This is a genomic window from Phyllobacterium pellucidum, from assembly GCF_013327855.1.
GTDB lineage: Bacteria > Pseudomonadota > Alphaproteobacteria > Rhizobiales > Rhizobiaceae > Phyllobacterium > Phyllobacterium pellucidum.
In genome coordinates this window covers 1-228,981 of record NZ_JABUMX010000004.1, presented here as the reverse complement: position 1 = coordinate 228,981, position 228,981 = coordinate 1, and the positions used below count along the sequence as shown (strand labels likewise).

Below are 228,981 nucleotides of genomic sequence, written 5' to 3'. Positions count from 1 at the left end.
CAGCCACCTCGGTTTGCGGGAGCCGCAGCATCCGGCGCATGCCGCTGTCGCAGCCGAATAACATTTACTCGCGAAAGAGAGCGACCAAGATGACCAGCACAGCGCATCTGAAGATCAGCAATGTCAGCCGGCAATTCCGTGTCAACGGCGGCGAACTTACGGCGCTCGACCGCGTCAGTCTTGACGTCAAGGCCGGTGAATTCGTCACCATCGTCGGCGCGAGTGGCTGCGGCAAGTCGACATTGCTGCGCCTCGGCGCGGGTCTCGATACCGGGCATGACGGGCTTGTCGAACATGCGGGCAAGCCAGTGACCGGTCCGAGCCTCGATCGCGGTATCGTATTCCAGGAGCCGCGACTGTTTCCCTGGCTGACCGTCGAGCGCAATGTGGCGCTGGGGCTGGAAAACGCGGCTTTTTCCAAGGCCGAGAAGCAGGACCTCGTTGCCAAACAGATCGCGCTTGTCGGCCTTACCGGTTTCGAAAAGGCCTATCCGCACCAGCTTTCGGGCGGCATGGCCCAGCGCGCCGGGATTGCGCGCGGGCTCGTCAACCGTCCTGACGTCCTTTTCCTCGACGAGCCCTTCGGCGCGCTGGATGCGATCACCAAGGCGCATCTGCAAGGCGAGTTGCAGGATATATGGGCGAGGGAGCAAATCACAATGGTGCTGGTTACCCACGATGTCGACGAGGCCGTCTACCTAGGCGATCGCGTCGTTGTCATGTCGCCGCGCCCCGGCCGGATCAGAGAGATCGTACCTGTCGACCTGCCGCATCCGCGCGAACGGACCTCGGCGCAACTCGCCAGTATCCGCAACCATGTTCTCGACATTCTCAACAGCACGACGCGGAACGGCGAGCCGAAGACAATCGCAAAGCAACCCGCACAGGTGAAGCGCCCGCCAATCAAGACCACCAGTGCTGCACGGAACGCGCCGCGTTCGCAGCCATCGGGGCGTCCCATTCTTTCAACGACGGAGATCTGAAATGAGCCTATCGCAACTCACCCGCCGCACGGTTCTGGCCGCATTTGCCGCTTCGCTGCTGGCAGTTCCGGCCATTGCCGAGCCGGTCACCATCAATATCGGTTACGCCGCGATCGGCGTCGACAGCAGGCCTTACGCGGAGGGGACTTCGGCCGCGACGGCGCGTGCCGGCGAGTTTCTCGAAAAGGAGTTTGCCAATGACCCTGACGTCAAGATCGAATGGTTCTTCTTCAAGGGTGCGGGACCTGCGGTCAACGAGGCCTTTGCCAATAACCAGCTTGATTTTGCCTATCAGGGCGATCTCCCGTCATTGATCGGCCGGGCCAACGGCTTGAAGACAAAATATCTCCTGGCAAGTGGGGCGCGCAAACCGCTTTACCTTGCCGTTGCCCAGGATTCTGACATCAAGTCAGTTGCGGATCTGAAGGGTAAGAAGGTCGCATATCAGCGCGGTACCAACGGCCATCTCGCAGCGATCAAGATCCTTGAGGCGAATGGTCTGACGGAAAAGGATATTCAGGTCATCAATCTCGACAGCGCCGGCACGGTCGCAGCGTTGACGAGCCAGGATATCGATGCCGCCTTTGGCGATACGCCACTGATCAACCTCGCTGCGAAGGGCAATGCGAAAGTGATCTACACAACCAAAGGCGATGATCCGCGATTCAGCCGCAATGCCGGCATCGTCGGCCGCGAGGACTTCATCGACAAGCATCCCGAAATCACCCAGCGCGTCGTCGATGCCTTCGTCAAGGCGGCGCAGTGGTCGTCGGACGAGCCGAACCGGGCTGCGCTTTTCGAGCTCTGGCACAAGTCTGGAACGCCCGTGCCGATCCTCGAGGACTACTTCAGCAACGACACGCTTGCCTACCGCAACTCCCCGCTGATCGACGACCTGCTTGTTTCCCAGTATGAAGAGCAAGCCGTCAAAGCCAAGGAATTCGGCTTGATCCGGCGTGATGTGAGCACCGATGGCTGGTTCGAGCCGAAATATCTGAATGCAGCGCTGGCGAAGCTCAATCTTCAGAATTTTTGGCAGTCCTACGGCGCCAATGGCAAGCCTCTCGGCTCCTGATCTGGCCTCAACCAAAGAGACGACATGACGCTCCTGTCCGATAATACCGCCCTTGTGCCGAGATCGTTGCAAGGGCGGGCCAGAACATGGCGATTGCGGCGCGGCGGTTTGAGGCTTCGCCGCGTCGCGGTTGCGCTGATCCTGCCGTTGGCGCTGGTCGCAGCATGGTGGCTGGCTTCAAGCCAGGGATGGCTCCCCGAGCAGATCCTGCCGTCGCCCGCCTATGTCTATGCCACCGCGGTCGAGATGATCGCGTCAGGTGAAATCCTCTACCACACCGGGGTGAGCCTGCGACGGGTGGTGATCGGGTTTCTGTTTGGTGCGGTAGCGGGCCTTACACTTGGCGTCGCAATGGGATTGTCGCGGCGCGTGGACGACTACGTGCGACCGCTCTTCCTCGCCTTCGCCCAAATTCCAACCCTTGGATGGATCCCCTTGCTGATGCTGATCTTCGGCATCGGCGAAACCTTGAAGATCATCGTGATTGCCAAGGGCGCTCTTGTCCCGATGACCCTGAACACCGCGGCTGGCATTCGCTCCGTGCCAGCCAATTTTGTCGAAGTGGGCCACGCACTCCGCTTCAACCGCTGGCAGACGCTGCGGCTGATCGTTCTTCCGGGCGCAGCACCTTCGATCTTCACCGGCATTCGCTACGGTCTGACCCATTCCTGGACGGCGCTTGTCGGCGTCGAGCTGCTCGCCTCCTCCGAGGGGCTCGGGTACCTCCTCGTCTGGGGCCGGCAGATGTTCTGGCTCGATGTCGTCATCGTCGCCATGATCGCAATCGGGATCGTCGGGTTCCTCATGGATAAGGGATTCGACGCTACGGAAAACCGCGTGCAGCGCTGGAAGCAGAAGGAAGAAAGCTGATGGCGGCTAGCTATGTGAGTTCCGAACGGGTGTTGAAAATTCGCCGTGGTTTGACCCTCCCGATCCTTCTCCTTATCTTGTGGGAAGGTTCGAGCCGTAGCGGCCTCGTCGATCCGCGCTTTCTTCCAGCGCTCGAAGATGTCTTCCTGACGGCAAAGCGCGAACTCATCGACAACAATCTGATCGGCGAACTGGGGTTCAGCCTGTTTCGGAATATTGCGGGCTTTCTCCTCGGTTCTGCTCTCGGCGTACTCTTTGCAACGCTGCTTGCCCTGTCGCGCGTGGCCGATGCCCTGATTACCCCCACATTCAACGGCCTGAAGCAGATTTCACTGCTGGCGTGGATCCCGCTGATTTCTATCTGGTTCGGCTTCGGCGAACAGGCCAAGATTGTCTTCGTCGCGCTCGCCGCCTTCATTCCCGTCGTGCTCAACACCTATGAAGGCATGCGCAATGTGCCGGCGGATCTGATCGAGGTGGGCGATGCCCTGCGGTTTACGCCGACGCAACGCATCACGCGCATCTTCCTTCCGTCGGCTTTGCCATCGATCGCAACAGGCGTGCACCTCGGGTTGATCTATTCATGGCTGGCAACGGTCGGCGCCGAGTATTTTCTTGCTGTTGGCCCGGGCATCGGCGGCTTGATCATTGCCGGCCGCGAACGCTTCGACATGGCCCTTGTTATGGTCGGCGTGATCATTCTCGGCATTGTCGGGTTTATTCTCAACCGGCTCGCCGCTAAGGTCGAAAACTATCTCTTGCGCTGGCGCGTAAGCACCCATTGAAAGCAATATTGATGCCCATCACTGTAGTCGAAGCCCAGAACGATACGCCGCGCGACCGCCTGGAAAGGCTGTTGGAACAACGATACGGCGAAAATCATCCTTTGGTAGGCCATAAAATTTCGACAGAGACGATTGATGTTCTGCTCGATCATCGCAGCGTGCGGTCCTACCTTCCAAAGCCTGTTCCGAACGAAGCCGTGGAACTTGCGATTGCCGCAGCGCAATCGGCTCCCACATCATCGAACTTGCAGGCATGGAGTGTCGTTGCGGTCGAAGACCGAGAGCGCAAGGCGCGGATCAACGCCGTTGCTGGCAACCAGAGGCAGATCGACCAGGCACCCCTGCTTCTCATTTGGCTTGCGGACCTTTCCCGGCTGCGCCGTATCGCCGATGCGGAAGGATCGACATCTGACGGCCTGGACTATGTCGAGGGCTTTCTCCTTGCCGTCATCGATGCTGCACTTGCGGCACAGAATGCCCTGGTCGCCTTTGAGTCCCTCGGCCTTGGCACCTGCTATATCGGCGCGCTGCGCAACGATCCGGCTACGGTTGCCCGGGAACTCGATCTGCCCGCATTGGTTTTTCCAGTGTTCGGCCTGACGGTCGGATATCCCGATCCTGCGATCAAGACAGATGCCAAACCGCGCCTGCCGCAACCCACTGTGCTCCACCGCGAGCGATACAGCGAGAACCCCAGCAAGGACGACCTCGGTCTCTACAATGAGACTTTGCGCGCCTTCCAAAAAATCCAGTCGATGACACCGATCGATTGGTCGGAACAGGTCTCCCGCCGTATCGCCACGAAGGAGGCGCTGAAGAACCGCGACAAGCTTCGCGACGTACTGGAAGGGTTTGGGTTCCAGCTGAAATAGGCAAGGATCAAAGAGCGACTATGCCCGTGCAACAATCTCGATTGGTTCGATAATTCCGTTTTCGAGGGCTTCAAAAGCGTTTGCCAGTCGTTGCTTGGCCGTTGGTCCCATGATGATCTGTCCACTGAGCACGGGCGGACCCTCCGCCGCGGCCTTGGCCTGCATCTCTCGGACGATTTTTATGGCGAGATCGCGCCGGCTATTCTTTGCCTGTATCTCGAAACCTGCGGCGCTCAATGTCTTGTTATAGAAGCCCGGCGTCTCGACGAAGCTCGTTTCCTTGTTCATGGCCCATGGCATGGGATAATTCAGCGGCGCATCGCCCACACGCATGATGTCATAGTCGACAAAGCGCCCGCCCGGCTTCAAGACGCGCCAGACCTCAGCAAAAAGCGTGTGCTTGTCTTCAATGTTCATGCCGACGTGGATCATGTAGGCAGCGTCGAAACTGCCTTCATCGAAAGGAAGGGCGAGCGCACTGGCCTGATGAAAATCGATGCGGTCATCAAGTCCACAGCGGTCCGTCAGTGCCCGGGCGACTTCGACGAATTCGTCAGTAAGATCAACACCGGTGATGCGGCACTCATAGGTTTCGGCGAGATAGCGGGCCGGCCCGCCTATGCCGCAACCAACGTCAAGGAGGTGCATTTGCGGCTCGATACGCAAGCTTCTGCCGAGTTCTATGGTCGCGGGAAGCCACCCGAAATGAAACTCGTCAATGGGCGCAAGATCAGATGCCGTCAATGTATCGATGTCTTTACCGGCAGCTATGAGCGCCGACAATATCGCCTTTTCCAGCGAGCCGTGTGTGTAGTGCCGGGCGACTTGTTCTTCAATGCTCATCGGCGTTCCTATTGAGGGGAGCGGAACAAGGTGTATGCCGGATTATACCTCGTTGCAGCCGGAAGGGATATGACGTCGCCTGGCGTCGGCCGTGGAATCGGCGCATCGCGGTAAATTATTTACCTGTTTGTGCGTCCATGGGACGTCGAGGACTTCCAGTCGCACGACCGGCCCGGTAACCGCAGAGTCTACAGCCATGCGAGCCGGGCCACTTTCTGTTCAAGCTGCCATCGATAATATGACTTGAGCTATCATATTATTATCACGTATTGAGCGATAGATGCTTTCCTGCCGTGTCAGCGCAGGATTGCCTTTGCCGAGGTCAATATGCCAGACACAATTTTGCGCGCATCTGCGCGGATCGCCCTCACCAATCCTGCACTGCATCTCAACAAGCTGCTTGATCACTTTTCAGAGCATGGGGATGTCACACGGCGTCGTGAAGGCGGCACCATCGGTCTAACGTATGGCAAGGCTGACCTTTCTGCCGACGGGGAAAGCCTGTCCTTGACAGCCGAAGGCGAGGACGAGACCGGACTTGCCTATATGAAATATGCGCTTGCCAACCACGTGCTGGAATTTGCGCGGACGGAAAGGCCACGTATTGTCTGGGAGGGTGACGGGGCCGTGGGAAGCGTGCCGCCATTCTTCCGCGAAATGCGCGTGGTCGAAAGCCGCAATGTCTCGCCGAGGATGCGCAGGGTGACGCTGCGGGGCAACAACCTTGCGCGGTTCCAATATGGCGGGCTGCATGTGCACCTGCTGTTTCCGCCGAACGGCATCGCGCAACCACGATGGCCGGTGATGGGCGAAGACGGTCGACCGGAATGGCCGGAAGGAGGCGACAAACTCGTCTCGCGCGTCTACACCATTCGCAAGATTGATGCCGCCAGGGGCGAGGTCGATATCGATATCGTCATCCATGATGGAACTCCCGGTTCGCAATGGGCTCTCAATGCCATGCCCGGTGACCTTGTCGGCATGACAGGGCCGGGCGGCGGCGATGTCGGGGAAGCGGACTGGTATCTTCTTGCCGGCGATGAGACGGCCCTCCCTGCGATCGGTCGCATACTCGAACGACTGCCTGCAGCTGCAAAGGTCGTGGTGCGGATTGAAGTAGAGGACGAGGCAGATGAGCAGAACCTTACCGCGGCCTGCGGTCTCGATCTTGTGTGGCTGCATCGTTCCGGTGCGGCCGCCGGAACAACAGATCTGCTTCCCGAAGCAGTGGCTAAGGTGGCGTTTCCAACGGATGTGCGGGTCTTTGTCTGGGCCGGCTGCGAATTTTCGGCGTTCAAATCCATTCGCAACCACGTGCGCAAGGAACGCAAGTTGGCGCGGGAGGAACATCTCGTCGTCTCTTACTGGCGCCGTGGACACGAAGGGTAGCGCGAAACGATGACGTTCCATCCAAGGATGACGAGCAAAGTCGAAGGCGTCACGGTTCTTGGCGAGCTGAAGTGGCGGGCCTGGACCGGTGTCGTTGCCGATGTCTGGTCAGTCAAATGCGAGCCTGGCGCCGAGGGCGAGTATATATCCGAGGATCCGCGTTTGTTCGTAACCCTCGACAAGGCAGGCTCCGGGACCTTCAGTGTCGGTCTTGGCCCGGCCTCGCATGGCGCGCCTGGCGACGTCGCCTTCTATCCAATGAGCTACATACCTGCGGGCCTTCCGGTTTGGGGTCGCGGCGAAGGCGTGGAATATCTGCGCCACCTCGATCTGCATTTCGATCTCGCCGTCCTGTCGCATCGGTTTCCGGAGGCGAGAAAATGCGGAACGCTCGGCGCTCCCCGCCTCATGTTCTTCGATGACCGCATCGCGAGCCTCGCCAGACTGATTGCCGAGGAATGCCTGAACGAACAGCCGTTGCACGACCTTTATGGTGATGGGCTGACAACAGCCCTCGTCGTCCAGCTTTTTGGCATCGCGCAGGAGCAGAAACGTCAACGCAGCCAGCTCTCGCCGCGCCAGTTGCGGTCCGTGACCGGCTATATCGAAGATAATTGCCTTCGCAACATTCGCCTCGAGGAACTTGCTGGCCTTGCTGGCCTGTCACAATCCTATTTCAGCCATGCCTTCAAGGCCTCCACCGGTGTCGCGCCGCATCAGTGGCAGATGAAGGCACGGATGCGCCGGGTACAAGCGCTGTTAAGACAGCCCGGTCCATCATTGCCGGCCATCGCCTCCGCCACCGGCTTCTCCGATCAGGCGCACCTCACTCGCATGTTCAAGAAGATCGTTGGAATCACTCCCGCCGCCTGGCTGCGTGATCTCTGCAAATAGCTTCCCATCGGCAAGTTCGGACCAAAACCGTTCAAAAGGCGACAGAAACTTTCAATCCAATTCTTAAAAGTTGATATATATACTCAACTTAATATTATTGCGGTCGGCTCGGCCGTCTATGTCGAAGAGGGTAGAATGCGTGGGGTTTATCGGTCGGCAACCTTTGCCTTGAGCGGCGGGGTTGCGTTGCTCGTTTGTTTCGGATCGCTTGGAGCGAGGGCGCAGAGCACGACCTCCAACATCGAGCTTAATCCGATTGTCATCGACCAGAGCGACGGATCGGCCACCGGACCGGTACAGGGATTCGTTCCCAAGCGCACGACAACCGGCTCCAAGACGAATACGCCGATCGAAGCAATTCCCCAGGCAGTCTCGGTCGTCGGCCGCGAGCAGATGGATGATCAGGGCGCGACGAAGATTGACGAGGCGCTACGCTTTACGAGCGGCGTCTTCACCCAGCCTTTCGGTTCCGACAGCGATACCAACTGGTTCTATATCCGTGGCTTCGACGCTACCCAGAAGGGTACCTTTCTCGATGGCCTTCAGAACTTCGGCTACGGCTTTGGTGGCTTCTTCATCGATTCATGGGGCATCGAGCGCGTCGAAGTCCTCAAGGGACCAGCCTCGGTCCTTTATGGCGGCAGCAATCCGGGCGGTATTGTCAACTTTATCAGCAAGCGGCCGACCGGCGAACGCCTCCGCTATGTCGAAACCGGGATTGACAGCTTCGGCACGGGTTATCTTGGCTTCGATATTGGCGACAAGGCTTCCGACGTCGTCGATTACCGCATCAATGGCAAGATTCAGGGCGGCGACGGCTATACCGATCTCTCACAGGAGTTTCTTGGCGTGATATCGCCTAGTCTCACGTGGAAACCGGACGAGTCGACCAAATTTACCGTGCTCGCCAACTACACCCACCTCGATGAGACCCATGGGGGCGGTAGCTTCCTGCCATACTACGGAACGGTCGTCGATGCGCCGTTCGGCAAGATCAAGCGCGACGCCAATTTCACCGAGCCGGGGGTCGACGACTACAATCGCGAACAGGCCGCTATCGGCTACGAATTGGAACACACGTTCGACAATGATTGGACGGTGCGCCAGAACCTTCGCTATGGTTACGGCGACGTCCGCGAGCACTCGCTCTATCCGTTCGGATATGTGCCGTTCTCGGAACAGCCGGTGGGCGACAACTACGATTTGTCGCGGATCAACTTCCTTCACGACACGACTGTCAACACCTTCATCGTCGACAATCAACTCGAGGGGACGGTGAGCACCGGTCCAATCGAACATACGTTGCTCTTCGGCGCAGAATATAAATACTTCAACATCGACCAGATGCAGGCGACGGGTGGTGCGACGCCGATCAGCGCCGTCGATCCGGTTTACGGCGCACCGCAGGGTCCGATGTTCACGCCCTATATCGACCAGGTTTTGAAGCGCAACCAGATCGGCATTTACGCACAGGATCAACTGCGTTTTGGCGATGGATGGCTCGTTACCCTCAATGGCCGCTACGACTACGTGAAGACCGAAGCGACCGGCACGCCATCTTATGACGGCAATGACGGCAGCACGAGCGGGCGCGCCGGCATTGCCTATGAGTTCGAAAACGGTCTTACACCCTATGCCAGCGTCTCGACCTTCTTCAGCCCAGAGATCGGCGTCGATGCCAATCTCGATTTCCTGAAGCCCGAGACCGGCCATCAATATGAGGTCGGCGTCAAATACCGCCCGACCATGTTCGATGGTCTGATCACGGCGGCGCTCTTTGATCTGACCAAGGAGAATGTCCTGACCGGTCCTTTCCTGGCGCAATACCAGGTCGGCGAGGTCAATTCGCGCGGCTTTGAAATCGAGGCGCAGGCAAATATCACCGAGGCCTGGAGGCTGACCGCGGCATTTACAGCGCTCGACATGGAAGTGAAGGACGATGCGGATGCAGCCTTGATCGGCAAGCGCCCCTACCTCATCCCCGAAATACAGGGCTCGCTCTTTGCGCAATACACATTCCAGACCGGGGTGCTCGAAGGTGTCGCGGTCGGCGGTGGCGTGCGCTATGTCGGCTCGAGCTATGCGGACGCCATGAATACATTGAAGGTTCCGGACGCGACCCTCGTCGACCTCAAAGTTGGTTACAAGAAGGACAATTGGGGCGTCGATCTCAACGTTACCAACCTCTTCGACAAGGATTATGTGTCGGGTTGCCAAGGACTGCTTGTCTGTTCCTATGGCGAAGGCCGCAAGGCCCTGCTCAAGGCGCATCTGACCTGGTAGCGGATACGGCCGGCGATGAGCAGTGCTGCAAGCTGCTGTAATGCCCATCATTTATTCGGCCGCACGTGCCGATTTCTTCCATGCATTGGCTCGGGCTAGCTGGTATAAGAAGACCTCAACCTGAAGTAGTGCAAAGGGGCATCGCAATGCGTCTTGGTGAGAAGTACCAGCACCTCGTCAACGGCGCCGGTTGCGCCTGCCTGTCGCCGGAATTGCAGCAGGTATGCCGCCGCCTGGAAGATCTGACACGCCGCGGATTCTTGACTGGTGTCGCCGCGACAATTGCCGCCGCCGCGACGCCGCGCGGGGCATTCGCCCAGGCCGCCGCACAGCCCGCTAAAGTCCTCTTCCGGCAGTTGAAGCTGTTCGACGGTAAGTCCGACGCCGCGCGAACCGGTGTTCAGGTCCTGGTTGAGGGCAACAGGATATCCGCAATCGACACTGGCAATAGCCCGCCGCCCTCAGATGCGACTGTCATCGACTGCGGCGACCGGTTGTTGATGCCGGGCCTGATCGATGCCCACTGGCACACGCTCTTTGCGGCCGTGCCCGTCGGCATCGCAACGACCGGCGACCCAGGTGCAATTTTCACGGCATCGACAGCCGAAGCGGAGCGCACCCTGATGCGCGGCTTCACCACAGTGCGCGATGTCGGCGGGCCTGTCTTTACCTTCAAGCAGGCGATCGACAACGGCGTCATACCCGGGCCCCGCATCTTCCCGTCGGGAGCGATGATTACGACCTCCGGCGGTCATGGCGATCTGCGCATGCTTTCGGAAATTCCACGCAATCCGGCCCAGCTTAGCCTGATCGAACAAACCGGCGGCGCCATGATCGCCGATAGTGCCGACGAAGTGCGCATGCGCGTCCGCGAGCAGATGCTGCAGGGTGCGTCCCAGATCAAGCTTGTCGGGGGCGGGGGTGTTTCGTCGCCGCGCAGTCCGCTGGACATGTCGACATTCAGTGAGGATGATCTGCGCGCCGGCGTTTCGGTGGCGCGCGACTGGAACACCTATGTAACGGTCCATGCCTACGCGCCGAATACGGTACAGCGGGCCATCAATGCCGGGGCGGCCTGCATCGAGCACGCCCATCTCATGGATGAGGAGACGGCACGCCTGATGGCGGACAAGGGCGTCTGGCTAAGCATCCAGCCGTTTCTCTCGGTGGAGGATTCAGTGCCGCTGACTGGGCCGAGTTTCGACCGGCTGCAGCAGGTCTTCGCCGGTACGCTTACTGCTTACGAACTTGCGAAAAAGCATAACATCAAGACTGCGTGGGGATCCGACATGTTGTTCTCGCCGCAGATGACGGCAAGGCAGGGCACCATGCTCACGCATCTCAGCCGCTGGTACACAAACGCCGAGATCTTGCGCATGGCGACATCGACCAATGCCGAGCTTCTGGCGCTTTCCAACCTGCGCAATCCCTATCCTGGCAAGCTTGGCGTGGTGGAGGAGGGCGCGTTCGCCGATATGCTGGTGGTCGATGGGAATCCGCTGGACAACATCAATCTTATGAATGAGCCGGAGAAGCATCTCGCCGTCATCATGAAGGATGGCAGGATTCATAAAAACACCCTGAGCGGATAGCTGCGTCAGGTCGAAGCTTTGTCCGCATCGTCGTCAGAAGGCTTTGCCGACAACAATACCGCAATCCATCTCGCCCCGGGTGACTGTTCACAATAGATGATGAACGCGATCAGGATCGGTACGCCAATGAAAGCACCCGGCACGCCCCACATGAAGCTCCAGAAGAACACCGAGAAAATCACCGCAAAGGGCGAGATCGCCAGGGACGTGCCGATCAATAACGGCTCGAGATAGCTGCCTATCAGGAACTGGATCAGGTTCAACCCGACGAATACCGCCACAGCCATCTGCCACGAATCGAACTGACCTATGGCAAAGAGGGTCGGCAGGAAGGTTGCCACGAACGGCCCGAGGAATGGGATATAGTTCAGCGTAAAGGCGATAGCGCCCCAGGCTGCAGCAAGTTCGAGACCTGCGACCAACGCGAAGGCCCAGACGATCAAGCCAGTCAGGACACTGGCAAAGGTGCGCACAAGCATGAAACGGCGCAGCTTTTTCGAGATCTCTCGGTTGGCGTGAAGCATCTTCATGCCCTGCGGCTGAACGGCAGGAGAGCGCAGCCGCTTGCCGAAAGCCTCGATCTCCAAAAGGCCGAGCATCACGAACACAAAGACAAGCAAGGCAAATCCGGCAAAACTGTTCAGCCGGCCGGCAAGCCCCTGCGTAAAGCCGACGAGCCACGTCACATCGAAACGATCAGCAAGAGGCCCCGCGATTGCAATGCCGTGTCCCTCCAGCCAGTCGGTCCAGTGCACGTAGACATCCTGGAACCTGCGGGCATTGACGAACAGCCATTGGCCGAGCTTGCTGAAACCCCAGGTGACGGACGAGCCGACGGCGATGATGATGAAGATCGTTGCCGATACCGTCACAAGCAGCGCAAGCAGTTGCGGAATCCAGCGCTGCAACTTGATCTGCAGCGGGCCGACGAGCGCAATGACGAACAGGGAAAAGACCAGCGGGACAAATATGGATTGACCAAAGCGCAGGAGCGCGAGTACCAGGATTCCGGTAGCAAGGTAGCCGATCATCGGTTTGGCGTTCTGGACTGTCATGCCTTCGTCAACCCAACCCTTGCCCGGCCTACCTGTTGATTGCTGCTGTTAAAAGTCAGATTAGTACCTTCAGCGGCCCCTGCGCGCCACCGACTGCGGTCGGAGAAAGCGAGGGGAACACTGATGGTCGTCTCCCGCTTCAAACGGTCACGACGATGCCTTCTGCAAAGCGTCGCGCAGGACCTGTTCCTTGCTTTCGTCGAGGGAGGTCTTGAGAACGACGCCGCCAAAGTGCGAAATGTCCTTGAGGACCTTGTCAGCCGTCATCAACTGGACCAGTACGAACAAGGCGGCATTACCGGGCTGGATGCTTGCCGCGAGATCCTTCATGAAGTTGTCGTTGATGCCGACATCCGTCAACGCTCCGCCGAGCGCACCTGATGCCGCGCCCACGGCTGCGCCGATCAGCGGATTGAGGAAGAGGACGCCAATGAGCAGACCCCAGAAGCTGCCTGACACAGCACCGGCCGCGGTCGTGCTGACCATCTGGTTCAGCTTGACCTTGCCGGCGTCGGTCTTGGTGGCGATTACCGCATCGCCGAGCGTAATGAGATATTCCTTCTGGAGTTCGAGAAGGCGATTGCGCACTTCCTCGGCTTTTTCTTCGGTGGGATAGACGATCACAATCAGATCAGACATGTTGCCTCCAAATTTCACAAAGTTATGAACGCCGTAGCGCACTGGAAAAACTATATCTTGCTCGGCGCGCGCAAGAGATTAGCAATAAATCCCAAGGCCATGCATCGCGTTTCTTTTTCCATCGACACGTCACCGCATTTGCCCGATTGATCAATCACTTGCTGGCGGATTATCAGCGCTGCGCGACCGTTTGATGAAAAATGTCTTTAGCCGAGCAAGATCTTCAGGCGTCACACCCTGCGGATCGGTCACGGCCATCCAGCCGTCGATATAGTGTTCAGGGGCATAGACGTGGCCATATCCCATGGGAGAGGTCGTCGCGATAGCCATGTCGAACAGCAGTTGCAGCATGGTCACGCCCGGAATCCAGCGCAGGCTCGGTGAGACATCAGGGCCGCGCGGGTTTTGCATCCAGGCGGGTTCGCGGTAGAGCGCGTGGAAATCGAAGAAGGTCACCGGGTCGCTGGCATATTGCAGATAGACGATGCGAAGCGGGCCCCAGACGGCGTCAGGAATGTTCAGTGCATTGTCCTGGTTGGTAAACCGGATGACGGATCCGTCGCGGAACCGCGGCAGCCATGCTGGCGAGCCGGGAATCCGATCCCCCGTGACTGAGTTCCAGATGCGGCTCTGAAAGGGCGGTCCACTCCACAGGGCGCCCTGAAAGGGGTCGCCAATAATATCGTAGAGGTGGGCCGAAAGTTCGGAGTTCATGGCGCCGAGGCTGAGGCCATAAAGATAGAGTTTCGGCCTGTGGTCACGCGGCAGCGTTGTCCAGTAGCGATAGACTTCGCGAAACAGCGCCTGCCCAGCCTCGGCTCCGTAGCCCGGTTCAACGAGTAGCGACAACCAACTGCTGAGGTAGGAGTACTGCATGGCGACGCTGGCTATATCGCCGTGGTGAAGGAATTCGACTGTATCGATGCCCTCGGGATCCACCCACCCCGTTCCTGTCGGAACGATGACGAGCAAGGCCGATCGTTCGAAGCCGCCGTCCCGCTTGAGTTCCTCGAGGGCGAGACGCGCCCGCTCATCGACGGTTTCCGCAGCGTTCAGCCCGACATAGACCCGTACGGGGTCAAGTGCTTTTGCGTTGAAAAAACTGCCGATCTCGGCACCCGTGGGTCCCGTCGCAATGAAGGCGCGCCCTTGCCGTCCGAGATTCTGCCAGTCGAGAAGCGAGCCAGGGCCCCCGGGTTTGTTCGGATCCGCCGGAGGCGCCGAACCGTCATCGATGCGGGCGTCGAGCTCACGAAAGGACGTATCCACCATGCGCAGGACGCCCTTGAACAAAATGCCCTGTGCCACGGACCAGAAGAGGATAACCGCGAGCACGCAGCCAACCAGATTTGAAATGCGTCGCGGTACCAGCCGGTTCAGCCAGCGGGAAAACAGGCGGAATGTTTGCCGGAAGAGGCGCGCCAGCATGATCACAACGAGGAATATAACGAGTGCGATGATGGCAAGTTCGATCGGCTCGACGCTCTCGACCGGCCCAAGCCCCATGAGCCCGCGCACCGTGTTTTGCCATCCCGCGGCCTTCCACAGGAAAACGCCTGCGGTGCCGATGCAGACAATGATCGCTATCCAGTTGGCGGCGCGCTGAACGCGGGCACGGGGCACTGGGATTTCCAGATAACGCCAGAGCCAGACGCAGGCGACGCCGACACCGTATCCGAGCGCAGCGCAAAACCCCGTGAGCGCTCCCTGGACGAGATAAGAGCGCGGCATGAGGCTGGGTGTGAGCGACGCCGCAAAGAACAGGATGCCAACCAGAAGACCGATCGCGGAAAACGACTTCGCCAATACTGCCAGGTAAGCTCTCAAACCGGTTTTCCCCCGACCGACTTCGCCGACTCGTTATCTCGTTGAATAGTGGTAGCAATTCCGGTTGCTGTCACGCTGATATTAACCACCCGATCGCTCATCGCGCCAATTCCAAAGCAATTGTTTTGCTTTTCGACGCTTCTGGTCCCAAAGTTGTCCGGCCGGCATCAATGCCGCTGATTGCCTCGAATACCGCCTATCCGGGAGCTCATCATGCGCCAATCTTTCGTCTCGCTTGCCGTGGCCTGCGGCATACTGCTTTCGCCCGTTGCGCTGCCAAGCGAGGCGAGTGCCACCACCGTATCCGTCACCATTGGTACGAGCGTGAGCAATGGTCGTGGAATTTCCTGCAGCGAAGGAGAACGGCGGCTCCGCAGCCGCGGCTTTCGCGATGTCCGGCGCATCGATTGCCGTGGCCGCTTTTTTGTCTATCGCGCCTGGCGCGGCAGCAACCGCTTCGAGGTTGCGCTGAGGCAACGTGATGGCCGCATCGTAGACATGCGCCGCATCAGCAGCAGGCGTTGATCGGTTCATCGCACCGCCCAGTCAATTGACGAAGAGGCCGATCGCGAAGGCATTCGCTATATCGATGAAAAATGCCGACACGAGCGGCAGGATGATGAAGGCCATGGGCGCAGCGCCGTGGAGCTTGGTGATGGCGGTCATGTTGGCGATGGCAGTCGGCGTCGCCCCAAGGCTTATGCCGCTGAAGCCGCCGGCAATCACCGCGGCATCATAATTGCCGCCCATCAGGGGGAAGACTGCACAGAGTATATAGGCGATCGCCGCGATCGTCTGGAGTGCCAGCACCAAAAGCAGCGAAGGACCGAGCCCGCCCAGCGTCCAGAGTTGCATGCTCATGAGCGACATTGCGAGGAAGATGCTGAGTGAGAGGTCGGAGACGAGCGCCAGCGCGCGCGTTCGCGTCGGCCAGAACAGGTTCGGCATGATCCGCGGCACGATATTGGTCAAGACGATTGCTGACAGAAGGCAGGCGACGAAGAGTGGGAGACGAAACCCAAGATCCTCCAGGAGTTCGTCAACTGCGTAACCAATAAGGACGGCGACGTTAAGGACGAGGATCGTACGCAGTAGCGTGATGTGATTGAGATCATCTTCCGGGGCCGCGTTCGGCAACCCGATCGACGGGGCAGCGTCCGGTCCCTTCAGCCCATACCGCGCAATCAGAAGACCGGCGACAGGACCACCTATCAAGCTCGCAATGACAAGACCGAGTGTCGCTGCCGCCACACCGATCTCCATAGCATTGGTGAGCCCGAAACGCTCAACGAGAATGGGCGCCCAAGCGATGGTCGTGCCGTGTCCGCCAATCAGGGAAGCTGAACCGATGAGAACGGTAATGCCTTCAGGCAAACCCAGCGCAGCTGCGCTTCCAGCGGCTATGAGATTTTGAATGACGAGATAGACAAGCGTCAAACCGAGCAGGATAAGGAGCGGCTTGCCGCCTGCAATCAAGTCGGCAAGGCGCGCGTTGAGACCGATACCGGTAAAAAAGTAGAGGAGCAGAAGGTCTCTTGCCGCCAGATCAAACGAAATCGCAATACCCAGAACGCGGTAGGCAAGAAGCGTCACCAGTGCCGCGAGCAGACCACCGGTCACGGCTTCAGGGATGTTCCATCGCCGCAATGCCGCGATGCGGCCATTGAGACCAGCGCCGATAAAGAAAACGACAATTGCTATTGTCAGACTGACAAAACCTGGGAACTCGATATTTTGCATGGGGGATCGGACCTCATCGGGAGTTGGGCCTGTGGCGCACCTGCACGGTACCATGTTGCCAGTCTCCGAAATCCTCGGCAAATGCATGTTGCACCGATAAGTTGCAGAAACGGGGCAGTTGCTTCTATCATAGGTAATTCGCGAACATCGTGGTCGTGCCAGAATATGAAATCGTCTTCTCGATCGTTTTGGACACGGCCCCTTCGAGTCCATCTCGGAGTGATCATTGTACTGCTGCTTATCGGCGTGTCAGCGCCGCTGCTGTGGCTCGGGTTCGACCGGGCACGGCAGGCTGCTCTTGCTGCGATCGACGAGCAGATGGCCTCGCTTTCCGAACGTATCGTTGACCATTATCGGGTGCTGTTCTCCGATAAACTGGCGTTTGTGGGCCTTGTTGGAGTCCTCGACTCATTTCGTGCGCCGCCCCCCGACCAGCTTGCAGAAAAGATCGAATTCTTAGCTGAAGCTGCGCTCCTTGCACCGGATCTCGACAGTTTGCAGGTTGGCTATCCCGATGGATCGTTCATTCGAGCCTTCAACTTCCACAAGGACGAGCAGTCGCGGGCGAACTTGAAGCCCCCGGAAAACGCAACAGTTGCCATTCAGATCATCGCTCCCGGCAATGGCGGCCACCCCACGTCGACCTGGCGTTTCCTCGACGAGAAGCGCCGCCTTCTTGAGATCCGCGACCCGGTGATCGCGGACTACGATCCGCGCCAGCGCCCTTGGTACAAGGCGGCAATCGCCGCTGACGGCAATGTGGTGAGCCCAATATATGCGATGCCACTAACCGGCAATCAGGTGAAGACCTTTGCCGTTAGCCACGCATCGGATCCGAGCGTCGTCGTCGCCGCCAATATACGGCTTGGCAGCATCGCCGATTTCCTGGCTGACGAACGCATCTCGCCCCGCTCGACCGCTTATGTTTTCGATACGGACGGCAAGCTCATTGTTCATTCCGACACCCGGATAATGAATCGCCTTCTGGCGAGCGCCGAGGGCGGCGCCGTTCCGGATGTTTCTGCGCTTGCAACGCTCGACCCGCTGCTCCCAACGTTGATGCAGACGATTGGAAGCGGGAAAAGAAAGGGTGCGACCACATTCAGCACGGGTAACGAGACCTATGTGATGCTCTTCGTTCCAGTCGATTTCACCTCTGTCTTGAAAGGCAGCACGATCGTGGTGGCGGCGCCACAGTCCGATTTTACCACTGAAACCAACGTGCTCCTGCGGCGGGGGTTGTTGACGGCATTGGCCGTTCTGGCCATCGGCCTTGCCATGGCCATCCTCGTCTCGCGGATGATCAGTGCATCGCTGACCAAACTTACTGGCCAGGCCCTGCGGTTGAAGGATTTGGATTTTGCTCCCGTCAAACCGATCCGCTCTCGAATCTCCGAAATCGGGTCACTCGCATCGGCTCTCGCCTCGGCACGCGCGGCCATTGCCACTTTCGGCCTCTACGTGCCGAAGGAACTTGTCCGCCGCGTCGTTGAGTCGGACCTGCTTGGCGATCGGAGCGCCACGCGCCAGGTGGTGACGGTGCTGTTCACTGACATACGCGACTTCACGACCCTCTCCGAAAGTAACGAACCGGAAATGGTGGTGGCGCTCCTTTCCGATTATTTCGACCTCATAAGCCGGGGTGTGCGCGAGAACCACGGGACCATTATCCAATTTCTCGGCGATTCGGTCTACGCCATGTGGAACGCGCCCGTCGCCGATGAGGATCACGCGGCTAACGCCTGCCGCTGCGCCTTGCGGTTGAAAGCCGACCTCGATGTGTTCAATTCTCGCCAACGCGAAGCCGGCTCCCCGGAGTTCGTCACGCGTTTCGGTATTCACACTGGCGCTGCGGTTGTCGGTAACGTCGGTGCGGAGGACCGGCTGCAATACACGGGCATGGGCGATACAGTAAACGTCGCATCGCGGCTCGAGGGCCTCAACAAGGAGTTCGGTACGCTTATCCTGGTGAGCAGCCATACTGTAGAAGCCTGCGCCGACCGATTTGTCTTCCGGTCACTCGGCGCACGCGCGGTGAAAGGGCGCAAGGGTGCGCTCGACGTGTTTGAACTCGTTGGGTTGCGCACGGAAAATTGTCCGGCAGGATTGGATAAGGGGTCCGAGACACGGTCCGCGCCAAAGTAGCTTCACTGCAGAAATGGTTAATTTGCGTTAACTATAAAGTTCTTGACGCGACTCGGTTCTTTCCCCAGTTTGGTTACGGTTTTTAGGGGTATCCAGTTAGTTTAACGTTAGAAGAATGTGGCGGTGTTAGTGCCGCAAAGCAGCGTTAAATTGTTGTCCGGCGTTACCCCTTTGGTTTTTCTATCGAATCGGCGCATGGTTTTCCTGCATCGAGGCGATTTGGCTTAGACGATGCAGGATAAATACGTGAACATGATGAACGCGGTACAGACAGGACCACAGGACAGCGCGCAACCGGCGAGCGTTGCATCTTTGTCTGCTACCCTCTCCGCCGACCGGGCGATTGCCGCCGATGCCGAAATGCTGTCGGCGCAGCTGCAGGCGATGCGCAATCGTTTGTTTCCGCCGACGGCGCAAAAGACCTTACGCAAATTCACCAGTGGCGAGGCTGCAAGGCTCATCGGCGTGTCGGACGGCTATCTGCGCCAGCTCTCGCTTGCCGGAGAGGGCCCACAGCCCGAAACCGGCAGCGGCGGGCGCAGGCTTTATTCCCTCGCCGAGATCAACGCATTACGGCGTCACCTCGCCGAGGCCGGAGGCGCCAAGGCGAAAACCTACCTGCCGCATCGCGATCCGAAGGCGGGCGAGCATATGCAGGTGATTGCCGTCACCAACTTCAAGGGTGGGTCCGGCAAGACAACGACCAGCGCTCACCTCGCCCAGTACCTGGCAATGTCCGGTTTGCGCGTGCTTGCGGTCGATCTCGATCCGCAAGCGTCGATGTCCGCATTGTTTGGCTATCAGCCCGAACTTGACCTGACTGGAAATGACACGCTCTACGGCGCGATCCGCTATGATGGCGACCGCCGCCATTTGCGGGACATTATCTGCAAGACCTATTTTGACGGCCTCGATCTCGTACCGGGCAATCTTGAACTCCAGGAATTCGAGCACACGACCCCGCAAATGCTGGCCGACCGCCAGCACGGAACGCACCAGAGTGTCGAGCAGCAACTGTTTTTCGCCCGGGTTCAGGCGGCATTGGACACGGTCTCCGATGACTACGATGTCGTCGTTATCGACTGTCCGCCCCAGTTGGGGTTCCTGACGCTCTCCGCGCTTTGTGCCGCGACCTCGGTTCTGGTTACGGTGCATCCGCAAATGCTGGATGTTGCGTCGATGAGCCAGTTCCTCTTCATGACGGCAGATCTTCTCGCAGTTGTCCGCGAAGCGGGCGGTGAATTGAACTTCGATTTCATGCGTTATCTGATCACCCGCTTTGAGCCGAACGATGCACCACAACAGCAGATTGCAGGCTTCCTGCGCTCGCTTTTTGGCGACCGGGTGCTGACGTCGTCCGTGGTGAAGTCGACCGCGTTCTCCGATGCGGGCCTGACCAAGCAAACGCTGTACGAGGTGTCCCGCGACAGCTTTACCCGCGCCACCTACGACCGTGCGATTGAGTCGCTCACATCCGTCAATGCCGAGATTGAGGGCCTGATCGCTAAGGCCTGGAACAGGCCAGGGTGAGGGGGGCGGTGATGGACAAGAACCGCAGGGACCAGTTGAAAGCCTTGTTCGGGACGGTTGAAACGGTGCCGCAACCCGAAGCAAAGCCGGCAGAAGCTCCGGCGTCGCAGCCGCCCGGCAATGTCGAACCGCTGAAGCCGCGCACGGCTTCAGGCGCCGTGAAAGCCATGGGACTTTCGCTCGGAGGGATTTCGCGCGAGCTGGAGGATGCCCGCCGCATCAGGGATAGTTTTGAAGGCAGCGAACGCATCGTCGAACTCGATCCAGCCCTGGTTGAAAGTTCCTTCATCGAGGATCGCCTCAGCAGCGATTCGCCACTCGATGAAAGCTTCGAAGAACTCGTCGAAAGCATCCGCTCGAACGGCCAGCAGGTACCAATTCTTGTGCGGCCGCATCCGAACAAGCAAGGAGTGTACCAGACCGCCTATGGACATCGGCGTCTTCGCGCTGCAGCGCGGATTGCCAAACCAGTGCAGGCGATCATTCGCGATCTTACCGATGTGCAACTCGTCCTCGCGCAGGGCAAGGAAAACACCGAACGGCGCGACCTGTCTTTCATCGAACGCGCATTTTTTGCCAGCAACCTGGTGGAACGAGGCTTCGAGCGCGGTCTTGTGCAAGACGCGCTGTCGATCGACAAGGCTGAAATGACCCGCTTCCTCCAGGTTGCTGCGGCTGTTCCGGCTCCGATCGTTCGTGCAATCGGGCCCGCACCGAAAATCGGCCGCCCGCGTTGGGTAAGGTTTTCCGAACTGCTGCGGCCGGAAGAAGCGCGCAAGGCGGCACTTGCCGAAATTGCCACGCCGGTCTTCAAGGGTGCGGATAGCAACGGACGGTTCAACCGGCTCTTCGAACTGCTGTTGAAGCAGGAAAAGCCTGTCGTGCTTCCCGTTGCGATGGCTCAGGCGATACCACAATCCGGCAGGAACACCGCCGCGGTCGCTCGTCTTCAGACAGACAACGGCAAGAAGACATTGTCCTTTGCCGAGCACGCGCCCGAGGGCTTTGCCGAGTTTGTGGTCAGCGAGCTCGATGCGCTTTTGAACAGGTTCAAACAACAGAAGCGGGGCTGATACCCGCCACAGATCTTTGCGTAAGCGTAAAATCCGAGAGAAAACGAGAGAAGGAACAACGGCAAGAAAAAAGGCCCCCAGAACGTCACCGCCCCGGAAGCCCTCTTCAATGTAGCAATTCGAGAGAATCACTTCCGCCCAGACTTGTCAAGAGTCGGACGCGTTCCGGCAACACCTTTCCCTTGCCTCAATTTGAGGTAAAGACATGACTGACCGTTTCGCGACCACGCCGTTTGGCGGGCGATCGCTGTCGTATGCCATGCTCGCCGCGCAGGAAAAGACTGCGCGAGCCCGCGAAAGAATGGCAGATGCGAAAGCTGATCATCCAGAAAAATGGCCGTTGCTGCGCTCGCTCACGGAAGCGCGCGCAGCCTTTTTCCTGTCCGACCGAGCCATTGCGGTTTTGGAAGCGCTGCTCAGCTTTCATCCCGAGACGTTGCTCGACGGCAGCGCGCCCTTGATCGTATTTCCATCCAATGCCGAGCTGTCGATGCGCACGCGCGGCATGGCGCCGGCGACAATCCGCAGACATCTGGCGTCCCTGGTTGAGGCCGGCCTGATCATTCGCCGCGACAGCCCGAATGGCAAGCGCTATGCGCGGCGGGGAGACACGGGCGAGATAGAACACGCATTCGGCTTTGACATCTCGCCGCTGGCCTTACGTCATGCCGAAATTGAAGCCCACGCGGCTGACGCACGCAACCTTGCGCGGGCCATCCACCGCATACGCGGCGAGATTACAATTCACCTGCGCGACATATCGAAAACGATAGAAGCTGGATTGAGCGAGGGCCGGCCTGGAGACTGGACGCAATATGCTGAGGAGCTTGCTGCCCTGTCAGGACGGGTAGGGCGCAATTTGCCGCTGGAGACCCTCGAGCGGAGGCGTGACGCGCTGACTGCGTTACGTGTGCGTGTGGAGAAAAGCTATCTGGCGTCACTCTCAGATGAAGAAATGAGCGCCAGTGACTCCTTTTTTGAGCGCCATATTCAGAATTCAAATATAGACCACCAATTTGAGAAAAGCCCAGAAAAAGGGCTGAAGCAATCCGCTGCACTGCAAGCGGAGACCGTGAGCAGCGGCAAAACGGCGGCATTAATTAAAATGCGCAAGCAGCTTAATGCCGCGCGGGGCAACCGGAACCACCCGCAGCCGGATGGTCGCAAATCAATGAGTGAGCCCGGCACAGCGCAGGTGCCGCTCACCGCCGTGTTGAGTGCCTGTCCGCAGATAGGCGACTACGCCCGCGCTGGAATTGCCGACTGGCGCGATCTGGTGCAAGCGGCCGGCGTCGTCCGGTCGATGCTTGGTGTTTCGCCTGATGCCTGGGACCGGGCGAAAGCGACTATGGGTGAGGTGAATGCCGCCATTACCGTCGCCGCAATCCTCGAACGCGTTGGCGACATCCGGTCCCCCGGCGGATATTTGCGAGCGCTGACCGAGCGCGCGGAAGACGGCTTGTACTCCGTCGTTCCCATAATCAAGGCGCTGGGGGGAAGTTCGCCGGCGAGGCTGGAATGATGCTGAGGCGTTGGTTGCGGCGAGCGCGTTCCCGGCTGGACAATTCAATCTTGCAATTAGGCGTTGCAAGGAATAGGCATATGCTTCTCGGGCAAACCACCATGCAAGTGAAATCGTCGTGCGGCCCGGGAATGAATACTAAGTTAGCTATTTATCTGCATGATATTTCGATAGCGAGCGGGCGGTCAGCATTTTCTGTAGAGGTTTGGCCCGCAATTTTATTTTATCGATTTTTTCGTGCGTTTTAGGATCGGTTCCATGAATATTGCGGACGCGGATGCGCAAGATCCTCATAATCCACGACAGGCAAGGGGCCCTGGCATCCCACTCATTGCGCTCGTTGGTCTTCCCCTCGTGCTCCTTCTATTCCTGGTCTTTCTCGGAATAGGCTGGGTCGTTCAAACCGAGCGGACCAACCAGAGCCGCATCTATTCAGAGCGCACAGCGGAAATACTGGCTGGAGATATTGCCGGACAGTTAGGCCAGCTCATTTCGCCGACGAGCGACTATGTCGAGGCCCTGCGCGCCGAGATCAAATCCGCATCGTGCCGGACCGCCGATTGTGTCTTCGCGATCGTTCAGAAACATGCGGCGGCTCCAGATACGATCCCACCCGAAGCAGCCTATGTGGCCTTTGGCGCAGAAAGCGGACAATTCTTCGGGATCTTCAAGATCAATGCACATGACGACAAGCTGCTTGGGCGTGCGCAGACTGACGCGAATGATCCGACCCGGCTGGATCTCATCAGTCCAACGAATACCGTGACTGTGAAGCCTTATATTCTTCACGACCGCGGCTGGTACCAGGGCGGCAGCATCAGGCAGGAACCAATCTGGAGCGCGCCGTTTAAATATGTGGCGCCGGGAAATGCAACTGAGATGCTGGGCGCTTGGGCAATGTCGCGGATCGTCAGGGTGGATGACCCCGACGGTAAGCTGCTCGGTGTCATTACGGCGGATGTGGATCTTCGGCCCATCGGTGCATTCCTTCAACAGATGACCGGCAAGGCCTTTGCCAATCTTTCGATTCATACACGATCAGGGGAATTCATCGTTTTCAGGGACGGCCAGCTTCAGGTCATATCCGATGATTCCAGCGCTGCGAAGATCGAGGACGGGCTGATCTCTAAGGAAGTGCCGTTGCCGATGAGCGATCTGAAGGGTTGGAGTCTGACGCTCACGCTGGGGCCGGAACTATCGAAGCCGGCGCTTTGGGGACCGGGTACACCGCTCCTCCTGATGGTCGGACTGCTCGCCAGCCTGGCCGTTGCTGCCTATACAGCTTCATACGTTGCCAATCCTGTGAAGCGGTTGTCGCGTGCGGTCGTCGAGGTCAGTAATCTCAAGCTGGACACGCCGGTGAATGTCGAAACCAATGTAACGGAGATCGCTGCACTCGCGGGAGCGGTAGAGCGTATGCGCGCGGCGCTTCTTCGCAACCAGAATCGTCTTGAATTCCTCGCTTATCACGATCCTGCAACCGGCCTGCTCAACCGCGCCGGATTGAGCAATGAATATTCGGGAATGATTGCGCGCTCCGGTCAAATCGAACTGGTTCTGATCAAGATCCCGAACTATACTCATATTGGCGGCGTTTTTGGCGGCACCGCTCTTGCGAACATCATTGCTCGAACCGTTGCTCGCATAAGGAACGAATACCCTGACAGCATCGTCGGCAACGTAAGCGAACACGAGACCGCTTTCCTTGCTTGCACCCCCTCGGGGCTTGATCATCTCCAGCTCGACAATCTTCTCAAATCATTGCGTGAGCCTTACGAACAGGCGGGCATACGCTGCGCGGTCGAGATCGTTGCTTCAGTCAGCATCAAGCAGAGCGAGCAAACCGACTTCGATCTATTGCTGCGGCGTGCCAACGGCGCACTTCACTACGCGGAGAAAACGCAAAGCGAAGGCGCCATCTGGTATAACCCGGCATTGCTTCATGATCTCGAAGAGGAACTCGAGGCAACCGGGAACGTTGCACTCGCCATCATGGGCGGCGAGTTCTCGGTTGAATTCCAGCCGATCGCCGAACTCAAAACGAGGTTGATCGATTCCGTTCAGGTTTTTGGTGTTTGGAATCATCCGCAACTTGGTGCGATCAGGCAGAAGGAGTTTTTCTCCATTTTCGAAAAGAACGGCTCCATTCGCGATGTAGGGCTTTATATCATCGGCGAGGCATTCAAATTCCTGCGGACATTCAAGACGCTTCATCCGCAAGCGCCGATGGTCGTTTGTATTAATCTCTCGCAGGTTCAGCTTTTTGATCCGCTCTTTGTCGAACGCGTAACGGAGTTGCAGCGAGAGTGGGATGTCGACGGTGCGGACGTCATGTTTGTCATCGTCCGCAATGCTTCGAGCCTTGAGGACGCACAGATCGTGCGCACCCTCGACAAGCTTCAAACACTCCGTTTCCGCCTTGCGGTCGATTATTTTGGCTTGGACAATGCCAGCCTTGCGGCGATGACAGCGGTAAAGTCCGAATGTCTGATAGCCGGTCCATCATTGCATCGAAATATTGACCGGCCCGGACGGGAACGGACGCTTCTACGGGCGATCTGCAGACTTGCCGCCGATCTTGGCATGTATACCGCCGCCGTTGGTGTCAACAATGCAGCTGATATTGAGCCGCTCATTGAATGCGGCTGCACCTACGGCATGGGGCCGCTATTCGGACGCGCGGTTTCTGCTGAGGCATTCCTAGATAATTTCGTGAAGAAAGCCGTGGAACTCCGGCAGCATATGGGGCACGGCAGCCGTTCGTAGCGTTTGACCCCGATTAATGATCAGTCTGAAATATCTTAGTCGACACGACCGCGCGCAGCCACGGGTGTGACTTCGACAACCTCGTTGCCTGAAATCAAAACCACTTCGTCAAAAAGGTTCGATACGACACAAGCGTGGTTGGGAATGATCCGAATCCGGTCACCAATCTGCGGCTTGCGGGCGCAACCACTCACATCGACAATGCCGTGCTCTTCACTCAAGGAGGTGATGACGGCGTCTGGAAATTCCGCGATGCGGCCGAACCCCTCCATGCCGAAAGTGTCGCTGGACAGCGATTTTGAGCCCGCATCGATAATCGCGCGCGTCTTAGTTGGGCAACTGACTACAGTCGCAAGTACCGTCAGGGCGCAGTCGTCCCAGGTTCCCACGCCTTTCGCAACCTGGAAGCGGTCCATGTAGATGTAGGTGCCAGGGCGATGCTCGGTTGCGCTCGTCACTTCATGCGCTCGCCACATATCCGGCGATCCGCCATTGGAAATGATGCGCGGATCAAGCCCGGCCTCGGTTGCTTGACGCTTCGCTGCGGCGAGGAAGGCTTCGTTTTCTTCAACGGCACCGATTTTCGGGTAGGTCATGAAGCCCCTGAAGCGCAAACCGGTGCAACCATCGACGAGCCTGGCGAGTGTCAATGCTTCGTCCGGCGTCTGGACGCCGCATCGGCCCATGCCGGTGTCGCATTCAATGAGGACGTCCAGCGGCTTGCCCGTATCGCCGAATGCTTCGGCGAGGCCCCGGATTGTCGTCTCGCTGTCGGCCGTCACGGCAAGGGTAACGCGCTCGTTCAATGCCACCAGGCGGTTGAGTTTTGCCTCGCCGAGGATGTTGTAGGGAAGAAAAATGTCCGTCAGCCCGGCATCGGCCATGACCTCGGCCTCCCCCAGTTTCTGGCAGGTGATTCCAACAGCGCCGAGCTCAACCTGGCGCTTTGCAAAGCGTGGCAGCTTGTGCGTCTTAATATGCGGGCGAACGGCAAGGCCATGGCTATTGGCAAAGGCCTGGAAGCGTTGCAGATTGGCGTCGGCCCGATCCACATCAATAAGGACTGCGGGTGTATCGATTTCGGCGAGGTTCACAGGACTAATCTCCAAGCGGTAGGTTGGGCGCACCGGTCTTGTGCAGGCCCTGCAGGTTCTTGATCCGTCGCATACGTTCGACGGCGGGTGCGCCGATGCGCTCGGCAATGGTCATCGCCAGCATATCGGTCATTGCGAGCAGGGCATAGCGGGCAGGCGAGGGGCGATATACATTCGTACCCTCATCAATGCTAAGCGGCAGGACCACCTGTGCAGCGGCGGCAAGTGAAGAGCCGGGAGCCGTTATCGCAATAGTCTTTGCCCCGTAGCGCCCGGCGATGGTTACGGCTTCGATCAACGGCCTGACTTCACCTGACAGCGAATAGGCGACGATTGCCGTTTCCTTGTTGCTGGTTGCGGCAGTCATCTGCTGCATTTCGCCGTCGATGGAAGATGATGCCCTGAGCCCCAGCCGGAACAGGCGGTTTTCAAGTTCCGTCGCTGCCATCGACGAAGCACCGCCCGAGCCGTATGCGCGTATCATTCCTGCGTCGGCGACGATGGCTGCTGCGCGTTCCAGGTCGGTGCGGTCAATTTGCTGGATCACATGGCCGATCGCATCAAGGGCACCGCTGGATATGATCGTCGGAATATCGTTGTCCTTATGTGCGGGCGCCGCCACGATAAAGCGTCCGGCAACGGCCAGCGATTGCGCCAGCTTGACCTTGAATTCACGTGTTCCCTCAAAACCCAGCATGCGGCAGAAGCGGGTTATTGTCGGCTCGCTGACGCCCGCCTTTTCGGCGAGAAGCTCGATCGATGCATGCGTTGCAAAATCCGCATCGGCCAGAATTGCCGCCGCAACCCGCTGATCCGAACGCTGCCCGGTATCGGCGATGTCCCGCAGACGGGCGACGATGTCGAAATGTGGGGCGGCCATTTCAATCAGATCCGGTTGCCGGTTCTGCGATCGAACACATGCACTTTGTCCAGGTCGATCGACAACTTCATGAGGCTGCCAGGCTCGGGCGCAATTCTGTCGCGGAAGACGCAGCGAACACCAACGCCGTCGATCGTACCGAAGATGTGCGTTTCCGAGCCTGTCGGCTCCACAACCACAACCTGATAGGTAAACCCCTCACTGTCGGCCGCCGCTAGCCGGAAATGCTCCGGACGAATCCCGATCTCGACCTCTTGCCCGGAAACCGCAGTTGTGCCGCCGACAGGTATGGTCGACCCATCCGCCATGCGCAGGCGCGGCGCGCCGTCGCCGCGTTCGATGGTCCCCGGAATGAAATTCATCGCCGGTGAGCCGAGAAAGCCAGCAACAAACTTGTTCACGGGCTTGTCATAGAGTTCGAGCGGCGAACCTGACTGCTCGATGCGGCCACCATTCATGACGACGATCCGGTCCGCCATGGTCATCGCCTCGATCTGGTCGTGTGTCACGTAGACCATGGTCGTCTTCAACTGCTGGTGCAGGGCCTTCAGTTCGGTGCGCATCTGGACGCGCAATTTTGCATCGAGGTTGGAAAGCGGCTCGTCAAAGAGGAAGAGATCGGGTTCGCGCACAATGGTGCGACCCATGGCAACACGCTGGCGCTGTCCTCCCGAAAGCTGGCGCGGCAGGCGGTCGAGATAATCGTGAAGATTGAGGACCTCGGCCGCCTTGTTGACCTTGGTGTCGATCGCATTGGCAGCTTCCCGCCGGATCTTTGGGCCAAATCCAATATTCTTGCGGGTCGTCATATGCGGAAAAAGCGCATAACTTTGAAACACCATGGAGATATTGCGCTGCTGCGGCGGCAGTTTGTTCGATAGGCTGTCGCCGATCCACAACTCGCCCTCGGAAATGTCGTCGAGCCCGGCGATCATGCGCAGCAGGGTGGATTTACCGCAGCCGGAGGGGCCGATGAGCACGAGAAACTCGCCGTCTTGGACGTCGAGGTCGATGCCATGCAGGACATTCATCGCACCGTAAGACTTCACGAGTTTCTTGATCTGCAGTCCGGCCATGCTGCTACTCCCCTGCAAGAACGTCGTTGATAAAACGCAGATTGCCGGCAGTCAGGCCGGCATCGACCGCCAAGGCAGTGCCGGTAATACCCGAGGCAGCCGGCGAGGCGAGGAACACGGCTGCCCTCGCTACCTCTTCAGGCGTCACCATCCGCCCGAGCGGATAATGCGGCAACACCTTGGCCAAAAGGCCCGGCTCCTTCTGCAAGCGGTGGTCCCAGGCGGGCGTACGGACAGAGCCGGGGCAGATGGCATTCGCGCGGATTCCGTAGCGGCCGCGTTCGACGGCGAGCGCCTTTACATAGGAGATCAAACCGGCCTTAGCTGCGGAATAGGCCGGATTGCCGAAGTGGCTGAGACCATTGACCGAGGAAATAAAGACAATGCTGCCGCTGGCTCGTTTGCTCATCGCATCGACGACCGGAGCCGTCACATGATAGGCGCCGTTCAGATTGATCGCTACCTCGCGATCCCAGATCGCGCCATCGAGTTGATCAAGCGTCTCGCCGCGTGTGAAACCCGCATTGTTGATGAGGATATCGGGCGTACCCTTCGCCTTGATAAATTCCCGAATGGCATTCGTCGTTGTTCCAGTTTCGCTCAGATCGAAGGTCAGGCGATGCGCAAGGTCGAGGTCGGCCATCGTATTTGAATGCTGATCCGCCCCTGACACGACGGCGCCTGCGGCGCGGAACGCTGCCACAAGGGCGCGGCCGATGCCGCCCCCCGCTCCGGTAATGAGGACGGTCCGGTTCCTGAGCCCAAGGAAGTCGTCGACACTTGCTGAAGTCATGCACCGGCCTATGAATCTGGACTGATTTGCGATCTGCTCGCTCCGCCTCAGCTAAGAACCGAGCGTGAAAAAAAGCAACACAAAAATCTTGCTTATGCGCAAAAATCCCACTTGCATGAAATTAAATTACATTTGAAGATGACGCCGCCGAAGAGCAAGCTGACGGAACTGTTGGAGCAAAAGTCCGAACAGCGTTGCAACGAGAAAGCGCTGCCGCGTGTAGCTTTAAAAAGGGGTTACCAATGACGATCAGACAAAAAATCTGCCTTCTTGCTGGAGCGAGCCTGATTGCTTTCAGCACCAGTGCACTTGCCGAGACGACGGTGCGCGTTACCATCGCCGAATACAGCAAGGGCACCGGCCCTTACTTCGAAGAGGCTGCAAAGGCATTCGAAGCAGCCAATCCGGACACGAAAATCCAGATCGAAGTCGTTCCGTGGGACAACCTGCAGCAGAAGTTGACCACGGACATTTCCGCGGGCGCAAATGCGGACCTTTCCATCATCGGCACGCGCTGGCTTCTCGACTACGTCAAGGAAGGCATCGTCGCACCGCTCGACGACCACATTACTCCCGACTTCAAGGCCCGCTTCATTGACACGTTCCTGTCGCCATCGGTCATGAACGGCAAGGTCTATGGCCTGCCGATCGCCGCCTCGGCACGCGCGATGTATTACAACAAGGATATCTTCGCCAAGGCGGGTATTGATACACCGCCGGCGACATGGGCCGATTTCAAGACCGACGCGGAAAAGATCAAGAAGCTCGGCGGCGAGACCTATGGTTTTGGCCTGCAGGGCAAGGAAATTGAGACCGATGTCTATTTCTACTACGGCATGTGGTCTAACGGCGGCGAGATCGTCAAGGACGGCAAGTCGGGCCTCGACTCCCAGGCGGCGATCGATACGGCGAAGCTCTACAAGAGCTTTATCGACGAAGGCCTGACGCAGCCTGGCGTCACCTCTTACTCGCGTGAAGACGTGCAGAACCTCTTCAAGCAAGGCAAGGTAGCAACCGTTATCACTGCACCGTTCCTTTCCAACCAGATCAAGACTGAAGCGCCGAACCTTAAATATGGCGTCGCTCCTATCCCGGCAGGGCCAAGCGGCGACAAGGGCACTTATGGCGTGACTGACTCCATCGTCCTCTTTGAAAATTCCAAAAACAAGGAAGCTGCCTGGAAATTCCTCGACTTCATTTTCACCAAGGAGCAGCGCACCAAGTTCGACAAGGTAGAGGGCTTCCTGCCGGTCAATGCCGAAGAAGCAAAAGACCCTTACTTTGCCGACAATGCGGATCTGAAAGTCTTCACCTCGCTTCTGCCGAACGCCCGGTTCGCGCCGGTTATTCCAGGCTGGGAAGACATTGCGCAGACGACCTCTAATGCGATCCAGAAGATCTATCTCGGCCAGGGCGATCCCGAAGCTACGCTCAAAGAGGCTGCTGCTAAGGTCAACGAGACGCTGAAGTAAGTTTGCTCGGGAGGCGGATCAAGCCGCCTCCCGATTTCCCTTCACGCTCAACGCTCGAGGAATTCAAAGCCGATGCAACGGGCTACAGCACCCTATGTCCTGATCTTGCCGAGCTTCATCCTGGCCGCCGCCATCATCCTTTGGCCGCTCAAGGAAATCATTTCGCTGTCACTGCACGATGTGAACCGCTTCGGCATGATCCGCGATTTCATCGGCCTGCAGCATTTCCGCGTTCTGTTCGCCGATCCCGATTTTATCGCAGCGACCTGGCGCACGCTTTTCTGGACAGCATCCGTGGTGGTCGGAACGCTGGTCATATCGGTGCCCATCGCGCTCATTCTCAACGAGGATTTTTACGGCCGCGGTATCGCGCGCATATTGATCATGTTGCCTTGGGCGATCTCTCTGACGATGACTGCTATCGTCTGGCGCTGGGCGCTCAACGGTGAAAGCGGCATGCTTAATTCGGCTTTGCGGGGCCTTGGCCTCATCGACACCAATATCCAGTGGCTGGCGGAAGCTTCGACGGCATTCCCGATGCAGATATTTATCGGCATCCTCGTTTCTATACCTTTCACGGTAACCATATTCCTTGGCGGCCTGTCCTCGGTGCCCGACGATCTCTATGAGGCTGCGGCAACGGAGGGTGCGGGAAGCTGGGATCAGTTTCGCCTGATCACGCTGCCGCTCTTGCGCCCCTTCATCAACATCGCTTTCGTCCTCAACACGATCTATGTGTTCAATTCGTTTCCGATCATCTGGGCGACAACGCAGGGCGGTCCGGCCAATTCGACCGATATCCTTGTTACCTACCTTTACAAGACCGGCTTTCGTGTGGGTAAACTCGGCGAGGCCGCGGCCGTTTCCCTGATCATGTTCGCGATCCTTCTGGTCTTTACGATCATCTATGTCCGGCTGGCGATGCGGGAGGCGAAATCATGAGCGCGAAACTCAAACGCTCCATTCTCTTCTGGATTTTGCTGTCGCCGATCGTCGTCGTGATCCTCTTTCCCTACGCGGTGATGACGATCAGTTCGCTGAAATCCGCCACCGAAGTACTGACGCCCAACTGGTGGCCGAGCGAACTGCACTGGCAGAATTTTCCTGAAATGTGGCGGACCTCCGGCATAGCGCCGGCCCTCGCCAATTCGCTCTACGTTTCGGCGCTGTCAACGGCTTTGACGATCCTTGTCTCGATCCCGGCAGCCTATGCCCTGAGCCGCTACCAGTTTGCCGGGCGCGACGCCTTCCGCCAGTTCCTGCTGGTCTCGCAAATGCTTTCGCCCATCGTGCTGGTCATCGGCCTGTTTCGCCTCGTGGCCGGCGCCGGCATGATCGACAGCCTCAATGTGCTCGTCGTCATCTATACCGCGTTCAACATCGCGTTCTGCGTGTGGATGTTGCAGAGCTATTTTTCGACCATACCGCGCGATCTTGAGGAGGCCGCGTGGATGGAGGGTGCCAGCCGCTGGCGCACGCTTATCAGCGTGTTCCTGCCGCTCGCGGTGCCGGCGATGGTGGTCACGGCGATCTTCACCTTCATCAATGCGTGGAACGAGTTCGTCATCGCACTGACCATGCTGCGGACCGAGGGCAGCTACACTTTGCCGATCCGCGTTTTCTCGCTCGTAGCCGGCCGCTATACTGTCGACTGGCATTATGTCATGGCAGCCGCTTTCGTCGCTTCCGTTCCGGTTGCGGTCCTCTTTGCCTGGCTGCAACGCTATCTGGTGCGGGGCCTCTCGATCGGCGCCGTCAAATAACAGAAAGGATTTTCATGATGACGAAGCATCACTTCGGCACGTCCCACGTTCCGCTTTCACCTGCAGTGCGGGCAGGCGACTTTATTTACATTTCGGGCCAGGTACCGGTCGGAAGCGATGGCACTGTCATCATCGGCGGTATTGAAGCACAGACGAAGCAGGTCATGAACAACGTCCAGTCGGCGCTTGCCCTTGCCGGCGCGGAGCTTTCGGATGTGGTCAAGACCTTCGTCATTCTTGAAGACGCCCGCGAGTTCGCCGCGTTCAACAAGACCTATGCCACCTATTTTCCCAAAGACCCGCCGGCGCGGACGACCATTGAATCGCGCTTGATGATCGACATCAAGATCGAAATCGAGGCGATCGCCTACAAACCGCTCTGACACTGAAATACAGGCCTATCATGCGCATCTTTACCGCGTCGTTCGCGACCGAAACCAACACGTTCTCACCGGTCCCGACAGACCGCGCCAGCTTCGAAATGGCGTTTTACGCGGCACCGGGAGAACATCCTGAAACACCGACGCTTTGCTCTGCGCCCATGGTCGTGCTGCGCAAGCGGGCGCACGAGGAAGGCTTCGAGCTCATCGAGGGCACGGCGACCTGGGCCGAGCCGGGCGGACTCTTGCAGCGCAAGGCCTATGAGGAGTTGCGCGACGAAATCCTCGGCCAGCTCCGCGCGGCGCTGCCTGTTGCTGGTGTTATCCTCGGATTGCACGGAGCCATGGTAGCCCAGGGCTATGACGACTGCGAAGGCGACCTCCTCGAACATGTTCGCGCCATCGTCGGTCCAGACGTGCTGATCGCCTCGGAGTTGGATCCCCACAGCCATCTTACGGCCAAGCGCGTCCATAACGCCGATATTCTCGCGGCCTTTCTTGAGTTTCCGCACACCGATTTCTACGAACGCGGCGAGCACGTGGTCGATCTTGCCTTGCGCGCGCTGAAGGGCGAGATCAAGCCGGTAATTTCGACATTCGATTGCCGGATGATCGGCGTTTACCCGACGAGCCGGGAGCCCATGCGCTCCTATGTCGACCGCATGAAAGCATTGCAGGGCCGTAACGGCATTCTTTCAGTGTCGCTTATCCATGGCTTCATGGCCGGCGATGTGCCGGAGCTTGGCACGCAGGTGATGGTTGTCACCGACAATGATCCCGCTAAAGGTGCGGCACTGGCCGAAAAGCTTGGCATGGAACTTTTTGCCCTGCGCGGAAGGACAGCAATGCCGATGCTCGACACCGAAGCCGGTCTTGACGCAGCGATCGCAGTCGCTGCCAGGAAATCAGGCAAGCCCGTTGTTGTCGCCGACGTCTGGGATAATCCGGGCGGCGGTGTCGCCGGTGACGGCACGCTGATCCTGCGCCGGATCATCGAGCGCGGCATAGACAATGTCGCGGTCGCAACCATCTGGGATCCCATCGCGGTCACCTTCTGCCTTGCGGCGGGGGAGGGCGCGCAGATTCAGCTACGCTTCGGGGGCAAGGCCGGGCCCGATGGCGGTGCGCCGATCGATGCCCGGGTGATGGTCGTGAAGGCAGTCGAGGAGGGATGGCAAAGCTTTGGCAAGAGCCGCGTTACGCTAGGACCCGCCGCCGTTGTCCGCCTCGAAGGCACCGACATCGAGGTTATCCTCAACACCAACCGGACGCAGACGTTTGAGCCCGATATTTTTTCCAATCTCGGCATCGACCCGATGCGCAAGGATATGTTGCTGGTCAAATCGACCAATCACTTTCATGCGGGTTTCGAGCCGGTGGCGGCTGAGATTATCTATATCGACGCCGGCGCGCCTTATCCTTCGAATCCGCGGAAAACCAATTACCGCAAGCTGGCGCGCGAGATTTGGCCGAGGGTGGAAAATCCGTTCTAGGTAAAACGATCAAGTTTGGCGGTTTCTGGGCGCGTGGCGATCGGATAGGTCATCCGCGTCGCCCGGAAATCCTGCAAGAAGCTGACCAAGGCTTGGTATCCTCGAAAGGCGCTCGTATTCCTGGAATGATATTACAACGGCCACTTTGCGCCCTTGACGCAGCAACACGGTTGGCTCTCCCGCGATGGCTTTATCGACGATGGTCGACAGCGTTTCCTTGGCTCATCCAGATCTGACTCGCGCATACCCTCCACCTTTCCGCAACCCACTCACGGGCAATTTCCGGAGCCGCAATCAACACTATTATCGCCATTTCGCAAAAGCGCGAAACAGGGTTTGACTCCCATTGGCTTTCATGTTGAATTGGCACAATGGTCCAACCAATTTAGGCGTTTTCAGCGTGATCAGTCCGATCCTTGCTCCAGTGCACACATCATCGCGCGACGACGCGGTTTTGCACGCGCTGGTCGATTTCGTGACGGGTGAGAGGTTGAAGCCTGGCGATCGCTTGCCGACTGAACGCGTCCTTGCCGAACATTTGAAGGTCAGCCGGACGACCGTGCGGGAGGCGCTGACGCGCTGGCAGGAACTCGGCCTCGTGGAGCGCCGACAGGGGAGCGGCACCTACCTCAAGGCCGCCGTTACCCGCAACATGCTTCACCTGCCGCTGACCCTGCCTTCGGGCAACGACTTCAATAGCCTCATGCACACGCTTGAAATTCGACGCGGCCTAGAGGCGGAGGCCGCCACGCTGTGCGCCGAGCGCGCGAGCGACGCGGATATTGCGCTGATCGAGCAGAAGCTTATCCGCATGGAGAGAGTTTTCCACGAACGCAACGGCATGTCGGCGGAAGAGGACTGGGAGTTTCACCTTGCCGTGTTCCGTACGTCCGGCAATCCCCTGTTCGAGCAGATAATCGCTGCGATGTACGAGATGTTCCACCGCTTCTGGGAGCATCCGCTCGGCGTGCGCGATTTCGGCCATGCGAGCTTCCCCTATCACCGCACGCTTTTCAACGCGATAGCGGCGCGTAATCCCATCGCTGCCCGCGGCGAGGCGCTGAAACTCATTGCGACCGTCGAGGACGACCTCAAGCGCGGCAACGCGAACCTTAAAAAGCAGACCAAGAAGAGCAGAGAATGAGCGACAATCCATATTTTCACGATCAGGAGATAATGGCGCAGGCGGCAACGCTCCTTGCCCATGACGAGCCATTCCCGGGTGGCTCGGTAGTGCCGCCGATCTACCAGACGTCGCTGTTCACCTTCGACAATTATGCGGCAATGGCCGACGCCTTTGCCGGACGCAAGCGCCAGCCCATGTACTCGCGCGGCGACAATCCGACGGTGATGGAATTCGAAAGCAAGATCGCCGCGCTGGAAGGCGCGGAGGCAGCGCGCGCCTTTTCGAGCGGCATGGGCGCCATCAGCGCCATGGTGCTTGCCTTTGTCGGGGCAGGGGATCGGATCGTTGCCGTGCGCAACTGCTATGGCGACGCCTATCGCCTGTTCGAGCGCCTGTTGCCGCATCTCGGAATCAAGGTGGATTATGTCGACGGCTCGGATCCCGATGCGGTCGCTGCCGCGTTGCCCGGGGCCAAATTGCTCTATCTCGAAAGCCCGAGCTCGATGATGTTCGAGTTGCAGGACATCGCCCACTATGCGCGGCTCGCCAAGCAACACGGCGTCGTTACGACCATCGACAATTCCTGGGCGACACCGCTCTTCCAGAAGCCCATCACCCATGGCATCGATCTTGTGATGCATTCGGCATCGAAATATCTCGGCGGCCATAGCGATACGGTTGCCGGCGTCGTTGCCGGATCGCGCGAGATGATCGACCGCATCAACGGCCGTACCTATTCCTATCTCGGCGCGAAACTCTCACCCTTCGAGGCCTGGCTCCTGCTGCGCGGCCTGCGCACCCTGACCCTGCGCCTGCCGCACCACATGAAGAGCGGTCTTACCATCGCTGAGCGGTTAAGGGCGCATGAAAGCGTCGACCGCATCATGCATCCGGCCTATTCCAACCATCCGGGCAAGGCGACCCTCTCCGGCTACTCGGGACTGTTTTCCTTCGAGGTGACTGAAGACATCGATGTTCCGACCTTCGTCGATGCGCTGAAACTCTTCCGCATCGGCGTCAGCTGGGGCGGTCACGAAAGTCTCGTCGTACCGGCGCTGGCCTCGCTGCAGCAGACGCCGGACGCCAATTCGATCGGGCGCTTCGGCGTAAGCCCGCGAACCATCCGCCTGCATGTGGGGCTCGAAAGTGTCGAGGAACTATGGACGGATCTTACCAACGCATTGGCAAAAGCCAAACGCTGAACTTCTGAACTGTCTAAAAAATGGGAGCTAGACAATAATGCAAAAACGAATGGGAACATTTCTGGCGGGCGCCATCGCGGCGCTGTCTATGACGGTATCGGCGGCCTTCGCCGATACAACGATCAAGATGGTGGAAGTGATTTCCAGCCCGCCGCGCACCGAACTTCTGAAGAAGCAGATCGCCGGATTCGAGCAGGCCAATCCGGGCGTGAAAGTGGAGCTCGTATCGCTGCCCTGGGGCCAGGCGTTCGAGAAGTTCCTGACCATGGTCCAGGCTGGCGATACCCCCGATATTGTCGAGATGCCGGAGCGCTGGATGGGCCTTTACGCCAATAATGGCCAGCTTGAGGATCTCGGGCCCTACATGGCCAACTGGAAGGACGCGGCAACGCTGGGCGACCGCGCCAAGCAGTTCGGCTCCGTCGTCGACAACAAACAGTACATGATTCCATACGGCTATTACGTCCGCGCCATGTTCTGGAACAAGAAGCTGTTCGAACAGGCTGGCCTCAAGGAAGCGCCGAAGACCCTTGACGAATTCATGGAAGCCAACAAGAAGATCTCAGCGATCCAGGGCAAGTATGGCTACTGCCTGCGTGGCGGACCCGGCGGTTTCAATGGCGTGCAGATGTTCATGAACATCGCCAATGGCAAGGGTGGCTATTTCAACGCCGACGGTACCGCGACACTCAACGAGCCGGGCGCCGTCAAGGGCCTCGAAATGCTGGCCGATATCTACAAGAGCGGCTACGCGCCGAAGGATAGCGTCAGCTGGGGCTTCAACGAGGTTGTGACAGGTTTCTATTCCGGAACCTGCGCCATGCTCGACCAGGACCCGGACGCTCTGATCGGTATCGCCGAAAAGATGAAGCCTGAAGATTTCGGCGTTGCGCCGCTGCCTACCGGGCCGAATGGCAAGTCCTATCCGACCCTTGGCTATGCCGGCTGGGCGATGTTTGCAAATTCGAAGGTCAAGGACGAGGCCTGGAAGCTCATGGGCACCTTGCTGTCGCCCGAGGACAATATCGAGTTCGCCAAGAATGTCGGGGTCCTGCCGATCCACAATGGCGCGGACAAGGACCCCTATTTCGGTTCAGAAGCCTTCAAAGGCTGGTTTCAGGAATTGAGCGATCCGAAGACCTTCGAATTCGTCACGCCGCCGACGCATCTCGAAAACCTCGGCAATTTCTATGACTCGGTTTCGGTCAAGAATTTCCAGGAAGTTCTGCTCGGCCAGAAGACGGCGAAAGAGGTCGCCGACGAGTGGGCTGCGTTCCTGACCGAACAGCAGCAGGCCTGGATGGCCAAGAACAAGAAATAACGTCACCTGCAACGATGCTCCGGCGCGGACCGTGCCGGAGCATTTCTTTTGGTTCGCCAAGCCGGAAACAAGGCGGCGAATTTGAAACGACATCGAGATGAGGGGTTCGATAGGTATGGTCATGCAATCGACAGCGGCAGGCTTGCCGCAGAAGGGCGGGAGGGCCGGCGAGAAGCGAAGCTTTGCCGACGCCTTCGAACCATGGGCCTATATGAGTCCGGCCCTCGTATTTCTGCTCCTCGTTCTCGTGGTGCCGCTGATCTTCGGCATCAGCTATTCCTTCCGCAAGTTTTCCGCCTTCAAGTCTGAGTTTGTCGGACTCGCGCAATACCAGGCGATGCTGCACGACAAGGTGCTGGGCGAGGCGCTGATCAACACCCTATGGTGGACGGTCGCGAGCCTTTTCTTCCAGTTCTTCCTTGGGCTTGGCCTCGCGCTGCTCCTCGATCGCAATTTCGCCGGCAAGAAGCTGGTCCAGGCCATCGTCTTCCTGCCATGGGCGGTGCCCTCATTTCTTTCGGGTCTAACCTGGGCCTGGCTTTTCAATCCGATCGTCGGGCCTCTGCCACACTGGCTCTATGCGCTCGGTCTCAAGTCAGAGCCGACCAATATCCTCTCCGATCCCGCGACAGCCATGTGGGGGCCGATCATCGCCAATGTCTGGTTCGGCATCCCGTTCTTTGCGATTACCCTGCTGGCGGCGCTGAAGTCTATCCCGTCGGAACTGCATGAAGCCGCCGCGATCGACGGCGCCAATCCATGGCAACGTTTCACCAAAGTGACCTTGCCGTTCCTTGCGCCTACCATCGCCATCACGGTAATGCTGCGGACAATCTGGATCGCCACATTCGCCGACCTCATCTACGTGATGACCGAGGGTGGACCTGCGGGTTCCACCAATACTGTCGCGACCTACATCTATGTCAGCGCATTCAAGACGCTCGACAAGGGCTACGCATCGGCGGTTGCCGTACTCCTCCTCGCGCTCCTCATCCTCTACGCGGTCGTCCTGATCCGTATCCGCAAAGCACTCGTGAGGTATTCCTGATGATCGCCGGACGCTCGCGCAATGCCCGGATCTTCGGGGCCATAGGTCTCTATGGCGCAGTCGGGGCCTATGTCATTTTCGCCTTGTTCCCGCTGTTCTGGACGCTGAAGATTTCGGTGACGCCGCAATCGCTGCTATATTCGGAAGGCATCACGATGTGGCCGTCGACCTCGACGTGGGAAAACTACGTCACCGTGCTGCGTGCCACCGATTTCCCGCGCTACTTCCTCAACAGCGTCATCGTGTCGGTAATAACCGCTGCGCTGGTGACGATCATAGCCTCGGCGGCTGGCTATGCCATGTCGCGCTTCTCATTCCATGGCAAGACAACCGTCGCCGTGACCCTGCTCCTGACCCAGACATTTCCGCTGGTGATGGTCATTCCGCCGATCTACCGCATCATGGGTCAGCTTGGGCTTACCAATAGTCTCACCGGGCTCATCATCATCTACACCGCCTTCAACATCGCCTTTGCTACATTCCTGATGCAGTCGTTCTTCGACGGTATTCCCAAGGACCTAGAGGAAGCCGCGATGATCGACGGCTGCAGCCGCTCACAAGCGCTGCGCAAGGTCATCATTCCGCTTACACTGCCCGGTATGGGCGCAACCCTCGGCTTCGTCTTCACCGCCGCATGGAGCGAACTTCTGTTCGCGCTGATGCTGATCAGCAGCGACAGCCAGAAGACCTTTGCCGTCGGGCTCCTCACCTTCATCGGCAAATTCGCCGTGGACTGGGGGCAGATGATGGCGGCTTCGGTGCTCGCGCTCATTCCGGCCTGCCTGTTCTTCGCCTTCCTGCAACGCTACCTCGTGACCGGTCTGACCGCCGGCGCAGTGAAGGGCTAACCAAGGATAATCCCATGGCTTCTGTCACCATATCGAATGTTCAGAAAAACTACGGCGCCATGAACGTGCTGTCCTCCGTTGATCTCTCGATCGCCGACGGCGAGTTTGTCGTCCTTGTCGGCCCATCGGGCTGCGGCAAGTCCACGCTGTTGCGCATGATTGCGGGGCTGGAAGAAATTTCAGCCGGCGAGATCAAGATCGGCGATCGTGTCGTCAACGATGTCGCGCCCAAGGATCGCGACATCGCCATGGTGTTCCAGTCCTATGCGCTCTATCCGCATATGGACGTAGCTGCGAACATGGGCTTCAGCCTCTTGCTGCGCAAGACGGCCAAGGACCTCGTCATGAGCCGCGTCGGCAGCGCCGCCAAGCGTCTCGGCCTCGACGTGTTCCTCGAGCGGCTTCCGCGTCAGCTTTCCGGCGGTCAGCGCCAGCGCGTCGCCATGGGGCGGGCGATCGTGCGTGATCCCAAGGTCTTCCTCTTCGACGAACCCTTGTCCAACCTCGACGCAAAGTTGCGCGTACATATGCGCACCGAGATCAAGGCGCTGCACCAGCAGTTGAAGACGACGTCCGTCTATGTCACCCACGATCAGGTTGAAGCCATGACCATGGCCGACCGTATTGTTGTGATGCACGATGGCGTGATCCAGCAGGTCGGAACGCCTCTCGAACTCTACGACCATCCGGCGAACCTCTTTGTTGCCGGCTTCATCGGTTCGCCCGGGATGAACTTCCTGCCGGCCGTTGTCACAAACCAGAACGGAACGAGTGCCGCGGAGCTTGCCGATGGTCAGTTCGTGCCGCTCCGGCAGGAACTCAACCTTACCGACGGCGACAGGATTGTCGTTGGCGTACGGCCGGAAAACATCGAGATCGGCGGGGCGGATAATTTGAAGGCCAGGATCGAGGTCATCGAGCCATTGGGCCTCTCGACGCAATTCTATACGAAGATGGCGGATCAGCAGGTTTGCATCTTCGCCATGGGGCGCACCGATCGCGCTCCGGGCGATATCATCGGCCTCGGCGTCAAGCCGGGAAATGTTCACGTCTTCCACGCCAAGTCGGGCATGAGATTGGCCTAAGGCGATCGTCGCCTTTAGTGAAAAAGGGTCTGGAATAATATTTCGCTGTTTCGGCTATTTCTGGTATTGCTTTCGCCGTTTAACAGATTTTGCTGGCTGGGAATGCCTATGCAGCAGCCAAGCAAAGTGACATTTTCCGATCATTCGCCGAAAGGCTAAAACAATGGATGGAAACAAATGAACTGGCTGAAATCGCTCCTCGTCATTGGCGCTCTCGCAATCGTGCCCGCACAGGCCCATGCAGAATCGAATCTGGAAAAGATCAAGGCGGCGGGTGTCCTGAAGATCGGCACCGAAGGTACCTACGCGCCGTTCACCTATCATGACGCGGCCGGCAAGCTCGTCGGCTTCGACGTGGAGATCGGCGAGGCGATCGCCAAGAACCTCGGTGTCAAGCCACAGTTCCTCGAAGGCAAGTGGGATGGCCTCATCGCCGGTCTTGATGCGAACCGCTACGATACTGTCATCAACCAGGTCGGCATCACCGAGGCTCGCAAGCAGAAGTATGATTTCTCCGAGCCCTATATCGCCTCCAAGGCTGTTCTCATCGTCAAGGGCGACAATGCCGATATCAAGACCTTCGCTGATCTGAAGGGCAAGAAATCGGCGCAGTCCCTGTCGAGCAATTTCGGCAAGATCGCGCAGGAAGCGGGCGCCGAGCTCGTTGGTACCGATGGTTTCGACCAGTCGATCCAGCTCGTCCTCAACGGCCGCGCCGATGCAACGATCAATGACAGCCTCTCGTTCCTCGACTTCAAGAAGCACAAGCCGGACGCCAATGTGAAGATCGCCGCCCAGCAGGAAAATGCCGACTTTTCCGGCATCATCATTCGCAAGAACGAGCCGGATCTCCTGGCTGCGATCAACAAGGCGCTCGAGACGATCAAGGCGGATGGTACCTACAAGAAGATTGCCGACAAGTATTTCGGCGAGGACGTCTCCAAGTAACACCCGTTTACGACCGGCGCGATTTGCGCTCTAAGAGGGCAGGGCATTTGTCCCTGCCTTTTTCCTATTAAAATACGGGCTCACCAGGGAGAACCGGATTTGACCCATTGGCTGACACTGATGCTTGAATCGCTGCCCTCGCTGCTCTGGGCAGGATTGGTTTTCACCATTCCCCTGACGCTGCTCTCCTTCGTCCTGGGGCTGGCTGTCGGCCTGATCGCAGCGCTCGTCCGCTTGTTTGCCCCGGCACCCTTTGCAGCGGTCATCAAGTTCTACGTGTGGATCATTCGCGGCACCCCGCTTCTCGTCCAGTTGTTTCTGATCTTCTACGGTCTGCCAAGCGTCGGTATCGTCCTTGATGCGTTCACCGCCGCGTTGATCGGCTTCACGCTCAATATCGGTGCCTACACGTCGGAGATCTTGCGTGCGGTCATTTCCTCCGTGCCCAAGGGGCAATGGGAAGCTGCCTATTCGATCGGCATGAGCTGGGGGCAGGCGATGCGCCGCACGATCCTTCCGCAGGCCGCGCGGGTCGCCGTTCCGCCCCTGTCCAATACCTTCATCTCGCTGGTCAAGGATACCTCGCTTGCCGCCGCAATCACGGTGCCGGAATTGTTCCAGGCAGCGCAGCGCATCGTTGCAACCACCTATGAACCACTGATCCTCTATGTCGAGGCGGCGTTGATCTACCTCGTGATGAGCTCGGTCCTGTCATCGCTGCAGGCGCGGCTGGAGACGCGCCTCAATCGCTATGGCGGCTTCCTGGAGGCGCGCTCATGAGCATGGTCGATCTCAAAAATATCGTGAAGCGTTTCGGCGATCTGACAGTGCTGAATGAGGTCTCGCTCAGCGTTGCCGAAGGCGCGGTCATGGCACTCGTCGGCCCTTCGGGAGGGGGCAAGAGCACGCTGTTGCGCTGCATCAACCTCCTGGAAATTCCGACCTCCGGATCCGTCGATATAGCCGGCGACAGGTTGGAGTTTCGACCGGACCTTCGCGTCAACAGCAAGGACGTTCACAGGCTTCGCCGTCACACCGGCATGGTGTTCCAGAACTTCCAGCTCTTCCCGCACCGGACCGTCATCGAGAACGTCACCGAGGGGCTGACCACCGTGCTGAAATGGCCGAAGGAGCGCGCGCGCGAACGGGCCATGATGCTTCTCGAAAAGGTTGGCCTCGCCCACAAGGCCGAGGTATGGCCCTCGACGCTTTCGGGCGGCCAGCAGCAGCGTGTGGCCATCGCGCGGGCGCTCGCGCCTTCGCCAAAGGTCCTCCTGTGCGACGAGCCGACATCGGCGCTCGACCCCGAACTATCGGGCGAGGTAGTCGACGTGCTGGCGCAACTTGCCCGTGAAGGAACGACGATGGTGATGGCGACGCACGATCTGCGGCTCGCATCGAAAATCGCCAATGAGGTCATTGTTCTCGACGGTGGAGTCATTGTCGAACAAGGGTCTTCGCGCGATATCTTCACGCGTCCGCAACGCGAGCGGACAAAGCGATTCATCGCGACATTGACGCATGAGGAGAGAAACACCCAGGGCGAGGGGATCTGATTTTCCCTACCCGACGCGGCTTCAGATCAATCCAGTGAATCCGCGTCGGCGGGAAGGTTGTGACCTTCCCACTTATCCTGAGGGATGGACGCGGACCGCGTCGCGCAATAGCTGTTCCCCGTAGCTCTAGACAAACGGTTTCGCGAGTTTGAGCCGCCGTGGCAGCAACCGGTCGAAATAGGCCTTGCCGCCGGCAGCAAGACGCGTTCCCTCCGCAGACAGGAAGCCGGGGGGCAAGTGACGCGTCTTTCCCGCGACATTGGCGAGGGGCACCAGGCGGATACGTGTTACGCCGCCTTCTTCCTGCAACGCAACCGAGCCTCCGCCCTGTGCTGCAGCTTCGACCGCAAATGCGCCCGCATCAAAAGCTTCTTGCGCATCGGTCGCGTTGATCATCCCGGCATTGCCGCGCGGCAAATAGCCGAATGTGTCAACCCGGGCGCGTACGCCGGGCAATCCGTCGCGCAAGGCCTGTTCCACCGCCATGCCGAGATCGCCACCGGAGAGGCGAACATTGCCATGTGCGTCAAATTCAAGGCGCTCGCGCGGCACGAGATTTTCTACCACCGAACGGCCGTCCTCGGCGGTAACGCCTTCGGACATGGCAACGATGCAGCGGCCATGACGATCGATGACGGAGCGTACCTCCTCGACGAAACGCTTTGGCGAGAAGGCGAGTTCGGGAACATAGAGGAGATGCGGTCCGCTCTCGTCGTCAAATTGCCATGCGGCTGCTGCTGCGGTCAGAAAGCCGGCGTGCCGGCCCATGACGATGCCGACATAGATGCCCGGCAAGGCGCGGAAATCGAGATCGACGCTGGCGAAAGCCGTGGCGACGAACTCGGCGGCCGAGATGAACCCCGGAGTGTGGTCGTTCTCTTCAAGGTCATTGTCGATCGTCTTCGGCGCGTGAACGAAGGCGATATCGCCGCCTGCCGCGTCATTCAGGATCTGTTGCGTCCCAGCGGTATCGTTGCCACCAATGTAGATGAAAGCCGTGGCGCCTGTCTGTCTCAGACCTTTCAGGACCTTTTCGCAATAGGCTGCGTCCGGCTTGTCGCGCGTGCTCCCTAATGCGGCGCTGGGCGTTGCGCCGAGCAAACGGAGCTGCTCCTCGGGAAGGTCGGAGAGGTCGACGAAATTGCCGTCGCGAATGCCGCGCACGCCATGGAGCGCACCGAGAATGCGGGCGCCCCTATGGCGTTTGCGCGCCTCGATCACCGCTCCAGCCAACGTCTGGTTGATGACGGCGGTAGGGCCGCCGCCTTGCGCAATTACGAATGTCTCGCTCATGTCCGCCCTCCGCTCTTGTCATCTTTGCCTTGACGAAGCAATTGGACTTTGAGGGGAGGGGGAAGTCAACTCTGTTTGACGTATTTCCGCCAATCATGCTCTTCGCGAAACCCGAGGACTTCGCGTGTCTTGCGGTTAGACAACGGTGCTTCGAACTCGCCAAGTTCGCGGGTGATTGTCACGTTGGGGCAGTATTTGGCGAGGAATTCCTGCGTCGGCAGCGTCGCCGTGATCGTGTCGTTGACCGCATTGAACACCTGGAAGCCGAGACCGTCCTTCTGGATCGCCAGATCGACGATCTGCCCGAGATCGCGGGCGTCGATGTAGCTCCACGCATTGCGTTTGCGCGACATCGGATTGGCGATGAAATCCGGGAAGCGATCATATTCATGCGGCTCGATCACATTGCCGATGCGCAGCGCGTAGATGTCCGCGCCGGTGCGCATGGCAAAGGCCCGTGCAGTCTTCTCGTTGACGAGCTTCGATAGTCCGTAGCTGTCCATCGGATCGATGTCGTAATCTTCTTCGAGCGGGAACGCATGAAAATCCTTGTCGCCCTCGGCAAAGCAAACGCCATAGGTCGTTTCGCTCGAGGCGATGATGACCTTGCGGATACCGAGTTTGACCGCCGCCTCGATGACATTGTAAGTGCCGATCGTATTGACCCGGAACGTCTCGTTGTCGGGCTTGATCAAAACGCGCGGCACCGCCGCGAAATGCACGACGGCATCGATCGGAGCCGGACCTTTGCCGGTCTCGAACCCATTGAAGCCGAAGTGACTCGAAAGGGCGTTGAACATTTCGCCGCTGTCGGTGATATCGGCAAACAGGGTGTTGACGCCTGGATAGTCCAGGGCAACGAGGTCGATATTGAGAACCTCATAGCCGTGCTCGACGAGGTAGGGAATGACGTGACGCCCCGCCTTGCCAGCGCCGCCGGTGAACACGATACGCTTCTTCATTCTGGTTTTCTCCATGTGCCGGGGCACTGCCGTCCGGGAGTCGGCAATGCCCTCAATTGTCGCTTTGGCGCAGGTTGCGCAGCCTGTCGAAGAGGACGGCGAAGAGGATTGCGCCGCCGATGAAACAGCCTTGCCAGAAGGCATTGATACCAAGAAGACCAAGGCTGTTGCGGATCACCTCGATCAGCGCTGCGCCGACTAGCGCACCGAGCGCGGTGCCGACGCCGCCGGCGAGGGCCGCGCCACCGATGACGGCCGCGGCGATGACCTGAAGTTCAAGACCCGTGCCGATATTGGTGGTAATCGCGCCGAGCCAGCCGGTCTGGATGATGCCGGCGATGCCGGCCGATAGTGAGGAGATCATATAGACGGCAACCTTGATGAGCCGGACCGGCACGCCGGTGAGGGTCGCCGCATGTTCATTGCCGCCTATCGCATATACATGGCGCCCGAACCTTGTCCAGCGCAGCACAAAGCCGGTCAGGAGCGCCAGTACGATCATGTAAAGGACAGGATTGGCGATGCCGAGGAACCACGCGCCACCGCCGAGCGCGAGCAATTTGTCATGGTCGGGCCCGAACTGGAACACCACCGTGTTGCCGGAGGCGACCATGGCGAGACTGCGCGCGATCGACAAGGTGCCGAGCGTGACGACAAAGGGGGGCATGCCAATATAGGCAATCAGGATGCCATGACATGCGCCGATGGCGAGAGCGGTGGCGATGGACGCGGCAATGCCGATTTCGATGTTGTAGCCGGCATGCATGACCACGCCGAGGATCATGCTGCATAAACAGAGGACCGATCCGACCGAGAGATCAATTCCTCCCGTGATGATGACCAGTGTCATGCCGAGCGCGATGATCGCGACAAAGGTGACGTTGCGGGTGATATTGTAAAGGTTCTTTGTCGTCGCGAAGGAATCCGTGGCGAACGAGAGGAAGATACAGGCGAGGATAACGGCTATCAGTACCCAGAACGTCTGGCTTCCCAGGACGGACGAAAGCCAGTTGTGCTGCCTTTGGTTGATTGTCTGATCAAGTGTGATGGCCATGGTCGACCTCGGTTCCTCCAAATGGTTCGATGCCCGACGGATCAGGCAAGCTGTTCGATCGCGCCGGTGATCAATCCCGTGACTTCTTCAGGCGACGTCGCTCCGATCGACTTGTCAGCAACCTTCCTGCCGCGCCGCATCACTATGACCCGGTCGGCCACGTCGAAGACGTCGGGCATGCGGTGGCTGATGAGAATCACTGCAATACCCTGATCGCGCAGGTTGCGGATCAGGTTAAGGACCTCGGCAACCTGGCGGACCGAAATTGCCGCCGTCGGCTCATCCATCAGCACGATCTTGGCTTCTGATAAACGCGTTCGTGCAATAGCCACGGCCTGGCGCTGCCCCCCGGACATCTGTTTGACCAAGTCGCGCGGCCGCGTCTCGGATTTCAGTTCAGCGAAGATCTGGCCGGCGCGCTTGTACATGTTGGCGTAGTCGAGGATGCGGATGGGACCGAAACCCCGCCGCAGTTCGCGCCCAAGAAAGACGTTTGCCGCCGCCGAGAGATTGTCGCAGAGCGCAAGATCCTGATAGACGATCTCGATTCCATGCTGACGGGCATCGATCGGCTTGTGCATGATGAGTTCGGCACCATCCATGCGCATGGTGCCTTCGCTCTGGCGGAAATTCCCGGCGATCATCTTCACGAGCGTTGATTTACCGGCGCCATTGTCCCCCATGAGGCCGACGACCTGGCCGGGTTCAATCGCGAATGAAACATCATTGACCGCTTGTATCGCGCCGAAATGCTTTGAAATATTGATGAGTTCGAGAACCGCCACCAGCTAACCTGCCTCCCTTTTTCTGTGCGCTCGCTATCCCGCTCGTTCGTGCGGACATTGTCGCGACCTTCCATCCCCTCCCAAGGAAAGCGGTAGGTCGAATTTACGCAAACGCTTAATCAAGCGTCAATCAACTTTCGGGTGATTGCAAGCCCATACAACCAAAAATAGTTTTATATTACAAATACCCGTTGACGGGGAAACGTTGGCGTTATTAGCTAGCGTCAGGGAGGAATATCTGATCACGAAAGCGACGGGGCAAGTCGGGCGGAACCCGTTCGCGGTCAATGCGGTAACGCGTACTCGCCGCTCGTTCCCGGTTCGAACCGGAACCTGGAAGACATCGGGATCAGGCAAAGGTCGCCTGCATCGGACTGAAATAACTATCGACTGGTTTCCGCGATACGTGTGATTGCAGAACAACCTCGTATTGTGTGGCATCCAGATTGATCTGTGTGGCGGGCACGCTCGTGTCCGTTGGGTTCAAGGGAGGAACAAATGAGGAAATCAATTCTACTGTTAGCCGCCGCTGCGCTCGCGCTCGGTGCCGGACCAGCTCTGGCGAAGAAGCAGCTTGTCATCGTCGTCAAGGGTCTCGACAATCCATTCTTCGAAGCCATCAACCAGGGCTGCCAGAAGTGGAACAAGGAGAACGCGAGCTCCGAGTATGAGTGCTTCTACACCGGTCCAGCTTCGACATCCGATGAGGCAGGCGAGGCGCAGATTGTCCAGGACGTCCTTGGCAAGGCCGACACCGCCGCAATTGCCATTTCACCATCTAACGCCAAGCTGATCGCGCAGACGATCAAGACCGCCAATCCGACGGTTCCGGTCATGACGCTCGATGCCGACCTTGCTGCAGAAGACTCTGCCCTGCGCAAGACCTATCTTGGCACGGACAACTACCTGATGGGCGCCAAGATCGGCGAGTACATCAAGAAGGGCAAGCCGAGTGGCGGCAAGATATGCACGATCGAAGGCAACCCTGGTGCGGACAATATCCTGCGCCGTGCGCAGGGCATGCGCGACACGCTCAGCGGCCAGAAGGGCTTGACCGCCCTGAAAGGCGAGGGCGGCTGGACAGAAGTTGCCGGTTGCCCGGTGTTTACCAATGATGACGGCGCCAAGGGCGTCCAGGCGATGACGGATATCCTCGCCGCCAATCCGGACCTTGACGCATTCGGCATCATGGGTGGCTGGCCGCTCTTCGGTGCGCCTCAGCCGTATCGTGACCTGTTCAAGCCACTGGCTGACAAGATCGCCAAGAATGAATTCGTCATCGGCGCGGCTGATACGATCGGCGACGAAGTCGCCATTGCCAAGGAAGGCCTGGTAACGGCTCTCGTTGGTCAGCGGCCTTTCGAAATGGGCTACAAGGCGCCATCGGTCATGATCAACCTGATTGAAGGCAAGACCGTCGAGGATCCGGTTTTCACCGGTCTTGACGAATGCACCAAGGATACTGTCGATACCTGCATTCAGAAGTAACCTTCAGGCGAGGAGGGCGCGTCATTGCGTCCTCCTTGTTTTGCGTTCAACGGGAAAAATCTGTTCCGGCAGCTCAATCCTAATTCCAGGATGTGCAGAGGGCTTCGCGCAAAGCTGGTGCGCTAGGCAATCAGGATAAGGCCGGTCGCCGTCAGCGCCGCGATCCATATGAGATCGAAGTTGATCCACCCGCGCCGCAGGAACTCGAGCCCGAACCAGTCATAGACCGTGAGCGCGATCACAAGAATGACCGCCAGCATTGCGGCCATGTGGGTGCCGACCGCTGCGAGCGCGATCAAGAGCGACCCCGCAGCCGTCAGGTCCTGCCCAGGCATTGACGCGAGGCAAAGCGGGATCACGACCGGCACAAGCATGAGCCCCGCGCCATGCGCGCTCGCCATCAGGAACGACCAGAAGCCGAGGCCGACCATCCCCGTGGTCATGCCAACACGCACGCGGTGCCGGTGACCATAGGCAGCCTGATATGCCGCCCAGGCAAGCAGCAGGATACCCGCCGCGATTTCGAGTGGACGCTGATCGAAAATGAAGCCGAGCAATACAGCAACGACGGCAATCACCGCGATCGAGGCTGCGTGGCCAAGCGCAATCGGCACGAGCGACCGCAAGACAACCATGCGGCTGCCGCGGTGGAGCCCGAGCGCTACCGCGAACAGCCAGCCCATCGCCGGGTTGAGACCATGAAAAACGCCAAGGCCGGCAAGCACCAGCCATGGAGAAATGGATGTCATTCTGCGTGTCTGCTCGTCGTTTGACCTGATGCCGTCATGGATAGCAGTAGGAATCCGACGAACAATCGCCACCTTCGAGCCGCACCTGGTGCGGCCGGTGGCTCTTCGGCCAATCGATGAAGAAGTTCTCATCGAATGTGATGCCGCCGTTTTCGCCGACATCGAGCTTCACCATCCAGCCCTCGAGCCCTTCCGGATAGAACTGCGGATCGATGGGTCCGTAGAGCGAGTTGGTGAAGTAGACCCGCTTGCCATCCCGGCTGATTTCCACCATCTGCGGCCCGCCGTTCAGGGCGCCGTTCTTCGCTTTCGGATGCGTCGCCCGCGAGACGATGCCGCCGATGCGGACCCGGCCGGTTTCCTTCGGATTGAAAGGGTCGGAGACGTCATATTGGATCATGTCGCCGGTGCCCCAGCAGGAGACATAGAGGAAGCGGTCATCCATGGAAAGGTCGATGTCGGTGACAAGCGGCGCGACCGCGCCGAACCCCTTCAGCACGGGCGGCAACAGGTCGGGGTCGGCCGGCTCGGCAGGGATTTCGATGATTTTCTTCACGGCCCACTTGTCGCCGTCGCGATACCAGGTCCAGATCGACGCGGAAAGATCCTTGAGGCTGATGACGCAGCCGACAAAGCCATAGGCCTTGGTCGGGTTGTGCGCCGGACGCAGTTCGAACACCAGCTGGTATTCTTCACCGAAATCGATTTCCTGCAGATGCTTGCGCTTGTGGAGGTCCCAGAAGTGCAATCTGCGTCCGTACTTGCTCCCGAGCAGTATCTCTGGAACGAGCCCGTTCTCAAATGTGTCGGGCGTTCCCCATTCGCTGGTTACCATCGTGTCATGCCCGAGATGCCACCAGAAATCATAAGCGAGTTTCTGCGGGCCGCGGTCCATCTCCCACTGTCCAAGTACGTCGAAACTCGTGGGATCAAGGAGGAAGATGCCTCCCGGCGCCTTGCCTTCGGCATTGCCGAGCGCGTTCACATAAATACCCTCGGGCCCGCAGTGAATGGTGTGAAGGCGGGAGTAGCCTGCCTTTTCGGCGACTTCCTCCGGCTCGATGACGCGGACGATTTTCGGGTTCTTCGGATCGGGCTTGGTATCGATGATATGGAGCCGCGAGGAACGCAATCCAGGTACGACCAGATAACGGCGCTCCATATGCGGGTGAGGGGCATTCGGGCAAAGGCACGACGAACAGGCATTCCAGCCGAAGTGATGCAACTCATCACCGGCATTCGGCATATCGACCTGGCCGACAATCTGCGAATAGGTGGGCGATTGCGGATCGACATCCACGACGGTAATGGCGTCGGGGATTTTTCGTTCGGGATCGAAGGCGGCGACATAGGCCAGTTTTTCGGCCGGCGCTTTCGCCGCCATGCGCGGCGAGGGATAGAAGGAAGGATCAGGTTGCCAGGTTGCCATGATGATGCTCTCCTCGTGATCGATGACAGAGTGTGCTGAGCGGTCCCCAATGCGACTTTCGTATCAATCTTGGCATCTGGCCGCTGTGCTGTCCAATCAAGTCATTTGATGAGAGCGGGGCCACCCGACCGGGGCCGGATGGCTCTGTATTGATCAATAGATATCGAAGGGGAAATACTTCGAGACGATTGTCTTGTAGGTTCCATTGGCTACGATGGCATCGATCGCCTTGTTGAACTTCTCGCGCAGCGCGTCGTCGCCCTTACGAATGCCGATGCCGGCTTCAGTTGCCGTTCCCGGAACGTCTGCAAGCATCTTGCAGCAATCCTTGCCGGCATTGTTGAGCCAGTCGACCACGACGAATTTGTCTGAGATCAGCGCGTCGATGCGTCCGTTCTGGAGGTCGGCGGCCGCTTCTTCCTGCGTCGGGTAGAGCTTCACGTCCACGCCGGCCTTGCCATAGATGTCGGTCGCATAGTTGCCCTGGGTCGTTGACGCCTGCGCGCCGACGCTCTTGCCCTTCATGTCTTCGACGCCGACGCCGGCGAGCGTGCTATCCTTCGGGACGATGACCGCCAAAGGCGTGGTATAGTATTTGTTGGTGAAATCGATCTTCTGCTTGCGCTCTTCGGTGATGCTCATGGACGCAATAATGGCGTCATACTTGTTGGCCATTAAACCCGGGATGATACCGTCCCAGTCTTGCGCAACAATGGTGCATTTTGCCTTCATCTCATCGCAGAGCGCATTGGCGATATCGACATCGAGGCCAGCCAGCGTTCCATCGGCCTTCAGGGTATTGAAGGGCGGATAAGCGCCTTCAGTGGCGATGCGGATTTCTTTCCAATCCTGGGCTGCTGCGTTAGATGCAAAAGCGACGATGGCCGCAGCGATCGTCAGAAACGTTTTATTCATGTTCCATCCTCTTGGGTACCTGGCCTTTTGGCCCGCCAACACATTAGCCGAAGCGGAATGGATGCAAAGGATATTTTCACGCAAGAGTTGAATCAGCTCACCGGACTGGCGGCTCTTCGAGACAGCGGCAAAAGCGGCGATTGAGCAATGCCGCAACCACTGCTAGCATGGACTGCCGTCGTGTGTACGGCCAGGCGAACTTCGTTCAAGCCTGCAACGTCGGAGGTTTGACATGGCCTTAAACGATGACAGACCGATTTCACTCTTCAAGAAGCTGGGCGGATTGATCGCCATTATCTTGGGTTTCCTGATCACTGCGTCAGGCTACCGCTACGGTTCGACGGAGTTCCTTACCATTGGCATCGCGTTCATCGCGCTTGGCATCATTTTGCTCGTGCTCATGATCGTCCGACGCAACCAGAGCGGGCATGTGTGACGCCGAGCAGGCCGACAGCTAGAGGGGAACCCTCGACCGCTCGGACGCTTGGTGTAGTACTAAGTTATTGATGTTTCGTTATAATTTGCAGTTTATGGCATAAGAGTAGTTATGGAACTCACACCTTCGCATGCCAGACGCAAGAACGCGGGCTGGCAATTGATCCGGGCCGTACGCCCGGTCATGGACGGTGTTTCGACTTGCCGTCAGCGATAACGGCTGCAGCGGCCTCGAATGCTGCTGCAACTGCTTCCGCACCGGGGTCGACTATGCCATCGAGATCGCGCGCACCGACATAAGACGAGCGACCCGCTTTTGCCTTGGTCATCGATGCCGTTGCCTCGGCTCCGGACCTTGCAGCAACGGCAGCTTCTTTTGTTCCGCTGGCGGCAAGTGCATTCAGTGCAGGATCGAGCGCGTCGATCATCGTGCGATCGCCGGGTTTGGCGCCGCCGTAGAATGTCATGCGATCGAGACCCGAAAGCAATGCTTCCGGTACGTTTGCGCCTGTCGCCATCGACTTCGATGCCGCCGTACAGAATATGGACAGAAGCACGCCGCTCGAACCGCCCATGCTGGTTGCGAGAATCGAACCGATGGCCGCAAATGTCGCCGCCTTGTCGGCGAGAGGCAGTGTATCGATCCGCGCCAGGATGCCGCGCGCGCCTGCTGCAACCGTGGAACCGGTGTCACCGTCACCAGCACGAGCATCAAGCCGGTTAAGGTCCGGTTCTAGCGCTATAAGCCTGTCGCAGATGGTCGCGAGCATTTCTTCGACTTGTGGGTCGCGACTGGCGGCCATATGTTCGATTTCGCTTCGCACTGCGGGCGCGGGCACGATGGCTAGCTCATGGCGTTCGACAGGAGTTAGCCATGCGTGCGGTGCAACCTCCGCGAGAAGAGCGGCTTCGCGCGCCAGATCAAGCTTGATCAGCGACAGCGAAAAGCCGTTCATGTTGAGCGCTGTCATGATCGGCCCCGGGCCGATGACGAGCTTCACTCTGCCGCCAAGCGGTGTTGCGAGAACATTGCGCGCGATCACGTTCATCTCGACTGGCGGCACGGCACCAAGGTTGTTGATGAGCAAAGCATATTCGCCGCCAGCGGGAATGGCGGCACTGAGGCGTTCCGTCATGATGCCGACAATGCTCGCCGCAGCCTGGACCGGGATGCGCTCGACGCCCGGTTCCCCGTGAATGCCCAGCCCGAGTTCGCCTTCATTCTTGCCGAGCCGCGACTCCTGCGGCTGGCCCGGAATTGAACAGGTGGAATAGGCAACGCCGAGCGAAACAATCTCAACTGCTGCGGCGGTGGCGGCTGCAGCGATGTCCTGCAACGCGTCACCACGCTCGGCGAGAAAGCCTGCGATCTTGTGCACGAACAGCGTGCCGGCGATACCGCGTGGCTGTGCGAGGTCTGGAAGCGCTATGTCATCGGCAACGATAACCATCTCGACGTTGAACCCTTCGGCGCGTGCCCGCTCAGCGGCAAGACCGAAGTTCAGCCGGTCGCCCGTGTAATTCTTGACGACAAGGAGGCAACCTGCAGGGCCAGTAACGGCACGTATGGCCGTCAGTACCGCATCAACGCTTGGCGATGCGAAGATTTCCCCCGAGACTGCGGCCGTAAGCATGCCCCGCCCCACGAAGCCGGCATGGGCAGGCTCGTGGCCTGCGCCGCCGCCCGAAATGACGGCGACTTTCGACCTGTCCCAATCGGACCGCACGATAACCTTGATGTCCGGATAGGAGTCGAGGCGGGCCAATAAACCCGGGCGGCTGGTCAGCAGGAGGCCGTCGAGCGCCTCGGTGACGATGTTTTCCCTGCGATTGAAGAAGTGGCTCATCGGCATACCCAGTCTGTTGAATCATCAGGTCATAACCCGACCTGATGACACCAGTACTACGGTTTCCATCCTTGGCAAAATTGCGCACGATTGCGCGTGGCCATTTGGAAGCCACAGCCACGTTGGCAAGCGGGAGAGCCGCCCGTGCAGTTGCGCCTCGATCGCCTGCCGCTCAAGTCAGGTACGCAACGCAAAGAACTATTTGTTCGTCCGGTCGTCGATGAAGACCCCGGCGCGTTGCGCTGCCTGGACAAAGGCCTGCCTAGCTTTTGCTGGCGTCATCCACCCTTCGAGGGCATCGCGATTGATGCGAACGGCACGCTTGTATTCAAGCCCATCCTGCTGCGGCCACTGATTTCGGAGACACTCAAGAGCCTCCCACGCCGTCGCAACCAAACGGAGCCCCATGGCGCCAAGACTTATTCTGACTGGCGATGAAAACGACTTGTCGTCCATTACACCCTCCCCCTACCACTTTGCCCGATGCCCCGAACGAAGCATCGATGGGAGTGCGGCGCGTTATGCGACAGGATCTGCGGGCCGGTATCCACTGGACATTGCTGGACTGCTGTCCGGCATGTCGCGGAATCCGGGATGTAAACGATGTCAGCATGACTGGAATGTGAAAGCATAGTTGAACTCCAAAACAGAATTGCGAACTATGTTTCCTCCTTTACCCCATTCTTTTTTGTTTGCTCTTCAGGGCTGTCATTACGATCTCAGATTTGAATCGCATCCGCAATACCAAATTCGGCGAATGCCGGTATATCTCAAGGTACAATCGCCGTCAGATCAGCTGGCGGAACTTCAGCTCATCCTTCAAATAGGCGTAGTAGATCGGCGCAGCGATCAGGCCGGCAATCCCATACCAGGCCTCCAGGACAATCATCGCCAAAAGCAGCTCCCACGCACGCGCCTTGATGCGTGAACCGATGATCTTCGCATTGAGGAAGTACTCGAGTTTGTGGATGACAATGAGAAAAGCCAAGGATCCGAGTGCTGCAAACAGCGATACGCTGAGGGCTACAATGACGATCACGGTGTTCGAGATCAAATTACCGATGACGGGCAACAGGCCGGCGATGAAGGTGACCGCGATCATGGTTTTGACGAGTGGAAGCTCTACGCCGAAGGAAGGTAGAATGAGGACGAGGAAGATCCCGGTAAAGAACGTGTTCAATGCCGAGATACGCAGCTGCGAGAAGACGATGTTGCGGAACGCGTCGCTGAAGTGATCGATACGATCGGTAAGCGCGATCGCCAGCGGGCCGAGCTGCCGTGACGGCGCAACCGAACTCAGTGCGACCATGCCACCTATGATCATGCCGATGATGATTCTTATGAGAAGGACACCGAACTCCCTCCCGACAAGCTGCAACTGTCCGGCATGTTCACGCAGCCAGACGGCGGCAACCGATTCCAGCTCTTCAAGGTTAGACGGGAAATAATCCCGCGCCCAGCTCGGCAGATGTACCTGCGCCGTATCGATGATTTCCGCCATCTTCTTGAAAAGTGACGCGATGCCTTCCGAGCCGTCGCTCAGAAATGCGACGCCGCCAAGCACGGCCGCCACGATCAAAAGGATGAAGACGAGGGCAAGCAGCGCCAGAGCGACGGTCTTGGCAATTCGGCCATCGACCCCTGCCCTGCCGAGCAGCGGTGCCGAGAGGTGCACGACGTTATAGACAAGGAGGCCGGCAAGAAGCGCCGAAAGCAATCCCAGTTCGAGCACGGCGATAAGCGCTATGAACGATAAGACATAAGATGCAATTGTAAGCCGGTTGGCGGTAAGCAAGCGGTGCCCCTAGGAAGGCGTTATTCATTGCCCACGTTCCTACCCTTGAAGTCCGATGCGATGCAAGCACAACCGTTGGACAGCTCGGCGTTTCAACAAAATAGATTGAAAAATATAGTACTTTAAGATGAGATAGGATCTCACCTAAAACGTTACTGCAAATGACATGAAAATATCGGCACCGGATCATGATCTTGTTTAGACGGTATAAGTAGGTATTGGCGATGCGGGGTTAAATTACTGCTTCATCGTCCAACCCCGAAGGGAGCGACAATTGCCATGGCGAAGACGCTGCGAGGTTTCATAGAGCGGATCGACACGGCTGCCGGTAAAACGGCCTTTGTCTTGCAGGGTGAAAGACCCGCCCAGCGCGTGAACGAGACGTTGGATCGGATTCGGGCAGAGCGCGGTCTGGATCGGAAAGCATTGCGCGGGTCGTCGGGCGCAAGTCCAGTTCTTCTCACCGGCGGTGACAGTGCAGCCAGGCTCGGTGCGTCCGCCATCATTGCCGCAGGGCTAGGCCTCGAACTCTTCCGCGTCGATCTTTCGGCCGTCGTCAGCAAGTACATCGGTGAAACCGAGCGCAACCTTAAGCAGTTGTTCGATGAGGCGGAGCGAAGTGGCGGTGTGCTGCTCTTCGATGAGGCGGACGCACTCTTCGGCAAGCGCTCGGAAGTGAAGGACGCGCATGATCGCCACGCACATGTCGAGCTGGATTACCTGCGGCAGATGATTGAGAACTACGATGGGGTGGTGATCTTGGCGACCGGCTCGCAGCATTGTTTTCCAAAGCTCAAGGCCATTGCCGGGTATACGGTAGAGCTTGCACCCGATAGTGGCGCTTGCTGAACGCAGTCTAGGTGGGGAAAACCCTTGCAGCGGTCCACATGGCGGCAATGGAACATTTCAAGACGAATTCGAGTTAAATGTAGAGTCTATTTACAAAATTAAGTTATATTTCAGGAGAGAAAGGTGGGCGGAACCTTGTCAAATGCGCCAGGCGTTCGACTAAAATCGTTGAAACCAGCCCCTCATTGCCACGCCACCCTCGGCAGTGCAGTCCCCTCGTTTGGAACTCGATATCGGCGTACGGCATCCCATGCGTGAGGAAGCCGAGAATCATCATGATTTCAAAGGTTTGACGACCGACTACTTTGATCGCCGGAGCGAGACTTACGACCAGGACGCGATTTTTCCGAAACTCGCTTTTGTGATCATTCGACATGCCGATATCGAACCGGGCCATTGCGTGCTCGACATCGGCACGGGCACAGGCCGGTTGGCGCTGCAGGCCGCGAAAATGGTTGGGGATGAAGGTGGCGTTGTCGCCATCGATCTATCGGCGGAAATGCTCACGCAGGCGCATTTCAAGGCCGGGATGGATAATCTCAGCAACATTCAGTTCATTCAGGGAGATGTCGAGGAGGCGACGTTTGATAATAACGCGTTCGACAGGATCCTGTGTTCCTCGGCGTTCGTACTTCTGTCCGATCCACACGCGGCGCTCAGGCAATGGAACCGCTGGCTGAAGTCAGGCGGGATGGTGACTTTCGATGCACCGGGCGAACCCTTTGGCATTAACAGTATCATTGCCGAAGTCGCAGAAGCGCATGGAATTGACCTGCCCTATGCCACCATCGCCAATACAGTCGAAAAATGCAAAGAGTTGCTCGAGAGTTCCGGATTTGAGGTGGCCGAGATCAGCCCGGAATTGATGCAGGAGCATAGAATGTTGACTGAGGAAGCACTGTTCGTCTGGGAGAAATCCCTCGCGCATCCCGCCTGGCACCAACTCAACCTGCTACCGGCTAAAGAGCTTGAGCAGCTGCGAAAAGACTTCGAAACGAAGGTCCATGCCAAGGCCAACGATGGAACCATCGTCAGCAAAATCATCATGCACGTCGTGACGGGCCGAAAGAAAACTGACGGCGTATGAATGCTAGGCGGTCGGGCCTTCCAGGTCGCCGCGCCTGATCAATTCTTCGCGGATCAGTTTCTTGGCTATCTTGCCATAGGCCGACTTCGGCATTTCCGGCCAGAAGACAAAGCGTTTTGGAAGCTTGTAGCGCGCCATCTTGCCGTCAATCCAGGCGATCATTGCGTCAGTGTCGGGACTGGCCCCGTCACGCGGTACGCAGACGGCAAGACCAACCTCGCCCCACATCGGATCTGGGATACCGAGCACCGCAACCTCGCTGATGTCGGGATGGCTGAGGATCTTTTCCTCGATCTCGCGCGGATAGATGTTTGAACCGCCCGAAATATACATATCGGACGCCCGCCCGGTGATGAAGAGATACCCTGCCGTGTCCATATGGCCGAGATCTCCGGTGCGGAACCAGCCGTTGCGGAAGGCCTTCGCATTGGCTTCCGGATTTTCGTAATAACCGGCAAAGACAGCCGGGCCGATCACGCAGATCTCGCCGGTCATCCCCGGCTCCAGTTCGGTGCCGGCATCATCCTGAATCGAGATCTGCATTCCCGTGCGCGCATAGCCACAAGTGCCAGGACGCGTATCGTCAGTGTCTTCTAAATGATGTTCGCTTGCAGGCAGAACGGTTATATTGCCCGTAACTTCCCCAAGCCCGAAATACTGAACGATGACCGGTCCCAAGGCTTTCAACGCGTGCACCTGATCGGTGCGATACATCGGTGCGCCGGCATAGATCACGTAGCGCAATGAAGAATGGTTGCGCTCGTTGACCGAGGGGTGCTCGGCAAGAAGTTTGAGGATTGTCGGCACCGTGAACATGTTGCTGACCTGCCAGGTTTCGACGAGGCGCCAGGCCTCGGCAACATCGAGCTTTTCACCGGGCAGGAGCACCGTCTTCGAACCGCGGGCGACCTGAGTCAAAAGGTGGATACCCGCACCGTGCGATAACGGGGCGACAACGAGCGACGCGTCGAGGCGCGTCGTCGCCGGCATCAAGTCGCAAAGGTGGTTGGTGATAACGAAAGCCATCTGACCATGCGTAAGCACGGCTGCCTTCGGCCGCCCGGTTGTTCCTGAGGTAAAAAAGAACCAGCACGGGTCGTTATGATCGACCGGTGCCGTCTCTACCGTCGCGCCCTCGAAGCGTTCGATGATCGCGTCATAATCCTCGCCGAACGGGGCGTCGCCGATGGCGATGGCGAAGGCAAGGTCGGAGCTGGCAGCCCGGCAGGCGGAAGCATGCTCCGGAAACCCATTACCGCAGATCATGCCCTTCGCGCCGCTCGCCGCGGCGAGATAGGCCACTTCATCGGGCGTCTGGCGGAAGTTGGTTGGAACCCAGACAGCACCGAGCTGAAAGCAGGCGAACATCGATTCGAGCATCTGGTTGCAGTTCTGCGACTGGACGAGGATGCGATCGCCCTTCCCTACCCCGTACTCCCTCTGCAGCGCCGCCGCCATGGCATTGACCCGGCGGTGTATCCCGCTCCACGTCCAGTTTTGGTCGCGCCACGCGAGTGCCACCTCATCGGGGAATCGCGCCACCGTTTGAGCAAGAAACCCCGAAAGATTCATCACCCGATTCGACATGCGTTCCATGATTCTTCCCCCGATAATCTAGGTCCTCGGCTGTATCGACCGTCCTTTGGGTGCCAAGCCCCGTGGCCTGTCATTAGCCGGCTGCAGATGGGCAAGCCGCGCTTCGATCTTTCGTGCCTCACTGCGCATCAGCGAGGCAAGTTCGACCTGCCTGTCGGGCTGCATCCGGCTGTCGATGGCGGCGATGCTGAGCGCTCCCGCCGGCCGCCCGTCCGGATAACGTATGGCGAGGCCGACGCCCCAGGAGTTTGGCAGTATGCGGCCCGGGTTCAAGGAAAAGCCGCGTTCCCGCGCAGTTGTGATATCCGCGCGGATTTGCGGTGGAGCAAGTTCGGGGAACTCCTTGAGGAGCTCTGGCTCGTTGGCGGAAAGGGCAGCCTCGATCTCGTCGTCGTCAAGTGCGGCAAGAATGGCGAGTGAACCCGCGCCGACACCAAGCGGGTGGCGATAGCCGGCCTGGAGCGCATGGGTTCTGATTGGATAGGTTCCCTCTTCGCGATGAAGGCAGACCACGTGATGATCGCGCTGAATCGACAGGAAGCTCGTATCCTGCGTCTTGCCCGAAAGGACGCCGAGACTATCGCGGGCGATCTGCAGGAGGCCGTATCGGCGTGTGGCCAGGGTGCCGAGTACATAGGCCTCCTGCCCGAGAAAGTAGCGCCGCGATCGCGCATCCTGTTCCAGCAATCCGGAGCGGATGAGGGCCAGGAGCAGTCGCCGTACGGTCGGCTTGTTAAGTCCGCTTTGCTCGACGATTTCGCTGAGGGCGCCACCTGCGTCACCAAAATAGCTGACGAGGCTGAGCAGGCCGAGGGCCCGATCGACGCTCTGCGAGCCGTTGTGAGCTGGTACTACCGTCTGTTCCATCATTGTGACCCGCGATCCATATTGTGGATCAGCCTATCAGTGGAATTTGCGAAAGGCAAAATTGAATCCCAGATGGCCCCAAATCGCGAGGGAAATATTCACTTGAGCGGGCGCGTTCGCTCTATAATGTGGACCGATGATCTGTGTCCGGTTCGCCCTCCTGAAATTGTCTCCTCCTCGGGAGCGCCTGATCGCGCTTGCACGCCATGTTTGAGCGACGTTTGCGTCAGCCGGGCCCGGCGGCCAAAGCCCCCTTCGAAAGTGTAATCGGCTCCGGGGAATACCTGCAATTTACCCTGAAGACGGGCCTCAGTATTAATGAGGCGATTGCCCTCCCCCTCGCGGAGGCTGGCCTGACGGCAGCTTCAATCGTCCTTGAGGGTGGAAGTTTCGCGCCCCTCCACTATCTGATGCCGGCGCTGTCGACAGATGGCCACCATGCAGCCTGGTATAGCGAAACGAATTCACCCGAAGGCGAGGCGCAGCTCGAACGCGGCAATGTGACATTTGGGGAAAGAGACGGTCATCCCTTCATTCACTGCCATGCGACATGGATTGAGGCCGAGGGCAGGAAGCGATGTGGTCATGTCCTGCCGCACGAGACGATCGTGGCAAAGCCAATCCGCGCCACGGCCTGGGGCACGAACGACGTGCGTATGGTATCACAACCCGATGCGGAGACGGCGTTCACCCTGTTTCATCCTATAAAGACTGCACAGGTTCCAAGGGCTAAAGGGCCTCGCATCGTAGTGGCACGCGTCCGGCCTAACGTCGACATCATCGAGACGCTCGAAGAGATCTGCCGGGCGAGCGGTTTTTCCAATGCCCGATTGCGCGGCGGTGTCGGCAGCCTGATTGGCGCGCGCTATGCGGACGGAACGTCCGTTGATGACATTGCAACCGAGGTATTCGTCATCGATGGCTTTGTCTCGACACGGCAGAATCTCACAAGGCTCGAGATCGTCATGGTCGATACACTGGGAAGGATAACGCAAGGGCAACTCCTTCGCGGAGAAAACCCCGTTTGCATCACGTTCGAGCTCTACCTTGAAGAAGCTTGAAGTCCGAACCGGCGGATCAGTCATGACCTTCGCCCGGATAGCTTAGCGTCTGCAATTCGCTGGCATCGATGCCGGCAATACGCCGAAGCACGGCGCTTGCCAGTTCCCGGCCTGCCTGGCGTACGTCCTCATTGAAGACGATGATCTGGGGGCGGAACCACTTCAGTACGTCGGTCGACTGCTTGGAGGCGAGATCAACGTCTTTGCCGATCTCCAAACCTGCCGCCTCGATACCGGCCACAATGGCGATCGCCGCGCTGCCGCTGCAGCATACGATCCCATCGGGACGGTCCGGTCCGGACATAATTTCAACCATACGGTCGCGAATGCCGGCGAGCGATGTATCGACATCGAAGCCCGAAAAAGACAATGAACTGACGCCGCCTTCGCTGATGGCCCGGGCAAACCCTCGCTCGAGGTGCCGGTAATACGTGACCGACGGCGAAGGTCCGGCAAGCATGGCGATCCTGCGGCGCCCCCGCTCTACCAGACTTTTGACCGCAATATAGGCGAACGTCTCATTGTCGAAGTCATGAAACGGATGCTCGATGCCCATTTCCGTGCGTCCATGGGTGGCGAAGGGAATGCCGTGTTCAGTCAGGTAGCGAACACGCGCATCGTTGGGCTCGGTGCGAGACATGATGATCCCGTCCGCCGAACCGGTCTCGACAATATAGCGGATCGGCTGCATCGGGTCGTTCTCGACCGAGTAGGGGGTGACCGTCAAATGATACGGCGTCTCCGACAGTATTTCGGTAATGCCGTAGACGAGGTTTGACGTGAGCCCCATGATCTCCGATTGCGCATTGAGAACGAGACTGATGACATTGGTCTTGCCGGTTCGCAGCCGGACCCCGGCGCGATTGGGGCGGTAGCCGATCTGCTTGGCAATGAGCTGAACGCGGTTCTTCGTTGCCTGCCCGATTTCGGGAGCATCCTTGAGTGCCCGCGACACTGTGGTGACGCCGAGGCCGGCCATGAAGGCAATGGTCTTCAGCGTCGGACGCTCGCTGTCTGCGGGCGGTCCGGCGTCCGGTGCAGTGGATCGGGCGCTTTTCTTTGGCTTCATTGCCGCTTGGCCACAACCTTGAAGTTGACATTGGCTGTATCGTTTCAAAATTTGAACAAAATGTACAGAGCCATGCGACGACTTTTTCCATGCGGAAATCAGTCTCTATTCCGCTGGACCCTGGCAGCGCAACCCATCAGACAAGATTTTCCGGACAGGAAAAATAAGACAAATCAATGCTATAATGAAGATACAGGCCAAAATAAACGGGAACCCAATAAAAAATCATCGCTCGGGAATTGCATCGTGCCGGAGTTTGAACTAGCCTACCTGTAACGTTTCAGATTTGGGAGGATAGGATGCGTTACCGTTCGATGCTTGCCGCTCTCGCGGCTTCGACTTTGCTTTTTGCAGGCTCGGCGCGAGCCGTTGATCTCGAAGTCACCCATTGGTGGACATCCGGCGGCGAAGCGGCGGCGGCAAAAGTCCTTGCGCAATCCTATGACAAGCTTGGCGGTGACAAATGGGTCGATGGCGCCATCGCTGGCAGCGGCACCACAGCTCGCCCAATCATCGTCAGCCGCATTCTCGGCGGCAATCCCATGGGGGCGACGCAGCTGAATACCGGCCGTGATGCCGAAGATCTCGTCAAGGCAGGGCTGATGACCGACCTTTCCGAGCTTGCAGCCAAGGAGGGCTGGGCCGACTTCATCCGCCCTTCGAAGCTCCTCGACTCCTGCAAGTATGAAGGCAAGATCTACTGCGTGCCGGTCAACATTCACTCGTGGCAGTGGATGTGGATCAACCCGGGCGCGTTCAAGGAAGCGGGTGCGCCGGTTCCCACCAACTGGAGCGAGTTCGTGGCCGCGGCGCCGAAGCTCAAAGAGAAGGGCATCATCCCACTTGCGACCGGCGATGCGTGGCAGGTCGACGGTATCTTCCGCGTGATGCTCGCGACGCTCGGCGGCAGGGACCTCTATCTCAAGATCATGGACGACAAGGACAAGGATGCGGCTGCAAGTCCTGAAATGAAGGCGGTCTGGCAGGCTTTCGCCAACGCGCGCGATCTTGCCGATCCCGGCTATGTCGGCCGGCAGTGGAACGAGGCAACCTCACTCGTGCTGACTGGAAAGGCCGGCGGGCAGATCATGGGCGACTGGGCACAAGGTGAATTCGGCGTTGCCGGCAAAGTCGCCGGAACGGACTATGACTGTCTGCCGGGCCTCGGCGTCCACCCGATACTCGATACGGGCGGCGATGCGTTCTATTTCCCGAAGAATGCCAATCCCGAAGTCACGCGCGCCCAGCTGAAACTGGCGAGCATGCTCGTTTCGAAGGAGACCCAGGTGGCCTTCAACCTTGCCAAGGGTTCTTTGCCGATACGCGGCGATATCGACATGGAGGCAGCCAACGCCTGCATGCAGAAAGGCATCAAGATCCTGGCTGACGCCAATAATGTGCTTCCCTCGATCGAGCAGGCGCTTTCTTCCGACGCGCAGGGCCAGCTCGAAGATTTGAATACGGAATTCTTCGCCAACAAGGATATGTCGGTCGACGACGCGCAGGCGCGTTTCGTCGAAATCATCAGCCAAGCAAAGTGAACCGCTGGACATGACGCCCTGATAGCGACCGGCTCGCAAGGCCGGCGCCTATCGCAAGGTTGGAGACACTTCATGGCCGCGACCCGCCCCTTTGCACCTTTGCGCAATTTGAACGCGAAGATTGCCGCCGTTCCGATGATCGCGACGGTGCTCGTCGTGTTCATCGGCTGCACACTCTGGACGGTGGTGTATTCGTTCACCTCATCGCGGTCGTTGCCGACACTGGATTTCGTCGGAATCGATCAGTACAGGCGATTGTTCACGACCTCGCGGTGGATCGTATCGCTGCGAAACCTCGCCATATTCGGCATCCTGGCACTCAGCTTTTCGCTGGTTTTAGGCTTCATCCTCGCTGCGCTGATGGACCAGAAGATCCGCTTCGAGAACACCTTCCGCACGGTCTTCCTTTATCCCCATGCCCTGTCGTTCATCGTCACTGGCCTCGTCTGGCAATGGATCTTGACGCCCGCCTACGGCGTGCAGAAAGTCGTGCGCGACCTCGGCTTCGAGACGTTCAATTTCCCGATCCTGACCGATGGGCGCTTTACGATCTACGCGATTGTCATCGCCAGCCTATGGCAGGGCACCGGTCTTGTCATGGCGCTGATGCTGGCCGGGCTTCGCAACATTGATGACGAGATCTGGAAGGCGGCACGTGTCGACGGCATTCCCACCTGGAGGACCTATCTCTTCATCATCATTCCGATGATGCGTCCGGTCTTTGCGACGACCCTCGTGATCATCGCCGCCACAATCGTGAAAGTCTACGACCTCGTCGTCGCCATGACCAATGGCGGTCCGGGCATCGCCTCGGAAGTTCCGGCGAAATACGTTTACGATTTCATGTTTTCGCGCGGCAACCTCGGACAGGGCCTCGCCGCTTCGACGATCATGCTGACGACGGTACTGATCATCCTCGTTCCGTGGGCGCTCTATGAGTATCGGCCGAGAAACCGCACGCTGGGAGTGGGCAAATGAGCCTCGTCAATCCTGCAGGGCCACGCGGTCGGCGGCCTCGTCGCATCGGGTCGCCGACCTCGATCATGATCTACGGGATCCTCATCGTCGCAGCGGTCTATTACCTCATTCCGCTCTACGTCATGGTCATGACTTCGCTGAAGGGCATGCCGGAAATCCGCCTCGGCAACATCTTCTCACCGCCGGTCGAAGTGACATTCCAGCCATGGGCGACAGCGTGGAACAGTGCCTGCACCGGGCTCTACTGCGAGGGCATCAAGGTTGGCTTCTTCAATTCGATGAAGATACTGGTACCGAGCGTGATCTTCTCGATCATTATCGCCTCGGTGAACGGTTATGCATTGTCGAACTGGCGCTTCAAGGGCTCCGAGCTGTTCTTCACCGCGTTGATCTTCGGCGCGTTCATCCCCTATCAGGTGATGCTCTATCCGCTGGTCATCATCACCCGCGAACTTGGGATATTCGGCACGCTCACCGGCGTCATCGTCATCCATACGATCTTCGGCATGCCGATCCTGACGCTGCTCTTTCGCAACTATTTTGTTTCCCTGCCTCCTGAACTCTTCAAGGCCGCGCGTGTCGACGGTGCCGGCTTCTGGCGGATATTTCTGCAGATCATGCTGCCCATGTCGCTGCCGATCTTCGTTGTTGCCGTGATCCTGCAGGTAACCGGCATCTGGAACGATTTCCTTTTCGGCGTGATCTTCGCCGGGACCAAGAATTTTCCGATGACGGTGCAGCTCAATAACATCGTCAACTCGACGCAGGGCGTGAAGGAATACAACGTCAACATGGCGGCCACCATTCTGACCGGCGCCGTCCCTCTCCTCGTCTATTTCTTCTCAGGCAAGTATTTCGTCAGGGGCATTGCCGCTGGCGCCGTCAAAGGATGACCCAGTTGCACAGCGTCTCGATCAAAGATCTCTCGCTCAATTTCGGTTCGGTCGGTGTCCTGAAGGACCTCAATATCGATGTTGCCGACGGCGAGTTCCTGGTCCTGCTTGGACCATCCGGGTGCGGCAAGTCCACGCTGCTGAATTGCATTGCGGGTCTTCTCGATATTTCCGAGGGGCAGATCTTCATCAAGGGCAAGAACGTGACCTGGGAAGAGCCAAAGGATCGTGGCATAGGGATGGTCTTCCAGTCCTATGCGCTCTATCCGCAGATGACGGTTGAGAAGAATCTCTCGTTCGGGCTGAGGGTCGCCGGACTTCCGAAGGCGGAAATAGCAAAGCGTATTGCCGCCGCTGCGGAGATCCTGCAGATCGGGCCATTGCTGCATCGCAAGCCAGCCGAGCTCTCCGGCGGGCAGCGCCAGCGGGTCGCCATCGGCAGAGCCCTGGTGCGCGACGTCGATGTGTTCCTCTTCGACGAGCCCTTGTCCAATCTCGACGCCAAGCTGCGCTCGGAACTGCGCGTTGAGATCAAGCGACTGCACCAGAAGCTCGCCAATACGATGATCTATGTCACGCACGACCAGATCGAGGCGCTGACGCTAGCAGACCGGATCGCAGTGATGAAGGGCGGGCTGATCCAGCAACTCGATGACCCGCTGACGATCTATAACCGCCCGCGCAACCTGTTCGTCGCGAGCTTCATCGGTTCGCCAGCCATGAATTTCCTGAAAGGCGAGATTGGCGGCAACAGTGCTGGTCCCGTTTTCAAGGCCAATGGTCTCGATATCTCCCTCGCCTCCTACGCTGCGCAACAGCCCCTGCCCTTTGGCCGCGCAGCCATCTTCGGCTTCCGGCCTGAGCATATCGCCATAGGCGACGCACCCGGTCCGACCGGGCGGTCATCTCCCGCGACCGTTGATCTCGACGAGCCGATGGGCGCCGATAGTCTCGTCTGGCTCAAGGTCGCGGGTAAGCCGATTTCGGTCCGCGTTGATTCGGGCCGCCGCTATCAACCCGGAGAGAAGGTGTTCCTGACCTTCAATCCCAACCTCGCTTCCGTCTTCGACGCCGAAAGCGAAATCCGCATCTAGTCCCCGCATGAATCCTGGAGAACCGTAGTGACCGATTTTTCATATCAGCTCTATAGCTCGCGCAGCTTCCCGCCGCTTGAAAAGACCTTTTCCATGCTCAAACGCCATGGTTATGCGCAGGTCGAAGGCTTCGGCGCCGTCTATGCCGATCCGAAAGCAACGCGAGCGGCCCTCGACGCCAACGGCCTTGCCATGCCAACGGGTCACTTCAGTATCGACCTTCTGGAGAACGAGCCGCAGAAGGTGCTCGACATTGCCGGTACGCTGGGCATGAAGGCGATTTTTTGCCCCCACCTTGCGCCGGACCTGCGGCCCGCGGACCGGGAAGGCTGGCTTGCTTTCGGCGAGCGGCTCGAACGCGCCCACGCAACCTACAGCAGGGCGGGCTACGTTTTCGGCTGGCACAACCACGATTTTGAATTCAAGGCGCTCGCCGACGGCAGCTTGCCGCAAGATGCCATCTTCGCGGCGGCGCCGAGTATCGCATGGGAAGCCGATATTGCCTGGATTATCCGTGCCGGCGCCGATCCCGTGCAGTGGATCGAGAATCACAGCGACCGAATTGTCGCGGTTCACGTCAAGGATATTGCACGGCCGGGCGAAAATGCGAACGAGGACGGCTGGGCCGATGTCGGCCACGGCACTGTCGACTGGAAAGGATTGATGGGAACCCTGCGCGAGACGCCCGCGCAATACTTCATCATGGAGCACGACAATCCGTCGGATGACGAGAGGTTTGCCCGCCGTTCCATTGCCACCGTCAAGTCGTACTGAGGAAAGCAGCATCATGGCCAGGTCACTTGGTATCGGGATTATCGGCGCCGGCAATATTTCATCGACCTATCTCAATCTCGCACCGCTCTTCAAAGGCATCAAAGTGCAGGCTATCGCCGATATCAATGCGGCAGCCGCGCAGCATCGCGCCGGCGAACATGGCATTGAGGCCCGTTCGATGGACGCGCTGCTTGCCAGCGACGACGTCGACATCGTTGTCAATCTCACGGTTCCCGATGCGCATTTTGACGTATCCAAACAAATCCTGAGCGCGGGCAAACACCTTTATTCGGAAAAGCCCCTGACGTTGTCGCTGAAAGACGGACTTGAGCTTCAAAAGCTTGCGGAGAAGAAAAAGCTCAAGGCGGGTTGCGCACCCGATACTTTCCTCGGCGGAGCGCACCAGTTGGCCCGCAAGCTGGTCGATGATGGCGAGGTCGGTACCATTACCTCAGGCACGGCTCATGTCCTCAGCCATGGCATGGAACATTGGCATCCAAATCCTGATTTCTTCTTCCGACCCGGCGGTGGTCCAATCCTCGATCTCGGTCCCTACTACATCGCCAATCTCGTCAACCTGATTGGACCGGTCAGGCGCGTCGCAGCGCTCACCTCAATGGCTTCGACGACGCGGACGATTTCGAGCCTTCCCCGCAAGGGTGAAGTCATCGACGTGACGACACCGACGACTATTCAGGCTCTGCTGGAATTCGCGAGCGGTGCAACCGTTACTCTGTCTGCAAGTTGGGACGTCTGGGCGCACCATCACCCTAACATGGAGCTCTACGGCACTGATGGGTCGATCTTCCTTCCCGATCCGAATTTCTTTGGCGGCGAGGTCAAGCTGGCGAAGCCGGGCAAGAAGGTCAAACCGGTGAAGGCATGGTCGCATCCGTTCGGTATCGCCAACCAGAAACACGCGGCCGGCATGATGGCCAATTACCGGACTGCTGGTCTCGCTGACATGGCAGCGGCCATCATCGAGGGCCGCGACATCCGGTGCTCGCTCGAACGCGCGCTCCACGGGGTGGATGTAATGGTGTCGATCCTTCGCTCCGGCGAAGAAAAGAAGTTCATCGACATCAGGACAAGCTGCTCGCGGCCGGAGGCACTCGGCATAAAGGACGCCAAATCGCTGTTGAAAAAGCCCTGACGCGAAGCGTCTCGCGCATTGCGATCATGATCGGGCAGTCCTATTGTCGCCGCCCGATCATAAGTAATGGAAATGCCCGTGACCGCAAATAGTGCCCACACCGCCCGTATTGCCCGCCTCATCGCAGCCGAGATCAATGCGAGGCCCGAACAGGCAAATGCGGCGATCGAGTTGCTGGATGGCGGCGCTACGGTTCCCTTCATTGCGCGCTATCGCAAGGAGGTAACGGGCGGGCTCGACGACACGCAATTGCGTATGCTCGACGAGCGGCTGCTCTACCTGCGCGAACTTGATGCCCGCCGCGATACGATCATCGAGTCGATCCGAAGCCAGGGCAAGCTCAACGATGAACTCGAAGGCAAGATCGCGGCAGCCGCGACGAAAGCAGAGCTTGAGGACATCTATCTGCCTTACAAACCAAAACGGCGCACACGGGCCGAGATCGCTCGCGAGCGTGGCCTCGGGCCCTTGGCGGAAGCGATCCTTTCCGATCGAGCCTCGGTTCCGCAGCAACTTGCAACGAACTTTATCAATGACGATGTGCCGGATGTGAAGGCAGCGCTCGAGGGAGCGCGCGACATATTGGTCGAGACTTTTTCAGAAAATGCCGATCTGATCGGCCGCCTGCGCAACTACATGCAGGACCGTGCGGTATTGCGCGCCAAGGTAGTCGACGGCAAAGCCGACACGGGCGCGAAATTCGCGGACTATTTCAATCACTTCGAGCGCTGGTCGGCCGTCCCTAGCCACCGGGCGCTCGCCATGCTGCGTGGCCGCAATGAAGAGGTTCTGTCGCTCGAGATCGAAGTGGACGCCGAGGATACGGCTCCGGTGAAGCCGGTTGAACGGATGATCGCAAATGCCTATGCGATCTCCGACAAGGGTGGCGCTGCCGATATCTGGCTGATGGACGTGGTGCGCTGGGCATGGAGAATCCGCTTCTCGCTCAACCTCTCGATCGACCTCATGACGACAATGCGCGAACGGGCCGAAGAGGAGGCTATCCGCGTATTTGCGCGTAACCTGAAGGATCTGCTGCTGGCGGCCCCTGCCGGATCGCGTTCGACAATGGGGCTCGACCCCGGCATCCGCACCGGCGTGAAAGTGGCGGTTGTTGACGGTACAGGGAAACTTCTCGAGACGACGACTGTCTATCCTTTCCCGCCACGCAACGACGTGCGCGGCACCCAGGCCGAGATTGAGCGATTGATCGTCAGCCACAAGGTGGAACTCGTTGCCATCGGCAACGGAACAGGAAGCCGCGAAACGGAGCGGCTCGTGGCCGACATGCTCGCAGCGATGCCGTCGCCGAAGCCAATGAAGGTCATCGTCAGCGAGGCGGGTGCGTCCGTCTATTCAGCCTCGGCGACCGCCGCGGCCGAATTCCCCGACCTCGATGTTTCGCTGCGCGGCGCGGTGTCGATTGCTCGCCGCCTGCAGGATCCGCTGGCCGAACTCGTCAAGATCGAACCGAAATCGATCGGCGTTGGCCAATATCAGCACGATGTCGACCAGTACCGTCTTGCGCGTTCGCTCGAGGGTGTCGTCGAAGACGCGGTCAATGCAGTCGGCGTCGACCTCAACACGGCATCGGCGTCGTTGCTCGCTCGCATTTCCGGACTCGGCAACTCGCTTGCCGAAGCGATTATTGCCTATCGCAACGAGGTCGGACCGTTCAAAACGCGGCGTGATCTCCTGAAAGTGGCTCGCCTCGGGCCGCGCGCCTTCGAGCAATGCGCCGGGTTCCTGCGTATCCCGGATGGCACCGAGCCGCTCGATGCCTCGGCCGTGCATCCGGAAGCCTATGGAGTCGCCAAGAAAATCGTCAGCGCCTGCGGCCGTGATGTGCGCGCCTTGATGAATGACGGCGCTGCGTTGCGGGCCCTCGATCCGCGCGTTTTCGTCGACGACCGCTTTGGTCTGCCGACCGTGCGCGATATCATTGCCGAACTGGAAAAGCCGGGGCGCGACCCTCGGCCGGAGTTCAAGACGGCATCCTTTGCCGACGGCATCGATGACATCAAGGACCTGAAGCCCGGCATGCTGCTCGAGGGGACCGTAACCAACGTCGCGGCCTTCGGCGCCTTCGTCGATATCGGCGTGCACCAGGACGGCCTTGTCCACCTGTCGCAGCTCGCGGACCGTTTCGTCAAGGACGCGCACGAGGTGGTCAAGGCTGGTGATGTCGTCAAGGTCAGGGTGGTCGATGTTGACGTCAAGCGCAGCCGTATCGGACTGACGATGCGCAAGGATGGCGGTGCGCCGGCGCCGCGCGGGCCAAGACCCAGCGACGCGCCATCGTATAAACCCCGCTCCAACGCGCCTGCGCCAAAGCCGCAGTCCGCGCCGCAGGGCGCATTCGGTGCAGCGCTTGCCGATGCCCTGCGCAAGAAATAGCGTAACGATCATCAATGGTTCGGGAGGACGTCTTGGATATCCGCAAAATTGGCAATACATCGCTCGCCGTCACCGAGTTCGGATTTGGCGGCGCGGCGATCGGCGGTCTCTACCGCGAGTGCACCCGTGAAGCTGCCATGGAAACGTTGCAGGCTGCCTGGGATGCGGGCCTGCGTTATTTCGATACCGCGCCATTCTATGGTTTCGGCCTTTCCGAGCGGCGGACCGGCGATTTCCTGCGCGACAAGCCGCGCGAAGATTACGTGCTCTCGACCAAGGTTGGGCGCCTGCTTCGTCCGGTTCCAGAGGATCAGGTGCCGGATTATTCCTATGTGAATCCCCTGCCCTTCACGGTCGATTACGACTACAGCTATGACGGGATCATGCGCTCGTTCGAGTTCAGCTATGCCCGTCTCGGGTTGAACAGGATAGACATTCTCTACGTTCACGATATTGGCGCGTATACGCATGGCGCCGAGAAGAATGCCGTCTACTTGCGCCAGCTTCTCGATAGCGGCATGCGGGCGCTGGAAGAACTCAAGGCGTCGGGAGCCATTTCCGCTTACGGCCTCGGCGTCAACGAGGTCGATGTCTGTCTTGACGTGATCGCCCGCAGTCCAATCGACTGCATTTTGCTTGCTGGGCGCTATTCGTTACTCGACCGCTCGGCGGAAGGCGGTCTTCTGGATGCCTGCCGCAAGCAGAACATTTCGTTGGTCATCGGCGGTGTGTTCAACTCCGGCATATTGGCGACCGGTCCGGTTCCGGGCGCAAATTTCGATTATGGCCCGGCATCCGACGACGTGCTGACCCGGGTTCGTGCAATGCAGGATATTGCGAAAGCCAACGCGATTCCGCTCGCTGCCGCGGCCATTCAATTTCCATTGCGCGAACCCGTTGTCGCCAACGTCCTCATCGGAACGGCGAAACCCTCAAGCCTCACGCGAAATATCGAGCTCCTGTCGGTCAAGGTGCCTGACGCGGCCTATGCCGCATCCGAGCCCTTCACCATACGTTGAGGCATCAGGCGGCAAGCCGCCGATCGTTAACGAGGGCGGCAAGCTTGTTGGCGAGCGCAAGGCTCTCCGCCTGTTCAGCCTTGAACCTGTCTTCAGTGATTTCGAGGATGAGCATCGTATCCGGCAGGAAGGTCAGTTCTGCAAAGATCTCCTCCCACGGAATGTCGCCCCAGCCGACGGGCAGATGCAGATCACCGATGCCGAGTGCTGTCGCCTCCGCCGGGTGATAAAACTTCGTCATGGTGTAGGGGCGGCCAAAGCTGTCATGCACGTGCAGGTGGCCGGTGACGGGCGCCATGGCCTTGATCTCCGCGCGCCAGTCGAGGTCGAGGCGCGTGCATTCGATATAAGCGTGGCTGAAATCGATAAGTGCACAGACATGCGGGCTGTCAACGGACCTGACCGTTTCTCCAACTTGCGAAGGCGTCTGGCGATATTCGTTGTCGCTTAGAGCGAAGATGTTTTCGAGCGCGATGCGCACGCCATAGTGGCCGGCGACTTCCGCCATCTCGGCGAGCGCGTCGCGCTCGATCGCATCGAGCGCACGGTTGCGGGTGGCCGCTTGCATCTTCGCCTGGCCGGAATGTTGAACCAGCACGCCCGCCTCGATACGGTTGCATAGTTCAAGCATGGCACGGACGACGGCTTTCTGCTCGGCGAGGTGCTCCCTGTCCATGAAGTTGGATACGATCTGGCCGTGGACGCTGTAATGCAGATCGAACTGCTTGGTGATTTGCACCAGGCGCTCCGCGCGGCTTGGGATAATACGGCCGCCGGCGATAATCTCCTCACCGTAAAGCGAGAGCTCGGCAGCGGTGGCGCCGAGGTCGGCGATTGTACGGATCGACCCTTCAAGCGTGCTGAAATCGCCCCCCTCGCTCGTATAAGTGCAGAAGCCGACGGATGAAATTATGGGGAGGCTCATTTTCAGTTCTCGCGGTTGTAGGGTACTTGCGATGATAGGGCCGCTGCTTGACCGTTTCACGACAATGCTGGCCGCAAAAGCTTTTGCTCGCCGATCAGTGAAGTCAATTGCATTCTCGCAAGGCTCAAAGGAATTGCTGCCATAATCGCATGCTTGGCTTGCGACTCGGAACGATAGCGGAGGCAGGAGGTGAGCATGGCGTATGAGCTTTATTATTGGGATGGTCTGCAGGGACGCGGCGAGTTCATTCGTCTCGCTCTCGAGGAAGCCGCCGCTGACTACATCGATGTGGCACGCCAGTCTGATGGCATGGCGGCCATGATGCGATTTCTCAAAAGCCGGACCGAGCCGCATATCCCTTTCGCGCCGCCATTCCTGAAAGACGGTGACTTGATTGTCTCGCACGTTGCCAACATCCTTCTCTATCTCGGGCCAAAGCTCGGTCTTGCGCCGCAAGATGAATCGTTGCGCTTTGTGGCAAACGGGCTGCAACTTACCATCACAGATTTCGTCGCCGAGGTGCATGACACGCACCATCCGCTCTCGACCAACGCGTATTACGAGGACCAGAAGGAGGCGGCCAAGCATCGCTCCGCTGATTTCATCGAGCATCGGATACCCAAGTTCCTCGGCTATTTCGAACGCGTGCTGAAGCAAAATCCAGCCGGAAGCGGGCACGCGGTGGGCGGCAGTCTCACTTATGTCGACCTTTCGCTGTTCCAGGTTTTCGAGGGCCTGCGTTACGCTTTCCCGCGCGCGACGCGAAAGCTTGCCAAAGATTACCCTGCCGTTGCCGCCGTGCACGACATGGTGCAGAAGCGCCCCAACATCAGCCGATATCTTGAATCGGACCGTCGCCTCGATTTCAATGAATCCGGCATATTTCGCCACTATCCCGAACTTGATCAGGACGCATAAGCAGGAAGTACTATACTTTTGCTGGACACGCCGCTCGAGCTGCCTCCATTATCTCTCCTCTTGTCACGATCTTTGGGAGGAATGATCATGGACTATCGCTTAACGATGGCGAGCGCTCTCACGCTCAGCGGGGTACTGGCAGCTGCGGGGACGACAGGCGCCTCGGCGGCTTCGCCCGAGCCCGTGAAGGCCGAGCACGGCATGGTCGTAACCGCACAACATCTGGCCTCCGACGTCGGAGTGGAAGTGCTGAAGAACGGCGGCAATGCCGTCGATGCGGCGGTCGCGGTCGGCTATGCGCTGGCGGTGGTATATCCGACCGCAGGCAATATTGGCGGTGGTGGCTTCATGACCATCCGTATGAAGGACGGCAAGACGGCATTCCTCGATTTTCGCGAACGCGCACCACTCGCCGCGAAGCGCACGATGTATCTCGATGACAAGGGGAATATTGTGAAAGGCGCAAGCACCGATGGCTATCTCGCCATCGGCGTGCCCGGCTCGGTGATGGGCTTCGAAACGGCCCGTGCCAAATACGGCACCAAGCCGCGTGAAGAGCTGATCGGTCCCGCGATCCGCTTTGCCCGTGACGGCTTCGAACTCGATCAGGGCGACGTCGCGTCGCTGCAGGACGGTGCCGAGACCCTTGCCAAAGACAAGACGGCGGCCGCTGTCTTCCTGAAGCCCGACGGAAAGACCTATTCCATCGGCGAAACACTGGTCCAGTCTGATCTCGCCGCTACACTCTCCGCCATTTCCGAAAAGGGCCCTGACGCGTTCTACAAGGGAGCAACCGCGGATGCCATCGTCAAAGCGAGCGAGGCGGGTGGCGGTGTTCTGGCGAAAGCCGATTTCGAGCAGTACAGCGTGCGCGAACTCGAGCCGGTCAAATGCAACTATCGCGGCTATGACATCGTATCCTCGCCTCCGCCAAGCTCGGGCGGGGTAATCATCTGCGAGATACTCAATATTCTCGAAGGATATCCGCTCGGCTACCTCGGCTATGGTTCGGCAGAAACCGTGCATACCATGGTCGAGGCCATGCGCTATGCCTATGTCGACCGCAATACGACACTTGGCGATCCCGACTTTGTCGACAACCCTGTCAGCAAACTGCTGGACAAGAAATATGCCAAGGAAATCCGCGACAAGATCAGCCCGTTCAAGGCCGGTGTCTCGCAGAAGTTGATGCCGAAAGGCTTCGGCGAAAGCAAGGAAACCACGCACTACTCCATCGTCGATGACGAAGGCAATGCCGTTGCCGTCACCTATACGCTCAACGGCTCGTTCGGCGCCGGGGTGATGGCGCCGGGTACGGGTGTTCTGCTCAACAACGAGATGGATGATTTTACCTCGAAGCCGGGTTCGCCCAACCTTTACGGGCTCGTACAAGGCGAAGCCAATGCAATCGAACCGATGAAGACGCCGCTTTCCTCGATGAGCCCGACCATCGTCTCGAAGGACGGCAAGCCATTCATGGTGATCGGCAGTCCAGGGGGCGCCCGCATCATCACGATCACGCTTGAGGCAATTGTCAACGTCATCGACCACGGCATGAATATTCAGGAGGCGATCGACGCCCCGCGCATCCACCACCAATGGCTGCCGGATCGCGTCTATATGGAGCCCTATGCCCTCTCGTCGGATACGCGCAAGCTGCTGGTGGAGATGGGTCACGATGTCAATATCGACAAGGACTGGACCATCTGGGGTGAGGCCGCCGGTATCCTCGTCGGCGGCGCCAGTCTTTCGCAAATCGAAGAAGGCGGCGGAGCGCGGTATAACGGCGCCATGGATAGCCGCGCTGCTTCCGGAGCGGCTAAGGGTTACTAGGCATCAGCGACGGTTTGCAAGTGCGTCAGATGCTGAAGCCGTGCATTCTGCCGTGCAACTGGCCGATCGTCGCCGCATTGGCATTGGCAAAGGCGAAGCGCAGGAACTGATCCTGCCCTTCGCCGAAATACTGTCCTGGAATAGCAAGGATGCCGGCGCGCTTTGCGAGGTGCTCGGCGACTTCGGTTGATGATCTGCCTTGGAATGGATGGCGCACGAAGGCGAAGTAGGCGCCGATCGCCTCAAGCTTCCAGTCGTCGAGCCCGGCCATGACATCGCGCAGGGCCTGCGAGCGCACTTCGATTTCGTGGCGATTGCCGGCCCGCCATTCCGCAAGTGCCGGCAACGCCTGTGCGACCGCACCCTGCGCCGCCCGCGGCGCGCAGATTTGCAGATTGTCCATGATCTTGGCGATTTCCTCGACGACGCGCGGGCTTGCCGTAACGGCGCCAAGGCGGTGGCCAGGGATGCAGAACGATTTTGAAAAACTGTAGAGCTGGATCAGGTGGTCCGGCCAATGCTCTTCGCGAAGGAGCCCATGCGGTGCGCCATAGTGCTCCGGAAGAAAGTCGCGGTAGGTTTCGTCGAGAATAAGCCAGATGCCGTTGCGCTTGCACGCGTCGAAGAGGGCTTTCAGCCGGTCTGGCGGATAGATCGCACCGGTCGGGTTGTTTGGGGTCACCAGCGCGAGTGCGCGGACGCCGGGTACGATTGCGTCGATGAGGGCTTCGACCGTCGGCACGAAGCCTTCGCTCGCATGGCACGCGACAAGTTCCGCTTTAATGCCGAGCATCGCCAGCGTCGTCTCGTGATTGAAGTAATAGGGGTTGCTTACCAAAATGGTGTCACCCGCAGCAGCCACGGCCATGGCAGCGCACATGAAGGCCTGATTGCAGCCGGAGGTGATATGAATATTCTCGGCCCCAATTCTGGCGCCATAAAGCTCTGCCACATGCGCGGCGTAAGCGTCACGGAGCGCAGGCTCGCCTTCGATCGCGCCGTAATTGGTATAAGCAAGGGATGCGGCTGCCTCGCCGAGCCATTGCAGCATGGCAGGGTGCGGCGGATAGCCGGGAACCGCCTGCGAGAGATCGATCAGCGGCCCAAGGGCGCCGTCATAGGACTTGCCCCAGGACTGCACGGCTGGAATTGGCGGGGGCGAGAGACGCGTTATGAGCAGGTTGAGTGGGGCAACTGGCATGGTCGTTCCTATCGTGTATCAAGTTTGGCCCGGCGCTTCTGCGAGCGCTCGGGGCGTCGCGGGCGCGTTGCCGGAATGGGTAATTCGACCAGTCGCTCCGGCGCGCTCACCTTGCCGCTGCGGCGGCGGATAATCCGGCGGGCCGATGTTTGCGGTTCGGTTATGGTATCTTGCTCCAGCGAAGCGAAGAGCCAATCGATAAACACCTTGACGATCGGGGCGTTGCGAACCTCGTTGCGACAGGCGACATAAAAAGCGTTGTTGGCCGGAACTGTGAGGTCGAAAGGCACGATGAGTTCGCCCTTGGCAATGAGCGTGCTTGCGGTGATCGTATCGCCGAGCGCCACCCCCTGCCCGTAGACCGCGGCCTCGGTCGACAGGCGCGCATCGCTCATGAAATGCTGCGCGCCCCGCGCATGCTCGGTGGCGTCGGCAGCAGCAAGCCAGGTATTCCACTCGCGCCCGTCATCGCCATGCAGGAGAACATGATTGCGCAGATCACGCACGGATCGGAGCGGACGCATGTTGAGGAGTGTCGGGCTCGCTACGGGAAAAAGTTTGAGCGTAGTCCACAGGCGGGACCAGCAGTCGGTCCAGCTCCCATGGCCATAGAGCACGCAGACATCCACGTCCGACGAAAACAGATGATCGGAATCGTTCGACGCGATCAGCGTCAGTCTTATGTCTGGATACTGCTCCGTGAACTGGTTCATACGCGGTATCAACCACAGCGAGAGCAATGCGGGAACGCAGGTCACTGTCAGTTCGCCGCTTGTGGTCGGCCGCTTGATCAGCGCCGTCGTCGCGGCAATATCTTCGAAAGCCTTCGAGACCGTCGGCAAAAGCAGTGCGCCTTGCGAGGTCAATTTCAGCCGCTGCGCACCGCGCTCGAACAACTGGACGTCGAGCGTTGTCTCCAATGCTTTGATCTGGTGGCTGATCGCGCCGTGGGTAACGTTCAACTCCCGCGCTGCCGCCGTAACAGACCCATGCCGCGCCGCCGCCTCGAAGGCGCGCAGTGGGTTGAGCGGGGGCAGGCGACCAGGCGTCATAGAACTCCATTAGCGCTCAACCGCGGGAAAGTCATGTGAGATATTTTCACAGGCCATGCTATAACAATGTCAATTGCTTTTCCATCTGGTTTAGATCGATAATGCATTGAAAGAGGCAAAATGCCCGGGGAACACAGACCAGCGGATATCCTGAAATCGACAAAGCGAATCCGCGCCGATCGCCCCGAGCATGAAGACTATGGGACACGATCATGGCATCATGGGACAAGAACAAACTCGACGAACTGCGCGCCAAATATGGTGAAAGCCACGGCGGCGAGCTGTTCGACGCAAAATTCCGCAAAGTCGCGGACAAGATTTTCTCCAAGAGCGGTACGCGTCTTGCACCCTATGCGGGCGTTCCGACCTTTCTGACCGCGCCGCACATGCCGGTCGACGCAGCAAATCCCGATTTCGGCAATTTGCAGGTGGCCATGGTAGGCGTACCGATGGATCTCGGTGTTACCAACCGCACCGGATCGCGCTTTGGTCCCCGCGCTTTGCGAACAATCGAGCGCATCGGTCCTTATAATCATGTTCTCGAATGCTCGCCGGTCTTTGATCTGCGCGTGGCCGACATCGGCGATGTGCCATTTGCCAGCCGCTACCGCCTCGAACAGAGCCATGTCGATATCGAGCGGCGGATCAACCAGATTGTTGATGCCGGCGTGGTTCCGCTTTCCATCGGCGGCGACCATTCGATTACCCATCCGATCCTTAAGGCTGTCGGCAAGGACCGCCCGGTCGGAATGATCCACATCGATGCCCATTGCGATACGGGTGGCGCTTTCGACCAGACCAAGTTCCATCACGGCGGCCCCTTCCGCAACGCGGTTCTCGATGGCGTGCTCGATCCGAGCCGAACCATCCAGATCGGCATTCGCGGTTCGGCCGAATATCTGTGGGAGTTTTCGTACGAATCCGGCATGACTGTCATTCATGCCGAGGAGGTAAGTGGTCTCGGCATCCAGGCGATTATCGAAAAGGCAAAGGCGATCGTGGGCGATGGACCGACCTACCTGTCCTTCGATGTGGACAGCCTCGATCCAAGTTTCGCGCCGGGCACCGGAACACCGGAAGTCGGCGGCCTGACGACCCGCGAAGTACTCGAACTCCTGCGCGGGCTAAAAGGGCTCAACCTTGTCGGCGGCGATGTCGTCGAGGTGGCTCCCCAATACGATGCGACAACCAACACCGCGCACGCCGGCGCACAGGTACTCTTCGAGATCCTGTCGCTCATGGTGTTCAGCCCGTTCGTCCAGGGAAAGCGCTGACGACGACAGCATCAAGTACGAGGCGCCGACTGGCGCCTCGGCATTTTTGGAAGACCAACACACAACAACAACAATGAAGGGGAATACGATGACAATTCATACCAAGCTGCGATCATCATTTGCGGCGCTGCTGCTCATCGGCAGTGCCGGTTTCGGCCTTGCCACACAAGCGGCCAAGGCCGATGCAGTCGACGACATCACCAAGGCGGGCGTCGTCAACATCGGCGTCTTCGCCGACTTCCCGCCCTTTTCGTCGGCGAGCGCGGACATGTCGCTCAAGGGCTATGACATGGACGTCGCGCAGGCGATTGCAGATGCGCTCAAAGTGAAGCTCAATGCGGTCGCAGTGACTGGACAGAACCGCATTCCCTATCTCACCGAACACCGTGTCGATCTGTTGATGAGCGTTGGCTACAGCAAGGAACGCGAACAGGTCATTGATTTCGCCGCCGCCTATGCTCCCTACTACATCGCCGTCATCGGTCCGAAGGCGGTCGAGGTGAAAGACAAGGATGGACTTGCCGGTAAGACCATTGCCGTCAACCGCGGCACGCTCGAAGATACGTCGCTGACCAAAGCGGCTCCTGCGTCGGCCGACATCAAGCGCTTCGACAATTACAATGCCGTCATTCAGGCCTTCATCTCGGGCCAGACCGAACTCATGGTTGTCGGCAACGATGTCGGCGCGCAGGTTCTCGCCCGCCAGGAAGCACTGGCCCCTGAGCAAAAGTTCCAGCTTTTGACCTCTCCCTCGCACATCGCGCTCAACAAGAAAGAAGATCGCCTGAAGCAGACGATCAATGATACGGTCGCCAAGATGCTCTCTGACGGCAGCCTCAACAAGAGCTCGGAAGCCTGGCTGAAAACGCCGCTCAATCCCGAAAACCTCAAGGATTGACGGTGGGCTACGCCCTCGATTTCGGCTGGCTCTATGGCGCCATTGGCATGATTGCCAGTGGCGCCGCCATGACGATCTTTCTGATCGTCGTGACGTCTGTGGCAGGCGTAACCTTGAGCATTTTCGGGGCGGCCGCCAAGCGCAGCCGTCACGCGATACTGCGCAAGGCCATTGCCGCTTATGTCGAAATCGTGCGCAACACGCCATTTCTCGTGCAGTTGTTCTTCATCTTCTTTGGCTTGCCGCGGCTTGGCATCCGGCTTGACCCGGTCGTTTCGGCCATGCTCGCCATGACCTTGAACATGACTGCCTATACGACGGAAATCGTCGGCGCGGGCCTTGACGCGGTTCCGAAAGGGCAGCGGGAAGCGGCGGCGGCGCTCGGCCTCCAGCCATGGCTGGTTTTCGTCAAGATCGTCCTGCCGCAGGCGCTGAAAGTCATCTTCCCGGCACTGACCAGCCAGATCATCATCATGATGCTGGAATCCGCTGTGGTGTCGCAGATCGCCGTGCGTGAATTGACCTACGAGGCCGACATGCTGCAGGCACGCACTTTCCGCGCGTTCGAAACCTATTTCGTGGTGACGCTGGTTTACCTCGCGATGAGCATCGGTCTGCGCAGACTGCTCTTTGCTGCCGGAAGGCGCGCGATTGCGGGGGGTATGGCATGATCGAGTTCACCTTCTGGGACATATTGCGCAACCTGCTTCTCGCTGCCCGCTGGACCATTCTCCTGTCAGTCGTCGCCTTTATCGGCGGCTCGATTGCAGGCCTCGCCATCTTGCTGCTGCGCATTTCCAAGCGGCGCTGGCTGCGGCGCGCCGCGGAATATTACATCGGCCTCTTCCAGGGAACGCCGCTGCTGATGCAGCTTTTCCTGCTGTTTTTCGGGCTGCCGCTGCTTGGCCTGCGCATCGAGGCATGGACAGCCGCGGTTCTGGGACTGACGCTTTGCGCGAGCGCCTTTCTTGCCGAGATCTGGCGCGGCGGTGTCCAGTCGCTACCGACAGGCCAATGGGACGCGGGTAGCAGTCTCGGCCTGCATTATGTGGCCCAGCTGCGACTGATCATTCTGCCGCAAGCATTCGCCATCACGCGTGCGCCGACTGTCGGGTTTCTCGTGCAGTTGATCAAGAGCACGGCACTGACGTCGATCATCGGGTTCGAGGAACTGGTGCGCACCTCCAATGCGATCAACAACGCGACGTTCGAACCCTTCACCGTCTATGGCCTGGTCGCGCTGATCTATTTTGTTCTGTGCTATCCGCTGACGCGCTATACAAAGACATTGGAGCTTCGCGCTGCTCGCCAACACTGAATGGCAAGCTGCGCATCTAGATAAGAAGAGTGGGAAATCGCCAGTACTGGCTGCAAAAATAAGGAGAATGATGATGAGCAATATTCTGCAAAAAGGTGTCAGTCGCCGCGTGGTGCTCGCCACCGGCGCAATGGCGGCGGGTACCTTGGCGATGCCGTCGATCTTGCGGGCGCAAGACAAGTCGCTGAAGGTCGGCGTCTATGGCGGCTACTTCAAGGACTCGTTCGACAAGAACATTTTTCCCGAGTTCACCAAGGCGACCGGTATCGCCGTTGAGTCTGTTGCCGAGCCGACTGGCGAGGCCTGGCTCGTGCAACTTGAACAGGCGGCGAAGGCCGGCGCGGCACCCGCCGACGTTTCGATGATGTCGCAGGTCGCGATGCTCAAGGGGCAGACCACGAAGCTCTGGACCCCACTCGACATGGCGAAGATCCCGAATTCGAAGAATCTGCTCGACCGTTTCATCAACAAATATCCGGATGGCGGCGTTGCCGGCATCGGCGCGGTTTCCTGGTACATCACGCTCGTGACCAACACGGACGTCTATAAGGAAGCGCCGACGACCTGGGCCGCGTTCTGGGACAAGGCGAACGCGGACAAGCTCGGACTTCTCGCCCTCGTCTCCAACTCGTTCCTGCTGGAAATCACAGCAAAGACGTACTTCGGTGGCACAAACGCGCTCGATACTGAGGAAGGGCTTTTGAAAGCCTTCGACAAGCTCGCCGAAGTTAAACCGAATGTGCGCCTGTGGTACCGCGACGAGGCCCAGTTCGAGCAGTCGCTGAAGTCGGGCGAAATTCCGATGGGCCAGTATTATCACGACGTCACCGGACTTGCTGCGTCCGAAGGACACCCGGTTCGCTCGACCTTCCCCAAGGAAGGCGGCGTTCAGGACTCCGGCTGCTGGGCGCTGTCGCGCGCCTCGAAGAAGGTGGATGAAGCCCATGCCTTCATCGACTATATGAGCCAGCCAACGATCCAGGCGACCCTTTCACGAAAGGTCGGCACATCCCCGACTGTCAAGCGGGAATTGCTCGATCTCAATGAGAAGGAGTTTGCCGCTGTTTCGTCCGACATCGAGCCGATCATCCCCCGTTACGATCTGTACACCACCAAGTCGGATTGGCTGAACCAGAAGTGGACCGAACTCATCGTCGGCTGAACAGACAAAGGCACCACCCTTCGCCAGAAGGGTGGTGCTTAACAATCGAGATAATGAGGGGCAGATGTCCGGACTGGTATTGAACGATGTCACCAAGCGGTTTGGGACATTCGCCGCCGTCGAGAACGTGCGTCTTTCGGTTCCGCATGGCACGTTCGTGTGCCTGCTCGGGCCTTCAGGTTGCGGCAAGACGACCTTGCTGCGCATGATTGCCGGCCTTGAGGACCCGACCAATGGCGCCATTCTCCTCGACGGGGCCGACATCACGAACGTTCCAACCCATAAGCGCAATCTCGGGATGGTGTTTCAATCGCTCGCGCTTTTCCCGCATCTGACTGTCGGGGAAAACATTGCCTATCCGCTTCGCATCCGCGGCAAGCCGCGCGAGGAACAGAAGAAGCGCGTCGATGAATTGCTGTCTCTCATCCATCTGCCTGGTTATGGAGACCGTCCCGTCTCGAAGCTCTCGGGTGGCCAGCGCCAGCGCGTCGCGATCGCACGGGCGCTCGCGCTGTCGCCGCGCCTGTTCCTGCTCGACGAGCCGCTGTCGGCGCTCGACGCCAAGCTGCGCGAAGCGATGCAGGTGGAACTGCGCCAGTTGCAGCAGAAACTTGGCATCACCACAATTGTCGTTACCCACGACCAGCGCGAAGCCATGACCATGGCCGATACGGTCGTCGTCATGAACGGCGGACACATCAGGCAGGCCGCCTCCCCCGTCGAGATCTATCGCAAACCTGCCGATACGTTCGTCGCCGATTTCATCGGATCAACCAATCTGATCGAGACCGCCGCCGATAGTTCGGGAGCGGCTACGATCTTCGGACACCGTGTGCAAGGTCTGGCCCTGCCGGCGGGCACGCAGCGTGCAACGATATCGGTGCGTCCTGAAGACGTGCATCTGACGGCTCCCGGCAGCGGAGCGATCGACGGGACGGTGACCTTCGTTCGCGATCTCGGCGGCACGATCGAAACCTTCGTCGAAGCGGGCGGACAACAGATCATCGCTGTCTCCACGCCGCGCGAACGGCCCGACGTCGCCGCCGGCCAGAAGGTGGGCATAACGCTTTCGCCGGATGTATGCGTGGTGCTCAAGCAATGAAGCGGGAACGGCCCCAATCCATTGCCGATTACGGCCCGCTATTCTTTCCGGCAGGCATGCTGCTCATTTTCTTCGTCGTTCCGTTCGGCACCATGATCACGGTCAGCTTCTTCCAGCGTCAGGAGGGCGGCTTCTATACGCCGGCGTTCGTGCTTTCCAATTATGAGCGGTTCCTGACGCCTTTCTTCGGCGGTGTCCTCAGCTTCTCCCTGATGCTCGCCGTTACCGTTGCCATCTGTTGCGTCGTTCTGGCCCTGCCGTTCACTTATTTGCTCTCGCGGCTTTCGCGCCGTCTGCAGGTCTTTTGGCTGGTCGCGCTGCTTTCGATATTGTCTCTTTCAGAGGTCATCATCGGTTTTGCGTGGTCGACGCTCCTGTCGCGGACGGGTGGTCTCAGCAATCTCCTCGTCGCAGTTGGCTTGCTCAACCAGCCCGTCGCCTTGTTCCCGAGTTTTGGCGCCGTGCTCACCGGCATGATCTACCAGGCCTTGCCCTATACGATCCTCGTTCTCTATCCCGCGATCGTGCGCCTTGATCCCACTTTGATGGAAGCAGCACGAACGCTTGGGTCTTCGCCGGTTCGCGCCTTCTTCAATGTGCTTGTGCCTGCGCTGCGCAATACAATCATGGCAACGCTAATCATGGTATTCATCTTTGCGCTTGGCTCCTACCTGCTGCCGCAGATCCTGGGTCGTCCGCAGCACTGGACCCTTTCGGTGCTTATTACCGACCAGGCGATCTACCAGTCGAACATGCCGTTTGCGGCGGCAATGGCCGTATTCCTGGTTCTCGTGACGCTTGGGCTCGTCGCGCTCACCCTGCTCGTTGGCCGCAAGGGAGAAAAGGCATGACCAACGCGTTGCGCCGTCTCTATTTCGTGCTGATAGGCCTCTTTCTGGCTATGCCGCTCATCGTTGTTGCCGGAGTGTCGGTCAATGCCAAGCAGACGCTAGCGTTTCCGCCGCAAGGATTTTCGCTGAGCTGGTACGGCCAGATATTCACCAATCCCGAGTGGCGCAGCGCGCTCGTAGCCTCGGTCATTCTGGCGACCACCTCGGCAGCCCTCGCGGTGCTGATCGCCCTCCCCCTCTCATGGTTTTTGTGGCGGCGCATTGCGCCATGGGCGAATATTTTCCAGGTCCTTGGAATAGCGCCCTTCACGCTGCCTCCTGTCATTACCGCGCTCGGGTTCCTGACGTTCTGGGCAACCACCGGCTTCTACGGTCAGGCGTGGACCGCGGTCATCGGCCATGCGATCTTCTTCGTCACGCTGCCTCTTGTGACCCTCTCGCTCGGCTTTTCCGCTATCGACCGGTCACTCGTCGAGGCCGCCGCTACGATGGGCGCCGACGACCGGACGATATTCCGCACAGTCGTCCTGCCCCTGATCCGCCCCTACCTCGTATCCGGCTATGCATTCGCGTTCGTCCTGTCGCTGAACGAATATATCGTTGCCTATATGACGGTTGGTTTTACCCTCGAAACGTTGCCGATCAAAATATTCAACGCCTTGCGCTATGGCTATACGCCGACCATGGCTTCGGTGACGATCCTGTTCGTCGCGACAGCGGCAGTGATTTTCTCGCTGGTGGCCAAATTCGGCGACTTGCCGAAACTGCTTGGCGCCATGGCTTCGGAGGAGAAATGATGCGGATCGCGGCATTGCAGATGCAGTCGGCTCCCGGTGACGTGGACACCAATCTTGCCCGGATCGAACAAGCCGCGCAGGAGGCCGGGCAAGGCGGTGCCGACCTGCTGGTCACACCTGAATTGTGCGTCACCGGCTATGGCGCGGGGGATATAATCAAGAGCCTCGCGGAACCGGCAACAGGGAGTCAGGTCAAAAGGCTTCAGAAGATTTCCACGGAAAGCGGAGTGGCCATCATCGCTGGATTTGCCGAACGCGATGGTGCTCACGTCTTCAACAGCGCGGCATTCGTCAATGGGGATGGCGAGCCCGCCATCTATCGCAAATCGCATCTTTACGGACCCTATGAGCGCAGCCTGTTTAAATCCGGAAACCCCGACAACTGTATCGTCGAGTTGGGGCGTCTCAAGTTGGGACTGCTCATCTGCTACGATGTCGAGTTTCCGGAAAATGTCCGCCGGTTGGCGCTCGCCGGCGCAGATGCGGTGCTCGTACCGACAGCTCTCCCGAGGGGACCGTCGGGCACGTTCATCACCGATCACATGATCCAGGTGCGCGCTTTCGAGAACCAGATTTTTGTCGCTTATGTCAATCATTTTGGGAATGATGGCCGCTTCACATTTGCCGGCCGCTCGCGTATCGCTGCGCCCGATGGCAGTCTGCTTGCGGAAGGCCCGGAGGACGCGGAAAGCATGATGTTTGCGGATATTGACCCCGGCGCGTTTTCAGCATCCATGGCCGACAATACCTACCTTGAAGATTTGGGGTCAGCATGACCGATACAATCAAAACGGATGTTCTTGTCATTGGCGCGGGGATCGCCGGTATCGGCGTTGCCGCTGCCCTGGCTTCGACGCATCGCGTGACCGTGATCGAGCGTGAGGATCAACCGGGCTATCATTCCACCGGCCGGTCGGCGGCAATCTTTCTACCCAACTATGGCAATGACCTTATCCGGGGCCTTAATAAGGTGAGTGCCCCGCTGTTCGAAAATCGCGACACGAGCCTCTTCCCGCAGCCGCTGCTTACGCCGCGCGGTTGCCTGACCGTGGCCGATGCGGCGAGCATTGCCGATCTTGAAAACTTTGCGCGCACCAGTGTCGGTGTCGAGATCATTTCTGTCGATCGTGCCGTTGAAATGGTGCCGATACTCAACGCAGACCATATTGCTGCAGCATGCTATCAGGCCGATGCCTGGGATATCGACGTCAATGCACTGCATCAGGGCTGGTTGCGCAAGGCCGCATCTCTCGGCGTTGTAATCCATACCAGGTCCGAGGTCGCCGGGGCGGAACGCATCGGCGACGAATGGCACGTTCAAGCCGGCGGCAAGACGTTCGTGGCCCAAACCATTGTCAATGCCTCCGGTGCCTGGGCAGATCTGACGGCTGCGCTTTTTGGTGCAAAGCCGCTTGGCCTGACGCCGTTGCGCCGCAGCATCGCAGTGCTGCCCGCACCCGAAAACCACGACACCCGCGGTTGGCCCCTGGTCGATGACGTGAACGAAGCCTGGTATATGAAGCCGGACGGCGGACGGATGTTCGTTTCGCCCTGCGATGAAACACCAGTTGATCCGCACGACGCTTTTGCCGACGATATGGTGCTCGCGGAAGGGCTCTACCGTTTCGAACAGGCGGTAACTGTTCCAGTCACGCGCGTCGAGCATAGTTGGGCGGGTTTGCGGACTTTCGCGCCCGACCGTACGCCCGTCGCCGGCTTTGACGCTGATGTCGAGGGTTTTTTCTGGCTCGCCGGACAAGGGGGCTATGGAATTCAGACGTCCCCTGCCCTGTCGGCTTTGGCGGCAGCGCTCATTCGCGGTGAAGCGCCGGAAGCCGAGCTTGAACCGCTCCTGCCGAAACTGTCGCCGGCGCGGTTTTCCTGATCAGCCGAGAAGCGGCTCCCCGGCAAAAACGCTTGATTGCATTTCTACCTCGGACTTTATGAAATCGCTCAAGGCGCGGATACGGGGCGTGCTGACGATATCCTCGTGGCAGATCATCCAATAGTCCCGGTTGAGATGCAGGTCTTTTGGCAGGACCGGCACCAGCTCGGGATATTTGCATGCGATGAAGTATGGCAGGATGCAGAGCCCGAAGCCCGAACGGGTGGCGCTGAGTTGCGCGAAAATACTCGAGCTTTGATAGGCTGGATGGAGACCAGGCAGGATCTCGCGCATGTAATCGAGGCCCGGCGTGAAGATCATGTCCTCGATGTAACCGATAAAGCGATGGTTGGAGAGGTCCGATTGCTCGCCGATTGGCGAATGGCGCGCTAGATAATCGCGCGATCCATAAATGAACAGTCGATAAGGCGTCAGCTTTTCCTGGAAATAGGGCCCGGTTCGTGTCGCATGAAGCGTGATCGACAGGTCTGCATCGCGGCGCGACAGCGACACGATCTGCTGGATGGTTACCATTTCAATGGAAAGTCCAGGATAGGACTGCGCCATGCGCGGCATGCGATCGGCCAGGAAGAAGTTGGCAAACCCTTCCAGGATGCTGAGGCGGACAACCCCGGTCAGCGAGACCGTCCCCTCCGAGGCTTCGTTTTGAAAACGGTCGGCTTCCCGTTCCATGATCTCGGCCGACTCGACAAGTTTTTCTCCGAGCGCCGTCAGTACATAGCCACGAGGATTGCGTTCGAATAAACGCGCAGACAGCGATTCCTCGAGCCTGTCGATCCGCCGCGAAACCGTCACATGATTGGTGCGCAGGCGGCGCGCGGCCGTCGTCAATTGACCGGTGCGAGCGACGGCAAGGAAATACTGGAGATCGTCCCAAGTGAACTGGCGCAAAAACGGCCCTTTGGTCTGTACATTTTCGTACTTATTCTGTGCAAAAATAGGTGTTTGTGTACCTATTTGTCAATGTTACAGTTTTTTCAAACGCGTGGTTGCCGGTCGGGAGAAACAGGGCAATCATAAGGTGAATTTTGTCCGCCCCAAGTTGCGGATTGAGGAGGAACCGGAACCAGGGAACGCGGACAATCCGCGCGTATTCCCTAGACATTTTCATTGAACCATTCGGCGCGTAGCAGTCCATCACCCCCGATGATCCTGTGAGCGTACAATCTTTGGGAGGAGTTACGAATGAGACTTTTGGCAATTGCAACAGCAGCTCTGATGGCCGCAACAGTCATCCCCGCGGCCAGCGCCGAGATATCGGACGGCAAGGTCAAGATCGGTATCCTTAACGACCAGTCGGGCGTTTACGCTGATTTTGGTGGCAAGTGGTCGTTCGAGGCCGCAAAGATGGCGGCCGAAGATTTTGGCGGCAAAGTGCTCGACGCACCGATTGAAGTCATTTCCGCAGACCATCAGAACAAGCCTGACATTGCCTCCAATATCGCGCGCCAATGGTATGACACCGAGCAGGTCGATACCATCATGGAGCTGACCACCTCGTCGGTGGCGCTGGCCGTGCAGGGCATCTCCAAGGAAAAGAAGAAAATCGATCTCGTGACCGGGGCAGCGACGGCCGAACTCACAGGCAAGCAATGCTCGCCCTATGGATTCCATTGGGCCTATGATACGCACGCTCTTGCTGTCGGTACTGGTGGCGCCCTCGTGGCGCAGGGCGGCGATACCTGGTTCTTTCTCACCGCCGACTATGCCTTTGGCTATTCATTGGAAGAACAGACGAGCAAGTTCGTAACGTCGAAGGGCGGCAAGATTGTCGGCTCAGTGCGCCACCCCTTGGCGACGACCGATTACTCGTCCTTCCTGTTGCAGGCACAATCCTCGGGCGCAAAGGTCATCGGTCTCGCCAATGCCGGTCTTGATACGGCCAATGCCATCAAGCAGGCGGCCGAATTCGGCATCGTTTCCGGAGGTCAGCGCCTAGCGGCGCTTCTCTTCACCCTTGCCGAAGTACACGGTCTCGGTCTTGAAGCCGCACAGGGGCTGACGCTGACGGAGAGCTTCTATTGGGACCGCGACGATCAATCCCGTGAGTTCGGCCAGAAATTCTTCAAGCGGACCGGCCGTATGCCAAACATGATCCAGGCCGCGACCTATTCGGGCGTAACGCAATATTTGAAGGCTATTCAGAAGGCTGGCACAGACGACACGGAAAAGGTGGCGGCCGCGATGCATGAAATGCCGGTTGATGACGTCTTTGGCCGAGGCGCAAAGGTCGGACCGAACGGGCGCCTCTTCAGCGACGTCTACCTGATGGAAGTCAAGAAGCCGGATGAGAGCAAGGCACCCTGGGACTACTACAAGGTACTTGCAACCGTTCCGGGAGCCGAAGCCTACATCAAGCCGGAAGAGAGCGGCTGCCCGCTGGTCAAATAACGCATGACCGCAACCCAGACCAATCCGGCGGGCGGGAGAGGAACCTCCTCTCCCCTCGCTGACCAACGACAAGGACCGTCGGTTGTCCTGTCGGCGCGTGGCCTGCGTCGCGACTTTGGCGGCTTCATCGCCGTAAACAATGTCGATCTCGACGTTCACCATGCGCGCGTGCACGCGCTGATTGGGCCGAATGGCGCGGGCAAGACGACGGTTTTCAACCTTCTCACCAAATTCTTGCAACCATCGAGCGGGACGATCACGCTGCTTGGCAACGACATCACAAAGACCAACCCTGCCAAGGTCGCGCGCATGGGGCTGGTCCGCTCGTTTCAAATCTCCGCCGTTTTTCCGCATCTGACCGTGCTTGATAATGTCCGCGTCGCGCTGCAACGGCCGAGCGGCCTGTCGACGCAATTTTGGCTGCCGATGACATCGCTCAACCGGCTCAACGAGCGGGCGCTGGAATTGATAGAGGCTGTCGGTCTTACTGACGCACGCAACAGCACGGCGGCGGATCTCTCCTATGGCCGCAAGCGCGTGCTCGAAATTGCCACGACGTTAGCGCTTGACCCCAAGGTCCTTCTGCTCGACGAGCCGATGGCCGGCATGGGGCACGAAGATGTTCATACAGTTTCGGACATTATTCGCGAGGTGGCCAAGGATCGCGCCATCCTGATGGTCGAACACAATCTCAAGGTAGTTGCCGACCTTTGTCATCAGGTCACGGTTCTGCAGCGAGGCGAGATTCTGACGTCCGGTGATTATCGCACCGTCAGTCAGGACGAGCGTGTCCGCGTGGCCTATATGGGGACCGAACATGACTAAGCCGCTTCTGGCCGTGCGCGACCTCAATGCCTGGTATGGCGAGGGCCATGCCCTCCATGGCGTCGATCTCGATATCAACGAAGGCGAAACGGTCACGTTGCTTGGGCGCAACGGCGTCGGCAAGACAACGACGCTCCGCTCCATCATGGGTATCATTCGCAAGCGCACCGGCACCATCATGTTCGATGGCAAGGATATGTTGCGCGTGCCGCTGCATCGCACCGCCCATGCCGGCATTGGCTTCGTACCGGAAGAGCGCGGCATCTTTGCCACGCTTTCCGTCGACGAGAATCTGAACCTTCCGCCTGTGGTTGCCAAGGGCGGGATGTCGATCAACGAGATCTATGAACTCTTCCCCAACCTCAAGGAGCGGCGCAACAGCCCCGGCACCAAGCTTTCCGGCGGCGAACAGCAAATGCTGGCGATTGCCCGCATCCTGCGGACCGGCGTCAAACTGTTGCTCCTGGACGAGCCGACAGAAGGCCTCGCGCCGGTCATCGTACAGCGCATCGGCGAGGTTCTGGTAACGCTCAAGCAGCGCGGCATGACGATCCTTCTTGTGGAGCAGAATTTTCGTTTTGCCAGCAAGGTGGCCGACCGATTCTACGTGGTCGACCATGGCAGGATCATCGACAACTTCCATGTCAGCGAACTTACCGGCCGTATGTCGATGCTCAACGAAGCTTTGGGAGTCTGACGATGACCATGATATTCGGCGTTCCTCTCCAGGCGTTCCTCGGGCAATTGCTGATCGGACTAATCAATGGCTCTTTTTATGCCATGTTGAGCCTCGGCCTTGCGATCATTTTCGGGCTGCTTCGCGTCATCAATTTCGCTCATGGCGCCCAATATATGCTGGGTGCTTTCATCGGCTACCTGCTCCTGGCCAAGCTTGGCATCGGCTACTGGCCGGCGTTGATCCTTGCGCCCCTGGCAGTCGGCCTCGCGGGGGCCTTCATCGAGCGGGTTGCCCTGTCGCGCCTATATAATCTCGACCATCTCTATGGCCTGTTGTTCACGTTCGGCCTCGCGCTCGTGATCGAAGGCACCTTCCGCTATTATTTTGGTGCCGCCGGACAGCCCTATGCGGTGCCGAATGCCCTGGCTGGCGGCGTCAACCTCGGCTTCATGTTCCTGCCGAAATATCGTGCGTGGGTGGTCATCGCATCGCTCGTCGTCTGTCTCGGCACCTGGCTCCTGATCGAGAAGACCCGCCTTGGCGCGTACTTGCGCGCAGCGACGGAGAATCCGACGCTTGTCCGGGCCTTTGGCATCAATGTGCCTTTGCTGCTCACGTTTACTTATGGCCTTGGGGCCGCACTCGCCGGGCTCGCGGGAATCCTCGCGGCGCCGATCTATCAGGTCAGCCCGCTGATGGGATCGAACATCATCATCATCGTTTTCGCGGTGGTGGTGGTCGGGGGCATGGGGTCGATACTCGGGGCGATCGTGACCGGTTATATGCTTGGCATTTTTGAAGGGTTGACGAAGGTCTTCTATCCGGAAGCATCGAGCATCGTCATCTTCGTCATCATGGCAATCGTGCTGCTTGTGCGCCCTGCGGGGCTGTTCGGTAAGGAAGCGTGAGATGAGCGAAGCTGCCCTATCCGCGCCAAAGACGCGCCTCAACCGCGAAACGGTTCTGATCCTGATCGGCGTGGCCCTTTTGATATTTGCGCCGTTTCATGTCTACCCCGTGTTCCTGATGAAGGTCCTCTGTTTCGCGCTCTTCGCCTGTGCGTTCAATTTGCTCCTCGGCTATACCGGCATCCTTTCCTTTGGCCACGCAGCATTTTTTGGCGGCGCGGCCTATTTTACGGCCCACGCGGTCAAGGAATGGGGCTTTTCACCTGAGCTCGGCATTCTCACCGGTGTCGCCGGTGCGACCGCCCTCGGCCTCGTCATTGGGTTTCTTGCGATCCGTCGTCAGGGCATATACTCGACGATGATTACACTTGCGATGGCTCAGATGTTTGCCTTCTTCTGTTTGCAGGCGTCTTTTACCCACGGCGAAGACGGCATTCAGGGAGTGCCACGAGGGTATCTCTTCGGGTTCATCGATCTCGAACAACCGCTCAACATGTATTTCTTCGTGCTTGGCGTGTTTCTGGTTGGGATGTTCATGATCTGGCGCATCATCAATTCGCCCTTCGGCATGATCCTCAAATCCGTCCGCGAAAATGAAAACCGCGCCATATCGCTCGGCTATTCGGTCTCGCGCTATAAGCTCGCCGCCTTTGTTATGTCCGCGGCGTTGACAGGCCTTGCCGGTGGTCTCAAGGCTATTGTCTTCCAGTTCGCCACACTGACGGATGTAAGCTGGCAAATGTCTGGTGAAGTTGTGCTTATGACATTGCTGGGTGGCATTGGTACTTTCGTCGGGCCTATCTTCGGCGCCGCACTCATCGCGACGCTGGAGAACTACCTTGCGACCTCCGAGTTTCCGGTGACGGTCATCACCGGCATCATCTTCATGGTTTGCGTCCTCGTTTTCCGCCGCGGCATCATTGGCGAACTCTATGCCTCGCGCCTCGGCAGGATGCTTGCGAGCAAACCCGAGAACTGATCAGAATGTACGGAACCTATGATTACATCATCGTCGGTGCGGGAACGGCGGGTTGTACGCTCGCCAATCGCTTGTCGGCAGATCGGAACATTTCGGTTCTACTCCTCGAGGCTGGCGGTAAGGACAATTACCCCTGGATACATATTCCGGTTGGCTACCTTTATTGCATTTCTAACCCCCGGACGGATTGGTGCTTTTCCACGGAGGCGGAACCGGGCCTGAGTGGACGAATATTGAACTATCCGCGCGGAAAGGTCCTTGGCGGCTGCTCCTCGATCAACGGCATGATCTACATGCGCGGACAGGCGCGCGATTACGATCTTTGGCGGCAGGACGGGTGCACCGGCTGGGGATGGGACGATGTGCTGCCCTATTTCAGGAAGTCGGAAGACTATTATCGGGGCGCTGACGAATTCCATGGTGCCGGAGGCGAGTGGCGCGTCGAGGAAGCGCGCCTCCATTGGGATATTCTCGATGCGTTTCGCGATGCCGCGGAGGCCGCGGGCATTCCGCGCACCGATGATTTCAATCGAGGCAACAATGAAGGGTCATCCTATTTCAAGGTGAACCAGAAACGCGGTGTCCGGTGGAATACCGCAAAGGCGTTTTTGCGCCCTGCCCTCAAGCGGCCGAACCTCACCGTGGCGACCGGCGCGCATGTGCGCAGACTGGTTCTCGATGGGCTCGAAGTCAAAGGCGTCGAGTTCGATCAAGAGGGCGCGGCCAGGACAGTGAATTGCCGCCGCGAAGTCATTCTCGCCGCAGGCGCAGTCGGCTCTCCGCATATTCTGGAGCTTTCCGGTATCGGGCGGGGCGAAGCCCTCCAGGCGGCTGGTATCGAGACGGTGCTCGATCGGCGTAGCGTGGGCGAAAACCTGCAGGATCATTTGCAGTTGCGTTGCGCCTACAAAGTGACCGGGATTCCGACACTCAACGAGAAAGCCAACCGCTTGCTGGGCAAGGCTTCGATTGCGCTGGAATATCTGCTGAGACAGTCAGGTCCCATGTCGATGGCGCCAAGCCAGCTCGGCGTGTTCACGCGTTCGGATCCGTCTTTTGACACGCCGAACTTGCAATATCACGTGCAACCGCTTTCATTGGAGAAGTTCGGTGAGAACGTGCACGCATTTCCGGCTTTTACCGCAAGTGTATGCAATCTCCGCCCTGAAAGCCGAGGGACCGTGCACGTGAAGTCGCCGGACCACCGGATGCAGCCCGCCATTCGACCCAACTACCTGATGACGCCGGGTGATCGTCATGTGGCTGCCGATTCGATCCGCATCACCCGCAACATTGTGGCGCAGAAACCATTGCAACGGTTTCAGCCGGAGGAATTCAAGCCCGGACCCTCCTATCAGACGGAAGAAGAATTGATTGAAGCTGCCGGTGCGGTCGGCACGACAATCTTTCACCCGGTCGGGACGTGCCGGATGGGCGCGGATGAAGCCTCGGTGGTCGATCCGCAATTGCGGGTCCGTGGCATCAAGGGGCTGCGAGTGGCGGACGCATCGATAATGCCGACAATCACCTCAGGCAATACCAATTCGCCGACAATCATGATTGCGGAAAAGGCTGCGGAAACGATCGTGCGCGGTTAGCGGATCAGAAACGGTACGGTGAAGCTTTGGCGCGATACTGTGACATCGGCGGGAGCGGATGGTACTGGTGATGCCCGCCGTACGGCATCGAGAACGCCCTTGTCGAGCGTCGGATTGCCAGAACTGCCAACGATGCTGGCGGAAACAATATCGCCGGCGCGCGTAACGGTAAAACTCACGCGAACCGTTCCCTCGCCTGATGTGCGGGCGCTGCGGGTGCGGCGGATAAGGTATGCTTGGACCCGTGAGCTCCACTTTTCCGCCTGCCGCGCCGACGTTGCGCTCGAAGCTGCTGGCTGCGGCTGCTGCACTGCCCGACGGAGCGTTTCAGCCTCGGTCCTTGCAACCGTCGTCTTCGGTTCCGGCCTGCGGACGGCCTTCTCCTTCTTCGGCGTGTAAGGCTTTTCCGGCTCTGGGCGGACGACGGGTAAAGGCACGTCGACATTGGGAAGTTCCACGACTTCCTCGGCCTGTTCCTGCACCGGTTCGGGCGTCACCTCCTCTACGGGATCTGCCTTTTCAACCGGCGTTACCTGCTCTTCCGGTTCCGGCTGGACTTCGGGCAGAGCTTCGGGTGATGCAGCCACCTGCTCGACTGCTTCCGGCTCAGTCGGTTCGGGCTCGATTGGTTGCGCGTCCGGTGCAACCGGCTCAGGCACGATCGGCGCAGGCAGTGGCTCCATGTCGATGATGATTGCATTCGCGATATCACCTGCGGGTTCAACACTTTGCCGGCTTTGCAAATACCAGGCTCCGCCCGCGTGGAGCGCGACAACGACCAATCCGGCTGCCGACCAGAGACCAACTTCGCGCCAATCGAGACGCGAGCCCCCTCCCCCGGCGGTGGCAGGACCGTTGGACATCACTGTGCGCTTTCACCTTTGGGAGCCAGAGGTGCGCTTTCAAGTCCCACCAACGCAATCTTGAGGTAACCATGGTCCCGCAGCGCGTTCATCAGGTCCATGAGTGAACCGTAGTCGACCGCCTTATCGGCGCGCAGGAAGATTCGAGTCTCCTTGTTGCCTGTCGTCTTCTGGTCGAGGAACTGGCCGAGGGAGTCACGCGTCATCGTGTCGTTGCCGATGGCTATGGATTTATCGTCCTTCAAAGTCAGATAGACCGGCTGGTCTGGACGAGGCGCCGGCGTCGCCGTCGAGGCCGGCAGGTCGACATTGATGTCTACTGTCGCGAGGGGCGCCGCGACCATGAAGATGATCAGGAGCACCAGCATGACGTCGATGAATGGCGTCACGTTGATTTCGTGGTTTTCCTGAAGTTCGTCGTCGGAGACGTTGTGCCGGATGCCGCCTGCCATGGTCGTGCCGCCTATTCTGCCGCTGCGGCGCGCTTTGATGTTTGTGGAACGAGCGCATAATCGGCGTCGCGGCTGACGAGACGTTCGACTCCTGCCGATGCATCGGCAATCAATTGGCGGTAACCGGTGATCGATCGCGCAAACACATTATAGATCACAACCGCCGGAATGGCGGCGACAAGGCCGATCGCAGTTGCCAGCAGCGCTTCAGCAATGCCCGGAGCCACGATCGCAAGGTTGGTTGTCTGCGATTCCGAGATGCCGATGAAAGAATTCATGATGCCCCAGACCGTCCCGAACAGGCCGACGAAGGGCGCAGTCGAACCGATCGTGGCGAGAACGCCAGTGCCCCGGCTCATGCGCCGGCCGGCCTGCACCTCGATACGGGCAAGGCGCGAGGCAACGCGTTCCTTCAGACCGTCGGCGCCGGCATGTTCTCTCGCATCTGCGGACAGGCGGACTTCCTGGCGAGCGGCATTGACGAGAGCAGCCCCGGGCCCTCCCCTCCCCTCAAGCTCTTTTTCCGCGTCGCTCAATGTAGCTGCGCTGTTAATGATCTGGAGTGCGCGGTGAGCGCGAAGACGCGCGCCTGCAAGTTCGAGTGTCTTAGCGAGCCATATGGTCCAGGTGACGAGTGAAGCAAAGCCAAGCCCGATCATCACACCTTTGACGACCCAGTCGGCCGCCATGAACATGCCCCATGGTGAGAGATTGTGCGGCAAATTCCGCAGCGTGGCCTGCGGGGTTGGAGCCGGCGCATCCATCGGCAGAACCGCGCCTGAAGGCGCAGGTGATATGGTTGGTAGAGGCGTGGTTGGAGCAGGCTTTGTGGTTTCCGGGGCGGGCGCCGATTGCTGCGCTAAGTTGGGCTCGGGAGGGGTTACCGTTTCCTGTCCGTGTGCCGTTCCGCAAACGGTAGCCGCGAATACGAGCGTGGCAAACAATGGACCAACCGGCAACCATTTCAAAAAACATGCCTTCGAGACTTTTTCGGCCTGTGTCTGCTTCATCAGCCGTTCCTTCAACTGTAAGTAGAGAGCGGCTTATTATTTATGAGAAAAATAATCAACTATATTCTGGGGAATATTCGCGCGCTAGATGAGTCCCCATGCGCGGTAGCGCCCGCGGCCGGTCATCTCGCGCACGCCAAGTTCCGCGATGAGATTGAGGGCGCCGCGCTGGGACAGCTTGAGTTCCTTGGCAATCAAAGCCGTCGAAACCATAGGGAGTGAAAGTACAAGATCGATCATCCCCGGGAGGCTGGAGGTGGAGCGCCGGTCTTTCAGTTTGCGCTCCATCTGCATGCGGGCAAGTCCAAGCCGTTCGACATCCTTGAGACCGGTCGTTGAGGAGGTCTGGACTGCCTCCAGAAACGCGAGCAGGCGCGTTGTGCGGTCGCGCGAGCGGCGCCGCTCGCGCGGGACGGAACGCAGACCCGCATTCAAGGCGGCCATGTGCGATTTTGTCTTGCCGCGCTCGCGCAACATGGCGGCAACGAGCATGGGACCAAGCCAGTGCTGGTGCTGTAACGGCTCGATCTGTTCCCACGCATCCCAGGTCACAGCAGCCGCAAGCAGTGGCGGCAGGCCATGCGAACGTTCATACACCTTGAGCCAACGATCCAGTCGCGCATCTTCATCCCAATCGGGGTCATAAACGAGTGGGTCGCCGTCCGGGGTCACCGCCGAGGGAGGCGGTTCTGTCCCCTGCCTGGAGGGAGGATTCGGAAAAGCGGAATTTCCGGGCTCTGCGAGAAGCCGCGTCGTGCGGTCCAGCAATGTATCGAGGCGGGCCAGGCCGTCCTCGAATTCATTCTCGGCTTCGGTTTTCGCAATTTCTGTAACCGGCTCCGGGCGATGAACTGGAACAATGGGGGTGAGCGGGGCTTCGCTAAGTGTGCGTCCACGCAGCGCGGCAATGCCTTTTGCGCTAAGGGCCCAGCCGGTGGCGTTGCCCGCGACCTGACGCCGGCAACGCAGGATCGCGTGTGCCTTGGTCAACTCGTGGGTTGGGGTGCGAATATCCATCCGGGCATCGTGAAGCACGAGGTCCTCGGTGTGGACGAGTTCACCAGCGAGCCATAAGGCATTGCATGCTTCGATAAAGTGAGAGCGGGTTATCCAGCCTTCGTTTTCCCGCAGCAGCCCTTCCCGCGTGCGGCGGCCGCTCGGCTCGCCAAGGTCCCCTTTTCGCCCAAGCCGGTCGTCGAGGCGCGCGAGAGCGTCCTCTGCGGCAACGAGCGGAGCAAGCAAATCCCAGGGTGAAAAATCATCCGAATCGTAAACCATTGAAAACATGGTAAACGAAAGGTTAAGCGGAAGCTATATGCACATTCGCTTCCAGCCGCGCGTTGCCGATTCGGTAATGTTGAAGAGAGTGAATCAACGAGCTGGTCTAATGCCAAGTCTAGACGCTTTGGCGACGTTAGCCAACCACGACCGTCGCTTTTCCAGGGACACGATTATAAAGATCGATGATGTCCTGGTTGATAAGGCGGACACAGCCAGAGGACATCGACTGTCCAATGGACCACCATTCCGGCGAGCCGTGGATGCGGTATCCGGTATCGACGCCATCCTTGTAGATGTAGAGTGCGCGGGCGCCCAGCGGATTCTGCGGACCGGGCTCCATGCCATTTTCGTATTTCGCAAGTTCGGGTTTGCGGCCGATCATTTCGCGTGGCGGCGTCCACCGCGGCCACTCCTTCTTGTATTGAATGTTGGCGCGACCGCTCCACAAGAAGCCGGCCTTGCCAATGCCGACTCCGTAGCGGATGGCGTCACCACCTGGCTGAACCAGATAAAGGTAGCGCTCCTGCAGCCGGACGACGATCGTGCCGGGTTGCTCGCCTGTCGGGTCGACAACAATCTGGCGACGAAACTGCGCCGGAATTTTCTGATAGGGAACAGCCGGAAGTGAGTAAGTTCCTTCCTGCACCGCCGCATACATGACGTCGGGTGCGGTCACGGATTTGTCGACGCTGATTTGCGGGCGGATACCGCTCGTGGGGAGCGGGTCGATATTCATTTCGGGCAGCTCAAAAGTCGTTTGGGTGCAGCCCCCTACACCCGCCAATGCAAGTGAGCCGACGCCAATCAGAATTTGGCGCCTGGAAACAGAGTGCGGTTTAATCTCGGTTGTGAATGCGTCGTTGCTCTGGGACACTGCAGTACTCGCTTACAAGCCGGTGCATATAAGCTCTGACTGTATGGAAATGTGGTTTACAAATAGTGAAGTCGATAGGGTCACTTAACGTGAGCGTCAGTTGACAGCTGTCAACATGATGTCACCGAGGAGCGGCGTTGACAGCTGTCAACCCAGTACGTTCCGGTATAGATCTAAGGTCGAATTTTGAAATTTGCTCGGCTGATTTAAGGTTTGCACAATCACTCGTTTTACTTAATTCCTTTTCAACATCTGGTTGTACCTTCACCGAACTTCGAATTTCAACACTCAATAAGAGTTATCAAGAATGATAGATGACACGGCCCTGCTCTTTGGTTCCGCGCCCTCCCATTCAGGCCAAATGGATGAACCGGCGCCTACGAGCGCAAGCGCGGTCCCGGCCAAAAGTCCTACGCAGCAGTTCGCTGCCGCGGAGGACTTCATTCGCAACAACCTTCTTCAGCCTATCAATCTTTCCGATATCGCCAGCGCGGCCGGGGTGAACACCCGGTCATTGCAACGCCTGTTTCGCAGGCTGAAGGGGGTAACGCCCATAAAGGTGCTGCTGGATTGCCGTATCGAAGCAGCTCGAAAGATCATCGAGAATGGGGACGCAATGTCGGTCAGGGAGCTCGCCGCCCGCTTTCACTTTGCCAACCCAGGCCGGTTCTCGAAGCTTTACCGTGAGACATTTGCCTGCACACCTTCGCAGGATATTCGCCTTTATCGCCCTGTTGATGCGGCTGAGGCGGATTGAACAAGTTAGGGCGCCACACGGCGCTCGAGCAAGATAGTACGGTGCATGGAAAACACGGGGAGCGCCGCTGGCGGGCAAAGAGGCCAGCGGCGCCCTCGGGGTCACAAGGTCGGGAGGTGGACTCTGCCTTGCACAGCCTGATGGTACAGATCCACCTCCAATCAACAATCACCCCGGCGGGGGAAGTGGATAACGGGGAGATCGACAATAAACGCTTGGCGTCAGAGACCACGCTTGCTGAGATGTCCCTAAGTTGGAGCTAGTCAAGTACCCGCTCGTATTCAACGCAGGTTGCGATACCGACTTCGCGTCGCGTGTGGTGACGGCAGTCTTGATGAGCTAAACTATCCGGGAACCGCGCGATGGCTGCAATAAAGTGGCAGCCGCACGGACCAAACCTGGACACGCTCTATCCAATTTCCAACCGACTTCCGGGATGTCGCTCCCAGTCATTGGCATAGATCCGACACGGAAGTGGGGGAGGGCGTGCGGGATTTCCATTGCTCACACTCTATTGAGAGGTGAGGTGATGTGATTGGAAATCAACGACTCGCACTCGACTTAAAGCGCGCAAACTCTAGGTCTCTGCTTATGCCATCCCGCGTAGCATCCATACTACCTGGATTCCGATTCAGATCAGGCGGGACTGGGTAATCGGGTCAAGGTCGAACGGAAGCTAAATACCAATAAGCTTCTATTTCATTTACATACGTCAAAGAATCCGCGCGTAAATCAGCGACATTCCTTATCGCGTTAACCTACCAGCTGTCGCGGTATCATGCCTATGTCGTTCACGTTGAAAGGCGTGGTTTGATAGATCTCATTGATCCAATTGCCGAAAAGGAGATGGGCAGCGCTGCGCCACCGGTTCGCCGGCCTACATGACGAATCGTCATCGGGAAAGTAATTGCGAGGCAGCGGCATTGAAGGTGCGTTTGCGAGATCGCGGAAATACTCGTCGCCAAGTGAGTTCGTGTCATATTCGAGGTGGTTGAACATGTGGAGCGACCGGCATGAAGGATCATCGACCAGACCTAGCCCCGTCTCCTCCCCCTCAAGCAGCACGTTTATGCCGCGCCCCTGTGGGATGTCGTCGCGCCGAACCTCCGTCCATCGCGATACCGGCATAAGCACGTCATCGGAGAAACCGCGCAAATATGGCGAAGCGGGCGCGAGGTTGCCGTGGTTGAAGATGCCGAAAGCCTTTGCCGACAGGTCGTGCTTCGGGATGCCGTGAAAATGCCAAAGCGCAGCTTGGGCTGCCCAGCAGATAGTCAGGCAGTGATGGACATGCGACTGCGTCCAATCGAGAATGTGGCGGAGTTCATCCCAATATTGCACGTCTTCGAAGGCTAGATGCTCGACCGGCGCGCCGGTAATTATAAATCCGTCAAACCGCTCGGCACGGACTTGCTCCCAGGCACGGTAGAATGATGCCATGTGCGTCACCGGCGTGTTGCGCGCCACGTAATTGGTTATCCTAACGAGGGTGAGTTCGATCTGCAGCGGCGTTGCGCCGACCAGCCTTGCGATCTGCGTTTCCGTGCTGATCTTGTTGGGCATCAGATTGAGCAATCCTATCCGCAGCGGCCTTATGTCCTGACGCACCGCGTCCCGTTCGCGCATGATATTGACGCCTTCGGCTTCGAGCTGGCGGCGTGCGGGCAAATCGTCGGGGATCTTTATCGGCATTATCGCGCGTTCCTGTTGGTTCGCTGGACAGACGCCGGTAGCTAAATCCGTATAATTGCCGGTTCGGCCACATCCTCCCTGACGGAAGTACCACCTTGCCCGGAGCGCAGGTTGGCGTTGGGCGTCAACCCAACTCTTGATGTCGAACCCACTTCTACGCAGACCATCGCAACTTCGCAAGTCTCTTTTGCTACGGCATCCGGCGTTTGCGCAGGTTCTGCCGCCGCCTTTTCAACCGACTCAGCCAGGTAGTGGCTATACTGTTGGAAAGTCATGTAAATGAAAAGATTCCGAGCGCCAACGAGTATCAATCTGAGCCGCAGCAACAGAATTCAAACAACGACTCTTCATCTGATATTGAACTCGCTTCAAAAACAGCCAAGGGGCAAAATCTCGACCCAACCAACCAAGGGCAGAGGATGCGACAAGGACCTATCCGTTAGGCCTGGTGATGAAGGCCCGTCCGGAGATCGCCGACTATGCGCCAAGCGGTATTGGTACCTGGCGGGAGCCGATAGCGACGGCCGCACAGGTGCGGGGCTACCTTGGTATTTTGCCCTCGGCTTATGAGGAGTGTGTTTGGCCAGGAAAACACCGCCGTTGTCATTGCCTGCATCCTCGAGCGGGCACAAGCCATCAACTCAGCTGGGGGCTATCTGCGCGTCCTGACCGAAAAGGCGAGGGCAGGGGAGTTTACCGTAGGACCGATGCTGATAGCAGCCCTCAAAGCCAACGGCGTGCGCCCGCAACTGGTGGCGGCGACGTGAAGGATGAGCGCGTGAAGACCACTATACGCGGACGAGCCCGAGCTTTCGCGCCCGGTCAGCAGGTGCTTGACCGAGGAGGCGACCCAGCGCGACGAAACGCGTGACGTGCGCTCGTGCATACCTTCGCTGTGCGGCGATGTCGCGAAGTTTCAGGTCGGGCTTTGCATTGGCAATGCCTGTGATCAGCATCATAAGCCGGTCTTCCGGCAAGCGGCGAGGGGAAGGGAGGATCGTGGATCAGCCAGTCCTTTGCTGACCAACCGCCTTACCGACCGGTGCAGGCGATCGACCGACCAATTCTGGCCGTTTTCACGGTTGAGGCTGCGCGTTACGTCTTCCCATGGACTCCGGCCTCATTCGTTACGCGATGGGCAACCAGGATGTCATGGTAGTGGTGAGATCCGCTAGATAAGTTCGCTGTCGCGCTCTCGACACCTTCGCAATGGCTTCCGGCAGTCGCGCACGCAAGCCAGATTGCCAGGGACCTTGCCGCGGGCCTTTGCCGCTTTAATGCCCACCTTGGTGCGCTCGGAAATCAGGGCACGCTTGAGCTGGGCAACGGCACCCAATTCCTGCAGCGAAAACATGCCCTGCGGCGTGGAGGTATCGATCGGATCGTGCAACGAGCGGAAATGCGCGCCCTTGGCTTCCAGCTGTTCGATAACTTGCAGCAGATGGCTGACGGATCGCGCCAAGCGATCAAGCCGTACCACTACCAGCACCTCTCCGGCTATACAGCCGCCAACCGGATCACCACGCGCAACTTTGCGGACATTCGATCGCCCTTTGTTAGTCTCCAAGGCCGCAAGCTAAATCTGAGCAGACATCGACTATCTGCTCCCGAACCCACATATGCACAGGATCATTGTCGAATGTTTGAGGCCATGCCACCGCACATCAAACGCCCCAAAGTTGAAGGGGGGCGGCGCTATTTGGAATCCATTGGAGAATGGAGACTATGAACAGTTCGCGATTGCATTGTGAGTATCGCGTCACTCTTCTCCAAGTAAACCGGCCCCAGAAACAATTGATTGATCGTCGCGATCATCCGCCGCTTAGCCCAGTGCGCAGGCCTAGGCGAAATCGCGGACTGTACCGTTGACGATGGCGGCGGCCGCGCCCCGGGTTTTCGCTCCGGTGCTCATCAATTCGCCTGGGCAAATGTTCCTGTTTGTGGTCATTGAAATCGCACAAGCTCGGCCGAGCGCGAATCGCGCGGCCATTCTTGAGGGCGGCAAGTTGCAAGAACTCTTCCGCAGAAATCGCGAACCGGTGCGTCACACGCTCAAACCAGGTGAGTGGCTATTTCGGTTGCTATCGTGTGTGCCAAGCGAGCGGCCAACGTGATGGCGCTTAAAGTCGGATTAGCTTGCCCGGAAGTGGGGAACACGGCGCTGCTGGCAAGATACAGATTCCTGACCCCGAATACGCGACAATTACGATCGACGATGCCGGCCTTTGGGCTTAGTGCCATTCGGGCGGTTCCAATCTGATGGACGCCATCACCGGCCTGATCCATGACACTCGGTTGACGTTCTTCCGGTGGGCCATGCCAGATCAGTTCTCCTAGTCCGGTTGATTTCATCCAACGGTCAAGGTGATTATGAGTGTCGACAACGGCTTCGGCGTCTTTCGACTGAAAACGCAGGTCAAGAATCACCTTCCTTAAACCGAGCGCATCGCGTTCATTAACAAGGCGAATGCGCGAATCTACGTTGGGAAGATGCTCGGCGTGATAATGCAAAGGGTAACGCCGAGCACCGTTGAGCAGATGCAGACCAGGGAGCCTTCGGCTGGAAAGCGACCTCCCGTATATGAAGCGTGGGAGAAATTTCGCGATCGCCGGCAAGCCGCGAGCGACATTGAGTGCGTGCGCCGCTTTATGCCCACCGTCGCCCACATTAATGCGGCGCAGCGACTCACTTACCAAAACACGTCCCACCGGTGGTACGGATAGAGTGAGATAGGCTAGCGACAAGACTGCATCTCGATGGCTTGCATCGGCCATGGCGGGAAGCTTCGGCCAGAACGAAATATTGGTCAGGTTTTCCTTTGCCTGAAACTCACCGCTGCCGGTAATCCGCCGGCGCCCGAAAGCACCGTCCGGCCCGCGGAAGAAATCCAATGCTTTGTCGAGTCCAGCATGAGAAAAATGTATATCGGCAACATCGCCGGAAAGATGTCCCATATAGAATCTGCCGAGCGGACCCTCTTCTCCCCCAAAACGTTTTGGTGCTTCCGCTTGTGCAGCCAGTAGGAGACGGGTCGTTTCGACCCCACCGCAAGCAAAGATGTAAGCCTTGGCTTTAAGCAACCCCATCGAGCCATCGCGGCTCCTGACTTTGATCGCTTCTATACCGTCATCATGCGCGAAGCACATATCGGTCACTGTCGCACCGAGGCATGCCGTGATCAAAGGCGATCGCTCGATTTCCTTACGATAGGCCACGCCGAAGCTGACAGGCTGTGCATAGCGCATCAGATTGCCGGTAGAAAAGTTATTATCCACGAGCTTCAGTCCGCGAACAGGCTGCTGGAATGACTCGCCGCAATTGGCATAACGGCAGGCAATCTTCAGATAATCGGCAAACTCACTGTAGGCTATTGGCCATATCGCGTCTGCAGTAATTGGACGGTAGGCAAAGTCGATCGGATCAAGTGGAACGCAGCCCGCTCCCCAAAGATTTGATGTCCCGCCAAAGCTTCTTTGAACTGAAAGCGTCATGTCGCTGTTGCGTCGGATGTCCGCGCGTTCTGCATCCGACAGCGCCTGTGCGGCGGCATCAGGCTTGAACAGGCCGGACTCGATGAGCGTTATCGATTGTCCGAGCCGCGCAAGTTCCAATGCTGTTACGATTCCTACCGGTCCTGAACCGACCACACAAATATTGTGGACCTTCGACAGAAGGTTGGTTATATCACCGACGAACATGAAATCCCCCAGTTCTGTTCTCGGTCTTCAGTGCGCATTTGAGCCTGAAGGCTCGCTGAGTATAGTTGAACGCGACACCATTGGGCAAATCATCCATTTGGGCAGGTGTGCTAGTCGTGGATTGGCAGAATGCGCCAGGGCTGAACGGTGGCGGCGTCGCCTTATCAAGCACGTTCTTGGTGCAATTCATCGCTGCTGGTAACGACACGTTTCCAGGTATCCGCGTTTTCAGATGGAAACACCACTGGCTGATCGCATCACAGCTGATTTGGGAAGCCTCGCCCTAGCAGGATATGGCAGTTACCTTTCGGCGAACCACCGAGGAAGCTCGGTTGACATCAGGATGGGAACCCAAAGCGACGTTGGGTGGCCCGCCGTGGCGGGCCACCCCACATTCAAGCTGGCCAGACCGACTGCAACTTTTCTCCCGCAAGAATACGGTTTCGCGCGGCCGCCTCGTTTTTGCCGAGTGCATCGGCGGCATCAGCAACGTCGCGGAGGCGTTCTTTCGGTAGTGCAACAACACCATCGATATCGCCAAAGATGATATCGCCGGGGCTCACGGTCACCCTTCCGATTTTGACCGGCACCTGAGATTTTTTCGGTTCTTTCTTGCCGGTCACGCCCACGGGGCTCGGCGACGTACCGAACAATGGATAGCCCAGTGCGCGGACCTGGGCGAGATCGCGGACGGTACCGTTGACGATGGTGGCGGCCGCGCCCCGGGTTTTCGCTCCGGTGCTCATCAATTCTCCCGAACAGGATCCATCGGTACAAGAGGCGTCACAGACCAAAATTCCGCCCTTGGGCGTATTGTCAATCGCGTTATGGTAGACGTCCTGGGGCTCTCCCTTGCGATCAGAAGGTTCGAATAGAACGGTTACCGCGGGACCGCACACGACTTCTCCCGAGCCAAGGGCCCCAAGAAGCGAGATCCCGTCGAGGTATCCCCATAGGCCAAGATGCTCCATGCTGTCGTGGACGTCGCCGGAGTACCATTTCTTAAGGCGCTCTATGGAGTCCCAATCCGTGTCCGAATAGTTGAAATCAGGCATTTTCATTTTTCCTTAGCGTTGGCATTTTCGATCGCGACCCGCAGATAAGCTGCACTGTTGTCGATTTGGGCGCGCATTAGCGTTTTCGCACCAGCCTCATCACGGTTGCGGATCATTTCGAAGATCTCCGCGTGCTCGGCATAGGCGGCCGCGAGTGATTTGCTTGGTACACGGCTGGTGACGCGGATGACTTCGGTGATGAGGCCGTAGAGATTGTCGTAGAAGACAGACAGGATCGCATTTCCTGTCGAGTGTACGAGAGCCAGATGAAAGGCTGCGTCCGCCTGCGTAAATCCTGCAAAATCCTCCTTGTCGCGAGCGACGCGCATCGCTTCAAGGGCCGCCTCTACCTCGGCATTCACCGGCTGTGCCTTGGCTGTCAGCAGGCCCACCACCTCGGTTTCGATCATGCGGCGTACGACCATCAACTGTAGGAGATATTCCGAGTCGCTGGCGAAGCGTTGCCGAACCGTAACGGCGAGCGTCCCCAGAAACTCAGCGACATCATCCCGGACGACGATGGTGCGTTCACCGTGTCGACGTCTGACGAGTCCCTTGGTCTCAAGGATTTGCATCGCTTCTCGCACAGACCGCGTGGATACACCAAAGTCACGGGCAATTTCACTTTCCGATGGAAGCCGCTCCCCAATCGGCAAGGCGCCCGAAATGATCTGGTCCTCGAGCGCACTCGCGACCGAGGAATGAAGCCTGCTTCGCGGCCTCGCTTCAGGCGGCGCCTGTTCGGTGGATCTCATTTTCGCCCTCTCTTTCAGTCCCACGACCGCAATTGCAATCACAGGTGGCCGTCGCTCTTCATCACAATCATGTGCTGCAATTTATTCAGCGAACGTGCTTGACTCATACTTATGTCATAAGTCATATGTCAAGAGTTAGTTCAGGGCACGCACGGTAAGTGGCAGTCGCTCTGCAGGTCGCCCGGACGTTAGGGCGGTGGCAAGCAAACGGTACGCCACGATTAGTGCGATCCGTAACGAACGAGGGAGGAGAATAAAATGATCAAACGTTTGCGACATTTGGTCGGCGGCATCATTGCCCTGGCGGCCGTTTTGGCTGCATCTGCAACAGGTGCAAGTGCACAGACGACGGCGGATATCGCCAAGAAGGGCAGCGTCACCATCGGTGTTCTAACCGGCATCCCGCCTTATGATACGGTAGATGCCAACGGCAACACCGACGGGTTCATCGTCGACCTTGCCAAGGAGGCCGCAGCTGCCCTTGGTGTAAAGCTCGAGATTGTACCGGTGAACAACGCTTCACGGGCTGCAGCGCTTGAGTCCGGCCGCGTGGATTTCCTCATCGCGCAAATGACCGCGACACCGGAACGGGCCAAGACGTTCCTTATGACCAATCCCTACGGCGCCTATGAGATGCGCTTTGTTGCGGCCAAGGATATGAAGCTGACTTCGCTCGACGATCTCAAAGGTAAGCGAGTTTCTGTACCTAAAGGCAGTACACAGGACGTTGCAGTCAGCGGTTACGGTGTCGAAGGTCTTGAAGTCGTTCGATTCGACGACGATGCGCTTGCGATGCAGGCGCTGATCTCCGGTCAGGTCGATGCAACAGCTGCTGTTGCCGCGGTCGCCAACGACATCATTACCAAGCGTAATCTCAGCAATCTCGAAGTGAAGAAAGACGTTCCGCTCTTCACCCTCTATTGGTCGATGGCCACGCGCAAAGATGCGACTGAACTCCACCAGTGGCTGAACAACTTCATCTACTACATCGAAGTGACCGGCAAGCTTGATCAACTGCACAGGAAGTGGATCGGCATTCCTGTCCCCGGTGGCAAGCTTCCGACCTTCTAACACAACGTCGACTTGTGCATGCCCTGTCCCGAGCCGGATCGTCAAGATCCCCGGCTCGGGCACAGCAGGAGACCGTCATGGCATACGAGATGAATTTCACGCCCGTTTTGGCGCGAACGCCGGAATTGATCAGCGGCACCATCGACACTCTAATACTGTCGAGTCAGTCCATCGGCATCGGGCTAACGATCGGACTCGCAGCCGCGTTGCTACGCGTGGATGGCCCGAAGTGGGGCGCCGTTGTCAGCGCCACCTACGTTGAAGCCTTTCGCAATACGCCGCTGCTCGTGCAGCTGTTCCTTCTGTTTTTCGGGTTGCCCTATATGGGAATCCGACTGACTGCCAATGAGGCGGCAATCTTCGCAATTTCCCTTAACCTTGGAGCCTATTCGGCCGAAATCTTTCGAGCAGGCCTGCTCGCCATTCCGAAGACGCAAATCGAGGCGGGTCTCGCGCTGGGCCTCTCGCGCCTTCAGGTCATGCGCTATGTCGTTATTATTCCGGCACTGCGTATCATCTATCCCTCTCTGACCGGACAGCTCACGCTGACTCTGCTTGGCACGTCCATCGCGTCCGCCATTTCGGCGACCGAATTGACCCTGGCAGGCGCAAAGATCGAATCGCAGACCTTCCGCAGTCTCGAAACCTTTCTGGTTCTGGCGGCAATCTACATCACCATGACCTTCGTTTTCCGCTTTCTCTATTGGCTGGTCGGGCTGTGGCTGTTCCGTCGCCGCGTCCCCAAGACGGGGTCTGCAGCCGCAACACTCACCCTCCCCCGCGAGGTCGAATCATGATCCAGTCCTTCGGTTGGCAGAGCGTACAATTCCTTTTCCACGGTCTTGTGTGGACCGTGGGCCTCTCCCTGTGCACATTCGTCGGCGGCGGGATCTTCGGCCTGCTCTTTGCTATTGCGCGTTCCCTCGGCCCAAATTGGCTGCGGGCGCTGGTGGCGGGTTATATCCAGCTCGTTCAGGCAACTCCGCTGCTGATTGTCGTCTTCCTCTCCTATTACGGATTGAGCTTTCTTGGCTTCTATTTCCCGCCGTTGGCCGCGGCAGCGATCTCGCTGACGATTTACGCCACTGCATTCCTTGCCGATATCTGGCGCGGCTGTATCGAGGCCATTCCACGCACGCAATGGGAAGCAGCCGACGCACTCGCACTCAGCCCGTTCCAACGCCTGCGCTATGTGATCCTGCCACAGGCATTTCAAATCTCGCTCGGTCCCACAGTCGGGTTCATGGTGCAGATCGTGAAGAATACGTCCGTGACCGCTCTGATTGGCTTCGTCGAACTGACACGGGCCGGCCAGCTCCTCAACAACATGACGTTCCAGCCCTTCCACGTCTTCCTGACGGTCGCCGCGATGTACTTCGTCGTTTGCTATCCCCTGTCGTGGTGGAGCGAGAAACTCAAGGAAAGAAAACATGCCGGCACTGCGCATTGAGAATCTCAAAAAATCCTACGGCAACGTTCCTGTCCTCAAAGGCATAAATCTTGCGGTGGAAAACGGCGATGTCGTCGCGGTAATAGGCCGCTCGGGCTCTGGCAAGAGCACCATGCTCCGCTGCATCAACGGGCTTGAGCCGTTCCAGGAAGGCACGATCGAAGTTGTAGGCCACAAGCTCGACCAATCCCGCGCCAACCTGCGTGAATTGCGCAAGGAGGTCGGCATGGTGTTTCAAAGCTATAACCTCTTCCCGCACCTTTCCGTCGCCGAAAACATCACGCTTGCGCCACGGGTCGTCAAAGGGCTGCCACGTGATGAAGGTTCAGCGCTGGTGCGGGAGGTCCTGAGCCGTGTCGGATTGGCAGAGAAGGCAGATGCTTATCCGGACGAATTATCGGGCGGTCAGCAACAGCGCGTTGCCATAGCGCGATCCTTGGCAATGAAGCCAAAGGTAATGCTATTCGACGAGGTGACGTCGGCGCTCGATCCCGAACTGACAGGCGAGGTTCTCAAGACGATCGCTCAGCTCGCTGAAGCCGGCATGACCATGGTTCTGGTCACGCACGAGATGGGGTTCGCCCGCCGCGTCGCCACCCGCACCGTCTTCATGCACCAGGGCACGGTCTGGGAAGAAGGTAAATCGGAAGAAATCTTCACCCATCCAAAAACGCCGGAACTAAAAAACTTCATCGCGCCCGATCTCAAGTGAGCGGCCAAGCCATTACCACCAAGGAGACTGAGAAATTGCCCGGACCAGAGAACACCAAACTAGCCAGCAAGTTGAAAAACGGCGAACCGACGTTCGGCGCCACTTTTTACACGGGATCGACGGTTGCCATCGAGGCCGCCGGAAACTGGGGGCTCGACTTCGCCTTCATCGACGCCGAACACACGCCGGTCAACGTCGATGCACATATGGAAAAACTGGTGCTTGTCGCGCTGCTCGCGGGAATCGCGCCTCTCGTGCGGGTGCGCGGTACCAATGAATGGGACATTCGCAAGTCGCTCGAATTCGGGGCAACGGGGGTTATCGTGCCGCAAGTCGGCACGGCCGAACAGGCGCGCGCCATCGTGAGGGCCGCTAAATTCCCGCCCTTTGGCCGCCGTGGCGGTGATGCCAGTTGTCGTGCCGCCGGTTTTGCCGGGCCCGGTTTCCAGTGGTCGGCCTACATGGAGCACGAGAACGCAACCCGTCTCGTCATTCCAATGGCCGAGAGCTACGAGTTCTTCGACAATATCGACGAGATCCTCGACGTCGAAGGTATCGACGTCATCAACTTCGGACCGGCGGACTATTCGATTTCGCGGCGCATCTCCATCGACTATTCGATGTCGCATCCTGAAATCGAGGAGAAGCTCGCCGAGCTCATCGAAAAATGCCATGCGCGCGGCATCAAGGTGATGGCACCATGCATTCCGCCTGTTGCCGAGAACGTCTCCGCGCTCAAGAAGAAGGGCGTCGACATGATCATCATGGGAAATGACGTCCTGTTCCTCAATGAGGGACTGCGCCGCGCGCGCGAAGCGGTTGATACATCCGCTAAGTCCGCTTGACTACCGAACATTTAAGGACACCAGGAAAAACACCATGAGTGATGCATTTGATATCAGTGGCCGCGTCGCGGTCGTCACGGGCGGTCTCGGTCAGCTAGGCACGCAATTCTCCAAGTCGCTTGCGGAAGCCGGCGTAAAGGTAGCAATCTTCAGCAGACGTCCTTTCAGCGCCGAGAAGCTTGCCGAAAAGTTCCCGGACCTCACAGACCGCATTCGCGTCTACGAAGCAAGCGTGACCGACAAGGCCGCCCTCGAAAAGGCGACCGAACAACTGATCGACGATTGGGGTGTCCCGCACATCCTCGTCAACAATGCCGGAATCGACTCCAAGCCAGATGGCTCGGCGGAGCAGAATGCGCCCTTCGAGGTCTACCCGCAGAAATATTGGGATGAAATTATCGATACCAACCTTACGGGCGTCATGCTGACCAGCCAGGTCGTCGGCAGCAAGATGGCTGAGGTCGGGCGCGGTTCGATCATCAATGTCGGCTCGATTTACGGCATCGTCTCGCCGAACCAAGCTCTCTACGCTTATCGCGAAGAGCGCGACGGCATTCCATTCGTCAAGGCGATCTCCTACGCCGCGTCGAAGTCGGGCCTGGTCAACCTGACGCGCTATCTCGGCACTTATTGGGGAACGAAGAACGTTCGCGTCAACCTCATCTCCTTCGGCGGCGTAAAGACGGCAAGCTTCGATAAGGAATTCGTCGAAGCCTTCCTCGACCGCGTGCCCATGCGCCGGCAGGCCGAGATCAATGAGTACAACGGAGTGATCCGCTTCCTTGCCTCCGATGCCTCGTCCTACATGACCGGCTCGAATGTGGTCGTGGATGGCGGCTTTACTGCCTGGTAGTCGGTGCGGGAACGACACGGGAAAATCGCATGGAAGCATTTTTGGGAATTGACGTCGGGACGGGCAGTGCCCGCGCCGGCGTCTTCGATGCCCGGGGCACGCTGCTCGGAACAGGTATTGCCGCGATCGAAACGCTTCGCCCGCGCCCGAACTTCGCCCAGCAGAGCTCAGCCGGCGTCTGGCGCGCAGTTTGTATGGCGGTGGTTGCGGCGACAGAAAGAGCCGGAATCGCCCCTGCCAGCATCGTCGGTATCGGCTTCGACGCCACCTGCTCGCTCGTCGTTGCCGGTGAGACGGGACAAGCGGTAAGCGTCTGCCCCAATTCGACACCGGATAGTGACATCATCCTTTGGATGGACCACCGGGCAATTGGCGATGCCGATGAAATCAACGCAATTGGCGGCGAGGTTCTTGACTATGTCGGCGGACGTATATCTCCGGAAATGCAGATGCCAAAACTTCGGTGGCTTAAGCGCGAACTGCCGGAGAGCTGGAAGATTGCCGCTACGTTTTGGGACCTTCCCGACTGGCTCGTCCACAGGGCGACAGGCACCAGCACCCGGTCCGTCTGCTCGGCTGTGTGCAAGTGGACCTATCTCGGGCACAAGGGGTTCAATGGCGAAGGATGGGATCAAGAATTCTTCGCCGCAATTGGCCTTGGCGATCTCGGGGACAGTGATCACCTGGCGATCGGCAACCAATTTGCGCCGGCGGGAACCGCCATTGGACAATTGAGCGAGACTGCAGCGGGGGAACTCGGCCTTCAACCTGGTATTGCCGTTTCGAGCGGCATGATCGACGCCTATGCAGGCGCGCTTGGAACGTTGGGAGTCAGCGCTGCTCGCGGCGCAAGCCTTGCGCTTATTGGCGGCACATCATCATGTCACATTGTAACTTCCGAAGAACCTATCTTCGTCGGCGGCGTATGGGGACCCTATTATTCCGTGCTGCTTCCAGGAGTATGGGCCAGTGAAGGCGGGCAATCCGCCGCCGGCGCGCTGATCGATGCTGTGATCGCTCGCCACGCCGCCAGCGCCACGCTTGGCGACAATAGTAGGCCCGCCGAACAATTGCATCGGCACCTGGCCGCTATGGCGGACGAGACCGCCTTCTTGACGGCGGATAGGCACGTCAACCCCGATTTTCACGGAAACCGTTCGCCCTTGGCGCAAGCGTGGCGAAAAGGCGCGGTGAGCGGGCTCACCCTTGATTCCGATGTTGACGACCTTGCACTCGACTATCTCGCGACCATCCAAGCCCTCGCCTATGGCACGCGCCATATCATTGAAGAGATGCAACGCAAGGGGATCGAGGTGTCGAGCCTCGTAGTCAGTGGCGGGCTCGCAAAGAATCCACTTTATCTCCGGGAGCATGCCGACGCGACGGGGTGCCGTGTGGTGGTGCCGGCGCAATCGGAACCAGTGCTGCTGGGTTCTGCCATTCTCGGCGCCGTAGCGGCCGGCGCATTTAATGACATTGCTTCCGCGATGTCAGCCATGAGCGGAGACGGAACGGTTGTCGAACCACGATCCGGAAAGATTCGGCGGTATCACCAGGCAAAATACAAAGTGTTCCGCAGGATGCAGGAAGACTTTGCCGCTTACGCGCAAATCATGTCGGCCTAGCCGCTGAATTAAGAGGAACGATTATGACCAGGATAATGCTTGTCGCCAGCGGTGACCTGCGGGAGAGTGCGAATGTCAAGTGCTGGCCGGCCCAGGCGGCGATGGAGCGGAAACTCACCGAGGTATTGGCCAGTCTAGGCCACGACCTCGTGCGCGCCCATCCGTTCCGAAATGAAAAGGGCCACGGGTTTATCGCCTCACAGCGCGAAGGCATGGACATTTTTGCCACGATCGACCCCGCGGTGCCGCTTATTGTCGCCGAGGCGGTCTGGCAATATTCGCATCACGTGCTCGCCGGCCTCGTCAACCACAGCGGACCAATCTTGACTGTTGCCAACTGGGCCGGGGAATGGCCCGGGCTCGTCGGACTTCTCAATCTGAACGGTTCCCTCACCAAAGCCGGCGTCGCCTACTCGACACTATGGAGCGAGACATTCGACGACACCTTCTTTCGCTCTGGACTAAAGAAGTGGCTCGAAACTGGTAGAATCGAGCATGACACGTCGCATGCCATCGCATTGGACAAGGCTCGCTTGCCCGCCGAGGCAGCGAGGCTTGGCCGGGAGCTTGCAAAATCCATCCGGCGCGACAAGGTCATCCTTGGCGTTTTTGATGAAGGCTGCATGGGTATGTACAATGCAATCATCCCCGACGAACTCCTGATGCCGCTGGGTTTCTGGAAGGAACGGCTGTCCCAATCGACGCTCTACCACGCAACGATGCAAGTATCAGAGACCGAAGCGCGTCAAGTGTACAATTGGATGGTCGCAAAGGGCTTGACATTCCACCTCGGTGACGATCCGAAAATTGAGCTTACCGAAGCGCAGGTTATCGACCAATGCCGCATGTACACCGCCGTGGTGCGAATAGCCGACGCCTTCGGCTGCGAGGCGGTTGGAATTCAGTATCAGCAGGGGCTGAAGGACCTTCTTCCAGCCTCTGATCTCGTCGAGGGAATGCTCAATAATGATGACCGCCCCGACGTCATCGGCCGCGATGGCAAGCCGATCAAGCCGGGCGAAGCGATCGTCCATTTCAACGAAGTCGATGAGTGCGCAGCGCTCGATGGAGTCATGACCAATCGCGTTCATCGCGCGCTTGGCCAGCCGGTGGAAAATACCTTGCACGATATTCGCTGGGGCGACATAGACCGCTCGGGTGGCCGCGACGATTTCATCTGGGTCTTCGAGATTTCGGGAGCGGCGCCTCCGGCACACCACGAGGGTGGCTGGGCAGGATCGGAAAGCTTCCGCCAACCGGCAATGTTCTTTCCTGCCGGAGGCGGCACTCTGCGCGGTGTCGCTAAAGCCGGTGAACTCGTGTGGAGCCGAATCTTTATGGCAGAGGGCACGCTTCATATGGATACTGGTCGCGGCCAGGCCGTAGCGTTGTCAGAAGCTGAGACGGAGCGACGGTCGCGGGCCACCAATCCCGAATGGCCTATCATGCACGCCGTCCTGACAGGCGTTGATCGCGACGCCCTGATGGCACGGCATAAAGCGAACCATGTTCAAGTTGCCTATGGCACCTCGGCCGAGGCGGCGGACGCAGCCATGTGGACGAAAGCAGCGCTCGCGGCCGAGTTGGGTATCTCCGTCAATATCTGCGGGTTGAATTAAAGCGCATGCAATCTCGGCGGCCTATGAAACCTTCCTTTCGCTGCGCATTTGTTCCGTGTGAGACACCGTAATGGCGCCGGCATTGCCATGTTCAGAGCAAAAGTCGGCCACTCAAGTTTGTCATAAGGACAGCCGACAATGGGTATTCCATCCGTCGGTGATGCCACGGCTTCATCCTACCACTGCCCTCGATACTTTGTTATTTGCAACAGAGGGGAGGCGCATGGCTACTGGTACAGTTAAGTGGTTCAACTCCCAGAAGGGCTTCGGGTTCATTCAGCCAGATAGCGGGGGTACAGACGTGCTCGTACATATTTCGGCGGTCGAGCGAGCTCCCACCGGGAGTGCCAATCAATCCCTGTCTGATAGCGTCGCCCCGGACTGGTAGAGCAAGACCGGGCGGATTTCATAGACGGCGGTCGGATTGGCACGGCGCAAGTCGCGGGCAATGGCGATCGCCCCCTCAATTGCAGGGCACTCAACAACATAGAAGCCAAGCAATTGCTCCTTTGTTTCTGTAAACGGCCCATCAGTGACGATACCGGCTCCCTTGCCGCGCAATGTGACCGCGCGCCGGGTCGGCCCAAGGCGGGCCGCCGGGCCCAGGCTCTTTTCCTTTATAAGGCGGTCGCCGATTTCCAGAAGTTCGGCCATCAAAGATGCGTCCTCCTCTTTCGACCATGATTCGACAATCTCTTCCTCGTGATAGGCCAAGATGGCGTAGAACATGAACTGCGTCCCTCTTTTCAGACGATGATGACAGGAAAAATCGGCGGCGATCGTCCCGATTGCTATTTCTGGCGCACGGCGGATCCGACGAGCCACACGATGAGGGATAGCAGTCCGGCTCCGACCGCTGCTCCTCCGAGAAGCTCGACAAGATATCCTGTTGCGGGAACGCTTCGCGCCCTGCCCGTATAGAGTATCCATATGGCCATCAGCAGGCATCCAAGTATAGCGCCCCACATAGCAGATCTCGTTAAACTGAGTTTCCTCATCTTTTCTCCGGAAGGGCGTTAGAGGAAGCGGACGTTCGCCTTGGCTATGCTGGACGATCAAACAAGGCATGCCAAATGAGTGGTACGCCAAAATAGATTATCGCGGCCGCAATGAAAACCAAAGCAAAGATAAACCAGGCTCTGACACTGCTCTTCATATGGATTCCCCCGACGTGGTGCATGTTGCCAAGCGGCCGCCAAAATAATGCTACACCATCGCGAGACCAAATCTTTATTCGCTGGGTCCCAATTCTTGGCAATCGATCCAAAATGTATAAATGCAAATTTTCCGACGCGGAACTAAATTTCAGGCAATTGGTTCGAAATGAATGACACAAAGGCTGGAAACCTGCGCCTGCTTTTGCGGGCAAGTCACCGCCGAGGCCGAGGGCGAACCGTTCTGGATCTGCTACGATCACGACGATGATTGTCGCCGCGCGATCGGATCACCGCTGACGATCTGGGTGGGTTACAAAACGGCACAATTTCGCTTTACGCATGAGCCACCAAAGACCTTCTCAAGAACGAGTGGGGTAGTGCGCAGCTTCTGCGGTACCTGTGGCACCTCAATCGGGTATGAGGATGAGGGCATAGCCGGCGAGATATATTTGACGATTGGCTTCTTCGATCATCCTGAACATTTCGCTCCCGCTGCGCATGCCTATTGGCAGTTAAGGCTTCCCTGGATTGCCTTCGATGATACCTTGCCAAGAATAGATCAGTACTCGCGACCGCGCGACGCCGCCTATGGCACGCCGCGTGACCGGAAGAAGTGAGAGAACACCTCCGGGAAGTGCGCGGGTAGGCAAGGGGGCTTTTTAGTGGCTGCCAAATTAGCGAATGGCTTATTCCGCGGGACAAAGCTTTTTGGTGGCCTGAGCTTTCCCGTTGAGCTTGGCAGATTGCCTGCGCTTCATCATATCGAATGCAATTATGGCGCCCAATACGACGGGGCCGCCTAGAACGATGAAATACCATAGGTATAGCGTCATCGGTTTCCTTCATTTGTGACAGGAGATTGATTTCAGTCGAAAGAATGTCTTGCCTGCAAGGCCATAGGATTGTGCCCTTTTTAGCGTGAGCAAAAGGGGCTCGAAAAAAATGTGGCTAACGGCGACTCTTTCGCGCGCTGACCGAAGCATTGATCCGCTCGCAATCACCGTTGAATTTGATGATCAACTGTTCGGGATCATCCCTGTTGAGGTTAAACGCTTCCATAAGGTGATCGACAGTGTAGGTTTCTCCGATTTTGCCCGGAGGGCGGTTCTTCCATGTAGAAGTCGTCTTATCGTTGGTCATCTGTTTTCCTCGCATGTGAATGGCTGTCTCTTATGAGCGGAATGCCATCTCCGCCTTGAGCATCGCGCCTGGCGTCGGTCAGCATGGCCTCTCGCTCGCTGCGCGATCGGCGGCGCATCGATGTGATCGATTTATTTGAAATCCGAAACTGTCCGCAGGTCGGGCAGAAGAATTCAACAAAATCGCCGTCTCGGGGTAGCACTTCATGAACAGGTTCATCGGAAATAGGGCAATTATAATAGGTTTTTAGCATATATCCTCCGTTGAGCAGTATACACCCTCCATCAGCATTCACCTAAGAAACCGCGCCCCTTCCAAAATTACGTGTTGATGTTGAATATCCGGCTTTTTGCACCCTTCAAGACGGAAGGAAGTAAACGCTCGCGCCCAGGAACACGATCAGGATCAGGGCAAAAGCGGCAATCCGGAGATACCAGGCTCTATTATTGTTCATGCCGATCGATCATCTCATATGCTGGCGTAAAATGAAAAACAGCCACACTCCGACAATGAGAGCCATCGCAGTCAGGGCATGGAAGAGCGAGCCGCCTGAAAACATATCTGCCGCAATCGTCGTCATTAGACCCGTAAATGATTAATGGTTCAGTGATGGAACGCGGGCCAAACCTGTCTGTTCCATGAGACGCAGGCGATAGAGACAAATGCTGCGGTATCGCCACATTTGCAAGTAATGCATCGTTCGGAAAGAGGTGGCGTATGAAGATGTCACTAGTGAGCGGCAGCGAATACGGGACTATCAACAGCAAATACGATAGTGTTGCACTACGGAATACCCGCGTCGGCCACCAAATGGGAGGCTTCGTACACAGGATAGACCCATAGAATGAGGAATTCGAACGATGCGCAATGCAGTTACAAATTCAAACGACACGTTTTCTAAGAAACTTTCCCGGAGCCGTATCCTGCTGATCGTGGTTCCGCTCATGGTGCTCGCGTCGTGTGCTTCTTCCGAAAAAAAGTGGGTCCACAGCGAGGCTCCGGCGACTCCGGCAGACAATGATATGGTGCAGTGCAAATATCAGGCCGCGAGTGCAACGGCTTCCTTGGCTTCCGATAGTTCTGCCAGACGGAAGGAAGAAGCCAATCTGATCAATAGCTGCATGCAAGCAAAGGGATACAAACAGTAATCAACAATCGGTGTGCAGCTGTTGCCTGGCGCCAAGACCTGCCTTCCGGACTGACATTCATGAAATCAAACATGGCGGGGCGGTCGTGGGTCTATCGGCGTCGGTGGATGAAGGTCCAAAAGGAGTTCCAGTGCTCGGGCGGCAGCAAGTACCTGTCCCTCGGCGCGGGTGCGGCCGACGATTTGTAGTCCGACCGGACGTCCATCTTTGGTGAACCCGCAAGGCAGGCTGAGCGCCGGCGACGCTGTCAGGGAAATTGCGTAGGCTATTGCCAGCCATTCGAAATAATTCGGAAAGGTGTAGCCGGCACATTCCTTCACGTATCTGTCGCTGGCAGGATACGCGGCAACGATCGTGGCCGGACAGAGGAGGAGGTCATAAGTCTCGAAAAAGGCATGCATCCTTCGGTAAATCGCCGCGCGATTGTTTTCCGCTTTTACGATATCTGCCATCGAATAGCTGAGCCCCTTTTCAATATTCCATACGACTTCCGGCTTCATTTTGTCCCGATATGGTTCCAGAAGCGCGCCGTAACTTATGGCAAAGGCCATGCCGCGTAGGACGCTGAACGTGTCATGGGCCTCCGAGAGATCGGGATGCGCCTCTTCAACATGCGTGCCAATTGCCGCCAAGCTTGCAGCTGCTGCGCGACAGATCGAGGCGACCTCCGGGTCAACGGGCGTAATGCCAAGATCGGCGGAAAAGGCCACCCGCGCCGGCCGCCAGCCGGAGCGCGCTGCGGCAAGGAAACTCTCGGTCCGCGGTAACGACAGAGGGTCAGCAGGGCTATCGCCGGTCATCGCATCCAGCAAAAGCGCTGTGTCTTCGACGTTACGAGCCATAGGACCGTTGACGCTCAGCAGGTCATCGATCTTGAATCGTGCACTGCGAGGAACGCGGCCCGGGCTTGGGCGCAGGCCCACTACGCCGCAGAAGCTTGCGGGATTGCGCAAGCTGCCTCCAAGGTCGGAGCCTTGCGCGACCCAGGCCATGCCAGTGGCAAGAGCAACGGCGGCTCCACCCGAGGAGCCTGCAGCGGACAGGTCGGTATTCCAGGGATTCAATGTTGTCCCGAAGACGTCGTTGAATGTATTGCCACCAGCACCAAATTCTGGGGTGTTCGACTTGGCGTAAACAACACCGCCCTCGGCCTCCAGCCTCTCGACAAGAATGTCGGATTGTTCGGGAACATGGTCTGCAAATATTGTCGAGCCATAGGTGCTGCGAACGTCGGAAACGTCTGTCAGGTCCTTGATCGGCACAGGCAATCCCGCCAAACGACCGCGGCGCCCGAGAGGCTGTTGGAGCAGGCGACGGGCTCGATCGCGGGCGCGATCGAGGCAAAGAATAGGAAGTGCGTTGACGACGTTCTCGACGGCGGCAATGCGAACCACAAGTGCATCGAGACAATCGAGCGGCGTTACCTCACCGCCATTTAACAGATCGACCACCTCGCAGGCAGACATGCCCGTTAGACCAATATCGCCTGCCACGACGCTATTCTCCGATGGAACGTGTCCAAGCGAAAACACTATACCAATGTTCGGCGTGATGTGTCTCAAAAATAGGCATGCCGGGATGTCCTGTAGCGGGTCTGGCAGCTTTGCAGCAGGTCGCTTCAATGCGGCGAAGCCCCCGAGTTGAGCATTGTTTCATGGTTGTCGGGGCGTGCCCCGGTGCATTACTGGTTCATCCCACTTGACTCGCTCGAGGAATTTGTTCTCTTTTCGTTCTCATGACAAGGGAAATCAAGAATCTGGGACAGGCGGCCCGCTACGGCATGTTCGTGCGGGTTGGTTGCCGAAAATGTGATAAGGTCGCGACCTTCACGGCGACTGACCTGGCCGCTGTTCTCGGCCATGGCCGCACACTTCCAAGCCTCACCTTCCGGTGTCGGGACTGCAATTCCATAGACTGCGAAGTTATGCCCTACGAAGACGACCGCGATCGCGTCAACAAGAAGCGCGTCATCTGGCGACCGGTGAAGGAATGAAGAATGACACATAAGTTGGGAAGCCATGTAGCCCTACCCATATTGCCCTCAGTTCACGAACTCGACCGGCTATTTCGTCAAACTTGTCTCAGTCGGGTAATTGGCATCCTGCCAGGCTGCAATGCCATCAGCGAAATAAGAAACTCTGGGGTATCCCCAAGCCAGGGCTTTGGCCGATGCGAAGGCCGCGTCGACGCAATATTTGGCCTGGCAAGTGAAGATGATGGCATTGCTTGCACCAACCTTTTCGGAAAGTGTCGCCTTTGAAAGGACGTTGGTCGCCGGCAGATTGATGGAACCCGGGATATGCGCATGACTGAATGGCCTTGGACTGCGCACATCAATCAGTTGCGCCCCTTCATCAATTAGCCGCTTGACTGCGGCGGCACCGAGCTTGGGCGCACCGCTGACGGAGTACTCGCCATTCACCCTGTTGACAGCCTTAGCGTAGGTCTCATAGGCAATGTCGGTTCCAGCGCCTTCCGGCACCCCGGCCTTGCGCAATCCTTCGAGCAACCTGTCACGATAGGCAGGATAATAATCGGACATATCGACATACCACTGCCAGGCAATTGCCTGAACAGTTAGCGGTCCGCGGCCGAAAGGTATGGTGATCCCGTTGTATTTGGCCATGTTGAGCTGAACACCACCCAAATTTCCCAAGTGGCCCAGGCCGGACGTCAAGGTAGCGTAGTCATCGGCCACATCCCATTGCAGGGTTATCAGGTATTTCAAGGCATCGACGGCATCCTCATATTTCTCCTGATGGAACAGCGAGATAGCCAAGGCCCTGAGATACTCCGGCGGATATTTCGGATCGAGCCGCATGGCAAGCCGCGCTTCCACTTCCGCTTCGGGCGCCCGACCTGCAGCATTGAGATATCGTGCTTTGCGGATGTGATGTTCGGGGTCGTTGGCGTCGAGCTGAATCGCGCGGTTGATTGCGATAAGGGCCTGATCATAACCGCCATGCGCAGCCAGCACCTCCGATGAAATGGCATAGGCGAGCGCGTTCTGGTAAAGCATCGCCATCGGCAGGCTTTGATCGACGCTGCTCATGGCCTTCCGAAACGCAGAATTACCCGAGTTCCAGCAGGCGACCGCTATCTCCCAATTCGCAGCGGCGACTGCAGCGTGAGCCCGACTGTAATAAGGATCGAGGTTGAGGGACTCGTTAAAAAGCGTGATCGATTTGAGCAACTCGACGTCGGTGCCGATACGCAAATGGCCCAAGCCTTCGAGCAACCGATCATATGCTTCGGGGGTGGTTTCTGCCTGTGCCGATTCAGCAGAAGGCGGGACGTTCACTTGAAGCGATAAGCCAATCTCGCCGACAAGCTTGTTCTGAAGCGCAGAAACCTGCGATATCCTGCCCTCGTAGTGCTTATCCCACACGCGCTGATTGTTTAGCGCGTCTGTGAGTTGAGCCTCAATCCGTACGAAGTCGCCATCCCGCCTCAAGTTGCCTTCGAGGACGTAGCGCACCCCCATTGCTTCCGCGATATCTTGAAGCTTTGTCGGCCGGCCCTTGTACGTAAAGGAGGAGTGTCGAGCGATGACGAAGAGGCCGGGCAATTCTGACAGCTCGGTAATCAGATCCTCAGTTATTCCATCGGCGAAATAGGCCTGTGAAGGCCCGGGGCTGAGATCGTCGAGCGGCATGACAGCGATAGAAGGCTCTTTCGGAAGCGGATACTTCATGCGGGCCATCATGGCCGACTCAGCAACCGGTTGGCGCGGCCACAGCCAAAGTGTTGAACCGGCCAAGGAAACCGCGACCAAGACGACTGCCGCTACAATTGCCCACCGGTGCAAGCGCCCTGCTATCGTTGCTTTGGCAATGTCCGTCCCCCGAAGCCTGACGCGATAGGTTCGCACCGGGCGGGCGATGTTTTTCATGTGGCGCTCACCCACAAACTCCACAGGCAGCTCAAGCCTGCCCGGCAACTGGTCATACGCTGTTCCGGAAACGAATAGTCCGCCTGGCTCGCAAAGCTGCTCGAGCCGCGCGGCGACGTTGACCCCATCGCCAAGGAGGTCATCGCCTTCGACCACGACATCTCCAAGATTGATGCCCATCCGAAAGACGAGGCGCCTGTCTGCCGCTACGCCGGCTTGGTGAGTGGCAGTTCCTCTTTGTAGCGCGACGGCACAGACGACGGCATCGACAACCGAGCCAAACTCCATGATGGCACCGTCGCCCATAAGCTTGACTATCCTGCCGCGATATTCGGCAAGTAGCGGATCGGTAACTTTGGATCGCAAGTCTCTGATTGCTGCGAGCGTACCGGCTTCGTCCGCTTCAACAAGTCTGGAATAGCCCACAATGTCGACGGCGAGAATTGCAACCAGCCGTCGCTCGGCATGATCCATTCCCATGGCCCCTCTCCAACAAGGTGTAGGCCTGCTATGAGGTTCTTGAGAACCAAACCGCTTCTCGTCTCGTGAATTCTACTCCCGTTTACGTTTATCCGCGAGTAGTACATGCCTCCCGTGCAGACGCGTCCACGGAGCAGTCATTAGCGATGAGTGGAGGCCGCAATTTGCGGCAGCCACGTGACCTAGCCGAAGCCCGACGAATGGTGGTTGCGGCTCGTCAGCAACGGATCGCTCGTGTGGGGAGCACAGCGCTGTGGTGTGGAATTCGTTGAAGCGCGGGCCCTCTGAGGCCAGGCTGTCTGCCGCCGGTGACGGAGTGCTCCCGCCGAACGTGCTGAACTGACCGAACCTCACCCAGAGTTGCCGCTAAGCCGCCATCTCAGCTTTCCTTGACCACCGGGGGCACCTTCCAGCTTCCATTCAGGATTGAGGGAGATGCGTCCTTGGGCCAATACATACGCAGCATCGGAATGAAAGCGCCTTTGGGCGCCGGTAGCCAGTTAGCCTCCTTGTCCGCGCCAGGCGACTTGTTTTGGAAATAAAGTGTCAACGATCCGTCAGCATTGGGCTTTGGATTGTTGCGTGGGCTGACCGTAAACTTGTTCAGCGGATTGGGTACAAACCACCAGCCCTTGTCGATCTCGTACATGGTGATTGACCAGAAACCGTTTACGGGAGGCGTCTGATCCTTAGGAAAGGTCAAGGTGTAGTTGTTCGCACCGGTCAGCTTTTCACCCTTCGAATCGACTTCGGTGTATGGATAGACCGCATCAAGCTGCTGATTGGCGGGCCAGCCAAAGGCGGCCACGGTGGCGCGTTTGATGTAGTCATTTGGCCCATATGTGCCGAGCCCCTTTGACACGACCCAGCCGTCTACGATCTCGCCCATTTTTTCCTTGTTGGCCTGGATCGTCTTCAGGGCAGCTTGCGGAATGTCTTTCAACGCCGCCTGTACCGCCGGATCCAGTTTACTCATCTCGAATGGCTTCCCGGGCTCGATGCCGATTTTAGCCATGCTCGCGATGATCGGCGCATCTTCGGCCGCCGGCGGCGCGTCCCCGCCCATCAGCTTTGCCATCAGATTGAAATAACCTTCCTTCCCCATGTCGAGAATGACTTTTTGCGGAGCGTCTTTCATGCTGAAACCCGGCTTAGGGTTCACCTTCGGGGCTTTTGGCTTGTAATTTTTAGTGCCCCACGCGGAGAGCGGCGTAATCTTGTATTGCGCCTGCAACGCATTGACGGCCTTGTAATCCGCCTTCGTCCCGTCAGCATAGGTGCGGCCGAGGATGACCATATAGCGGGTGGCCATGGGGAAATGCTTTATTCCTGCCGGTACATCGCCTTTCCAGCCCGGGCCGGTAAACAGATAGTTGGCGGCTTTTCCGTCAGCCGTGCGTTTGCTCGGCGATTGCTCGGAGTCCGACATCCATAAGTCGACGACCTCGAACAAGTAGAAGCGGTCGCCCATGTCCGGATGGCTAAAAACCTGGGGCTCACTCAGATCGAGCCATGTTACGGAATATAGCGTATCCGCATTGGGGGCTGATACGCCGCGATAGTTCGCGGGCGGATAGCGGGGAACATTGATAAATTGTCCCATCGGCCCGGTGAATTCCACAACCTTCGGCACATTGCTCATTTGAACGCGGGTGACCTCGGTCGTGATGAGCGAATAGCCATAGATGTATGCATCCTCGGCAATCTGGCGAGCTTCTTCCGCCGATAGCGTCTGCGCAAATGTGGGATGGTTTATCGTGAGGCTGATTGCGGCAACGCCGCCAGCTAATACAAAGGCCCGTCTGTTGATATACATCTCGATTTCCCTGCAGCGTTGCGTTCCCGTTCAGGTTAGACGGCAGGCAAGACAGGGTGGAAGTACATTACTGTAAATTACAGTTAGATAAGCTTGCGCGGAGCGGAGTATAAATCGCTATGGAAAAACGTGAAAAGCGGAAGGGGGCGGATAATGCCCGGACCGGCTAAGCCTCCAAGCGCGAAAAAAGAGCTGCTGCGGCGCGAAGCAGTTAGGTGTTCGAGCTTTCAAAGCATACAGTCGAACTTCGTTTTGCGAAATCAGGAGTCCCGGGTGTCCGTTTTAGAGCGCAACAATGTCAAACTATCCGGCAGCGGGGAACGGTCGATGGTGTTCGCGCACGGTTTTGGCTGCGATCAGAACATGTGGAAGTTGGTGGCGCCAGCCTTCGAAAGCAAGTTTAGAACAATTCTCTTCGACCATGTCGGGGCCGGTGGCTCCGATCTTGGCGCTTATGACTCCGCGAAATATGCTTCCCTCGAAGGATACGCCGACGACCTTATCGAGATTGGCAAGGAACTCAAACTCAAGGGTGCAGTGTTCGTCGGGCATTCCGTCAGCGCCATGATCGGCGTGATTGCTTCGCTGAAGGACCCGGCGATTTTCGACAGCCTGATCCTCGTCGGCCCATCGCCCCGCTACATTGACGACGGTGGATACGTCGGCGGCTTCAGTCGTGCTCAGATCGACGAGTTGCTGGAGTCCCTCGCGGACAATCATCTTGGGTGGTCGGCCGCAATGGCCCCAGCCATTATGGGCAATCCGGACAGACCCGAACTTGGTGAAGAGCTAACCAACAGCTTCTGCAGAACCGACCCTGACATTGCAAAGGAGTTCGCGCGGGTCACTTTCACGTCGGACAATCGCGACGATCTTCAACGTGTGACAGCGCGAACATTGATACTTCAGTGCCGGGAAGACATTATTGCCTCAGAGAACGTAGGCGAATACGTGAAGCAACACATTCCTCACAGCCAACTGGTTATGTTGAACGCTACGGGGCATTGCCCCAATCTGAGTGCGCCCGGCGAAGTCATTGCGGCCATCAAGGCGTTTGTGTGAGTCGTGCCCGAGGATCCCAACAGCACATTCGCCGAAGATCTTGCGGAGCTGTACGAGAACGCACCGTGCGGGTACCTGTCGCTTCGCCCCGACGGCAGAATCTTCAAGTCCAATCTCACCTTCTCGCGTTGGATTGGAGTTTCACAGCTCGACCTTCTCGACAAGAAATTCAGTGAACTTTTGACGCTTTCCGGACGAATGTTTTACGAAACGCATTTTTCGCCGCTGTTGCGCATGCAAGGTTTCCTTGAAGAGGTCGCTTTCGATTTTGTTACCGGCGACGGCAAGAAACTGCCGGTGCTTGCTAACGCAAAAGAGCGGCGGGATGACGATGGCAACCTGCAATTTACCCGTGTCGTCATCTTCCCGGCTGCTCAACGCCGCCGCTACGAACGCGATTTGGTCGACAAGCGAATCGCCGCTGAAGGTGCCAAAAGCGAAGCGATTTCCGAACGGATGCTGGCGGAGGCAGGTCTGAGCGAGGAACTGGCAATAGCGGAGTTGCGCGAACAGTTCATTGCGGTTCTGGGGCATGATCTTCGCAACCCGCTCGCTTCGATGGAGGGCGGTTCGCGGATGCTTCTGCAAGAAGAATTAAGCCCTCGGGCACAGAGGATCGTTACCCTGATGCAAGGCAGCGTGCAGCGCATGTCCGGCCTGATTGATAACGTGCTCGATTTTGCGCGAGGGAGGCTCGGCAGTGGCTTCGCGCTGCGGCTTGATGCGGACGAACTGCTCGACCCCGTCCTCAAGCAGATTGCAGAAGAGCTCCAATTGGGAACGCCCGGCATTTCCATTGAGACGAACTTCAACATCACCGAAAAAGTCTACTGCGACAGGGACCGTATTGGTCAGATGGTTTCAAACCTTCTCGGCAATGCGATTACCTATGGTGACGCGAGCCGGCCAATCCGGTTTTCAGCAGGCACGAAATCGGGAGTTTTGGAGATAAGCGTCGCCAATAGCGGCGTTCCAATAGCGCAAGAGGCGATGGAACGTCTTTTCCAGCCGTTTTTTCGTGGTGGCGTTCGCGCAAGTCAACAAGGCCTGGGGCTTGGACTATATATCGCATCGGAAATTGCCAAGGCGCATGGTGGCTCCCTTGTCGTAACCTCTTCTTCCATCGAAACGAGGTTTACCTTTCAGATGCCGCTACGCCCGACGACAAAATGAAGTGCCGCTCTTTCGAGGGCGCTATCATTGTCAACGGTCATCAGTCCATGCATTCATTGGCTATGCGCCCGACCAGAATCGTCAAGAACTCCGCGAATAGAGATTTGAAACTGCTGCGGCGCCTGCTGCGTGCCAAAGACCACATGGACGCGGCGCCACACGAGGATTGGCCGATATCCCGGTTGGCAAGCGTCAGCGGCGCCTCGGAAGCCTATTTCGCGCGATCGTTTCGGGACGCCTTCGGCATACCGCCGCATCGTTACCTGCTGACGCGCCGGGTCGAGCGCGCCGCAGCGCTCTTGCGGGATACTGACACACCCATCATCGAAATCGCGCTGGAGACAGGCTGGAACAGTCTTGGAACGTTTGGACGGACCTTCCGCGACGTGACCGGTGAAAGCCCAAGCGAACTAAGGCGACGAATGCAACTCGTTCCCGGAGATCTCGAGGAGGTTCCCCATTGTTTCGTGAGCGCCGCGCAAAGGCCGCACCTCAAAATGGCAGTTTCGGAGAAGCGCCGGCGAACGAAAGAGGGTAGGCACGACGGGCGAAAGGGAGATGACTCATGAAAAATGGTGTTCAGGTTGCCGGCGTCTATGTCCATGACCAGGACGAAGCGCTTCAGTTCTATGTCGAAAAGCTGGGATTTCGGGTGCACACGGATGCGCGCAATGGCGATTATCGCTGGCTGACCGTCCAGCATCCCGACCAGCCGGACTTCCAGTTGGGCCTGTTCCGTCCGCAGGCGCCGACCGTCGATGACGCAACGGCTCAGGGCCTGGCTGAAGCCGTGGCCAAGGGTGCGATGCCGCCGCTGGTTCTGGTGGTCGACGATTGCCAGGCTGCATTCGAAGCCATGCGCAAGCGCGGGGTCGAGTTTACCCAAGAACCGATCGATCGATACGGCTCCGTGGATGCAAGCTTCCGCGACCCATCGGGCAATGGCTGGAAGCTGGTCCAGGCTCGTTGAGGTTGCCATGTGCCACATTCCATCCTGGATGCTCTTTCAAGGAGGCTCTCATGATCTTGCACTACTGGATACGCCAGAGCCATCGGTGGCTCGGAATTCTGCTGACCCTCACCATTCTGGCGAATTTTGTCTCGATGACGTTCGGTCCAGCGCCGCTCGCGATCGTGTACGCTCCATTGGTGCCGCTGGCTCTGCTTGTGTTCAGCGGCCTGTATATGTTCTTCCAGCGGTAGGCGAGGTTGATCCTGGTGCAAGCGGCAGGTGTGCAGCACGATGGGGGAAAATAATGGTGCGATCGCGAAACCTTTAGCAATCGCGGCAGTTATGCATGTCGATCGTCGAAAGGAATGACAACATGCCAACTGCACCGGAACTGCGGGAAAAATTCTGGAAATCCCTGAAATCCGATATGACCATGATGTTGGGATTGGTGGGCGTTGAAGAGAGCCACACTCGTCCAATGACCGCTCAACTCGAAGGCGATCACGGTCCCATTTACTTCTTCACCTCGACCGAGAATTCGCTCGTACAAAACCTGCAGAGCGAGAGCAGAGCTGTCGCGACGTTCGCGGCGAAAGGTAACGACCTTTTTGCTGCCGTTCACGGCGGGCTCACAGTCTTCAATGATCGGGAAACCATCGACCGGCTATGGAACCGGTTCGTGGCGGCCTGGTTTGAAGGCGGCAAGGACGATCCCAAGCTGACATTATTGCGGTTTGACGCCGAGCGGGCCGAGATATGGCTCAACGAATCCAGTCTGCTAGCGGGCGTCAAAATGCTGCTCGGCGTCGATCCGAAGGAAGATTACAAGGACGATGTCGCCGAGGTCCGCTTGACCTGACCTGGCGTACATTAAGATTGAAATTGTGGCGCATGCTGCGTTTCTTACGGAGATGCGCCACAGTTTATGGTGCTATTCGAAGAGCTCACGATTGTCGGCTTCGATTTGTGGCAGGTCGTTCAGAATGCCGTTCAGATGCTCCCTCATGGCGTTGGCCGCAGCTTCGGCGTTTCGGCCGTCGATCGCGGCGACGATTTTCTCATGCTGCTCGATGAGGTTGTTCATAGAGGCTGGGTTACGAAGCTGCAGGTTGCAGACGCGATCCATGTGCGCCTTGATGTCTGAAATCGCGTTCCAGGCGAGGCCACAGCCGGCGCCCTCTGCAATAGCGATGTGGAACTGCTCATCCTCCCGGCGAAACGCATTGTGATCGTGACCGCTCATCGCCATTCGCTGGCGCTCGAGGATGCTGTCAATCTTTCGCCGCGTCCAGGTATCGAAACTCTCGCTGGCCCGCCTGGCGACGGCGACCTCGATCGCCTCGCGCACGAAGCGGGCTTCCATCATCTGACGCGCCGAAATGCGGACCACGATGGTTCCCCGATTAGGGCGGATTTCGACCAGCTTTGATTTTCCAAGGGCAATCAGCGCCTCGCGGACCGGCTGGCGAGAGACGCCGAGACGAGACGCGATCTCCTGCTCGGACAGGCGTGACCCCGGCGCGAGATCGAGACGGATGATCGCCTCGCGCAAGTCACGTTCCACCTGCGCGGCGGTCGTTTCCCCAGTCTCGATCCTCATGGGCTCGATTTTCAATGTCTCAAGGTTCATGCTTTTCGCCGCCGCCATCTCGTTGACATTTGCATTTAGCCACCATACAGTACCATACAACTTAACGACTGCACAAGCACGGCGGTCGATACGCCGAGCCTAAATGGAGGAGCCGGGCTTTAAAATCCGGTCGGTTGATGACGGTACAATCCAATTTCATAACGCCCGACTCTAGTGACCCGCGTTTGCAGAGTAAATCCCGCTACCGGATGCTTGTCGATGGCAAGTCTGTTGATGCGGCCTCGGGCAAGACGATACATCGGGTGAGCCCGGGCCACGCCGGCGTTGTGGTCGGCACGTGGCCGGATGCCTCTGCCGACGATGTTCGCGCAGCGATTGCGGCCGCCCGCCGGGCCTTCGACACCGGGCCATGGCCGCGCATGTCCGGCGCCGAACGATCGCGCCTGATGTTCAAGACGGCAGAGCTCATTCTCGCCCATGTGGAAGAGATCGCCCTGATCGAAAGCCTGGAGGTTGGCAAGCCGATTGCCCAGGCCCGGGGCGAGATCACCTTCTGTGCTGATCTCTGGTCCTATGCGGCCGGGCAGGCGCGGGCACTGGAAGGGCAGACCCACAATAATATCGGCGACAACCGCCTTGGCCTGGTCCTGCGGGAACCTGTCGGCGTTGTCGGCATCATCACGCCGTGGAACTTCCCCTTTATCATCGCCTCCGAGCGCGTGCCATGGGCCATCGGCGGCGGTTGCACGGTCGTATTGAAACCATCCGAATTTACGTCCGGTACATCGATCCGCATGGCGGAGCTCGCCCGCGAGGCCGGTATTCCCGACGGCGTCTTCAACGTCGTCACCGGCTACGGCGATCCTGCCGGCCAGGTCTTGGCGGAAGATCCCGGCACAGACATGGTCGCCTTCACCGGTTCGGTTCGTGTTGGAACGAAGCTGGGCGAGATCGCGGCCCGCAGCGTCAAGCGCGTTGGCCTTGAACTGGGCGGCAAGGGGCCGCAGATCGTCTTCGCCGATGCCGACCTTGAGGCGGCGGCCGATGGCATCGCCTACGGTGTCTACCACAATGCCGGCCAGTGCTGCATTTCCGGAAGCCGGCTCCTGGTGCAGGAAGGCATCCGCGATGTGCTTCTTGACCGCCTGCTCGATATTTCCCGTAAGGTTACTTTCGGCGATCCCTTGAACGAGCGAACGAAGATCGGCGCCATGATCTCGGAGGCGCATGCCGCCAAGGTGCATTCCTATGTCGAGGCAGGGCAGGCTGACGGTGCCGAATTGTTGCTCGGCGGCGCACGGGTCGGGGAGGGCGCGGGGCTCTATTACGCGCCGACCGTGTTTTCCGGGGTCACCGCCGATATGTCGATTGCCCGCGAGGAAATCTTCGGACCGGTTCTATCGACGCTGACGTTCAAGACAGCTGACGAGGCCGTCGCTCTGGCAAACGCATCGGAGTTCGGCCTGTCGGCAAGCGTCTGGTCCACCAATCTCGAAAACGCGCTGCAGAGCATCCGGCGCATCCGGGCCGGGCGCTGCTGGATCAACAGCGTCATCGACGGCGCGCCTGAGCTGCCGATCGGTGGCTACAAGAAAAGCGGGCTCGGGCGCGAGCTTGGCCGCTACGGTTTTGACGAGTATTCGCAGTTCAAGGGCATTCACGTGACCTTGGGCCGGCCGGATCCTTGGTTCGGGTGAGATTGCTCATCGGAAACTGAGGCAGAGGAGGAAAATCTCGGCTGGCGCGATCTTTGGTCGGAGCTCGCCAGCCGAGACATGGGTCTTTCGACCCCGATTGCACATCCAAAGGGAGGATACGCAAATGAAATTGACCAAACTGAAAACCGCAATGCTTGCGGCGTGCGCAGCTATGGCCTTCACGTCCGCCGCCGTAGCGGCCGATGTCAAGGCCACGATGATTATCTATCTTGATCCGAGTGTCCAGTTCTTTAACCCGGTCGTCAAAGGCGCACAGGATGCCGCGGCACAGTTCGGTGTCGATCTCGACGTGCAATATGCCAATAACGATCCGGTCCGCCAGAACGACCTTATTGAGAGCGCCACGGCCAGCGGCGTCGACGGCATTGCAGTTGCAATTTCCAGTTCGGATGCCTTCGATGCCAGCATCTGCGCCGCCGTCAAGGCCGGCATCATCGTCATCGGTTTCAACAATGACGATCTCGACGGGGCCAAGGGCAATTGCCGCCAAGCCTATGTCGGCATGAATGAATTCGCCTCGGGTTATGAACTTGGCAATCGCATGATCGAGCAGTTTGGCCTCAAGGATGGCGACGTGGTGGTCTTCAATCCGCGCGAGATTCCTGAAGCGAGTTTCGCCGTCGCGCGTGGCGGCGGCATCGAAAAGGCAATGAAGGAAAAAGGCATCAAGGTGGAGACGGTTCGCTCCGGGCTTGATCCGTCCGAAGCCCAGAACATCATCGCGCAGTTCCTGATCGCCAATCCTAATGTCAAGGCGCTGTTCGGCACCGGGTCCGTGACGTCGACGGTCGGCGCAGGCGCCATCAAGGATGCCGGCGTCAAGATCCCTTTCGGCGGCTTTGATCTCGCCGTTGAAATCGTCAACGCCGTCGAATCGGGCGCCATGTTCGCGACCATGGACCAGCAGCCGTACCTCCAGGGCTATTATCCGATTGCCCAGATTGCTTTGGCGAAAAAATATGGTCTGACCCCGACTGATGTCGATACCGGCCAGGGCGCGTTCCTCGATAAGACGCGCATCAGCTCGGTCAAGCCACTGATCGGCAGCTACCGATAAACGTCACGCCTGAAGACCTTCCGGCGAAAACCGGAAGGTCCCCTCGATCCCTTTGAACAGAGTAAAGACAGTGACCTACGCCATGACCGACGTTGCCGTGCCCAAATCGCGCACGAAAAAACAATCGCTGCTGAAGCACATCATGACCATGCCGGCCGGCGCGATACTCCTGGTTTTCGCGGCCCTGCAGATCGCGTGCATCGCTGGCGCGCTCGCCTTTCCCGACGACTTCCGCTACCTGTCGCCGCAGAACCTGACCATCCTCATGAAGGCTATTCCGGTGCTGGGTTGCCTGGCATTGGGCGCCGGCATCCTGATGATTGCTGGGGAGTTCGACCTGTCGATCGGTTCCGTCTATACCTTGACGGCGGTCTTGATGGCGAGCCTGGTCGATGGTGGCCTGAGCGCTTTCATCGCAGCACCGCTCGGCATACTGTTGGGGGTGATGATCGGACTTCTCAACGGCACGATTACGTTGCGCTTCGGCCTGCCGTCATTCATTGTCACGCTCGGCGGCCTGCTCTTCTGGCGTGGCGCCGTGCTGCTCTATAACGGCGCCATCCAGGTGCGTTTCGATCCGGAACCTGCCTTTTCGAGCCTCTTTGCAGGCACGCTATTCGGCATCAATGCCGCGTTCATCTGGATCATCCTGTTCGTTGTCAGCTTCTATTTACTGCTGCACCGGCACAAGTTCGGCAACCATGTCTTCGCCACCGGTGGCAATCCCGCCGCTGCAACGGCGATCGGCATCAACACCTACCGTGTCAAGTTGATCGCCTTTGCCATTGCCGGAGGCATGGCGGCGGTTGCCGGCATCATCGCCACGGCGCGCGTGGGCAGTGTCCAGCCGGGGCAGGGCGCCGGGCTCGAGCTTCAGGCGATTGCCGCGTGCGTCATCGGCGGGCTGTCGCTGCGCGGCGGTCGCGGCTCGATTATCGGCATCTTCCTCGGGGTCATGCTGATCCACACGATCACCGATGTGCTTCTGCTCCTACGGGCCCCTGGCTTCTACCTCGACATGTTTATCGCAACCCTCATCGTGATCGCTGCCGCATTCAACCATCTCATCGAACGCCGGGGGGCCGTATGATGTTTGCACCCCATCTTCTCGAACTGCACAATATCTCCAAGACGTTTGGCACGCTGACGGCGCTGCGGGACCTGAGCTTCCACATCGGCCCAAGCGAAGTAGTCGGGCTTCTGGGCGACAACGGCGCCGGCAAGTCGACTACCGTCAACTTGATTTCGGGGATCCACAAGCCGACCTCCGGCCACCTGAGCGTCGACGGTCGCGAGACGCTGTTCACCTGCAGGTCCGATTCCGCCGATGCCGGCATCGAGACGATCTACCAGAATACCGCGCTGGTGGATTCACTTTCGATCACCCGCAACATCTTCATGGGGCGCGAACGCACCAATGCCTTTGGCTTCCTGAAGCAGGCAGAGATGCGCGATATCGCCATGGAGGTGCTCGAGAAGGCTGTCCACATCTCGGGTATCGATTCTCCCGATAAGCTGGTGGGTGACCTCTCCGGTGGGCAGAAGCAGGCCGTCGCCATCGCACGCGCCGTTTTTTTTAAACGGCGGGTGCTGCTTCTCGATGAACCGACCTCAGCCCTGTCCGTGCGCGAAACCGAGGCTTTGCTGGCGCAGGTGCTGAAGCTGAAAGCCGAGGGCGTGTCGAGCGTGCTGGTGACGCACAACCTCTACCATGCCTACCAGGTCTGCGATCGCTTTGTAATCATGAGCCATGGTACCAAGGTATTCGATGTGAACAAGGCAGACACCAGCATCAGCCAACTCACCGAATATGTCGTCCTCACGTGACCCTTTCATCAAAAGCCAAGAGGCAAATGCTGTGACAATTTCCGTAAATGTGCGCCAGGTCGTTGGTCCAGAAGATGCTGCCAGGCGCGACACGAAAGGCCTGCGCGAAGGCTTCCTGATTGAAGGGCTTTTTTCGAAAGGTGAGGTCAATCTTACCTACAGCCATCTCGACCGGATGATTGTCGGGGGTGTCGTCCCGCTCGCAGAAGATCTTGTGGTCGACAAGGTAAAGGAAACCGGCACCAGCCAGTTCCTCGAGCGGCGCGAAGTCGCCATCCTCAACATTGGTGGCAAGGGCACGGTCACTGTCGGCGTCGTCGACTATCCGCTTGGCTTTCAGGATGCGCTCTATGTCGGAATGGGACAGGGAATGCTGTCGTTTCGCAGCGACGACCCGGCCAGTCCCGCCGAATTCTATCTCCTGAGCGCACCTGCACATCGTGCTTGCCCGACCGTGCTGATCACGCCGGAAATGGCCAAGAAGGTGCGCACGGGCTCGGCCGAAGAAGCAAACGCGCGCACGATCAACCAGTATGTGCATCCGGATGTCTGCGAAAGCTGCCAACTCCTGGTTGGCCTCACGGCATTCGAGCCGGGTTCCGTCTGGAACACCATGCCCGCGCATGTGCATGACCGGCGCATGGAGGTCTATCTCTATTTCGGTATGGAAGAGTCGACCCGCATCTTCCATTTCATGGGAGAACCGCATGAAACGCGGCATCTGGTGCTGAAAAGCCATGATGCCGTGCTGTCGCCGGGGTGGTCCATCCACTCCGGCGCCGGCACCGGTCGATACTCCTTCATCTGGGCGATGGCTGGCGATAACATGAGCTTCACCGACATGGACAAGATACCGATGGAAAGTCTGAGATGAATCCGTTCGATCTTTCTGGCAGATGCGCCATCGTCACGGGGGCCAACACGGGCATCGGCCAAGCCATTGCCGTCGGTCTCGCTGGTGCCGGCGCCGACATTATCGGCGTTGGCCGCTCGCCGATGCAAGAAACGGCGTCCCTCGTCACAGCCGGTGGCCGGGCGTTTCATCCGCTTCTGGCGGACCTTTCCAAGATGGATGAGGTGCGCGCCGTCATCGGGCGGGCTGCCGCCGTTCGTAAGCGCCCGGACATTCTGGTCAATAATGCCGGGATAATCCGCCGGGCTGATACGATCGATTTTACCGAGGAAGACTGGGATGCCGTCATGGACACCAACCTGAAGTCGGCATTCTTTCTCTGCCAGTCCTTTGCCAGGATGGCGATGGCTGAGAAGTTACCGGCCAAGATCATCAACATTGCCTCGCTCCTGTCGTTCCAGGGTGGCATTCGTGTTGCATCCTACACGGCAGCAAAGAGCGGCCTTGCAGGCCTGACGCGGCTGATGGCCAATGAGTGGGCGGCGCATGGCATCAACGTCAATGCAATTGCTCCCGGCTATGTCGAGACCAACAACACGACTGCGCTGCGGGCAGATGCCGCACGCAATGCCGATATCCTGAAACGCATTCCGGCCGGACGCTGGGCTCGGGCGGATGATATGGCCGGAGCGGCCGTCTTTCTCGCATCCCGCGCGTCCGACTATGTGCATGGCGCGATCCTACCCGTCGATGGCGGATGGCTGGCGCGATAAATGGAGGTATCATTGTCCGATCACTACACATTGCCTGACGGCCTGGTCTGGACGGAAACCTCGCCGGGCAATCGTCGCGCCGTTCTTTCGCATCGTCCCGAAATGATGCTCGTCGCCTTCAGCTTCGACAAAGGCGCGATCGGCGCGCTCCATTCCCATCCGCATACGCAGGTGAGTTATGTGGCCGAGGGTGCCTTCGAGGTGACCGTCGACGGCGTGACCACGGCACTGCCTGCCGGCAGCAGTTTCATCGTTGCCCCCAATCTCGTCCACGGCGTCGTTGCGCTCGAGGATGGATTGCTGATCGATACGTTCACGCCGCGGCGTGACGATTTTCTGTAGCGCGTCCCGCCGTGCCCGACCGCCGGTTCAAACCTGCCTTATATGAACAATTATAACGCGTTTCAGATCTTCAATGTCCTTCGCTTCGAGAGCGTCGATCATCTGGTGATGCTCGCGTGACGACTGTTCGATCCGCGCGCGTGTTTTCCATTGTGACACCGGCGCTGACGACGTCCTTTGGCGGATCTCGGTAACGAGGTTCACCAGTTCATTGTTGCCGCACAGCGCCAGCAGTTCGCGGTGAAAGGTAAGATTGGCCTCGTAGAGCTCGATCATCGTTCCGTTCATGATGAGATCGTCAAAACGGTGTGCGAGGTCGCGAAGTTTTTTCGTCGTCAACTCCGAGGCATTTGCAACGATCTTGTCCGCCACAGCCGTTTCAAGGATGACGCGAATGTCGCTTACTTCATTCGCCTGCTTACCATCCGGTTCGAATACGTGATAACCGCGGTTCGGGACGTGCTCGACAAGCCGCTTCTGCACCAGACGATCGAGTGCACGCCGTACTTCCGGCCTGGTGCTCTGATAGCGCTGCTCGAGGTCGATCTGCTTCAGCCAGACACCCGGCGCCAAAACACCGGCGAGAATGTCGTGCAGGATAGAGTCGGTAACATCGACGGATTTGAGTTGTGATTTTCGCTTGGCTCTTGCTTCACTCATTCGTCTCTCCAAATTCCATCGAATGCGAGCCTCTTAGAGTTAGCGGCCCACCCGCGAGATGTACGCCAGACAAATAATTTTACACAGAGGTTGCGTAAAAAATATTTGCGTCTAAATTGGTGCCAATTTTGGTTACTAACACAAAACGACCAGTCGGGAAATCATGAAGAATTCGGCAGAAGTCTGGGAAATCGTCGAAGCCAAGCGCGCTGTGTTTTTTGAACTCAGCGATCGCGTCTGGGAGATGCCCGAAACCAACTACGAAGAGTTTCGCTCGTCGAACGAGCATGCCGACCTCCTCGAACGCGAAGGTTTTCGCGTTACGCGCGGCGTTGCAGGCCTACCGACTGCTGTCATGGGCGAAGCAGGCGAGGCCGGCCCAGTCATCGCCATCCTCGGTGAATTCGACGCGCTGCCCGGATTGAGCCAGGTCGCTGGCCTCGCGGAAGAGCAAGCTGTCGTGCCGGGCGGCAATGGTCATGGCTGCGGCCACAATCTGCTCGGTTCCGGCTCGATGCTGGCGGCTGCTGCGGTGAAGGACTACCTTGCGCGCAACGGCCTAAAGGGCCGTATCCGCTACTACGGTTGCCCAGCCGAGGAGGGTGGCTCGTCCAAGGGCTTCATGGTGCGCGCCGGCGTCTTCGACGACGTTGACATTGCCATTTCCTGGCATCCTGCTGCGTTTGCCGGTGTTAACAACCCGATCTCGCTTGCCTGCAACGAGATCAATTTTCACTTCAGCGGTCGTGCTTCACATGCGTCCGCAACGCCGCATCTTGGCCGCAGCGCTCTCGATGCCGTGGAATTGATGAATGTTGGTGTTAACTACATGCGCGAACATATGCCGTCGAGCGCCCGCATCCACTACGCCGTTACAGACACGGGCGGTTCCGCCCCGAATGTCGTCCAGGCCCGGGCAACGGTGCGCTATCTGGTGCGGGCCCGCGATCTGCCGGAACTCAACGGCCTTGTGGCGCGGGTCAAGAAGGTTGCCGACGGCGCCGCATTGATGACCGAGACCACGGTTCGCAGCCGCATCATCAGCGGCGACGCCAATCTAGTCGGCAACACCCCGCTCGAATCGCTAATGCATTCGCACCTCGAGCGTCTCGGCCCGCCTGCCTTCGACGAGCACGACCATGCCATCGCACGGAAATTTCAGGAGACGTTCTCGCAAGAAGACATTGCATCCTCATACAAACGGTTTGACGTCACGCCGAAGAAGGGCCAAGCCTTGTGCGACAGCATCTTTCCGCCCGAAAGCGGCGACGGCGCGATTGTCGGCTCAACGGATGTCGGCACGGTAAGCTGGGTCGTTCCGACAGTCCAGATGCGCGGCGCGACCTATGCCATTGGCACGCCGGGGCACTCTTGGCAGCTTGTAGCGCAAGGCAAGCTGCCAGCGGCTCACAAGGGCATGGAACACGCGGCGAAAGTGATGGCGGGCACGGCCATCGACCTCCTCGCCAACCGGGATCTCATTGATGCCGCCAAGGCCGACCATCGCAACCGCCTCGAGGGAAAGCCTTTCGTCAATCCGATTCCCGATGACGTTCAGCCACCCTTGCCGGAGAACACGGATGTTTGAGACGGCCTTGGCACGGGATCGACAGCAGCTGACGGGCCGTATGCGAGTTGTCGCAGCGAAAGTCGAGCAAGCTCGATCTTTCGCCGGCACTTCCCGGAAATTGAACGCTCAAGGAACAGATCAAGGAAATGCTCTTCAACCTTTCCCCTGAAGCCGGATCGTAGGCTATGAACCAGCCAAGCTTCCTTGACGTCATCAGCTTTGGACCTGGAGGATGGGGTGCTGCACTCCTCACCGGCGCCGTGATGACGATCCTCATCGCCTTAAGCGGCTTTATGATCGGCTCGGTCATCGGCACATTCGGCGCATGGGCCAAGATTTCCGGTGGCAGGACAATACGGGTGCTCGCCGATGGTTATACGACGGTGCTGCGCGGTATTCCCGACCTTCTCGTGATCTATCTCTTCTATTTCGGGGGCAGCGCGGCCGTGACGGCGATCGGCCGGTTCCTCGGTTCCGAAGGCTTTATCGGCTTTCCCGGCTTCCTTGCTGGTGCGCTTGCGGTCGGGATCACCTCAGGCGCCCAGCAGACGGAAGTCTATCGTGGCGCTTTCAGAGCCGTGCACCGCGGCGAAATCGAAGCAGCCATCGCCTGCGGCATGTCGAGGCCGCTGCGCTTCAGACGCATCATCGCGCCGCTGACCTTGCGCCACGCACTTCCCGGCATGGGCAATGTCTGGCAGGTGGTGTTGAAGGAATCGGCTCTCGTCTCGATCACCGGTGTCGTCGAACTTCTGCGCCAGGCGCAAATCGGTGCGGGCTCAACGGGCATGCCGTTCAATTTTTACATCGTTGCCGGCGGCATTTATCTCATGATCTCCACACTCTCGGGCGCCGTCTTGCAGCGGTCGGAACGGCATTTCTCACGCGGCGTGAGGAGAGGCTGATGGATTGGTCATTTATGATCGAGACCTTCGTCAGCCTCGTCAAGGCTATACCCCTGACGCTCCAGCTTGCGGCGACGGCGATTTTCCTCGGTGCGTTCGTCGCCCTTGCATTGGCGCTGTTCCGGCTTTCGGGCGTCGCCGTATTGGACTGGTTTGCGAGAACCTATGTATTCGTTTTCCGCGGCACGCCGCTTCTCGTTCAGATTTTCCTCATCTACTACGGCCTTAGCCAGTTTCCAGCGGTTCGGCATACGGTGCTCTGGCCAATCTTGCGTGAGCCCTATTGGTGCGCCGTCATCGCGTTGACGCTGAACACAGCCGCCTATGCCAGCGAGATCATTCGCGGCGGGCTCCTGTCCGTTCCGCAAGGACAGATCGAAGCCGCCCGCGCCTGCGGCATGCCACGCCTCATGATCTTCCGGCGCATCGTCATGCCGCTGGCAATCAGGCAGGCGCTGCCGGGCTATGGCAATGAAATGATTTCCATGGTCAAGGCCACGTCGCTTGCATCGATCATCACGCTGATGGAAGTCACTGGCGTTGCCGCGAAGATCATCTCCGAGAGCTATCGCGCCATCGAGGTATTTATCGTCGCCGGCCTGATCTACCTCGCCATCAACTTCATGCTGACGCGCCTCGTACAATTCGTCGAGCACCTGCTCAGTCCCCACCTTCGCGCTCCCCGGCTGATGACGCCGGTTCCAGGAGAAGCCAAATGAACGCTCAGTCACATCCGGCCACGCCCTTGGCGCTTCGTGTCAATGACCTGCACAAGAGTTTCGGTGACGCCGAGGTCCTGAAAGGAATCTCCCTTACCGCCAATGAAGGCGAGGTGGTCTCGATTCTCGGTTCCTCGGGTTCCGGCAAGTCCACCCTGCTTCGCTGCATCAACCTGCTTGAGGTTCCGGATTCGGGCGAAGTAACCGTTGGCTCGGAGACGATCCGCATGCAGCGCATGCGTGACGGCAAAAGCCGTCCCGCCGATCAGGCCCAGGTCGAGCGCGTGCGCGCACGTCTCGGCATGGTGTTCCAGAGCTTCAATCTCTGGTCGCACAAGACGATCCTCGAAAACGTGATCGAAGCGCCCATCCACGTGCAGAAGCGACCGCGCAAGGAGTGCATCGAAGAAGCCGAGGCATTGCTCGCCAAGGTCGGGATCGCCGACAAGCGCAATCACTATCCCTCGCATCTCTCCGGAGGCCAGCAGCAGCGCGCCGCCATTGCCCGCTCGCTCGCCATGCGCCCGCAGATCATGCTGTTCGATGAACCGACGTCGGCGCTCGATCCCGAACTTGTCGGCGAAGTCCTGCGCGTGATGCGAGGCCTTGCTGAAGAGGGTCGCACCATGCTCGTCGTCACGCATGAAATGGGTTTCGCGCGGGATGTCTCGAACCGCGTCATTTTTCTCCACAAAGGACTGATCGAGGAGGAGGGGACACCGGAACAGGTGTTCGGCAACTCCAAGTCCGATCGTTTCAAACAGTTTATCCAAGGCTGAACCACCAGTCACAAACCAAGGGGAATACCTCGAATGAAAAAACTGACCGTCTTTCTGAAGGCACTGACGCTTTCAGCTCTCGTCCTCGCCTCCGGCGCCCACGCCGAAGAAAAGAAATGGACGCACGTTACGATCGCGACCGAAGGCGCGTTCAAGCCGTACAATTTCACCAATCCCGATGGCACGCTCGACGGCTATGAAATTGAACTCTCGAAATATCTTTGCGACCACATGAAGGTTGAGTGCAAGATCGTCGTTCAGGATTTCGACGGCATGATCCCGGCTCTCAATGCCGGCAAATTCGACGCGATCATCTCGGGCATGTCGGCGACGGCAAAGCGCGAGGAAGTCATCGATTTCAGCCAGTCGTACGGCTCGACCGGGCAGGCATTTGCGACGTTGAAGTCCAGTCCGCTGGCAGGAATGGAGCTCAAGGGCAAGGTATTCTCGCTGGCTTCCAACGAGGCAGGCGCGGTTGAAGCGCTCGAAAAACTGAAGCCGCTTTTGCAGGGCAAGATCATCGGCGTCCAGACCGCATCGACGGGCGCTACCTTCGTCGACAAATATCTCAAGGGCGTCGTCGAGGTGCGTGAATACAAGACCACCGAACAGCATGACCTTGATCTCGCCGCCGGCCGCGTCGATCTGGTGATGGCATCGATGGCGTATCTGACCACCGCTTCCGCCAAACCCGGGAACGAGGAAATGACCGTTGCAGGTCCCCGCTTCCAGGGCGGCTTCCTCGGTAAAGGAAGCTCGGTTGGTCTGCGCAAGAACGAACCTGAACTAAAGGCGCTGTTCAACGAAGCAATCGACGCCGCCAAGGCCGATGGCACAATAAAGTCGCTATCGCAGAAGTGGTTCGGTTTCGACGTCACACCGCTTTAAACACCTGCAAGTCCGCGCCGCGGCGGGTGATGAACCTGGCCGCGGCCGCCATCAACCGAATTCGCGTTGGTTTGCGAGGCAGACCGCTTGCCGTGGCAATTAATCTGCGACCCGCTGGAATGTGACGCCGGTGCTCGGCGCTAATCACCGCAGGGCTAATCGGGTGATCCTCGACTTCGTTCCAGAAGGTCACGCTGACAAAACGCGGATCAGGCAAAAATGCCCTGAGCTCCTCAAATCATGGCGCGACCTTTCGGCTTGCGAACTGCTCGCCGTAGCCCCCAGGCAGTTGACCTCAAGCCCAATCACCGCTGTTGAAGCCAGACGCTGCCACTGATGCTTTCATGCAGCGGTCAGCCGCCAAGCTTGGGGAAGACCGAGCGCCCTTGATGATGACATTTCTCTCATAGGCCCCCGCATGCGTCAGGCCTGACTGCCCAAGAAGGCGGCGTTCACAACCGGCCGAGCCGCGAAAAAAATCGATTGCAAGAAAATGATTAGGATGCTATTAATTTCCTATGCAAGAAATAGATCAACTCCGCCGCGCCTTTACCACCAGTCTTCTCCAAACGGGACGGCAGTGGCGGCGCATTACCGATCAAGCGTTGATGTCGTCGAACATCTCCGAAGCTTGTGCTGCACCTCTATTGTGGATCGGACGGCTTGGCGGAGGTGTGCGCCAGATCACCCTTGCATCCTATATCGGGATCGAGGGCCCTTCGCTTGTCCGGTTGATTGACCAGCTGGAAGCGGCCGACCTCGTCATCCGCAAGGAAGACAAGAGCGACCGGCGCGCGAAGACCCTGTGGCTGACGCGCAAGGGCAAGCAATACGCCTCCAGGCTCGAGGATATCCTCGTCGGCTTGCGCGCCCAGATACTTGCCGACGTGAGCAAGGAAGATCTCAATGCGGCACTGCGGGTTCTGGCGGCATTCGATGCTGCAAGCAACTCTCCTGCCGCTGAACCTTTGAGGCGCGAGGTCGAGTTGACGCCGTGATGTTTCCGTCCTGGCGGGATTGGGTATTTTCAGCCAAGGCCTTTCTCGCATCGATGATGGCGCTCTATATCGCCCTGTGGTTCGACCTGCCGCGTCCGTACTGGGCGATGGCGGCTGTCTATGTCGTTGCAAATCCATTGGCCGGGGCAACAAGCTCAAAAGGTCTCTATCGCGCCCTCGGCACAATCATCGGCGCCAGCGCTGCCGTGTTTTTCGTGCCGCTCTTTGTAAACGCGCCCGAGCTTCTTGCCCTCGTCGTCGCACTCTGGACCGGCTGCCTCCTCTACATATCCATGCTTGATCGTACGCCGCGCAGTTACGTCTTCATGCTTGCAGGCTATTCACTTCCTTTGATCGCCCTGCCAACCGTTGGAACGCCCGAACTGATTTTCGATACGGCGGTCGCACGCACGGAAGAAATCATCATCGGCATTACCTGCGCCACTCTCGTTGGCCTCCTGATCTTTCCAAGCAGCGTCGGGACCGTTCTCGGTGGCCGCATCACTGATTGGCTGGATGATGCGGCCGACTGGGCCAACGAAATTCTGCGCGGCGAGGGGGCAATACCGGCAACGCCGGCAAGGCGCCAGAAGCTCGCTGCAGATATTGCCGGCCTTGATCTCATCATCAGTCAATTGTCCTTTGACGCCGGCACCCGCGACGTCACCCGCCATGCGAGAGAATTGCGCGGAAGGCTCATGATGCTGTTGCCGTTGTTCTCGTCACTGGCGGACAGGCTTCATGCCCTGAAGTCGGGCGACCGGCCCCTGCCGGCCAAGCTCGGTGCGTTGCTCCATGAGGTGGCCGATTGGCTGCAATCACCCGATGCCGCGTCCGCGGACGCTCCGCAACGCTTTGCCAGGACGATCGAGGAGCTTAAATCGGCTGATCGATCAGAGAATTGGGACCACCTGATCTTGTCGAGCGCGCTTGCGCGGCTTTTGGAAATTATCAACCTCTGGCACGATTGCCTTGCATTACGCGAACAGATCGCCCGCGGGCAGTATTCCGGCCGGTGGCGGCCAACATTTCGGCATCGGCAAGTCGTCGGCCGCACCCGCTATTACGATTATGCCATGATGCTGTTTTCATCGGGATCGGTCGTCGTCGCCACGCTCGTCGCAAGCCTAATATGGATCGAAACGGGATGGCAGAGCGGCGCCGGCTTCGTCATGATGACCGCCGTAGCCTGCTCGTTCTTCGCCGCAATGGATCAACCCGCACCATTCATTTTCAAGATGTTCTTGTGGTGCGGCGTCAGCCTCATCGCAGCGTTCGTATACCAGTTTGCGATCCTGCCGGCGATCAGCGGCTACGAAATGCTGGTCCTCGTCTTCGCCCCGTCGTTCCTTCTCATCGGACTTCTTATTCCACGTCCGCAATTCAACATGCTTGCCATGCTGCTCACGGTAAACACCGCCTCGTTCGTTGCCATGCAGAATCGTTTGACCGTCGACTTCGCCTCGTTTGCCAACGAGGCGATCGCGGCCATGGCGGGCATCGCCTTCGCGCTGATCTGGACGCAGGTCGCAAGGCCATTTGGCGCCGAGATAGCTGCGCGCCGCCTGGTGCGGGCCGGCTGGTCGGATCTCGCCGAAACCGCGGCTGGTTTGCGGCGAAGCGATCATGAAAAACTTGCCGGAAGAATGCTCGATCGCATGGGCCAGCTTGTTCCCCGGCTGGCTGCGCTGGAGGATCGGTATCTCTCCGAGATCGATGGCTTTGCCGAAGTACGTCTCGGTTTCAACATCGTCGCGATACAACGTGCGCGCCGGCATCTCGATGGCGAGGGCCAGTCGAGCGTGAATGCAGTCCTTTCCGGTATTGCCGACCTGTTTCGCCAGCGTGTCGTACGCCGCGAAGCGGTCGCGCCCGATGCTCGCCTGCAGGAGCGCATCGATCAGGCACTGAGCCTGCCAGGTCTGCAGCAGACAATGCAGGGCCGCAGCATACTCGATGCACTTGTCGGCCTGCGCCGCGCCCTTTTCCCTTATGCGCCGTCCCCCAAACCTATGGACGGCGACATCGTCAAAACGTCATCGCCGCAAATGCTGATGGCTGCGGAGTAGAACACATGCTTGGTGATTTCGATATTTATGGCGTCTACATGCCCGGGCTTCTCGGCATGATGTTTCTGACGCTTCTCCTCTCGGCGATAGTCCGCCGCGCACTTGCCTGGGTCGGCATTTATGCCTGGGTCTGGCATCGTGGACTGTTCGACGTCGCGCTCTACGTCGTGCTTCTCGGCGCGACAGTCTCACTTACGCAATGGTTAGTATCATGATGAAAAATCTTCAAACAGCTGGCAGGGTAGTTGTCACCCTGGCATTGGTCGTGTGTGCATTGTTCGTGGGTCGCGAACTCTGGAACCACTACATGAACGATCCGTGGACTCGCGACGCGCGGGTGCGCGCGGATGTCGTGGCCGTAGCGCCGGACGTCTCCGGCCTCGTCAGCGAGGTTCTCGTCAAGGACAATGATATCGTCCGGAAGGGCGACATACTGTTCAAGGTCGATGAGCGGCGCTTTGAAATCGCCCTGACACAGGCCGAAGCGGCGGTCGAAGGCGCGAAGGCAACGCTCGAGCAGGCAAGCCGCGACCGCAAGCGTCGCGAACAGCTCGGTGGTGTCATTTCCGAGCAACAGAAGGAGGCGGCGCAGTCCGCTGAGGCGACTGCCCAAGCGAGCTATCTGCAAGCTACCGCCAGTCTGGAACTCGCCCGCCTCAACCGCGAGCGGTCGCAGATAAAGGCGCCGGTCAACGGTACCATCACCAACCTGTCGCTCCGGCCGGGAAATTATGTGACGACAGGCAGTTCCCAGATGGCGCTGGTGGACACCGATTCAATTCGGGTCGAAGGCTATTTCGAAGAAACCAAGCTGGCCCGTATCCGTGTCGGGGACTCCGTGAAGGTCAAGCTGATGGGCCAATCAGAAGCCATCACCGGCCACGTCGACAGCATCGCCGCAGGCATTGAGGATCGTGAGCGAACGGCAGGTTCGGGTCTTCTCGCCAATATCAATCCGACGTTCAGCTGGGTGCGGCTGGCGCAGCGCATACCGGTGCGGATTGCGTTGGACCAGATCCCGCAAAAGACGCAGCTCGTGGCCGGCATGACGGCGACGGTCACTGTCGCGCCCGACGCCGCTGTCTCGGTTGCGCGTCTGCCCGGTGCCGGAGACATCGAGCAGAACTGACGCTCAACGGGTCGGTAGTAGTGGTGCAATCGTTGATGTAGGATGCCGCATCATCGGTGGTCGGAAAACATGAGGCGTGTTCTTCTAGCCTTGGTCGCCTTCAGTGCCCTTTTCTTGGGGGCGGTCATTGTCGTTGTCGGTCAGACCAAGGTTCCCGCCGATGCCATAGCGAATGCCGTCACCCGGTCACCCGACATGCTTGCACAAGCTTGGAAGCTTCCGGCTGCCAGGACATTTGGATTGACGGTCAGCTACCAGTCCAACCCCTCAAAATGCGGTCCCGCCAGTGTCGCCAACGTGTTTCGCTCCCTCGGGGAGGACGAGACCACCGAGACGGCCGTCCTCGAAGGCACCGGCAAATGCTGGACCGGCCTATGCATCATGGGTCTGACGCTCGACGAATTGGCCGGTGTTGCAAAACAGCATACCGATCGGAAAGTCACGGTCATTCGCGACATATCGAGCGAAGAGTTCCGCGAGCACTTGCGACATTCGAATGATCCGGACCGTCGCTACATCATCAACTTTACCAGAGAGAAAATCTTTGGCGCTGGCGCAGGGCACTTCTCACCGATTGGCGGCTATCTCGAGGGGGCCGATATGGTCCTCGTCCTTGACGTGAACGAAAACTACCGGCCGTGGCTCGTTGAACGCGAACGCCTATTCTTGGCAATGGACACATTCGATGGCGACAAGAAACGCGGATTACTTCTGATCCAGTAGCTTGTCCAAAGCCCGATTGTAACAGTATGTATCCGGTACGCTGCTACTTACACGCGCATGCAAATTGCCCTTTGACGGACACACGGGGTATACGTTCGCCATGCATTGCAGTGGTCGCATTTACCCAATCGGAGAAGTAACAATGTCGGAAGAGGTCAACCGTCGCAATTTCCTCAGTATTGCCGCGGTGACGGCAGTCGCTGTGGAATTTCCACTGATAGGCGCAGCGAACGCGCAGGCCGACAAGGTAGCGCCTGCAGTCAAGCCGGGGACGCATACGAGCTTCGCACCCTTTAAGCAGGTTGACGCCGGGCAGCTCAACGTCGGCTATGCGGAAGTCGGCCCCGCGGACGGCCCGGTGGTGATACTGCTGCACGGCTGGCCGTATGATATCTACAGCTTTGTCGACGTCGCGCCACTTCTTGCCGGAGCGGGTTACCGCGTCGTCATGCCTTATCTTCGCGGTTACGGCACGACCCGGTTTCTCGCGAGCGAGACGATCCGCAACGGCCAGCAGGCGGTCATTGCCACGGACATTGTCGCGCTGATGGATGCATTGAAAATTCCGACCGCGATCATCGCAGGTTATGACTGGGGAGCGCGGACGGCGAACATAGTGGCAGCGCTATGGCCCGAGCGCTGCAAGGCCATGGTTTCGGTGAGCGGCTACCTGATAGGCAGCCAGGAAGCCAACAAGAAGCCCTTGCCGCCAAAGGCGGAACTTGCCTGGTGGTACCAGTTCTATTTTGCCACTGATCGCGGCCGCCAGGGCTACGACAGCAACCGGCATGACTTCGCAAAGCTCATCTGGCAGCTTGCATCGCCAAAGTGGAACTTTGACGATGCTACCTTCGATCGATCCGCCGAAGCGTTCAACAATCCGGATCATGTCGACATCGTTATTCACAATTACCGCTGGAGGCTTGGCCTTGCGCAGGGCGAACCGCAGTACGACGCTTTGGAAAAGAAGCTTGCCGCGGGCCCGCTAATCAGCGTGCCGACGATCACAATGGAAGGAGACGCGAATGGCGCGCCGCATCCCGAACCGGCATCCTATCGCCAGAAATTTTCTGGCAAGTACGAGCATCGAACGATCACAGGCGGCATAGGCCATAATCTGCCGCAGGAAGCGCCTCAGGCTTTTGCCCAGGCGGTCATCGATGTCGATGGCTTCTGAGGCTCAAGCAGGCAGGGCAAAACAAACGAGCAGGTGTGATGGACCACATTGACCACGTCTTGATCGTCGATGATGACCGTGAGATCCGCGAACTGGTCGCGGCCTACCTGACCAGGAACGGCTTGCGCGTCAGCGTCGCGGCAGACGGCCGGCACATGCGCGCTTTCCTTGAAACGAATGCTGTCGATCTCATCGTTCTCGATATCATGATGCCTGGCGACGACGGGCTGGTGCTGTGCCGCGAGTTGCGGGCCGGTAAGCACAAGACGACGCCGATCCTCATGCTGACAGCGCGAAACGATGAGACCGATCGCATCATCGGGCTTGAAATGGGTGCCGACGACTATCTGGTGAAGCCATTTGCGGCACGCGAATTGCTGGCACGGATCAAGGCCGTGCTGCGGCGAACCCGTATGCTTCCGCCCAACCTCCAGATCACGGAGGCCGGCCAACGCGTGCGGTTCGGCGATTGGGAACTCGACACGGTAGGTCGGCATCTGGTCGACAAGAACGGAACCACGGTCACACTCAGCGGCGCCGAGTACCGACTGCTTCGCGTGTTTGTCGATCACCCGCAGCGCGTGCTTAATCGCGACCAACTGCTCAATCTGACGCAAGGCCGCGATGCGGAGCTCTTCGATCGTTCGATCGACCTGCTCGTCAGCAGGCTGAGGCAGCGACTTTGCGACGATGCGCGTGAACCTGCCTATATCAAGACCGTACGGAGCGAGGGCTACGTTTTCTCGATGCCAGTTGAAATTGCCGAGCTGCGACAATGAGCATTGCGGGGAGCCCGCATCCTTGGCGATGGCCCCGCACGCTTGGCGCGCGCCTGTTCCTGATCCTTCTCGCGGGCTTGATCCTTGCTCATGCGTTGTCCTTCAGTGCCTTGTTTCTTGAACGCTATATGGCAACGCGGAACGTCATGTTGAACACGCTCGAAAGCGATGTCGCGACCTCCATTGCCATTCTCGATCGGCTGCCCGCCAATGAGCGCGCGAACTGGCTCGACCGCCTTGATCGTGGAACCTATCGCTTCGAACTCGGAAACGGCCTGCCCGGCGTTCCTGACATGAGCAAGCGGGGGGCCGAGATTGCGGCAAAGATAGAAGCTGCCGGTGGTCAGCGCTTTCCCATCCATGTGGAATCCATCCCGGGCGATGCGATGCGCCTGCAGGCCCATCTGACATTGAGCGACGGCGCGCCATTGACGATCGATGTACGGCCGGCGGCGATGCCGCTCGCAGATTGGTTGCCGTACGTACTCGTTGCTCAACTGCTCCTGCTCGTTCTTTGCACCTGGTTTGCGGTGCGCCAGGCAATCCGTCCACTTGTCGATCTCGCCCATGCAGCCGATACGCTCGACCCTAACAAAAAGGCTCCAAGGCTCAGCGAGTCAGGTCCGAGTGAAGTTGCCTATGCCGCAACTGCCTTCAACGCCATGCGCGACCGGATCGCGCACTATCTCGAGGAACGCGTGCAAATCCTGGCTGCGATCTCCCACGACCTGCAGACCCCGATTACCCGGATGAAGCTTCGTGCTGAGGTCGGTGAGGATTCCGCCGAGAAAGACAAGCTGATCCAGGATCTGACCGAGATCGAGCGGCTTGTCCATGAAGGCGTGGCCTATGCCCGCAGCGCCCATGGCGATGCGGAGAAGTCCTCCCGCATCGACATTACCTCATTTATGGAAAGCCTCGTCTACGACTACCAGGACACAGGTAAGGCCGTAACGATTGAAGGAAAAATCCTTGCCCCGGTGGATACTCGGCCCCACGCATTGCGGCGGATCTTCACCAACCTCATCGACAATGCGCTGAAATTTGGCGGCAGCGCCGAGGTATATCTTGAAAGTGACAAGAACGGTCAAGCGACCGTCAAGATCATGGATCGTGGCCCCGGCATTCCGGAAGACCATTTGGAGGCGGTGTTGCAGCCGTTCTTCCGGCTTGAGCAGTCACGCAACCGCGGCACGGGGGGCACGGGGCTGGGACTGGCCATCGCCCACCAACTTGCGCTTGCCATTGGTGCATCGCTGCAATTGCGCAATCGTGCCGGTGGCGGCCTTTCAGCGGAAGTCACCATTCGCTGAAGCGTGATATCCCGCGCATTCGTACAATCCGATACAATTCGAGCCCTATAGGACACATCCAGGATACGTCGCTGCCGCTCTATGCGGTCCGTGACTGATCTTCAGTCGTCGCACACACATCGCTTCGAAGGAGATGATGATGACGCTTCTGTTTGTTGCCTACCTCGCGGGCGCGCTGACGATCCTCAGCCCCTGCATCCTGCCCGTACTTCCCTTTGTCTTCGCGCGCGCGGGGCAACCCTTCATCAAGAGTACCTTGCCGATGCTGGTCGGGATGGCAATGACGTTTGCCCTTGTCGCTTCGCTCGCCGCCGTTGGGGGCAGTTGGGCCGTGGAAGCCAATGAGTATGGGCGCTACGCGGCACTTGTGCTGTTGGCCGCGTTTGGCCTGACCCTTGTTTCTCCGCGGCTCGCCGCCATCGCCACCACTCCCATTGTAACCTTTGCCAACAGATTGCTGAACGCAACCGGCGGACCCGGGTCCGTTCCGACATTCGGAGGAGCGCTCATCCTTGGCGTTGCAACGGGCCTGCTCTGGGCGCCCTGCGCCGGACCGATTCTCGGCCTGGTTCTGACCGGAGCCGCGCTTCAGGGTGCCAGCGTCCAAACGACCCTGCTTCTTCTCGCCTATGCGGCAGGCGCAGGGACATCGCTTGCACTGGCAGTGCTCGTTGGTGGTCAGGTCTTCGCTGTGATGAAGCGCTCGATAGGCGCCGGCGAATGGCTGCGTCGTGGCCTCGGCCTCGCCGTTCTTGCTGGCGTCGCCGCCATCGCGCTCGGCGCAGATACGGGCTATCTGGCTCGGCTCTCGGGGCCGGCCACGGGCAAGGCCGAGCAGGCGCTTCTCGATGCGCTCAAGCCGCGTACTTCACCGCAATCAGCAGCAGACCGTGGCGTTATGCTGGCCGCCAACACCCAACCGGCCTTTCACAGTGATTTGCCGGTCGAAGGCAAGTTTCCCTCACTGGGTGGCGCTGTCAAATGGCTGAATTCAGCGCCGCTGACCCCAGAGCAATTACGCGGCAAGGTCGTGCTGGTCGATTTCTGGACTTACTCGTGCATCAACTGCATTCATACGGTGCCCTATGTCGTGGAATGGTCCGAGAAGTATAAGGATCAGGGTCTTGTCGTCATTGGCGTGCACGCCCCGGAATATGCCTTTGAGAAGAAGATCGACAACGTCAAGAAGGCGATCGCCGACTTTGGAATCAAGTATCCGGTTGCCGTCGATAACAACTATAAAATCTGGCAGGCTTTCGAGAACAGCTATTGGCCGGCGCACTACTTCATCGATGCCAAGGGGCAGATCCGCTACCACCATTTCGGCGAAGGCGAATACGACACGTCGGAAAAGGTAATTCAGGATCTTCTAGCTGAAGCCAAGGGCGAGCAGGCAGCCAATCAGCCCGGCATGCCCGAGGTCAAGGCAGCCCGTGGCTGACGATCCGAAAGATATCGCCCCCGTCTTGAGGGGCGATATCTTCGTCTATGATCGTACGATATCGCTCCACCTGAGAGGAAAAGCCGTAATGAAATTTGTTATAAAGTGCCTGATCGTCGCGGGAGTGCTAGGTTCGCCTTGCATTTACGATGTGACCTCGCGTGAACCTTCACCGGCAGCCGGTGTCATTGCACTTGGCGGCCCGCTTCTGGCGGCTGGACACGCGCATCCCTATATTCAGGGCGATACAGCAGTCCATCCCAAGAAACTGGAGGTAAATTCATGAGCCAAGAACGCACAATTCTCGCTGGCGGATGCTTCTGGGGCATGCAGGATTTGTTTCGCCGCTATGACGGGGTGATTTCGACACGCGTCGGCTATAGCGGCGGCGACGTTCCGAACGCGACCTACCGCAACCATGGAACCCATGCGGAGGCCATCGAAATCGTCTTTGATCCGGCCCGCATCAGTTATCGGCAGATTCTTGAATTCTTTTTCCAGATTCACGATCCGAGCACCCGCAACCGCCAGGGCAATGATGTTGGCATGAGCTATCGTTCGGCGATTTTCTATACCACCGAGGAGCAGAAGCGCGTTGCGCTCGATACGATCGCAGACGTTGACGCTTCGGGACTGTGGCCCGGCAAAGTTGTCACCGAGGTGGCCCCGGCCAGCGATTTCTGGGAAGCCGAGCCCGAGCATCAGGATTATCTCGAGCGCATCCCGAACGGATATACCTGTCACTTCATCCGGCCCGGCTGGAAGCTTCCCGTCCGTGCTGCGTCGGCCTGAATGGTACAGCGGAGCGCAGGCCTTCTGATCTATCGCTACAGCGACGGAACTCTCGAAGTGCTGCTGGTCCATCCCGGCGGGCCCTATTGGGCTCGCAAGGATGATGGCGCGTGGTCGATACCGAAAGGCCTCATCGACGATAACGAGGATGAGCTGGGTGCGGCGCGACGCGAGGCCAGGGAAGAGATTGGCTTCGATATAGACGGCACCTTCGCGCCGCTCGGCGAATTCAAGCAGCCGAGCGGCAAGATAATAGTTGCCTGGTCGGTCGAAGCCGATCCGGCGGTGAATGCCGAAACCATTGTCAGCAATACGTTCGAAATGGAGTGGCCGCCCAAATCCGGCTCGATGCAAGCATTTCCCGAGGTCGATCGCGCGGGGTGGTTCCCGTTGCCCGTGGCCGCGCAGAAAATTCTCAAGGGCCAGCGGGCCATCCTCTCAGAGTTCGCAGCAAGGCTGGCTTGACCTTGCGGACTTGATGCATGCGGCCAAGGCATGCATCAATGGGGCCGGGGGCTTACGCCTCTGCACAAGCACAATGGAAAGGACGAGTTCCCATGGTCGAAACCAGATTGCTCACAGATCACCAGGAAATAAAGGATTGGGCCGCAGGTCGTTCCGGTGTGCCCACCATCCGCGATTCCGCCGATTTGATCGGTAGCGACGTTCCCGTCCTCGCGCTTGCCTTTGGCCAGCACGCCTACGAGGACGACGACGATCAGGGCGCTGACCGCCCAGCAGATTTTGGCCGTCCGCGGCTCGTTGAATGGGACGAATGGTTTGCTATTTTTGACGCCGAGAGCCTTGGCCTGGTCGTCGCCGAGGACCTTCCCGGCCAGCATGACGAGTTCCACGAGATCATCCGGCGCTAGCGCGACAATCGGCGAGATCGATTGCGCCGGAAAATAAGAAGAAAGCGCGGACAAGTAAGGTGAGGCTCGGCTCGAGGAGAAAGGAAGGGTCGACCCGAGCCCCGATGTTGCAGATCGCTAGAAGCGCAACCCCCAAAGCGTGCGCCCGCTGCAGCTTCCCGTCAACTCACGATAATGTAAAAGGTGAGGTCCGGCATTTCGCTCAATGTGACTCACCGAACCTCACATCGAGCGTTGGCCTCTCGACTCACCAACCTTGCTGCACCGCAACAGGCCTGTCAATGGCCCTGTTTGATAGCCATTTGAAGGATTTCATTCCGGCGGCCCCCCGGCGCGGCCTAAATTTACGTCAAGACGCACCTAAAAAGAGGAGGAGGGAAACGTTTACAAGGGGGAACCTTATCGTCTCTTGCTCCTCCTAAAGCTGATCGCCGGTTTCTTGGGGGCAGTGTGGCGATCAGAAGTCGATCATACGATAGCCTGAGTGATGCAAGAGTGACACGTTGCAGGAATGATACTGCCTCGCCCGGATTTCAGCACAGCTAGCAAGCTATTGCGCTCAATGGTTCCTGATCATATTGAGGAAGATGGACGCAATCTTGTCGAGATGCGCGTCGCCGCCTTCTAGGTAGGCTTGGCGCCCAGCCCCTGCAACGGCATGGAACAGCCGATTTTCGCCAATGGAAAGTGCCTCGATCTCGCGCGCAAGTTCGTTCGGGTCGCGTTCGCTTTGGTCCTTGCGCTTCAAATACTCGGCCAGAAGCCGGCGGCGCCGTTCGGCATCGGTCGTCAGTGCTCCGTAGATCCCCCAGGCAAACCAGGATTCGCCTACGCGCAAGTCTGAATCGCCTATCTGCTCAACAAATTTCGGGGAAAGCTTGGCCTTTTGCGTTTCGACGATTCCATTCGCCACTTCAAAAGCGTCCTGATCAGTCAATTGTTTCTCGGCACTCATTCCGGCCTCCAACTCATGCTGCGGTTTCGAGTGCAAGATAGTGTGCCGGGCCGGCGTTTGACAGGACAAAACCGAAAAAACTGAATGCAACGACCTGCCGGTTGCTCCGAGTGTTTCGCTCCATCCGCAATTCTCCGTGTGAGCGTATCCTACAGTAAATTACTCCCAGACTGCCGGCAAGTTCAGTAGTTTTTGGGCCGATGACGCCACATTGGCGCAGTGAGCATGCTTCAATTTCACGCCATCGGCCCTGCACGAAAGCTACTTGGGGAGGGGCCGGCACTACCAGAAACGTCAATCGGGACGAGGGGTAATTTGTGATGAAGAGACTACGCCTCATGAGCGGAGCGGTGGCAATCGTGACGCTTTTCATGGCCGGGATCAGCTCAGCGGATACGATCAGCTACGCCGATGCGGTCAGTGCGCTTGCCAAGGACTGCGGCAAGGATATCAAGAAGCTTTGCAGCGGTCTCAACCTTGGCAACAACCGCATTCAGGACTGCCTGCAGAAAAACGAGGCGAAGGTTTCGCCAACCTGCACCTCCACGCTGACTTCGGTCACTGCCTCGATCAGTCAGCGGCAAGCCGCGCAGACTGGTTTTTTCAAGCTTTGCGAACATGACGCGGCCGAGTTCTGCAAGGGCGTAAAGGGCGAAGGCAATATTCTCGCCTGTCTCTTGAAGACGAAGCGGATCGACAACGGAAAGTGCAACCAGGCGATTACCGATGCGGGATGGCGTTGAACCATGCGCGGCTTAGGGAGACAAAGAATGCTTGCTCATCGACTTCGCGCCGGCCTGGCGCTTGGCCTCTTGCTCGCTGCCGGTCCTGTCGCGGCGCAGCAGCTTACCGACCGCCAGCTCGTTACCAGCTTGAGCCAGGTATCATCCGAGGCACCGGCGATCGATATCGCATTGCTCATGGAAGAAGCGAACGCCAATGTCGGCAAGGGGGTGGCGAACCAGCCGAACTGGAGCCAACTCACTCATCTCGCGCAATTGCTTGTCGAGATCGACTTCGAGAACGATTCCGTCGCGATAGAGCCGCAGTCCTACCGGACGGTAGGACTTATCGCCGATGCGCTGCATCATCCGAACCTCATGTTCTACAAGTTCCTCGTCGTCGGGCACACAAGTTCGACAGGTGATGCCAGGCATAACCTAAAGCTCAGCCAGGAACGGGCAGACGCGATCCGGGAGGCATTGACCACAACTTTTGCCGTTTCGCCCGATCGACTTTATGCTGTGGGCGTGGGCAAGGAAATGCCGGTCGATGCCGCCAATCCGAAGGCAGCGTCAAACCGCCGGGTCCAGCTGATCAACCTTGGCATGGTGAAATAGTGCCAGCGAAGGGGGCTTGTTGCGGCTTGTAGCGCGCATTCTGATCGCAACCATCCTGTCGCTGGTCATTGTGCTGGCGACGGCATGGGCGGCGCTCGCGCTTTGGTACCGCCTGCCGGGGCCCGAATATCTACGCGCGCTTGCGGGGTGCGTCTTCGCCATTCTCGGCATCGTAGCCATCATTGCCATGTTCACGCGCAGGATGTTTCGCGGCCTTGCCACCTTTCTGATCGCATTCGCGGCCCTATTACTTTGGTGGAGCACGATACGACCGCCGGCCCAGGCAGATTGGGCACCTGAAGTGTCGCGGCAGGTAACCGGCACGATGGATGGCAATGTGCTGACGCTAACAAATGTTCGCGAATTCGAATGGCGCGGCAAGACGGATTTCGTCGAACGCTGGTCGACCCGCAGCTACGACCTCAGCAAACTCCAGACCGCTGATCTTTTCATGTCCTATTGGGGCAATCCCAATATTGCGCATGTCATAATGAGTTTTGGTTTCGAGCAGGATCAATATGTTGCATGGTCGATTGAGGTAAAGCGGCGTGTGGGCGGCGCGTTCTCGCCGATAGCTGACCTATTCAAGAGTGATCCTCTCGTCATCATCGCGGCCGACGAGCGCGACGTAATTGGCGTCAGATCGAATTTTCGCGGCGAGGATGTGCAGATTTACCGCCTGAGGGCGGGACCGGCGGCCGCAAGAGCGCTGCTTCTCGAATACGTTGCCGATGCCAACGCCCTGTCGACGTCACCGGAATTCTATAATTCGATCACGACGAACTGTACGACGACGGTCGTCAAGATGATGCGTGCCGTCGGCGACGTCGTCCCTTTCGACTGGCGGCTGATCGTCAATGGCTATTTGCCTGAATATGCTTACGACCACGGGGCGCTCGACAAAAGCTATTCGCTCGCAGATTTGCGTGCCCGCGCTCATATCGACGAGCGGGCAAATGCTGCCGGCTTGTCGCAGGATTTTTCCCGCCTCATTCGGGTCGGGGTGCCATCGCCGGCGGAAAAGAACGCCAACTGAGCGCGAGGCTGTCAGGTTCGGGGCCCACGTCTGTGGAACGGGATGATGGCAGCACGATCGAGCGCCGCGCCGATCTCGCTTGCAAGGTCGTCCACGAGTTGCAGATACTCGGCATAACGCTCATTGCGCTTTGGCTCCGTCGATTGCTCCCAACGGCACAGTTCCACCTCCGCGTCCGCGAAATCGGCACACAGTTCGCGGAACTCATCATCGCGGGCGGCACGTTCCTCTATCGCTTGACCTCGGAAAGGAAATCGCCTTTTCGCAGCCACTACCCCTCTATCCATGTCAAAGAGCTCCCTTTCCGGAGCAAAAGGAGTTTCGAACTTACTATCGTGGACGGGGAGGCATTTGGGGAGTAGGTTACCGTAGCATACAACTAGAAGATGCGGGTGGTTTCTGTTCATCGGGGGATGAAAGAATGCAGGACCAAATGGAGGCCCGGACTGAACAGGCAGCCGGCGCACAACGCGTGCCGCCCGCTCCGGAGGATATCCGCGCCCAATTGGATCGCATGATTGCCAGTCCTGAATTCCCCAATGCAGGACATGCGCATGCCTTTCTTCGCTACGTCGTTGAAGAGACGCTTGCAGGGCGTGCCGAGCGCATCAAGGGCTATTCCATCGCCATTGAGGTTTTCAATCGCGACGAAGGCTTTAACCAGGACGATCCGGTTGTACGGATCGAGGCGGGCCGTCTGCGCCGTACGCTTGAGCGTTATTATCTGATCGCCGGCAAGGATGATCCGGTAAGGATCGATATACCAAAGGGCAAGTACGTCCCGTATTTCTCCTGGAACGAAGCCGGGACGGTGGCAGAGCCTGCCGTTGCTCCCGTCGTGGCTCCTCCGAAATCCCTGTTCGCCCGCCCCGGTAGGCTGGCTGCGTGGATGCTCGCGGCTGCAATTGCAATTGCATTACTCGGTTACTGGACGTTTGCCCGCACGGTGTTCGATCCAGGCGCCTCATTCACGTCGGTTCCGAATGAACCGTCGCTCGTCGTCGCGCCCTTTGCCAATCTCGGCGAGAGCTCACAGGCCAATCTTTATGCGCTGGGGCTGACGGAAGAGCTGTTGACGGCGCTGCCCCGCTTCAAGGAACTCAAAGTGTTTGGGCGGGAAACATCCGAGGCTTTGCCAACCGGCGTGGACGCGTCGCATATACGCGGCAAGCTCGGGGCACGATACCTGCTGACCGGGGGCGTGCGTATATCCGACGATCGCGTGCGAGTGACTTCCCGGCTTATCGATACAGCGACAAATGCTATTCTTTGGTCAGACACTTATGAGGATGATCTTCGCTCGCGTGGCCTTTTTGCCATCCAGACCGATGTCGCAAACAAGGTCGCGAAAGCCATAGCCCAGCCATACGGCATAATCACGCAAGTCAATACGGCGAATCCGCCGCCAGATGATCTCGACGCGTACGGGTGCACCCTTCGCTTCTATGCCTACCGCGCCGAGCTCAGCGTTGAACGCCACGCCAATGTCCGCGCGTGCCTGGAAACAGCTGTTGCGCGTTATTCGACCTACGCAACAGCCTGGGCAATGCTGTCGATCGTCTATCTGGACGAGGATAGGTTCGGCTACAATCCTCGGTCGAATTCACAACCCGCACTCCAACGTGCGTTACAGGCCGCCCGGCGCGCCGTCGAACTCGAGCCTGACAACAGCCGGGCCCTCCAGGCGCTGATGACCGCTCTGTTCTTCAATCAGCAACTGGCGGAATCGATGCGCGTGGGCGAAGAGGCGCTTGCCATCAATCCCAACGATACCGAACTCATGGGTGAATACGGGGTTCGCCTCGCCATGGGCGGCGAATGGAAGCAAGGCGCACAGGTCCTGGACCAGGCACTCGCATTCAATCCAGGCGGCGCCGGCTACTACCACGGCAATCGCGCCCTCGCTGCCTATATGCTCGAAGATTACGATACGGCGCTTATCGAAATCCGTCAGGCGAACCTCGAGAAATTTCCCCTCTTTCATCTGGTCGCTGCCGTCATCTACGCAGAAAAAGGGATGATGGAAGAGGCAAAACGAGAAGGCGACACGTTCGTCGCCATGCGCCCGGGGTTCATTCCAAACCTCGTAACCGAACTCAAGCTCCGCAATATTCAACCGAATGATCAGGCCCGCATGATCGCAGGCATTCGCAAGGCAGGGCTGCTGCTGCCGCCCGGCGCAGAAGCAGCGGCGGGCGCGGTGCCGGCGGCTGCGTCTGCTCCATCTCGGTAGGGGCGTGGCGCGGGGGGTAACATACCCGATACTACGAGCTTAATGGCATCACAGCGCATAGTGTTGTTCCTGCCTGCTTAAGCGGGCGAAACAGGGAGGATGCTTCAATGCAGAAGATGGCTCGAAACGTTAAGCGGTTCGCTGCGACAACCCTGTCGGTAGCGGCGGTGGCGCTTTATGCAGTAGCGGCAACATTATCCGCAGCAAGTGCCGACGAGGCGGACGCCAAGAAATTGCTCAAGGCAATGTCCGACTACGTCACGGCGCAAAAGCAGATCTCGTTCAATTACGACACCAATCTCGAGGTCGTCACCAAGGAACACCAGAAACTCCTGCTGGCAAGTTCCGGAACGATCGAACTCGACCGTCCCGACAAGATCCGTGCGACGCGGCATGGCGGATTCGCCAATGTGGAAATGACCTTCGATGGCAAGACGGTGACCCTGTTTGGCAAGGATGCCAATGTATATACGCAAGTGGATTCGCCCGGCAGCATCGATCATCTCATCGACGAACTGCGGGATAAACTGCATCGTCCTGTGCCCGGCGCCGACCTGCTCCTACCAAACGTCTACGATGAACTGATGCGGGATGTCACGAATGTGAAGGACCTCGGGAGCGGCGTAATCGGCGGGACCGAATGCGATCATCTTGCGTTCCGGGCCAAGGAGGTTGACTGGCAGTTCTGGATTGCCCAGGGCGACCATCCTTATCCCTGCAGATATGTCATCACGGCGAAAAAAGTAGACCAGGGGCCGCAATACAGCATTCAGATCAGCGACTGGAAGTCGGGGACAGACGTCTCGGCAGCTGACTTCGGATTCAAGAACGCCACGGATGCCAAGCAGGTCGATCTCAAGAAATTGGGCGATATCGACGAACTTCCACAACACTTCGCCGTAGGAGGCAGCAAATGAAAACCTCAAGGAAGTTAAGGATAGTGGTATTGACGGCGATCGTCGGGCTGTTCGTGTTGGAAGCCGGTTTCGAATTGTCGGTCCCGGGCATATCCGGTTTCGTTACGCCCGCCGACGCCAGGATCGGACGTCCGCTCACGCCTGTGAGTGTAGCAGGAGTCGCCCGGCGAACAGTTCGCCGCTGTGCCGTCGGCGTGTACTATTGTTAAGGCCATGAGTGGGAGCGGTGCCATCTGATGCAGTTGTGTAAAAAAGTCATGCGTTCTGAACGTCGATATGGGGCGTTCATTCTATTGTTGGCCATTCTCGCTTCAGGTTGTGCGAGCCATCCGAAAAACGTGCTGGCGCCGGTTGCCGAGACCGCGCCAGCAGCAAGCCAGGTTGATATGCTCGTCACGACGACCCGCAAGCGCTCCACCAATCCCGGCGAAATGTTCAGCGGCGAGCGGGGGCTCGCGCCGGCATTTGCTGACATCACCGTTTCGATCCCGCCAAAGACGGTGCGCAAGGAGGGTGAAGTGGCTTGGCCGAAGCGACTTCCTCCCAACCCGGCAACAGATTTTGCGACGCTGAAGACAGATGATTTGACCCTGGATGAAGCCAAGCAATGGCTCCGTACGGGGGTAAGAAAATCCCCTGATCGCAGCGTTCTCGTATTTGTCCATGGGTTTAACAACAGGTTCGAAAGTTCCGTTTTCCGCTTTGCGCAGATCGTAAAGGATTCGGGCGTTCATAGTGCGCCGATACTTGTGACATGGCCCTCGCGCGGAAGCCTTCTCGCCTATGGCTACGATCGGGAAAGCACCAATTACACGCGCAATGCCCTCGAAAACCTGTTCCAGTATCTGGCGCGGGATCCAGAGGTTAAGGAAGTCTCCGTGCTGGCGCATTCGATGGGAAACTGGCTCGCACTCGAGTCTCTCCGCCAGATGGCGATCCGTAATGGCAAGCTGCCTGCGAAATTCACCAATGTGATGCTGGCGGCACCCGATGTCGATGTCGACGTTTTCCGGTCGCAGATTGCGGATATGGGAAGCCAGCATCCCCGCTTCACACTGTTTGTGTCGCGCGATGATCGCGCCTTGGCGCTGTCGCGGCGTATCTGGGGGGACATTCCGCGGCTTGGGTCGATCGATCCAGAGCAGGCGCCTTACAAAGCAGAACTCGAGAACAACAAGATCGCCGTCATCGATCTCACCAAGATCAAGGCCGGCGACGATCTCCACCACTCGAAGTTTGCTGAATCACCGGAGATTGTGCAACTCATCGGCCAGCGCATTTCCGAGGGCCAGACGCTGACCGACAGCAAGACAGGTCTCGGCGATCAGATTCTCGCCGCGACAACCGGAACGGCAGCCGCCGCAGGCGGCGCTGCCGGATTGATATTGGCTGCCCCGGTCGCGGTTGTCGATCAAGCAACGCGAGACAATTACGGGGATCAGCTCAGCGGGACCTTTGGGGTGTCGCAGAACACCACGACGAAGAAAGCGCCTGCCAGGGACTGCAGCGCCGGCCTTGCTTCGACAAGGAGATGCGACTGAGCCCATCTGGAGCAGGCCGGATAGTTCGCTCCCGGCTCCTGAACAGATCCTGTTGGTCAGCGAGACGGCCGGCCGTCGCATTGGCAAATATGGCGCTGGCAAAGGCTAGGGGGCGGTCAGATGCCGCCCCTCAGCGGTCAGGATCAGCTGACGAGCTGATCGGCCCGCGCTGCAATCCTCTGATAGGCCTTTTCGATCGGATCGCTTACCTTGACGAACGGCGAAGCCCAGATGCGGAGCAGTGCCTTGAGGTGTTCGCGGCCACCCTCGTAACCGACGATCGGTGCAAATGGCGTCATGGCCACAGGCGCTTCGTTGGCATATAGGCGCTTGTAATCCGCGAAATTGGTGAAGTGCTCATAATTGCTTTCCCTGACGAGAAGCGTCTCGGCAGCCAACCCTTCCGCCTGGATCACTTCATGGGTATCCAGTACGATATGGTAGTAGTCGAGCACCTCGCCGCGGCTGGGAGTAGCAGGAGCAATAGTAGCCCCGTTTACGAGGTCCTTCACGCGGATAAGGACGCCATCAATATAGAGCGCATGGTTGGGAGAGAGGTAAAGGTCTTTGTGCGGCGTACGATCGTCGAGCGCATGGCGCGAAACCTTGATGGGAACAACGCTTTCATGCCAGGATTTTCCGCCGTTTTTGTAGCGTTGATGCCCGACCCATTTGATGGGCACTGCATGGCCTCGCATTGTGACCACCAGATCACCCACCTTGAGTTCCTCGATCACCGCTTCGCCTGTCGGCGTCATGATCGAAGTGCCGCGCAGAAAGCAATTCTGGCCGCTGGAACCGGAGCCTGAACCCGATCCGGAGCCCTTGTTGCCTCCTTTTCTCCAGGTCTTGTGACCCATCGCGTCCGCCGCCGAAGAAGCAACGACTGTTGCTGTGATTGCACCCGCCACGCCAAGGAAATGTCTTCGCGCTCGGTTGTGCGGTGAGTTTTGTCTTTTACCTGATGACATCATGCCCCTCCATTTTGTTATTGGTGCGGTTTCTACCGATATTGGCCCAAGATCATCCTACATGAACTGCGGGCGCCAGAAACGCTCATGGTTAGTGCTTGCCAGCTGATGAATTAGGCGTAGCAATTGCTTGAAAAATATGCACTTCGAGAGAAATCATACTACTTTGGAAGTAGCGGGGGTTCCCCTGAGGACGACGCGGAAGAAGGGTTGGCGGCGCTAGCCCTCGCCAGCGCTTTCAGAAGAAGCGGCCTCCTTGAACCGCGTCTCGAACTCGCGGCGCAGGCTCCGCCGCGTTTCCGCTGCCCGCAATCGTCTCTTTGCAGTCTCAGATTGTGGATCATACGCTGGAATGGCGGTCGGCTTACCTTCTTCATCCACGGCCACCATGGTGAAGTAGCATGAATTGGTGTGCCGGCGGACGCCGCTGCGGATGTCTTCCGCTTCCACCCGAATGCCCACTTCCATTGAGGTTCGTCCCGCGTAATTGATCGAGGCGCGGAACGTTACGAGTTCACCGACAAGGATGGGTTGGCGAAACACCACCTGGTCTACCGATAGAGTCACCGCATATTGCTTGGAAAAGCGCGAGGCACAGGAGAAAGCGACGCGGTCGAGAAGATTGAGAAGCGCGCCGCCGTGGACCTTGCCGCTGAAATTCGCCATGTCCGGTGTCATGAGGACCACCATCTCCACATGACTCGTATCGGTGTGATCGCCCATATTTCCCCATCTCCTTATGGTGGCGTCCATGGGAGGCCACTTGCGCGCGCAAGCCACTATGTAAGAAATGCTTTCCGGCCGCAACGCAGCTTCGCCCGGCGCAAAATGCGTCAGGCGTCCATTTGAAGTGGCGTATGATTGCGCATCGTCCGAGCGGGTTGGGCTTTCGCGCCGGGTTCGCTAAAGCGGCAGTTCCTTCCCGGCCTGCTCGCGCACGATGTATTCGGCGTACCAATCCGGCCAGTTCTCGTCGTGCTTGCCGCCCTCGCGCTTCTCATGTTCGCCATGCGCGGTTGCTGCCCGGCGCAAGGCGGCAGCAAGCTCGGACGAGGAATTGAACAAGGTGTTGTCCGCGTCGACGCGCCCCGGCAGCCGTGCCGTGATTTCCTGCAATAGCCAGCCATTGCCGTCAGGATCGCTGAATGACGCGAACGAACGGTAGGTACCCCGTTCGGGATCAAGGCCGCTGACCCGGACACTGCCAAACAGGTAGGGTTCGTCGGATCCGGTATAGGTGTCGCCGGCATGGTGAAATGTTTCGCTGACCTTGACTCCGTGGCCGATCAACTCGGTGCGCGCTGCCTCGATGTCGGAAACAATGAGATAGAGCCCCTTAACTGAACCTGGAGCTGCAGCAGTGACGTTCTTACCGAAAATGACGGAGCACCCCGAACCCGGCGGCGTGAACTGAATGACGCGAAAGTCGTCGGCAGGGTAATCGGCGTCGAGCCGCCAGCCGAGGCTTGAATAGAATTCCTTCGCCCTGTCGACGTCCGAAACAGGGATGACGACAATCTCCAACTTCATGTCCACGCCTGCATTTGTCATAATTCCCTCCCCGTGTTGGTAGGTATTGCCGTTGAACTTAAGCCCGTTTCAGAAGACCAGGATTTGCCGGCATCTTGCGCAGACGCGTCCCGGTTGCTGCATAGATTGCATTGGCGATTGCGGGGACGATTGCCGATGTACCGGTCTCGCCCATCCCTCCCGGTGGTTCCGTGCTCGCCATAATGTGAACCTCGATGGCCGGTGCTTCGTTGATGCGCAGCATCTGGTAGGAGTCGAAATTGGTCTGCTCGACACGCCCGTTCTTGAGCGTAATTTCCCCATAGAGTGCTGCCGTCGCTCCGAAGATGATGCCGCTCTGGATTTGAGCCTCGATCGTATTCGGGTTGACGGGGGTGCCGCAATCCATCGCGCAGACGACGCGTCGAAGCTGGACAGTGCCGTCTTTCGCCACTTCGACCTCGGCAACCTGTGCCATGTAGCTGCCGAAGACAAACTGCAGCGAAACCCCGCGTCCGCTTCCCTCGGGGAGCGTGCTCCCCCATCCGGCTTTTTCGGCCGCAAGGTCGAGAACGGCCTTAGCGCGGGGCGACTTGTCGAGAAGCGCCCGCCTGTAAGCAACGGGGTCCTGTTTTGCCGCAGCAGCCAGTTCGTCGACGAAGCTTTCGGTTACGAAAACATTGTGCGAGGGGCCGACACTGCGCCAGAATCCAGTCGGAATGGCCGGAGGCTCCGCCCGCACATATTCGACATGAAAGTTCGGCAAATCGTAGACGAGATCGATGGCTCCTTCGGTCGAGTCCGGATCGAGCCCATCCTTGAAGCCTGGGGGCAGCCACCGCGCAATCACGGACGATCCGGCGAACCGGTTCTTCCAGGCAATTGGCCTACCCTTGTCGTCGAGCCCAGCTGAAAGGCGATCGAACCAGTAGGGGCGGTATAGGTCGTGCTGGATATCTTCCTCGCGCGTCCATACCACTTTTACCGGACTATCGACTTGCTTGGCGATCTCCACGGCGCGGACCGCGCCATCCGCCTCAAGGCGCCTGCCAAAGCCGCCACCGATCAGGTGGTTGTGAACAATGACCTTCTCCTGCGGCAGACCAGCCGCCTGCGCCGCCATCGCCTGAACCCGCGCGATCGCTTGATTCCCGATCCAGATCTCGCATTCATCCTTGCGGAAATGCACGGTACAATTCATCGGCTCCATCGGCGCATGTGCCAGGAACGGCAACTGATAGCTCGCCTCGACCCGCGTGACCGCGCTGCCCATGGCCTTGTCCACGTCGCCGATATTCTGTGCAACGGCACCTGGGCTCATTGTCGCCTTGTCGAGCTCGCGGGCAATATCCTCGGTGGCAAGCGAAGCGTGCTGGCCGTCATCCCATTCGATCTGCAGGGCTTCCATGCCCTTTTTTGCAGCGCCCATATGATCGGCCACGACTGCGACAGCATCGTCAAGCCTTACAACCTGACGCACGCCCTTAACGGCCAGAGCGGCAGCGTCATCGAGGCTCTTCACCCTGCCGCCAAAGACCGGAGACTGCGCAAGCGTTGCGATCTTTACCCCGGGCGGCCGGACATCGATGCCATAAATGGCGGTGCCGTTGACCTTTGTCGGCGTGTCGAGCCGCTTGATTGGCTTGCCTATCAACGTGAAACTATCGGCCGATTTCAGCGCGACATCTTTCTGCACCGGCATGTTCGCTGCCGCGCCGACCAGTGCTCCATATGTCAGTCGCTTGCCGGTCTCATCGTGTATCACCTCACCGCCCTGCGCGCGGCAAGTACCCGGATCGACACTCCACTCCTTGGCGGCCGCTGCAACCAACATCATGCGCGCGGTTGCACCCGCCTCCCGCATTGGTTTCCATGCACCCCGCATGGCGTTCGAATTACCCGTGGCCTGGACCCCGAGCAGCGGATTTGCATAAAACTGTTCATTCGGGGGCGCATGTTCGAGGTGAACCTTGTCCAGGCTCACTTCAAGTTCTTCGGCTATCAGCATGGGGATCGCAGTATAGGTGCCCTGGCCCATTTCGACATAGGGCATCGTCAGGAAAACCTCGCCATTGCCATCAATGCGAATGATGGCGTTTGGCTCGAAGCCTGCGGCTTCGCTCGCCCTCGCTGTATTTCTTGATGATGGCAGGTGCAGGCTCAAGACAAGTCCACCGCCGATGGCCGCACTTGCCTTAAGGAAGCTGCGGCGGGAGAGATTTGCCGGCAACAGAGACTGGCGTGAACCCCTTTCGGTCAAGGCGTGATCGATGGTCATGGTCGTCAACCTCCATTTCCGGCCGATTGTGCTGCAAGCTTTATGGCCGCGCGAATGCGAACATAGGTACCGCACCTGCAGATATTGCCGCTCATGGCATCATCGATATCGGCGTCCGTCGGGTTCGGGTTGGCAGCCAGCAACGCCGATGCCGACATGATCTGGCCGGATTGACAGTAGCCGCATTGGGGAACCTCGTGCTCGAGCCACGCCTTCTGTATTTTGGCGCCCGCTGGAGTCGAGCCGATCGCTTCGATCGTCGTCACCTCGGACTCGCCAAGGCTATCGACTGTCGTAATGCAGGAGCGTGTGGCGACACCGTCGATCTGAACGGTGCAGGCGCCGCAAAGCGCCATCCCGCAACCGAATTTCGTGCCGGTCATACCCAGCACATCCCGTAGGACCCACAGAAGAGGGGTATCGTCGTCGACATCGACGCTGTGGGTATTTCCATTGATTTTGATGGCAACAGCCATGGCGCACTCTCCCGTTTATGAGGATCGGCAGGGCAGTCCGCCGATAATATGCGAACGCTATGATTTTGTTAGTATGGGTTTAGCGAAGGCGATTGAGACGCAGGTACGCGAACTAACCCCATTTTGGGGGGCCAAAGACCCCCTCAGACCGTGTGCTCGTAAACGTTCATCTTAGGCCAGACCAGCGAGGTTGACCAGATCTTCGTATGGTGGGGAGCGCACGTGATTTTTGCTGCATCGGCTTCATTGTAGCCGATGCAGATCATGATGGCCGAAAGTTGGACGCGCAATCACAACGCGGAACAGCGGCTCGAACGCTTATCCCGCAAACTGTTCGCTGACATAGTCCCAGTTGACGAGCTTGCTCAAAACCGCAGCAACATGCTCTGGGCGACGATTTTCATAATCGAGATAGTAGGCGTGTTCCCATACATCGATCCCGACGAGGGCTTTCTTGTCATCAGCGAGTGGCGTTCCTGCGTCCTGGAGCCCAACGATTGTCAGCTTGTCGCCATCCTTGACGAGCCAAACCCAACCGGTTCCAAAGACCTTGTCGCCCTCGGCCACCATTTTCTTTTGCATTTCGTCCGGCCCGCCGAAGCTGGTCTTTGCCGCATCGAGCAGCTCGCCCTTTGGTGCGGCCGATCCCCCCTTGAATTGTTGCCAATAGAGGTTGTGGTTCCAGGCCTGCGCAGCGTTGTTGAAGATGTCGGTGTCACCTTGTTTCTTCGATCGGACGACGACCTCTTCCAGCGAAAGGTCGGCATAAGGGGTCTTTTCCACCAGCGTGTTCAGCTTCTTGAAATAGCCGGCATGGTGCTTGCCATAGTGGAGTCCGACAGTCCTTGCCGAAATGGCCGGGGCCAGAGCGCCTTCGGCATAAGGTAATTCGGGTTGTTTGAACGGCGCGGCCGCACGCGAGCGTCCCGCCGGCGCAAACAGTGTCGTCGCAGCCGAAGCTGCTGTCAGTGCGAGTACGCTACGTCGATTGAATTTCATTCTTGCCTCCTTGGCCCGTCAGCACGCTGGTGCTCCGGCATTTTAATACCAGCGGCGTCGCGTATCCTCCGCTGTCATGCGACCGACCAACACGCCGAGGAAAAATCCAAGAATGCCTATTGCGCCGACTGCCGACACCGCTCGTCCCGGGTTGCGCCGCACCGGACCGGCCACAGACTCTGCCTGACGGCGAACCGTCCGCGCAGCCGTCGTTGCCATGGACGAAGCATAGTCCGCCAAGCCGGAGTCAGCACTTTTGGCGGTTTGTTTGCGTGGAGAAGCCTTGCTCTTGGTTGTGTCCTTCCGAGTGGCGGCGCTTCGGGTCTTCGGCTTTGTCTTGCTCTGATCCGCAGCCATTTCGCCGTCCGTGATCGTATTGTCGTCCATTGGGTTCGCCTCCTCGCGTGAATATTGAGCAACGATCCGCGAGAAGGTTGGTTCCGCAATTGACTTCAGGTCGCAACCCCGTGGGGATCGCGCTTTATCGGCCGGGCGAAGGGCACGACGATAAGGGAGACGAGGGTGATCAGCGCAATCATCGCCCAGGCGTCATTGATGGACTGCACCAGCGCAGCCTTCGCCACCAATGGACTGAACATCAACTCGGCGCCAGCCCCTGCCATGCTGTCCCCGCGCAGTTGGTCAAGCGGAATGCCGACGAACGCCGCGGTCTTCGCATCGCCGATGAGAAGGCCGTTGGCCAACTCCAGTCCGTGTGTGGCGGCACGCGAGTAGATCACCGTATCGATCAGGGCCAGGCTCAGGGCACCGCCGAGATTGCGCATCAGATTGAAAAGGCCGCTCGCATCCGGAATGCGGTGATGCGGCAGGTTGCCGAGTGCGAGACGCGTCGGTGGCAAGATGCAGAACATGATCGCAACGCCGCGTATGATTTGCGGCCAGAACATGCCATCTCCGTCGGTTGCCGGCGTCTGAAAGGCGCTGCATCCGAGACCGATGGCAAAGACAGCATACCCTATGGCGGTCAAGACTCTCGCATCCATACGCTGCTCGAGGAAAACCGCTATCGGCGCGACGAGGATTTGCGCGACGCCCGTCGCCAGCATCATGGTTCCAATCGTAAAGGCGCTGTGGCCACGCACATAGGCCAGGAACAAGGGCATCAGATAAACCGAGCCGAACAGTCCGAAGCCCAGAATGAAGCTCAATGCGCAGCCGATCGTAAAATTCAGTTCCTTGAAGTTTCGCAGGTTTACCAAAGGCACCTTGTTGCGCCAGGTGCGCCGGACAAACCCGGCAAGTGTTGCGGCACTTACAACGGCAAGCCCGAGTACGATGCCATCGGTCCAACCGCGCTTAGGGGCTTCCTTGAGACCAATCTCCATGGCGGCGAGGCCAATCGCCATCATCAACAGGGACATGACGTCCAGCGTCCGAATCTCCTGAAACTTCGTCGCTTCGCGCGGCAGCAAAGTAGCCGCGAGGCCAGCTGCGACGATCCCCGGGATGACGTTGATGAGAAACAGCCAATGCCAGGAATATGCCTCGGTGATCCAGCCGCCCACCATCGGTCCGACTGTAGGAGCCATGACTGCGACGACGCCTGCCGCTGTTGTGGCGATACCCTGCAGGTTTCCCGGAAACAGGATGAACACCGCCGAAAATATGAGCGGTATAAGCGCGCCGCCGGCAAGACCCTGGAGAATCCGCCAGGCAAGCAACTCCGAGAAATCGCCGCTCAAGGCGCATCCGACGGAGGCCAGCGTAAAAAGAATGATGCCGCATACGAAAAGCCAGCGCATCGTCAGCGTTCGCGTGAGAAAGCCGTTCAATGGAATGGCGACCACCTCCGCGATAAGGTAGGCGGTCTGTATCCAGCTCATCTGATCGGGATCGATGTCGAGCGCGTTCTGGATATTTGGCAAGGAGGTGGAGACGATCTGCACGTCGAGGATCGCCATGAACATGCCGATGCACAAAGCGGCAAAGCCGAACCAGGTACTCGCCGTAGCAGCTGCGATAGACCTGGCATGTGTCGACATTAAATGACTCCGAAAGTGCCTTCGCTCCACTGACGGATTGCCGCTATGCAAACTGTTCAGCATCGGGACTACGCCGCCAGTAAGGTGGCAAATCGCACCTATAAGACACTGTTGCAGAGCTTTGTTCCAGCTATCTCTTATCTGGAATGCGTTTGGTGGGCTAACCGCTCTACGTGCCCGCCGCGTTTAAAGGACGGGTGCCTCGAATTTGGCGCCATTGCAGAAACGGCAGGGAACCAATATCACGTCATAATTGCTTTCTACCGCGGAACCCGCCCAGATGAGTCCTGTAGCCTGTCTCCTAGTCCTTATCGGCGGGTTTGTCGGCGGTATTGCGCGCCTCTATCTGTCGACGCTCGTCGGCAGAAGATTCGATGAATATTTCCCCTGGGGAACGTTTGTCGTGAATGTCAGCGGCGCGCTTATAATCGGGATCGTCGCTGGGCTTGGACGCAACTCAAGCGGTTTTTTTGCCGCCCCATTGTTCCGCGATTTTGTGGTTGTCGGCCTCTTGGGCGGCTATACGACCGTGTCGTCATTCTGCCTGCAAAGCCTCTACCTTGCCTTCAGTGGTGAAATGCGTCGTGCGGCCTTCAATGTCGTCGGCTCGTCTCTCCTGTGCCTCTTCGCCGTGGCTCTCGGTTTTCGTCTTGTCGAATGGTCAGGCAGTTTGCTCGGATGACGGAAAAAACGAAGGTCGGTCGGATGTATCTCGCAGTCGGCTGTGGTGCCGCGATTGGCTCGCTGCTGCGCTTTCTGGCGGGCGTCGTCATCGTCGATGGACTGGGTCAAAGCGTGCTTTGGACCACCACCTTCGTCAATGTCGTCGGCTCGTTCATCATCATGCTATTCGCCACGTCGACCGGTCCCGAGGGACGGTGGCCCGTTGGTGCGATGGGGCGCCTTTTCGTCATGGGCGGGGTTTGTGGGGGCTTCACGACGTTTTCGGCGATGAGCCTCGATTCTTACCTGCTCATGCTTGATGCGAGCATCGTTACCGGCGCGCTCTATCTTGGTGCCGTCGTTTTATTGTCGCTGGCCGCAGCCTGGTGCGGTCATATGCTGGCTGTCCGTATCAACAGGTGATTGCCAGCAGATAACGCGCTCAATTCAGGCGTTGTCCGTTTTGACTGTCAAAGAGGTGAGCTTTGGTGCTCTCCCCCTTCACCGAGATCCGGTCTCCGACATTGACCTCGGCTACGCGCGGAAACTCTACAGTAATGAGTTTTCCAGTTCCGGCGTCCAGATAGCCGAACGTCTGGCTGCCAAGGCGTTCAACGACGACCAACTCGCCGGTAAACCATGCATTATCCGGCTCGCACACCGTCAGGTCTTCGGGCCGGACACCGAAGGTAACAGCTTTCGCCTTCCTGGTGGATCGATCTTGAACCGCAATTGCTGCCCGGCCGGCGGGCAGTTGAACAACCAGGTCTTCGCCGGCGGGTTCTGCAACATCGACGGCGAGTGTATTCATTGTCGGGCTGCCGATGAAGCGGGCGACGAAAAGGCTGGCGGGTTTCCGATAGAGATCGAGCGGCTTGCCGATCTGTTCGACATGACCGGCATTCATGACGACGATGCGATCGGCCAGGGTCATTGCCTCGACCTGGTCGTGGGTGACGTACACAGTCGTCGCCTGCATCTGCCGATGCAACTTGGCGATCTCAAGGCGCATCTCGACGCGCAGCGCCGCATCGAGATTGGACAACGGCTCGTCAAACAGGAATGCTTTCGGGCGACGCACGATCGCACGACCCATGGCAACGCGCTGCCTTTGGCCGCCGGAAAGCTGCGCCGGGCGCCGGGCGAGGTAGTCCTGAAGCTTGAGAATATCCGCGGCGCTCGACACGCGCGTATTGATCTCGCTTGCTCCTTCGCTGCGCATCTTCAGGCCGAATGCCATGTTTTCCTCGACGCTCATGTGCGGATAGAGCGCATAATCCTGGAACACCATGGCGATATCCCGGTCTGAGGGCGGCAGTGCATTGACCACCTTGTCACCTATACGCAGTTCGCCGCCGCTGATCTCTTCGAGACCGGCGATCATCCGCAGCAGGGTGGACTTGCCGCAGCCTGAGGGGCCGACGAGCACGAGAAACTCGCCGCTCGCGATCGTTATGTCGACGCCATGAATTACGGGAACGGTGCCATAGACCTTCTTGATCTTATCGAGGCTGATCGCTGTCATTTGAAAATTCCTCCGTCCCATTATCTCTATTGACGTTTATTATCGATATCAATATCAATAATGATATTTCGCGTCGTCTGCAACAACAAGAAAGGGCTTGCAGTGTCCGACTCCCTGTCCCGCCGTCCGGCTCGCACGCCGCAGAGCCCTTTAGCCGCAAAGGCATCGGTTGCGTTTGCCTCGCTGAAACGGGACATCATGCTTGGGGAGCTCAGGGCAGGCGAACCCTTGACGGAACTCGATCTGGCGGCCCGGTTCCAGTGCAGCCAGGGAACCGTACGGGAAGCGCTCCTGCAATTGCAGGAGGAGGGACTTGTACGGCGTCAGGGTCATCGTGGCACGCAGGTCTCCGCCTGCACCGTGGATGAAGCCGTGGAGATGTTTCGCGTCCGCCAGCAAATCGAGTGCAACGGCATGGCCCGGGTGATGCGGCACAAGAGCCGCAGCCTCATACCCGACCTGCAGGACATGGCCGAAGATATGATTGACGCGGCGACGGCCGACGACGAATTGCAGCTCGCTGCAATAGACCGGGACTTCCATCGCCGCATTTTCCGCGACGCCGACCTGCCTGCGCTCGATCCGATCCTGCACCGCTGCCTCGTCCACAATCACCGCTTCAAGATTTCGCGAAGCATAGGAACGCGCGACCTCATGGCGACTGCCCTGCGTCACCGCGTGATCATCGAAGCGATCGGCGAGGGGGACATGGCGGCGGCAACGCAGACACTGCACCATCACATCGCGACCATCGTCGATTTCGGTCCCACACTGTTCCCGGATGCCGAGCAATGAGCACCTCAAACGAATTTCCGAGTGAACTTTCGGCGGAGATGCGCATGATCATGTCACGCGTCGAGGCGGACCTTGGGCCACTCCCTGATCCGAGCTTGCTTGCACCTGCGGAGGGGCGGGCGCAATCCGAGCGCATCAACGAACGTAATAACGTGAACCTTCCGCCGGTCGCCAAAGCAGCGGAAGTCATGGTCGTAGCCAATTCCGACCTTGGCTCGGCAGATTGCAGGATGAAGGTCTTTATACCGGAAGGTGCGAGCCCCGGCGCAGTGCTCTTCGTCCATGGCGGGGGTTTCGCGTTCTGCAGTCCGCAAACCCATGAGCGATGCGCGCGGGTCCTTGCTATTGAAACAGGGTTGCCTGTGCTCGTACCCGACTATCGCCTTGCCCCTGAGCATCCCTATCCGAATGGATTGCATGATGTTGTCGCTTGCCTGCGCGCCGCATTTCCGGCAACGGCAGCAGTCGGCGTCGAAGAAGGGCCGCTGCTCGTTTCGGGAGATTCTGCTGGCGCCAATCTCGCGCTTGCCGCCATGATTCACGAACTTGAAGCAGGTCATGCGGTCCCGGCGGGCGCGCTACTCTTCTACGGAACCTACGCCGCGGATTTCACCACGCCTTCCTATCAGCAATTCGCGGATGGCCCGGGACTGACGCGCGGCAAGATGCAGCGCTATTGGAACTGGTACTGCCATGATGAGGATTTGCGCCGCGGTCCGATGGCATCGCCGCTTCACGCCAGCGACCGCACGCTGAAGGCCCTGCCGCCGCTTTATCTTTTGGCTGCCGGCATCGATCCGCTGCTCTCCGACACCCTGCTTCTCGCCGACAGGCTGAAGTCAGCTGGTCGGGATAGCCCCGTTTCGATCGTGCCGGGCGTCACGCATGGATTTTTGCAGAACACCAACGAATTGGCCGCGGCACGGGAGGCGCTCGTGGCTGCCGGTGAGGCCGCCCGTCGGATGATCCGGAACAGTCGTTAATTTCGAAGAACAACAGTGGAGGACACAATGAGCATTTTCAAGAAACTCAGCGTCAGCTGCGCATTCGTCGCAGGTCTCGCCCTGGGGAGCGCAAACGCCGCCGAGACCGTGCGCTTCTGGTATCACTTCGACAATCCGGAAAATCCGATGTCGGATCTCGTGCAGAAGTTTGAGGCCAAAAACCCCGATATCAAGATCGAGGCCGAAAACGTTCCCTGGAACAGCTATTACGACAATCTCTATACATCGCTCGTCGGGGGTAATGCTCCCGATGCCGGCATGGTCAAGCTCTTCGCCCAGCCGCGGCTTGCTGAAATGGGTGCGCTCGAACCGCTTGGCGAACGCATCAACGCCTGGCCGGGAAAGGCTGACCTTCTCGACAATCTGCTTGAACTCAACAAGGGCCCCGATGGACAGCAGTACTACTTGCCCATCCAGTATGTGGTGCTTTACCTCTACTACCGCGCCGACCTCTTCAAGGAAGCCGGCCTGAACCCGCCGACGACATGCGAGGAATTCCGCACGGCTGCACAGAAGCTCACAAAGTCCCCCGACACCTATGGTTTTGGCCTGCGCGGCGGCAAGGGTGGCTGGGACCAGTGGGGGACGTTCGTGTTCTCGCAGGGTGCTGAACTGAAGCCGGGCGGCTTGACCAAACCGGAAGCTGTGGCGGCCAACCAGTGGCTCATCGATCTCTTCCAGAAGGACAAGGTCATTCCGCCATCCGCGCCGAATGACGGGTTCCAGGAAATTGTCGCGGCTTTCAAGGCCGGCAAGACTGCAATGACCATTCACCACATCGGCTCGTCCAACGATCTCGTCAAGGCGCTGGGTGACAAGGTCTCGGCTGTCCCCGTGCCGAAGTGCGGCGGCAATCAGTGGACGTCCTATGGCGACGAATCCCTGGCCATCTTCTCCGGATCGCAAGTCAAGGATGCCGCGTGGAAGTGGATCTCGTTCCTTGCGGAAGGCGAGAACAACGTGGCCTTCAACAAGGCGACCGGCCAGATGACCGTAACGAAGAGCGGTGCGGAACATTGGACGCTGCATGAACGCCGCTTCGTCGATGCCACTGTGCAGTCGCTCCCGTTCGCGCATGTCCTGCCGCAAAGCACTGCCACTGCTGAATTTGTAAATACCGCCTGGCAAACCTCGATGCAGCAGGCGCTGACGGGGCAGATCACCTCGCAGCAGATGATGGAGCAGCTTGAGACCCTTTTCGCGCAATAGCGCGCAAAGGTTCTCAAGAGGCCGATCGACGAACGCAGGAAAGTAAAGTCATGTCAACGCTTGTATCATCTGCACCAGCAGAGGCCGCACAGCTCCGTCCGCTGCGCAGCAGGCTTATGCCCTATGCCCTGCTGGCGCCAGCCGTGCTGGTGACACTCGTCATCGTGTTCTTTCCAATGGTGCAGGCGCTCGTCACCAGCTTCTATGACCTCGTCTTGTGGAAGCCGAATGCCACCCGTTTCGTCGGATTCGGCAACTATGTGAAGCTGCTGCGTGATCCCGTGTTCTGGACGTCTCTTGGTCACACAGCGATATGGATCGGCCTGACGGTGCCGCTGCAAATGGGCCTTGGCCTCATCGCGGCACTCTTGCTCAACCGTGATTTTCCATGGCGCGGGCTCGCGCGCGCCCTGGTCATCATCCCCTGGGCACTGCCAAGCGTCGTGATCGCCCTGATGTGGCGATGGATTTACGATCCGACGACCGGGGTTCTCAATGACATACTCCTTTACCTGTCGATCATTCACTCGACGGTGCCCTGGCTTGCCGATCCGCAGCTCGCGCTCTACGCCGTGATAGCCACGCTCACCTGGCAAGGCTTCCCGTTCTTCGCGGTCATGATCCTCGCCGGCCTGCAGGGCATTCCGCAAAGCCAGTATGAGGCCGCTTCCATCGATGGGGCGAGCAGCTGGCGTCAGTTCATCCACATCACGCTGCCGGGTATCGCTCCCGTCCTTGCGACCGCCGGGTTGCTGCGCATCATCTGGGTCGCGAATTCCATGGATGTCATATTCGTGATGACTGGGGGAGGGCCGGGCTATGCGACGCATACGCTGCCGCTCTATGCCTTCATCAAGGCGCGTCAGAATCTCGATTTCGGCTATGGCACTGCCATTGCGGTGACCTTCACCATCCTGCTCGGCGCGATCGTCGCCGTCTATATCGTCCGCACGATGCGGGAGGTGGAACGATGAACAAGCCATCCACTCTCAAGCGGATCCTCACAACCGATATTCCGGTCGTCCTGATCATCCTCCTTGCCATCGGGCCCTTTGCATGGATGATCCTGACGTCGCTGACCCCGACCGCGCAGCTATCGGCGTCCGGCGTTTCACTGTCACCCGCCGGCTGGAGTCTCGACAATTATATACGCCTGCTCGAACAGACCTCGTTCCTAGGCAATATGCTGCACAGCCTGATCATCGCAGGCGGAACGGTGATACTTGGCCTCGTCGTATCGGTTACGGCAGCCTATGCCCTGTCGCGCTTCCGGTTCCCGGGGCGCAAGATCATCATGCTGCAGTTCCTGCTCGTCAACATGTTCCCGATCGTCCTCCTGATCCTGCCGCTGTTCGTACTGTTCCGGAAGATCGGCATCCTCGATACCCATATCGGCTTGATCCTGGCCAATTCCACCGTGGCGATCCCCTTTGCCGTGTGGATGCTTACGAGCTACATCGCCGCAATACCGCGCAGCCTCGATGAGGCGGCGATGATAGACGGCTGCTCACGACTTCAGGCCTTGCGGCGGGTCGTGCTGCCGCTCGCCATGCCCGGGATTATCTCGACCGGCATCTATATCTTCATCACCGCCTGGAACGAATATCTTTACGCCTTGACCCTCGGCGGCCGAAATGTCCGCCCGGTCACGGTGGCAATCCAGACGCTCATCGGCGAATACCAGATTGAGTGGGGACTACTTGCGGCCGGCGGGGTCGTCGGCGCATTGCCTGCAACCATTCTTTTCCTTCTCGTCCAACGCCGGCTTATCGGCGGCCTGACCCAAGGCGCAGTGAAGGGATGAACATGCCAATCAAAAAAGGAACAGCGATGAATCCCATCGGATTGATCTCCATGCAGTATGCGAGGCCGTTTACCGCCGAGCACTTCCACCTCTTCACGCGGATGCGCGAACTCGGCTATGATTTCGTCGAACTTCTGGTGCCGGAACCAGGCGAGATCGATCTTGCCGCCGCACGGCGTGCGCTTGAAGATGCCGGTCTTGGCGTCGTCCTTGCCGCACGGGTCAATCTCCAGCGCAACCTTTCGTCGGACGACAAGGACGCCCATCGTGCCGGAATCGATTATCTGCGCTATACGGCCGATTGCGCAAACGCGCTCGGTGCGACGATCGTCGGCGGACCGTTGACCGGCAATCCCCTTGTCTTCGCCGGTAGGCCGCCTGCGCCCGTCTCCGAGGACGAGCGTTTGAAGCGCAAGGAGCGCTGCGTCGTCGGCCTCAAGGAAGCCGGCGATCACGCCGCCAAGGCCGGCGTCGTTCTCGCCGTGGAACCGCTCAACCGCTTTGAGAGCGACGTTTTGTGTACGACACAACAGGCGAACGAGCTTCTCGATGCGGTTGATCATCCGGCGATCAAGCTGATGCTCGATACGTTCCACATGCATATGGAAGAGGCATCGATTGCCGAGGCGATCCGGCTTGGCGGTGACCGTCTCGTTCATTTCCAGGCGAACGAAAACCACCGCGGCTTTCCGGGGACCGGTTCGACCGATTGGGTCGCTGTCGGTCGCGCATTGCATGAGATCGGCTACAAGGGTCCGGTATCGCTCGAACCGTTCCGGCGCAATGACGACCGTTTCGGGGTGCCGTTCGCGCAATGGCGCGCGCCGCACGAGGATGAAAGCGAACGGCTCGCGGCCAGCGCTGCCTTTATCAAATCCCATCTCACCTTGACGGAATATCGGCGATGACCTTGAAAATCGGCTGGATAGGTTGCGGCATTCACGCAACCCAGATGCTTCTACCCCAACTCGTGCGCCACGACGTTGAAATCGTTGCGCTGTGCGATATCGACGGCAAGCGGCTTGCCGATGCCGGACGACAGTTTGGCGTTTCGCGATTGACCAACGATGCCGAGGAACTCATCCGCACGCCGGGCATCGACGCTATCGGCATGGCGGTAGGACCAGATCAGCATTTGCGTTTTGGCAAGCTCGCACTTGAGCGTGGACTTTCCGTCTTCATGGAAAAGCCGCCTTCGGGTACGGCTGAAGGCGCGCGGGAACTGCGCGCGGCGTCGGAGCGATCGGGCAAACCATTGTTCGTCGGCTTCATGAAGCGCTATTCCGTCGGCAACAAGATCGCCCACAACATCATCAAGTCGGGTCGGTTTGGCCCGGTGCTCGGCCTCACCGGCTATTACATGACGGCGCCCGGCTATTTTACCGGTAATGTCGACTATACCGGATTCTTCCTGCATCACTGCGTGCACTACATGGACCTTGTGTCGTTCTTTGTCTCGCCCGTGCGCACGCTATCCGCCCGGAAAGTCGAAAAGACGCCGGGCCGGGTCCTCTTCCACGTCGGCTTCGAATTCGACTGCGGCGCGATCGGCAATATTGCCATGGGTACGATCCAGTCGCGCGGAACGCCGGTGGAGCGCATCGAACTGATGAGCGATCACCAGCGGCTCGAAGTGGACGATGTCATAGAAGTACGGTGGAACCGTAATCCACCCTTCAAGGTGGACGATCCCAACGCCACGCTTGCGGACGATGTCGACACCCTGACCTGGAAGCCGAATTTCACGGCAGCAGCCAATGAGGACCCCAAAGGCTACTACTCTCTGCTTGCTGACGTCGTGCCGGGGCTCGGCGGGGCATCAACGCCGGCGCCGACGATCCATGACGGTGTGATAGCCATGGAACGGCTGGAGGCGCTGCGCCGCGAACTTGAACTCTAGGAGTGGAGCGCAGGATGTTGATCCTGCGCTCTCTCTCGCTGCGGCGGCAAGCTCGATTAACGAAGCGCGTCAACGCTTTCGCCCGAGGACGCAACATGGCGTTTGCGCGCTTGCCCTATAAACTAAACTGCAAACAGTTGCCGGAGCCAGCCCATCATGCCCTTGCCTTGCGAGGGCAGGAACCTGCGCACGTATCGGGCGGTCGTCCCAGCGCTTACATTGGCGCCGAAATGGCAATAGCAGACCATTCTGTGGAGTTGATGGTCGTTGAGTTCGAAGAAGCGCTTGGCTTCGCCATAGCTATCGTCGGAGAGGCCTGATCCCCGCAGATAGGAATCCTCGAACGCCACCGTCAGAGCAGAACCATCAGCGCGCATCGCATCACGGGTCCCGGCCGACTGGAACTCGGTCTGATATAGTGTCGTAAGCCGCCGTGCGGGGTTGCGCTCCAGGAGTTCAGCCCAGCGCTCGATACGCTCATTGCGCGACAGAATCTGGCGCGGGTAGTCGGGATCAGTTTCTTCAAGGACCTGCAATTGTTCAAGAGCGAGATGTTTCATTCTGGCCTCCTATATCAACGATAGTTGGTCCGCCCAAAATCCCGGTCTTAGCCCACAAGCCAGCCTGACTCTGTCACGCTTTGAAGTCCAATCACGATCATTATCGGGACCACATTTTTCACGAAGTTGTGCAGACGCCGCGCGGATCGCCGCTCACGGAATCGTATAAACGCTGATCTCATCGGTGATCCCGCGCAGCGTCACGCTCTGCGACATCGGCTTCAGGCCGTGCCGGACTAGCAGGTCGGAGGCGCGCGGATCGTCAAGGACGGAGCCGGTGGCGAATATCTCCCGCGACGTCGCAAGGTGCTGGACGCGCGAGGCGATGTTCACCGTCTGGCCGAAATAGTCCTGCCGCTCGTTGAGGTTCACGGCGATGCACGGTCCTTCGTGGATGCCGATCTTCAACAGGAGATCCTCGCTGCCGCGCTCGCCGTTCAGCTTCAGCATCGCTTCGCGCATCCGCATGGCCGCAAGGACGGCCCGGTCGGGGGTCGGGAAGGTCGCCATCACCGCGTCCCCGATGGTTTTGACGACAGCGCCCGCCTCGGAACTCACAATGTCATTGAGAATGCCGAAATGCATTCGCACGAGGTCAAACGCTGCAAGGTCGCCGACCCTATCGTAGAGTTCGGTCGAGCCGCGCAGATCAGTGAAGAGGAAGGTGAGGCTGGTAATCTTAAGCCTCTGATCCACGTCGATCGTGTCGGTGCGGTAAATATCGCGGAATGTCTGGTTGGTGAGCAGCCGCTTTGCGGTAAGGAATGGCCGGCGACGGCCGAGCAAATTATGGAGCGCCTCGTTGGCTATGCAAACGGATGGAAGGACGCGAACGTCGGTGTGATTTTCCAGTGCAATGCGCAACGGGCCAGGGCGGAGGGTAAGCGTTTCGTGGTGGCGATGCGTGCGATCGAAGATGAGCGAGAGGCTCTGACGCTCCTTCGTCGGCTCACCCTTGACGTCGAGAAACTGGGCGGCGTGTGTTACCGGCTCGAAGACGATGACGAAGTCCGCCGGCAATTGCAGGGAGATTACTGCCTTTTCGCCCGGCGGCAGTTCAAGCTCTTCGAGCATGAAACCGTCCACTTTGGCTTCGAAATCGTCCTCGGGCAGTTCTATACCGGAGCCCCAATAGATCTGACGGAAGTATTCGAGCGTGGGCAGCCGATGTGGATCGTGTGCCTCGATATGGCGCACGCGCGGGCTGACTGTGAATGTCACCTCAACCATTTCGTCCAGCGTCGGCTCGTAGCCTGCGGCACAGAGTGCGCAGGTATATTCTTCGCTCTGGACCGTCTTCAGCGAGGTATTCGCATCAAGCACCCCGCCGCAGCCCGGACACAAAACGTTCCATGACATCTCGAAGATGCCAAGGTGGGCGGCATGCAGAAAGGCGTTGATTGTTTCCTCTTCATCGAGTCCTTCAGTGGCGGCAAAGGCGAGCGCATTGACGCGACAAAGCTTCCGGTCGGGAGCTTCACGTACAAGCCGCTCGATCTTGTCGACGATGTCCGGTTGGACCGACTGGCGCAGCACACCGAACAGTGGCTGGATATCATCCATGGAGCTATTTTATACCTAAACCCGTCGAGGCCAATAGGAGATTCGACTGAAAATGTCAGGAGTGATTACCGGTCAGCCTATCACCTTGCCGGGGTTCATGATGCCGTGCGGATCAAGCGCCTGCTTGACCATGCGCATCAGGTTCAGCTTGACCGGATCGCCTTCGGATATCAGTTCAGGTCGCTTTTCGAGGCCGATACCATGTTCGGCCGAGAAGGATCCCCCCATCTTGCGGAGATTGGCATAGATGATCGCCTTGGCGCGCTCCTTGTCGGGCCAGGCGGTTTCGCCGGCAACGCCGATATGGAGATTGCCGTCGCCAAGATGACCAAAGGCGAACCCGCGAAACTCGCTGCCGAGAGCGGCTATCCCGCCATTGAACTGTTGCAGCCATGTTTCGAGCGCACCGAGCGGCACGGAAATATCGAACCAATGACAATAGGGGCAGTTACGGTCGATCACGCTGCTGTCTTCGCGAATATTCCAGATTGCGTTCCGCTCTTTCTCGCTTTGAGCAATGATCGCATCGACCACCTGCCCGCGTTCAATCGCAAGGCCGAGTGCCTCCTCCAGCCTCGATCGGGCCGTAGGCTGGTCCGGATCATCCGTTTCGAGAATGAGGTAGGCCGGCGCTTGCGTAAAGGCGGCAAGCGATGCGGGGCCGAGGCTCTGCGACGCCAGATGGAAGTAGTCGTGCGCCATGAATTCTGCGCGAAGCAAATGGATACCGCGATCACGCTGCAGCGCCTGGAACAGAGTAACGGCATCGGTGGCGGACGGACAGGCGACCAGTGCGGTGGCTGTAAAGGCGTCGGCGGCCGTCAGCTTCACCACCGCTCGCGTAACAACGCCGAGCGTCCCCTCGGCGCCGATGAATAGCTGCTTCAGATCGTAGCCCTCGTTGCATTTGCTGACCTCGCTCATGTCACGCATGATCGAGCCATCAGCCAGCACGACTTCAAGTCCCAGAATACGCTGGCGCATTACACCATGGCGGAAGGCCTCCATGCCGCCGGCATTGGTTGCAATCATGCCGCCAATCGTGGCGCTACCGCGCGAGGCGATATCAATACCCGTGGACAGGCCTTCCTTTGCGGCGGCCTCCTGCAGTGTATGCAATGTCACGCCGGCTTCAACGATGGCTGTCGCTGCGGAAGCGGAGAGAGATTCAATGCGGTTCAACCCGGCAAGCGAGAGAATGACCTCGCCCTCACTCGACACTGCACCGCCGGCGAGTCCGGTGCGTCCGCCGTGGGGCACGACGGCTATGCGGTGGTCATTGCAGAAACGGAGAATGTCGGCGACTTGTTGCGTAGTCGCCGGTGTAACCATCAGCCCGGCATCGAGGTTGCGCGCATCGGACCCTGGATGGACAAGGCGCAATGCGTCGGCCTCCTTCACACCATTCGGTCCGACGATCGAACGGAGGTGCCTGGCGATGTCGTCTCTGGTCATTGCTGTTGCGCTGCTCCCCGCCGTTCAATGAAAATGCGGATGCCGAGGATAACGGCCGTCACGATGATAAGGACGACGGAGATCGCAGCAATAGCAGGATCGATATTGTCGCGCAGTCCCATCCACATCAAGCGGGGCAGGGTTATCGCATTGACGCTGGTGATGAACAGGGTGACGCCGATCTCTTCCCAGGAGAGGACGAACGATAGGAGCGCTGCCGTGGCAATGCCAAACTTTATGTTCGGGATGATGATTTTTAGAGCTCGTGTGGCAAGATTTGCCCCCAGACCCCGTGCGGCAAGATCGATGCGCCGGTCGACCTGATAAAGCGCAACGAGGATAAGAACGACGGCGAAAGGCGTGATCATCACGGCATGTGCAAGCGCTACCCCGAGCCAGGTATCGTAGCCGATCCAGTTGTTGACGGAGGAAAGGGCGGTCATCAGGAAGTAGAGCGTCATTGCCGATACGACCGGGGGGACCACCAGCGGAAGCAGAACGAAGCCAATCATAAGAGCCGAAAATCTCGGCTGGAACATCCAGATGCCGAGACCGAACAGCGTGGCCAGGCTGGTCGCGATGGCACTCGACAGAATGCCGATGCGCAAGCTCAGCAATATGCTTTGCCCCCACTGCGGGTTGTCGATCAGCGCCTGATAGTGGCGCAGGGACAGCGTGCCGGAGGGCATCGAAAGGAAGCGCGCCGGCGTAAATGAAACCGGCACCACCGCGATCAGCGGCATGAGCAGGAACAGCGCAATGGCTGTTGCGAGAATGAGGATGACGGGTCCTGGTCTTGATGATTGCATGGCTATCCCACCAGGTGTGCGGGTTTGATGAAACGCCGCATGAGGGTAAGAAGGACCCCGATGAACACGACGAGGACGACGCTGATCGCCGCGCCAAGCCCCCAGTCCGGGCTCTGGAATATGCGCAGGTAAACGAGTTCGGCGACCATCACGCTGCGTCCGCCGCCAAGGATGGCGGGCGTAACGAAGAAACCGAGCGCGAACACGAAAACGATGAGCGCCGCCCCGATCAGCCCACCATAGGTGAGCGGTACGAAGACGGTCCAGAAGATGCGCGTGCGCGATGCGCCCATGCCGCGCGCCGCAAGCAACACGCGCTCGTCGATGCTGCGCATGGCCGATGCAATCGGAAAGACGGCAAAGGGTATCAGGAAATGCGTCATGCCGATGATGACGCCGAGTTCGTTGCGGGCGAGCGCCAACGGTTCGCTGATGATGCCCGCGGACTGCAGCCATGTGTTGATCAAACCGCGATTGGAAAGCATCGCCAGCCAACCGAATGCGCGCGTCAACACCGAGATCCAGAAGGGAACGAGAATGCAGAATTCGGCGAGCATCCGCTGGAGTGAGTTTCCGCGCACCCAGACATAGGCGATCGCATAGGCCGCAATGAGCGAAGCTGCCGTGACGACGAGGCAGATTCTCAAGGTGCGGATGAACACCGACTGGACGAGCGGATCGGTAAACACTGCGCGATACTGTCCGATACCGGGCTCGGGGAGGGTAAAGCTCCAGCGTACGACGCCGAAAAACGGCACGGCATAGGCAAGACCGAGAAACAGCAGCAGCGGGGCCAGCAACAGGATCTTTCTGGAGGTGGCGGACTTCCCGATCATTCAACATCCTTCATGGCATAAAAACGCAAATCCGGCGCGGGGGCGTTGAACCCCCGCACCATCGATGTCATGCGGAAATGACTTTGGTGTATTCGTCGAATGCCTTGCCGTAATTTTCGGCATACCATTCCATGTCGAGCGGCACCTGCTTTGCCATATTGGCGGGATCGACGCAGTTGACGCGCTTTTTGTCGGCCGGGATCAGCGCATCCGTCGCGGGATTTGCCGGGCCCTGGCCGAGCATTTCGAACATGACCAGCTGCCGCTCCGGTGCCTGGGCGCTGGCAATGAACTTCATTGCATTATCCTTGCCGCCGGGATTGTTCTTCATGACGCCGAGAGCACCGGGAGAGATCAGGCCCTGATCCCAGATGAACTTGATGTTGCCGCCGGAGTCCTGCTCGAGAAGCTGGGCGCGCGTCGACCAGATCAGCGCCATCGATGCTTCGCCATTCATCAGCACGGACTGGCTCTCGGCACCGCCGCCCCAATAGGCGACGACGTTCTCCTTGAATGCGGCAATCTTGTCGTGCGCGCGCTTCAGGTCGAGCGGGTAAAGTTTTTCCGGGGCGACGCCATCTGCCATGAGTGCGGCTTCCCACATGGCAGAGCCCCACTTGTAGAGTGAACGCTTGCCCGGGAACTTCTTCACATCGAAGAAATCAGCCATGCCAGTTGGTGCCTGGTCGCCGAATTTCGAGGAATCGTAGGCAATGATATAAGAGAAGAAGTAGGTGGAAGCGGCGTGGTCCCAGCCGAAGCCCGGCCGCATCTTGTTCTTGTCGACGATATTGTAGTCTATGGCTTCCAGCATGCCCTGCTTGCCAAGCGAAATTCCCGAGAATGGATCGATGTCGAGAAGATCCCAGCTCGGCTTGCCGCTCTTGAACTGCGCCGTGATAGCGCCTTCGGTCGGTCCCGACCCGTCCATCTTGACCGCGACGCCGCTTTCCTTGGTGAATGGCTGGCCGTAGGCCTTGTCATAGGCCGTCATCGCGTCGCCGCCCCAGTTGACGAGCACCAATTCCTTGGCCTGCGCATAGGAGCCGGTGGAGCGGAGTAGGGCCGGCGCTCCAGCAAGGAACATTGCGGCCATCTGGGTAAAACGCCTGCGGCTGATCTCGCCGCGTTCGACCTTCGCCGCGAGGATTTCGAGGCAGTCTTTTTCAAACTCAGTGTTCATCTTTTTTCCCTCTGGATTGTTATTGTCGCATTCCCGTCGCCGCGCTAACTTCCGCTTGGCAGCAAGAAACCCTGGTTCATCGGCCACGAGACCCAAACATCCGTTTGCGGCGCGATCGGCGCTATCGCAGCGGTCGGCATCGATACCGCAAGGCTCGTACCCTTGCTTGTCCGCAAATGATATTTGGTCGAAGCGCCGAAATAGGTTGCGCCCTCGACTCGGCAGGTAATCGCGTTGCTGTCGACCGTTGCTGGCTGCGTCGTAATCACCATGTGCTCGGGCCGCACTGCCGCGACGGCGCTGGTCCCATCGAGCCTGGTCGTCTTGTTGAGAATGATCGTGCGATCTTCGAACTGGCCCGCAGCGCGGTCACCATCGAGCTTGACGGCATCGAGCGGCAGTAGATTGACCTCGCCAAGGAACTCCGCGACGAAGCGGTTGTCCGGCCGTTCATACACATCCTGAGGCCGCCCCACCTGCAGCAGTTCACCATGGTTGAAGATCGCGACCCGGGAGGAAAGGGCAAGCGCCTCCGACTGGTCGTGCGTGACGAAGACGAAAGTTGTTCCTGTCTCCTGGTGCAGCCGCTTGACCTCTTCCTGCATCATTTCGCGCAAGTTCTTGTCGAGAGCCGAGAAAGGTTCGTCGAGCAGGAGGACCGCTGGCTCGAATACGAGTGCCCGGGCGAGGGCTACACGTTGCTGCTGTCCGCCCGAGAGCTTCGCCGGGAGCTTGCGCTCGTGACCAACGAGGCCGACGCGCTCGACCATCTCGCCAACGCGCCGCTTGATCTCGGCGGAGAAGCGTCCCCTTACCTTCAACGGGAAAGCGATATTTTGTTCGACGGTCAGATGCGGAAACAGAGCATAGCCCTGAAAAACCATGCCGTACGACCGATCCTCGGCAGGCACGTCGGTAATGTCCTTGCCATCCATCATCAGGCGGCCGGTTGTGGGCGCGGTGAAACCCGCAAGGATCATCAGGAAAGTGGTTTTGCCGGAACCGGAGGGACCAAGAAGGGTGAGGAATTCGCCGCGGCCAATATCAAGCGAAAGGTTTTTCAGCGCATGGAACGCGCCAAACGTCTTGCCGATCGATACGGCTTTGATCTCGGCGGCCTTCGAGTCGCCCAGTTGCATGCTTTGCGGCATTGATCGACTTTCTTTCCCCATATTTTTAAAGCAAGCCTAGGCACAATCCGGCGCGACGACAATTGAATTATATTGCTCTCACACGTGAACAAAATTCACGCCACTCAATTTCGCGTTCATGTTTCCGGTTCAGGTATTGCGGGTTTGCGACAGGCGCGATTTCAGCCATTCCGTGAACACTGTCTGGGCCGGATGCTCGATTTTGGCATAGTCGGTGACGAGGAAATAGGATTTCGGCGACTTGATGCTGAGGTCGAAGGGCCGGATCAATTGGCCGGCCCGCATTGCCTTTCGGCAGGTCAGTTCGTCGCCCATGGCGATTCCCTGCGCGGTGATCGCGGCAGAAAAGACAAGGTTCATATCCGAGAACACGATACCCCTTTCGGAGTCCGGATTATCGACATTCGCGAGCGCGAGCCAGCGCGTCCAATCCTCGAAATCGTCGAGGTGGAGAAGGGGCGCGCGCAATATGTCCTTGGGTTCGGCAAGGCCCCCAAGATTATTGAGCAAAACCGGACTGCAGAGCGGCGTGAATTCGACCTCGCAGAGCAGTTCCACCGAGCGGTTCGGCCAATTGCCGTCGCCGAAAGCGATGAACAAATCGACGCTTGCATCGGTAACGTCATCGAGTTTGCGGGGGGTGAGGATGCGTAGCGCAATGTCCGGATATTTTTCCTGAAATTCAGCGATGTGGGTGCAAAGCCACAAGGACGCAAAGCCGGCCGTGCAACTGACGCACAGCGAACCGCCGGTGCTCGCCGAGCTTTGCCGGCCGCCAGCATCGTCGATCACGATCAGCGCTTTGCGCACGTCATTGGCATATTTGCGCCCGCGAGGCGTCAGCATCACGCCCTTGCCGTCACGCTGCAGCAGTTGAAAGCCGAGATCGCGTTCGAGCAGACGCAATTGATGACTGACCGCGCTGCGAGTCAGGTGCAATTCCTCCGCGGCCCGCCAGACGCTGCCGTGCCGGGCGAAGCTTTCCAATGCACGCAGCGCCTGGGTCGATGGGATGCGCATGAATAGGCCTTGAAGACAAAGAGGTGAATGGAATTTGCACGTTTTGAAAAAACATATCACTTTTTGTCCCGGCTTCCAGATGATTATCTCCCGCCAGCGGGAGAATGTTCATGGTTACGGCATCAGCGACGACGGCACGAGATTTTGTTGACGGGCGCGCCTCCGACCTTTCCACCTGGACCCGTACCATCTTCGATTTCGGCGAAACGGCATGGCGCGAGTATCAGTCAGCCGACTGGTACGTGAACCGGCTGCGTCAGGAAGGATTCGATGTGGAGGCGGGGTCCGGCGGCATGCCCACCGCTTTCTGCGCCCACTGGACCAACAAGGCCGGGACTAACTCCAGGTCGCCCACGATCGGGATGTATGCCGAGTATGACGCCGTACCCGGCAATTGCCAGGACGCCACCACGCAAAAGCGTCCGCGCCCTGGTCTTGGCGAGCACGCAGGCGGGCATACCGATCCCCATTCGGGCCTTGGAATTTCCGGACTTGGCGGACTTCTTGCAACCAAGGCTGCAATGGAGCGCCACGGCATTGCCGGGACGCTGCGATTTACCGGCGAGCCCGCCGAAAAGGTGCGGGGATCGAAGCCCATCCATGCGGCCAAGGGCTATTATGACGGCCTCGACGGCATGATCTCGTTCCATCCGTTCTACATGCTGCCGATGTGCAATACGGTGCGCTGGGATACGCATTGCGGCGCCGCCTATTCGATGATCTACCGCTTTGTCTGCGATCAGCCGGAACGTTGGGGGCTCAGCGATGGCGCGCCTATCCCCCAGTCGCACTCGGCGGTGCGTGCTCCCGGCGCCAATGATGCGCTGATGCTGATGTACTTCTCCTCCAAAGCGCTCCGCGATTCCATGCTGCCGCATCAGGGCGGCTGGTCGATCAGCGAAGCGATCCTGACCGCCGGGCAGGCCACAGCCGACAACCTTCCCGCTGCTCTCGCCGAAATCCAGTACATGATGCGCGTTCCGACGATCGCGATGGCCGAGCAGATCACCGCTGTGCTTGACCGCAATGCCGAGCATGCGGCGGCCATGTCCGGCTGCCGTGTCGAGCGTCACTGGGTTTGCAAGTCGCGGCCGGGGCTTGCCAATCATGCGATGGCGAATATCACGTGGGAGGCGCTCCAGGCGGTCGGCGCCCCCCGCTGGAGCGATGCCGCAAAGGCTATCGCACGCGAGATACAGGCCAATGTCGGCATCGACCCGATCGCCGAGCCGTTTATCGACGAGTGCGAGCGGCTGATCGCACCGCAGGAGGCCGAGGCGATCTTGCGGCGCGACTTGCCGCCCTCGCAGCTCAATTCGACGTCGGATGATTACACGGACATGACGTGGCACGCGCCGACGGTCCGCTTCTACGTGGCGCGCCCCGCACTGAAAGCACCGAAAGGCTTTGCCTATCCGGGTTGGGTGATGAATGCGCTAGGCGGCATCCCGGAAACGATCGATCCGATGGTCAATTGCGCTGCGAAAACCGTGGCGCTGACGGCCTTGCGGCTTCTCGAGGACGAGAGCGCCAGAACGCAGGCGAAGGACGAATTCATTGAGCGAACGGGCGGAGGCATTGGCGGATCGAAGTGGGTTGCCCCGCTTTGCGATTATGAACCGCCGATTCGTTTCCGTTGGCCGGAATATGTAACAACGGCGCGCGGGCGCGAATGGTGGATACCAACCGCCGCCTAACGAGGAGAATTGTCATGACACGGCACGAACAGGACCTTGCAAGCGAAAGCTTCACTTTGAAACGCCGCAACTCCAACGGCGGGACCAAACCGCTTTCAGGCTGGGGATTTCGCAACGAGACCGATCCGCTAACCGACGTTCTCCTCGGCTCGCCGGCGTTCCTGCGGCACATGGCGACAAGCTCGCTGTCGCGCAAGCATTTGCGTGAAGCGCCGTGCAATATCCAGGCGGCGCAGGCGCAGCACAAGGAACTGGTTTCCGCTTATGAACATTTCGGCGTCAAGATCCATTGGCACGAGCCGGAACCCGAACTGCCAATGCAGGTCTATTCGCGCGATTCCAGCGTGATGACTCCTTACGGCGCGATCATCACGGCAATGGCCAACTGGTGGCGTCGCGGCGAAAACTATGCGGCGATCCGCACCTATGAACGGCTTGGCATCCCAATCTACGATATGGTGACGGCAGGGACGTTCGAGGGCGGCGATTTCAATGTGATCGAGGAGGGCTGCGTGCTCATCGGCTGCGGCGGCGCACGAACCCAGGAAGAGGGCGCCCGCCAGGTCGAAGAATGGTTCCGCAAGGAAGGCTGGGAAACCCGCCTTGCTTTCATCGACGAATATTACGTCCACATCGATCTTATGGTCGTGCCGATCGCGCCGAAATTGACGGCCGTCTGCCTTGCCTGCACGGAGCCCGGCATCGTCGACTGGCTGAAGGCAAAGGGCCACGAAATCATCGACGTTCCGTTTCGGGATACAATGAACCTCGGCTGCAACTTCATGTCGCTCGGCAACGACCGGGTTATCGCGCCCTCGTCGAGCAAGACGCTCATCGACAAGCTCAAGGCGACAGGATTCGAAGTCGCCTCGGTCGACATGAGTGAAATCTCCAAGACCGGCGGTGGCATCCATTGCATGGCGCAGGCGCTGGTGCGGCAAGCGGCATGATCAGTAATAGGCGGCGGTCCTGTCGAGAAAATCGTGAAAATGCACGATCACGCCGTTTGCGTCGATGAAGATCACGGCGTAGGCAGGCGGCTCGTGCGTGTTGGCGATGCGGTCTGGCGAAAAATCGAGCGCCGACTGATGGTTGGTGCCGCGCAGGACGCTGACCGGAATGCCGCGCCAGCTTCCTGCGATCGGTCGATGCGCGTGTCCGGCAAAGATGTGCCGGACATTGCCATGCTCGCGCAGCAGCGGATAGAGCGCCTCAGCTTCGATGATGCCCATGCGGTCGAGCAAGGGCATGTGTATCGGAAACGGCGGATGATGCGAGAACAGGAAGACAGGGCGATCTGACGCTTCGTCCAGACGGTCGCGAAGCCAGGCAAGCCGCGCCTCGTCAAGTCTGCCTTCCGGCCGGCCGGGAAGCAGCGTATCGAGCAGGATGAGGCGCCCCTCGCGCGTATCTTCGACACCTTGTACGAATCCCCCATGCGTTGCGGCCTTGTCGAAGACACGAAGGAAGTTGTCGCGGTTATCATGGTTGCCGAGCATCAACCGGTAAGTCGGTACCAGTTCGCGCAAAGCACCCGCCAAAGCCCTGTAGGTGATCTCTTCCCCGGTCTCACTGAGGTCGCCGGTGAATATCACCAGTTCGGCATCGGAATGATTGCGGTTGATATCCGCGACACATGCCTCGAGCCGGGCCAGAGGGTCGAGGCCGCACAGGGTTTCCCCCGGCGTTACCAGGTGGAGGTCGGTTACCTGCAATATCTTCATCGGATTCGCTCGGGTTCGGACCTGGATTTGGCGGTTGCGTTACGGGTGCTGCCGCGTATGACAAGTTCGGTTGTGAGCCGGTCGTGTGCCGGCGGACGGTCCGGTTCCGACTCCCGTTGATCGAGAAGCGCTACCGCATGGGCAGCCATCACGGCGGCATCCTGCCGGAAGGTGGTGAGATTGAAGGCGTCCCATTGCGCTTCGGGAATGTCGTCGAAGCCGATCACCGACACATCGCCGGGAATTGTGAGGTTCGTATGATGGGTGATGTAGTCAATGAGCCCGAAAGCAACGAGATCGTTGACGCAGAAAACAGCATCCGGTCGCTTCACGCCGGAGAACAACTGCTGGGCAGCCTCTTGACCGCCGGAATAGTTGGAGTTGCTGCCATTGCCGATCATTACCTCGGCGCCGCGTAGTTCTCCTTCGTGTCGAAATCCGTGCTCGCGTTCGATGGTGGTCGGCGTGCGCGACATCGCACCGGCGAAGCCCAGCCGTTTTGCACCACCGGCTAGGAAAAACCGGGCGGCTTCGCGTCCCGCGCCCTCATTGTCGATGTTGACGTCGTCGGCCCCCGTTTCTGAACGTCCGAGCACAATGAGCGGTTGACCATTGCGGCGGGCAAGATCAACAAAGGATGAGGGCGGGGAACCGGACAGAATGATCGTCGCCTCGGCACGGTAGCCGAATAGCGTCTTCTGGGCGGCCACGAGTTCTTCTTCGGTATTGCCGGTATTGATGACGATCGGAACGCTGCCGCGCTGAATCAATGCCTTGGTAAGGGCCGCGACAAGGTGGGAGCGATAGCCAAGTTCGGGGTTAGTGACGACAAGGCCGACAAGCCGGCTCTTGCGCGCCAGCAGACCGCGGGCAAGGTCATTGACCTGGTAGCCGAGCGCTTCGGCGGCCTCCATGATTTTTTCGCGTTTCTTGGCGGAAACACTGGCCCCAGGCGTAAAGGCGCGCGACACCGCCGAGCGCGAAACGCCGGCATACTTGGCCACCTGCAGCGCACTGACGAACTGCTTGTCATCCTTCGACGTTTTCTTGTCCTTGGATTTCATTTCTAATGTCCGACCTTGGATAGTACGTCCGCCCGCAAGAATCGCTCCACAACCAGCATGAAGCCTATCGACGGCACGAGCAACAGAAGAGCGGTGATGGATGCAATCTGGTAATTGCCGCCGGCGCCCGCCGTATAGAGCAGCAACGGCAGGGTGTTCACATCCGGCGCGCCGACGAAGTAGCTGCCGGTGAATTCGTCGAGCGATTCCAGAAACACGAAGATGGCGCTGGCGAGGAGGCCGGGAGCCGCGAGCGGCAATGTTACATCGCGAAACGCGCGCATAGGGCCGGCGCCGATCGAGCGCGCTGCCTCCTCAAGATCGACGTCAACTGCTGCGAAGGCCGCCGTTGCAATCCATACCGCATAGACCAGCCCATGTGTCACATGGACGAGCACGACGCCGGTTATCGTACCGTTGAGGCCGATCTCATAGAAGAAGCGGGCAATGTTCACATAAACAGGCAGGTTGGGAAACGCCTGCGGTATCAGGAATGCCAACAGGATCAGCCCGCGGAAGGGCAGCTTAAGGCGTGACAGCGCATAGCCCGCCGGGATGGCAAGGACCAGCGATACGAGGACGGTGAGCGATGCGATAAGGATGCTGGTCGCGAGCGAGGACATGGCGTTGCCGCGCGACGAGAATACCCGTTGCCAGAAGCTGAACCCATATTCGAGCGGGAGCATATGCGGGAAATACCATTTTTCGGCGACTGTCCAGAGGACGAGATTGGTAAGGGGGCCGAAGATGATGAAGGCGATGAGGCCGAGAACAACGGCGCGCGGCAGCCACCAGAGATCGAAGCGAGCCGTCATGACCGCTCCTTCACCGAATGGCGTAGATAAATGAGGGCAACGCCGGCCGTCAGCAACAGTGATATCATTCCGAGCGCGTTGGCGACGCCGTAGTCGCCATGGGCATTGATGCGGAAAGCAATATCCGCCGTCAGCATGGTCGGCGACTGGGCGTTTATCATCAAGGGCACCGAAAGCACCGACATCATCGTCACGAATGACAGGATCAGGCCGACGAGCAGTGTGCCGGCAACCTGCGGCAGCACGATTTCTATGAGAATGCGCATGCGCGATGCACCGAGATTGCGCGCCGCCTCGATGGTGCTGCGGTCGAGCGAGGCCATCGCGCCCGCAAGGAGGAGCGTCACGAAAGGGGTCTGCTTCCAGACGAAAGCGATAACGATGCCGCGCCAGTCCAGAAATCCTGTTGTTTGCAAAGGTGTCAGTATGCCGAGACTGATCAGGACATTGTTCATCAACCCGTTCTTGGCGAGAAAGGTGCGCATGACCTGGCCGACGACGATGAACGGGATGAACATGGGCCAGCGATAAAGCCAGCGCAGCACCGCCACGGCGCGTGGATTTTCGCCGAGGGTGAGGTAGCCGCCAATGGCAATGGCAATGATGCCGATGAGGGCCGTCGAAATCGCGACGATGACGAGCGTAAAGATCATGTCGCTCGAATAAAGATCGAAGGATTTGGCGAAATTATCCAGGCCGAACCGGTCGCCGACCTCGAACGCGCCGATGATGGAGGCCGCGAGCGGGACGATGAAAAACAGAAGGATCATCGCCAGGGCGGGCAGGACGAGCAGGAGGGCTAGAAGACGTTTGGGCATGAACTGGTCCGGATGAGGAGTGGCCGCCGGGGGTGCCGGCGGCCCAGTTGCTATCAGTTGGCGACGTTCTTCTCATAGGCTTCGAGGATGGCCTTGTTATAAGGCGCGATCGGGAAGGGCTTGCCCTTGCTGGCCAGGTCATCAGGCGTGATATCGACGAAGAGCTTGTCCCAGCTCGCCTTGTCCAGTTCCGGCTGCACGAATTTCGCGTCAATGCCCGGATACCAGTTGAAGCGCTTGACGATTCCATCGGCCTGCACTTTCGGGCTGGTTGCCAGTGCAACGAACTTCTCGGCGAGTTCCGTATTCGGGCTCTTCGCGGGAATGACATAGTGCATGGGCTGGCCTGGCATGCCCGGCGCAGGCAGGATCAGTTTCATTTCCGGCGGAAGCTTGCCGTCCGCTTTCCACGAATAGAACATATCGACCCAGACCGGACCCATGGCGATTTCGCCGCGGCTCAGCATGTCAAGTGTCCCGGCATTGCCAGGCGTGAGCGTCGCGTTGGTGGTAAAATCCTTGAGGCTGGCGAAAGCCTTGTCCCACTTTTTGGTTTCGGCTTCCTCGAAGGGTCCGTTCATCAGCTTTGTCGCATCGCCATCGCCGAAAGCATAGATCCAGCCCATGACGAAGCTGACCCCAGAAGCGCCGCCCTTGATGCCGTTATAGCCGAACTGCTTCGGATTTTCCTTGGCCCAGCTTACGAGCTCCTGATAGCTCTTCGGCGGATTGGGCACCGTGGCCGGATTGTAGGCAATGGCGGTCTGGCTCGAGAACATGGGCATGACATAGCCATCGACATTGGCGCCGAGCGCAAGCTTCGCCTTTTCGCTCGTCACCATCTCACCGGACGGAATCTTGGATTTGTAGGCTTCAAGGTAGCCGTCGGCGACGAGGGGTCCGGCGAATTTTTCGTGGACGACAGCGACGTCCACATCCCACTTGTCTGCGTTGGCTTTCGCCTGCGCGTCGAAGCGCTCGACGATCTTCTGCGAACCGGCATCGCCTGGGCCCGTTCCGACAACGCGCACCTTCGCGCCGGGATTTTCCTTCTCGAAGAGCGGAGCAAGGTAATCATTCACATAATCGACCATGTTCTGGTCGCCTGCGGTCACGACAGTAAGATCCGCGGCGGCCGCCGGTGTTGTGGCGAGGCCGAGGATGATCGAAGCTTGAAGAAGATGTTTCATTCCGTAACTCCCTGAGCAAGATTTGGTTATCAACTCTATTCCCTGGCGCACTTAGGTAGGGCGCCATAACTCCGTGCGAACTCCATCACGCGTTGAAGATGAAGAGCGAACTCTCCGGCACATGTACCTTCACTGTTTCGCCCTGATCGAAGGGCCGGTCGGCGTCGACGAGAATCTCCTGGTTGCCGAGATGCACGGCATGGCGCCAATGTCCGCCGGGATAGGTGACGCTTGCCACCTGGCCGCGCAACTCGAGGGCGCCAGCTGCAGGCGTCGTCTTCTCGCCGTTGCGGACGAGGCTCGCGGCCTCGGCGCGAAAACGCAGTTCAACCGGCCCGCTTGTGACGTCCCGGCCGCCACGTCCTGTCACGGTCGGTGGGCTCATCGCGCTCTCCATCAGCTCGATATGTTCGCCGCTCACCCTTGCCTGCATTGTCAGAAGGTTTTCGGCGCCCATGAAGGCGGCAACGAAGGGTGAAGCCGGCCTGTTGTAGACGTCTTCCGGCGTTCCCTGCTGTTCGATGCGCCCCGCGTTCATGATGACGATGCGATCGGCCATTACCATGGCCTCTTCTCGATCATGGGTGACATGAATGGCGGTGATGCCGAGCCGCTTCTGCAGCGAGCGAATTTCATGGCGCACTGTCAGCCGGATCCGCGCATCGAGGTTTGACAAGGGCTCATCGAGGAGCAGGATTTCGGGATCGATCGCCAGTGCCCGGCCAAGCGCCACGCGCTGGCGTTGGCCGCCTGAAAGCTGGCCGGGTTTGCGACTGCCAAGGCCGCCAAGGCCAAGCAGCGCCTGCATTTCGGTCACCCGCTTTTCGATCTCACCACGCGAGCGCCCCTGCAGCTTCAGTCCGTAGCCGATGTTCTGCGCGACCGTCATGTGCGGCCACAGCGCGTAGGATTGAAAGACGAGAGCCATGCCGCGTTTGTCCGGAGGCAATTGCGTTACGTCGCGTCCGGCGACCGAGACTGCTCCGGCCGAGGGTTTGGCAAAGCCGGCGATTGTTCTTAAGAGTGTTGTCTTCCCGCAGCCGGACGAGCCGAGAAGCGCCACGAATTCGCCCTTGCCGATCGAAAGGTCAAGATCGGTCAGCACGGTTGTCCCGCCATAGCCTACACTGAGATTCTCTACCTTGAGAAAAGCCTGCCTGGTCATTTTCTTCCCCGTATTGCACAGCTGCGCAATTATTTTCCTTGTACTGTCTTTTTATAACAGTCCCGTGACAAGCGAAAAATTCAGTGAAGCGTTTTTCGCCTGCGGGCACCGTCGACGTCGCAGGTTCATCCAACCCTTCGCAACCTGGGTTAAATCGTAACAATTGCGTGACCGACAGTTGATGGCTGGCCCGCGCCCCGCGAAAAACCCAATTGCCGCCTATAGGTGGGACGTGAAACGAAGCCGTGCACCTTATGAATATTACAAAACTATAATTTGTAATGGGCTGCCGGAGGGGTAGTTCTGACATGTTCGATAGAGTTCGAGAAAGAGAACACCTCATGAAGCGTATAGGCCTTGTGATCGCCATTCCGGTCATGATCGGCGTCGGCTATTTTCTCGCCTATCCCGAACTCTCGCTTCGTGCCTCTGCACCGGACAAGGGCGCAATGCCGACAGGCTCGCTCTCCGCAAGCGGGGGCAATGCACAGGCGCAGACAAAGAAGCGCAATGCCATCGTGCCACTCGTCGTGGTTGCAGAGGCGAAGAAAGAGGACGTTCCGGTAACGAAAACGGTCGTCGGGTCGATCGAGCCCATCGAGACCGTCGCGGTTCGCCCGCAGATTGACGGCGTCGTGGTCGAAAAGCACGTCATCGATGGCCAGATGATCAAAGCCGGCGACGTGCTTTTCAAACTGGACGATCGAGCGCTCAATGCAACGCTTGCCAAGGACCAGTCCTTGCTTGCGAAGGATGAAGCCAGCCTCGTGTCGGCGAAACTCGATCTTTCGGGCGCGCAGGATCTTGCCAAGCAACGTGTGGGTACGGACCAGCAGGCCTATCAGGCGGATGCCGCGGTAAAGGTCATCGAGGCGACGATCGATATGGACAAGGCGCAAATCGCGGCGGATCAGGTCCAACTTTCTTATACGACGATCAAGGCTCCGATCGACGGCCGCGTCGGGGTCGTCAATACCTCCGTCGGCAATCTGGTACGCACCGCCGATACGACGAACCTTTTGACGATCACCCGCATGGCTCCGCTGCGCGTCGCGTTCACGCTTGCCGAAAGCGATTTGCCGGCGTTGCGGGCGGCGGTCGCCAGTCATCCGGCGTCCGTCCAGATAAAGCTTCCGGGCAGCAATGATGTTATCGCGACCGGGACGCTCAACTTCATCGATTCCAGCGTCGACACCGCCTCCGGCACCATCGTCCTCAAGGCCGATATTGCCAATGAGGATGGAGCGCTTTGGCCCGGGCAATATGTGAAAACCGTTGTCGATCTCAGTCTGCAGAAGGATGCGACGACTGTTCCCCTTATCGCCGTGCAGCAGGGCAATAGCGGCTCATTTGTCTTCCTTGTCCATCCCGACAAGAAAGTGGCTATGCAGAACGTGACGCTCGCCAATACCGTCGGCGAAACCGCTGTCATCGCATCGGGCATCCAGCCCGGCGATCAGGTCGTGGTTGACGGCCAATTGCACCTCCAGGACGGGGCGACTGTGCAAACGACGACGAAGGAGGCGCAAGCAGCCCCCGTGCCAGACCCTGGCAGTGACAACAAGGCGCTGAGCGTCGAGGCCGCCCAATGAATCTTTCTGCACTCTTCATCCGGCGGCCGATTGCGACGATACTATTGTCCGTCGCACTCGCAGCTTCGGGGATATTTGCCTATAAGTTCCTGCCGGTTGCGGCCCTGCCGCAGGTCGATTTTCCCATCGTAACGGTTTCGGCGAAGCTCCCCGGTGCATCGCCCGATACGATGGCCAATGCGGTCGCAACGCCGCTTATCAAGCAGTTTTCAACAATCCAGGCCATTTCGACGATCAGTTCGACAAGCACGCTCGGCTCGACCCAGATCACGCTCGAATTCGATCTCAACCGCGACATCGACCAGGCCGCAGCCGATGTCGAAGCGGCGATCGCCAGTACGCTCCGCCGCCTGCCGCCGAATATGACGACCCCGCCGAGCTACCGGAAGACCAATCCCGCCGATGCACCGGTGGTTCTCGTTGCGTTGCAGAGCGACACGATGCAGCTCTCGAAGCTCGACGACTACGCCGAAAATGTCATGTCGCCGGCTTTCTCGACGATCAGCGGTGTTGGCGAAGTCCAGGTTCTGGGTACCAAGCAATATGCGGTGCGCGTCGAAGTCGATCCCAATGCGGCAACGGCGCGCGGCATCGGCCTCGACGAATTGACCACCGCGGTGGCGGCGAAGAACTCGATTGCTCCGGTCGGCACCATATCGAGCCCGACGCAGCAGATGGCGATCCAGGCCAATACCCAGGCGGAAAACGCTGATACTTTCCGTCAGATCATCGTTGCCGCGCCCAACGGAAAGATGGTGCGGCTCGGCGATGTAGCGCGCGTCATCGATTCGGTCGCGACGACCCAGACCGAGAGCCGCTATGACGGCAAGCCATCGCTAGTGCTGGCCGTGTTCCGGCAGCCCGGCGCCAATACGGTAGACGTGGTGGACCGCGTGCGCGAAATCCTGCCGCAGTTCGAAAAGGATCTCGGCCCATCGGCCAGCATTCATATCGTCAACGATCGTTCGGCATCCATCCGCCAGGCCGTCTCCGATGTGCAGTTCACCCTGCTTCTGACGATTGCCCTTGTTATATTGGTGATCTTCGTCTTCTTGCGCCGGCTCTCCGCTACGCTGATTCCCGTCGTCGCGGTTCCCCTGTCGCTTATCGCCACGCTCGGGGCGATGTATGTCCTCGGCTTTTCCATCGACAATATTTCGCTTCTGGGTCTGACACTTTCGGTGGGTCTCGTCGTCGACGACGCCATCGTCATGCTCGAAAACATAACCCGGCATATCGAAGAGGGGATGCCCCCATTCGAAGCGGCGCTGAAGGGCAGCGAGGAGATCGGCTTTACCATTATTTCAATCACCACTTCGCTGGTGGCGGTGTTCATTCCCATCCTTTTGATGGGCGGCGTCGTCGGACGCATATTCAATGAATTCGCGGTCGTCGTCACCGTTGCGATCTGCGCCTCGGCTCTTATATCGCTCACGCTGACGCCGATGCTCTGCAGTCAATTGCGCGGCCACCAGAACGAGACGGAAAAGAAGAAGCCACCCCTGACCGAACGCATATTCGACGCTGTTCAGGGAGGTTATGGGCGCCTGCTCGACATTTGCCTGCGTGCCCGTCCAGTCATCCTTGTCGTTTTCCTTCTGACCGTTGTCGCCACGGTCTACCTCTTTTCGACGATCAACAAGGGCTTCCTTCCGACCGAAGATATCGGACAACTATCCATCTCGACGGAAGCGCGGCAGGACATCTCTTATGATGCGATGGTGGCACTGCAAAAGCAGGTGGCGAGTGCCGTATCCGGCCGTCCCTATGTTGCCCATGTGGTTTCCAGCGTAGGCGGCGGTTTCAACTCCGCAAGCCTCAATCAAGGGCGGCTGTTCGTGGAGCTGAAGCCGAAGTCCGAACGGATGCCGTTGGAAGAACTTCTGCGTGACCTGCGGCAGACGCTGGCAAAAATTCCGGGCATTACCAGCTATCCCGTCGCCGTTCAGAACCTGCGTATCGGCGGCGTATCCTCGAATGCACAGTATCAATATGTACTGCAGAGTGTCAGTTCGACGGATCTCTATCCCTGGTCGCAAAAAATGCTGCTCGCCATGCAGCAGGAGCGGCAGACATTCGTGGATGTGTCGAGCAATCTGCAGAACAATGCCCTACAGGCCAACCTCGTCATCGATCACGACAAGGCGCAATTGCTCGGCATCAATTCGGACCAGCTTCGTAATACGCTTTATTACGCGTTCGGCACGAACCAGGCATCGACCATCTTCGCCACAGGCGACAGCTACGAGGTCATCGTCGAGCTTGACCCCGATATTCCGTGGACAGCCGACAAGCTCGACCAGATGCAGATCCGCTCGACCACGACCAACAAGCTCATTCCGCTTTCTGCCTTCGCCCGGGTGGAGCGCACCACGGGTCTCCTTGCAGTCAACCAGCTCGGCCAGCTCCCCGCAGTCACGATCTCGTTCAACCTGCCGCAGGGCGTGTCGCTCGGTCAGGCGATACAGGAACTCGACACGCTGAAGACGCAGCTCGGCGTGCCAACGACGATAACCTCCACCTTCACGGGAACGGCCCAGGTATTCGAGCAATCGCTGGCAAATCAGGGCTTGCTTGTCGGCGCGGCGATTTTGACGATCTACATTGTGCTTGGAATTCTCTACGAGAGCTTCGTTCACCCGCTGACCATCCTGACCGGACTGCCCGCTGCTGCCGCAGGCGCGCTGGCCACACTCGAGCTCTTCGGCTACGACCTCAGCGTCATCGCCATCATCGGCATCCTGATGCTGATCGGTATCGTCAAGAAAAACGCCATCATGATGATCGACTTCGCGCTGGTCCGGCAAAGGGCGGGCGAAACGTCGCTTGATGCCATCCGCCAAGCGTGCCTTGTCCGTTTCCGGCCTATCATGATGACGACGCTTGCTGCATTGATGGGCACAATTCCAATCGCGATTGGTGCAGGCGCAAGTTCCGAGTTGCGTCAGCCGCTCGGTGTCGCGGTTGTCGGCGGCCTCATCGTTTCCCAGATACTTACGCTGTTCATCACGCCGGTGATCTTCCTCTATATGGAAGACCTGTCGCGGCTTCTCGGCAAGGCCGCAAAGCGGCTGTCGCGTAGCGCCCATGTTCCCGAGGCAGCAGAGTAACGCCCCCCCAACCTGCTCAAAACATAGGCAAATCGACGCCCTTACGTGTCGAATTTTTGAGCGTAGGCCGATATATATGTCATCGACGAAAGGGCATCGGGTCGTCGGCGGGCGTGAGCCGTTCACGAAACCGGCGATTCCTCGATTTTGCCCGGCGCCCCACACCCATCGCGTCAGTTGGCACACAAATTGCTTTAATGAAATCATCCAGCAAGTCGCGCCCAAATCAACGAGACGCTTGCGGCAGGATCACTAGGCAAATTACGTGTGAGAGAACGCAAAATGACAAAATACAAGCTCGAGTACATCTGGCTCGACGGTCACGAACCGGTACAGAATCTTCGCGGCAAGACGCAGATAAAGGAATTCGCGGAATTCCCCACGCTTGAACAGCTTCCTCTCTGGGGCTTCGATGGCAGCTCCACCAATCAGGCCGAAGGCCGCAGCTCGGATTGCGTGTTGAAGCCGGTTGCCGTTTATCCGGATCCGGAGCGCACGAACGGCGTTCTCGTCATGTGCGAAGTCATGATGCCAGATGGCGTCACACCGCACGTTTCCAATAAGCGCGCAACCGTCCTTGACGATGACGGCGCCTGGTTCGGCTTCGAACAGGAATACTTCTTCTACAAAAACGGTCGTCCGCTCGGTTTCCCGGAAGCCGGTTACCCGGCGCCGCAAGGGCCGTACTATACAGGCGTTGGTTATAGCAATGTCGGCGACGTCGCCCGCAAGATCGTTGAAGAACACCTCGACGTGTGCCTTGCTGCCGGCATCAATCATGAAGGCATCAACGCCGAAGTCGCCAAGGGCCAGTGGGAATTCCAGATTTTCGGAAAGGGCTCCAGGAAGGCTGCCGACGAAGTCTGGCTCGCACGTTACCTGATGCTCCGCCTGACCGAAAAGTATGGAATCGACATCGAATGGCACTGCAAGCCGCTCGGCGATACGGACTGGAACGGCTCGGGCATGCATGCCAACTTCTCGACCACCTACATGCGCGAAGTTGGCGGCAAGGAGTATTTCGAGGACCTGATGGCAGCATTTGAATCGGCGCGCGCCGATCACATCGCCGTCTATGGCCCGGACAACCACATGCGCCTGACGGGCAAGCACGAAACTCAGTCGATCCACACGTTCAGCTACGGCATTGCCGACCGTGGTGCCTCGATCCGCGTTCCGCACAGCTTCGTCAACAGCGGCTACCGCGGTTATCTGGAAGATCGCCGTCCGAATTCCCAGGGCAACCCCTACGAGATCGCTTCGCAGATCCTCAAGACGATCGCTTCGGTTCCGGTTGAAATCGAGCAGCGGCTCGCCGCAGCCGAATAAATCCATTGTCACGGCGCGGCGTTTTGCTGCGCCGTGACATTTCAGATTGTTCGATAGTCCCGAACAGGGTCCGGTCAGACATTGCGCGAAACTGGAGCAAATTAGCTCTGGCGCCCAAAAACCTCACTCGGCAACGCCGCTTCGGCGCGTTGACTGAATCGTGATGCGACGAATAAAATCGCATATGGATAGACGCGTGGGTGCGCGCTACGTTAAAACCCAAAGAGGCACTTCCCGGCGATGCGCTGCTCATGCTGGAACGCGTGCTGTTAAACTTTGGGGGGAACTGACGATGACCATCGAAAGGCCGCAACGCCCGCGCACCCATCCAGCGCGATTTCATCAGTGTCAGTTGGCGATTGAGGACGAGGTGATTGAACTCGTCGGCAGGGCGTGCGATGCCGGCTGGCATCGTGACGAAATTCTTTCAGCCATGATGGAAGTCATCGATGACCTCGCGCTTGCACGTCGTGAGGATGTGGCTATTTCGGTCGAAGTGCGGGTCTCCCGGCTCCTTGGGAGAAGCCAAGGGTAAGTTGGCAGGCCGAGGCCGACCCTCCTGCACTGATCAGCCCAATCTGCTGGTGCGCAATGGCAGGCCGGAGGCAACAACCTTCGAATCCGGGTCATTCACGCCAATCTCAGCCAGTTTCGCAATGATCGCATCCCTGATGGGGCCTGCCTGATCCGTTGGTCCGATAATGATGCGGTCGATTAGTTCGGGCAGTTCGATGCCGGTCAAATGGTTGCCCGGGTCATTCTTCAGCGGCAACGCGTAGACGGGCTGCGGGATTCGGTCGATAACCTCGTGCGTCTTGAAGAGCCGTTTTGAAGGCCAGAGCAAGGGATTGGTCAGAACGCGCCATTCGCGCTCATCACGCAGGCCCGGATGCTTCCAGCAAGTCACTGCGAAAAGCAGCATTAGGAACACGACTTCCGTGAGCGCACCCTTGCTGAGCTTTGCCAGAAAATCCCGGTTGGAAGCGACACGGTGGGCCACAAGTTTGAACTCGTCGTCAAACTGCTTGTTGGTCCAGTAGGTCACCGGGCCGGGATATGCCTGCAGTGCATCGGTCATTTGTATGAATGGCGCGACGTTCACGACGGCGGCAACGGCGACTTCCTCGTCGTCGAAGGCCCGCCACAGCGATAGCCGACCGGTCGAGTGCTCTTCGAGATCGTGCTCGGCAACGGACAAGACATAGGTCTCGTTGCGCAATCGCGGCAGCCACAGCTCGAATTTCTTTACCCCGTCCTGCCAGATGCCGGGCATGCAGAATTCGAGCGTCTGCGCGAGTTGCGCGGTGCGGCTGCTATCGTTCAGCCATTCCTGAACCTTTGCGGCCGCGTATTCCGTGTCACCGTCGTCATTCATGCACCTCGCATTTCGAAACCAGACTTGCTGCCTGTCGAGAATGCGGAAGAGGTTTGCTGCGGTCGTATAGTGCACAAAGCGCGAATGTCGTTTGATCGACGCTCGCCCTTCAAAGGCAGTCGGCATGAAAATGCTGAGCATTTTGACGACTACCGGATCCCATTCTTCCATGACTGTTACCGCATCTCTGGATTGGCGAGTCGCCACTCTGCGCCTGCCTTTTGTGATCGGCAATGCCTCGCTTTGCCGCGTCCACTTCTACAGGTCCGCGCTTGCGTCAACCTGTTTCCCATGGCGACGATCGACGCAAAATGGAGACGGATTTACTGACCGCAGAAGCGGGCTGTCGCCGTTCCTATCGACTGGAATTTGCCGTTGGCGGTGACGACGCTGGCGCAGACTTGGGTCCTCGCGTTCCACCAGTAAGCCGTATTGTCCTGGAAGCTCACGGAGGCGTAGCCACGTGCCGTCATCTGGCTTGCGGCTGACTTTGCGGGCTTGTTGACGAGATCGGCAAGGTCTGTAGGCGCACCACCACCTCCCACTGTCGCGGTTGCGGCCATGCCGGGCGGCAGGGTTGATGCGGGAACTGCGTTCGCATCGTCGCCAGTTGTCGACTGACATCCGGCCATTGCAAATGTCGCTAACAGAATGAGTGCACCTGCACCACGCATGTTCGTCTCTCCCCCATAGACTGCTACGCCGAGAGTTTGACATGTCTTGGTTCAAAGTGCACCAGCAGATTGTTGGCAGGCGAGGGTGCCGCTCAACCTTGGCTATGCCGGAGCGTGATCTCAACCGCCGGTCCATTGCGAACGGTCTGGTACACCACGCAATAGCGTTCGGTGAGCTTCAGCAATTGATCCAGCTTGTCTTGCGGCGCATCGGTGTCGAGATCGAAGACGAGACGGATTTGCTTGAAGCCGACAGGCGCGTCCCTTTCAACACCGAGCGTGCCACGGAAGTCGAGGTCGCCTTCTGCCGCGACACTGCCGGATTTCAAGGGAATTTCAAGAGCCGTGGCCACGGCCTTGAGAGTTACGCCGGCGCAGGCCACGAGGGCTTCAAGCAACATGTCGCCTGAGCAAACCTCCATGCCGCTGCCGCCAGTGGCCGTGTGCAGCCCCGCGACGGCGAGCGCCCGCCCTGTTTCCACCTTGCAGGCTATGTTCTGGTCGTCGATGCTCCCTTGCGCTTTAAGCGTGATGAAAGCGTCCTCGGGGTTTGTGCGGTAGCGATCCTTGATGGGCGCCTGGATTGCGCGCAGTTGAGCAGCATCCATGATTGGTCTCCCTGGTTCGGATGTCTCAACATAGCATAGTTGCGAAAGACGGTAGTGCGGCCGTCTTTCGCCCTTTACTACTGACAGCCTAACTCGCCTTCGGCTTCACGTTCTGGTTCATCCGGAAGAGATTTTGCGGATCGTAGCGGTGTTTGAGCGCGGCGAGCCGTTTGTAGTTGCTGCCATAAGCTTCCTCGACACGGTCAACTTCATCGCCGGGCATGAAGTTGATATAGGCCGTTCCAGTCGCATGCGGCCTCATGGCGTCATAGAGGCCACGCGCCCATCCGATACACGCCTTGTCCATTTCCGGTGTTTGCCAGCGCGCATGGACGTTCATCACGAAGTGCGAGTTGCGTTGCGGAAACGCTGTTGCCTCAAGGGGGACGCGGCCAGCGGCTCCGCCAACATGGGCGGTGAAGATCTCACACTCGGGACCCGGAAGATTTCGCACGGCTTCGGTCAAGACTTTGATCGAAGCATCCGACAGTTCGGCAAGGTCGTGGCTCTTCCAATAGTTGCGCGCGCCCGGCGCAAGCAGTGGATCGAAAGCCTGTTGCCAACCGGCAAAGGGCGCCGGGCCGACGACATCGGCGATCGGCTTGCCGATCGAGCGCAGCCGCTTTGTCGCCTGTTCGCCGTCTTGCACTGCGCCGCAATAGCACATGGCGAGTATAAGCACCTCCTTGCCGTGCCATTCGGCGGAAAGAAACGGCAACGGGGGCGCCTGCCGCATGACGGTCCAGCAGGTGAGTTCATCCGGCGCCGTTTCGAGCGCGGCCCGGTATTCCTTGAGGACGGCTTCGGCATCGGCGAAAGGATGCACGACGAGTCCGGCGAGGACGTCGGGTCCGACCTTGTTCAATTGAAACTCGAAGGCGGTAACGATGCCGAAGTTTCCGCCGCCGCCGCGCAGGGCCCAGAAAAGGTCGGGGTGCTCGGCCTCGCTCGCATGCACAAGTTCGCCATCAGCCGTTACAACGTCGGCCGAAAGGAGATTGTCGATCGTCAGGCCGAACTTGCGGGTGATCCAGCCAAAACCGCCGCCGAGTGTCAGCCCGGCAATACCGGTGGTGGAGTTGATGCCGGTGGGAACAGCCAATCCGAAGGCCTGGGTTTCTCGATCGACATCGGCCAATGTGGCGCCCGGTTCGATTCGCGCAAGCTTCGCCGCAGCATCGACCTGCACGAATTTCATCTGCGACAGGTCAATCACCACGCCGCCGTCGCAAACGGCGCTGCCGGCTATGTTGTGCCCGCCGCCGCGGACGGAAACGAGTAAACCGTCACCCCGCGCAAAACGCACCGCATTGACGACGTCGTGTGCATCGGCACAACGAATGATGAGGCCGGGCCTCCGGTCGATCATGCCATTCCAGATCGACCGTGCCTCGTCATAGGAAGCGTGCTTTTCGCCAATAAGGCTCCCGCGCATTTGTGCGGCGAGCGCTTCGACTGCACTGGCACTGATGTTCTTCTTACCGGATTCCAGGGTAGATAAGCCCAAATCGTTCATGATCAGTCCTCCGTTGGGCGGGAAGCGCATTCCTGCCCTTCAATGCGGAGTTTGATCCCCCATCGGCACTACCGCAAGTTCTGGAACTGTACTGGTCGCCCGGTGCTGGCCCCTTGTGCCCGGCGTTCCTTATGGAATCCTTATGCGTTTGCGGCTGACGCCGTCTCGAATTCCTATTTCGTAAAGAGTCATACTCCGCGCCATCAGGAGAGCTCCGGCAATAGTTGCCGGGGCCGTCTCTGATTGAGATTTTATAACCTTATCCATGGGTTGACCGCTTTGATCGGGTCCATGGATAACAAGGAGTATCTGCGATGGATTTGATCTTTCTCGGGGTCGGCGTGGTGCTGATCGTCCTCTCGCTGGCTTATACCAAAGCCTGCGACAGTCTTTGACTGGAGGAGCGCGAGATGACCCTCGACTATATTCTCGGCGGCGCGGTGACCCTCTTCCTGCTCGCCTATCTCACCTACGCCCTCGTTCGCCCAGAGCGCTTCTGAGGCTTGGAAAGCTGAATTCATGACTATCAACGGCTGGATACAGATTCTCGTCTTTTGCGGGATCATCATTGTGCTCGTCAAACCGCTCGGCGGTTATATGACGCGCGTTTTTAGCGGCGAGCGAACACTGCTTTCGCCTGTCCTGGTGCCTATTGAGCGAGGCCTTTACCGCCTCGCCGGCACGAATGAGCGCGAGGAGCAGCACTGGCTGACCTATGCGGTCGCGCTTCTGCTCTTCAATATTGCTGGTTTCGCCCTGCTTTATGCCTTGCAGCGCCTGCAGGGCGTGTTGCCGCTCAACCCCGCCGGCATGGGCGCAACGGAACCGGGGCTCGCTTTCAACACCGCAGTCAGCTTCGTCACAAATACCAATTGGCAGAACTATGGCGGCGAGAGCACGATGTCCTATCTCGTGCAGATGGCCGGCTTTACCGTGCAGAACTTCGTTTCAGCGGCCACCGGCATCGCTATCGCCATCGCGCTTCTCCGCGGCTTTGCCCGAGCGTCCGGCAAGACCGTCGGCAATTTCTGGGTCGACATGACGCGCAGCACGCTCTACGTGCTCCTGCCGCTCTGCGTGGTGCTGACGCTGGTTTACGTCTATCTCGGCGTGCCCCAGACCCTTGGAAGCTATATCGACGCGACGACGCTCGAAGGCGCGAAGCAGACGATTGCAGTCGGACCTGTTGCGACGCAGCTTGCCATCAAGATGCTCGGCACCAATGGCGGCGGGTTCTTCAACGTCAATTCCGCGCACCCCTTCGAAAACCCCGATGCCATCTCGAACCTCATCCAGATGGTGACGATCTTTGCCATCGGCGCGGCGCTCACCAATGTGTTCGGCCGTATGGTCGGCAATCAGCGGCAGGGCTGGGCGATCTTCGCAGCGATGGGCGTTCTTTTCCTCGTCGGCGTCGTCATTTGCTACTGGGGCGAAGCCGCCGGCAACCCGCTCGTTCACGCGCTCGGCATCGACGGCGGCAACATGGAAGGCAAGGAGGCGCGGTTCGGCATCGTCCTTTCGGCGCTCTTTGCCGTGATAACGACGGCCGCTTCCTGCGGCGCGGTCAATGCGATGCACGACAGCTTCATGGCGATCAGCGGCATGGTGCCGCTCATCAACATGATGCTTGGCGAACTTGTCATCGGCGGCGTCGGCGCCGGGCTTTACGGTATCCTGCTCTACGTCATAATCGCCGTCTTCATTGCCGGCCTGATGGTTGGACGCACGCCCGAATATCTCGGCAAGAAGATCGAGGCCAAGGAAGTCAAGATGGCGATGCTCGCCGTTCTGTGCCTGCCGCTCGCCATGCTCGGTTTCACCGCCGCCGCCAGCGTCCTGCCTTCGGCCGTCGCCTCGGTCGCAAATGCCGGTCCGCACGGGTTTTCCGAGATCCTCTATGCCTATACCTCGGCGGCCGCCAACAACGGCTCGGCTTTCGGCGGTCTCACCGGCAATACGCCCTGGTACAACGTCACACTTGGCATCGGCATGTGGGTCGGCCGCTTCTTTGTCATCATTCCCGCATTGGCGATCGCAGGTTCGCTCGTGACAAAGAAGACGGTTCCTGAATCCGCCGGAACGTTCCCGACGCACAGCCCGCTTTTCGTTGGGCTCCTGGTCGGAGTCATCCTGATCGTCGGAGGTCTCACCTTCTTTCCGGCACTCGCCGTTGGCCCGATCGTCGAACACCTCGCCCTCGGCCTTGGCCAGACGTTCTGATGGAGCCCGCCATGCGTCACGGTTACTTGCAATTCAACCCGCAGACCCGCGCCAAGAAACTGGCGCGGGGTGCTGCCAAGCGCGTGCGCGCCTCGGACATCATTCTCGGCATGACGCTGATGACGATGCTGATCTGGCTCGCTGCATATGCCCTCATTCATCTTCACAGCTGGAGTCTCTCATGAGCCAGTCCAAATCTCCGAGTCTCATCGACTCGTCCATCCTGCTGCCGGCCATAGGCGGCGCCTTCAAGAAGCTCGACCCGCGCAGCCTTGCCCGCAACCCGGTGATGTTCGTTGTTGCCGTCGTCTCGGCTTTGACCACGGTTCTCTTTCTTAAAGATCTTGCATCTGGCAGCGAAAGCCTCGGCTTCACCTTCCAGATCATCCTCTGGCTCTGGTTCACGGTGCTCTTTGCCAATTTTGCCGAGGCCGTCGCGGAAGGGCGCGGCAAGGCGCAGGCGGATTCGCTCCGCAAGGCCCGGACCGAAACCCAGGCCAAGCTACTTTCGAGCGAAAAGGACACCAAGTTCAAATTGGTGCCCGGCTCGAGCCTTAAAGTCGGCGATCTCGTCCTCGTCGAGGCCGGCGATATCATACCTTCCGACGGCGAAGTCATCGAGGGGGTCGCCTCGGTGAACGAATCTGCGATCACCGGCGAGTCGGCCCCGGTCATCCGCGAGTCCGGCGGCGACCGTTCCGCCGTCACCGGCGGCACGCAGGTGCTGTCAGACTGGCTGAGGGTGCGCATTACCGCTGCGGCGGGCTCGACCTTTCTCGACCGGATGATCGCGCTTGTCGAAGGCGCCGAACGCCAGAAGACCCCGAACGAGATCGCGCTCAATATCCTTCTTGCCGGCATGACGCTGATCTTTGTCCTCGCAACTGCGACCATACCGAGCTTTGCCTCCTATGCCGGCGGTGCCATTCCGGTGGTGGTGCTTGTCGCGCTGTTCGTGACGCTCATACCAACGACGATCGGCGCGTTGCTTTCTGCTATCGGTATCGCCGGCATGGACCGCCTTGTCCGCTTCAATGTCCTCGCCATGTCGGGGCGTGCTGTCGAGGCGGCGGGCGACGTCGATACGCTGCTTCTGGACAAGACCGGCACCATTACCTTCGGCAACCGGCAGGCAACCGAACTGCACCCGGTCAAGGGCGTGTCCGAAGAAGAACTTGCCGACGCCGCGCAACTCGCATCGCTTGCAGACGAGACGCCGGAAGGCCGCTCGATCGTCATCCTCGCCAAGGAGAAATACGGTATCCGTGCCCGCGACATGCAGACCTTGCACGCCGATTTCGTGCCGTTCACGGCGCAAAGCCGCATGAGCGGCGTCGATATTGACGGCTCCTCGATCCGCAAGGGTGCAGTTGATGCCGTGCTCGCCTATGTCGACCAGTCGACCGTAGCTGCAGTTGCAGCTGTCGGCGGCAATGTGGCGACGATCGTGCCGCGACTTGGCGCCGACGTCGTCCGCGATCTGCAGTCTATCGCCGACCGTATCGCCAAGGCCGGCGGGACCCCGCTTGCCGTCGCGCGCGACGGCAGGCTGCTCGGCATCGTTCACCTCAAGGATATCGTCAAGGGCGGCATCCGCGAGCGTTTTGCCGAATTGCGGCGCATGGGCATCCGTACTGTGATGATCACCGGCGACAACCCGTTGACCGCTGCTGCCATCGCTGCTGAAGCCGGCGTCGATGATTTCCTCGCGCAGGCAACCCCGGAGAACAAGCTGACCCTCATCCGTGATGAACAGGCGAAGGGCAAGCTCGTTGCCATGTGCGGCGACGGCACCAACGATGCTCCGGCTCTGGCGCAGGCGGATGTCGGCGTGGCGATGAACACTGGCACCGTCGCCGCTCGCGAGGCCGGCAACATGGTCGATCTCGACAGCGATCCGACCAAGCTCATCGAAATCGTCGGCATCGGCAAGCAGTTGCTGATGACCCGCGGCGCGCTGACGACGTTTTCGATCGCCAACGACATCGCCAAATACTTCGCCATTATTCCGGCGATGTTCCTTGCCTTCTATCCGCAACTCGGCGCGCTCAATATCATGGGCCTGCAGACGCCGCAGAGTGCGATCCTTTCGGCGATCATCTTCAATGCTCTGATCATCGTCGCGCTCATCCCGCTGTCGCTGAAGGGCGTCAAATACCGGGCGGTCGGCGCCGCCTCGCTCTTGCGGCGCAATCTTCTCATCTATGGCCTTGGCGGCGTGATCGTTCCCTTCGTTGGCATCAAGGCCATCGACGTGATCATAACCAGCCTCGGCCTTGCATAAGGATCATTCCAATGTTGAAACAACTCAAACCCGCGCTGGTCATGATCGTGGCGCTGACCGTCATCACCGGCCTCATCTACCCGCTCGGCATGACAGGTCTCGCCCAAGCGATCTTCCCGCGTCAGGCCAATGGAAGCCTGATCGAAAAGGGTGGCACTGTCGTCGGCTCCGAATTGATCGGTCAGGCCTTTACAGGCGAACAATACTTCCACGGCAGGCCCTCGGCGGCCGGCGACGGCTATAACGCTGCCGCTTCCAGCGGCTCCAACCTCGGCCCGACCAATCCGAAGCTGATCGAGCGGATCAAGGCCGATGCTGCGGCGCTCAAGGAAACCAATGCTGATGCGGCAGTACCGATGGATCTGGTGACGACCTCCGGAAGCGGGCTCGACCCTCACATCTCGCCGGAAGCGGCCTATTTCCAGGTGCCGCGTGTCGCCAAGGCACGGGGAATGGACGAGGCTAGCCTGCGTCAGCTGGTGGACCGGCAAGTCGAGGGTCGCGAACTTGGCTTCATGGGCGAACCGGTGGTGAATGTGCTGGCCCTCAACCTCGCGCTCGACGGGCTAAAGGCGCCATAATTGTGATCGTGCCGGAGACTGGCAAACGCTGGTCTCCTGTGCTGCCTCAGGGTTCTCCTCGGTCGCGAGATTGATTTCGGAGAGTTTAAGAGATGCATGACCTTACCTTGATCCTGGCGATTGCGGTGGTTGCCTTCCTGGCTTACCAGGCCGAGGTCGATGATCGGCCACCCGCCGACCAGGAACCCCCGAAACGGGCACGCACAGCCAACTGGAAATTGCGGGTCGGCGCGATTGCCATCGTTGCCCTGCTGTTCGCCGCGATGTTCCTGACTTGAATTCAGGCTCGTAGCGGTTACGGATGTTCAGAACCACACCTCCGCGACCGTGCGCCCGTCGCGTTCCAGATCCTCGAAACTATGGAGCCCATCAATGCGCTGGAGCGGGATCCGGGCCACCTCATCCGGCTCGGCGAGCCGCAGGTTGATCGCGATTCTGGTCTGGCCTTTGTCGTTGGCTTGCAGGCCGCGCCAGCTGACGAGATTGCCGCAATGTCTGCAGAAATTGAATATCAGTGAGCGCGTCGCACCAACATAGGCGGTGAGGGCGCCGGTTGGGTCTTCGATATGGATCGCCCCGCCATCATAGTCATAGGCCCACAATACGCCGTAGCGTCGGCATGCAGTGCAGTTGCATATGGTCGCATCGGGGATCTCGCAGCGAAACTCCCATCGGACAGCGCCGCAATGGCAGGACCCGCGCGTTACGTTCCGATCACTGTCCGACGTTGCTCCCGTGCCCATACTTTCCTCCTTCGCTGCCCGCCGCAGTCCGCGTGGACTTATAAAAAGTCGCCTGCTGCCTCCCTCACTTCATCTTTTCAAGATCGTTGAGTATCCATGTCTTGTCGAACAGGGGTTTCTCCGGGCCATAGAAACGGAAGAGGACCTCGAACTTTCCGGTCGGGTCAGTCGGCACCCAGTTCGTGTCCTTCCCTTGCGGAGCGGTGGGGCCGAAAAACACCTCTACTGAGCCATCCGCGTTCGCTGCCAAACCGGGGCTTAGTGAGGACCGGCTAAGTATTTTCTGTTCGCGAATGAGGGCGTGAGTGGCGCGGTCGTAGACCGTGGCGGACCAATATTGCTTGACCGGAGGATGCGCAGGGATGGTGAAACGATAGGTGCTGGAGCCGTCAAGCGGCGCGCCGTCCTTGTCCTTGATCGTCATCAGATAGAACTGTCCAACCCCCGCATGCTTGGTGCTGAAAAATGCCATCGTATAGGTGACGCCGCGGCCATCAACTGCATAGCTGTCCGGGTCTGCATACTGGGTCTGCAGACCTTGGACCGCATCGGGTGAAATCGGAAAAACCCACTGGCGTTCGTCATAGTAAGGAGGGAAGGTGGTTTCATACTGCAAGTCCAGCCATGCATGTGCTTCGATGGCCGCTGCTGCCAAGATGTCCTGTGTGGCCTGGTTCGGCTGGAAGGCCTTGCCCTTTTCGATGCCGAGCGATTTCAGCTGGTCGATCATGGCCTTGTCGCGGACGAGCCATGGCTCGCTCTGCACGAAGCGGTCGAGCGCCTGGAAGAAGCGCAGATCGTATGGAATGGTAGAATCATAGACCTTGCCAAGGGCGTCGACAAAAACTGTATCCGGCGGGTTGGACGCCTGGCTGAAAGGATAGAGCTTGATGCGCTTGCCATAGGCAACTGCAGCATCGACGTCTGGCCTATTGCCGGATTTGGGGATGGACCGCAGCAGGGCATAGCCTTGGTAATTGCCTGATGAGAGCGGAATATAGCCTTCCGGAACGGCGGCCGTGTAGCCCGGTGGCAAGATCAGATACTTTCCTCCCGCACCCTTGTCGACGCCAGCTGGTCCCACATCCTCGAGTGCAGCCTGCCATGGGTCCATGATGCTGCCATTGATGACGCCGGTATCTGCCGGCGGAATCTCTATCACCACGGGGCCGTCCTTGGTGTTGAAAAAAGCCATGAGGTAGATAACGTCGGGATTTGGCGTCAGCGTCTGGTTTTGCCAGTCGAATAGACCGGACCAATAGACGATCTGGTTTGGCTTGCCGCCCAGCTTCAGCATCTGCTGGTACATGAGATCGTAGTTGACTGCGGGCATGCCCCAGACGACCGCCTCGAAGGCGCGGCGCTCGATTACCCGGGCATTCAGGTCGTCAGCGGAGAAGTCTTTCGCCGGAGCCGATCCTACGGAGAGTACAATTGCTAACACGGCTAACAGTGTCCGAACCATGGCGAACGCCCTTGCTTGCCCGTTGCGACTGGCTTGAACGATACTCCCATCGAAGGAAAACGTAAGTAACGCAACGGTAAAATTTGCGAACGCTACCCGAAGGTATCTCTAGCCAGGGGAGTTTGAGAAAATCGATCCGCAACCTGCATGGCACCTATACGCAGGTGCCTATTGAGAACTGAAATCCCTACTCACAGATTGCTTGCAATCCATTCAGCCGCGATCTCGCGAATTGGCATACGCTTGGCTCGTTTCGGGACGAGCACATTGTACCGTCCTTCGGGTGTGACAACGAGATCGCCCAGGCGAACGAGCGATCCGTCTTGCAGAAAACCATTCACTAGGACGTTCCATCCAAGCATGATTCCCTGTCCGGCCCGCGCGGCCTGCAAAGCGTCCGCGTAATGATTGAATCGCAGGCTCGGTTTTGGAACATGCGCCTTGATATCAGCACGCGAGAACCAGTCGCCCCAGGAGTACCAGGTTCTTTCGGAGACATCGTTTGCAATGAGGTCGGCGTTCGAATCGTAGAAGTGCGCGGGATTTTCGAGGCGCATTGCATATTCGGGCGAGCAGACAGGAAAAATCGTATCGGGCCTCGAAGCAATCACTTCCGCATCTTCGAATGGCGGAATTCCAAAGCGGATAGCCACATCGACTTCGCCGGATTCAAGTTGAATACGGGCATCCTGCGAAACCACGCGCATCTGTACCGAGGGAAACCGCTGTCGAAATTCACTCAGCCGGGGCAGAAGCCAGAGTGTGGAGAAAGCAAGTGTGGCGCCGATCGTGACTGTCTCGGTGCGATTGCTTGATCTTATAAGGTCGACGCTTTCGCTGATCGCCGAAAAGCTGTTGGCGAGCGACGAAGCCAGCATGAGGCAATTGGGTGTCGGCTCTATGGATCTGTGCTTGCGCACGAACAGCTTGGTTCCAAGGTCCGTTTCGAGCGAGCTTATTTGCCTGCTGACCGCAGACTGCGTCACGCCGAGTTCAGCCGCTGCGAGCGTGATGCTTTTATGCCGGGACGCCGCCTCAAGGGCGACCAATGCATTCAAAGAAGGAACGTTCTTTCGAAAGCCAGCCAAAGGGCACCTGTTGAAACGACACGCCAATCATCAGCCAGTGTCGGCTTTGCATGATATTTTCTCAAGCGAATTATGAGTATTTCTGCCGTTGAAGGTTGTGTTGATCAAGAAGATTATTTTCAAAACCAGGAGAGATCGACCATGCTTCAGACGCGCACTGAAATTTCGACGCTGCTGGACAGCCGTCGCGCGGGATATTCGCTGCCCGCCGAGTTCTATGCCCGTCAGGATATTTTTGAAGCCGACATGGACGTTTTCTTCCGTCGCCATTGGATCTGTGTCGGGCTCGAGTGCGACGTGCCTGAACCGGGCGACGCTCAAGTCATCGATGTCGGACAGACCAGCGTCATTCTTCTGCGCGATGACGACAACGAGATTCAGGTCGTGCACAATGTCTGCAGGCACAGGGGCTCCCGCCTTCTCGACGCGGGATCGACCGTGATTTCAAAACTCGTCTGTCCCTATCACCAGTGGACTTACGAACTGACAGGCGAGCTCATTCACGCCCCGCACATGGGTTCCGATTTTGACCGCTCATGTCACAACCTCAAGCCCGTACACTTCAAATCAATCGGCGGGCTGATTTATGTTTGTCTATCCGACAACCCGCCCGCCGATGTGCAGCGCCTTGCCGACACAATGGAAGAAAGACTGGCGCCCTACGACATCGGCAATGCCAAGGTGGCATACCAGTCAGAGGTCATCGAACGCGGCAACTGGAAACTGACGATCGAAAACAATCGCGAGTGCTACCATTGCTCGGCCAATCATCCTGAGCTTTGCGTCTCCTTCATCGACCTCGATTTCGGGTTTGACCCGGCAAGTTTGAGCGAGGAGGACCGGGCCGAAGCCGAAGAACATCAGGCGCTTTATGAGGAGCGCACTCGTATCTGGGAGGAAGAGGGGCACAAATCGGCGGTCGTTGAAGGCGTTGTGAATTGCACCACGAACTTTCGAACGCAGCGCCTGATCATTGCCGGCGCCGGAGAATCCCAGACACCTGATGCAACTGCGGCTTCAAATAAACTTCTAGGGTCCATGACACGGAAGGATCTAGGGGATACGCATCTATGGGGCCACAATTGCTGGCATCATTTCATGGGCGACCATGCGGTGATCTCGATAATAATTCCGTTGAGCCCCGATACCACGATGGTCAGAACAAAGTGGATCGTTCACAAGGATGCCGTCGAAGGCGTGGATTACGATATCGAGAAGCTGACCAGCGTGTGGGTCGCGACAACTGAACAGGATGCGGAACTGGTTGCCCGGGCGCATTCCGGTGTTCTCGATCCGGCCTACGAACCTGGCCCTTACTCCAGGTTCACCGAACAGCAGCTCGATAACTTTGCCACTTGGTATGTCGATCAGATGCGTGAGAACGGATACTGAATATGCTGTCTCCACTATCGTGCAGCCAGGACGGTCTTTACTGGGATCCAGCGCTCAACCAAAGGATGACCTGCGCTGATATCCGCGACGAAACTCATGATGTAAAAACGTTCACCTTTGTGTGCAGCGAGAGGCGTTACTTCAATTTCAGCGCCGGGCAGTATTTCAGCTTCGAAGTTGAAACCGACGGGATCGTTGAACGTCGTTGCTACAGCATATCGTCCTCGCCGTTGCGGCCTAGATCAATTTCAATCACCGTGAAGCGAGTCGAAGGCGGCCTTGTCTCGAATTGGCTGCACGACAATCTTGCTCCGGGAATGGAAATTCAGGCGCAAGGTCCGGTGGGCAACTTTAGGGTGCCGACTGAGTCGGAAGGCAAGTATCTGTTCCTGTCAGGCGGCTCCGGCATCACGCCGTTGATGTCAATTGTGCGGGCCTACGACGACGCGCATGTGTTTCCCGACATCGTTTTTCTGCATGCGGGAAGAACGCCGCAGGATTTCATCTTCCACGACGAGCTCGAATTCCGCGCCCGGACGATGCGGAATTTTCGATTGATCCTTCTGCCGGAGAGGATGGGTAGCAAGCCCGGATTTGTAGGTGCCGTTGGCAGACTGTCGAAAGAATATCTCGGTTCCGCCGTGCCGGATCTTGCGGCGCGCTTCACCATGTGCTGCGGACCCGCGCCATTCATGGCGGCCGTCCGCGGAATATTGGGTGAACTTGGCGCAGATCCGACGCGGTACCTCGAGGAAAGCTTCGATCCTGTGCCCGATGACATTGCAGTTGCTGCGGAAAGCCCTGGCGAGGCTATCGTCCCGAAATTCAAGGTGACATTTGCGCGGCAGGCAAAGGCAATCGAGGTTTCTGCAAGCCAATCGATATTGTCCGCGGCAAAGAAATCCGGCGTCCGGCTCCCTTCTTCCTGCGCAAGCGGAATTTGTGGAACGTGCAAGTCCAAGCTGGTCAGCGGCAAGGTCGACATGCAACATGGCGGCGGGATCCGGCAGCGCGAAATTGATGCCGGCATGTTCTTGCCATGCTGTTCAAAGCCGCTGACCGACCTTGTCGTGGACCGGTAGCTGCGGCTTGCTGCGCTTGAAGAGGGGTAATGCAATGAAGGGCCGCAACGAAGCTCTCCAGTCGTTCGTCGATGCCGCGTTCACAGCTTTCAATGAGTTTGCGCAAGGGCCGGAGTCGCGCCAATCGATCCAGAAGTTATTCTCAGCACTTGATATACCCGGGACGCCGGCGTCGCGCGCGGGAAGCAGGTTGCCCGCTTGCTCCAATCTGGACAGCGCACTTGGCGTCGAGGCCGGGCACGCGTCCCTGGCCCGACTTGTCGATCGGTTCAGGCAGATCGAGCCGTCTGTCGAATGGCGTCGCCGTTCCAGCAACAAGACTGCGAGCGACAATTTTGTCGATGGCCATGCAAATGCGATGATTCTTGGTCCTGGCGGGCTCGAACAACGCACCGATATCTGGCTCGGCGCTACCTTGTTGGCGCCGAATGTGCGCTACCCGGACCATGACCATTCACCCGAGGAGGTTTATCTCGTACTTTCGGAGGGTGAGTTCAGGCAGGGCGAGGGTGAGTGGTTTTCGCCCGGAATTGGCGGCTCGTTCTACAATGTGCCGAACATCAAGCACGCCATGCGGTCCCTCGACAACCCTCTCTTTGCATTCTGGGCCCTGTGCACGGACAAAGCAGCTTAATAGTCATCTGAGTCGGGCAGCAAACAAAGTGCGGTGAGCCTTGGCGCACCGCACTCCTGTAGATGTTAGAGGGAAGCTTCGATTTTCTTGGCGGCCTCCGGCGAGACCCACTTGGTCCACATGTCCTTGTTTTCCTTCAGGAAGTGCTTGGCGCCATCTTCGCCAGTCGCCTGATTATCGGTCATCCAGGCCATGAGCTTGTTGACCGTCTCGTTGCTCCAGGAGCGCTTCTTGAGATAATCCAATACTGCCGGATCAACCTTTTCCGAGAAGGGCTTGGCCAGCAGGGTAACAATTTTGTCAATCGGCCATGCATTCGGCTTGGGGTCCGGGCAATCTGCGACCGTGTTGCAGCGCTTCCACTCCGCCGGGTCAGCCGGAGCGCCTGGCTCGAGCTTCACCATCGGGTATTTGCCGAGCAAAGCGGTCGGCGCCCAGTAGTAACCTACCCAACCCTGCTTGCGCTCATAGGCCTTGGCGATGGCGCCATCGAGACCAGCTGCCGAGCCAGTATCAACGAGCCTGAAGCCCGCTTTCTCGGCGTCAAAGGCCTTATAGAGCTGCGTTGTAACGAGTGTGCCGCCCCAACCGGACGGTCCGTTGAAGATTGCCCCCTTTGAAGCGTCCTCGGGATCGGGGAACAGTTCCGGATGCTTCAGCATGTCCGGTATGGTCTTGATATCCGGGTGGGCTTCGGCAAGGTATTTCGGAATCCACCAACCCTGATTGCCGCCATCGGGAAGCGGCGAACCGACGGCTACGATCTTACCCTCGTCCGTTCCCTTCTTGACGATTTCAGGGAGCAGATCGACCCATGCTTCGGGGGCGATATCCGGCTGACCTTTTTCCGCCATGGACGTGATTGTCGGCACTGTATCACCGATGGTGATATCGGCCTGGCAACCGTAGCCTTCGTTAAGGATGATCTTGTCGAGATTTGAAAGCACTTCGGCGCTCTGCCAATTCATGCTTGCGATTGTGATGCTGCCGCATTCGGCTGCGTTGGCAAAGGAGGCTCCACCCAGCAGGCCAAAAACCAGGCATGTTGATGCAAGTAGTTTTTTCATTGTCGTTCCCTTTGTGTGCGGACTTCAATTCTGAGCGGGTTGCCGCGAACGCCCGCCCGGCGACTGTCAGGGATTATCTCCCATCCTCACCGATAGCCTGATGCTGTCCAACTTGGCGGGGCGCGCATGTTTGGGATCGATCAATCGTTCGCGCCAATCCTGCCAATCCAATTATCTGCTCGCTTCGCCAGAGTGTCATGCGGGTTTATGGCCATGCCTTGCGAAAAAGCGGTCAAGCTCCCTCTGCTGCGGCACCTGGCCGGTATAAATTGCGATGTACTCGGGAATGCGCTTCATGCGGGTCCCGAGATCTTCTTCGGACTGCATCGAGATGTATCCGATCTGAACCAGGTACGTCGTTCGAGCGCGCACGTCGGCGGTTATTTCCGAATGGCCGAAACGAACGAACATTTGCTTCAGGGCCTCGAGGCGCGTCTGGTCGGCCAATTGCACCTCCGCCAGGATTTCCGGCGATTGCAATGCCCAACTGCGGACAGCGAACTCGAATTTCGCATCGAACAGGTCGAAATTGATCCAGCAGTCGAAGACGTTCAACATCGCTTCAACCAGCGACTCGGCATAGGCCTCGGACTGCTTGACCATATTGCCGGTATTTTTCTCGCGCCACTTTGCGACAAGCGCGGCAAGCAATTCCTCGCGGTCCTTGAAGAACCAGTAGAAACTGGTGCGCGAAAGGCCGAGCTTCTTGGCCAGTGGCAATATCTTCACGGAGTCGATGCCGGACTCGAGAAGTGAGGCATAGGCTGCGTCCAGCCATCCTTCCTGGGATCCTCGCCAACCGCTGTCGTTTACTGACTGCTCCATGAACTGAATCCTAGCAAAATGACAATTGTCATACAACCAAAATGTACAGCTATGTCGTAAAAATGGACGATGATGTTTCGAATATTGACACATATGTACATTGGGCATAGCGTCTGCGTTGATACATCCAGTTTGGAGACGGCTCATGTCGGACGATCCTCTTCTTCAGCCTTATCAGCTCAAGCATCTGACGCTGCGCAACCGCATCATCGTGACCTCGCACGAGCCGGCCTATCCGGAAGACGGCATGCCCAAGGAGCGGTATCTCGCCTATACGGTTGAGAGAGCAAAAGGGGGTATCGCACTTACCATGACGGCAGGCTCAGCGGCGGTGTCGCGGGACAGTCCTCCGGTGTTCAACAATCTCCTCGCCTACAAGGATGAAATCGTCCCCTGGATCAGGCGCATGAGCGATGCCGTGCACGAAGAGGGGGCGGCAATCATGATCCAGCTAACCCATCTCGGGCGCCGGACGCGCTGGGACAAGGGCGATTGGCTGCCCGTGGTCGCGCCATCGCATCACCGTGAAGCGGCTCACCGCGCCTTTCCGAAGAAATTGGAGGATTGGGACATTGAGCGCATCATAAAGGACTTTGCCGATGCCGCTGAACGCATGAAGGCCGGCGGAATGGACGGGGTGGAACTGGAGGCTTACGGCCATCTTATCGACCAGTTCACTTCACCGCTCACAAATGAGCTGGATGGTCCCTATGGGGGTTCGCTGGACAATCGGCTCCGCTTTTGTTTCGACGTGTTCAAGGCAATGCGCGAACGGGTTGGTGACGAGTTTATCCTTGGCGTGCGCTACACTGCAGATGAGAGTCTTCCCGGCGGGACAGGAAAGGCCGAGGGCCTCGAAATCTCCAGACGCCTCAAGGAAAGTGGCCTTGTCGACTATCTGAACGTCATTCGCGGTCATATCGATACGGACGCCGGCCTGACCGACGTGATCCCTATTCAGGGCATGGCAAACGCGCCGCATCTCGATTTTGCAGGCGAGATTCGCGCTGCCACGAATTTTCCGGTGTTTCACGCGGCGAAGATTCCGGACGTCGCGACCGCCCGTTACGCGATCGCGGCGGGCAAGGTCGACATGGTCGGCATGACGCGAGCTCATATGACCGATCCACATATCGTGCGAAAGATCATGGAGAAGCGCGAGGACGACATTCGCCCTTGTGTGGGCGCCAACTATTGTCTCGACCGCATCTACCAAGGTGGAATGGCGTTCTGCATCCACAACGCCGCGACGGGGCGTGAGGAGACTATGCCGCACATCGTCAAGCGAGCGGACGTCCGCAAAAAGGTCGTTATTGTCGGAGCGGGTCCTGCTGGTCTTGAAGCTGCGCGCGTGGCCGGCGAGCGTGGCCATGAGGTTGTCGTGCTCGAGGCTGCCGACGATCCGGGCGGCCAAGTCCGGCTGACCGCGCAAAGCGAGCGCCGCCGCGAAATGATCAGCATCATCGACTGGCGAATGAGCCAGTGTGAAAAGCTCGGAGTGATTTTCCGCTTCAACACCTGGGCGGAGGCCGAGACAATAGCGGCCGAAAAACCGGATGTGGTGATCATCGCAACCGGGGGCATGCCGCATACGGAGGTTCTTTCCAGCGGCAATGAACTGGTCGTTTCCGCCTGGGATATCATCGCTGGCGATGCAAAGCCCGGCTCGAACGTGTTGATCTTTGACGATGCCGGCGACCATACAGGTCTCCAGGCCGCTGAGTTCCTGGCCAAGGCAGGTGCGAGAGTAGAAGTCATGACCCCGGACCGCTCCTTTGCGCCGGAAGTCATGGCGATGAACCTCGTGCCTTATATGCGATCGCTTCAGAAGCTCGACGTGACGTTCACCGTGACGTATCGGCTGGAACGGGCCGAGAAGAGCGGCAACCAGATCATCGCTCATATCGGTAGCGACTACGGCGGTGTCGCCAAGCAACGCACCGTTGATCAGATCGTCGTAAACCACGGGACCATTCCGCTTGACGAGCTTTATTTTGAATTGAAGCCTGCCTCGAGCAATCTGGGGGAGGTCTCGCACGACCAGCTTCTCGCTGGCGAACCGCAGAGCGTCATGCGCAATCCGCAGGGCAATTTCCAATTGTTTCGCATCGGTGATGCTGTAGCAGCGCGAAATACCCACGCCGCGATCTACGACGCTTTGCGTATCGCAAAGGATATCTGAGCTTGTGTTCGGCCAGACGCGCGCCTTGATCCAGGGGCGGCGTTCTCTATCAGCATGCCATTCGGCGAGGTGATAGCGTGCCGGCTACAGGATATTGGCCTTCACTCGGAATGAACTTCACATTTGCGCCCGGTCGGCCCAGAATGTCGGTACTTTGAAATAAGAAGGTACCGAAAGCCGACACGAAAAGCGCAAGAGGAGGACCCTATGGGTGAGGATCACGTCTACAAGAAGATCGAACTCGTTGGCAGTTCAACGGAGTCTGTCGATTCAGCGATCAAGAACGCCATCGCGCGTGCATCCAAGAGCGTGAGGCAACTCGACTGGTTTGAAGTCGACCAGATCCGTGGCCACATTCAGGATGGCGAGGTGGCCCGCTTTCAGGTCGTCCTCAAAGCAGGCTTCCGATTGGACTGAAGTGCGGCGTTGAGCGAGCGCCGGAATGTCACCATCATTTCGCGCAGCCAGGGCGCATTTTCACCGTCGCTGCGCCGGGCGCTTAGTTGTCGAAGTGCCGGCCATTGGCATTGGCTTTCAAGGAGTTGATGTTCTTTAAAGAAGGAGACACCCATGGCTCAAGACCAGTCCCCGAGCGGCCCCGACCTGACGCAGGGTGTTCCTGTCATTGCCCTCGATGGAGGAAAGCTTCTCGGGCATGTCGGGGAAAAGGACATTCTCGTGGTGCGAACCGGGGATGAAATATTCGCAATTGATGCACAATGCAGCCACTATCATGGTCCGCTCGTTGATGGGCTGCTAGACGGAAGTACCGTTCGCTGCCCGTGGCACCATGCCTGTTTTGACCTGCGCAGCGGGGAAGCCGTCCGGGCGCCTGCTTTAAGCCCATTGTCGTGTTGGAAAGTTGAGCAACGAGACGGCAAGCTCTTTGTTCAGAGCAAACTGGAAAAGCAAGAAAAGCCCGCAGGACAGGACGTGCCTGCGAGAGTTGTCATCATTGGTGGTGGCGGTGCGGGTTTTGCGGCGGCAGAAATGCTTCGGCGCCAGAATTATCAGGGCAGCATTGTCATGCTGAGCGCTGACACTTCCGTACCGGTCGATAGACCGAATCTGTCGAAGGATTATCTCGCTGGCAGCGCGCCGGAAGACTGGTTGCCGTTGCGATCGGACAAGTACTACAGCAAGGCGGGTATCGACCTTCGTTTGCAAACGGAAGTTACTGCGATCGACGTTGCCGTAAGGCAGGTAATCACCGCCGATGGCGACAAGGTGCCGTATGATCGGCTGCTCCTGGCCACGGGGGCCGAACCAGTACGCTTGACCATACCCGGCGCCGATCAGCCCAACGTCCACACGTTGCGTACGCTCGACGACAGCCGCGCAATCATTGCGGCCACCGGGAACGCCCGACGCGCCCTCGTTATAGGCTCCAGTTTTATCGGACTCGAGGTTGCTGCAGCGCTCCGGGCACGCGATATCGAGGTCCATGTTGTCGCCCCTTCCAAACGGCCGATGGAACGGGTACTCGGCGCGGAGATAGGCGACTTCATCCGGGCCCTTCATGAGGAGCACGGGGTTATATTCCACCTTGAAGATGCGGTCATTGCAATCGAGGGTTCAAAAGTCCGGCTGAAGAGCGGCGAACTGCATGAGATAGACCTTATCGTCGCCGGCATCGGGGTGCGACCCCGCCTTGCTCTAGCCGAACAGGCCGGCCTCGCCATCGACAACGGCGTTGTGGTCGATACCTATCTCGAGACAACTGTCCCGGGGATTTATGCGGCAGGCGACATCGCGCGCTGGCCCGATCCGCATACCGGTCAAGCCATCCGTGTTGAACATTGGGTGGTAGCGGAACGTCAGGGACAGGTTGCTGCACTCAACATGCTGGGACGGCAGCAAAAGTTCGAAGCCGTGCCTTTCTTCTGGAGCCAGCATTATGACATCCCGATCAACTATGTAGGGCACGCCGAAAGCTGGGACGACGTCGCAATCGATGGCGACATAAGTGCGAAGGACTGCGCAGTTCAATACAAAAGCAACGGACGGGTGCTCGCCACGGTCACGATTTATCGGGATCTGGAGAGTCTGGAAGAAGAAGTCCGGATGGAGCGCCAAAACGCTTGATGCGGGCCGGTATTTGCCGGTCGCATCTTGGGGAGGTTTCGATGACATCAAGTTTTAACGTGCATGACGCAGCCGGCTATGAGCAGCTTATGGGCCGCTGGAGCCAGAAGCTTGCGCTTCAATTTATCGACTTTGCGGGACTGGCCGATGGGGAAAAGATTCTCGACGTTGGCTGTGGAACCGGCAGCCTGACATTCGCGCTGGCCCGGAACGCCAATCTCAGCGAGATAGCGGCAATTGATTTTTCCGAGGTCTTTGTGGCGGAAGCGAACCGGCGCAATAAAGATCCTCGTATCCATATCCAGCAGGCGGATGCTTGTGCCTTACCCTTCAAGGATGCCGCGTTCGACCGTGCTCTGGCGCTTCTCGTGCTGCACTTCGTACCCGAAACCGCAAAGGCGGTGGCCGAAATGCGCCGCGTGGTGCGTCCGGGGGGCGTCGTTGCAGCGACCGTCTGGGATCATCTCGGCGGAATGCCGGGCATGCGCATGATGATAGATACCGTGGCAGCGCTCAGCGACAGCGGACGCCAGTTGCGCAGCCGCTATTGCTTTCAGCCGATGATGCAGCCCGGCGAACTGAAGCAGACGTTCGTCGAACAGGGGCTTGTGGAAGTGACCGAGACAGAGCTCATGATCCGCATGGACTACCGCGACTTCGACGACTACTGGGCGCCGATTGCCGCAGGGGAGGGACCGCTTGGCAAGTACGTCGCAGCCCTGGACAAGGCGGGCCGGGCGCGCACCGATGCCGCAGTGCGCGATGCCTACGAGGCGGGCCGGCCGGATGGCCCGCGTTCCTTTGCAAATGTTGCCTGGGCATGCCGGGGGCAGGTAGCCTGACGTGCGGAGATTCTAGGTCAGGTTTTTGCGACGTCGAAGTTCGGCTTCCGTTGGCTGATCGAACTCGAAGGAACCGGTTCTGACGTCGCCGTCGCGAATGTATTTATTGATCGTCGTCCCGGTTCCGGACGTTTTCGAACTGACGAGTTTCAGTGCAACAGGGGTGGCGCCTGACCCAAACAGCCGCTTGCCCTTGCCAAGTATGAGTGGAAATATCGAAACGTACATTTCGTCGACGAGATCATGCTTGAAGAGTGTTTGCAGGAAGTCGCTCGATCCCTGCGTCAGGAGGTCCGGCCCTTCCTCGGCCTTCAGCTTTTTGACCGCGGCGACAACATCCGGACCCAGACTCTGGCTGTTCTGCCACTCAAGCTTGAAATCCGCGTTACGGGTAGCGACGAATTTGGTGATGCGATCGAAGAGTGGCCCGATGGGATCGTCAGCACCTGCATAGGGCCAATGGGCCGCGAAAATGTCGTAGGTCTTGCGCCCGAGCAGGAGATCGAAGGGCTTCGCAAACATTTCGCCCACCGCCTCGCCCATTTTCTCGTCGAAATAGGGGGCAACCCACCCGCCATATTCGAACCCGCCAACAGGGTCCTCCTCGGGCCCGCCCGGCGCCTGCATCACGCCATCGAGACTGACAAAAGCACCGACAATCACTTTTCGCATTCCGCTATCCTTCCCGGAAAATTTCCATCCGCACCAAGGACGCCGGAGTGTGGGCGATGCCGACAGCGGTCGACAAATTATATCAACGCATCATGGCGAGTGCAGCCGGGAAGAAATCCTCGCCGCCGAAATTCCCCGATTTCAGGGCGAGAAGCATGTCGCCCTGTTTGTTGCCGATCGATTTCAGGACCGGAACGCCGGGCGCAATCTCGGGGCCGATCAGAAAGGCGGGAATGGCGAGCCTGTCCACAGCCGCTCCCGATGTCTCACCGCCGGCAATGACGAGACGGCGTGCGCCGCGCGCGACAAGTTCGCCAGCAATGGTCGAGGTAGCCGCCTCGATGCCATGACCCGATGCTTCGCGCCCATAGCGCGATTGCAAGCGCGCGACCGTCTCCGGCTCGGCGCTGGCTGCGATAACAATCGGACCTTCATGAATGCGATCGCCTGCCCAGGCAATTGCAGCCGCCACTTCTTCCGGCCCGGCAAGCAGGCGCTCAGGATCGAGCCGCAGCACCGGCATCGATTTCTCGGCGAATGCAAGTTGCTTGAGCGTCATCGCCGAGCAGCTGCCGGCAATGACTGCAGCAAGACCGCCAATATCACCCGCCACTTCTGCTTGGGCATCCTTGGGCTTCGGTAACTGGCCTGAGCGCACCAAGGCGCGTGCCAGGCCTAGGCCAAGGCCGGACGCTCCGGTTGAAACACTGTTCTCCAGTGCGACTTCACCAAGAATCTCAAGATCTCGTTCGAAAACCGCATCGGCGATCGCCATAGTGACGCCCCGGCCGCGTAGTGCCATCAGCTTTTCCCGCACAGCACCCGGACCTTTTGCGACGGTTGGCAGATCGACAAGTCCGACAGGTCCGCGCGATTGCGCTTGCATCACGCGCACGAGATTGGCGTCATGCATCGGATTGAGTGGATGGTCCTTGAGCGGGCTCTCGTTCAGCGGCTGGTGGCCGACAAAAAGATGACCGAGATAGACGGTGCGACGCGTCTCCGGAAAAGCCGGCGTGACCAAGACAGCCGTCTGCATATCCGAGCCGATGAGCGCTTCGGTAACCGGTCCAATATTGCCGGCAGCCGTTGAATCGAACGTCGAGCAGATTTTATAGAGGACATGACGCACGCCGCGCCTGCGCAACCATATATCGGCGGCCGTTGCGGCAGCGATGGCTTCACTCGCCGGGACCGAGCGGATCTTCAATGCGACCACGACGGCATCGACATCAGGGAGATGGAGTGCTGGATCAGGGATTCCGACCGTCTGAACAGTCCGCAGGCCATTCTTCGTCAGCGTGTTGGCAAGGTCCGACGCTCCGGTGTAATCGTCGGCGATGCAACCCAGCACCACCGTCATGGCAGGGTCCTTGCATAGGGTTTGAACCAGCCTAGTCCATCAAGGGTGGCGCCGCGCGGGTTGTACTCGCAGCCGACGAAACCTTGATAGCCCAACCGGTCGATTTCATCGAACAGCCAGGGATAATTCAATTCCTCCCGCTCCGGTTCGTGGCGCGACGGGACGCTGGCGATCTGGATATGGCCGATTATCGCCATCAACTCGCGCAGTGCAACCGTTACGTCGCCATGCATGATCTGGCGGTGGTAAATGTCGAACTGCAGTTTGAGGTTTGGAAGTTCGAGCTCCTTGATGATCGCAACTGCGTTGTTGAAATCGTTGAGGAAATAGCCGGGCATATTGCGCGCATTGATGGGTTCGAGCATCAGATCGATGCCTTTTTCCGCCAGCCGTTCAGCCGTGTAAGTGACGGATTGCCCATAGCGTGATAGCGCTTCGGGGTCGGCCGGATCGGCGATGCCCGCCATCAGATGCAGTTTTTTTGCTCCCGTCGCCGCGGCGTATTCGAGTGCGCGATCGACGCCTGAACGCAACTCGTCGAACCGTCCTGGCAGCGCAGCAATGCCGCGTTCGCCCGCGGCCCAGTCGCCCGGCGGCAGGTTGAACAGCGCCTGTTGCAACCTGTTGCGCTCGAGCCGCTCGGCCAGTGCTTCCGGCGCGGCGTCGTAGGGGAAAAGATATTCGACTGCACTGAAGCCTGCATCGGCTGCCGCATCGAAGCGATCGAGGAACGGCCATTCATTGAACATCATCGTCAGGTTGGCGGCAAATACGGGCATGCGTTCGATCCTGTAGAAATTACTTTGCCGCTGCCGGCAGGGTGGCGCCCGACAACTGCGCGTAAAGGCGGGCAAGGGACGAGTCGTCGTCAAGGCCCATGCCGGCACCCGAGGCGGCGAGATACATTTGCAGCGCCGCCGCCGCCAACGGTACCGGATAGCGCTCCGCACGAGCCATGTCCTGGATGATACCAAGATCCTTCACGAAAATCTCGATGGCGCTGAGCGGGGTATAATCGCCGGCAAGCACATGCGGGACGCGATTTTCGAACATCCATGAGTTGCCGGCAGATGCCGTGATGACCTCATAGACCTTGCCAAGGTCAAGTCCCTGCTTGGCAGCGAATGTGATGGCCTCACATGCGGCGGCAATATGAACCCCGGCGAGCAGCTGGTTGATCATCTTGAATGCTGCGCCGGTTCCTGCTTCCTCGCCGAGCTCGTAGACCTTTGTGGCCATTGCATCGAGGGCAGGGCGCGCCGCGGCGAAAGCCTGTTTCGAGCCAGAGGCCATGATGGTCAGCTCACCCGACGCGGCCTTGCTTGCTCCGCCCGAGATCGGGGCGTCGAGGTAATGAAGGCCGAGCGCTTCGACCCGCTTTGCCAGACCGCGGGCAACGGCCGGATCCATTGTCGCCGACGAGACGAAAACTGCCCCTGGCCGCATTGCCTGGCCAACGCCTTCCGGCCCGAACAGAACCGACTCGGTTTGCACCGCATTCACCACCACTGAAACGACGATGTCGGCATCCTTTACCGCCTCCGCTAGGGTGCGCGCGCCAAGCCCGCCTTCGGCAACAAAACGTTGAACGGCCGCGGATTCAACGTCGTATCCGGTGACGTCGAGGCCGGCGCGTTTCAGCGATCGCGCCATGCCAAAGCCCATCGAACCGAGGCCGATCACCGCAATCTTCGATGCTGCGCTTGCATTGTCCGGCAGTGATACCATCACGATGCCTCCCTGGGCTCACGTCACGCAGGCACGGTATTGCATTTTGGCAGCGCTGCCAATCGAAATTGGTAGCGCTGCCAAAATATCTTGATTAGTGCTGGAAAGACGGGAGAATGCACCAGTGCGGCGCGCGGCAATGGAACAAGGAAGCATGGAATTCAAGCAGCAGGAAGGTGTAACCCTTGCC

The 228,981-nt window shown here is 58.6% G+C and carries 222 protein-coding genes, 3 pseudogenes and 1 riboswitch (1 of these 226 only partly in view); of the genes and pseudogenes, 140 read left to right on the top strand and 85 right to left on the bottom strand.

Features of this window, described 5'->3' with window-relative positions:
• The 6 genes in view from HQ945_RS17670 to HQ945_RS17645 are tightly spaced (at most 28 nt apart) and all read left to right on the top strand, a layout consistent with a single transcriptional unit that may run on beyond the window.
• Nucleotides 1-61, top strand: partial view of an LLM class flavin-dependent oxidoreductase gene (locus HQ945_RS17670; protein ID WP_113281365.1) — the end only. Its footprint begins 1,295 nt before the window's first position; the window shows 61 of its 1,356 coding nt (coding positions 1,296-1,356); its start codon lies beyond the left edge, outside the window; its stop codon occupies nt 59-61.
• 28 nt (nt 62-89) lie between these two features.
• Nucleotides 90-983, top strand: a complete 894-nt coding sequence (locus HQ945_RS17665; RefSeq protein ID WP_091923590.1) for an ABC transporter ATP-binding protein — start codon at nt 90-92, stop codon at nt 981-983.
• A gap of 1 nt (nt 984) precedes the next feature.
• Entirely contained in the window at nt 985-2,058 is a 1,074-nt protein-coding gene (locus tag HQ945_RS17660) for an ABC transporter substrate-binding protein (RefSeq protein WP_113281364.1), read from the top strand.
• 24 nt (nt 2,059-2,082) lie between these two features.
• The gene (locus tag HQ945_RS17655; RefSeq protein ID WP_113281363.1) at nt 2,083-2,928 is read left to right on the top strand and encodes an ABC transporter permease; all 846 of its coding nucleotides are present in this window, start codon (nt 2,083-2,085) and stop codon (nt 2,926-2,928) included.
• Nucleotides 2,928-3,713, top strand: a complete 786-nt coding sequence (locus tag HQ945_RS17650; protein ID WP_113281362.1) for an ABC transporter permease — start codon at nt 2,928-2,930, stop codon at nt 3,711-3,713. Before HQ945_RS17655 ends, HQ945_RS17650 begins: the two co-directional genes overlap by 1 nt.
• 11 nt (nt 3,714-3,724) lie before the next feature.
• Nucleotides 3,725-4,585, top strand: coding sequence for an NADPH-dependent oxidoreductase (locus HQ945_RS17645; RefSeq protein WP_113281361.1), 861 nt, complete (start codon nt 3,725-3,727; stop codon nt 4,583-4,585).
• 18 nt (nt 4,586-4,603) lie between these two features.
• Here the strand turns inward: HQ945_RS17645 and HQ945_RS17640 are convergent, their stop codons facing one another.
• Nucleotides 4,604-5,428: an SAM-dependent methyltransferase gene (locus HQ945_RS17640; RefSeq protein WP_113281360.1), complete on the bottom strand. Its 825-nt coding sequence runs from the start codon at nt 5,426-5,428 to the stop codon at nt 4,604-4,606.
• A 327-nt stretch (nt 5,429-5,755) separates the two neighbouring features.
• On the opposite strand from HQ945_RS17640, the gene HQ945_RS17635 reads away from it, so the two are divergent.
• From HQ945_RS17635 to HQ945_RS17620, 4 genes are all read left to right on the top strand, one after another.
• The gene (locus HQ945_RS17635; RefSeq protein WP_113281359.1) at nt 5,756-6,817 is read left to right on the top strand and encodes a siderophore-interacting protein; all 1,062 of its coding nucleotides are present in this window, start codon (nt 5,756-5,758) and stop codon (nt 6,815-6,817) included.
• Nucleotides 6,818-6,826: 9 nt separating this feature from the next.
• A complete protein-coding gene (locus HQ945_RS17630) occupies nt 6,827-7,711 on the top strand; it encodes a helix-turn-helix domain-containing protein (RefSeq protein WP_113281358.1) in 885 nt (294 codons plus the stop codon).
• A 135-nt stretch (nt 7,712-7,846) separates the two neighbouring features.
• Nucleotides 7,847-9,994 (top strand): TonB-dependent siderophore receptor, encoded by a 2,148-nt coding sequence (locus HQ945_RS17625; protein WP_113281357.1) that lies wholly within the window; start codon nt 7,847-7,849, stop codon nt 9,992-9,994.
• Between the two features lie 146 nt (nt 9,995-10,140).
• On the top strand, nt 10,141-11,586 hold the full coding sequence (locus HQ945_RS17620) for a metal-dependent hydrolase family protein (RefSeq protein WP_174208339.1): 1,446 nt from the start codon (nt 10,141-10,143) through the stop codon (nt 11,584-11,586).
• A gap of 5 nt (nt 11,587-11,591) precedes the next feature.
• Here HQ945_RS17620 and HQ945_RS17615 read toward each other — a convergent pair whose 3' ends face one another.
• The 3 genes from HQ945_RS17615 to HQ945_RS17605 all read right to left on the bottom strand — a co-directional run bounded on the left by HQ945_RS17615 (nt 11,592) and on the right by HQ945_RS17605 (nt 15,107).
• The gene (locus tag HQ945_RS17615; protein WP_027232240.1) at nt 11,592-12,641 is read right to left on the bottom strand and encodes an AI-2E family transporter; all 1,050 of its coding nucleotides are present in this window, start codon (nt 12,639-12,641) and stop codon (nt 11,592-11,594) included.
• Nucleotides 12,642-12,788: 147 nt separating this feature from the next.
• Nucleotides 12,789-13,280: a DUF1269 domain-containing protein gene (locus HQ945_RS17610; RefSeq protein ID WP_174208338.1), complete on the bottom strand. Its 492-nt coding sequence runs from the start codon at nt 13,278-13,280 to the stop codon at nt 12,789-12,791.
• A gap of 150 nt (nt 13,281-13,430) precedes the next feature.
• On the bottom strand, nt 13,431-15,107 hold the full coding sequence (locus HQ945_RS17605) for an alpha/beta hydrolase (RefSeq protein WP_174208337.1): 1,677 nt from the start codon (nt 15,105-15,107) through the stop codon (nt 13,431-13,433).
• A 213-nt stretch (nt 15,108-15,320) separates the two neighbouring features.
• On the opposite strand from HQ945_RS17605, the gene HQ945_RS17600 reads away from it, so the two are divergent.
• The gene (locus HQ945_RS17600) at nt 15,321-15,632 is read left to right on the top strand and encodes a hypothetical protein (protein WP_027232237.1); all 312 of its coding nucleotides are present in this window, start codon (nt 15,321-15,323) and stop codon (nt 15,630-15,632) included.
• Nucleotides 15,633-15,653: 21 nt separating this feature from the next.
• Here HQ945_RS17600 and gltS read toward each other — a convergent pair whose 3' ends face one another.
• A complete protein-coding gene (gene gltS, locus HQ945_RS17595; protein WP_174208336.1) occupies nt 15,654-16,847 on the bottom strand; it encodes a sodium/glutamate symporter in 1,194 nt (397 codons plus the stop codon).
• Between the two features lie 219 nt (nt 16,848-17,066).
• On the opposite strand from gltS, the gene HQ945_RS17590 reads away from it, so the two are divergent.
• The 5 genes from HQ945_RS17590 (at nt 17,067) to HQ945_RS17570 (ending at nt 25,883) form a co-directional block, all read left to right on the top strand.
• Complete coding sequence (locus HQ945_RS17590) at nt 17,067-18,992, top strand: adenylate/guanylate cyclase domain-containing protein (RefSeq protein WP_174208335.1); 1,926 nt, start codon at nt 17,067-17,069, stop codon at nt 18,990-18,992.
• A gap of 255 nt (nt 18,993-19,247) precedes the next feature.
• Nucleotides 19,248-20,522: a plasmid partitioning protein RepA gene (repA, locus tag HQ945_RS17585; protein WP_425500672.1), complete on the top strand. Its 1,275-nt coding sequence runs from the start codon at nt 19,248-19,250 to the stop codon at nt 20,520-20,522.
• An 11-nt stretch (nt 20,523-20,533) separates the two neighbouring features.
• Nucleotides 20,534-21,595, top strand: coding sequence for a plasmid partitioning protein RepB (gene repB, locus HQ945_RS17580; protein WP_113281353.1), 1,062 nt, complete (start codon nt 20,534-20,536; stop codon nt 21,593-21,595).
• Nucleotides 21,596-21,800: 205 nt separating this feature from the next.
• A complete protein-coding gene (gene repC, locus HQ945_RS17575) occupies nt 21,801-23,117 on the top strand; it encodes a plasmid replication protein RepC (protein WP_113281352.1) in 1,317 nt (438 codons plus the stop codon).
• Nucleotides 23,118-23,375: 258 nt separating this feature from the next.
• Entirely contained in the window at nt 23,376-25,883 is a 2,508-nt protein-coding gene (locus HQ945_RS17570) for an EAL domain-containing protein (protein WP_113281351.1), read from the top strand.
• A 35-nt stretch (nt 25,884-25,918) separates the two neighbouring features.
• Here the strand turns inward: HQ945_RS17570 and HQ945_RS17565 are convergent, their stop codons facing one another.
• From HQ945_RS17565 to HQ945_RS17550, 4 genes are read right to left on the bottom strand one after another with little or no spacing between them, the layout of a single operon-like run.
• Nucleotides 25,919-26,992: a D-TA family PLP-dependent enzyme gene (locus HQ945_RS17565; RefSeq protein WP_174208334.1), complete on the bottom strand. Its 1,074-nt coding sequence runs from the start codon at nt 26,990-26,992 to the stop codon at nt 25,919-25,921.
• Complete coding sequence (locus HQ945_RS17560; RefSeq protein ID WP_113281349.1) at nt 26,982-27,857, bottom strand: MurR/RpiR family transcriptional regulator; 876 nt, start codon at nt 27,855-27,857, stop codon at nt 26,982-26,984. The genes HQ945_RS17565 and HQ945_RS17560 overlap by 11 nt, the downstream gene beginning before the upstream one ends.
• A 5-nt stretch (nt 27,858-27,862) precedes the next feature.
• Complete coding sequence (locus HQ945_RS17555; protein WP_113281348.1) at nt 27,863-28,933, bottom strand: ABC transporter ATP-binding protein; 1,071 nt, start codon at nt 28,931-28,933, stop codon at nt 27,863-27,865.
• Between the two features lie 4 nt (nt 28,934-28,937).
• Nucleotides 28,938-29,726 carry an SDR family oxidoreductase gene (locus HQ945_RS17550; RefSeq protein WP_113281347.1) on the bottom strand — a complete coding sequence of 263 codons (789 nt, stop codon included), beginning with the start codon at nt 29,724-29,726 and terminating at the stop codon, nt 28,938-28,940.
• Between the two features lie 242 nt (nt 29,727-29,968).
• Between HQ945_RS17550 and HQ945_RS17545 the strand changes: the two genes are divergently transcribed.
• The 5 genes from HQ945_RS17545 to HQ945_RS17525 all read left to right on the top strand — a co-directional run bounded on the left by HQ945_RS17545 (nt 29,969) and on the right by HQ945_RS17525 (nt 34,834).
• The gene (locus HQ945_RS17545) at nt 29,969-31,198 is read left to right on the top strand and encodes an ABC transporter substrate-binding protein (RefSeq protein ID WP_027232227.1); all 1,230 of its coding nucleotides are present in this window, start codon (nt 29,969-29,971) and stop codon (nt 31,196-31,198) included.
• 72 nt (nt 31,199-31,270) lie between these two features.
• The gene (locus tag HQ945_RS17540) at nt 31,271-32,140 is read left to right on the top strand and encodes a carbohydrate ABC transporter permease (protein ID WP_027232226.1); all 870 of its coding nucleotides are present in this window, start codon (nt 31,271-31,273) and stop codon (nt 32,138-32,140) included.
• Nucleotides 32,134-32,961 (top strand): carbohydrate ABC transporter permease, encoded by an 828-nt coding sequence (locus HQ945_RS17535; RefSeq protein ID WP_027232225.1) that lies wholly within the window; start codon nt 32,134-32,136, stop codon nt 32,959-32,961. Before HQ945_RS17540 ends, HQ945_RS17535 begins: the two co-directional genes overlap by 7 nt.
• A gap of 14 nt (nt 32,962-32,975) precedes the next feature.
• The gene (locus tag HQ945_RS17530; RefSeq protein WP_425500668.1) at nt 32,976-33,344 is read left to right on the top strand and encodes a RidA family protein; all 369 of its coding nucleotides are present in this window, start codon (nt 32,976-32,978) and stop codon (nt 33,342-33,344) included.
• 20 nt (nt 33,345-33,364) lie between these two features.
• Nucleotides 33,365-34,834 (top strand): M81 family metallopeptidase, encoded by a 1,470-nt coding sequence (locus HQ945_RS17525; RefSeq protein WP_113281346.1) that lies wholly within the window; start codon nt 33,365-33,367, stop codon nt 34,832-34,834.
• 9 nt (nt 34,835-34,843) lie between these two features.
• On the opposite strand, the gene HQ945_RS17520 is transcribed toward HQ945_RS17525, so the two are convergent.
• Nucleotides 34,844-35,044, bottom strand: a complete 201-nt coding sequence (locus HQ945_RS17520; protein ID WP_113281345.1) for a type II toxin-antitoxin system Phd/YefM family antitoxin — start codon at nt 35,042-35,044, stop codon at nt 34,844-34,846.
• Nucleotides 35,045-35,234: 190 nt separating this feature from the next.
• Here HQ945_RS17520 and HQ945_RS17515 point away from each other — a divergent pair, with 190 nt between their 5' ends.
• From HQ945_RS17515 to HQ945_RS17475, 9 genes are all read left to right on the top strand, one after another.
• A complete protein-coding gene (locus HQ945_RS17515; RefSeq protein WP_425500667.1) occupies nt 35,235-35,978 on the top strand; it encodes a FadR/GntR family transcriptional regulator in 744 nt (247 codons plus the stop codon).
• Entirely contained in the window at nt 35,975-37,162 is a 1,188-nt protein-coding gene (locus HQ945_RS17510) for a PLP-dependent transferase (protein WP_113281343.1), read from the top strand. Before HQ945_RS17515 ends, HQ945_RS17510 begins: the two co-directional genes overlap by 4 nt.
• A 49-nt stretch (nt 37,163-37,211) precedes the next feature.
• A complete protein-coding gene (locus HQ945_RS17505) occupies nt 37,212-38,483 on the top strand; it encodes an ABC transporter substrate-binding protein (RefSeq protein WP_174208373.1) in 1,272 nt (423 codons plus the stop codon).
• Between the two features lie 115 nt (nt 38,484-38,598).
• Nucleotides 38,599-39,531, top strand: a complete 933-nt coding sequence (locus HQ945_RS17500) for a carbohydrate ABC transporter permease (RefSeq protein ID WP_091923380.1) — start codon at nt 38,599-38,601, stop codon at nt 39,529-39,531.
• Nucleotides 39,531-40,379, top strand: coding sequence for a carbohydrate ABC transporter permease (locus HQ945_RS17495; RefSeq protein WP_027232217.1), 849 nt, complete (start codon nt 39,531-39,533; stop codon nt 40,377-40,379). Before HQ945_RS17500 ends, HQ945_RS17495 begins: the two co-directional genes overlap by 1 nt.
• Before the next feature lie 14 nt (nt 40,380-40,393).
• Nucleotides 40,394-41,464, top strand: a complete 1,071-nt coding sequence (locus HQ945_RS17490) for an ABC transporter ATP-binding protein (protein ID WP_113281342.1) — start codon at nt 40,394-40,396, stop codon at nt 41,462-41,464.
• 177 nt (nt 41,465-41,641) lie between these two features.
• Entirely contained in the window at nt 41,642-42,412 is a 771-nt protein-coding gene (locus HQ945_RS17485; RefSeq protein WP_027232215.1) for an amino acid ABC transporter substrate-binding protein, read from the top strand.
• A 99-nt stretch (nt 42,413-42,511) separates the two neighbouring features.
• Entirely contained in the window at nt 42,512-43,192 is a 681-nt protein-coding gene (locus HQ945_RS17480; protein WP_027232214.1) for an amino acid ABC transporter permease, read from the top strand.
• A 2-nt stretch (nt 43,193-43,194) separates the two neighbouring features.
• Nucleotides 43,195-43,968, top strand: coding sequence for an amino acid ABC transporter ATP-binding protein (locus HQ945_RS17475; protein WP_027232213.1), 774 nt, complete (start codon nt 43,195-43,197; stop codon nt 43,966-43,968).
• Nucleotides 43,969-44,094: 126 nt separating this feature from the next.
• Here HQ945_RS17475 and HQ945_RS17470 read toward each other — a convergent pair whose 3' ends face one another.
• The 4 genes from HQ945_RS17470 to HQ945_RS17455 form a co-directional block, all read right to left on the bottom strand.
• Nucleotides 44,095-45,261, bottom strand: coding sequence for a diphosphate--fructose-6-phosphate 1-phosphotransferase (locus HQ945_RS17470; protein WP_113281340.1), 1,167 nt, complete (start codon nt 45,259-45,261; stop codon nt 44,095-44,097).
• Between the two features lie 65 nt (nt 45,262-45,326).
• Nucleotides 45,327-46,223: an NAD-dependent epimerase/dehydratase family protein gene (locus HQ945_RS17465; RefSeq protein ID WP_113281339.1), complete on the bottom strand. Its 897-nt coding sequence runs from the start codon at nt 46,221-46,223 to the stop codon at nt 45,327-45,329.
• Between the two features lie 52 nt (nt 46,224-46,275).
• Nucleotides 46,276-47,277, bottom strand: coding sequence for an ABC transporter permease (locus HQ945_RS17460; protein ID WP_113281338.1), 1,002 nt, complete (start codon nt 47,275-47,277; stop codon nt 46,276-46,278).
• Between the two features lie 41 nt (nt 47,278-47,318).
• Nucleotides 47,319-48,062 carry an ATP-binding cassette domain-containing protein gene (locus HQ945_RS17455; protein ID WP_027232209.1) on the bottom strand — a complete coding sequence of 248 codons (744 nt, stop codon included), beginning with the start codon at nt 48,060-48,062 and terminating at the stop codon, nt 47,319-47,321.
• Between the two features lie 498 nt (nt 48,063-48,560).
• On the opposite strand from HQ945_RS17455, the gene HQ945_RS17450 reads away from it, so the two are divergent.
• Complete coding sequence (locus tag HQ945_RS17450; RefSeq protein WP_027232208.1) at nt 48,561-49,550, top strand: sugar-binding protein; 990 nt, start codon at nt 48,561-48,563, stop codon at nt 49,548-49,550.
• 122 nt (nt 49,551-49,672) lie between these two features.
• On the opposite strand, the gene HQ945_RS17445 is transcribed toward HQ945_RS17450, so the two are convergent.
• The 3 genes from HQ945_RS17445 to HQ945_RS17435 all read right to left on the bottom strand — a co-directional run bounded on the left by HQ945_RS17445 (nt 49,673) and on the right by HQ945_RS17435 (nt 52,643).
• Nucleotides 49,673-50,299 carry a hypothetical protein gene (locus tag HQ945_RS17445; RefSeq protein WP_113281337.1) on the bottom strand — a complete coding sequence of 209 codons (627 nt, stop codon included), beginning with the start codon at nt 50,297-50,299 and terminating at the stop codon, nt 49,673-49,675.
• A gap of 34 nt (nt 50,300-50,333) precedes the next feature.
• Nucleotides 50,334-51,728: a selenium-binding family protein gene (locus HQ945_RS17440; protein WP_113281336.1), complete on the bottom strand. Its 1,395-nt coding sequence runs from the start codon at nt 51,726-51,728 to the stop codon at nt 50,334-50,336.
• Nucleotides 51,729-51,881: 153 nt separating this feature from the next.
• Nucleotides 51,882-52,643 (bottom strand): ABC transporter substrate-binding protein, encoded by a 762-nt coding sequence (locus HQ945_RS17435; RefSeq protein ID WP_027232205.1) that lies wholly within the window; start codon nt 52,641-52,643, stop codon nt 51,882-51,884.
• Between the two features lie 232 nt (nt 52,644-52,875).
• Here HQ945_RS17435 and HQ945_RS17430 point away from each other — a divergent pair, with 232 nt between their 5' ends.
• Nucleotides 52,876-53,079, top strand: coding sequence for a hypothetical protein (locus tag HQ945_RS17430; RefSeq protein WP_027232204.1), 204 nt, complete (start codon nt 52,876-52,878; stop codon nt 53,077-53,079).
• A gap of 181 nt (nt 53,080-53,260) precedes the next feature.
• On the opposite strand, the gene HQ945_RS17425 is transcribed toward HQ945_RS17430, so the two are convergent.
• The 3 genes from HQ945_RS17425 to HQ945_RS17415 all read right to left on the bottom strand — a co-directional run bounded on the left by HQ945_RS17425 (nt 53,261) and on the right by HQ945_RS17415 (nt 56,720).
• The gene (locus HQ945_RS17425) at nt 53,261-54,925 is read right to left on the bottom strand and encodes a dihydroxyacetone kinase subunit DhaK (RefSeq protein ID WP_113281424.1); all 1,665 of its coding nucleotides are present in this window, start codon (nt 54,923-54,925) and stop codon (nt 53,261-53,263) included.
• Nucleotides 54,926-55,123: 198 nt separating this feature from the next.
• Nucleotides 55,124-55,333, bottom strand: a complete 210-nt coding sequence (locus HQ945_RS23205) for a DUF982 domain-containing protein (protein ID WP_370462256.1) — start codon at nt 55,331-55,333, stop codon at nt 55,124-55,126.
• 379 nt (nt 55,334-55,712) lie between these two features.
• The gene (locus tag HQ945_RS17415; protein WP_113281335.1) at nt 55,713-56,720 is read right to left on the bottom strand and encodes an AI-2E family transporter; all 1,008 of its coding nucleotides are present in this window, start codon (nt 56,718-56,720) and stop codon (nt 55,713-55,715) included.
• A 279-nt stretch (nt 56,721-56,999) separates the two neighbouring features.
• On the opposite strand from HQ945_RS17415, the gene HQ945_RS17410 reads away from it, so the two are divergent.
• Nucleotides 57,000-57,569, top strand: a complete 570-nt coding sequence (locus HQ945_RS17410) for an AAA family ATPase (protein WP_174208333.1) — start codon at nt 57,000-57,002, stop codon at nt 57,567-57,569.
• A 220-nt stretch (nt 57,570-57,789) separates the two neighbouring features.
• On the top strand, nt 57,790-58,656 hold the full coding sequence (locus HQ945_RS17405; RefSeq protein ID WP_113281333.1) for a class I SAM-dependent methyltransferase: 867 nt from the start codon (nt 57,790-57,792) through the stop codon (nt 58,654-58,656).
• Between the two features lie 3 nt (nt 58,657-58,659).
• Here the strand turns inward: HQ945_RS17405 and HQ945_RS17400 are convergent, their stop codons facing one another.
• A complete protein-coding gene (locus HQ945_RS17400) occupies nt 58,660-60,252 on the bottom strand; it encodes an acyl-CoA synthetase (RefSeq protein WP_113281332.1) in 1,593 nt (530 codons plus the stop codon).
• Nucleotides 60,253-60,270: 18 nt separating this feature from the next.
• Nucleotides 60,271-61,119 (bottom strand): IclR family transcriptional regulator, encoded by an 849-nt coding sequence (locus HQ945_RS17395; protein WP_113281423.1) that lies wholly within the window; start codon nt 61,117-61,119, stop codon nt 60,271-60,273.
• A gap of 206 nt (nt 61,120-61,325) precedes the next feature.
• Between HQ945_RS17395 and HQ945_RS17390 the strand changes: the two genes are divergently transcribed.
• Entirely contained in the window at nt 61,326-62,180 is an 855-nt protein-coding gene (locus tag HQ945_RS17390) for a PCC domain-containing protein (protein WP_113281331.1), read from the top strand.
• 16 nt (nt 62,181-62,196) lie between these two features.
• On the opposite strand, the gene HQ945_RS17385 is transcribed toward HQ945_RS17390, so the two are convergent.
• Nucleotides 62,197-63,249 carry a LacI family transcriptional regulator gene (locus tag HQ945_RS17385; protein WP_113281330.1) on the bottom strand — a complete coding sequence of 351 codons (1,053 nt, stop codon included), beginning with the start codon at nt 63,247-63,249 and terminating at the stop codon, nt 62,197-62,199.
• Nucleotides 63,250-63,548: 299 nt separating this feature from the next.
• On the opposite strand from HQ945_RS17385, the gene HQ945_RS17380 reads away from it, so the two are divergent.
• From HQ945_RS17380 to HQ945_RS17345, 8 genes are all read left to right on the top strand, one after another.
• Nucleotides 63,549-64,790 (top strand): ABC transporter substrate-binding protein, encoded by a 1,242-nt coding sequence (locus tag HQ945_RS17380; RefSeq protein ID WP_091923339.1) that lies wholly within the window; start codon nt 63,549-63,551, stop codon nt 64,788-64,790.
• Nucleotides 64,791-64,862: 72 nt separating this feature from the next.
• On the top strand, nt 64,863-65,768 hold the full coding sequence (locus HQ945_RS17375; protein WP_027232194.1) for a carbohydrate ABC transporter permease: 906 nt from the start codon (nt 64,863-64,865) through the stop codon (nt 65,766-65,768).
• On the top strand, nt 65,765-66,661 hold the full coding sequence (locus HQ945_RS17370) for a carbohydrate ABC transporter permease (protein ID WP_113281329.1): 897 nt from the start codon (nt 65,765-65,767) through the stop codon (nt 66,659-66,661). Before HQ945_RS17375 ends, HQ945_RS17370 begins: the two co-directional genes overlap by 4 nt.
• Nucleotides 66,658-67,755, top strand: coding sequence for an ABC transporter ATP-binding protein (locus tag HQ945_RS17365; RefSeq protein WP_113281328.1), 1,098 nt, complete (start codon nt 66,658-66,660; stop codon nt 67,753-67,755). Before HQ945_RS17370 ends, HQ945_RS17365 begins: the two co-directional genes overlap by 4 nt.
• A 27-nt stretch (nt 67,756-67,782) precedes the next feature.
• The gene (locus tag HQ945_RS17360) at nt 67,783-68,529 is read left to right on the top strand and encodes a sugar phosphate isomerase/epimerase family protein (protein ID WP_343051253.1); all 747 of its coding nucleotides are present in this window, start codon (nt 67,783-67,785) and stop codon (nt 68,527-68,529) included.
• 13 nt (nt 68,530-68,542) lie between these two features.
• Complete coding sequence (locus HQ945_RS17355) at nt 68,543-69,682, top strand: Gfo/Idh/MocA family protein (protein WP_091951034.1); 1,140 nt, start codon at nt 68,543-68,545, stop codon at nt 69,680-69,682.
• Nucleotides 69,683-69,760: 78 nt separating this feature from the next.
• Nucleotides 69,761-72,079 carry a Tex family protein gene (locus HQ945_RS17350; RefSeq protein WP_425500666.1) on the top strand — a complete coding sequence of 773 codons (2,319 nt, stop codon included), beginning with the start codon at nt 69,761-69,763 and terminating at the stop codon, nt 72,077-72,079.
• Nucleotides 72,080-72,111: 32 nt separating this feature from the next.
• Entirely contained in the window at nt 72,112-73,098 is a 987-nt protein-coding gene (locus tag HQ945_RS17345; RefSeq protein WP_027232188.1) for an aldo/keto reductase, read from the top strand.
• Between the two features lie 4 nt (nt 73,099-73,102).
• On the opposite strand, the gene HQ945_RS17340 is transcribed toward HQ945_RS17345, so the two are convergent.
• Complete coding sequence (locus tag HQ945_RS17340; RefSeq protein WP_036814647.1) at nt 73,103-74,023, bottom strand: sugar phosphate isomerase/epimerase family protein; 921 nt, start codon at nt 74,021-74,023, stop codon at nt 73,103-73,105.
• A 195-nt stretch (nt 74,024-74,218) separates the two neighbouring features.
• Here HQ945_RS17340 and HQ945_RS17335 point away from each other — a divergent pair, with 195 nt between their 5' ends.
• Together HQ945_RS17335 and ggt are read left to right on the top strand one after the other, a co-directional pair.
• Entirely contained in the window at nt 74,219-74,941 is a 723-nt protein-coding gene (locus HQ945_RS17335; RefSeq protein WP_113281326.1) for a glutathione S-transferase, read from the top strand.
• A gap of 105 nt (nt 74,942-75,046) precedes the next feature.
• On the top strand, nt 75,047-76,774 hold the full coding sequence (gene ggt / locus HQ945_RS17330) for a gamma-glutamyltransferase (protein WP_228020129.1): 1,728 nt from the start codon (nt 75,047-75,049) through the stop codon (nt 76,772-76,774).
• 25 nt (nt 76,775-76,799) lie between these two features.
• On the opposite strand, the gene HQ945_RS17325 is transcribed toward ggt, so the two are convergent.
• Nucleotides 76,800-77,975 (bottom strand): aminotransferase, encoded by a 1,176-nt coding sequence (locus HQ945_RS17325; protein WP_113281324.1) that lies wholly within the window; start codon nt 77,973-77,975, stop codon nt 76,800-76,802.
• A gap of 8 nt (nt 77,976-77,983) precedes the next feature.
• Nucleotides 77,984-79,027, bottom strand: a complete 1,044-nt coding sequence (gene gcvA / locus HQ945_RS17320; RefSeq protein WP_113281323.1) for a transcriptional regulator GcvA — start codon at nt 79,025-79,027, stop codon at nt 77,984-77,986.
• 212 nt (nt 79,028-79,239) lie between these two features.
• On the opposite strand from gcvA, the gene speB reads away from it, so the two are divergent.
• The 10 genes from speB to HQ945_RS17270 all read left to right on the top strand — a co-directional run bounded on the left by speB (nt 79,240) and on the right by HQ945_RS17270 (nt 88,314).
• On the top strand, nt 79,240-80,301 hold the full coding sequence (speB, locus tag HQ945_RS17315) for an agmatinase (RefSeq protein WP_027232182.1): 1,062 nt from the start codon (nt 79,240-79,242) through the stop codon (nt 80,299-80,301).
• A gap of 88 nt (nt 80,302-80,389) precedes the next feature.
• A complete protein-coding gene (locus HQ945_RS17310) occupies nt 80,390-81,199 on the top strand; it encodes a transporter substrate-binding domain-containing protein (RefSeq protein WP_174208332.1) in 810 nt (269 codons plus the stop codon).
• A 2-nt stretch (nt 81,200-81,201) separates the two neighbouring features.
• Nucleotides 81,202-81,870 carry an amino acid ABC transporter permease gene (locus tag HQ945_RS17305; RefSeq protein WP_162737231.1) on the top strand — a complete coding sequence of 223 codons (669 nt, stop codon included), beginning with the start codon at nt 81,202-81,204 and terminating at the stop codon, nt 81,868-81,870.
• Nucleotides 81,867-82,517, top strand: coding sequence for an amino acid ABC transporter permease (locus HQ945_RS17300; protein ID WP_027232179.1), 651 nt, complete (start codon nt 81,867-81,869; stop codon nt 82,515-82,517). The genes HQ945_RS17305 and HQ945_RS17300 overlap by 4 nt, the downstream gene beginning before the upstream one ends.
• A gap of 73 nt (nt 82,518-82,590) precedes the next feature.
• The gene (locus HQ945_RS17295) at nt 82,591-83,679 is read left to right on the top strand and encodes an ABC transporter substrate-binding protein (protein WP_036814645.1); all 1,089 of its coding nucleotides are present in this window, start codon (nt 82,591-82,593) and stop codon (nt 83,677-83,679) included.
• 64 nt (nt 83,680-83,743) lie between these two features.
• Nucleotides 83,744-84,781, top strand: a complete 1,038-nt coding sequence (locus HQ945_RS17290; protein ID WP_113281322.1) for an ABC transporter ATP-binding protein — start codon at nt 83,744-83,746, stop codon at nt 84,779-84,781.
• Entirely contained in the window at nt 84,778-85,632 is an 855-nt protein-coding gene (locus HQ945_RS17285; protein WP_027232176.1) for an ABC transporter permease, read from the top strand. Before HQ945_RS17290 ends, HQ945_RS17285 begins: the two co-directional genes overlap by 4 nt.
• Entirely contained in the window at nt 85,629-86,429 is an 801-nt protein-coding gene (locus tag HQ945_RS17280) for an ABC transporter permease (RefSeq protein ID WP_027232175.1), read from the top strand. The genes HQ945_RS17285 and HQ945_RS17280 overlap by 4 nt, the downstream gene beginning before the upstream one ends.
• Complete coding sequence (locus HQ945_RS17275; protein ID WP_113281321.1) at nt 86,426-87,205, top strand: carbon-nitrogen hydrolase family protein; 780 nt, start codon at nt 86,426-86,428, stop codon at nt 87,203-87,205. The genes HQ945_RS17280 and HQ945_RS17275 overlap by 4 nt, the downstream gene beginning before the upstream one ends.
• Entirely contained in the window at nt 87,202-88,314 is a 1,113-nt protein-coding gene (locus tag HQ945_RS17270) for an NAD(P)/FAD-dependent oxidoreductase (RefSeq protein WP_113281320.1), read from the top strand. Before HQ945_RS17275 ends, HQ945_RS17270 begins: the two co-directional genes overlap by 4 nt.
• Here the strand turns inward: HQ945_RS17270 and HQ945_RS17265 are convergent, their stop codons facing one another.
• A complete protein-coding gene (locus HQ945_RS17265) occupies nt 88,315-89,226 on the bottom strand; it encodes a LysR family transcriptional regulator (RefSeq protein ID WP_113281319.1) in 912 nt (303 codons plus the stop codon).
• A gap of 294 nt (nt 89,227-89,520) precedes the next feature.
• On the opposite strand from HQ945_RS17265, the gene HQ945_RS17260 reads away from it, so the two are divergent.
• The 6 genes from HQ945_RS17260 to HQ945_RS17235 are packed head-to-tail and all read left to right on the top strand — an operon-like array spanning nt 89,521 to nt 95,715.
• Entirely contained in the window at nt 89,521-90,726 is a 1,206-nt protein-coding gene (locus HQ945_RS17260; protein WP_091951006.1) for an ABC transporter substrate-binding protein, read from the top strand.
• A 3-nt stretch (nt 90,727-90,729) separates the two neighbouring features.
• Nucleotides 90,730-91,551 (top strand): ABC transporter ATP-binding protein, encoded by an 822-nt coding sequence (locus tag HQ945_RS17255; RefSeq protein WP_207719715.1) that lies wholly within the window; start codon nt 90,730-90,732, stop codon nt 91,549-91,551.
• Complete coding sequence (locus HQ945_RS17250) at nt 91,544-92,248, top strand: ABC transporter ATP-binding protein (protein WP_113281317.1); 705 nt, start codon at nt 91,544-91,546, stop codon at nt 92,246-92,248. Before HQ945_RS17255 ends, HQ945_RS17250 begins: the two co-directional genes overlap by 8 nt.
• A 2-nt stretch (nt 92,249-92,250) precedes the next feature.
• Entirely contained in the window at nt 92,251-93,138 is an 888-nt protein-coding gene (locus HQ945_RS17245) for a branched-chain amino acid ABC transporter permease (RefSeq protein WP_027232168.1), read from the top strand.
• Between the two features lies 1 nt (nt 93,139).
• A complete protein-coding gene (locus HQ945_RS17240; protein WP_113281316.1) occupies nt 93,140-94,117 on the top strand; it encodes a branched-chain amino acid ABC transporter permease in 978 nt (325 codons plus the stop codon).
• 5 nt (nt 94,118-94,122) lie between these two features.
• Entirely contained in the window at nt 94,123-95,715 is a 1,593-nt protein-coding gene (locus tag HQ945_RS17235) for a GMC family oxidoreductase (RefSeq protein ID WP_113281315.1), read from the top strand.
• Here the strand turns inward: HQ945_RS17235 and HQ945_RS17230 are convergent.
• The 5 genes from HQ945_RS17230 to HQ945_RS17210 all read right to left on the bottom strand — a co-directional run bounded on the left by HQ945_RS17230 (nt 95,712) and on the right by HQ945_RS17210 (nt 100,162).
• Entirely contained in the window at nt 95,712-96,578 is an 867-nt protein-coding gene (locus tag HQ945_RS17230) for an energy transducer TonB (protein WP_113281314.1), read from the bottom strand. The two genes, HQ945_RS17235 and HQ945_RS17230, sit on opposite strands and share 4 nt — an antisense overlap.
• Nucleotides 96,578-97,030 (bottom strand): TonB system transport protein ExbD, encoded by a 453-nt coding sequence (gene exbD / locus HQ945_RS17225; protein ID WP_027232164.1) that lies wholly within the window; start codon nt 97,028-97,030, stop codon nt 96,578-96,580. The genes HQ945_RS17230 and exbD overlap by 1 nt, the downstream gene beginning before the upstream one ends.
• An 11-nt stretch (nt 97,031-97,041) precedes the next feature.
• Nucleotides 97,042-98,040 carry a tonB-system energizer ExbB gene (gene exbB, locus HQ945_RS17220; RefSeq protein ID WP_113281313.1) on the bottom strand — a complete coding sequence of 333 codons (999 nt, stop codon included), beginning with the start codon at nt 98,038-98,040 and terminating at the stop codon, nt 97,042-97,044.
• 84 nt (nt 98,041-98,124) lie between these two features.
• Nucleotides 98,125-99,318: an RHE_PE00001 family protein gene (locus HQ945_RS17215; protein ID WP_113281419.1), complete on the bottom strand. Its 1,194-nt coding sequence runs from the start codon at nt 99,316-99,318 to the stop codon at nt 98,125-98,127.
• A gap of 136 nt (nt 99,319-99,454) precedes the next feature.
• Nucleotides 99,455-100,162 (bottom strand): L,D-transpeptidase family protein, encoded by a 708-nt coding sequence (locus HQ945_RS17210; RefSeq protein ID WP_174208372.1) that lies wholly within the window; start codon nt 100,160-100,162, stop codon nt 99,455-99,457.
• A gap of 340 nt (nt 100,163-100,502) precedes the next feature.
• Between HQ945_RS17210 and HQ945_RS17205 the strand changes: the two genes are divergently transcribed.
• Nucleotides 100,503-100,952: a helix-turn-helix transcriptional regulator gene (locus HQ945_RS17205; RefSeq protein WP_113281311.1), complete on the top strand. Its 450-nt coding sequence runs from the start codon at nt 100,503-100,505 to the stop codon at nt 100,950-100,952.
• A 753-nt stretch (nt 100,953-101,705) separates the two neighbouring features.
• Here the strand turns inward: HQ945_RS17205 and HQ945_RS17200 are convergent.
• Nucleotides 101,706-102,644, bottom strand: coding sequence for a homoserine O-succinyltransferase (locus tag HQ945_RS17200; protein WP_113281309.1), 939 nt, complete (start codon nt 102,642-102,644; stop codon nt 101,706-101,708).
• A gap of 41 nt (nt 102,645-102,685) precedes the next feature.
• Nucleotides 102,686-102,792: riboswitch (SAM-I-IV-variant riboswitch) on the bottom strand.
• A gap of 303 nt (nt 102,793-103,095) precedes the next feature.
• On the opposite strand from HQ945_RS17200, the pseudogene repC (HQ945_RS22925) reads away from it, so the two are divergent.
• A pseudogene (gene repC / locus HQ945_RS22925) lies at nt 103,096-103,411 on the top strand (replication initiation protein RepC).
• Nucleotides 103,412-103,432: 21 nt separating this feature from the next.
• Here the strand turns inward: repC (HQ945_RS22925) and HQ945_RS17190 are convergent.
• From HQ945_RS17190 to HQ945_RS17170, 5 genes and pseudogenes are all read right to left on the bottom strand, one after another.
• Nucleotides 103,433-104,142 (bottom strand): annotated as a pseudogene (locus HQ945_RS17190) (recombinase family protein); the annotation flags it as partial.
• A 342-nt stretch (nt 104,143-104,484) separates the two neighbouring features.
• Complete coding sequence (locus HQ945_RS23200) at nt 104,485-104,592, bottom strand: RraA family protein (RefSeq protein ID WP_162737230.1); 108 nt, start codon at nt 104,590-104,592, stop codon at nt 104,485-104,487.
• 104 nt (nt 104,593-104,696) lie between these two features.
• Nucleotides 104,697-106,343: a GMC family oxidoreductase gene (locus HQ945_RS17180; RefSeq protein WP_113281307.1), complete on the bottom strand. Its 1,647-nt coding sequence runs from the start codon at nt 106,341-106,343 to the stop codon at nt 104,697-104,699.
• A gap of 395 nt (nt 106,344-106,738) precedes the next feature.
• A complete protein-coding gene (locus tag HQ945_RS17175) occupies nt 106,739-107,398 on the bottom strand; it encodes an RraA family protein (protein WP_174208331.1) in 660 nt (219 codons plus the stop codon).
• 2 nt (nt 107,399-107,400) lie between these two features.
• Nucleotides 107,401-108,153: a FadR/GntR family transcriptional regulator gene (locus HQ945_RS17170; RefSeq protein WP_174208330.1), complete on the bottom strand. Its 753-nt coding sequence runs from the start codon at nt 108,151-108,153 to the stop codon at nt 107,401-107,403.
• Between the two features lie 258 nt (nt 108,154-108,411).
• On the opposite strand from HQ945_RS17170, the gene HQ945_RS17165 reads away from it, so the two are divergent.
• The 9 genes from HQ945_RS17165 to HQ945_RS22920 all read left to right on the top strand — a co-directional run bounded on the left by HQ945_RS17165 (nt 108,412) and on the right by HQ945_RS22920 (nt 116,716).
• Entirely contained in the window at nt 108,412-109,224 is an 813-nt protein-coding gene (locus tag HQ945_RS17165; RefSeq protein WP_091923280.1) for a transporter substrate-binding domain-containing protein, read from the top strand.
• Between the two features lie 77 nt (nt 109,225-109,301).
• On the top strand, nt 109,302-110,021 hold the full coding sequence (locus HQ945_RS17160) for an amino acid ABC transporter permease (RefSeq protein WP_051615044.1): 720 nt from the start codon (nt 109,302-109,304) through the stop codon (nt 110,019-110,021).
• A complete protein-coding gene (locus HQ945_RS17155; protein WP_162737237.1) occupies nt 110,015-110,674 on the top strand; it encodes an amino acid ABC transporter permease in 660 nt (219 codons plus the stop codon). The genes HQ945_RS17160 and HQ945_RS17155 overlap by 7 nt, the downstream gene beginning before the upstream one ends.
• On the top strand, nt 110,655-111,386 hold the full coding sequence (locus HQ945_RS17150) for an amino acid ABC transporter ATP-binding protein (protein ID WP_091923277.1): 732 nt from the start codon (nt 110,655-110,657) through the stop codon (nt 111,384-111,386). The genes HQ945_RS17155 and HQ945_RS17150 overlap by 20 nt, the downstream gene beginning before the upstream one ends.
• Nucleotides 111,387-111,421: 35 nt before the next feature.
• Nucleotides 111,422-112,231, top strand: coding sequence for an HpcH/HpaI aldolase family protein (locus tag HQ945_RS17145; RefSeq protein ID WP_113281418.1), 810 nt, complete (start codon nt 111,422-111,424; stop codon nt 112,229-112,231).
• Nucleotides 112,232-112,265: 34 nt separating this feature from the next.
• The gene (locus HQ945_RS17140; protein WP_174208329.1) at nt 112,266-113,084 is read left to right on the top strand and encodes an SDR family oxidoreductase; all 819 of its coding nucleotides are present in this window, start codon (nt 112,266-112,268) and stop codon (nt 113,082-113,084) included.
• 29 nt (nt 113,085-113,113) lie between these two features.
• Nucleotides 113,114-114,709, top strand: coding sequence for an FGGY-family carbohydrate kinase (locus HQ945_RS17135; protein WP_113281302.1), 1,596 nt, complete (start codon nt 113,114-113,116; stop codon nt 114,707-114,709).
• Between the two features lie 23 nt (nt 114,710-114,732).
• The gene (locus HQ945_RS17130) at nt 114,733-116,328 is read left to right on the top strand and encodes a fucose isomerase (RefSeq protein WP_113281301.1); all 1,596 of its coding nucleotides are present in this window, start codon (nt 114,733-114,735) and stop codon (nt 116,326-116,328) included.
• A gap of 223 nt (nt 116,329-116,551) precedes the next feature.
• Nucleotides 116,552-116,716 carry a cold-shock protein gene (locus HQ945_RS22920; RefSeq protein WP_113281300.1) on the top strand — a complete coding sequence of 55 codons (165 nt, stop codon included), beginning with the start codon at nt 116,552-116,554 and terminating at the stop codon, nt 116,714-116,716.
• Here HQ945_RS22920 and HQ945_RS17120 read toward each other — a convergent pair.
• Both HQ945_RS17120 and HQ945_RS17115 read right to left on the bottom strand, forming a co-directional pair.
• Nucleotides 116,680-117,057 (bottom strand): YciI family protein, encoded by a 378-nt coding sequence (locus tag HQ945_RS17120; RefSeq protein ID WP_113281299.1) that lies wholly within the window; start codon nt 117,055-117,057, stop codon nt 116,680-116,682. The two genes, HQ945_RS22920 and HQ945_RS17120, sit on opposite strands and share 37 nt — an antisense overlap.
• Nucleotides 117,058-117,119: 62 nt before the next feature.
• Complete coding sequence (locus tag HQ945_RS17115) at nt 117,120-117,266, bottom strand: hypothetical protein (protein ID WP_155810897.1); 147 nt, start codon at nt 117,264-117,266, stop codon at nt 117,120-117,122.
• Nucleotides 117,267-117,655: 389 nt separating this feature from the next.
• Here HQ945_RS17115 and HQ945_RS17110 point away from each other — a divergent pair, with 389 nt between their 5' ends.
• Nucleotides 117,656-118,102 (top strand): GFA family protein, encoded by a 447-nt coding sequence (locus HQ945_RS17110; RefSeq protein ID WP_174208328.1) that lies wholly within the window; start codon nt 117,656-117,658, stop codon nt 118,100-118,102.
• Between the two features lie 331 nt (nt 118,103-118,433).
• Here the strand turns inward: HQ945_RS17110 and HQ945_RS17105 are convergent, their stop codons facing one another.
• Nucleotides 118,434-118,625, bottom strand: a complete 192-nt coding sequence (locus HQ945_RS17105) for a hypothetical protein (protein WP_174208327.1) — start codon at nt 118,623-118,625, stop codon at nt 118,434-118,436.
• Nucleotides 118,612-118,878, bottom strand: coding sequence for a hypothetical protein (locus HQ945_RS17100; protein ID WP_174208326.1), 267 nt, complete (start codon nt 118,876-118,878; stop codon nt 118,612-118,614). Before HQ945_RS17100 ends, HQ945_RS17105 begins: the two co-directional genes overlap by 14 nt.
• Nucleotides 118,879-119,485: 607 nt before the next feature.
• Here HQ945_RS17100 and HQ945_RS17095 point away from each other — a divergent pair.
• A complete protein-coding gene (locus tag HQ945_RS17095) occupies nt 119,486-119,773 on the top strand; it encodes a hypothetical protein (protein ID WP_091923267.1) in 288 nt (95 codons plus the stop codon).
• Between the two features lie 65 nt (nt 119,774-119,838).
• Here HQ945_RS17095 and HQ945_RS17090 read toward each other — a convergent pair whose 3' ends face one another.
• From HQ945_RS17090 to HQ945_RS17080, 3 genes are all read right to left on the bottom strand, one after another.
• Nucleotides 119,839-121,239, bottom strand: coding sequence for an amidase (locus HQ945_RS17090; RefSeq protein ID WP_081815904.1), 1,401 nt, complete (start codon nt 121,237-121,239; stop codon nt 119,839-119,841).
• A gap of 596 nt (nt 121,240-121,835) precedes the next feature.
• Nucleotides 121,836-124,139, bottom strand: coding sequence for a rhodanese-like domain-containing protein (locus HQ945_RS17085; RefSeq protein ID WP_343051251.1), 2,304 nt, complete (start codon nt 124,137-124,139; stop codon nt 121,836-121,838).
• Nucleotides 124,140-124,524: 385 nt separating this feature from the next.
• Complete coding sequence (locus tag HQ945_RS17080; protein ID WP_174208324.1) at nt 124,525-125,961, bottom strand: DUF1254 domain-containing protein; 1,437 nt, start codon at nt 125,959-125,961, stop codon at nt 124,525-124,527.
• A 273-nt stretch (nt 125,962-126,234) separates the two neighbouring features.
• On the opposite strand from HQ945_RS17080, the gene HQ945_RS17075 reads away from it, so the two are divergent.
• The 6 genes from HQ945_RS17075 (at nt 126,235) to HQ945_RS17050 (ending at nt 130,007) form a co-directional block, all read left to right on the top strand.
• Entirely contained in the window at nt 126,235-127,023 is a 789-nt protein-coding gene (locus HQ945_RS17075) for an alpha/beta fold hydrolase (RefSeq protein ID WP_343051260.1), read from the top strand.
• Nucleotides 127,024-127,026: 3 nt separating this feature from the next.
• Nucleotides 127,027-128,196 (top strand): ATP-binding protein, encoded by a 1,170-nt coding sequence (locus HQ945_RS17070; RefSeq protein ID WP_174208322.1) that lies wholly within the window; start codon nt 127,027-127,029, stop codon nt 128,194-128,196.
• A 104-nt stretch (nt 128,197-128,300) separates the two neighbouring features.
• Nucleotides 128,301-128,765 carry a helix-turn-helix domain-containing protein gene (locus HQ945_RS17065; RefSeq protein WP_246272708.1) on the top strand — a complete coding sequence of 155 codons (465 nt, stop codon included), beginning with the start codon at nt 128,301-128,303 and terminating at the stop codon, nt 128,763-128,765.
• On the top strand, nt 128,762-129,166 hold the full coding sequence (locus HQ945_RS17060; RefSeq protein ID WP_091923259.1) for a VOC family protein: 405 nt from the start codon (nt 128,762-128,764) through the stop codon (nt 129,164-129,166). The genes HQ945_RS17065 and HQ945_RS17060 overlap by 4 nt, the downstream gene beginning before the upstream one ends.
• A gap of 50 nt (nt 129,167-129,216) precedes the next feature.
• Entirely contained in the window at nt 129,217-129,399 is a 183-nt protein-coding gene (locus HQ945_RS17055; protein ID WP_036814642.1) for a hypothetical protein, read from the top strand.
• A 122-nt stretch (nt 129,400-129,521) separates the two neighbouring features.
• On the top strand, nt 129,522-130,007 hold the full coding sequence (locus HQ945_RS17050) for a pyridoxamine 5'-phosphate oxidase family protein (RefSeq protein WP_091923562.1): 486 nt from the start codon (nt 129,522-129,524) through the stop codon (nt 130,005-130,007).
• A 72-nt stretch (nt 130,008-130,079) separates the two neighbouring features.
• Here HQ945_RS17050 and HQ945_RS17045 read toward each other — a convergent pair whose 3' ends face one another.
• Nucleotides 130,080-130,796: a GntR family transcriptional regulator gene (locus HQ945_RS17045; protein WP_174208320.1), complete on the bottom strand. Its 717-nt coding sequence runs from the start codon at nt 130,794-130,796 to the stop codon at nt 130,080-130,082.
• 119 nt (nt 130,797-130,915) lie between these two features.
• Between HQ945_RS17045 and HQ945_RS17040 the strand changes: the two genes are divergently transcribed.
• From HQ945_RS17040 to HQ945_RS17010, 7 genes are all read left to right on the top strand, one after another.
• Nucleotides 130,916-132,436 (top strand): aldehyde dehydrogenase family protein, encoded by a 1,521-nt coding sequence (locus HQ945_RS17040; protein ID WP_113281291.1) that lies wholly within the window; start codon nt 130,916-130,918, stop codon nt 132,434-132,436.
• Nucleotides 132,437-132,560: 124 nt separating this feature from the next.
• The gene (locus tag HQ945_RS17035; RefSeq protein ID WP_174208319.1) at nt 132,561-133,514 is read left to right on the top strand and encodes a sugar ABC transporter substrate-binding protein; all 954 of its coding nucleotides are present in this window, start codon (nt 132,561-132,563) and stop codon (nt 133,512-133,514) included.
• Between the two features lie 82 nt (nt 133,515-133,596).
• Nucleotides 133,597-134,604: an ABC transporter permease gene (locus HQ945_RS17030; protein WP_113281289.1), complete on the top strand. Its 1,008-nt coding sequence runs from the start codon at nt 133,597-133,599 to the stop codon at nt 134,602-134,604.
• Nucleotides 134,604-135,341, top strand: coding sequence for an ATP-binding cassette domain-containing protein (locus tag HQ945_RS17025; protein ID WP_027232130.1), 738 nt, complete (start codon nt 134,604-134,606; stop codon nt 135,339-135,341). The genes HQ945_RS17030 and HQ945_RS17025 overlap by 1 nt, the downstream gene beginning before the upstream one ends.
• 37 nt (nt 135,342-135,378) lie before the next feature.
• Complete coding sequence (kduI, locus tag HQ945_RS17020; RefSeq protein WP_425500671.1) at nt 135,379-136,215, top strand: 5-dehydro-4-deoxy-D-glucuronate isomerase; 837 nt, start codon at nt 135,379-135,381, stop codon at nt 136,213-136,215.
• Nucleotides 136,212-136,967, top strand: coding sequence for a 2-dehydro-3-deoxy-D-gluconate 5-dehydrogenase KduD (gene kduD / locus HQ945_RS17015; RefSeq protein ID WP_027232128.1), 756 nt, complete (start codon nt 136,212-136,214; stop codon nt 136,965-136,967). Before kduI ends, kduD begins: the two co-directional genes overlap by 4 nt.
• The gene (locus HQ945_RS17010) at nt 136,968-137,309 is read left to right on the top strand and encodes a cupin domain-containing protein (RefSeq protein WP_091923249.1); all 342 of its coding nucleotides are present in this window, start codon (nt 136,968-136,970) and stop codon (nt 137,307-137,309) included. It begins immediately after the preceding gene.
• Nucleotides 137,310-137,336: 27 nt separating this feature from the next.
• Here HQ945_RS17010 and HQ945_RS17005 read toward each other — a convergent pair whose 3' ends face one another.
• Nucleotides 137,337-137,969 (bottom strand): GntR family transcriptional regulator, encoded by a 633-nt coding sequence (locus tag HQ945_RS17005; protein ID WP_027232126.1) that lies wholly within the window; start codon nt 137,967-137,969, stop codon nt 137,337-137,339.
• Nucleotides 137,970-138,132: 163 nt separating this feature from the next.
• On the opposite strand from HQ945_RS17005, the gene HQ945_RS17000 reads away from it, so the two are divergent.
• The 18 genes and pseudogenes from HQ945_RS17000 (at nt 138,133) to HQ945_RS16915 (ending at nt 154,123) form a co-directional block, all read left to right on the top strand.
• Nucleotides 138,133-139,557, top strand: a complete 1,425-nt coding sequence (locus HQ945_RS17000) for a M20 family metallopeptidase (protein WP_113281288.1) — start codon at nt 138,133-138,135, stop codon at nt 139,555-139,557.
• A 167-nt stretch (nt 139,558-139,724) separates the two neighbouring features.
• Entirely contained in the window at nt 139,725-140,444 is a 720-nt protein-coding gene (locus HQ945_RS16995; protein WP_091923245.1) for an ABC transporter permease, read from the top strand.
• Complete coding sequence (locus HQ945_RS16990) at nt 140,444-141,163, top strand: ABC transporter permease (protein WP_113281287.1); 720 nt, start codon at nt 140,444-140,446, stop codon at nt 141,161-141,163. The genes HQ945_RS16995 and HQ945_RS16990 overlap by 1 nt, the downstream gene beginning before the upstream one ends.
• A complete protein-coding gene (locus HQ945_RS16985) occupies nt 141,160-141,942 on the top strand; it encodes an ABC transporter ATP-binding protein (protein ID WP_113281286.1) in 783 nt (260 codons plus the stop codon). Before HQ945_RS16990 ends, HQ945_RS16985 begins: the two co-directional genes overlap by 4 nt.
• 33 nt (nt 141,943-141,975) lie before the next feature.
• Nucleotides 141,976-142,830, top strand: a complete 855-nt coding sequence (locus HQ945_RS16980; protein ID WP_091923240.1) for a transporter substrate-binding domain-containing protein — start codon at nt 141,976-141,978, stop codon at nt 142,828-142,830.
• A 518-nt stretch (nt 142,831-143,348) separates the two neighbouring features.
• Nucleotides 143,349-143,828, top strand: coding sequence for a MarR family winged helix-turn-helix transcriptional regulator (locus HQ945_RS16975; RefSeq protein ID WP_027232120.1), 480 nt, complete (start codon nt 143,349-143,351; stop codon nt 143,826-143,828).
• Entirely contained in the window at nt 143,825-145,897 is a 2,073-nt protein-coding gene (locus HQ945_RS16970) for an FUSC family protein (protein WP_174208316.1), read from the top strand. The genes HQ945_RS16975 and HQ945_RS16970 overlap by 4 nt, the downstream gene beginning before the upstream one ends.
• Nucleotides 145,898-145,902: 5 nt before the next feature.
• Nucleotides 145,903-146,112, top strand: a complete 210-nt coding sequence (locus tag HQ945_RS16965; RefSeq protein WP_153669776.1) for a DUF1656 domain-containing protein — start codon at nt 145,903-145,905, stop codon at nt 146,110-146,112.
• Nucleotides 146,112-147,026, top strand: coding sequence for an efflux RND transporter periplasmic adaptor subunit (locus tag HQ945_RS16960; protein ID WP_174208371.1), 915 nt, complete (start codon nt 146,112-146,114; stop codon nt 147,024-147,026). Before HQ945_RS16965 ends, HQ945_RS16960 begins: the two co-directional genes overlap by 1 nt.
• Nucleotides 147,027-147,095: 69 nt before the next feature.
• Nucleotides 147,096-147,749 carry a phytochelatin synthase family protein gene (locus tag HQ945_RS16955; protein ID WP_174208315.1) on the top strand — a complete coding sequence of 218 codons (654 nt, stop codon included), beginning with the start codon at nt 147,096-147,098 and terminating at the stop codon, nt 147,747-147,749.
• 142 nt (nt 147,750-147,891) lie between these two features.
• Nucleotides 147,892-148,926: an alpha/beta fold hydrolase gene (locus HQ945_RS16950; protein ID WP_174208314.1), complete on the top strand. Its 1,035-nt coding sequence runs from the start codon at nt 147,892-147,894 to the stop codon at nt 148,924-148,926.
• Nucleotides 148,927-148,964: 38 nt separating this feature from the next.
• Nucleotides 148,965-149,705 carry a response regulator gene (locus HQ945_RS16945; protein WP_027232115.1) on the top strand — a complete coding sequence of 247 codons (741 nt, stop codon included), beginning with the start codon at nt 148,965-148,967 and terminating at the stop codon, nt 149,703-149,705.
• Nucleotides 149,702-151,018 (top strand): ATP-binding protein, encoded by a 1,317-nt coding sequence (locus tag HQ945_RS16940; protein ID WP_027232114.1) that lies wholly within the window; start codon nt 149,702-149,704, stop codon nt 151,016-151,018. The genes HQ945_RS16945 and HQ945_RS16940 overlap by 4 nt, the downstream gene beginning before the upstream one ends.
• 139 nt (nt 151,019-151,157) lie before the next feature.
• Nucleotides 151,158-152,444 (top strand): annotated as a pseudogene (locus HQ945_RS16935) (cytochrome c biogenesis protein DipZ); the annotation flags it as partial.
• Nucleotides 152,445-152,547: 103 nt separating this feature from the next.
• Complete coding sequence (locus HQ945_RS16930; protein ID WP_113281279.1) at nt 152,548-152,745, top strand: hypothetical protein; 198 nt, start codon at nt 152,548-152,550, stop codon at nt 152,743-152,745.
• Nucleotides 152,742-153,251: a peptide-methionine (S)-S-oxide reductase MsrA gene (gene msrA, locus HQ945_RS16925; RefSeq protein ID WP_174208312.1), complete on the top strand. Its 510-nt coding sequence runs from the start codon at nt 152,742-152,744 to the stop codon at nt 153,249-153,251. Before HQ945_RS16930 ends, msrA begins: the two co-directional genes overlap by 4 nt.
• Nucleotides 153,252-153,716 carry an NUDIX hydrolase gene (locus tag HQ945_RS16920; RefSeq protein ID WP_113281278.1) on the top strand — a complete coding sequence of 155 codons (465 nt, stop codon included), beginning with the start codon at nt 153,252-153,254 and terminating at the stop codon, nt 153,714-153,716. It begins immediately after the preceding gene.
• A 92-nt stretch (nt 153,717-153,808) separates the two neighbouring features.
• The gene (locus HQ945_RS16915) at nt 153,809-154,123 is read left to right on the top strand and encodes a hypothetical protein (protein WP_027232111.1); all 315 of its coding nucleotides are present in this window, start codon (nt 153,809-153,811) and stop codon (nt 154,121-154,123) included.
• Nucleotides 154,124-154,682: 559 nt separating this feature from the next.
• On the opposite strand, the gene HQ945_RS16910 is transcribed toward HQ945_RS16915, so the two are convergent.
• Nucleotides 154,683-155,078, bottom strand: a complete 396-nt coding sequence (locus HQ945_RS16910; protein WP_027232110.1) for a hypothetical protein — start codon at nt 155,076-155,078, stop codon at nt 154,683-154,685.
• A 338-nt stretch (nt 155,079-155,416) separates the two neighbouring features.
• On the opposite strand from HQ945_RS16910, the gene HQ945_RS16905 reads away from it, so the two are divergent.
• From HQ945_RS16905 to HQ945_RS16895, 3 genes are read left to right on the top strand one after another with little or no spacing between them, the layout of a single operon-like run.
• The gene (locus tag HQ945_RS16905) at nt 155,417-155,821 is read left to right on the top strand and encodes a hypothetical protein (protein WP_228020112.1); all 405 of its coding nucleotides are present in this window, start codon (nt 155,417-155,419) and stop codon (nt 155,819-155,821) included.
• Between the two features lie 27 nt (nt 155,822-155,848).
• A complete protein-coding gene (locus HQ945_RS16900) occupies nt 155,849-156,418 on the top strand; it encodes an OmpA family protein (protein ID WP_113281277.1) in 570 nt (189 codons plus the stop codon).
• 16 nt (nt 156,419-156,434) lie between these two features.
• A complete protein-coding gene (locus HQ945_RS16895) occupies nt 156,435-157,454 on the top strand; it encodes an Lnb N-terminal periplasmic domain-containing protein (protein ID WP_113281276.1) in 1,020 nt (339 codons plus the stop codon).
• Between the two features lie 11 nt (nt 157,455-157,465).
• On the opposite strand, the gene HQ945_RS16890 is transcribed toward HQ945_RS16895, so the two are convergent.
• Complete coding sequence (locus HQ945_RS16890; RefSeq protein ID WP_081815903.1) at nt 157,466-157,741, bottom strand: hypothetical protein; 276 nt, start codon at nt 157,739-157,741, stop codon at nt 157,466-157,468.
• Between the two features lie 134 nt (nt 157,742-157,875).
• Here HQ945_RS16890 and HQ945_RS16885 point away from each other — a divergent pair, with 134 nt between their 5' ends.
• From HQ945_RS16885 to HQ945_RS16875, 4 genes are all read left to right on the top strand, one after another.
• The gene (locus HQ945_RS16885) at nt 157,876-159,687 is read left to right on the top strand and encodes an adenylate cyclase (protein ID WP_246272707.1); all 1,812 of its coding nucleotides are present in this window, start codon (nt 157,876-157,878) and stop codon (nt 159,685-159,687) included.
• 116 nt (nt 159,688-159,803) lie between these two features.
• A complete protein-coding gene (locus HQ945_RS16880; RefSeq protein ID WP_425500670.1) occupies nt 159,804-160,604 on the top strand; it encodes a DUF2092 domain-containing protein in 801 nt (266 codons plus the stop codon).
• On the top strand, nt 160,601-160,813 hold the full coding sequence (locus tag HQ945_RS22910; RefSeq protein ID WP_036814631.1) for a hypothetical protein: 213 nt from the start codon (nt 160,601-160,603) through the stop codon (nt 160,811-160,813). The genes HQ945_RS16880 and HQ945_RS22910 overlap by 4 nt, the downstream gene beginning before the upstream one ends.
• A gap of 48 nt (nt 160,814-160,861) precedes the next feature.
• Nucleotides 160,862-162,145 carry an alpha/beta hydrolase gene (locus tag HQ945_RS16875; protein WP_036814629.1) on the top strand — a complete coding sequence of 428 codons (1,284 nt, stop codon included), beginning with the start codon at nt 160,862-160,864 and terminating at the stop codon, nt 162,143-162,145.
• Between the two features lie 143 nt (nt 162,146-162,288).
• Here the strand turns inward: HQ945_RS16875 and HQ945_RS16870 are convergent, their stop codons facing one another.
• The 8 genes from HQ945_RS16870 to HQ945_RS16835 form a co-directional block, all read right to left on the bottom strand.
• Nucleotides 162,289-163,116, bottom strand: coding sequence for a Hint domain-containing protein (locus tag HQ945_RS16870; RefSeq protein WP_113281275.1), 828 nt, complete (start codon nt 163,114-163,116; stop codon nt 162,289-162,291).
• Nucleotides 163,117-163,335: 219 nt separating this feature from the next.
• A complete protein-coding gene (locus tag HQ945_RS16865) occupies nt 163,336-163,839 on the bottom strand; it encodes an acyl-CoA thioesterase (RefSeq protein ID WP_113281274.1) in 504 nt (167 codons plus the stop codon).
• A gap of 180 nt (nt 163,840-164,019) precedes the next feature.
• Nucleotides 164,020-164,667 carry a VOC family protein gene (locus HQ945_RS16860; protein ID WP_091923208.1) on the bottom strand — a complete coding sequence of 216 codons (648 nt, stop codon included), beginning with the start codon at nt 164,665-164,667 and terminating at the stop codon, nt 164,020-164,022.
• A gap of 37 nt (nt 164,668-164,704) precedes the next feature.
• Complete coding sequence (locus HQ945_RS16855) at nt 164,705-166,903, bottom strand: xanthine dehydrogenase family protein molybdopterin-binding subunit (RefSeq protein WP_174208310.1); 2,199 nt, start codon at nt 166,901-166,903, stop codon at nt 164,705-164,707.
• Nucleotides 166,904-166,908: 5 nt separating this feature from the next.
• Entirely contained in the window at nt 166,909-167,379 is a 471-nt protein-coding gene (locus tag HQ945_RS16850; protein WP_091950926.1) for a (2Fe-2S)-binding protein, read from the bottom strand.
• A gap of 318 nt (nt 167,380-167,697) precedes the next feature.
• Entirely contained in the window at nt 167,698-168,378 is a 681-nt protein-coding gene (locus HQ945_RS16845; RefSeq protein ID WP_174208309.1) for a superoxide dismutase, read from the bottom strand.
• A gap of 42 nt (nt 168,379-168,420) precedes the next feature.
• Nucleotides 168,421-168,765, bottom strand: a complete 345-nt coding sequence (locus HQ945_RS16840) for a hypothetical protein (protein ID WP_113281272.1) — start codon at nt 168,763-168,765, stop codon at nt 168,421-168,423.
• Between the two features lie 65 nt (nt 168,766-168,830).
• Nucleotides 168,831-170,381, bottom strand: a complete 1,551-nt coding sequence (locus HQ945_RS16835) for a DHA2 family efflux MFS transporter permease subunit (RefSeq protein ID WP_113281271.1) — start codon at nt 170,379-170,381, stop codon at nt 168,831-168,833.
• A gap of 280 nt (nt 170,382-170,661) precedes the next feature.
• On the opposite strand from HQ945_RS16835, the gene crcB (HQ945_RS16830) reads away from it, so the two are divergent.
• Both crcB (HQ945_RS16830) and crcB (HQ945_RS16825) read left to right on the top strand, forming a co-directional pair.
• The gene (gene crcB / locus HQ945_RS16830) at nt 170,662-171,063 is read left to right on the top strand and encodes a fluoride efflux transporter CrcB (protein WP_174208308.1); all 402 of its coding nucleotides are present in this window, start codon (nt 170,662-170,664) and stop codon (nt 171,061-171,063) included.
• Nucleotides 171,060-171,467: a fluoride efflux transporter CrcB gene (gene crcB, locus HQ945_RS16825; RefSeq protein ID WP_113281269.1), complete on the top strand. Its 408-nt coding sequence runs from the start codon at nt 171,060-171,062 to the stop codon at nt 171,465-171,467. The genes crcB (HQ945_RS16830) and crcB (HQ945_RS16825) overlap by 4 nt, the downstream gene beginning before the upstream one ends.
• Before the next feature lie 19 nt (nt 171,468-171,486).
• On the opposite strand, the gene HQ945_RS16820 is transcribed toward crcB (HQ945_RS16825), so the two are convergent.
• Nucleotides 171,487-172,569 carry an ABC transporter ATP-binding protein gene (locus HQ945_RS16820; protein WP_091923197.1) on the bottom strand — a complete coding sequence of 361 codons (1,083 nt, stop codon included), beginning with the start codon at nt 172,567-172,569 and terminating at the stop codon, nt 171,487-171,489.
• Nucleotides 172,570-172,671: 102 nt separating this feature from the next.
• Between HQ945_RS16820 and HQ945_RS16815 the strand changes: the two genes are divergently transcribed.
• The 7 genes from HQ945_RS16815 to HQ945_RS16785 are packed head-to-tail and all read left to right on the top strand — an operon-like array spanning nt 172,672 to nt 179,281.
• Complete coding sequence (locus tag HQ945_RS16815) at nt 172,672-173,364, top strand: GntR family transcriptional regulator (RefSeq protein WP_343051250.1); 693 nt, start codon at nt 172,672-172,674, stop codon at nt 173,362-173,364.
• The gene (locus tag HQ945_RS16810; protein WP_174208306.1) at nt 173,361-174,347 is read left to right on the top strand and encodes an alpha/beta hydrolase; all 987 of its coding nucleotides are present in this window, start codon (nt 173,361-173,363) and stop codon (nt 174,345-174,347) included. The genes HQ945_RS16815 and HQ945_RS16810 overlap by 4 nt, the downstream gene beginning before the upstream one ends.
• A gap of 27 nt (nt 174,348-174,374) precedes the next feature.
• Complete coding sequence (locus HQ945_RS16805; protein ID WP_174208305.1) at nt 174,375-175,577, top strand: ABC transporter substrate-binding protein; 1,203 nt, start codon at nt 174,375-174,377, stop codon at nt 175,575-175,577.
• A 50-nt stretch (nt 175,578-175,627) separates the two neighbouring features.
• A complete protein-coding gene (locus HQ945_RS16800; protein ID WP_091923190.1) occupies nt 175,628-176,551 on the top strand; it encodes a carbohydrate ABC transporter permease in 924 nt (307 codons plus the stop codon).
• Nucleotides 176,548-177,381, top strand: coding sequence for a carbohydrate ABC transporter permease (locus tag HQ945_RS16795; protein WP_027232089.1), 834 nt, complete (start codon nt 176,548-176,550; stop codon nt 177,379-177,381). The genes HQ945_RS16800 and HQ945_RS16795 overlap by 4 nt, the downstream gene beginning before the upstream one ends.
• Before the next feature lie 26 nt (nt 177,382-177,407).
• Nucleotides 177,408-178,289: a TIM barrel protein gene (locus HQ945_RS16790; protein ID WP_113281413.1), complete on the top strand. Its 882-nt coding sequence runs from the start codon at nt 177,408-177,410 to the stop codon at nt 178,287-178,289.
• Nucleotides 178,286-179,281, top strand: a complete 996-nt coding sequence (locus tag HQ945_RS16785) for a Gfo/Idh/MocA family protein (protein ID WP_027232087.1) — start codon at nt 178,286-178,288, stop codon at nt 179,279-179,281. Before HQ945_RS16790 ends, HQ945_RS16785 begins: the two co-directional genes overlap by 4 nt.
• Nucleotides 179,282-179,403: 122 nt before the next feature.
• Here the strand turns inward: HQ945_RS16785 and HQ945_RS16780 are convergent, their stop codons facing one another.
• The 8 genes from HQ945_RS16780 to HQ945_RS16745 all read right to left on the bottom strand — a co-directional run bounded on the left by HQ945_RS16780 (nt 179,404) and on the right by HQ945_RS16745 (nt 187,858).
• Nucleotides 179,404-179,841, bottom strand: coding sequence for a hypothetical protein (locus HQ945_RS16780; RefSeq protein ID WP_027232086.1), 438 nt, complete (start codon nt 179,839-179,841; stop codon nt 179,404-179,406).
• Nucleotides 179,842-179,994: 153 nt separating this feature from the next.
• The gene (locus HQ945_RS16775) at nt 179,995-181,404 is read right to left on the bottom strand and encodes an adenylate/guanylate cyclase domain-containing protein (RefSeq protein ID WP_027232085.1); all 1,410 of its coding nucleotides are present in this window, start codon (nt 181,402-181,404) and stop codon (nt 179,995-179,997) included.
• Nucleotides 181,405-181,476: 72 nt separating this feature from the next.
• Nucleotides 181,477-182,859, bottom strand: coding sequence for an FAD-binding oxidoreductase (locus HQ945_RS16770; RefSeq protein WP_113281265.1), 1,383 nt, complete (start codon nt 182,857-182,859; stop codon nt 181,477-181,479).
• A complete protein-coding gene (locus tag HQ945_RS16765; protein WP_091950903.1) occupies nt 182,856-183,668 on the bottom strand; it encodes an ABC transporter permease in 813 nt (270 codons plus the stop codon). The genes HQ945_RS16770 and HQ945_RS16765 overlap by 4 nt, the downstream gene beginning before the upstream one ends.
• A gap of 2 nt (nt 183,669-183,670) precedes the next feature.
• Nucleotides 183,671-184,504 carry an ABC transporter permease gene (locus HQ945_RS16760; protein ID WP_174208304.1) on the bottom strand — a complete coding sequence of 278 codons (834 nt, stop codon included), beginning with the start codon at nt 184,502-184,504 and terminating at the stop codon, nt 183,671-183,673.
• A gap of 67 nt (nt 184,505-184,571) precedes the next feature.
• Nucleotides 184,572-185,687, bottom strand: a complete 1,116-nt coding sequence (locus HQ945_RS16755; protein WP_027232081.1) for an ABC transporter substrate-binding protein — start codon at nt 185,685-185,687, stop codon at nt 184,572-184,574.
• Nucleotides 185,688-185,731: 44 nt separating this feature from the next.
• Entirely contained in the window at nt 185,732-186,838 is a 1,107-nt protein-coding gene (locus tag HQ945_RS16750; RefSeq protein WP_113281263.1) for an ABC transporter ATP-binding protein, read from the bottom strand.
• A gap of 129 nt (nt 186,839-186,967) precedes the next feature.
• Nucleotides 186,968-187,858 (bottom strand): LysR substrate-binding domain-containing protein, encoded by an 891-nt coding sequence (locus tag HQ945_RS16745; protein WP_113281262.1) that lies wholly within the window; start codon nt 187,856-187,858, stop codon nt 186,968-186,970.
• Nucleotides 187,859-187,968: 110 nt separating this feature from the next.
• Between HQ945_RS16745 and HQ945_RS16740 the strand changes: the two genes are divergently transcribed.
• Together HQ945_RS16740 and HQ945_RS16735 are read left to right on the top strand one after the other, a co-directional pair.
• The gene (locus HQ945_RS16740; protein WP_091923179.1) at nt 187,969-189,555 is read left to right on the top strand and encodes a zinc-binding metallopeptidase family protein; all 1,587 of its coding nucleotides are present in this window, start codon (nt 187,969-187,971) and stop codon (nt 189,553-189,555) included.
• Between the two features lie 14 nt (nt 189,556-189,569).
• Entirely contained in the window at nt 189,570-190,505 is a 936-nt protein-coding gene (locus HQ945_RS16735; RefSeq protein WP_113281261.1) for a dimethylarginine dimethylaminohydrolase family protein, read from the top strand.
• Here HQ945_RS16735 and HQ945_RS16730 read toward each other — a convergent pair whose 3' ends face one another.
• The 6 genes from HQ945_RS16730 to HQ945_RS16705 form a co-directional block, all read right to left on the bottom strand.
• Nucleotides 190,506-191,279: a phosphodiesterase gene (locus HQ945_RS16730; RefSeq protein ID WP_113281260.1), complete on the bottom strand. Its 774-nt coding sequence runs from the start codon at nt 191,277-191,279 to the stop codon at nt 190,506-190,508.
• Nucleotides 191,276-192,343: a LacI family DNA-binding transcriptional regulator gene (locus HQ945_RS16725; protein ID WP_174208303.1), complete on the bottom strand. Its 1,068-nt coding sequence runs from the start codon at nt 192,341-192,343 to the stop codon at nt 191,276-191,278. Before HQ945_RS16725 ends, HQ945_RS16730 begins: the two co-directional genes overlap by 4 nt.
• A 2-nt stretch (nt 192,344-192,345) precedes the next feature.
• Nucleotides 192,346-193,158 (bottom strand): ABC transporter permease, encoded by an 813-nt coding sequence (locus HQ945_RS16720; RefSeq protein ID WP_113281258.1) that lies wholly within the window; start codon nt 193,156-193,158, stop codon nt 192,346-192,348.
• Complete coding sequence (locus HQ945_RS16715) at nt 193,155-193,976, bottom strand: ABC transporter permease (protein WP_113281257.1); 822 nt, start codon at nt 193,974-193,976, stop codon at nt 193,155-193,157. The genes HQ945_RS16720 and HQ945_RS16715 overlap by 4 nt, the downstream gene beginning before the upstream one ends.
• 53 nt (nt 193,977-194,029) lie before the next feature.
• Nucleotides 194,030-195,166 (bottom strand): ABC transporter substrate-binding protein, encoded by a 1,137-nt coding sequence (locus HQ945_RS16710; RefSeq protein WP_091923168.1) that lies wholly within the window; start codon nt 195,164-195,166, stop codon nt 194,030-194,032.
• Nucleotides 195,167-195,251: 85 nt separating this feature from the next.
• Nucleotides 195,252-196,331 carry an ABC transporter ATP-binding protein gene (locus HQ945_RS16705; protein WP_113281256.1) on the bottom strand — a complete coding sequence of 360 codons (1,080 nt, stop codon included), beginning with the start codon at nt 196,329-196,331 and terminating at the stop codon, nt 195,252-195,254.
• Nucleotides 196,332-196,672: 341 nt separating this feature from the next.
• Here HQ945_RS16705 and HQ945_RS16700 point away from each other — a divergent pair, with 341 nt between their 5' ends.
• From HQ945_RS16700 to HQ945_RS16685, 4 genes are all read left to right on the top strand, one after another.
• Complete coding sequence (locus HQ945_RS16700; RefSeq protein ID WP_162737227.1) at nt 196,673-197,923, top strand: efflux RND transporter periplasmic adaptor subunit; 1,251 nt, start codon at nt 196,673-196,675, stop codon at nt 197,921-197,923.
• Nucleotides 197,920-201,033 (top strand): efflux RND transporter permease subunit, encoded by a 3,114-nt coding sequence (locus tag HQ945_RS16695; protein ID WP_174208302.1) that lies wholly within the window; start codon nt 197,920-197,922, stop codon nt 201,031-201,033. Before HQ945_RS16700 ends, HQ945_RS16695 begins: the two co-directional genes overlap by 4 nt.
• A gap of 282 nt (nt 201,034-201,315) precedes the next feature.
• Entirely contained in the window at nt 201,316-202,362 is a 1,047-nt protein-coding gene (locus tag HQ945_RS16690) for a glutamine synthetase beta-grasp domain-containing protein (RefSeq protein ID WP_091923162.1), read from the top strand.
• Nucleotides 202,363-202,654: 292 nt separating this feature from the next.
• Nucleotides 202,655-202,897, top strand: coding sequence for a hypothetical protein (locus tag HQ945_RS16685; RefSeq protein WP_036814624.1), 243 nt, complete (start codon nt 202,655-202,657; stop codon nt 202,895-202,897).
• Between the two features lie 33 nt (nt 202,898-202,930).
• Here the strand turns inward: HQ945_RS16685 and HQ945_RS16680 are convergent, their stop codons facing one another.
• From HQ945_RS16680 to HQ945_RS16665, 4 genes are all read right to left on the bottom strand, one after another.
• Nucleotides 202,931-203,908, bottom strand: a complete 978-nt coding sequence (locus HQ945_RS16680) for a hypothetical protein (protein ID WP_113281253.1) — start codon at nt 203,906-203,908, stop codon at nt 202,931-202,933.
• Between the two features lie 152 nt (nt 203,909-204,060).
• On the bottom strand, nt 204,061-204,411 hold the full coding sequence (locus HQ945_RS16675; RefSeq protein ID WP_091950876.1) for a hypothetical protein: 351 nt from the start codon (nt 204,409-204,411) through the stop codon (nt 204,061-204,063).
• A 92-nt stretch (nt 204,412-204,503) separates the two neighbouring features.
• A complete protein-coding gene (locus HQ945_RS16670) occupies nt 204,504-205,019 on the bottom strand; it encodes an OsmC family protein (protein ID WP_113281252.1) in 516 nt (171 codons plus the stop codon).
• Nucleotides 205,020-205,107: 88 nt separating this feature from the next.
• On the bottom strand, nt 205,108-206,535 hold the full coding sequence (locus HQ945_RS16665) for an FAD-binding oxidoreductase (protein WP_113281412.1): 1,428 nt from the start codon (nt 206,533-206,535) through the stop codon (nt 205,108-205,110).
• Between the two features lie 410 nt (nt 206,536-206,945).
• Between HQ945_RS16665 and HQ945_RS16660 the strand changes: the two genes are divergently transcribed.
• The 6 genes from HQ945_RS16660 to HQ945_RS16635 all read left to right on the top strand — a co-directional run bounded on the left by HQ945_RS16660 (nt 206,946) and on the right by HQ945_RS16635 (nt 211,901).
• Nucleotides 206,946-207,035, top strand: a complete 90-nt coding sequence (locus tag HQ945_RS16660; RefSeq protein WP_081815899.1) for a K(+)-transporting ATPase subunit F — start codon at nt 206,946-206,948, stop codon at nt 207,033-207,035.
• A gap of 19 nt (nt 207,036-207,054) precedes the next feature.
• Nucleotides 207,055-208,758, top strand: coding sequence for a potassium-transporting ATPase subunit KdpA (kdpA, locus tag HQ945_RS16655; RefSeq protein ID WP_174208301.1), 1,704 nt, complete (start codon nt 207,055-207,057; stop codon nt 208,756-208,758).
• Between the two features lie 11 nt (nt 208,759-208,769).
• Nucleotides 208,770-208,943 carry a hypothetical protein gene (locus tag HQ945_RS16650; RefSeq protein ID WP_153669709.1) on the top strand — a complete coding sequence of 58 codons (174 nt, stop codon included), beginning with the start codon at nt 208,770-208,772 and terminating at the stop codon, nt 208,941-208,943.
• Nucleotides 208,940-211,042: a potassium-transporting ATPase subunit KdpB gene (gene kdpB, locus HQ945_RS16645; protein WP_174208300.1), complete on the top strand. Its 2,103-nt coding sequence runs from the start codon at nt 208,940-208,942 to the stop codon at nt 211,040-211,042. Before HQ945_RS16650 ends, kdpB begins: the two co-directional genes overlap by 4 nt.
• A gap of 11 nt (nt 211,043-211,053) precedes the next feature.
• On the top strand, nt 211,054-211,623 hold the full coding sequence (gene kdpC, locus HQ945_RS16640) for a potassium-transporting ATPase subunit KdpC (protein WP_113281249.1): 570 nt from the start codon (nt 211,054-211,056) through the stop codon (nt 211,621-211,623).
• Between the two features lie 92 nt (nt 211,624-211,715).
• A complete protein-coding gene (locus HQ945_RS16635) occupies nt 211,716-211,901 on the top strand; it encodes a hypothetical protein (protein WP_091923151.1) in 186 nt (61 codons plus the stop codon).
• 27 nt (nt 211,902-211,928) lie between these two features.
• On the opposite strand, the gene HQ945_RS16630 is transcribed toward HQ945_RS16635, so the two are convergent.
• The 3 genes from HQ945_RS16630 to HQ945_RS16620 form a co-directional block, all read right to left on the bottom strand.
• Nucleotides 211,929-212,366 carry a GFA family protein gene (locus tag HQ945_RS16630; protein ID WP_113281248.1) on the bottom strand — a complete coding sequence of 146 codons (438 nt, stop codon included), beginning with the start codon at nt 212,364-212,366 and terminating at the stop codon, nt 211,929-211,931.
• Between the two features lie 64 nt (nt 212,367-212,430).
• A complete protein-coding gene (locus tag HQ945_RS16625) occupies nt 212,431-213,810 on the bottom strand; it encodes a DUF1214 domain-containing protein (RefSeq protein ID WP_343051249.1) in 1,380 nt (459 codons plus the stop codon).
• A 212-nt stretch (nt 213,811-214,022) separates the two neighbouring features.
• The gene (locus HQ945_RS16620) at nt 214,023-214,919 is read right to left on the bottom strand and encodes a LysR substrate-binding domain-containing protein (RefSeq protein WP_027232060.1); all 897 of its coding nucleotides are present in this window, start codon (nt 214,917-214,919) and stop codon (nt 214,023-214,025) included.
• A gap of 141 nt (nt 214,920-215,060) precedes the next feature.
• Between HQ945_RS16620 and HQ945_RS16615 the strand changes: the two genes are divergently transcribed.
• Genes HQ945_RS16615 through HQ945_RS16605 form a run of 3 tightly spaced genes read left to right on the top strand, consistent with a single transcriptional unit; the run spans nt 215,061 to nt 218,027 of the window.
• On the top strand, nt 215,061-216,311 hold the full coding sequence (locus HQ945_RS16615; protein ID WP_113281246.1) for an aromatic ring-hydroxylating oxygenase subunit alpha: 1,251 nt from the start codon (nt 215,061-215,063) through the stop codon (nt 216,309-216,311).
• Nucleotides 216,312-216,313: 2 nt separating this feature from the next.
• Nucleotides 216,314-217,393, top strand: a complete 1,080-nt coding sequence (locus HQ945_RS16610; RefSeq protein ID WP_113281245.1) for an FAD-binding oxidoreductase — start codon at nt 216,314-216,316, stop codon at nt 217,391-217,393.
• A gap of 34 nt (nt 217,394-217,427) precedes the next feature.
• On the top strand, nt 217,428-218,027 hold the full coding sequence (locus HQ945_RS16605) for a dimethylsulfoniopropionate lyase (protein ID WP_027232057.1): 600 nt from the start codon (nt 217,428-217,430) through the stop codon (nt 218,025-218,027).
• A 65-nt stretch (nt 218,028-218,092) separates the two neighbouring features.
• Here HQ945_RS16605 and HQ945_RS16600 read toward each other — a convergent pair whose 3' ends face one another.
• On the bottom strand, nt 218,093-219,094 hold the full coding sequence (locus tag HQ945_RS16600; RefSeq protein WP_027232056.1) for an ABC transporter substrate-binding protein: 1,002 nt from the start codon (nt 219,092-219,094) through the stop codon (nt 218,093-218,095).
• A 195-nt stretch (nt 219,095-219,289) separates the two neighbouring features.
• Entirely contained in the window at nt 219,290-219,919 is a 630-nt protein-coding gene (locus tag HQ945_RS16595) for a TetR/AcrR family transcriptional regulator (RefSeq protein WP_027232055.1), read from the bottom strand.
• A gap of 145 nt (nt 219,920-220,064) precedes the next feature.
• On the opposite strand from HQ945_RS16595, the gene HQ945_RS16590 reads away from it, so the two are divergent.
• From HQ945_RS16590 to HQ945_RS16575, 4 genes are all read left to right on the top strand, one after another.
• Nucleotides 220,065-222,101 carry an NADH:flavin oxidoreductase gene (locus HQ945_RS16590; protein ID WP_027232054.1) on the top strand — a complete coding sequence of 679 codons (2,037 nt, stop codon included), beginning with the start codon at nt 220,065-220,067 and terminating at the stop codon, nt 222,099-222,101.
• 207 nt (nt 222,102-222,308) lie between these two features.
• On the top strand, nt 222,309-222,518 hold the full coding sequence (locus HQ945_RS16585) for a dodecin (protein WP_027232053.1): 210 nt from the start codon (nt 222,309-222,311) through the stop codon (nt 222,516-222,518).
• Nucleotides 222,519-222,671: 153 nt separating this feature from the next.
• A complete protein-coding gene (locus HQ945_RS16580) occupies nt 222,672-224,186 on the top strand; it encodes an FAD-dependent oxidoreductase (RefSeq protein WP_113281244.1) in 1,515 nt (504 codons plus the stop codon).
• 41 nt (nt 224,187-224,227) lie between these two features.
• Nucleotides 224,228-225,028, top strand: a complete 801-nt coding sequence (locus tag HQ945_RS16575; protein WP_113281411.1) for a class I SAM-dependent methyltransferase — start codon at nt 224,228-224,230, stop codon at nt 225,026-225,028.
• A 12-nt stretch (nt 225,029-225,040) separates the two neighbouring features.
• Here HQ945_RS16575 and HQ945_RS16570 read toward each other — a convergent pair whose 3' ends face one another.
• The 4 genes from HQ945_RS16570 to ltnD all read right to left on the bottom strand — a co-directional run bounded on the left by HQ945_RS16570 (nt 225,041) and on the right by ltnD (nt 228,791).
• On the bottom strand, nt 225,041-225,700 hold the full coding sequence (locus HQ945_RS16570) for a dihydrofolate reductase family protein (protein ID WP_113281243.1): 660 nt from the start codon (nt 225,698-225,700) through the stop codon (nt 225,041-225,043).
• 82 nt (nt 225,701-225,782) lie between these two features.
• Nucleotides 225,783-227,063, bottom strand: a complete 1,281-nt coding sequence (gene otnK / locus HQ945_RS16565; RefSeq protein WP_174208299.1) for a 3-oxo-tetronate kinase — start codon at nt 227,061-227,063, stop codon at nt 225,783-225,785.
• Entirely contained in the window at nt 227,060-227,842 is a 783-nt protein-coding gene (gene otnI, locus HQ945_RS16560) for a 2-oxo-tetronate isomerase (protein WP_091923132.1), read from the bottom strand. Before otnI ends, otnK begins: the two co-directional genes overlap by 4 nt.
• A 19-nt stretch (nt 227,843-227,861) precedes the next feature.
• A complete protein-coding gene (gene ltnD / locus HQ945_RS16555) occupies nt 227,862-228,791 on the bottom strand; it encodes an L-threonate dehydrogenase (protein WP_113281242.1) in 930 nt (309 codons plus the stop codon).
• Between the last annotated feature and the right edge of the window lie 190 nt (nt 228,792-228,981).

Bases quoted from the DNA above. Each gene is read 5' to 3' on its own strand.
- HQ945_RS17425 (WP_113281424.1), bottom strand. From the start codon at position 54,925: ATGAGCCACTTCTTCAATCGCAGGGAAAACATCGTCACCGAGGCGCTC.
- HQ945_RS16910 (WP_027232110.1), bottom strand. From the start codon at position 155,078: ATGAGTGCCGAGAAACAATTGACTGATCAGGACGCTTTTGAAGTGGCG.
- HQ945_RS16780 (WP_027232086.1), bottom strand. From the start codon at position 179,841: ATGAAACATCTCGCTCTTGAACAATTGCAGGTCCTTGAAGAAACTGAT.
- HQ945_RS16775 (WP_027232085.1), bottom strand. From the start codon at position 181,404: ATGGATGATATCCAGCCACTGTTCGGTGTGCTGCGCCAGTCGGTCCAA.
- HQ945_RS16885 (WP_246272707.1), top strand. From the start codon at position 157,876: ATGCAGGACCAAATGGAGGCCCGGACTGAACAGGCAGCCGGCGCACAA.
- HQ945_RS16870 (WP_113281275.1), bottom strand. From the start codon at position 163,116: ATGTCATCAGGTAAAAGACAAAACTCACCGCACAACCGAGCGCGAAGA.
- HQ945_RS17505 (WP_174208373.1), top strand. From the start codon at position 37,212: ATGGGAACATTTCTGGCGGGCGCCATCGCGGCGCTGTCTATGACGGTA.
- HQ945_RS16890 (WP_081815903.1), bottom strand. From the start codon at position 157,741: ATGGATAGAGGGGTAGTGGCTGCGAAAAGGCGATTTCCTTTCCGAGGT.
- HQ945_RS17355 (WP_091951034.1), top strand. From the start codon at position 68,543: ATGGCCAGGTCACTTGGTATCGGGATTATCGGCGCCGGCAATATTTCA.
- HQ945_RS16940 (WP_027232114.1), top strand. From the start codon at position 149,702: ATGAGCATTGCGGGGAGCCCGCATCCTTGGCGATGGCCCCGCACGCTT.
- HQ945_RS16680 (WP_113281253.1), bottom strand. From the start codon at position 203,908: ATGGAAGAATGGGATCCGGTAGTCGTCAAAATGCTCAGCATTTTCATG.
- HQ945_RS16585 (WP_027232053.1), top strand. From the start codon at position 222,309: ATGGGTGAGGATCACGTCTACAAGAAGATCGAACTCGTTGGCAGTTCA.
- HQ945_RS17625 (WP_113281357.1), top strand. From the start codon at position 7,847: ATGCGTGGGGTTTATCGGTCGGCAACCTTTGCCTTGAGCGGCGGGGTT.
- HQ945_RS16615 (WP_113281246.1), top strand. From the start codon at position 215,061: ATGCTTCAGACGCGCACTGAAATTTCGACGCTGCTGGACAGCCGTCGC.
- HQ945_RS17010 (WP_091923249.1), top strand. From the start codon at position 136,968: ATGGAGGTATCATTGTCCGATCACTACACATTGCCTGACGGCCTGGTC.
- HQ945_RS17495 (WP_027232217.1), top strand. From the start codon at position 39,531: ATGATCGCCGGACGCTCGCGCAATGCCCGGATCTTCGGGGCCATAGGT.
- HQ945_RS16610 (WP_113281245.1), top strand. From the start codon at position 216,314: ATGCTGTCTCCACTATCGTGCAGCCAGGACGGTCTTTACTGGGATCCA.
- HQ945_RS17630 (WP_113281358.1), top strand. From the start codon at position 6,827: ATGACGTTCCATCCAAGGATGACGAGCAAAGTCGAAGGCGTCACGGTT.
- HQ945_RS17665 (WP_091923590.1), top strand. From the start codon at position 90: ATGACCAGCACAGCGCATCTGAAGATCAGCAATGTCAGCCGGCAATTC.
- HQ945_RS17095 (WP_091923267.1), top strand. From the start codon at position 119,486: ATGCGCAATGCAGTTACAAATTCAAACGACACGTTTTCTAAGAAACTT.
- HQ945_RS16715 (WP_113281257.1), bottom strand. From the start codon at position 193,976: ATGCCCAAACGTCTTCTAGCCCTCCTGCTCGTCCTGCCCGCCCTGGCG.
- HQ945_RS17530 (WP_425500668.1), top strand. From the start codon at position 32,976: ATGATGACGAAGCATCACTTCGGCACGTCCCACGTTCCGCTTTCACCT.
- HQ945_RS17650 (WP_113281362.1), top strand. From the start codon at position 2,928: ATGGCGGCTAGCTATGTGAGTTCCGAACGGGTGTTGAAAATTCGCCGT.
- HQ945_RS17180 (WP_113281307.1), bottom strand. From the start codon at position 106,343: ATGTTCGTCGGTGATATAACCAACCTTCTGTCGAAGGTCCACAATATT.
- HQ945_RS17490 (WP_113281342.1), top strand. From the start codon at position 40,394: ATGGCTTCTGTCACCATATCGAATGTTCAGAAAAACTACGGCGCCATG.
- HQ945_RS16755 (WP_027232081.1), bottom strand. From the start codon at position 185,687: ATGAACACTGAGTTTGAAAAAGACTGCCTCGAAATCCTCGCGGCGAAG.
- HQ945_RS17040 (WP_113281291.1), top strand. From the start codon at position 130,916: ATGACGGTACAATCCAATTTCATAACGCCCGACTCTAGTGACCCGCGT.
- HQ945_RS17525 (WP_113281346.1), top strand. From the start codon at position 33,365: ATGCGCATCTTTACCGCGTCGTTCGCGACCGAAACCAACACGTTCTCA.
- HQ945_RS17235 (WP_113281315.1), top strand. From the start codon at position 94,123: ATGTACGGAACCTATGATTACATCATCGTCGGTGCGGGAACGGCGGGT.
- HQ945_RS17055 (WP_036814642.1), top strand. From the start codon at position 129,217: ATGATCTTGCACTACTGGATACGCCAGAGCCATCGGTGGCTCGGAATT.
- HQ945_RS16590 (WP_027232054.1), top strand. From the start codon at position 220,065: ATGTCGGACGATCCTCTTCTTCAGCCTTATCAGCTCAAGCATCTGACG.
- HQ945_RS17540 (WP_027232226.1), top strand. From the start codon at position 31,271: ATGCAACGGGCTACAGCACCCTATGTCCTGATCTTGCCGAGCTTCATC.
- otnK (WP_174208299.1), bottom strand. From the start codon at position 227,063: ATGACGGTGGTGCTGGGTTGCATCGCCGACGATTACACCGGAGCGTCG.
- HQ945_RS16785 (WP_027232087.1), top strand. From the start codon at position 178,286: ATGACCTTGAAAATCGGCTGGATAGGTTGCGGCATTCACGCAACCCAG.
- HQ945_RS17600 (WP_027232237.1), top strand. From the start codon at position 15,321: ATGCGCCAATCTTTCGTCTCGCTTGCCGTGGCCTGCGGCATACTGCTT.
- HQ945_RS17470 (WP_113281340.1), bottom strand. From the start codon at position 45,261: ATGAGCGAGACATTCGTAATTGCGCAAGGCGGCGGCCCTACCGCCGTC.
- HQ945_RS17025 (WP_027232130.1), top strand. From the start codon at position 134,604: ATGTTTGCACCCCATCTTCTCGAACTGCACAATATCTCCAAGACGTTT.
- HQ945_RS16670 (WP_113281252.1), bottom strand. From the start codon at position 205,019: ATGGATGCTGCTCAACTGCGCGCAATCCAGGCGCCCATCAAGGATCGC.
- HQ945_RS17115 (WP_155810897.1), bottom strand. From the start codon at position 117,266: ATGGCCATATGGATACTCTATACGGGCAGGGCGCGAAGCGTTCCCGCA.
- HQ945_RS16650 (WP_153669709.1), top strand. From the start codon at position 208,770: ATGCGTCACGGTTACTTGCAATTCAACCCGCAGACCCGCGCCAAGAAA.
- HQ945_RS17000 (WP_113281288.1), top strand. From the start codon at position 138,133: ATGAAGAATTCGGCAGAAGTCTGGGAAATCGTCGAAGCCAAGCGCGCT.
- HQ945_RS23200 (WP_162737230.1), bottom strand. From the start codon at position 104,592: ATGACCACAAACAGGAACATTTGCCCAGGCGAATTGATGAGCACCGGA.
- HQ945_RS17485 (WP_027232215.1), top strand. From the start codon at position 41,642: ATGAACTGGCTGAAATCGCTCCTCGTCATTGGCGCTCTCGCAATCGTG.
- kdpB (WP_174208300.1), top strand. From the start codon at position 208,940: ATGAGCCAGTCCAAATCTCCGAGTCTCATCGACTCGTCCATCCTGCTG.
- HQ945_RS17375 (WP_027232194.1), top strand. From the start codon at position 64,863: ATGGCCGCGACCCGCCCCTTTGCACCTTTGCGCAATTTGAACGCGAAG.
- exbB (WP_113281313.1), bottom strand. From the start codon at position 98,040: ATGAAGCAGACACAGGCCGAAAAAGTCTCGAAGGCATGTTTTTTGAAA.
- HQ945_RS16765 (WP_091950903.1), bottom strand. From the start codon at position 183,668: ATGCAATCATCAAGACCAGGACCCGTCATCCTCATTCTCGCAACAGCC.
- kduD (WP_027232128.1), top strand. From the start codon at position 136,212: ATGAATCCGTTCGATCTTTCTGGCAGATGCGCCATCGTCACGGGGGCC.
- HQ945_RS22910 (WP_036814631.1), top strand. From the start codon at position 160,601: ATGAAAACCTCAAGGAAGTTAAGGATAGTGGTATTGACGGCGATCGTC.
- HQ945_RS16720 (WP_113281258.1), bottom strand. From the start codon at position 193,158: ATGACGGCTCGCTTCGATCTCTGGTGGCTGCCGCGCGCCGTTGTTCTC.
- HQ945_RS16860 (WP_091923208.1), bottom strand. From the start codon at position 164,667: ATGACAAATGCAGGCGTGGACATGAAGTTGGAGATTGTCGTCATCCCT.
- HQ945_RS17370 (WP_113281329.1), top strand. From the start codon at position 65,765: ATGAGCCTCGTCAATCCTGCAGGGCCACGCGGTCGGCGGCCTCGTCGC.
- HQ945_RS16905 (WP_228020112.1), top strand. From the start codon at position 155,417: ATGAGCGGAGCGGTGGCAATCGTGACGCTTTTCATGGCCGGGATCAGC.
- HQ945_RS16695 (WP_174208302.1), top strand. From the start codon at position 197,920: ATGAATCTTTCTGCACTCTTCATCCGGCGGCCGATTGCGACGATACTA.
- HQ945_RS17430 (WP_027232204.1), top strand. From the start codon at position 52,876: ATGGCCTTAAACGATGACAGACCGATTTCACTCTTCAAGAAGCTGGGC.
- HQ945_RS17050 (WP_091923562.1), top strand. From the start codon at position 129,522: ATGCCAACTGCACCGGAACTGCGGGAAAAATTCTGGAAATCCCTGAAA.
- HQ945_RS17640 (WP_113281360.1), bottom strand. From the start codon at position 5,428: ATGAGCATTGAAGAACAAGTCGCCCGGCACTACACACACGGCTCGCTG.
- HQ945_RS17365 (WP_113281328.1), top strand. From the start codon at position 66,658: ATGACCCAGTTGCACAGCGTCTCGATCAAAGATCTCTCGCTCAATTTC.
- HQ945_RS16965 (WP_153669776.1), top strand. From the start codon at position 145,903: ATGCTTGGTGATTTCGATATTTATGGCGTCTACATGCCCGGGCTTCTC.
- HQ945_RS16840 (WP_113281272.1), bottom strand. From the start codon at position 168,765: ATGGACGACAATACGATCACGGACGGCGAAATGGCTGCGGATCAGAGC.
- HQ945_RS16820 (WP_091923197.1), bottom strand. From the start codon at position 172,569: ATGACAGCGATCAGCCTCGATAAGATCAAGAAGGTCTATGGCACCGTT.
- HQ945_RS17240 (WP_113281316.1), top strand. From the start codon at position 93,140: ATGAGCGAAGCTGCCCTATCCGCGCCAAAGACGCGCCTCAACCGCGAA.
- HQ945_RS16880 (WP_425500670.1), top strand. From the start codon at position 159,804: ATGGCTCGAAACGTTAAGCGGTTCGCTGCGACAACCCTGTCGGTAGCG.
- HQ945_RS17270 (WP_113281320.1), top strand. From the start codon at position 87,202: ATGACCGATACAATCAAAACGGATGTTCTTGTCATTGGCGCGGGGATC.
- HQ945_RS17545 (WP_027232227.1), top strand. From the start codon at position 29,969: ATGACGATCAGACAAAAAATCTGCCTTCTTGCTGGAGCGAGCCTGATT.
- HQ945_RS17390 (WP_113281331.1), top strand. From the start codon at position 61,326: ATGTTTGAGCGACGTTTGCGTCAGCCGGGCCCGGCGGCCAAAGCCCCC.
- HQ945_RS17645 (WP_113281361.1), top strand. From the start codon at position 3,725: ATGCCCATCACTGTAGTCGAAGCCCAGAACGATACGCCGCGCGACCGC.
- HQ945_RS17510 (WP_113281343.1), top strand. From the start codon at position 35,975: ATGAGCGACAATCCATATTTTCACGATCAGGAGATAATGGCGCAGGCG.
- HQ945_RS16635 (WP_091923151.1), top strand. From the start codon at position 211,716: ATGCATGACCTTACCTTGATCCTGGCGATTGCGGTGGTTGCCTTCCTG.
- HQ945_RS17120 (WP_113281299.1), bottom strand. From the start codon at position 117,057: ATGTTCTACGCCATCTTGGCCTATCACGAGGAAGAGATTGTCGAATCA.
- HQ945_RS17660 (WP_113281364.1), top strand. From the start codon at position 985: ATGAGCCTATCGCAACTCACCCGCCGCACGGTTCTGGCCGCATTTGCC.
- HQ945_RS17035 (WP_174208319.1), top strand. From the start codon at position 132,561: ATGAAATTGACCAAACTGAAAACCGCAATGCTTGCGGCGTGCGCAGCT.
- HQ945_RS17445 (WP_113281337.1), bottom strand. From the start codon at position 50,299: ATGACATCCATTTCTCCATGGCTGGTGCTTGCCGGCCTTGGCGTTTTT.
- HQ945_RS17090 (WP_081815904.1), bottom strand. From the start codon at position 121,239: ATGTCTGCCTGCGAGGTGGTCGATCTGTTAAATGGCGGTGAGGTAACG.
- HQ945_RS16850 (WP_091950926.1), bottom strand. From the start codon at position 167,379: ATGGCTGTTGCCATCAAAATCAATGGAAATACCCACAGCGTCGATGTC.
- HQ945_RS17460 (WP_113281338.1), bottom strand. From the start codon at position 47,277: ATGGCCATCACACTTGATCAGACAATCAACCAAAGGCAGCACAACTGG.
- HQ945_RS17340 (WP_036814647.1), bottom strand. From the start codon at position 74,023: ATGAGCCTCCCCATAATTTCATCCGTCGGCTTCTGCACTTATACGAGC.
- HQ945_RS17440 (WP_113281336.1), bottom strand. From the start codon at position 51,728: ATGGCAACCTGGCAACCTGATCCTTCCTTCTATCCCTCGCCGCGCATG.
- HQ945_RS17610 (WP_174208338.1), bottom strand. From the start codon at position 13,280: ATGTCTGATCTGATTGTGATCGTCTATCCCACCGAAGAAAAAGCCGAG.
- HQ945_RS16800 (WP_091923190.1), top strand. From the start codon at position 175,628: ATGTCAACGCTTGTATCATCTGCACCAGCAGAGGCCGCACAGCTCCGT.
- msrA (WP_174208312.1), top strand. From the start codon at position 152,742: ATGAGCCAAGAACGCACAATTCTCGCTGGCGGATGCTTCTGGGGCATG.
- HQ945_RS17175 (WP_174208331.1), bottom strand. From the start codon at position 107,398: ATGCCTGATTTCAACTATTCGGACACGGATTGGGACTCCATAGAGCGC.
- repA (WP_425500672.1), top strand. From the start codon at position 19,248: ATGAACGCGGTACAGACAGGACCACAGGACAGCGCGCAACCGGCGAGC.
- HQ945_RS17250 (WP_113281317.1), top strand. From the start codon at position 91,544: ATGACTAAGCCGCTTCTGGCCGTGCGCGACCTCAATGCCTGGTATGGC.
- HQ945_RS17385 (WP_113281330.1), bottom strand. From the start codon at position 63,249: ATGAAGCCAAAGAAAAGCGCCCGATCCACTGCACCGGACGCCGGACCG.
- kdpC (WP_113281249.1), top strand. From the start codon at position 211,054: ATGTTGAAACAACTCAAACCCGCGCTGGTCATGATCGTGGCGCTGACC.
- HQ945_RS16770 (WP_113281265.1), bottom strand. From the start codon at position 182,859: ATGACCAGAGACGACATCGCCAGGCACCTCCGTTCGATCGTCGGACCG.
- HQ945_RS16875 (WP_036814629.1), top strand. From the start codon at position 160,862: ATGCGTTCTGAACGTCGATATGGGGCGTTCATTCTATTGTTGGCCATT.
- HQ945_RS16660 (WP_081815899.1), top strand. From the start codon at position 206,946: ATGACCCTCGACTATATTCTCGGCGGCGCGGTGACCCTCTTCCTGCTC.
- HQ945_RS17140 (WP_174208329.1), top strand. From the start codon at position 112,266: ATGAGTGATGCATTTGATATCAGTGGCCGCGTCGCGGTCGTCACGGGC.
- crcB (WP_174208308.1), top strand. From the start codon at position 170,662: ATGAGTCCTGTAGCCTGTCTCCTAGTCCTTATCGGCGGGTTTGTCGGC.
- HQ945_RS17205 (WP_113281311.1), top strand. From the start codon at position 100,503: ATGATAGATGACACGGCCCTGCTCTTTGGTTCCGCGCCCTCCCATTCA.
- HQ945_RS17165 (WP_091923280.1), top strand. From the start codon at position 108,412: ATGATCAAACGTTTGCGACATTTGGTCGGCGGCATCATTGCCCTGGCG.
- HQ945_RS17255 (WP_207719715.1), top strand. From the start codon at position 90,730: ATGACCGCAACCCAGACCAATCCGGCGGGCGGGAGAGGAACCTCCTCT.
- HQ945_RS16605 (WP_027232057.1), top strand. From the start codon at position 217,428: ATGAAGGGCCGCAACGAAGCTCTCCAGTCGTTCGTCGATGCCGCGTTC.
- HQ945_RS16735 (WP_113281261.1), top strand. From the start codon at position 189,570: ATGACACGGCACGAACAGGACCTTGCAAGCGAAAGCTTCACTTTGAAA.
- HQ945_RS17160 (WP_051615044.1), top strand. From the start codon at position 109,302: ATGGCATACGAGATGAATTTCACGCCCGTTTTGGCGCGAACGCCGGAA.
- HQ945_RS16980 (WP_091923240.1), top strand. From the start codon at position 141,976: ATGAAAAAACTGACCGTCTTTCTGAAGGCACTGACGCTTTCAGCTCTC.
- HQ945_RS17620 (WP_174208339.1), top strand. From the start codon at position 10,141: ATGCGTCTTGGTGAGAAGTACCAGCACCTCGTCAACGGCGCCGGTTGC.
- HQ945_RS16595 (WP_027232055.1), bottom strand. From the start codon at position 219,919: ATGGAGCAGTCAGTAAACGACAGCGGTTGGCGAGGATCCCAGGAAGGA.
- HQ945_RS16975 (WP_027232120.1), top strand. From the start codon at position 143,349: ATGCAAGAAATAGATCAACTCCGCCGCGCCTTTACCACCAGTCTTCTC.
- HQ945_RS17555 (WP_113281348.1), bottom strand. From the start codon at position 28,933: ATGGCCGGACTGCAGATCAAGAAACTCGTGAAGTCTTACGGTGCGATG.
- HQ945_RS17635 (WP_113281359.1), top strand. From the start codon at position 5,756: ATGCCAGACACAATTTTGCGCGCATCTGCGCGGATCGCCCTCACCAAT.
- HQ945_RS16790 (WP_113281413.1), top strand. From the start codon at position 177,408: ATGAATCCCATCGGATTGATCTCCATGCAGTATGCGAGGCCGTTTACC.
- HQ945_RS17435 (WP_027232205.1), bottom strand. From the start codon at position 52,643: ATGAATAAAACGTTTCTGACGATCGCTGCGGCCATCGTCGCTTTTGCA.
- HQ945_RS17450 (WP_027232208.1), top strand. From the start codon at position 48,561: ATGAGGAAATCAATTCTACTGTTAGCCGCCGCTGCGCTCGCGCTCGGT.
- HQ945_RS16835 (WP_113281271.1), bottom strand. From the start codon at position 170,381: ATGTCGACACATGCCAGGTCTATCGCAGCTGCTACGGCGAGTACCTGG.
- HQ945_RS16915 (WP_027232111.1), top strand. From the start codon at position 153,809: ATGGTCGAAACCAGATTGCTCACAGATCACCAGGAAATAAAGGATTGG.
- HQ945_RS17110 (WP_174208328.1), top strand. From the start codon at position 117,656: ATGACACAAAGGCTGGAAACCTGCGCCTGCTTTTGCGGGCAAGTCACC.
- HQ945_RS17400 (WP_113281332.1), bottom strand. From the start codon at position 60,252: ATGGAACGCATGTCGAATCGGGTGATGAATCTTTCGGGGTTTCTTGCT.
- HQ945_RS16665 (WP_113281412.1), bottom strand. From the start codon at position 206,535: ATGAACGATTTGGGCTTATCTACCCTGGAATCCGGTAAGAAGAACATC.
- gcvA (WP_113281323.1), bottom strand. From the start codon at position 79,027: ATGACGCCTGGTCGCCTGCCCCCGCTCAACCCACTGCGCGCCTTCGAG.
- HQ945_RS16995 (WP_091923245.1), top strand. From the start codon at position 139,725: ATGAACCAGCCAAGCTTCCTTGACGTCATCAGCTTTGGACCTGGAGGA.
- HQ945_RS16810 (WP_174208306.1), top strand. From the start codon at position 173,361: ATGAGCACCTCAAACGAATTTCCGAGTGAACTTTCGGCGGAGATGCGC.
- HQ945_RS17560 (WP_113281349.1), bottom strand. From the start codon at position 27,857: ATGGCCGCCCCACATTTCGACATCGTCGCCCGTCTGCGGGACATCGCC.
- HQ945_RS16705 (WP_113281256.1), bottom strand. From the start codon at position 196,331: ATGACCAGGCAGGCTTTTCTCAAGGTAGAGAATCTCAGTGTAGGCTAT.
- HQ945_RS17135 (WP_113281302.1), top strand. From the start codon at position 113,114: ATGGAAGCATTTTTGGGAATTGACGTCGGGACGGGCAGTGCCCGCGCC.
- kdpA (WP_174208301.1), top strand. From the start codon at position 207,055: ATGACTATCAACGGCTGGATACAGATTCTCGTCTTTTGCGGGATCATC.
- HQ945_RS17335 (WP_113281326.1), top strand. From the start codon at position 74,219: ATGGCGTATGAGCTTTATTATTGGGATGGTCTGCAGGGACGCGGCGAG.
- HQ945_RS17325 (WP_113281324.1), bottom strand. From the start codon at position 77,975: ATGCCAGTTGCCCCACTCAACCTGCTCATAACGCGTCTCTCGCCCCCG.
- HQ945_RS16960 (WP_174208371.1), top strand. From the start codon at position 146,112: ATGAAAAATCTTCAAACAGCTGGCAGGGTAGTTGTCACCCTGGCATTG.
- HQ945_RS23205 (WP_370462256.1), bottom strand. From the start codon at position 55,333: ATGGGGCTCCGTTTGGTTGCGACGGCGTGGGAGGCTCTTGAGTGTCTC.
- HQ945_RS16575 (WP_113281411.1), top strand. From the start codon at position 224,228: ATGACATCAAGTTTTAACGTGCATGACGCAGCCGGCTATGAGCAGCTT.
- HQ945_RS17130 (WP_113281301.1), top strand. From the start codon at position 114,733: ATGACCAGGATAATGCTTGTCGCCAGCGGTGACCTGCGGGAGAGTGCG.
- HQ945_RS17615 (WP_027232240.1), bottom strand. From the start codon at position 12,641: ATGACAGTCCAGAACGCCAAACCGATGATCGGCTACCTTGCTACCGGA.
- HQ945_RS16955 (WP_174208315.1), top strand. From the start codon at position 147,096: ATGAGGCGTGTTCTTCTAGCCTTGGTCGCCTTCAGTGCCCTTTTCTTG.
- HQ945_RS16845 (WP_174208309.1), bottom strand. From the start codon at position 168,378: ATGAAATTCAATCGACGTAGCGTACTCGCACTGACAGCAGCTTCGGCT.
- HQ945_RS17465 (WP_113281339.1), bottom strand. From the start codon at position 46,223: ATGAAGAAGCGTATCGTGTTCACCGGCGGCGCTGGCAAGGCGGGGCGT.
- HQ945_RS16700 (WP_162737227.1), top strand. From the start codon at position 196,673: ATGAAGCGTATAGGCCTTGTGATCGCCATTCCGGTCATGATCGGCGTC.
- HQ945_RS16900 (WP_113281277.1), top strand. From the start codon at position 155,849: ATGCTTGCTCATCGACTTCGCGCCGGCCTGGCGCTTGGCCTCTTGCTC.
- repC (WP_113281352.1), top strand. From the start codon at position 21,801: ATGACTGACCGTTTCGCGACCACGCCGTTTGGCGGGCGATCGCTGTCG.
- gltS (WP_174208336.1), bottom strand. From the start codon at position 16,847: ATGCAAAATATCGAGTTCCCAGGTTTTGTCAGTCTGACAATAGCAATT.
- HQ945_RS16930 (WP_113281279.1), top strand. From the start codon at position 152,548: ATGAAATTTGTTATAAAGTGCCTGATCGTCGCGGGAGTGCTAGGTTCG.
- HQ945_RS17380 (WP_091923339.1), top strand. From the start codon at position 63,549: ATGCGTTACCGTTCGATGCTTGCCGCTCTCGCGGCTTCGACTTTGCTT.
- ggt (WP_228020129.1), top strand. From the start codon at position 75,047: ATGGCGAGCGCTCTCACGCTCAGCGGGGTACTGGCAGCTGCGGGGACG.
- HQ945_RS17085 (WP_343051251.1), bottom strand. From the start codon at position 124,139: ATGGATCATGCCGAGCGACGGCTGGTTGCAATTCTCGCCGTCGACATT.
- HQ945_RS16990 (WP_113281287.1), top strand. From the start codon at position 140,444: ATGGATTGGTCATTTATGATCGAGACCTTCGTCAGCCTCGTCAAGGCT.
- HQ945_RS16580 (WP_113281244.1), top strand. From the start codon at position 222,672: ATGGCTCAAGACCAGTCCCCGAGCGGCCCCGACCTGACGCAGGGTGTT.
- HQ945_RS16750 (WP_113281263.1), bottom strand. From the start codon at position 186,838: ATGCCGCAAAGCATGCAACTGGGCGACTCGAAGGCCGCCGAGATCAAA.
- HQ945_RS16855 (WP_174208310.1), bottom strand. From the start codon at position 166,903: ATGACCATCGATCACGCCTTGACCGAAAGGGGTTCACGCCAGTCTCTG.
- HQ945_RS16760 (WP_174208304.1), bottom strand. From the start codon at position 184,504: ATGATCGGGAAGTCCGCCACCTCCAGAAAGATCCTGTTGCTGGCCCCG.
- HQ945_RS17200 (WP_113281309.1), bottom strand. From the start codon at position 102,644: ATGCCGATAAAGATCCCCGACGATTTGCCCGCACGCCGCCAGCTCGAA.
- HQ945_RS17395 (WP_113281423.1), bottom strand. From the start codon at position 61,119: ATGGAACAGACGGTAGTACCAGCTCACAACGGCTCGCAGAGCGTCGAT.
- speB (WP_027232182.1), top strand. From the start codon at position 79,240: ATGGCATCATGGGACAAGAACAAACTCGACGAACTGCGCGCCAAATAT.
- otnI (WP_091923132.1), bottom strand. From the start codon at position 227,842: ATGCCCGTATTTGCCGCCAACCTGACGATGATGTTCAATGAATGGCCG.
- HQ945_RS17280 (WP_027232175.1), top strand. From the start codon at position 85,629: ATGACCAACGCGTTGCGCCGTCTCTATTTCGTGCTGATAGGCCTCTTT.
- HQ945_RS17230 (WP_113281314.1), bottom strand. From the start codon at position 96,578: ATGTCCAACGGTCCTGCCACCGCCGGGGGAGGGGGCTCGCGTCTCGAT.
- HQ945_RS16685 (WP_036814624.1), top strand. From the start codon at position 202,655: ATGACCATCGAAAGGCCGCAACGCCCGCGCACCCATCCAGCGCGATTT.
- HQ945_RS16730 (WP_113281260.1), bottom strand. From the start codon at position 191,279: ATGAAGATATTGCAGGTAACCGACCTCCACCTGGTAACGCCGGGGGAA.
- HQ945_RS17005 (WP_027232126.1), bottom strand. From the start codon at position 137,969: ATGAGTGAAGCAAGAGCCAAGCGAAAATCACAACTCAAATCCGTCGAT.
- HQ945_RS17105 (WP_174208327.1), bottom strand. From the start codon at position 118,625: ATGACCAACGATAAGACGACTTCTACATGGAAGAACCGCCCTCCGGGC.
- ltnD (WP_113281242.1), bottom strand. From the start codon at position 228,791: ATGGTATCACTGCCGGACAATGCAAGCGCAGCATCGAAGATTGCGGTG.
- repB (WP_113281353.1), top strand. From the start codon at position 20,534: ATGGACAAGAACCGCAGGGACCAGTTGAAAGCCTTGTTCGGGACGGTT.
- HQ945_RS17310 (WP_174208332.1), top strand. From the start codon at position 80,390: ATGACAATTCATACCAAGCTGCGATCATCATTTGCGGCGCTGCTGCTC.
- HQ945_RS17295 (WP_036814645.1), top strand. From the start codon at position 82,591: ATGAGCAATATTCTGCAAAAAGGTGTCAGTCGCCGCGTGGTGCTCGCC.
- HQ945_RS17410 (WP_174208333.1), top strand. From the start codon at position 57,000: ATGGCGAAGACGCTGCGAGGTTTCATAGAGCGGATCGACACGGCTGCC.
- HQ945_RS16740 (WP_091923179.1), top strand. From the start codon at position 187,969: ATGGTTACGGCATCAGCGACGACGGCACGAGATTTTGTTGACGGGCGC.
- HQ945_RS17500 (WP_091923380.1), top strand. From the start codon at position 38,599: ATGGTCATGCAATCGACAGCGGCAGGCTTGCCGCAGAAGGGCGGGAGG.
- HQ945_RS17275 (WP_113281321.1), top strand. From the start codon at position 86,426: ATGATGCGGATCGCGGCATTGCAGATGCAGTCGGCTCCCGGTGACGTG.
- HQ945_RS17570 (WP_113281351.1), top strand. From the start codon at position 23,376: ATGAATATTGCGGACGCGGATGCGCAAGATCCTCATAATCCACGACAG.
- HQ945_RS16600 (WP_027232056.1), bottom strand. From the start codon at position 219,094: ATGAAAAAACTACTTGCATCAACATGCCTGGTTTTTGGCCTGCTGGGT.
- exbD (WP_027232164.1), bottom strand. From the start codon at position 97,030: ATGGCAGGCGGCATCCGGCACAACGTCTCCGACGACGAACTTCAGGAA.
- HQ945_RS17290 (WP_113281322.1), top strand. From the start codon at position 83,744: ATGTCCGGACTGGTATTGAACGATGTCACCAAGCGGTTTGGGACATTC.
- HQ945_RS17260 (WP_091951006.1), top strand. From the start codon at position 89,521: ATGAGACTTTTGGCAATTGCAACAGCAGCTCTGATGGCCGCAACAGTC.
- HQ945_RS16675 (WP_091950876.1), bottom strand. From the start codon at position 204,411: ATGCGTGGTGCAGGTGCACTCATTCTGTTAGCGACATTTGCAATGGCC.
- HQ945_RS17045 (WP_174208320.1), bottom strand. From the start codon at position 130,796: ATGGCGGCGGCGAAAAGCATGAACCTTGAGACATTGAAAATCGAGCCC.
- HQ945_RS17170 (WP_174208330.1), bottom strand. From the start codon at position 108,153: ATGAGATCCACCGAACAGGCGCCGCCTGAAGCGAGGCCGCGAAGCAGG.
- HQ945_RS16985 (WP_113281286.1), top strand. From the start codon at position 141,160: ATGAACGCTCAGTCACATCCGGCCACGCCCTTGGCGCTTCGTGTCAAT.
- HQ945_RS16865 (WP_113281274.1), bottom strand. From the start codon at position 163,839: ATGGGCGATCACACCGATACGAGTCATGTGGAGATGGTGGTCCTCATG.
- HQ945_RS16690 (WP_091923162.1), top strand. From the start codon at position 201,316: ATGACAAAATACAAGCTCGAGTACATCTGGCTCGACGGTCACGAACCG.
- HQ945_RS16950 (WP_174208314.1), top strand. From the start codon at position 147,892: ATGTCGGAAGAGGTCAACCGTCGCAATTTCCTCAGTATTGCCGCGGTG.
- HQ945_RS16945 (WP_027232115.1), top strand. From the start codon at position 148,965: ATGGACCACATTGACCACGTCTTGATCGTCGATGATGACCGTGAGATC.
- HQ945_RS17245 (WP_027232168.1), top strand. From the start codon at position 92,251: ATGACCATGATATTCGGCGTTCCTCTCCAGGCGTTCCTCGGGCAATTG.
- HQ945_RS17655 (WP_113281363.1), top strand. From the start codon at position 2,083: ATGACGCTCCTGTCCGATAATACCGCCCTTGTGCCGAGATCGTTGCAA.
- HQ945_RS17080 (WP_174208324.1), bottom strand. From the start codon at position 125,961: ATGTATATCAACAGACGGGCCTTTGTATTAGCTGGCGGCGTTGCCGCA.
- HQ945_RS16920 (WP_113281278.1), top strand. From the start codon at position 153,252: ATGGTACAGCGGAGCGCAGGCCTTCTGATCTATCGCTACAGCGACGGA.
- HQ945_RS16725 (WP_174208303.1), bottom strand. From the start codon at position 192,343: ATGAAATCCAAGGACAAGAAAACGTCGAAGGATGACAAGCAGTTCGTC.
- HQ945_RS16710 (WP_091923168.1), bottom strand. From the start codon at position 195,166: ATGAAACATCTTCTTCAAGCTTCGATCATCCTCGGCCTCGCCACAACA.
- HQ945_RS17300 (WP_027232179.1), top strand. From the start codon at position 81,867: ATGATCGAGTTCACCTTCTGGGACATATTGCGCAACCTGCTTCTCGCT.
- HQ945_RS16630 (WP_113281248.1), bottom strand. From the start codon at position 212,366: ATGGGCACGGGAGCAACGTCGGACAGTGATCGGAACGTAACGCGCGGG.
- HQ945_RS16745 (WP_113281262.1), bottom strand. From the start codon at position 187,858: ATGCGCATCCCATCGACCCAGGCGCTGCGTGCATTGGAAAGCTTCGCC.
- HQ945_RS17060 (WP_091923259.1), top strand. From the start codon at position 128,762: ATGAAAAATGGTGTTCAGGTTGCCGGCGTCTATGTCCATGACCAGGAC.
- HQ945_RS17100 (WP_174208326.1), bottom strand. From the start codon at position 118,878: ATGCTAAAAACCTATTATAATTGCCCTATTTCCGATGAACCTGTTCAT.
- HQ945_RS17550 (WP_113281347.1), bottom strand. From the start codon at position 29,726: ATGACTTCAGCAAGTGTCGACGACTTCCTTGGGCTCAGGAACCGGACC.
- HQ945_RS22920 (WP_113281300.1), top strand. From the start codon at position 116,552: ATGGCTACTGGTACAGTTAAGTGGTTCAACTCCCAGAAGGGCTTCGGG.
- HQ945_RS17030 (WP_113281289.1), top strand. From the start codon at position 133,597: ATGACCGACGTTGCCGTGCCCAAATCGCGCACGAAAAAACAATCGCTG.
- HQ945_RS17285 (WP_027232176.1), top strand. From the start codon at position 84,778: ATGAAGCGGGAACGGCCCCAATCCATTGCCGATTACGGCCCGCTATTC.
- HQ945_RS17215 (WP_113281419.1), bottom strand. From the start codon at position 99,318: ATGGTTTACGATTCGGATGATTTTTCACCCTGGGATTTGCTTGCTCCG.
- HQ945_RS16795 (WP_027232089.1), top strand. From the start codon at position 176,548: ATGAACAAGCCATCCACTCTCAAGCGGATCCTCACAACCGATATTCCG.
- HQ945_RS17150 (WP_091923277.1), top strand. From the start codon at position 110,655: ATGCCGGCACTGCGCATTGAGAATCTCAAAAAATCCTACGGCAACGTT.
- HQ945_RS17475 (WP_027232213.1), top strand. From the start codon at position 43,195: ATGGTCGATCTCAAAAATATCGTGAAGCGTTTCGGCGATCTGACAGTG.
- HQ945_RS16805 (WP_174208305.1), top strand. From the start codon at position 174,375: ATGAGCATTTTCAAGAAACTCAGCGTCAGCTGCGCATTCGTCGCAGGT.
- HQ945_RS16570 (WP_113281243.1), bottom strand. From the start codon at position 225,700: ATGCGAAAAGTGATTGTCGGTGCTTTTGTCAGTCTCGATGGCGTGATG.
- crcB (WP_113281269.1), top strand. From the start codon at position 171,060: ATGACGGAAAAAACGAAGGTCGGTCGGATGTATCTCGCAGTCGGCTGT.